Consider the following 169,641-nt stretch of genomic DNA (forward strand, 5'->3'; position numbering starts at 1 on the left):
CATAATATAATGCCTTCATATTAGCTTCCCCCTAATCTCTTAAAGTTTTTCCTGTTAATGATAGAAATACATCTTCAAGTTTTGCTTCTTCATAGCTAATCTTCTTTATATTAATGCTTTCTTTCTCTAATAAAGAAAGTACACTAGCTAGCTTAAACTTTGAATCAATAGTTAGAGTAAGTATATTATCCTTGTCTGATACCTTATCGATTCCTTCTACATCCTTTAACTTCATTATTGTTTCTCCACTTATATCTTGAGTTTCAATAATTACCTTATTGTTTGAGAAAACTGAAGCCTTAATCTCTTCTCTATCTCCATAGGATACTTCTTTCCCTAAATCTATTATAAATACTCTCTTACAAAGCTCTTCAATTTCCTCCATATAATGAGAAGTATAAATTACTGTAGTACCCCACTCCTTACATATATTTTTTATAAAAGAAAATATATGATTTCTTGATTGTGGATCTACGCCAACGGTAGGTTCATCTAGTATTAACACCTTTGGATGATGTAAAATTGATACTGCAATATTTAATCTTCTCTTCATTCCCCCTGAAAACTTTTTAACCTTTTGCTTTCTAGTTTCCGCTAAACCAGTTACCTTAAGTGCCTCTGCTATTCTTTCCTTCAAAAGTTTACCTTTTAGTCCATATAAAGCTCCAAAGAACTCTAAATTATCATAAGCATTAAGATCCTCCATTAGTGCTAACTCCTGTGGAACATATCCCATACATTCCTTTGCCTTAATTGGCTCCTTTAAAATATCATATCCACATATTTCAATAGTCCCATTGTCTGGAGTTAAAAGGCTTGTCATAATATTTATTAAAGTTGATTTACCTGCTCCATTAGGTCCGATAAATCCAAATATCTCGCCCTCTTTTACTTCATAGCTAATATTATCTAAAACTAACTTATCATTAAATCTTTTGCTTATATTTTTTACTTTTATAATGCTCATAAAATTACCCCCTAGACTTATCTTACTATTATAATAAGATATTACCAGGGGGATAACCATAACTTGAGGTCACTATATAAATGACTTAAGTCACTATTCCATTTTTAAAAGCAAAAATTGCAATCTGTGTTCTATCTCTAAGCTTCAACTTTGATAGTATATTAGTAATATTATTTTTAATTGTTCCTTCTGATAAAAATAATTCTTCTGAAATCTCCTTATTGGTTAATCCTTTAGCTATTGCTTCTATTATCTTAATATCTCTCTCCAAAAGTCCATACTTATCTATATCATTTTTGATTGCCCCATTACTTCCCATCATTTCTAAAGCCACATCAGGATGGACTACCATATTACCTTTATAAGCCGCCTTTATCCCTTCATAGATCACATCATGGGAACTATCCTTAAGCATATAGCCAAAAGCCCCATACCTCATAGCTTCTTGTATATACTCCTTGTCCTTGAATGTGGTAAGAATTATGACCTTTATCTTTGTAAACTGCTCCTTAATAAGTCTTGTCCCCATAACACCATCACAAACTTTCATTCTTATATCCATAAGAACAACATCCACATCAGAGGTTTTGCAAACTTCCAAAGCCTTATATCCATTTTCAGCTATTCCAACAACTTCAATATCCTCAAAAACTGAAAGCATTACTTTCAAGCCTTCTCTTATTAATTTCTCATCATCTACAATTAAAAGTTTAATCTTCTCCATGCCTACACCTCCACTTCCCTTGGTACTATAACCTTAACAAAAAATCCATTACCCTCACTAGATTTCATATCCACTAAACCATCTATTTCCTCTGCTCTTTCTCTTATACTCCTAAGCCCAAGTCCACTTTCCACAATTTTATCTGTTCCCACACCATTGTCATTAAATGATATTACAAACTCATCCTCTGCAAAATTCATAATAACCTTAACCATAGTTGCCTTACCATGCTTTAAAGAATTTGATAAAACTTCTTGGGTCATTCTATATAAATGATTAATCTGCTTAGTTGATAAATTCCAATCATCCTTTGATATAATGACTTTAACCTGAACTCCAGACATTCTCTCAAAGTTTTTACATACCTCCTGAATTCTTAAAATCCCTTGATAATTATCATAGTCATCAGGCTTTAACTCCCTTACAGCTCTCTTCACATCCTGAAAACTTTCACTAATAAAAGCTCTTAAATTTCCCACCATATCCTTCATAGAACTATCTTCTTTCTCGGCAATAGCTTCCATAGCAGATAACTGAATCAGAGCAGTAGATAAAGTATGTCCAACGCTATCATGAATCTCCCTTGATATTCTATTTCTTTCCTTTAATAAGGTTAATTCCTCAATGGATTCTACATATCCTTCAAGTTCTTTATTTGCTTCTATAAGTTTTTCATCTGAAACCCTAAGCTTATCATAAAGCTGCTGAGCTTCTACCTTAGTACTATAAAGTCTAGATATATAGCTTAAAAGAATAAAAAATAATCCAAGCAAAACGAAATTAATAATACCATCTTCAATGGGTCCACTAAACTTCGGATAAATCCCAATAAATAAAATTATAAGACCTATTCCATATTTAACTATATTATTTTTCAAAGCAAACAAATCTATGGATACCCCTATTAAATAAAAAATAATAGTTCCTCCAAAGTTTAATTGTGCCAATGGTATAAATGCTAACTCTATTATTATTGATAAAATAACATTTCTCTCTTTTTCTAAATAAAATATTCTCAAATGATTATTTATAATAAATAATAGAAGTAAAACTAGACTTTCTATACTCTTATTTCCAGCTTCTACAAACAACTGAAAGGTTAATATACAAAATGATATATATCTCATTAACAATAACTCTTTACTCTTTACCATGATACTCTCCTAATATATATTTTCTCTATATATTTATTTAAGCCTAAATTACAGAAAATTACTAGGGCATTTTTAGGATATCTTGAATTGAAACGTCTATTCTGCTAAAAAAATAACGCTTAAAATTTCACGATCTGAAATTGAGTAATGCTCACATTTATTTTCTTTATTTAAATGCCTTCTTATAATGTAGGTTACAAAAAATATAAAAGAGTTATAGTTAATTGTATTTATGATACAAGTCAATCATAATATTAGTGGATATACTTTCAAAATTTTTAACTTCACATAAAAAACACAATCATACTTTATAATAATTGATATAAGAAGGTGAAAGCATGAATGAAAAGATACTTGTAATTGAAGATGATTTAGATATACAGGAAATAATACGTGAGTTTTTGTTTGCAAATGGATATATTGTTGAAGTAGCTGAGGATGGATTAAAAGGCATTGAAAAATTTAATTCAGGTAAATTTGATTTGGTGCTTCTTGATATAATGCTTCCAAAGATCGATGGCTTTGTTGTATGCGAAATTATTAGAAAGACATCTAAAGTCCCAATAATAATGTTAACTGCTTTAGAAGAGGAACAAGATCAGATAAAAGGTTTTGAACTAGAAGTAGATGACTACATAACAAAGCCTTTTTCAGTTAATCTTTTAGTTAAAAGAGTTGAAGCAGTATTTAGACGAACAAAAGCTATAGATGAGGAAGCAAGGCTGAATTTTGAAGATATCCTTATTGATGTTAACTGCTTTAAGGTGAGGGTCAGTGAAAAAGACATCGAACTTACAGCTAAGGAGTTTGAACTCCTCAAAATATTTATTAAAAATAAAGGTAGGATTTTAACTAGAGAAGTGTTATTGAATCAGTTATGGGGTTATGATTTTTATGGAGATTCTAGGGTTATTGACACTCACATTAAAAATTTAAGATACAAGTTAAAGGTTGATTATATTAAAACGATTAGAGGTGTTGGCTATAAACTTGAAAAATAATATAAGAAAAAGTATTACTTTTAAAATTTTCAAAATCACATCAATATTGCTAATTACTTCAACAATCTGTATATATTTAATACTATATTTCTTGCTACCAAGCTATTATTATAAATATAAAAAAAGTAATATTGAAACAGGCTTGAATAAACTAGAAAACACTGTTTCAAAGCTTTCAATTAATGACGCTAAAAAATACTTTGATGAGTTTAATGCTAAATATACTGTTAGCTTGACTATATATGATAGTATAGGAAGGCTTATATACTTACCATTTAATTTAATAGAAATGCCTATATTAGATCAAGGTAATATAGATAATACGTCTCAATTCATGAATACATTCCAAACAGGTAGCGTTTCAATTTCGGGTAATAATAAACATTCTTCTACCTATATGATTTCAAGGCAGATAACTTTTTTAAATGATAATGAAAGATATACTATGGATGTTATAGTACCGCTGCAGCCAATAGACGAAGCTTCAAAGGTTATTTTAAATTTACTCCCCTTAATTGGCCTTGTAGTGATTATTATATCAGTGGTAGGAGCATTTATATATTCAAAAATAATTACTAAGCCATTACTTCAAATAAATAATGCAGCTAAACATCTGGCAGCTTTAGATTTTGAAAAAAGCTGTGAGGTAAAGAGTGATGATGAAATAGGAGAAATCGCCTTAAGCTTAAATGAATTAGCCTCTAATTTGCAGCATACTATGAATGAACTTAAAAATACTAATTTGAAACTTTTGAATGACATTGAAAGAGAACGGGAAATTGAAAGGAAAAGAAGAGAATTTACTGCTACAATTTCACATGAATTAAAAACTCCAATTACAATAATAAAAGGTCAGCTTGAAGGTATGCTTGGCAATATAGGCGTTTATAAGGATAGAGATAAATATATGAATAGATCTTTAATAGTTTTGCAAGATATGGAGTCAATGGTAAAAGAAATACTTGAAGTATCAAAACTAGAATCTCATGATTTTAGGCCACAATACACAGAAATAAATCTATCTTATCTAGTTAATAATTGTCTTAAAAATCTCAGTTGTCTTGCAAGTGAAAAGGATATAAATTTAATTCTAAATATATCTGAAGAAGTTTATGTTCAGGTTGATGAAAAACTAATTAAAAAAGCAATATCTAATGTTATTAATAACTCAATTACCCATTCAGCGAGAAATGAGACGGTCTTTATAAACTTGTGGGAAGAAAAAGATCAGGTAGTACTAACTATTGAAAATACAGGGGTACATATAGATGAAACTGAATTCGAAAAGCTCTTTAATCCTTTTTATCGTATAGAAAAATCTCGAAACAGAAGCACTGGTGGTACTGGTTTAGGGTTATATATTGTAAAAACCATATTTGAAGCTCATGAAATAGAGTATAAAATAAGCAATACCGAGTTAGGAGTTTGTTTTAAAATTATTTTTAACAGAAGCAATTAAGCTTCTGTTTTTTCATGCTAAAAACACTTAGACTTCATAGTAACTACACAATACAAATTTACAATTAATAATGTAATAAGGCATCTTCCAAAAAATAAATAAGTTAGAATACTCGTCTCGTCTATTTTATGTTATCTGATGACTACCCGCTCTAATACTCCCATATTTGACCTATTATTTATTTTCAGATGCCTAAAGATTAAAAATAGGAGGAATAATAATGAACTTTATAAAAAGAGCAATATTAAGTGTTACTAAAAGAAAAGTAAAAACTATAATATTAATTGTAATTTTAAGTATTATAGCAAATATGGTCCTTGCTGGTTTAGCAATACGATCTGCTACTGTTAAATCAGGTGAATTTGCTAGAAAAAAACTTGGAGGGGCTGTATCTCTTAGTGTTGATTTTGAAAAGGCAATGTCTAAATCAGGTAATAAAGGTGGTAAAGTCGACATAACTCCACTAACTATTAAAGATGTAGATAAATTAAAAGACTTAGAACATGTTAAAGCATATAATTACTCATCCTCAGCAATGGTTTCGTCAGATAATTTTAAACCCGTTGTGAAAGAACAAAATGATAAGAAGGATGATAAGAGTTCCTCTGCGGTATCATTTAGTGGGCCTCCAGATATGGCTCAGCCGGATGTATCATTAGAGGGGAATTTATATACAGAGCTTTCTCCTGACTTTACTGAAGGAAAAAGTAAGCTGATTGAGGGAAGAAACTTAACAGAAAGCGATCAAGGAAAAAATGTAGCAGTTATAGAGAAGAAACTAGCAGATAAGAACAATCTAAAGCTTGGCGACAAAATAAAAGTAAAAAGCTTACAAGGAGAAAACACTCTGGAATTAGAAGTGGTAGGAATATATACAGCTGAAAAAGTTAAATCAGATCCTATGATGGATGCCATGACATTTTTAAGTCCGTATAATAAAATATATGTACCTAATTCAGTTACATCACAATTGGACCCTTCCTCATCTGAGAAAACAGATACTATTCAAAGTGCTGTATATTACATGGATGATCCTATGAACGTTGAAAGCTTTAAAAATGATGTAAAAGCTTCAGGTATAAATTTAGAAGATTATAAATTAGATGCAAAGGATTCTTTGTATAAGCAGATGATGGAACCTATCGAAAATGTTGGATCATTTTCAAAAACTATAGTTATTATAGTTGCCATTGCGGGCGCAGCAATTCTGTCACTCATAATAATTTTATCACTTAAGGACAGAAGATATGAAATTGGTGTGTTAATGTCTATGGGAGAAAGCAGACTTAAAATTGTTAGTCAATTGTTAGTAGAAACCATGATTGTTGCTTGCATAGCTTTTAGTATATCAACATTTACCGGGAATGCAGTAGCACAGAAAATAGGCACTAACCTATTACAGAATGAAATAAAGGCCACTGAAAATCAGAAAAATTCACAACCTTCAACCTCAGGAGTGGTGATGATTGGACCTGGAGGAACAATGAATGAACAGGTTGATGCTATAGATAAAATTGACGTTGGTGTGAACTCAAGGGATCTTCAAAAATTATATTTAATTGGATTCCTAATCGTAATTTTAGCAACAGCTATTCCAACAATATCAATAATTAGGTTTAATCCAAAAACGATTTTATCTAAAAATGAATAGGGAGATGTAAAAATGGATACAGTATTAAAATTTAAAAATGTGAGTTATCATTATCAGGATGGTTCAAAAAAATCATCAATTTTGAAACAGATAGATTTTAGTTTTGAAAAAGGAAAGTTTTATACCATACTTGGTTCTTCTGGCTCTGGGAAAACAACATTCCTTGCTTTAGCTAGTGGTTTGGACATACCTAAATCTGGAGAGATACTATATGATGATAAAAATATTAATAATATAGGATTAACTAACTTTAGAAATAAAAATATAGGAATAGTATTTCAATCCTATAATCTTATACCATATATGACATCCTTACAAAATGTTTTAACAGCAATGGAAATAACTAAAAATAAAATAGAAAATAGAAAACAAGAGGCTTATGATTTATTAGAAAAGATGGGTTTAACAAAGGAGGAAACCAATAGAAACGTATTAAAGCTAAGCGGTGGACAGCAGCAGAGGGTTGCTATAGCTCGTGCCATAGCCACAGAAGGCGACTTAATATTTGCAGACGAGCCAACAGGAAATCTTGATCATGATACAGCCATTGAGATAATAAAAATATTTAAAACCTTGGCTCATGAAAATAACAAATGTATTATTGTAGTTACTCATTCAAGTGATGTAGCAGATCAATCAGATGTTATACTTAACCTTAAAGCTGGGAAACTTGTTATAGCTTAAGAAGTTTGTTAAGTTCATAAATGTTATTATTCATAACATATTAGAGCCATGATTCTCATGGCTCTAATAATTGCTATTATCTATGGACATTTCTTCTCTTTCTTATAGCCATTTAAACTTGAAATGATGAAAAAAGCACCTAATATAATATAGAATATTGAAAAATATTTTTTCTCAATTAAATTTTCTATACCTAATATCAGAAAAACACTACCTGAAAATACATTTACTTTCCACAAACCATTATTTAAACTACACCTACCATTTTTTCTTATTTGCTTTATTCTAGAATTATATGCAATATACGGCATGAAGTTAAAAATAAACACAAAAATATCTAATATTAATAATCCAAAAACAATTAGAAATATAGGTCTTATAGTAATTACAGAAATAACTAGTAAAGCTATAAGAGCAACAGCTACTATTAAAGAATAAAGTGTTCCCTTTTTTGCTTGTCTTTTCATTCTTATATATTTTTCTATTTCCGATTGGCAATCACTATAAATAGGGTTACTCCCAGCTTGTGCTGAAAAAATGTGCATTTCGTTGCCTACAGAAATAACGGGTTTCCATCCTGATTCAATAAATAAATTAAAATACTCTTCATTTGCTTCGCTTTGATAATCTAAACTATATACTATATCTTTTGGTTCATCTCTTTTTAATTTATAAAACAGTCCTGCTACTATATCTTCTAATATCCAGCCTTCCCTTGCATAATTTCTCAGCTTTTCCATGTCACTTTCTTCACTAAATGCAAAGCCACTAATCATAACATATTTACTTTTCATGAATATTCCTCCCTTTTTATTTCAAAAAATTTTCAGCAAATTTAACCATCTGTTTTTTTCGTTCAATTTCTTTTATAAGCATGTCACGCCCCAAACTTGTTATTTTATATACTTTTTTATTTTCTTCTTCTCTTGAATTAAGTTCCACTAGGCCTGCTGCTAAAAGCTTCTTCAGTGTTGTATAAAGTGATGCAGGACCAATTGTAACTTCATTATTAGTAAGTTCTTCAATAGTCTTCATGATTAGGTAACCATGCTTTTCCTCTATAACACTAGATAAAATATAAAAAGCAGAATCTGTTAGTTCGCCTATATCAATAGAATCCTTTCTTGGCATAAAATTCTCCTCCACTGTAAATAAATATTACTATATCCATGAATGATATATCCATAAATGATATATCATTTATAGATATAATATACCATCTATAGATATATAGGTCAATGATAGTTATTATTATAAAAAACATCCACAAGGAAGGCTCCATCACCTCCTTGTGGATGTTACTAAAATTTTTATATTTTTATACACTCAATTTTGTGGTAAAATTTACCATATACTGCAGTGAATGCAATAAATTTAATTTTGGATTCTTAGTAAGCTATAAATTACTAAGTAAATCAAACTATTATAAAGCTCTACATAAAAGATAGGAGGAATTATTATGGAAGTAAAAGCAATAACTCGAGAATAAATATTAAATTGCCTTATTAGAGCACTAAAGCCATTGAATTATGTTTATGCCGCATGGCAGGGTGGTTCTGCAGCATTTAAACGTGTAGACGAGTGGTCTGACATTGATGTTGTAGTTGATGTTGAAGATGACAAGATTAAGGATATGTTTAATGTTTTAGATATTTATTTAAAATCCCTAGCTAAAATAGAAAACAGCTATGGAGGTCCCCAGTCATTATCTCCTGGAGCTTATCAAAAGGTATATAAACTTCATGGCACTAGCAAGTTCATGGTAATAGAAATATGTGCTGTAAAACATACAAGTACTGAAAAGCTGTTAAAAGAAGTCCATGGAGATATACTTGTGCTTTTTGACAAATGCAATGTAGCCCAAGCAACCCCAATGAACAAAATTGAATTTGCAAAAACTCTTAGAACAAGAATAGAAAACGTAGATAGTTTATTTAATATGTATCAGTTCCTTATTGAGAAGGAACTTAACAGACACAACTATATTGAAGCTATATCCTTTTATCAAAGTTTTTCCTTAGGTCTGCTACTAGAAATGCTTAGGATTAAATACAAACCATATATATATAACTTCAAAACAAGATATGTTTATTATGACTTCCCTGAGGATGTAGTAAAAAGACTTCATAATTTCTATTTCATAAAAGATGGTGAAGAGTTAAGAGAAAGACATCAGGAAATAATTGAGTGGTTTAATAAAGTAATAGTTGATTTGAAAAATGTGAATTTAGAGGAACTGCTATAATTTTGTTGCTATACATCTTCTGAGATTAAATTTCTCGGAGTTCACATATAACTTAATAGAAATGAAAAAAGCACCATCCATGAAAGAATAGTGCTTTAGTCTCTTGAATTCATATCATAAACCTAATCTAATGGACCTAAAACAAAATAAACACGCTATGAAAGCAACTAACACCAAATTAAAGCTTTGGGTGGTTATCTGCTTTTGTTCTAAGGATTGCTTAGTGCTTAGGCACTAAGCTTTTATTACTTTAAAAAATATTCTAATGCCTCAAGACTAACTAATGGTCTTAAGAGTTGCATTTTTTTCACTTCTTCATATTCAACCCCTGCAATACCATTTTGAAGTAATGATGTGCCATATCCCATTTCTTTTGCTCCATTATAAGAGAATAATACACAATACTCTGCTGCAAATCCACTTATAACCACAAATTCAACTCCAAGTTCTTGAAGCTTATCATGAAGCTCTGTCTTAAAAAAGGCATTATTATACTCTTTATGTATAACAATATCATTTGTACTCTCAATAATAGAATCAACAAATTCAAACTTCTCAGAACCAGGACCTTCTCCCACTTCAATATCCAATACTTTAACAACAGGCAATCCTTTTTCCCTGAACATGCGTGCTGCCTCATTTATATACTCTACTGCCTCATCAAATTCTCTTTGACATTTACAAAAGTCATAACATCCCTTTTGCATATCAATTATTAGAAAAGCTGATTTCATTCTTATACACCCCTTTAACTTTTAATATCTTACCCATGAAAATATACTGTCAATTTATATTAATATTTAACAAATATATACTATTTAATTATAATACATTTTACATTAATAATTCCAACTTTTTGAAAAATAAAAACCACCGTATCTATTCAGCTATTACAATAATTAAAATTTACTGTTATCATTATTTTGGGGTATTATAAAATACTTTGTTTTTCTGTTATACATTATGTTCACCTATTATTTATTTTAGATTTTTGATATAATTATTTATAAATTTATTGATATTGTGTGGGGTGCTAATGGGAAGTTTCATAATTATTTTAACAACAATTATTGTTCTTGCTACCTTAATTATAAGAAGCGTAAGGAATAATAGGAAAATAAAATCTGTTCTAGGAACACTTGTAGTAGAAATTAATAAAACTTATAAAGAACTTTTTAAAGGGACAACCTTACTTTATAAAATAACACAAGGCGGAATGGTTATATGTGGTGAAGTATTTGCACTTATAACTATATTTACAACAATTATGAGGTATTTAGATATACATTTAGCCTTTGGTGTAGAATGGTTAATAAAAATAATAGCTATATCAACATCTTTTATAATTGTTCATTATTCAATAGGCTATATATTATTTGTTAGCTCTAAAATTCATAAATTTATTTATAAAGTTGAAGATAAGAACTTAAAGCTAGATTTTATATCAAGCTATTTTATAACAAGTACATTTTTAGCTGTACTTATAATCTTTCCAGATCAGTTTAAGGAAAGTGCAATTATAGGAATTATAGGAGTTATAATTTGCTACTATTTAAATATAAAGGTGTTACTAACTCTTATGAGAAAACCACACAACATTAAATCAGAAAAGGAAGAAAAAACTAACTTTGCAAGAGTACTAATAGCAGCTATTTTAGTGTTAGCAATGCTTGTGATGAATTTATATTTAGCTGTTTGTTTCGTAAATGCCATTGCAGATGGTACAGCATATTTAAATGCTACAGGAAGTTTTGATTTATTTTATTACACAATAATCACTTTTGTTACTATTGGATATGGCGATATAGTACCAGTAACTACATCAGCTAAAGTAGTAGCTATAGTCATTTCCATAACAAGTGTAATTTGTTTAACTGTATTTTTAAGTAGCATTTTATCATATAAAGAGAAATTTGATTCATAAAATATATATTTAAGGAAGTCGGGAGGATATATGATTAGAGATAAGAGCTTTGATTCTGCTAAAGAATGATACGCTTCATCATTCATTATGCTAAATAACTATTTTCTATAGAATTCTCTTATTTTCTCACAAACATAATCTATTTCTTGTATAGTTAACTCTGGGTAAATTGGCAGTGCTAATATTCTTTCTGATACTCTTTCAGCTACTGGAAAATCTCCTTTTTTATATTCTAAGTAGCTAAAGCACTTTTGAAGATGTAATGGAGTTGGATAGTATATGCTAGTACCTATTCCTTGCTCATTTAAGTCTTGATTTAATTCATCTCTTTTATGGCAGGTTATGTTAAATACATAATAAACAGGTATTTGATCGCCTTTTATTTTTGGTAAGGTAATTTCTGATATATCTTTTAATCTTTCAACGTATAAGTCATGGATTCGATTTCTCTTTTCTAGTGCCTCATTTATATATTTTAATTTAACACGTAAAATTGCTGCTTGTATGTTATCTAATCTTGAGTTATATCCTATATACTCATAGTGATATTTCTTTTTAGCTCCGTGAACTCTATACATTTTAGTAATATCTGCAAGTTCATCATTATTTGTAACTATTAATCCACCGTCACCGTAAGCTCCTAGCGTTTTAGTTGGAAAGAATGAATAGATACCCGTGTCACCTATAGTACCTGCATGTCTGTATGTATCTCCATTACCTTTCCATTGCATACCAAAAGCTTCTGCTGCATCTTCTAATACAGATAAATCATGCCTTTTTGCTATATCCATAATATCATCCATATTAGCCATTTGGCAGAATAAATGTATTGGAAGTAGTCCTACTGTATTTTTTGTTATTTTTTCTTCTATTTTTCTAGTGTCTATGTTGAAGGTTTCTTCATCTATATCTACAAATACTGGTTTTCCTCTATGTTTTGCAATACATGAAGTAGATGCTAAGAAAGTAAATGGAGAGGTTATTATCTCTTTTTCATCCTTATATCCTAATATATCAGCTGTCATAACTAAAGCATCTGTCCCTGAAGCAACACCAATAGCGTGTTTTACCTTTGCAAAGTCTTGAACTTCTTTTTCAAAAGCTATAACATCTTCACCTAAAGTCTTAACTCCATTTTTTATTGAATTTATCATAGCCTCATTAAACTCAGCCATTTTCTCTTCGTATTCTCTTTGTGATGTATAAAATCCTACTTTCATCATAAATTCCTCCTTTTTAGATGTAAGTTAAAATTCAAACTTTATTTTACTTCTTCTACAGCTTTAATAAGCTCCTCTATCATATACTTAGCATCTTCTAAAGATAAGGTTGAGTACACTGGTAATGTTATTTCATTTTTATATTGATTATATGCATTTGGATAATCTTCCATTTTATACCCTAAATTTTTATATAGCGTAAACATTGGCAGTGGTATAAAGTGAACATTTGTAGGTATATCTTTTTTAGCTAATATTTCTATAACCTTTGCTCTGTCACTTTCCTCAAAGCCTTTTATTCTTAATGGATATAAATGATATGATGTTTCCATCTCCTCATTTTTAGAGAAAGGTGTTATAGCCCACTCTTTACATTCTAAAGCTTTGTTGTAAACCTCAAATATTGCTCTTCTTCTATCTAACATTTCCTCATATCTATCTAATTGAGACACACCTATAGCTGCATGTAAATCAGACATATTGCATTTAAATCCATCTGTTACTATATCATATTGCCAAGCACCAGCTTTTATCTTAGATAAAGCATCTTTTGTTTGCCCATGTAGTGCTATATATTTAAACTCTTTATATAAGTCTTCTTTCCCATGAAAATTATTGTTATTAAATGTTATTCCTCCACCTTCAGCTGTAGTTAAATTCTTAACTGCGTGAAATGAGAATACATGGAAATCATATTGAGATCCAACTTTTTTTCCCTTATAAGTTGCACCAAAAGAGTGTGCTGAATCTGATATAAGTATTATATCTTCTCTATTTAACTTTTTAAGTATTGCTTTTACCTTATCATAATCTACAGGAACACCTGCAAAATCTACAGTTATTATTGCCTTGGTTTTTTCAGTTATTGCCTCTTCTAATTTATCTAAATCCATTATAAAACTATCTTTAGCAACATCTACAAAGGTTGGCTTTATTCCTCTATGTAAAATAATGCTAGCACTTGCGGTGTAAGTATACGGTGTGGTTATTACTTCATCCCCTTCTTTTATATCGTAGAGTTTTAGAATAAGCTCCATACCAGCTGTTCCACTACCTAAGACCACAGCTTTTTCAGTTTCACAGTACTCAGCTATTTTCTGCTCAAATTCTAAAACCTTAGGACCACTTGTAATCCATCCTGATTTTAAAACCTGAACAACACTTTCTATTTCTCTTTCTGTAATATCTGGTGGTGATAACGGTATTTTTCTTGACATTTAAAATCTCCCCTTTGCAATTAGTCACACTTTAATAAATAATGTAGTATTTTTCTTTATTAATAATGACTCTTTATTTTCATAGGCCTTTTTTAAATCTATTTTTTCCTTTAAAATATCCTGTATGCTTTGATATGTATATATACCCATTATCAAAACACTCTTTCTCTAGTAATTTATCTAACTTCATCAATTTATTTGCACTTATTTTTTTAACTATATCGCTTTCCATAGAAAGAATATATTGAAATAAGGCTTCTTTTTCTGTTATTTTTAAATTATCTATATATAGATTACACTCTATGTCTTTAAAAAATTTTGATAAGATGCCTAACCCATTTTCAATTTGAAATTTCTTTGTTAAATTGAAACTTTCAACTTCTAATATCTCCTTATCAACCATTGATAAAAATTCTCTCATTTCCTTCATATGATTTTCACCAACAGTAGATATAAAAATGTATCCATCCTTTTTTAGAACTCTTTGCATTTCACTTAGTGCTTTATCTATGTCATTTAAGTGATATAGCATGTGGTTCGCTATAACTATATCAAAAGTCTCATCTTCATAAGAAATATTTTCAGCATCCTCAACCTTAAAATGAAATCTATCTAAAGTTTCCTTTAAATTCAGTTTAGCATCTTCAACCATACCCTCTGAAAAATCAGTAATATGTATCTCCCATTCTTTAGGTATCTTGTCATAATTTTTAGCCCACAAGCTGCCATCACCACAGCCTAACTCTAAAACCTTGCAATTTGTCTCTAAAGGTAGTTGCTTAAAAAACCACTCCATCCAACCTTCCTTATTAGTGCTGAACTTATCATGAATATTTATCCTTGCCTTTAAATTAGAAGCATCTATATACTGCTTCATCCACCTATTATCTTTATTTATCAGATTTATAATGTTAATAAACTTATCCCAATTCAAATTTTTATCTGTATCAATCATTTTCAAAGCCTCATCAATAGCTTCAATAACACTCAATTCGTGATTTATTTTTTCCTTAATAATTTTCTTTTGTATCTTTAATGACTTTTCAAAATCATTTTCCTTTACTTCCTCTTTCATAACATCTTTAATTTCATCTAAGGATAATCCAATAAACTTTAAAGTTAAAATTTTTTGAAGTTTTGGAAAATCATTCTTACTATAAAGCCTATATCCCGACTCATTATGAAAAGAAGGCTTTAAAAGCTCAATCTTATCATAATATCTCAAAGTCCTCAGAGTAACTCCTGCCTTCTTACTAAATTCACCAATAGTAAATTGTTTCTTTAAATTATCTTTCATAAAAAATCCTCTCAAAAGAAAATAAATTTTATTTAGTAACGCTACACATATATATTACTCCATGACGTAATGTCAAGGTCAATAATTTTTTAAATTAAGATTATATTCTGTCGCAAAAATTTCTTCACCATTATTAAATTATGAAATAAGAAAACTGTGAGAGTTTACCCATAGTCGTGTAAATCATGCGGTTTTATTTTCCTGGTATTCATATAGAACTTATTGCAAAGAGAGAAATCACCAATCCAGCTTAGATTGCGTGCTTCTCTATTAATAAAATATATTATATGAAATACAAAAAATAGAAATGCGTAAACTCCTACATTTTAATGTTGGAATAATTACACATTTCTATTATAAAATTTACACTGACCTTGTTTAATCTAATAGCATGATCTCTTTTCTGATTAAATCAGCAAAATTCTGATCTTGTTCTGCAACTTTAATAATATATGCGAGCATGTTACCTGGGTAATCAATTATTTCCTTTAAGACTATACTTTCAATAGATCTCCTTGCCAGCGAAACACAACAATTTTCATTATGACCTTCCATACACTGCTTACATGTTTTACATATAGCGGCTACACATATTGCTATCATTTTCTTATCATAAAACTTCACATCTTCTTTGGGAATAAGCCTAAATCCATCCTCAATCACTGACAGTCCATTTTTTTCAATTGATTTCATTGCACTTAAAGCAAATCCAATATTGCATTTTGCTTTAATGCAATCTTCTGTTTTGTAATCTTTGCAATCTAAACATATTTGTTCTAAAGTGCTAGTTGCATTATTAATATAATTCATCTTTTCTCCTTCTAACTCATTTCTTCAATTAATTATATTTTACCTACCATTAGTCAATAACTATAACAACATCGTTATTGACAATGATTAATTACAAAGAATGGATAATATGAACTTAACTATCCATTCTTATTAATACTATATTTTATGATAATAATTAAAACTCTTTTGCTGTTACTTGAGCCTTTTTAATTGCATTCTCAATAATTGATTCTATATCTTCACCAATAACATCTAACTTATCAGCTGCTATTGTAGTAAAATCGGTTATCCCAAAGAAACCAAAAATAGTTCTTAAATATCTATCCCCCATTTCAAATGCTGCAGCTGGGCCTTCTGAATATACTCCACCTCTTGAAACAATATGAATTGCTTTTTTCCCCTCACATAGACCAACTGGTCCATTAGCCGTATATTTAAATGTGATTCCTGTAACACATACATAATCTATATATGCCTTTAATATAGCCGGAATATTTAAATTCCACATTGGTGCTGCAACTATATATTTATCTGCTTCCGCAAATTGATATGCATATTTTAGAACAGGGTGATTTTTACCTTCACCAGGAGCTGGTCTATGTAGGCTGATACCTTCTTCGCTTAGAAAGTTTATACCCTCTTTATATAAATCTAATGTAATGATTTCATCGCCAGGATTATTTTTCTTATACTCCTCTATAAAATTATCTGAAATTTTAAATGTTCTTGATTGACCTTCTGGTTTTACATTTGCTTTAATATATAATACTTTACTCATATTTATTTACCTCACTTTAAATTCATTTTATTATCTAAACTATTGATACTCTTATGATTTATCTAAATATACACAAGTTCACTTATCTTGGATAGCTACCTAAAATTAATTTTCTATGATACTATGATAATAATAAAATACTCTTTTATCAATAAGGCACTTTTTTGTCATACAGTGACAAAAAAGTCACTAATGCAATTGAGAGGTGTTAAAATGATTGAAATATCAGACAGGCATGAAGAATGCTATATGAAAGAAAAATGCGCTAAATATGAAAAGTGTCCAATGGTTTTAGTTCAAGATATAGTCTCTGGAAAGTGGAAAATATTAATTATGTGGTACTTAGGTTATAGTGAACTTAGATTCAGTGATATTCAAAGAAAATTGCCTAACGTTTCTCAAAAAGTACTTTCAAGGCAGTTAAAAAGCTTGGAGGAAGATAATATTATCAATAGAAAAGTCTATCCTATTGTACCCCCTAAAGTCGAGTACAGCTTAACAGATACTGGTAAAAAACTAATCCCTATTTTAGAAATGATGCATACGTTTGGAGCTGAATATCTAGAAGAAGGACTTAATAAATAAAATGTAATTTTTGCTATTATGTCCTTCTTCATAAGTTTTATATTCACTCAACAAAAAGCTAATGATAATATCATAAAAAATATAATACTAGTAACTTAACATATTGCTGAAAAATAAAAAAAGAGCCGCAATTTGCGACTCCCTTTATTTTAAATTTTACTCTACAGATTTTAGTGCATCAATCATATTTACATTTTTTAATTTTATATGCATCATTATCATAACTACTATGGCAAAAAACATTGTAATTAAGCCAGAGATTACATAACTACTAATATCTACAGTTGGTATCATCATCATATTATCCATTTCTGCTGTGCTCACTAAAAATACATATAATATTTTCCCCATAAATGAGCCTAAAAGTATTCCTAGTATTGTTAGTATTATGTTTTCTCTAAATATATACATTGCTACTTCATTATCATAAAAACCTAGTACCTTTATTGTAGATATCTCTCTTATACGCTCAGATACATTTATATTTATTAAATTATATAGTACAACAAATGCTAAACTTCCTGAAGCCACTATTATTACTATCATAACTAATCCTAAATCGGCAGATTCGCTTAAACTTCTTAGCTTTGAAGCAAGGGTAACATTTACTACTTTATCATTCTCCATAAGAGTAGTTGATATTTTATTATCATCTTCTCTATTTGAATTTAACTTTAATAGTTGTGCATTATATGTTGGCTCACTTTTAAATATCTCTTTATAGTACGATGGTGATAGATACATATAATGACCGGCATAATTTTCTACTATGTTATCTACCCTAACTTTATGAGAATTATTATCTGAATCTGTTACAGTTACATCATCACCTACAGATGCATCTAAAACTTTTGCAAGTTTTTCATTTATAATTACTCCATTATCAGATAGCTTGTACTCAGTACCGCTTTCTCTATCATTTAATAATATATATTTACTTAACTCATCTGTATTTTCTGGTACATACATAGTAGCAGTTTGCTTGCTTACACCTTCTTTACTAAAAGTAACTGAATCTTGATAAGTATTTAAGCTACTTTCATATCCCTTTAAGTTATTTAAACACTCATTATATTCTTCATCTTCTTTTTCAGTATTATTATCATTAAATACTACCATAGCATCGTATTTTAATAATTTACCAAATTGAATATCCATAACTGAAGAATTAGATTTTTCAAGAGCCATCCCTGCAACAAGCATAGCCATACATCCTGATATACCAAGTATTGTCATTAGCATCCTTTGCTTATATCTAAAAAGATTTCTAAATGTAACCTTTTGATTGAAGTTCAATCTTTCCCATAAAGGAGTAATTCTTTCTAACAATATCTTTTTACCAAGCTTTGGAGCTTTGGTTCTCATTAAATTAGAAGGATTTTCTCTTAATTCTTCTTTTAATACAATTAATGCTGCTCCTACTGTACAAAATATTGAAGCTACTAAAGATTGAATTATATAGGATGGATAATAGTGTATTTTAACATCTGGCAAAGTAAATGTAGATGAATAGGCTTTACCAATTATGTAAGGAAGTATGCTGCTTCCAACTACTATACCAATTACACTTCCTGCAATACTAGCTAATGCTGCGTAAACTATGAATTTCCTAGCTATTTCTAAATCTTTATATCCTAAAGCCTTTAGTGTTCCTATTTCTATTCTATTTTCCTCTACCATTCTAGTCATTGTAGTTAAGCATATAAGTGCTGCAACTAGAAAGAAAAACACAGGAAATACTGAAGCTATTTTATCTAAGCTGTCAATTGAACCTTTGTAAGTTGAGTAACCAGGATTATCATTTCTATCAAAAAAATAATATTTACTATCATCTAAATCATTTAATTTCTCTTTTTCTTTATCTATCTCTTTTAGTCCATCTATTAGTTTTTCTCTATTTTCCTTAATTTCTTTTTCTCCATCAAGAAGTTTTTTCTCTGAATCATCAAGCTCCTTCTTAGCCTTATCAAGTTCTAACTGACCTTGTTTTTTACCTTCCTCAAGCTCTTTTTTACCTTTTATAAGTTCTTCTTTGCCTTTATCTAATTGCTTTTGAGCTGCTTCAAGTTGTGTCTTTCCCTCATTAAATCCTTTAACTTGCTCTTCATAGGCTGTTACACCTTGTTGATACTGAGTTATTCCAGCTACTAAGGTTTCTATCTTAGATTTATTTTCACTTGCAATTTTACTAGCACTTTCTACACCTTTTGAGATATTAAGTGCTAAAGAAATATTTGCTGGATCTTTTTCTAAGCCATTTACTAAATCACTTAATTCATTTAATCCTAAAGCAGGGTTAGATATAATACCTTTCCAATACTGAATTTTTCCATTTGGAATTTTGTCACCTTCTTTAAGGTTATTTGCTGTTTCTTTTATATCATTGGAAAGTGCATTGTATGTTGTAATTAAAATTCCTAAACTATCTATTTGATTTTCATACTCTTTTGTACCTTGTGTAGGATCAATTCCTTGATTTAAAAATCCTTGTTTTGCATTATCAAGTTCAATTTTTGCTGACTGAAGTTGTTTTTCACCGCCTAAAAATTGCTCTTTTTGCTTGTTAAGTTCCTTTTGTCCATTATCTAACTGCTTTTCACTTTCTGTTAATTGCAACTCACCATCTTTAATTTCTTGCTGATACTTTTTAGTAAACCCTTCATATTGCTTTTTACCATCAAGAAGTTGGATATTACCATCATCTATTTCTTTTTGAGCATCTTCAAGCTTTCTTTCCCCATCTTCTATTTCTTTATAAGCTTTATCAAACTCTTTTTGTGCCTCTAATTTTACTTCTTCAATTCTTTCTACAGTTCTATTTGAGTATAAACTTTCAAGATATTTATTATTTTCTTCCATCTTATCTTTATACTCATCACTATATGCACCAAGCCCAGCTACATTTTTAAATCGTACATATATTTCAGTATATACATCCATTGATATGTCAGTACTATTTAATATTGCAAAGTAGTCTACACTTCCTTTTCCAACAGTAGTTGTTCCTCTAGATATATTTTCTATATACATAGGGCTTTGCACAAATCCAACAATCTTAAAAGTTTTCTTATTAAAATGCTCATCTAAGTCCTCGTCAGATTCTATTATGTAATCATCACCTATTTTTAGATCTTTATTTTCCTTTAAAGCATTTTCATCTAAAGATATCTCACCACTATTTTCAGGTAATCTCCCTTCTGTAACAATAAGATTATTTATATTTCTAGAGTCCTTTGGATTATATTCCATAAACTTAACAACACTATTTATATTAGTTAAATTTACATCTATACTATGTGCTCCCCAGTAATCTAGAATTTTATCACTATTTTCAAGTAACTTTAAATCATTTTCATTAAGACCTATACTAGAGACTATCTTACTATCCATTAAATTTTGCTTTCTAAAAAATTCATTTATGGACTTTTTTAAGTCTGGTCCACTTGATTTAATCCCAGAGTAAAAGGCAACTCCTAAAAAGATTATAGCTAATATAGAAATAAACCTTGCTTTTGAAGCTAATATTTCTCTCGTTATTGATTTTTTATATGCTCTATTTTTCATCTCTTACCCTCTACCACTCTATATCTTCAACTGAAACAGGATTTTTATTTACTTCGATACTTGTAACCTTTGCATCCTTAATTTTTATAACTCTATTTGCAATTGGTGCAAGAGCTGAATTATGGGTTATAACAATTACTGTTGTCCCTGTATTTTTACATGTATCCTGTAATGTCTTTAAAATCTGTTTTCCTGTTTTATAGTCAAGGGCTCCAGTTGGCTCATCACATAGAAGCAACTTAGGATTTTTAGCTATAGCTCTTGCTATAGAAACTCTTTGCTGTTCTCCTCCTGATAATTGAGATGGAAAATTGTTTTTTCTATGATCAAGTCCCACTAACTCAAGAGTTTTATCAACATCTAAGGCATCTTTTGAAATTTGTGTAGCCAATTCCACATTTTCTTTTGCAGTTAAATTTTGAACTAAATTATAGAACTGAAATACAAACCCCACATCATGTCTTCTGTATTTCGTAAGCTGTCTTTTGTTAAACTTAGATATATCAACGTTATCAATAATTATCTCGCCTTCATCACAAGTATCCATTCCTCCAAGTATATTGAGCACAGTTGTTTTACCAGCACCACTTGGCCCCAGAATAATAGTAAACTCTCCCTTTTCTATTGAAAAATTAATACCATTATTTGCTGCAATGGTAGTTTCTCCAACCTTGTATCTTTTATATTCATCTTTTATCTCTATGTATGACATCTTGACCTCCCTAATCTATACCGTCTTAAATACTCAATGTCATTAAATAGACACCTTGTTTAGTTAATGCTATAATTCAAGTATAAATAATATATGGATTAGTTACAATAATCACATATTTTCATAGTGTTATTAAATATACATTTTAGTGAATTTTGTTTATTTAATAACATATTCTTGAAAATTGTTTGAGTAAATATATTAAACATTTTGGTAAATATTTTAAAAGGATGAGTTAAATGGCAGGAATTAAAGGGAATAGAAGAATTTTATATACTAAAAAAATAATAAAAGAAAGTTTAATTGATTTGCTTCAGCATAAGGAAATTCATGAAGTTACTGTTACTGATATCTGCAAAAAATCAGATATTAATAGAGGAACTTTTTACACTCATTATAAAGATACCTATGACCTACTTAAATCACTAGAAGATGAATTATTTAATCAAATCTTAGAATATATTGAAGAAACTCCAGTTGAAGATTATAAAGATGTTTTATTACTTAAAGCCCTTGAATTAATTCAGGAAAATAAAGAATTATGCAAGATATTATTCAGTAAACAAATGAAAAACGACATTATCGATCGTATTATTTACGTAGCAAGTAAATCTAAAATTGATAAGCTAGTTAGCAGTTCAAAAGTTAATGATATGTTTTTAGATTATTTTATAAAATACTCTGTAGGTGGAGTGATTTCAGTTGTTCAAGCATGGTTAGAAAATAATTTAAATGAATCTCCTAAGGAAATAGTTAACATTATAAATAATATTACCTCTTTCCATTCTTAATATTATAAATAACTAAACAAAGAAGCTAAAAAGCTAGATATGACTTAGTATCTAGCTTTTTAGCTTCTTTATTATCTTCTTATTTGCTTTTTTCTAATTGCTCTTTTACTAATTTACCAATTTCACCATACTTACTATTTATAAGGCCATAGTTGTCTTTAACATGTGGAACCATACATTCACTACAGTCTTTTATTCCGTCTTCAGTAATTTTGAAATTACCTCCACATTTATCAGCTAGTGCGTAAAGTGGGCAATAACAAAATAGGCAATTAAATTCCTCAGATTTATTAGTTTTGTGACAAGGGAAATATTCACATTCCTTATTTTGATGAAAAGCATAATGCTTACCTTCCCAATATTTATCTATCATCTTTTCTCCCCTCCCCTATCTTTAGTGTAAAGTTTCTTACACCTTTTATCTTATAATTCTTATTATACAGTGTGTGATTTTCACAGTCAATTTATAGCATCTATAACCTTTATTTAGTTATATATCTCTACAGATTTATTCAACAAATCGTACCCATTCTTCGGAACCATTTGAAGGTTTTTATTAGCGAACTTTTCTCTATTTTAAGGTTCTCACTAATGTACCTCTACTCTTTGAAAGAAGTTCATTCTTAATTAGAAAGTTCCATACTGGCTCAAACTTTTTCCATGCTCCTGCATAAGTGAAATGTTTTAATCTCATTTTAAGTTCTTCATGTTCCTTTGATGCCTTATATATATTTCTCCACCTATAAAAATATTTATAAGCTCTATTATATCCACTTTCCATTTCTTCTTTTGTAATATTGGGATGATTAAATACTAAATGCCTAGTATCATATAATCTCCAATCCTTAGTAATAATTCTCTTATCATCATCCATTTTATTAAATATCCCCGTACCAGGATAAGGAGTAAGAATATGATTAGTTGCTGTAGTAATCCCACTATTAATAGCCCATTCTGTAGTTCTATCAAAGACATCTAAAGTATCACTATCCAGTCCAAAAATAAAACTTCCATTTATCATTATTCCTAATTCATCTAATCTCTTTATTGCTTTACTATAATCTTTTCCTATGTTAGAACCTTTATTGGCTTGAATTAGATTCTGTTTATTAATACTTTCAAAGCCAATAAAAGCACTCCTGAATCCAGCCTCATATGCAAGATCTATTGTATCATCTTGAAGAATAGAATCTACAGTTATTGCACCTTGGAAAATTCTATTCATTCCCCTCATTTCTTTAAAAACTTGCCTTGATAACTTTTTATCTGCAAATATGTTATCGTCAAGAAAATATAAATGTCTCCCTTTCATACTTTCAATTTCTTTTAATATCCTGTCCACTTTATATGCAAAAAAAGATTTTCCTCCTTTATAAAATGAACTAACATAACAAAAAGAACATTTATTAGGACACCCTCTTGAAAATACCATAGAATTTGGAACTAAGTATTTCTCCTTTTTAAATAAATCTCTTCTTGGCAGCGGCAGATTATCTAATGAAACTTCCCCTTGCTCATAAAACTCCTTAACATTTCCCTCTTTAAAGTCCTTTAAAAACTCCGGAAAACTTCTTTCTCCAAGCCCAAGTAATACAGTATCTGCATGATTCTTGGCCTCAATAGGTAATGATGTTGCATGTATTCCACCAATAGCAACCTTTATTCCTCTTTTTCTATAAAAATCTGCAATTTCATAAGCTCTATTCGCATTAGTTATATAGCTTTCAATACAAACTAAATCTGGTTCATCATTTAAATTTATTTCTTCAATATGCTCATCAACTACTTCTATCTCATCTGATCCGCCACACAATGATGCTAAAGTAGCTAATCCTAAGGGAGGAAACAGTGAATATTTTATAGGCCTCCAATATGGACTTTTTGCCTCTTCTAAAGCAGGTAGAATAAGTTTTATTTTCACAATATATTACCTCACTTTCAAAAGCCATCATAATAGCAACTATCTATAACAACTTTCTTTTATCAGAGTAATAAATCAGTAATTATTTACCAATACTTCGCTCCTCTATTTACCCATCATATCACCATTTTTATCGATTATCAATATATAGTTGTTTTTTATAGTAAATTATTTTCGATTTACAACTAAGGGGGTACAAATAAAAAAGGGTAGTCCTGTAACTACCCCTTTTGACATACTGTCATTAATAAAGCTAAAGTTCAAAAATCTTTGTTGCAATATTTTCACAAAATCCACTGTCATGTTCCACAAACAGTAAAGTTGGTGAGTATTCAAGCAGTAACTCCTCTATTTGCATACGTGAGATAACATCAATAAAATTAAGAGGTTCATCCCAGATATGCAAATGAGCTTTCTCACAAATACTTTTTGCAATGAGCACTTTTTTCTTTTGTCCACCACTGAAAGATGACATATCTTTTTCAAATTGCTCTCTGGAAAAATCAAGTTTCCTTAAAATCGATTTAAAAAGACTTTCATCAATATCGTTATTTGAAGCGTAGTCAGTCAGATTGCCCTTAAGATGCGATGTATCTTGGGACACATAGGATATTTTAAGCTGACTTCCTTTATTGAAATTACCTGTGTAGTTTATATCCTCACCACAAATGAGCTTGATAAGGCTTGATTTTCCTGAGCCATTTTTACCTTTAAGTGCAATTCGGTCACCTTTCTCAATACTAAAGCTAACATCTTTACAAATCATGGTGTCACCGTAAAAAATCGAAATATTCTCTAATTCCACAAGTTTGTTTTTATGATAAACAAGTTGGGAAATCTTCAAGCTGTCAGAGCTTTCAATATTTTTAAGAAGTTTAGACTTTTCTTCAATAGTAGCTTGCTGTCTGCTTTCAATCGACTTAGAGCGTTTCATCATTTTAGCAGCTTTATGTCCAACATAACCTTTATCCAGCTTGGAGCCAGAGTTTGTTGTTCCTTTTTTTGATTTTTCTACTTCATGGGACCAATTACTTGTTCGTTTAGTAGCCTCCGATAAGCGATTAATATCTTTTCTTAGCTTCTCGTTTTCTGCAAGCTCAAAGTTATCCTGTCTTTGTTTATTTTCCCACCAGCTGGAAAAGTTACCTTTTTGTATTTCTATATTTGTCTTATTTATTGAAAGAACATGATCAATACAGTTATCCAAAAAATTCCTATCATGTGAAATCAGAATAAATCCTTTCTTTTTTCTAAGGTAATTACTTAGTTTTTTTCTAGCTTCAGCATCCAAATGATTTGTAGGTTCATCAATAAGTAAGAAGGAGTTCTCCTTCAAAAACATAGCAGCAAGCAATGCCTTGGTCTTTTCACCTTTCGATAGTGTATAAAACTGTCTGTATAAAACATCATCGTCTATATCTAAAAGCGATAATTCTTTCATTATTTCCCAATCCATTGAATTTGGACTGATTTCTCTTATGATATCTATAGTAAAATTTTCTTGTTCCTGCACATCATAAGGAAAATATTCAAAGGTTAAATTCGCTGAAATATTTCCAGTATACTCATATTTACCAAGTAAAAGATTCAGAAAGGTAGTTTTTCCTCGTCCATTTCTTCCCGTAAAGCCCAATTTCCAATCGGTATCAATTTGAAAGCTTACATTTTCAAAAATATTATCATAACTGCCTTCATAAGCGAAGGTCAGGTTTGTTACATTTATTAAAGACATATTTTTATCCTCCTTTGAAATTAAAAGTACAAATAACAAAGTCGGAACCATAGGCGACTGGTATTACTCCATATAGACAGAGTTCTTAGTGTCTTTGACACTTAGAACTCGTTATCCAGGGACGTAACCACTCTTTACTTCCCCTTAGAGAGGGAGAGTATTAGAGCAGGTAGTCATCGGATAAATGTCGCCCGAAGTATCCGGCTCTATATGAAGATTATCATGCGTTAGCAAAGTATCTTTATTATCCATTGTATAATCCCTCCTACTTATTCTCATGATTTGTAAAAAAATAAGAGCTGCAAGAAATTATTATTCTTGCAGCTCTTAAATACAGTAAAGACAAACCCCTCTTAGGGGCATGACGAGTATATATTTTCTGAGCTAAAAAATAATTAATTTCTTGCATAGGCACAACAAAAAAATGGCATTATACGAACCCACAATTTTATTATGCTTGGTAAAACTAGCAAGAAAAATTAATCATCTTTTCAACTCCAATCATCATATTTGCTCAGATTATATCACACTTACTTTCAAAATGCAATAAACAGTTCAATCTATAACAGAATAAGAACAATTCTTCTGTATCAATGATACAAAAGTTATTTATATTATGCTAAACCTCAAATTTTATAATGCCTATACAAAAAAAGCCTGCGTCATTTAAGGTACGGGTCTCCGTTTCACCTCCAACGGAGGTCATTTTCTCTAAACAATCATAAGCATTTAGCTCTATTTTGCAAACCCGTAATCATCAAATATATCTAGTAATTACTTTTTCAGTAAGCTAATTTTTAGTACTATTAATTTATAGAAATATAAATATGGATTTCTTGATTTTGCATATCTTGAGTATTATTTTGATATTCTTCAAAATCACAAGAGTACTTTCTGTCTAAATCCATTTGCCATAATTTCATCCAAAATTCTCCTACCGAATTTTGAACATCTCCATTTATAATAAATTTAGCATATTTTCCACTCGGAATTGTTTTGCTTACTAATGGCTCTTCTATACTATCATTTTTATTCACTTCACAACAGCAAAGAAAGTTATATGGCTGACTAAAATCACCCTGATAGTCTGTATATAGCCCAATAGATTTATTATCTTTTCTATTTTTTATCTTTTGATAATGACCTTTCATTAAAAACTCTTCCCATAATGTTTTTATATCTTTCACTGCCTTATTGTTGTTATTAGTAGTTTCTTTTGCTAAACCAACAACTTGTTTCTCTTCTAAATTAACTATTTCATAATTCATAAATAATTCTCCTAACCTACTTTTTCTTAAAGTATATCTAAAGTAATATGACATAAGCATGTCATATTATAAGTCTTTATTAATATATTTATGATTTATTTAGTTTAAATCTATATAGTCTATATTTTTTCCTCATAAATCTTTATAGTTTCTTTCATTTTATGTAATACAATATCTCTTATATATTTAGGCTCTATAACTTCTACATAATTTCCAAAAGAAAGAATATATCCATACAACCATTCATTCTCTGGTAGTTCTATATTTACTTCATATGTACCATCTTGATTGTCAATTAATATATTTTGGTCAAAGTCATCAAATATTCTATATAAAACTTCTTTATAAAGTTTTAATTTTAGATTGACCATATTCTCTATCAATTTCTTTGAGTGGTTTGTGTCTATATCTTTAATATTTCTTCTAATAAAATTTTCTTTTTTTATAACCAGGTCCTTTATTCTAGTTATTCTAAATGTTCTAGCTTCTTCTTTTAGTTTACAAAATCCATACAGATACCACGTTTGCCCCTTATAAATAAGCTTCATTGGTTCAATAGTTCTTATTGACCTATTTCCAAAGCTATTTATATAACTAAACTCTATTAGTTTATTATTTAATATTGCTATTTTTATTTGATTAAACTTATCATTTTCATTAAAATCACTTCCCCATTTAGAAAAATCTATGTCTATCCAATTCGATAATTCTTCTTTATTTAGCATAAAACTAATTTTATTTGTGACTGAATCAATTTCAGGATACTTTGTTGCTTCTAATGTTTTTAAAGCCACAATTAAACTTTGCTTATCTTTGTCGGATAATATAGTTTTATTTATAGAGTATTCCTCCAGTAAAGATATGCCCCCATTTTTCCCCTTACTCATATATACAGGAATACCTTATAAAGACAATTCTTCAATGTCTCTATATATAGTTCTTGTGGATACTTCAAATTTATATGCTAGTTCTTTTGCTGTTACAGTTTTTTTATTTAGAAGTATTATTATTATTTCGGTTAATCTATTAATTTTCATAATTTACCTCTATACCTAATTAATTTATAATATTATCTTTTATATTATAATCTATTTTTAGTGCTATATTTCTAATTGTACAAAAAATCGTATCACTTACTTGTGATACGGTTCAGCTTTTATAATTCTAAACGTTTTTTCTTTATAAACGAAAAAAAACCTCGACGCTCCCGTCGAGGATTTCAATGGTTGAGGCGAAGCGCGACCTTTAAAATCCACCAATTAAATTTAAATATTAATTTTTTGTCTTAATACTTTTGTCCAAAAAGGTCTATATATCATATCTAAATTCTCTATGTCATATTCTTGAATTATGATATTAAATGTTTCTTCATCAATTTCTTCGATAAACTTACTCAATCTATTCAATTTTTCTACTATTGCCCCTATTGATGTATTAGAACTATTTAGGTAAATTTCATTCCCATCTCTTTCTAATAGTCCATCTATAATACATTCATCAATTTCTTTCCATGATGATGAATCTGTAACATTAGGAGTAAAAATCTCTTTTCTAAACTCACTAATAAATATACATGTAGTAACATATTCTGATAACCTATTTAATTGTTTTTCTATTTCCTTAACCATATAATTAAACTTATTATAATCATCTAACTCATCTTTTTTTAAATCTAATACTTCTTCTTTGTCTTTTATTTTTTCTAATTTGCTAATATAATTATTTAACTTTTTTATCTCATTGTCCTTACTATCTATTTCATTAAGTAATTCCTCATTTTGTAATTTAAAATCTTCTACACAATCATTTTGTTCTTCATAGTCAACATATCTTGCTGTAATTTTCATTAATTCTTTAAGAAAATTCTGTGATTTTCTATTTATCAACGTCACTGGTTTATCTTTTGCAATCTCTCTTTTTTTTAATTCATCATACATAGATGATATATTTTGTTCATTGTTTAATATTTTAGCTTGTACACCTTTTAATGGTGTGTCCTCCAAAACATTAAAATCTAATGGATTAAATATTAGTGGATAAATTTGTTGATTTAATACCCATGCTGCTCCCATTTCTGCTAAACAAAATTTACTTTTTAAATATTGTGGTGTTATGATAAACACAACTATTTGAGCATCTTTTATATTTTTTTCTATATTATCTATGAATTTTTGTCCTGTATTAATTGTACCTTCAACCGATGTGCAATATACTTCTTCTCTATTAATTCCCATTCCTGTTTCCAAAAAGTCTAGAAATATTTCGATTAATTCTACATCTTTTGTTGAATGACTAATAAATATTTTTTTCATATTCCCTATCTCCTTCCTATAATTATCTATTATAATATCTCTAATTTTCAAAATACCTGTTTTTATTTTATCTTTTTCCCATGAGTCAAGTGTAGGTGAACTACAAAAACTATGAAGGAAACTATTTACTTCCGACAATTCTTTAGTAGGAATTATATCTATATATTCATCTCGTACTTGACGATTTATGAAAAATAAATCATATAATGCTGCTTTTGCATTAAAATACTCATTTACCTTATTTTCATCATCTATATATGTGCTTATTAAATCTAATATTTCAATTGTTTTTTCTATTCTTTTTTTCCCATTCACTTTAAAACTTCTCACTCCTATTATTTTCATAATATATACATTATAATTTAATAATGTATATTTTTCCATAGTTTTTTATAAGTACTACATTAACTAACCTTTATATAAAAACTTTCACTATACCTATAATATAACTCAGACCTCTTAATTTTACTTATTAACTGTATCCCATTACTATTTTAAAACATATTAAAAGACACATTGAAGATTACTTCAATGTGTTCTTTATGCACTACCACTTCTTTTACAAAGTCCTGTATAAACTTTTTGCATTTTGGAATGTTTCTACTTATTACATAACAACTAAAGTTATTTAATAGCTTTCTTACATTCTCTTCTGTTACTATTTGAGTTATTTCATCCGACTTCAGTTGAGCTTACTTAAACTCTAATTCAGACTTTCTTTAAACTCATCTGATTTTACTTAACTCCCCTATTCATAAAACTAATTACTATTTAATTTAATATCCTTAACTATATACACTACTGCCATAACATTTAAGATTTTCTTCCAATAATAATGATACACTTTATTTATCTTTAATAATTTTTCGTTATAGTAATGTTATCATTTATCGTATAGAATAGTACTTCATTTGTTTCTTTACATGATATTTGGACTTGAAAAAATTTGTATTTATTATATGCCTTCTCGAATTCTCTAAAACCTTCCTTACCCATATTAGAATCTGTAAACCCATTAATAAAATATCCTTTAAAATCAATCTTTAGATAAACACACTCTTTGCCTTCTTCTACAATCAATTTAGTTTCATTATAAAAATCAATACTTTGCTTATTTTCCGTAAATTCCTTTACCAACTCTAAATTTTTCTCAATTTCACTAATGCAGGTATTAAAATCTTTTTTTCTTTTAAATTCTTTTCCAACTAACGGTATATTAAATTCTTGATCTATGTTTTTAATAACCCCAATAAATATTATACCATTGCCATTAGTTGGATTAAAAGCAATCTTACGATTTTCATCTAGGTCTAATTCCAAAATCCCCTCCTTAGTTTTGTTAACTATTAGACAATTTGTTCTTGTCCATCCTAAATATATAATAGCAATTTTTCCTTCTTCAATATTTGTAAACCTCTTATAATAATATTTTTTTATAAACTCATTAAAATATATAATCGCTTTCTCATAATTATTTTCAAAATAAATTATACTTAAACCTAACAATGCTGAATAGTTATAGCTATCTTTTTCTAGGCAATTATTAAAAACTTCAGTAGCCTTAGATTTTTCATCTAAATTAAGATAATACTCTCCTAGTAATCCTAACGCATATGAATTATTTCGATCTTTTGATAATACCTTATCAATGAATTCTTTCCATTTTGTGAAATTAAACTGTATACTATATATGTATGCTAACAATAACTCTACTTCAATTACTAAATTATCATTTGTATTATTTCTTTCAAGTAACCCTTCTAATTTTTTGATTGCTTTACCAACATCTCCTATTGCAACATAATTTCGACTCAACTCAAACAGTATTTCTGGACTATTATTATAGCTTAGTGCTATTTCCATATATCTAATGGAATCATTATATTTTTTCAGCCCCCTATAAGCAAATCCTAACCCTAAAAACACTTGATAATCTTTTGAATTATACTGCTTAGCTAGACTATATTTTTTAATAGCTTTATTGTACTTCTCCAATTCCAAATAAATTTTGCCACAGATTAACAATAGCTTTTCATCTTGAATTATAGATGCGATATGTTCATATTCCCTAACTGCATTATTAAGATCATTTTTTCGGTAATACTCTTCAGCTTTACTTAATTTATTAGTAACTGAATCTAATATCTTTAATTCATCTATATTAGTATTAAGCAAAACTTCATCATAACCAAGGTCTTTATACTCAATCATCTTCCTGCTATATTCCTTTATTTTTTTACCAAACAACTTAATCTGTTTATGAATTTCCTCTTTACCATTCTTATTTAAAATCTTCGAAAATTTATAACTATATTTTTTCTGTTCTGTAGTAGCTAAATTAATTTCTTTTTCTATAGCTGTTTTCTCAATTTCATATATCCAATCCCATACAAATTGTTTTTTATCTTCAAAATATATAACAAATATAGAATTAGGACTGTTTAATAGATAATTTATCTTGCATATCTCAACTTGATATGTATAAGTACCTTCTCCATTTATAATCGTATTAGAATCTAGCTTGTCTTTTAATTGTACACATATTGTAAAATTACTAGCATACATTCCCTCAAGCTTTATTTCCACTATTAAATCAACACCATAGTCACTTTCTCGGTAATCTCTAACTATAAAATTACCATCTTCCATTAATCGTTTAAATTCTGTAATGCTTCTTCTTTCTTGTTCATGTTGTTCAGCAACAATAGGTAAATTCATTTTTTCTCCCTCCTTCCATTTATCTTCCCAACTAAATATGTCAAAAATCACTTGCCTTATTTTTAGCTTAAGGTTTGTAACAATTTAAAACTACATTTAATTATTTGATTTATCATTCCGTGCCTTCCTTTCTTTCTGACCTGGTCAAGCAAAATTGTAACACTTAGTTCGATTACTTTTGTAAATACCTCTTTTCAAAGGGCGTAAGCCCACATAATAAGCTATGAGGTCTTTTATTATGGTAATACCTAGGTACATAATCGTTAATCAACTCTGTTAGATGAGAAATACTTTTTCCATTATAGTGATTAAGGTGTTCATTTTTAATTTTTCTATAAAAGGACGACCTAGGAGCATTGTCATAAGGACAACCAGCTTTGCTCATAGACTGTTTGATTTTACTAGAGCAGCAAAAGTCAGTAAAAGCTTTAGATGTATACTGAAAGCCTTGGTCACTATGTAATTAATCATGTGGATGGTTATGAGTAGTTATTGCTTTTTGTAGCGTTTCTATAGCTAAGTCTGCAGTTATATTTGTAGAGATTTTACTTGCCATAATGCTTCTATCGTGTAAATCTAGTATACAGCAATTTTATAGCATCTTTCCAGAAGAAGATCTTATATATGTGAAACCTGTACAACATTTCAGGTTCTTTTTAGATGCTGTAAAATCTCGATTTATTAGGATTTCAAATACTTTGTGGGGAGTACCTTACATAGCTTGGCTTCTTTCTAAAGGCGACAGACTTAAGGTTTAGCTCTTTCATATATTTGTGTACAGTTAATAGACTCAAGTTAATCTTTTCTTTTTCTAACAAGAGCTTTATCATTCTGTAGCCCATCTTTCCATTTTCACTATGGAAGATGTCCTTAATGTTATTCAGTACTAACTTCTTATTTTCATAAAAGGGGTTTTTACGCTGCTTTAAATAATTATAATAAGCATTAGGACAGATTTTAAAACGCTTAAGAAGCCATCTAACACCAAATTCAACTTGATTTAGATCAATGAATTTATAAACTAATTGTCTATTTCCTTGGCGAAGAAGGCTGCCGCCTTTTTTAGAAAGGTATTTTCCTTTTCAAGATCAGCTGTAAGTTTCTTCAATCGTTTAATCTCCTCATGAACACTAGGAGATATCTTATCATCACATTCAATACATTCTTGCTCAAAAGCTTTAGTCCATCCATTGATAGTTGATTTTGCAACATTATATTCCTTTGAGATACTTGATAAAGTTCTTCCATCTTCCAAGATTAGTCTAGCTATTTTTTCTTTGAATTCTTTATCATATTTTTTATTTGCCATTTATAACATCACTTCCTTAAATCTTATTATACTAGATTGTTCGAACGAGTGTTACAACTTTAGTATATCACGCCATTCATCTTCTTAATTTTATGATATATTTTTTCTTATCAAATTGGTTATATTACTTAAGCTATACTTTAATAATTCGAAAATCGTTTCTGCTATCAAGTTCATTTTGACATTAATATTAATATTGAGTTTACCCAAAATATGTATTAACAAACAAAAAAACCACGACATTCCTGTCGTGGATTTCATGGTGGCGACGAATCATCATGTGCATCCATAATTCTTAATAACATTGACTTTATGCACTCTTGGCGTATTATAGAATTATGCTACTTGTGTAGTAGCTAAATCATAACTGCTTAGATTTGCTATCATATATAACCTTTAATATGGAATCTGCTGCTTTCTTTGCACCTCCAGCATTTTTGAAACCTTTTGCTAATTTATTTTCATTTTTCTTATAATTATCATTATCAATAACCTGTAATACTGCATCTTTTATACATTTTGGGTTATTACCTTTTAAAAAGATCCCAGCTCCTAAATCAGAAACTCGTTTTGCTACCATTCCTTGCTCTTCATGCTGTGGATATAACACCATAGGAACTCCATAATACAAACTTTCATTAACACTATTCATACCACAATGAGTAATAAATACATCTGTATTTTGAAGCACTATAATTTGCTCAACACTATTTCTCACCTGAAAATTGTCTGGTATACAGCCTAAATCTTCAATTATAGTATCTTTTCCAACTGACATAACTACATCAAAATCACAAGTTTCAAAGGCGTTTATACAGTTTTTATAAAATTTTATATTTTTGTTATTTACCGTTCCCAATGAAATATATATTTTTTTACGTTTTCTTTCTTTACATTCAGCCTTCATATTAGATAATGAAGGTCCTATAAAGGAATATTTATCTGAAAAAGTCTCTACCATTGGTTGAAACTCCTTTGAAGTATATACAATAGTATTTGTATCATTGTCATTTTGAATTATAGAAACAAAATTCTTAACATTATATCCATGGTTTCGTAAAAGCTCTATTTTCTTATTAATACGACTCATGCCTAAAATCATGCGTATAACTTCCTTAAAGCTTTTCTTCATCATCCTTGCTGTATACTTATTAAATGCAAAGGTTGTTGTGGAACATACATAGGTAATATTCAATTTTTCTGCAAATAGCTTACCCCAAAAACATAAAGAGTCTGATACAACACAGTCTGGATTAAACCCTTTAAGTTCTCTACATACTTTTTCATCTAAAGCTATAGTAGTATCTGCTATCATCTCAATTAAAGCAGCAAAATCCTTTCCAATCTTTTTCTCATCTCCAGGCTTTAATTCTGGAAGATACTCATTACAACTAATAAATTTTGCACCTGCTCCTTCAATCTTTTCTTTAAATTCCTCAAAAGAATAGTACCATACTTCATGGCCTCTACATGATAATTCACGCACTACCTCAATTGTAGGATTAGTATGTCCATGTGCAGGAATACAAAAAAATACTATCTTACTCATATTAGAATCCTCCCCTTTTACCCCTTCCATTTAAAATTATTTTTCCTTAGTTGCTACTCCAATTTGTCCTACAAAATTTATAAGGTCACGTTGATGTACAATGGCTATTCCCCTATCTTCGTCTCCTAATATTAATAAATTATCACCAGATTTAATATTAAATAACTCTCTCGCTTTTTTAGGAATAACAATCTGACCACGTTCTCCAACTACAACGGACCCAAAGAAATGTTTTCCTTTAGGTGGCACCACAACACCTGATTCTTCTTCTGAATGATTAACTAAATCATCTATAGTAACGTTATACAAATTTGCAAGTGCAATACAACTATTTATATCTGGAGTTGACTCTCCATTTTCCCATTTGGCTACAGCTTGCCTAGAAACATTAATCTTCTCTGCTACTTCTTCCTGGGTATATTGATTTATCTTCCTTAATCTTTTCAAATTTATATTAATCATATTTATCATACCTTTCATATTTATTATATTTTTCTTACCTTTCAATGTCTATCAACCATTATTAACATTCATGTATATATTCATATCGAAATTAAAAATTACTTACTCCTGGAAACGGTAGATATACAGATGAATTACTTAATAAGAAACAGAATTTTTATAAAGATTTACTTAATAAAAAATAGCTACATAAGTTTAAACTTACATAGCTATTTTTATTAATCAAGCAACACATTCTCTTTAAAATCCATCATTTTATAATAGCACTTCTATATCTTTATATAATCAGTTTCTTATTAGCATCTATAACAATATTGCTCCAATAAGTAATCTTATTTCCACTATTATAAATCATTTAAAAATATTCTTATCCACACCTCTTGTAATTTTTCAAAGTAATAATCCACAGTTCTCACTTCAGCTGTTAACATTTTTCCTCTATCCATAAGTCTTGCGAATATTTTATTTGTTTTTGCTGGTATATAACCTAACTTTTCACCCTTTACTGTAAATAATTCTATTGCATATTTATCATATACATTATCAGGTTCTCTTTTTAACTTTATTTTATCTCCCTCTAATAAAATAAACCCATCTTTCACATAGTATTTCATTCCCGCTACCCTTACAGATTGAAGATATATAGTATTTTCAAAGGGCAATGCTAGTCCACCTGTTTCTATTATGTTGGCTATTTTTCCTCCACCACTATAGCTTGTTATTGACTTATCCATAACTCTGCTCATTTAATACCTCACTAATACTCTTTTCAACCTCTGTAATCATTCTTTCATACTCACGTATATCATCAGTTATATCCTGCTTTTTCTCTTTAATATACTCATTATCATCAATAAGTTCTTTTATATTTAGAGGAAAGCTATGTTCTTCTTCATCTATAAAATTCTTTAGTTCATTAATCTTTTTCTTTAATACCACTATATTTTCTTCTATAGAAGTTACCTTAATATCTTCTTTAATCTCATTATGCTTTACTATTCCCTCAAGAATTATTAATGTCATTAAATCATTATTTTCATAAGCTTCTTTAACTTTAAGCCATAACTCCATCATTTCTTCACTTAAATTTTTATTTACATCTGGATGCAGTATTTTAGCTAAGCCCCTAAATATTTCTTTAACCTTTTTTACTTCTTCATCCGTTAATGTTGGAAGCTCTAAAAACTCTCGAGAGTTCTTTAAATTATCACGTAACTCCTCTAAATTTTTATAAAACTCTGCTAGCTCTTCTTCTAAAGCTGCTTCTATTTCTTCAATATTAATTTCTTCACCTTTATTTTTACTTTTAACTATCAATGCTAATTTCTTCTTTAACCTTCTATACTTAATCTCATTTTCAAATCTTAAAAATATCAAAGCCCCTAGTTTACACATATACAGGCTCTCAAAATAATCTTTTTCCTTTTTTAAATCTTCCATTTTCTCATATAACTTTAGATACTCTTCATTCAATGTACTTAGCTCTTCCTTAAGCTTTTGTATATCTGTTAATGAAACAACTATATCACTCATTTTAACCTCTTATTAATATACTTTTTTATTTTTATATATGTTAATTATATCACCTTTAACTCTTGTTAAAGGTAATAATATTGTATAGATTAATGAAAATCTAAAATATTTCTTATTTAGTATAGCTACGTACTTAACAAATTAAATTCCATAAAAAAAGAGATGAGTACTCTCATCTCTATAGACTATAAATCTAATACAACCTCTTCGTCTAAAATTCTTTTGCGTTCCTTCCAATCAGGCATTAAGACATATAAAAAGTCATAAAACTCCCTATTATGTTCAGTATAGATCAAATGAATTAATTCATGAAGGATAACATATTCAATACAATACTTAGGAGCTTTTATTAAGTCTTTATTTAATAAAACTCTTTGTTTTTCTACTGAACATGAACCCCATCTAGTTCTCATTTTTCTAATATTAATTATTACTGATGGTACATTATATTTTTTTAAAATAAAAAAGTTTTTGTTATATAATTTATTAACTATATCTCTAAACCTTTCTTCAAACCACTTATCTAATAATTCTTCTTTTCTTCTATAATTATTTTTATCTTTAACGTATAAAAAAATGTATCCTCTAAAATATTTAACATGCTCATGCTCACTTTCTTCTATTTTCAACCTATACTGCTTTCCTAAATATTTTATTGTTTCTCCGCTGACTAATTCTTTTTTTACATTTAATTTTGATTCATATGCCCTGTAGTAATTATTTTGAGATATTATCCATGATGCTTTTCTTTGAACAAACCCTATAATAAAATCCAAAGGAACTTCTTCTTTTGCTGTTACTATTACTTGTCCTGTTATTCTAATATTGATATTAACATTCTTAACATTTTTTCTTTCTATACTAAATATTACTTTATCTTCTCTGTAGTTAATCTCATATGTTTCCATTTTTATCACCTAGTATCTTTTTAATGCTACATTTTTAACTTTTTCAATTATCTTATCAATATCTTCAAAAGAAATTTCTATATCAGTCTTTTGTGTATATTCATATAAAGTATCATCAATTTCTTGTGCTATTTCATTGTGAACATCAACATTTCCATGCCAATCTACTTTGCTCTTTTCTTTAATTATATTATCTATTTCTAAAGCCACATTACCTAACTCATCACCATCTGTCGTATATTCAGCATTACTTTCTTTCACTATATCATTAACTACTCCATAAAAAGCTTGTGCATTTTCATTATTTTTTATAGGCTCAGGATAAGATATATCATCTTTATTTTCTCTATATTTGTTCATTATATCTTCCATATCTGTTAAATAACTTTCATCAAGCCTTCTCTTCTTATAATCATCTAATGCTTTTTCTATCATTTCTGAAAACTTTTTATAATAGCTAGGATTTTCATCCCATTTTTCTGATATACTTTTTCCTAATCTAGTTCTAATTGTATCTGCTTTTGCTCTTGCTTTTTCTTTTGGTATTCTTTCTAATTCTTCTTTAAAAGCTTCCTTATCTAAGATATCTATATTTTTAGTTATTCTCATCATACCTTCAGCAGCAATATAGTTATCAATAAGTTTTTGCATTTTTCCTTCATATTCCTTATTGTCTACAGTATCAGAATACCTTCTTTTTACTGACTGCCTTAGTTTTTGATAGAATTTAAATGCTTCTTTAAACTTATCTATCTCTATTTTCCCCATTGAATTATATATTTTTTCTGATTCTAAGACTACACTTAAATTTCTACCAAAGCTACATAATATTTCATAAAAATCCTCTCTTATCTTATCATCAGCTAAGTACACTTCATATTCTTCTATATCTTTTTTATTCTTAATAGAAGAAAAGAAGTTAATAAGTTCTGTATAGTACTGCCTTAATGCTCCAATAATAACAATTACGTCATGTATTGCACCTTTAAGATCCTTGCCATCAAAATTTTCAAGACCTGCTCCTGAATACATATTCATAGCCTCATCTAATTTTTTTATTAGCCCTCTATAATCTATTATGTAACCATAATCCTTACCATCATATAGACGGTTTACCCTTGCAATAGCTTGTAATAGTGTATGCTCTTTCATTTCTTTATCAATATATAACACTGTTGCTCTTGGTACATCGAACCCTGTTAAAAGCTTATCTACAATTATAAGTAAATCTATTTCTCCATGTTCAAATTCATCTTTAATTGTGTCTTCATAATCAGCCTGATTATCGTATTTATCCAACATTTCATTCCAGAACTTGATAACCTCTTCATCTGGTTTCTTATCTACTTCATCATAACCTTCCCTTAAATCCGGTGGAGAAATAACAACTCCAACCTTTAAATCACCTAATTCTTCAAATGCCCTCAAATATTTAATAGCTTCTTTTTTACTATTGGTAGCAAGCATTGCGTTTAAGGGAGAACCTATAGACTTGTAATTTATTAGAAAATGCTCATTAATATCAAATGCTATTAACCTTATTCTTTGATCACTTGTTGCAACTCTTTCAAATTGGCTCCATTTCTTCATTACTTGATTTTTTGAATTTTCATTTAAATTCCTAGTTATTATATCAAGTTGCATATCAATAGCTTTTCTATTCACACTTTGTTCTACCATTTTACCTTCATATAATAATGGTAATATTGCTTTATCTTCGACACCATCGGCAATGGTATATGGTGTAAACAACTTCCCACCAAATTTTTCAACTGTATTTCGTTGAGCACTCTTAAGAGGTGTCCCTGTAAATCCTAAATAACAAGCATTAGGAAATACATTTCTCATTTTATTTCCTAATTCTCTATTCTGTGTTCTGTGAGCTTCATCAACTAAAACAAAGATATCTCTTGATTCTAACTTATGACCTTTATTTGTTACCGTATCAAACTTCTGAACTAAAGTAGTAATTATATCTGCCTCTTCATTGTTTATTAATTTAATGAGGTGATTTCCTGTTACTGCCTTAATTGCTTTTAAACGTGTATGGTTAAATGTTCTATTAATTTGTTTATCTAAATCTATTCTATCAGTAACAACTATGACTTTAGGATGTAGTTTTTTTAGTTCTGATAATATATATTTAGCTACCATTACCATTGTTAATGATTTTCCTGAACCTTGAGTATGCCATATTACTCCTGATTGTCTATTCCCAAAGTTATCATTTTCTTCTATAGTTTTAATTATTTCTTTTATAACAAAGTATTGTTGATATCTACATATCTTCTTTACATTTTTATCGAATAATATAAAATATTTAATAAACTCTATAACTCTCTCTGGATGGAATAAGGAAATAATGTTTTTATCTTGATTAGTAGGAATTCTACCTTCTACAGTTTTACTTAATTGATTATTAAGCCAAGTCTCATCTTTTTCTTTCCATATACTCCAAAACTTTTTAGGTATATTACAAGTAGCATACTTAGTTTCATTTTTATTTGTAGCCATAACTATTTGAATAAACTTAAATAAATGTGGTATATAGTCTTTTGATTGATTTCTAAGCATTTGGCTTATTCCTTGTTCTATGGAAATAGAAGACTTTTTACACTCAATCACTCCAAAGGGAATACCATTTATAAAAAGAACAATATCTGGTCTTGAATTTTTTTTACCACCTTCATTTTCAACGGAAAACTCTTCAACCATGTAAAAATCATTATTTCCAATGTCCTCCCAGTCTATAAAATTTATTGTAAAACTACGTTTAGTTCCATCCTCTAAAGTTTCTATATAACTTCTTCCTAGAAGTAAAGTGTTAAAGATTTTTTCATTTGTTTTTACTAATCCATCAATCAATGATTCATCTAAATCATTGATTGCTTGATTTATATTCTTTTCACTAAACTTGTACTCTTTTTCTTTATAAGTAAATGAATTTAAATTTATTAGTTTTTCCTTCAATATTGGTTTTAGCAATACATTATATGAATTCCCTCTTAATTCATCTGCTTCCCTTTCCTTTATATAGATGTAACCTAGTTTTTTTAACACCTCTATAGCTGGTATCTGACTTATATTAACTTCATCAAAATCCTTTTCATTCATTTAACTCCCCACCCATCTTATAATTAAAACAGTTGATTACTTTACCAACTGTTTCAACATTTTTAATCACAATTTACTCGTACTATTCCAGATAATAAAAGCTGCATAAGACCTTTTTTCTGTTTTTTTAATAATTCTATTTCTTTTTCCAATAAATTAATTTCTTCAGAAGCCTTATCTAATATTATCATGATTTTATTTTGTTCCTGATAATCAGGAATTTTTATAGAAACACTTAAAAATTCTTTTGGATTTAATCTTTTGGAACCTGTTCCTGTAGTTAAAGATTCTAATTCTTTATAATAGTTAGTTCTAGCCCAATAATAATAGAAATACTTTGAAGAATATCCACTTCTAAAATTAAATGAAGGTATATCAGCTGATGATGCAAATCCATCAAGTTCTTTAGGAACAATTCCCATAGATCCATTATGAAAATTCTGTTTACCATATATAAATTGACCTGCTCTTCTTGTATATACAGTTGTTGCCCCATCTACTTCTGAACCAGTTACTACCCTTTTATTTACACCTTGTAAATGTAATCTTACAGATAATAATCTTTCAAATGAAGGATTTTCTTCTAATTCTTTAGATTCTTCTAAAATTTTACTTATTTTTGTGACTTTCCATACTCCATTAAATCCTCTTATTCTAATCTTTCCAGTTAAGAGTCTTTGCATTAATCCTTGTTTTTGTTTTAGTTTTTCTTGTAGAAGTTTTTGTTTTAAATCTATTGCTTTATCCCAAGTTTTAAGTATTTCTACAATATTTTTTTGAGTAGTGCTATCAAATAACATTATTGGTAACTCATTTAATTCTTTTGATGTTATATTTGGAAATGTAGAACCTGCTGACTTCAATAATATATTATTTACTTCGAAATCCAATAAATAGTATATATATTCAGTTAAAGCTACATCACTTCTTCCTGATATTGCAGCCACACCTCTTCCTATACAGTAAGTATCATTTGCAATATTCATTCTACCAGTAGAGCTACCTCTTACACAAATTAATATATCATCTTTCTTACATAACTTTGTTCTCTTATTTGTCCATTGTCTCTTTATTGGATATTTATCAGTAAATTCTGTTGGTCCATTTATTAATGCTACTCCTTCTCCAATTTCATTATACGAGCTTCCTATTGGTGACTGTCCCATAACTATATTACATACCTTCCCAAGTATAGTTCTATTCACTTTTCCCACCACCACTCTTTATCTTCTTTTTTTCAGCTCTTTCAATTTGCTTTATGCTTTTTTCAGGTGTTGGTAAGTCTTCTGGCATTGTTCCACCTAACTCTTCAATAGTTTTTCTTACTTTTGCCCCAACTTCATAGTGAGTATTGTTTGCATTCTCTTTTCCTTTTATATTATCTCTTGTTAACTTTTCTTCCGTTTGTGTAGCTCTAAAAAGATTTGCTGCAAGTTCTGTACTTCCCATATGATCTAAGATTTTCTGACTCTTTTTTAAACCTTTCTTAGCATGAATATCTTTTGCCTTCATACCACCATAAAGCCCCATATAACCATGATTTTGAAAAACAGCATATTCAAGCTCAGTTTTTACGCCTGCATTATTAGCTGCCTCTACTAAGTTTTTGTTATGTTCCTTTAACTCATTTCTAATTGCTAATCTTTTTCTACCTTCTGTAAGTTCTTCAAAGTCTTCTACTAATTCTTGCTTTCTTGTTTGCACCGCAAAGTATGTTTGACCTAAAGCTACTACTTTCTTTCTTGAGTCAGCATTTTGAACTATTAGATAACAAGCATATCTTGAAAGCATAATATCATCTACTTTTCTTTGTGCACCTGATCCTAGCTCAACCATTTTTCCCACCTGGGAAAAATGGTCTGAAACATCTAAATCACTATTATTACAAGCTTCCTTTGCTTTATCAATAACATTAGAAAATTTATCCCATCTTTTATATTCTAATATTTCTTGTATGTCTCTTGCATACCAAAATTCTTGACCATATTCATTTATATTTTTAATTTTTTCAAATATTTTTTCGTTATATTCTTTAATCTCTGACATATATCTTCCTCCTTACTAGTTTAATCCTAGTTCCTGTAGATATTTAGCCATTTCTTTTTCAACCTCAAATAGTTCCTCTTTTATCTTTTTGATATTTTCAGCTACTTCATCCATATCAACCATTTCTTCTTCTTCAAAGGTATCAACATATCTTGGAATATTTAAGTTATAATCATTTTCTTTTATGTCTTTAAGACTAGCCTTAAAACTATATTTATCAACTGTTTCATAGTTTTCATATACATCTTGAATCTTTTGTAAATCTTCTTCTCTTAATTTGTTTTGATTTTTACCTTTTTCATAGTTACCTTCACCAGATGCATCTATAAATAAAACATCACTTCTTTTTCTACTTTTTTTAAATATTAAAATTACTGCTGGAATTCCTGTTCCAAAAAATAAATTTTCAGGTAAACCTATTACTGCATCTAAAAGATTCATATCAATTATCTGTTTTCGAATTTTCCCTTCACTAGCTCCTCTGAAAAGAACTCCATGAGGTAATACTACTCCCATTCTTCCTTCTTCTGCTAAAGAATATAACATATGCTGAACAAAGGCAAAATCTCCTTTGCTTGATGGTGGAACACCCCACTCAAATCTTCTAAATGGATCTAATGGTGCTTCCATTTTGAACTTTTTATCATTTTTTTCAGAATTATTCTCTGTTTCAGTTCCAGCAAATCCCATAGCCCACTTATCTAATGAGAAAGGTGGGTTTGCTACTACAACTTGGAACTTCATTAACTTACAATCTTCTAAATGAAGTGGATTTGATAAGGTATCTCCATTTTCAATTTTGGCATCATCTATACTATGTAAGAACATATTCATTTTACATAATGAATGAGTTTGACCATTTCTTTCTTGACCGTATATTTGTGCTTTACCATTAGGAACTTTTTTAAAAGCTCTTATAAGTAATGATCCAGAACCACAAGTTGGGTCATATATTCTATCATTTTCTTCTGGTTTTACGAGTCTTGCAAGTAACTCTGAAACCATTGAAGGAGTAAAGAATTCTCCTCCTTTTTTGCCTGCATCAGATGCAAATTGAGCTATCATATATTCATAGGCATCACCAATTACATCATTGCCTTCTAGACAACTTGGTCTTAGATTTAAATCATTGAAATCTACTAATAAAGTTCTTAATATAGCATTTCTATCTATAGTATTTCCTAAAATTATCTCTGAATTAAAATCTATATTTCTAAATACACCTCTTAGTTTTGTTTTGTTTGATTCTTCAATATCTTCAAGTGCCTTATTTATAATTTCACCAATGTTGGAGTCATTTCTCTTATCATATAAATATTCAAAGGTAGATTTTTTATCTAAAATAAATCTTTCTCGACTTAAAGCTCTTTGAATTCTAGTTTCATCTCCATCATATTTTTGGGCATATTCCTCATAATGTTCTTTATACACATCACTTAAATATTTAATAAATAGCATAACTAAAATATAATCTTTATATAAAGAGGAATCTATTTTCCCTCTAAATGTATCTGCTGCTCTCCATAAGGTTAAATTTATTTGTTCTTGCGTTGTTTTTGAAATCATAATGTTCCTCCAATTTTATTCAAACATTTTTCCCATAATTGCTTTATGACATTTTTGTTTTTCCTTCAATAATTCCATTAATAATTTTTTTTCTTTTATAACCAATGAGTTTACCTTAATAATATCTCTCTGTTTCTCTATTGTATATTTAGGTATGTGTAGATCTTTAAAAGCACTTGTTTTCACAATAGAAATTACACTTCCTATAGTATCTGCAGCAAGTAGCCTTCTACATTTTTTACTATTTAAAAATACTGCTATAAACTCCGATAATATATTATTACTTTCATTTCTAATAATAGCAAACAACGATGGTATAACCATATTTTCCAATTCTTTTGTAATATACACTGCTGTATTAGGAGAGCTTAATCTTACAATAACATCTCCTTCTTTTGTTAAATATTGCTGATTAATTTTATCTTCACTGATAAAATCATCTAAATAATCATCTTCTATATATCCATTCTCATTAAAACTTCTTAGGGTAAGGAGTTCATACCCGAACCCATTATTCCCTGAAGCTTTTTTTCTAGCTAATACTAACCCAGTACTAACATCTGCAATTTTATCTAATTTCAAATTATCACCTCTCTACTTCATATATTCAGCTGCATATACCGTAGGCTTTATTTCTTTAGGTGTTACTAATATTGGCCACCAAAATGGTGTGCCACTCCATCCATTTTCTATCTTCCCAGTATTTTTCACTAGTATTATTGCCGGATCTTTTGTAGCTAATCTTTTAGCTGGTCTACCATCTGTAATACCATTATCCGGTGAATTCATTATTCTTCCACCTACAGGCGTTTCTTTCTTAGCTTCTTTTCCCTCTCTTACAACTAAATGAACTTCTCCATGAGATAAATAATTAATTAAAGATATCATGGCTTCTCTATTAACAGTATAGTTATTGTCTAAATCAATTGCATCATATATTAAATTAACTATTTCACATGCTACTTCCTTATTTACAGTAAATTCAGATTGTTTTTTGTGTAGAGGATTTTTCCTTAAAATAATTTTATCTACTTTAGTTACTATTGATGAAATTTTACTTTTACATTTCGGAGTAAATCCTATTGGTAACATTCTTTTGTGTTCTTTTAATATTTGAGTTTTACTTACCATTATTTTATTAGGTGAACATGGAATAATCTTACCCATTTCATCACGTCTAATAAATATAACTCCATCACTATTTCTTCTTTCTTCAAAATCTTTTCTTAATGCTGAATCAAACTCATTTATCTTAGCCATTTGATTATATAACTCTTCAGTAGTATATAATCTTGTTACAGCTAAATCTTTTGGCTTCCTATATCCGAACATTCTTGCATGCTGTAGTACTGTATCCTGTTGCATTTTTTGTGGCCTTCTACCATATACAAACCCAATAAGATTAGCTATAGTTATACCTCTATCTAGTATTTGACCACCAACAAAAATATTTAGTGGTGTTCTTAACTCTAACTGTCCTCTTTCATCAAGCATATCTGGTACTTCATTCTCTGAGTTTACTACTGAAATATTTATTCTTTCAGTAATTGCAATATATACCTCTTTAATTAACGTATGTATGTCAACCTTATTAAACTTATATACCTCAATGCTTTCACTTAACTCTTCATAAGATTCTATTATTAACTTATCTAATGTTGTTTTATCAATTTGTATTAATTCTTGAAGTTTTTCAACAAGTGTAAAAATAATATCTGCTTGTCTTGTATGTGAGCTTTTTGCAATTTCTGTATGTATAATTAAGCTATATCTATTTTTCTCATCAAATTCATCTCCACCATTTTGAATTAACCTTATTGTTCCACCTACAATAAAATTAATAATTGCTTTTCTTATACCTTTAATCTTAGGATGAGTTAACACATCTTCTTCCTTAAACACTCTTCTATCACTATTCTTAAGTATTTCAAATTCTTTTTCTTCTACTTTACAAAATAAATATTTAGCTAATGGATTCTCATCATGATTAAAGTAATAATCTCCTCCTATGTATCCTTTCCCTGATGGTACGAGTACAGTATGAGCTGGTTTTATAGGACATATATCTTCCCCTAATTGAAAAGATTCTGGTTGTAAATATAAAGAATATGGCGTGGCTGTTACTTGAATAAATCTACACTCATCTAATGTACCTCTTATTTCATTAATATCAGCTGCTATTCTTCTTATATCAAAAACTTCATTTTTCTTTTCAAAACCAACACTTGCAAAATCAGCCTCATCATCAATTATCATACATTTTTTATTACTCTTTAATGGATAATCTTCAATAAAGTTTTTAAATCTTGCAAGGTTATTCTTCTCCTTTTTAACTATAATAATCATTTTTTGCTTTAATTCAAACGGCTGCAGATTTGTTGGTAAAGACATAATATCATAGATTCTTACTCTTTCACCCTTAAATTCATATTTCATTCTAGCCAATGTTTGTTCTGATAATGCATTAGTTCCTTTCGTTAAAACAATTGCTAAATCATATTCATTATCAAATCCTAAAGCAATAGCTCCAATAAAAGTTTTAGTTTTACCACTTTGAATCTTCCCCAACATCATTAATGGTTCTTTTTGCAAACTTTCAAGCACTTCGATACTTTCCTCAATACATCTCTTTTGTTCTTCAGTATATTCACCATCATCTAATCTTTTCTTATAAAATTGCCCTTCTAAATTCATAATTAACCCCCATTTATTTTGTACTAACTTATTAATAACTTATATTCATATATTACACTTCCAATTTATTGCTGTCAACATTTTTTTGTACTAACGTATAAATAACATTATAAAATAAATATAAAAAGAACTTCTAAATTAACATCTAAAAGTTCCCTTTCTCAAAACTACATAAACCTATTATTTCAGCTTATAGGTAATGTATTATGCTTAAATTTCATACAAAAGTCAACATTTTTTTGTAAAAGCTTCATTAATACGATAGGTCATAGACCATTATTCTATGACCTATAAAAAAGTATTATTTTATTACTTAATCCACTCTTCAATAAGTTCACCAAAATTAACCTTTTGCCATTCTTTTTTCCATTCTTCCAAGTAATTAATATTACTAGATGATGGAGGGTTACTACATTCATCAATCTTGACTATACATGGTATTATTACTGATTCTCCTATCAATAATCCTTCACCGCATTGTAATGATGGTAGTACTTCAGTTATATTTCCTAATGTATCTGGTAAAAGTTTCTTTACATAATTCTGGTCATCGGGGTTTGTTAATCTCATGGCAACAAAACTATTACACTGTGAAAATATAGTTTCTGATACTTCAGAAGGCCTCTGACTAACAATAGCTAATGTAACTCCATACTTTCTTCCTTCTTTTGCTATTCTTTCTATTGATGTTGTTGATGCACGATATTTTACTAGGCTCGATTTTGGAGCATATTTATGTGCTTCCTCATAAACAAGCAAAAGAGGGGTATCAACTTTTCCATATCTTCTTTTCATATAATAGCCATATTCAAATAAAACTCTAGATATTAATGATACTGTTATACTTAATACATCAAACGGAATACCACTTAAATCAATTAAAGTTACGTTTGCTTTTTTATCATCTCTATAGCTAATAAATTGCCTTATAACTTCTTCAAATGTAATATCTTTTAAATCCTTATCAAATAAAAACCTTAGCCTATTATTATTTATTTTTTCTTTAAACCTAAAAACAAATTTATCCAATTTACCATCATTATATATACCCTTACTTATACCATCTTTATCTTTACTTGCTCTTTGAGGTTTATCATATTCATAGATTTCCTGAAAGAAGTAATCAAGTTTTTCCTCATCAGAGCTAAATATTTGTTTATTTGCTTTTACCTTAACTTCTAAATCATTTTCACTATTTGTAGTTTCATTTATAAGGTTATTAAAGCAATTGGCGACTTGAGTAATATCAAAATTTAAAGGGGAATCAAAATATATTTTTTCTCTAGATATATCTTTATTATTGTATTGCTTATTAGATGTTATTACTTTTCTCAATACTGAAGCCTGATTATAATTATTGTTATCTCCTGAATCTAGTAATAATTCTTCTAGCTCTTCGCCATTCAACAACCAGTATGGAAGCTTTAAATTATCTACATTTAATATATTTGCATTAGGAAATGCTGTAGAAAATTCTCCATGGATATCAAATATAATAATATGAGAGTTATTTAAACCTTCTACCCCATCATTTTTAACATTACAGGCACTTTGAATTATCTTAGCTGTTGTATGAGATTTACCCGAACCACTTGCTCCAACTATTGCTAAGTGTTTATTAAAAAACGTATTACCATCTACTGGTACACAAATTTCATGATTACTAGCTAATTTTGAAAAACAGAACCTTTTTTCCTCTTCTATACTATCCTCAAATATACTTTTAATATACTTTAAGTCTGCTGGTTCCACCTTTTTAGGTGGTATTGAAAGTGTATCCCCACCTCTTGAAAATCGCCCATCTTTAATAGTACCTAGAGGACTAGCTTCTATTATGTACTTTCTTTCAGTAACAATTTCAACCATTCCATTTTCATCCATTTTCTTGACATCTACTAAATCTATTGAAAAGCTCTCAATAATTGCAATTAGTATAACGTCCTCATTATCGGAAACTTGCAGGTATGAACCTACTTTTAGCTCCTGTTCTGCTATTTTAAAGTCCTCAATATCATCTATAGAGATTTTTACTTTATCTGGTTTTACGCTTATAACCTCTGCCGTAACTCTTTCATCACTCACAATAGTTTCCCCCTTTATTTAAATACCTTTATAATATCAATTGGTGATTCAATATTAATTTTCACATGATTCTGTTTTGATTTTATTGTGCTTGAATTTTTAGTACTAAAGTGAAACATCTTCTTTGTTGCTCCTATACTATCCACAATAGCATCAAGCTGTGATTCATCATTTACAAACTTTAAGGCTATATTATTGTGTATTGTACACTTTTCAGTTATGTTTTTTACGTTGAATCCACTACCATAAAAACCATGCCCATCTCTAATATTTATTCCCTCACTAATGAGTTCACTCTTCAATTCTATTAGCTTATTTGAGTCAAGTCCCCTAAATACAATATACGGGGCTGGTGATTTTATCATCTGCTTATATGGCTTATAAAATCTGTCTTTCAAAGCAAAAGCAATTTCCTTCAACTGACTAACTGGCATATCCTTTTCAACTTCAATAGCAAATATTCTCTCTGTTGGACTTATATTACTTTCTACAAAGTATTTTTTCTTAATTAAGTTTAAATACTTCTCCTTACCAATAAATTCGCTATAGGCTGAAAAAAACATTATTTCTTTATTCTCATGAATATGCTTTATTAACTCTCTTTTTGTGCATGTTCTTTTATCTACATTATCAGGATTGTTATGAATAACCTTTCCTTCGATGTATTTATATATTTGAGGGTATATTATTAAAGCATTATCTTGATCGCAACTAAAAGTCTCTTTTACTTTGTCAATGACATTCTCAAATTGATCAATATAATTTCCAGATAACTCCAATGTAAATTTACGTATGAACCGCTGCTTTAATGCTTCGTCAAATACATACTGCTTTGTTTTTATTTTACAATCACCAATAATTTCATTTAATTCTTCTATTGTTAACCTCTTACTTTCTTTCCCTTTGTCCTTAAAATACGCATATAATACACTGTCCCTTTTATCAGTCTTGAATATATCAATAAGCTGACATACTGGCTTTTTAATAGTTGAAGGTGAAAAATTGGTAGCTTCTTTATATTTTATCTGATAGATTGTCATACTATTACTAATATCTTCTTTTTGCTCTATCTCAACTACATCATCCAAAGTGGTATTACTAAGTATATTTAATATTGTTCTATCATATTGAAAACAAAACCCTTTTATAGCATAATATCCTCCGTCCATTTAACCATATCCCCCATTCCGACATTTAATATAAATATTATACACCGTCTAAGAATATATTACCAATATTGGAAATCGGTATTTTTGCTTAAATTTACATTTTAATTGTAAACAAAATAAAAGAAGAAGCCATCTAATCTGAGGATTCTCCTTCTTTATTGTTTATGAAATAATTCAGTACCTTTTCATAAAAGTGTAACTCTATGCTATCTACATATTTCTTGTTTTTAATAATTATCTCATTTTCAATTAATTATAACAAAGTTTTTTTAAATAAACATATAAAAATTTTTAAGTTCATTGTACAATTTTATAGGCTATCAATACCATTCACACCAGACATTTCAAAACTTTATAGAAAGTCTACGTCATTTAAGCTATGGTTCAACTTTTGTAATTCTAAACTTCCTCACAAATAGTAAAAGACCCAATACATTCCTGTTAAAGGTTTCATTTGTGGAGGCAAGTTGACATATCATTCCTACACTTCTGTAAGCACTAACTATATCTTAATCCTATATATTCCCCTTATTAAGCTTAAATACTGTCTAGGAGCCTTTACATCTTATAGAATTATAGCTTAGTCTGATATCTTCTATCCTAGTATTCCACGTATTGCTCCTTAAAAACCTATAAATAAATAAATAATATATTTCATTGTTACACTCATACAAATTCCTATTCAAATAATTTTTTGCAAAATAAAAAACTCTAACATTTAATGTTAGAGTTTCCAAATGGTGGAAGCGATGGGAATTGAACCCATGTCCGAAAGCCATTCCACATAAGCATCTCCGAGTGCAGTCTCTATTTTAACATTCCCTCTATAGAACCCCTAGAGACCGGGTTTCTACTTCAGTAGCTTCATAAATTCCGTTCCATGGTCAAAGCTTTCCATGGCTCGGTTCCCCACTAATCGGCGCCCTATCCTAAGCCGTGGGACTCAAAGGTAGGACGAGCAGCTATACTAAGCTGCTAATGCAAAATTGTCTTCTGCGTTTATCTTTAATCCCATAGTTTTTTAAAGCGGGCCCATGAGTTCCCTCTACTCGCTTCCTATATGTCACGTACCCCCGTCGAAACCAGTACGCCCCCATGTTAGGTAGTGGTAATTATTAGTGATTACCACGTATATTCATTATAAACAATATCAATACTTATAGCAAGTAAAGTTTTGTAAAAAGTTTTATAGTGTTTATGGACATATTTCCTTTAGATTCTACATATGGTATTTGACAAATCTATATAAATAAAAAAAGTATCACTTTTAATGATACTTTCAAATCAAATATAAATTTATTTTATTGCATATAGGTAATTCTACTTATTTTATATAAGACATATCACTTAGTCTCTTTATGATGTGTTTTCCATTGTTATCTTCTATGAAATAAGAAACTCCACCTGCTAATCCAAATAAATCACAGTTATTAAGGTCTTCTTGCTTTAGTCCTAACCACATAGCGTTAAAAATACTTAATGTATCCCCATGGGAAACAATAATTATATTCTCATCATCGCTGCTTATTACGTCATTATAGAAAGGCTCTAGACGATTCCAAGTTTCTCTTCTTGATTCAACATCTGGTATACATCTATCATCAATCGTCTTTTCCCATGCTGTTTGATTTTCTCTAAGCCACTGTACACTTTTACCTACAGCAGAACCAAGGTTACGTTCTCTTAGAGCTTCATTAATAATAGGTTTTAAGTTTAAATGCTTTCCTACTATTTCAGCAGTCTGTCTTGCTCTTTTTAAATCTGAAGAATACATAACATAGACACTATCTTTTGAAAGTTCTTCCTTAAGTTTTATCCCAATGTTATTTGCTTGTTCTTTTCCTAGGTTAGTTAAATCCCAATCTGTCCATGAACCAATCATCCCATTGGTATGGTGAACTGATTGAGTATGTTGAATGGTAATTATTCTTTTCATATCTTACCGCTCCCCCCATTTAAACTTCCCATACTTCATAGCAAAATTCTATTATGCAAAATAAAGTGTTACCTGTATTTCTCTTTCATTTGTCTGTCTATATCTCTCTTAGCTGCTTTTTCTAGCATTACATCTCTCTTATCATAATCTTTTTTACCTCTACAAACTCCAAGGTTTACTTTTACTTTACCATCTTTAAGATATAAGCTAAGTGGTATTAGAGTGTATCCCTTTTGAGCCGTGAATCCTAAAAGTTTATCTATTTCTCCTTTGTGAAGAAGTAGCTTTCTTACTCTTAGAGGATCTTTATTAAATATATTGCCTTGCTCATAAGGGCTTATGTGCATATTTTTTACGAAAACTTCTCCATTGTATACATCTGCATAGCTATCTCTAAGGTTTGCTTTTCCAGCTCTTATAGATTTAACTTCTGTTCCTACAAGTACTATTCCAGCTTCCATAGCTTCTTCTATGAAGTAATCGTGTCTTGCTTTTCTATTTTCTACTAAAGTTTTAGTTCCTAATTTCTTTGCCATGTTTTCACCTACTTTTATCATTAATATATAATTTTCTCATTATACATGTGATTTTACTAAATTTAAAATGTATTGTATAGTATAACCTATTTTTATTATAACCTAAAATAAAAATATTGTAATTATTAACCTTTAAATATATTAATTTTAATTCTTTAAAATGTTATAGACATATAAAAATAATTTTCATATTAATTCAATTTCACTAATTTCCATGTTTTTAGCTTTTTATGTTTTTATATTCTTATGTTCTTCCATAGCTAAAGCCTTGATATCACTGCACTTAAGTGTCCTAGAGAGTAGCTACATTTTAACTATTCAAAATTGAAAATATTTATATAGGAAACTTCTTAAATTGTTCTATTTTTCTCTATTTCTATAGAAAACTATTTACCTATAAAAATATGTTTATATAAAACTATATAAATAGATAACTAGGGAACTATTTAACTAGTTGTTGGTACTGTGGTGGTTTCAGGGATTTTCTCAAATATTTAAACCTCCAATTGGGAGGCTTTTTAACTAGTATTTAACCAAATCATAGATTTCTTTTTCCCCTTGGTCTCAAGGAAACTCCTTTTCTCTTCGCTCAAATGAGTAAGTTCTACTTAACCAAATCATAGATTTGGAGTAGAACTTAGAAGAGCTGTCTCACGGTAGAATTTTTTCAATTCTACTTTGAGACAGCTCTTCCAAGTTGATTTGATTTGATTTGATGAATTATATAAGGATATTTTTTAAATCTGCTGTACCTTAGTTCAACAGAAATAATAATATAATATAAGAAACCCCACTTTTATAAGTGGAGTTTCTTCCACTAACTAAATTGTTTATTTCCCCTCTATTGCAATTGAACCCCTTTTTACTTTGTTCCAATGAGTAAGTTCGAGTAACTAAATCAAAGATTTAGACTCTTACTTAGAATTCTACTTTGTTACCGTAGTAAGTGCATTCAAATAGTCTTTCCATTGTTTTGTCGTCTATCTCTCTTGGGTTTGAGCCTGTGCATGCATCAAGTACTGCATTGTGAGCTATGAACTCAAGATTTGCTTTGAAGTCTTCTTCGGTAACACCGTATTCCTTCATTGAGTGAGGAATACTTAGTTTTGTATTTAAGTCATTGATCATTTCTATTAATGAATCAGTTAATTCTGAATCTGTATTTCCATTTAATTTTAACATTCTAGCTATGTCTGCATATCTATCTTCACATTTAGTTCTGTTGTACTGAATCACATATGGAAGGAAGATTGCATTTGCACATCCATGAGGAATGTGGAATACTGCTCCTGTTTTATGAGCCATAGAGTGAACTATTCCTAGTAGTGCATTTGAAAATGCCATTCCTGCAAGGCATTGAGCCTCGTGCATTAAGTTTCTTGATTTTTCACATCCATTATAAGAATCTATTAAGTATTCTTTTACCATTTCAATTGCTTTTAATGCTAATGGATCTGAAAAGTTTGATCTTAATGATGCTGTGTATGCTTCTATAGCATGAGTTAAAGCATCCATTCCAGTATGAGCAACTAGAGTCTTTGGCATTGTTTGTGCAAGCGCTGGATCTATTATTGCTATATCTGGTGTTATATTGAAATCAGCTAATGGATATTTAATTTTAGCTTTGTAATCAGTAATTACAGAGAATGCTGTAACTTCTGTAGCTGTACCACTAGTTGATGGTATTGCAACGAATTTTGCTTTTTGTCTTAATTCAGGTAGTCCAAATGGAACAACTGCTTGTTCAAAAGTAAATTCTGGGTATTCGTAGAATATCCACATTGCTTTTGCTGCATCTATTGGAGATCCTCCACCTATAGAAACTATCCAGTCTGGCTCAAAGCTTCTCATAGCTTCTGCACCTTTCATAACTGTTTCTACTGATGGGTCTGGTTCTACCCCTTCAAATAATTCAACTTCCATACCTGCTTCTTTTAGGTAGTCTTCAACCTTTTGCAGGAATCCGAATTTCTTCATAGATCCGCCACCAACAACTACGAAAGCTCTCTTCCCCTTTAAAGTTTTCAGAGTTTCTAACGCTCCTTCTCCATGATATATATCTCTTGGTAATGTAAAACGTGCCATAATATGAACCTCCCTAATACAAACTTTAAATTTTGTTATTTATTTAACATTTATAATTTAAGTATACCACCTTTTTCTAAAAATGCTAGTACTTTGTTAAAAAATTATCTGATTTGTTTAACTTTTTAACAATCTTTTTTTGATTTCCACACTCCTATATGTAAAATAACCCTATATTTTTATTTATACCCCTTAAATTTTAGTAAATTACATAAAAAGGAAGAGATAAAATCATATTTAATTTAATAAATAAAATTTTATCTCTTCTTATATAATGTTAAATTTTTATCCTTAAGTTTTCGTTCTCTAAATATTCTATTTTATTAATAATATACGGGCATGCTCAACATTTTTATTAGATTAGTTAATTTTGTGAAAGTCCCTTTACTTCTAAACTATACTTTACTCTCCAAAAATTAAATCATCAATGTCTAGGGACATTTCTTCTTCCTCTTCTTCTGCTTGTGGTTTAACTACTTCAAAGTAAATGTCGTGAGCATCTATGTCAACCTTAGAGCAAACTACCTTAACTTCATCTCCTAATCTGTAGATATTCTTAGTTCTCTCTCCAATTAACGCTAGATGTTTTTCATCATAGATATAGTAGTCATCATGAAGCTCACTAATGTGAACTAGACCTTCTATGGTGTTAGGAAGTTCAACGAACATACCAAAGCTAGTTACAGAGGATATGATTCCTTCAAATTCTTCTCCTATCTTATCTAGCATATATTCAGCTTTCTTTAAGTCATCTACTTCACGTTCTGCATCTACAGCCATTCTTTCAGTGTCAGAAGATTGTCTTGAAGCATCTACTACAAAGGTTTTTAGTCTCTTTTCTCTCTTAGGAGTTAACCCTTCATTTATCATTTCCTTTATAATTCTATGAATTACCAGGTCAGGATATCTTCTTATTGGAGATGTGAAGTGACAATAGTATTTAGCAGCAAGACCAAAGTGTCCTACACATACTTGAGAATACTTTGCTTTCATCATAGATCTTAAAAGTAAAGTACTAACTACTGTTTCTTCTTTCTTTCCTTTAACCTTCTCTAGAATCTTTTGAAGCTCCCTTGGATGAATCTCATCTTCTTTAAATCTTACATGATATCCTAGGTTATATACGAATTCGCTGAAGTGTAATAATTTCTCCATGTCTGGGTCTTCGTGAATTCTATAAACAAATGGTGCATTAAGCCAGAAGAAATGCTCTGCTACAGTTTCATTACAGATAAGCATAAACTCTTCTATTATTCTATTGGCTATGGCTCTTTCACGTGGCAGGATATCTATTGGTTTACCAGTGTCATCTAAGATTATTCTGCATTCATCAAAGTCAAAGTCTATAGCCCCCCTTGATAATCTCTTCTTATTTAAGATTTCAAATAATCTACCCATGTTCTTAAACTCTTCATGAAGGTGTTTATATTTTTCTATGGTTTCAGCATCTTCATCTCTAAGAATCTTAGTTACATCAGTATAGGTCATTCTTTCATTAGTTTTTATTACACTTTCAAAGACATCATGATCTACTACTTTTCCTGTAGGATCAATTTCCATAAAGCAACTAAGAGCAAGTCTATCTACCTTTGGATTTAAGCTACATACTCCATTGGATAGCTTTCTAGGAAGCATTGGGATAACTCTATCAATTAGATATACAGAGGTACCTCTTTTAAAGGCTTCCTTATCAAGGACATTATTTTCTCTTACATAATGAGATACGTCTGCAATGTGAACTCCTAGCTTAAAGTTTCCATTTTTAAGGACTTCTACTGAAACAGCGTCATCTAAGTCCTTTGCATCTTCTCCATCTATGGTAACCATAGTCACATCTCTAAGGTCTCTTCTTCTATCTATTTCACTTTGAGGAACCACATCTTCTATTCTTTCTGCATATTCCTCTACCTGTATTGGGAATTCTTCAGGAAGATTGTGCTTTCTTATTATAGTTAGGATATCTATTCCTTTATCTCCCTTTTCTCCTAGGATTTCAATGATTTTCCCTTCAGGATTTCTTCTCTTTTCTGGCCAGCTAGTTATTTCTACCACTACTATTTGGCCTGATTTAGCTCCATTTCTATCATTTTTAGAAATAAATACGTCTTGGCCTATCTTTTTATCATCTGGTACAACGAATCCAAAGTTTCTACTATCTTCATAGGTTCCAACTAATTTTTTATTCTTTCTTTCAACAATTCTGATAATTTCTCCTTCAGATTTTTTACCGTTGTTCTCATCTTTTAATACTTTAACTAGTACTATGTCATTGTTCATGGCACTATTCACATTACTAGCAGGGATAAATATATCTGGTCTATCTTCTTCTACAATTACAAAGCCAAAGCCCTTTTGGTTAGCTGCAAAAACCCCCTTAAGTATGCCCATTCTCTCTGGAATACCATATAGCTCTGCTCTATTTTTTATTATTTCTCCATCTTTCTCCATTTCATCTAGTAGGTTTGAAAACTCCTTAGATTCTTTTTTACCTATACCAAATATTTTAGATAATTCTTTTAAACTCATTGGTTTATAAGCTTTCTCTTTCATAAAGCTTATAAGCACTTCTCTTATATTCATAATACACGTCCTCTCAAACTTCTCTCTTCTTTAAGTAATATATCTTCTTAATACATATTATTTATCCTTTTATAATTAGTATACCTATTTACTATTATTGCTCCATTAAATCTATGTTATGTGTTTTTTACATTATATATTTACATAGTACATATAGTTTACAATATATACTATGTAATTTCTAGATTTATCTTATATAACATATGTTTTCCAAGAAGAATTGAATTTTCAGATGCCTTATACGAGAAAAAACCCATCGGGGGTAACCAATGGGTTTTTTCCTTGCAATAATATACAATTATATTCGACATAAAATAACTTGTATAACCCTTGGGGTTAGGTTATACGTATAAATAAAAAGGGGTTATTTATTCTATTTATATATATATTATATATATAATTTTATAAATTTTCAAGTAAATTTATAATAAAAAATATAAACTAATTGTTAATTTTTATATTTTATTTGAATTTTCTACACTTTACCCCATATTATATTTTATATTCAATTAAATGTATATATATTCAAATTAATTCCTATAGACTATTTAGTATCTCTACTTCATCTTCAGTCAGTTCCCTATATTCTCCTTCTTCTAAGGTTTCATCCAGTTCCATAGGTCCAAATTTAACTCTTTTCAAATATACAACAGACTTATCTAAAGCTTCAAACATTCTCTTTACTTGATGGAATTTGCCTTCCTGTATTGTAACAAAAACTTCAGAACCATCTTCCGTAGAAGAAATTATTTCTAATTTTCCTGGCATACACTTATAACCATCATCTATGACAATACCTTTTCTAAAACTCTCTACATCTTTTTCATCCACTGGCTTATCTATTTCTGCATAATAAACCTTATCTACATGGTTTTTAGGAGCAATTAATTTGTGATTTAAAGCTCCATCATTAGTAAGCAATAAGAATCCTACAGTATCCTTATCTAATCTTCCCACTGGAAATGGCTCAAAAACTTGATATTCTGGATCTAATAAATCTATAACAGTCTCATCATAATTATCAAAGGTTGCACTTACCACTCCTGCTGGCTTATTTAAAAGTAGGTAAACATACTTTCTATACATTACCCTTTCTCCATTTACCTCAATAACTGCTGTCTCTGGATCAACTTTAGTTGAACTATCCTTTATAACCTCTCCATCAACTACAACTTCCCCATTTTTACAACTAACCTTAACTTCCTTACGACTTCCATATCCTAAATTTCCTAATATTTTATCTAAACGTTCCATGTCATACCATCCTTTATTAATAATTTGCCCGATGACTACCAACTCTAATACCCCTATCTTCTTCAAAGTGTGAGTAAAGAGCTGCTACGTCCCTGGATAACGATTTCTAACCTTCAAAGAAGCTAAAAACTCTGTTTATGTATATGTTAACTCATTGTTTAACTTTATATAAACTAATTTATATAAATTAATATTATTATTAGTCAAAATTCATTTTAACATTACTTTTAAAATATATCTAATATTTTAACATAATTTTATTATATATGTCTTTACCTACTCTCATTACTAAAGTCATGATAATCGCCATGTATTTTTCAAAATAATTACGTGAATTTTATTAATATATTTATTAGTTATAATTAATGTTATAATTTGTATATGTGTATTATTTAAATGTACATTATAAAATATCAAGAATATAATTACCACAAGGGGGACATATTTCTATGTATGAATATAAGGTTTTGAAATGGCGATTTGATTTAAACAGTGCAGAAGATTTAGAACAAGAACTTAATGGATATGCATCAACTGGCTGGAGGGTATTTAACATAATACCTAACCTAAAAGGAAGTGGAAGCTTTATATATGGTGTTGTTAATGAAAATGAAGCAACTATTATTCTTGAAAGAGTTAAGAAAAATTAATTTAGTATATATTATAAAAGCTGTTTCGAAATAATTTGCCAATCTTTATAAAATGTTGAGCCTGTACTTTAATATTATTGTTAGCGAATGCCATTTGTAGGAGCATTAGATTTACTTAAGATTTATGAATGTTAAAATCCTCTAGTAAATCAATGCTTCGAAACGGCTGAGCGTCAATAATATAAGTACAGGCTCAACACTAGCTTAAGATCTAGTTTATTCTAAGTTCTTATTATATTAAATTATTTATCTTTGCTAAATAATTTTTTGTTTCTGATGGTAATTTATAAAAGTCACTGGAGCTACTTATTCCTCTAGATGACATATTTCCTGGTCCAAAGTTATATGCTGCTAGTGCCATGTTTAAGTCATTATTATAGGTTTTAAGATAATCCTTTATGTGTCTTGTACCTGCATCAACATTTTGCTCTATGTTAAATGCATCATTAACTCCATAGTGCTCTATGTTACAAGGCATTAACTGCATTAATCCTTTAGCTCCAGCAGGAGATACTGCATTAGGATTAAAGTTTGATTCTGTTTTAATTATAGCTCTTATTAAATTAGCATTTACTCCATACTTAGTAGAAGCATCAGCTATGGCTTTTTCAATTCTTTCAGAGTCAGTACCTGTAGCACTTACTACTGTGGAAGGAGTTGCTCCTCCTAAAGCTCTTACAATGACATTACTTATATCATTTATACCATTAGAACTATTATTAGCTCTATTATTTTGATCTATGCCCTGCTGAGTTTGTCTCTCTTTTTCACCCAGGGCCTTTAGTAAAGATGTCATGATTAAACTAAATCCACTAGTTCCTGAAGAAGTGTTGCTATCTGAACCTCCAAAGTTTCCTGACATTAAACCTAAACTCAGAAGTCCACTAAGTGCATCACTGCTAGTACCAGAATTTAAGGTGTCGTTGGCAATACCTAGTCCATTAACATATTGATTTTGAGTAATTCCACTATTCGTTGAACCTATACTACTGTTAGTAGTTCCATTTGTAGCTATGCTGTTTATATAATTATTTATTCCACCATAAACACTACCCACATCGTAACTCATTACTTCATCTCCTCTGTTTCTTATACTATATTAGGCATCTTTGACCTATTTATTTTTTGAAGATGCCTTATTCCTTACACTGAATTTCATATATGGAATAGTCATCATAGGCGCTTTTAGAGTAACAGCTTTTACATAATGCCAATATCTTATAAAACCCTTTATAGAAAGGCATAAAGGTATAATAATTTTTCTTACTATACTTTTGTATTAGCTTCCATTCTCCCTTTTCCATTAAATAAAATTCATATAAATTATCTTTTCCACCATCACATTCTACATAGAAGTTAACATCCTCATTGCACTTTATTACTTCTCTATCTAAGGTTATTTTGCAGTTAGTTACTGGAACTCCTTGTAATACGTCTAAAACCAGTTCCTTTTTACAGTCATATTCCTTAGTGCTAAATATATTTTTACAATATATCTTTACCGTATATACTCCTGCACATTTTGGAATTAGTTTAAACTTCTTATCATTACCGAATTCAGTAGTTTCAACTTCTCTGCCATTGATCTCAACTTTATATTTAGTTAAAGTATTACTAGTGTTTTCTGTTATCACCTCTAAGACTATTTCATCACCTATAAGGTACATATACTTCTTCTCTGTAAGAATATAATCTATCTTAGCTGGTATATATTCTTTACAATCTATATATATCACTGAATGTACATCATAGTCTCTCTTAGATTTTAGATGTTTTACCTTAACTTCTATTTCGTATTTTCCTACCTTAGTAGGAGTGAATTTCAAATTATCTTCTTCGTTATATTCTATGAATTCGACTTGTTTCCCTTCTTTTTTTACAATAAATTCATATAATAGATTTCTTGAACCGGTGGCTTCAACATTTAACTTAACTGGTTCATTGATAAGAACTTGCTTGTCCTTATTTAGCTTGATCTCTTTTATATATACATTCTGTGCACAATCTTCATCTATAACGAAGTCCATAATTGCCTTCTCTTCATAATCGTCCTTATAGGTGCTATCCTTTACAAGAACTTCAATTCTATATAAACCACTTTTTTCCGGAACCCACTTATAACTGTTGTTAGTAGTAAAATTAGAACTACTATGATAATTTCCATCTACTACAAACTTATAAAGCAATTTATCTCCACCAGAGCATATTGCCTTTAACTCTATAGGTGTTTTTTCTAACTGTGGTGAGCTTAAATCAGAAGTAAAGTTAAGAATTTTTATAGGTTTATATTTATCTACACTATAATGTATTATTCCCCTATCATCAAACTTCTCGTGGGAATACATATCCTTCACTAAACATAAAAGCTTATACTTACCTGGTAATATTTCTGTGAAGCTGACTAACCTCTTACTTGAAAAGTCTTGTACTACATGCATATTACCATATTCATCAATCTTTATAAATTTGTATAATACAACCCTATTTTCATCAAAGCGCGCATCAATCTCAAAGGTTAACTCATTACCTACTATCAAATCTTCTGTTAAGCACTTTATATTGTTAATTCTTATTTGATCCATAGGTAATACTTTGAAGGTTACATTTTTAAAGTCATCAAATTGATGTACTGAGCCTTCTTCTTTACTCTCTATAAGAATCTCAATGTCTCCTTCACGATTTGGAGTAAAACTTAAACTAGTGTCCATGGAATAATCTCTTATTAAATTCCATTTGCATTCTTCTTTTATCCAATACTTACACATGATAGGTAATTTATTAGGCAAAACATCAATTTCTATTTTTTCCCCTAACTTTATTTCATTATTGCTAATGATGATATCTTTTATTAGTTTTTCTTCAACAGACCCAATAATAAAATCCATTCTAGATGTGAACTCAATAGGTTTTTTCCCATCTCTTTTTTTAGATTGTACCATTATCATATATTTGCCATCTTCCTTAGGTGTCCAATAGGCAAAATCCTCCTCATGGAAATCTCTAATGGTTTCCCAACCGCCATCACAATTTATTATAAACTTATATAACAAATTTTCTGACATTTCATTTTCTATATATATCTTAATTTCAGTCCCCTTTTCTTGTGGACTTGATAGGCTTGTACCAATAATCATTTCATTCATACATATTCCCCCTAGAATGTATATATACATTCCCAATAGATTAAAATATTATAATATTCTTACATAACATAGCTATATTATACTACACTTACATATTATGTAACAACCTATCACCGACTTTATATATGATAATTCATTAGACAAAATCTTTGTAAAAAAACACTTGTAAATTATATTTCTACAAGTGCTTTCTTAATTTATGTTTTTCTATTCTTCTCTTAGACTTCTTTCTACAAGCTTTATTAAATTATCTCTAAGACTTATATTGTCATCTTCATTTCTTTTTTTATGTTTTCCAGTCTTTCCACCGCCACGTCTTACCTTGGCACTTATATGTCTTTCAAAGAGTAATTTATCTATATTATTTTCAGAAAATATATATCCTCTTGGACTTATGGCATAGGATTTTTTACCAAGAACCATAGCTGCTACTCCATAATCTTGAGTTACTACGATATCTCCTCTTTTAGCTTCGTTGGCAACCTTCATATCCACTGCTTGAAAGCCACTATCCATTATTATAACTTCACCATATTCTAAATTTATAACATGATGTATATCACAATAGATTTTTAGAGGAACCTTATAAGTCTTAGCTACTTCTTCTATAATACCTCTTCCTGCACATCCATCACCATCAACTATAATAGTCATAATTAAATACCTAGCCTCTCTATTAAGGACCTTTGAAGTTCTTCATAACCTGGCTTACCAAGTAATGCAAACATGTTTTTCTTATAGGCTTCTACCCCTTCTTGATCAAAAGGATTTATTCCTAATAAATATCCTCCTATAGCGCAGGATTTTTCAAAGAAGTATATAAGCTCTCCTATGGCTTCTGGATTTAAAGCTTTCATATTTATAAGTATATTAGGAACTCCACCCTCTACATGAGCAAGGGCTGTTCCTTCCATAGCTCTTTTATTTACAAAGTCTATAGTTTTTCCTGCTAAGAAATTAAGCCCATCTACATTTTCTTCATCTTCTTTTATGGATAAATTTATTTGTGGCTCTTCTACATTTATTACAGTTTCAAATATATTTCTCATTCCATCTTGAATATACTGGCCCATGGAGTGAAGATCTGTTGAAAAGTTAACGGCTGCAGGGAATATACCTTTTCCATCCTTACCTTGGCTTTCTCCATAAAGCTGCTTAAACCACTCTCCAAAGTATTGTAGACAAGGTTCATAGTTTACTAGAATTTCTGTAGTTTTCCCTCTTTCATATAAAAGATGTCTTGCTGCAGCATATTTATAACAAATATTTCTGTCTACATCTTCACTACTAAAGTTTTCTCTTCCGTTTCTTGCTCCCTGTAATAACTCATCTATATTTATTCCTGCTACTGCAATTGGAAGTAATCCTACTGGTGTCAGAACAGAAAATCTTCCTCCTATATCATCAGGAATTACAAAGGTTTCATACCCTTCTGTATCTGCTAATTTTTTAAGAGCTCCCTTTGCTTTATCTGTTGTTATAAAAATTCTATTTTTAGCTTCTTCCTTGCCGTACTTTTTCTCAATAATTTCTTTAAATATTCTAAAGGCTATGGCAGGCTCTGTAGTAGTTCCAGACTTTGAAATAACATTTATAGAGAAATCCCTATCCTCTATTATCTGTATAAGTTGAGACAAATAAGTAGAACTTATATTATTTCCCGCAAAATATACTGCTGGAACTTTTCTCTTATCATCATTCATATTATTAAAGAAGGGTCCTGTCATTGCTTCTATGACAGCTCTAGCTCCAAGATATGAACCACCGATACCAATTACTATAAGAACTTTTGAACCTTCTTGTATCTTTTTAGCTGCTACCTTTACTCTTTCAAACTCATCTTTGTCATAATTAGTTGGTAGGTCAAGCCATCCTAAAAAATCATTTCCAGCACCACATCTGTTATGTAGAGTGTTGTGTGCTGCTATTATCATAGGTTTTAAATTTTCTATATGTGATTCATTAACTGATTCTTGAAGGTTTTTTATATTTAAACTTATAGAACTATTCATTTCTTATTGCCTCCTATAAAACAACTTAATTATATTATCAAAATTAAAAAACTTATGTATGCTATATAAACACTAAGAAGCATTATTCCATTCTTCTTGGAATATCTTCCATTAGTTGATATAGGTAAAATTACAAGTAACATCAATACTAGAGCCACTGGAATATCTAAAAGTATAGTTTGATTAAAGTTTATAAAAGGTGTGTTAAATATATAAACATTTCTAGACCTTAGTATTAATCCACCCTTTGCTAAAATACTACTACTAGCTATTGTCATAGTTATATTAAGTATATTTGCACCAATAACATTACCAACTGCAACTCCACTTTCTTTCTTATATATAGAAGTTAAAACTGTAACTAATTCTGGTAATGAGGTTCCTAAGGCCAAAATAGTTAAACTAATTATCCCTTCTGTAACCCCATAATACCTTGCTATAATTTGTGCATTTACAACTAACAATCTTGCCCCACACCCTATAAGTATTGCGCCTACTATAAATATAATTATATATTTTGCAAATTCTCTCTTTTTTAGTCTTCTCTTAAAATTAATTTCTTCCTCAGAAATTGCAATATCATCAGGAATTTCAAGAGTTCTTTTAGCAGCCTTTATATTTTTCTTTACATAGTATACAAATAAACTTAATAGAATCATTCCTTCTAATTTATTAATATTCCCATCTGTAGAGAAAAGTAATAGTAAGACCATAGATATTATCATCATAAAAGCTCTTGGCATAAACCTCTCTTTTTCTACTTTTACAGGCATTGCAATCATAGAAATAGCAAGAACAAGTCCTGTATTGCAAATTATTGCTCCTATAGCATTGCCCACTGCAATCTCAGGAGAGCCCATAATAGTGGCCACTGAAGCTACAAAAAACTCTGGAAGAGTCGTTGCTAAACTTACGATAGTTGCCCCTATAATAATTTTAGGTATTCCTGTTACCTCAGCAATCCACATAGCTGAGTCTACAAATATATCTCCACCCTTTATTATTACTCCAATTCCTAAAATGAACATTACTATAGGTAAAAATATCTCCATTTTAATCCTCCATCCTCTTATGTCAGTATACAATATTATGTAAATTATTTCAAACTTCCTTTCACAGTTAAAATAAGGATTATTAAAACAAATAAACTCGATGAATTTCAATATATTCATCAAGTTTATCTTCATCTTATATTCCCTTTTCTTTGCTATGCCATTGATAAAAAATTTTAAATGAATCATTTAGTGCTTCTATAGTTCTTCATTAACATAAGAATACTTCTTCTAATATAGAACCTCTTATTAACTCATATATGCAATTTATAATATCTTTGAATTATTCATTATCTTTATTTAGTAATTTCCTATACTCTGTACAATTGATTATTAATTCATCATGCATTCCATCACCTACTATTTCTCCATCTTTAAATACTATTACCCTTGACTTAGTTGATTCAATATTCTTAATTCTATGAGTAATATAAATTCCTATAGTATTTAAACACTGTTCTTTTAGAACATTAAAAATATTCCTTTCTGATTTTGCATCTAAAGCAGATGTAGGTTCGTCTAATGCTATTAAATCATAATCTCTAATAAGTGCTCTACCTATAGCAACTTTTTGCCATTGCCCTATTGAAAGTTGCTCACCATCAAACCATAACCCCATTTGTGTATCAATTCTATCCAAATATGTTTCAACTTTAGTTTTCAACTCTACATTTTCTAATATTGAATAAATTTGTTCATCATTTCTTAATTGGTTAATATTCCCAAAGGCTATATTTTCACGCATAGTAAATTCATATTTATTAAAGTCTTGAAAAACTGTACTTATTTTATTTCTTAAACTTTCAGTGTCTATATTTTTTAACTCTACATCATTAATTAAAATTTCGCCCTGATAATTGTCATAAAGACCACAGATAAGTTTAATAAAAGTACTTTTGCCACTACCATTCTCGCCTACAACTCCCACTAATTCACCTTTAGTAATTGTAGTATTTATATTTCTTAAAACCATATTATTTTTTCCATTATAAGAATAAGATAGATTTTTTAACTCAATTTTTTTAATTTCATTAATAGCTATTTTCTCTTTTTGATTAACTTTATTATTATAATTTAACAATTTAAAATACTGATCTACATATAATAAGTTGTTGTATATTTCAGGTATCCTATTTAAGAATATATTTAAATTACTTTGAACTGTACCTATACTATCAATATACGCAACCATAGAACCTATTAAAATTTCGCCTCTCATGGTCATATTAGCTATATATAAAATAACGAAAATACTTATACCCTCTTCAAGTACACCTAAAGTAATGTCATAAATACTTTTTACTTTAATAACTTCAAAATCCTGTTTTAGTAATTTATTTTTTAATCTAGAAAATATATCTAATAAGTATCCTCCTAAATTAAACATCTTAATTTCTTTATAACTAACATCATTGCTCAGCAAGTAACTAATATACGATGTTTTACGCACATTCTTTATTCTAGCCATTCTCATCTTATAATTTCTTTTGCCTATTTTATAATTTAGAAACATGGATATTAATGGTGTTATTATAACCAATATGAATATCTTAGAATTCATAGTTAGTAATATTGATATTACCGATAGTAGTGAAGTAATCTGCATTAACATATCCATAATACTTTTATAAGTTAAATATACCTTTGTTTGACCTTCCATTTGTGCTTTACCCAACATATCATAAATATCAGAATTTTCAAAGTCCTTCAATTCTAAATCTACACATTTATTTAGCACATCTAAACTCATTCTATTGTCTAATAGTAATTGATGCTTTGAATTTACAATTCCAAAAATTATGGATATTAATAATATTGCTATGTTAATAGTAGCATATATAAATAGTGACCTTATAAATACTACTTGCTGAGTATTTGTATTCGTAATTGTATTAACTAGCAATTTAGTTGCATAAATTAAAAATCCAGAAGATACTCCCCTCAATAAAGTAAATAACATATTAAGAAAAAAATATAATGGAGATATTTTATAGATATAAGAAATGGTATCTTTTAATGACTTTATCACAATTTCCTCCTAAAGTACGGTGTATTTCTATTATGATTTATAAATTTCTTTATAAACAACTTCTATATCCTGTTTTTCCTTTGTAATATCTATAATATTTATACCATAGTCTAAAATAACCTTTAGAATTTTAGATATTAATTCTTCTTCAACTAGATCAAAAACAAGTGTATCTTTTCCAAGTTTTTCGAAACTCAATTCTTTTAATTCATTATTTAATACTTCAATCACTTTGTCCATATCATCTACTTTAATTAAGTATTTTTGTTTTTCTAAAATGTTCATAGGAGTTTCTATTATTTTCCCTTGATTGATACAAATAAGTCTATCAGCTAACTTTTCAACTTCACCTAATTGATGAGATGAAAACAAAATAGAGATATCTTCATTTTTAACTAATTCTAATAAGGTATTTCTCAATTGAATAACTCCCGTTGGATCTAAGCCATTTGTTGGTTCATCTAGAATTAAAAATTTAGGCTTACTTAAAAGTGCAATGCCTAGGGCTAGTCTTTGTTTCATTCCCATTGAATATCCATTAACATTTCTATCCAGATCTTCTTTTAATCCTGTAAAATCATATATTTCTTTTATTCTTTCTTCTTTTATATTTCTTAGACTTGCAAATAATTTAATATTTTCTCTGCCACTTATATCTAAATATAAACCTGGTGATTCTATTAAAGAAGCCATTTGACTAAGAGCTAACTCTCTTTCTCTTTTTACATCATATCCAGATACCGTTACTGAACCTTGATCTGGGAAAATAAGACTTGCTATACATTTCATAGTTGTAGACTTACCTGCCCCATTAGGACCTACAAAGCCGACTATTTCATTATTATCAATAAAAAAAGATACATTATCTAAGACTTTTTTTCTTCCAAAGGTCTTATTTATATTATTAACTTCAACTAAATGATTACTCATAAGGTACCTCCTATATTATATATCCCCTTCATATTCTTTTAATTCTATACTTTCAATTTCTATTATATCAAGGGGCTCACCCATAGATCCTACTTTAACTTCACGCATTTTTTCAATAGTATCCATTCCATAAAACACCTGTCCAAATACAGTAATTTCATCCTTGTTAACTACATTCCCCCCGATTTTTTCAAATGCCTCTGTTATTTTTTCTGGAAATCCATAACCACTTAGATTACTCTTTTCCTCATCGGTTAAGAAATTTTTATCAATTATACAGAAATTACTGAAATTCTTTCCATCAACCTTTATCCTCCTTGGGATAACTACACTTCCATAGAGCATAGCATAATCATTATCTATTTCAATATCAAATCCACCTTCATATATACTTTTACCTTCATAATCTGGTTCTCCTATCTTACCTATACCAGCAGATACTACCCCCATTGCAGTAAAAGCATGCCCTGAATAAAACCCCTCTTTTGCTAGGGTCTTAAAATTTTCTACAGCCTTAGGAGCAATATCTTCAAATAGTCGTAATCTTATTTCTCCATAATTAGTTTTTATAATAGCTATTGTTTCTCCTATTTCAGGCCTTTTTAGTTGGTCAAGTTCTATATTTTCATAGGAAACATAATGATTATTATCATCTGTTTTATCAACTTGATCTTCACCTTTTTTTACTTTATCACAGCCTACTAGACAAAGAACAAATACTATAATAGTAAATACAGCTAACACTTTTTTATTCATTATCTTACTCCCCTCTAATTCCAACTAAATCTTTATTTTTAAACTTAAACGTGGTTATTACTATTATTAAAGTTGAAAGTAAAAGTTGTAGTAATATCCCATATGAATGATTTACCTTTAACTGTGATGACATTAGGTCTTCATAGAAAATATAGTATATAGGATTAAATAATCTATTTGCATTCATAAATGCATCTATTGAGTGCATTATATATGACAACATTATAATAGTAAGGAGTACGCCAAAACTTAGCATTTCACTGTTAGTTCTTACTGATAATGAAGTACTAAATACAATAACAAATAATACTAAAACCATAAAATTAACAAAATCAACTATTATCAATTTATATAATTGAATAAATCCTTGATTCATATTTGTAATTATAGGATTTAAATTAGTTACCCCTTCATTTATAGATAGTGGATATAGTAATTTACCCCAGCCAAATATAAGAGAAACTACCACAAATGCAATTGCTAGTACCATTAGAAGGATAAAACAAACTAAGGTATATGATGCTAATATTTTAGATAGCAATATTGATTTTCTCTTTATTGGAGATGTATAAAGGGTTTTATAGCTGTCTTCTCTTAACTCAAGAGCATAGGAATCTATGGTAAATAGTAAGATGAATATTAAAATTATGATTAGATTAGATCCAGTAAAAAAATTCTTTAAAAAATTAGCTCCATTAAGTGTATATGGATTGACGATAATTGGGGTTTTAGACTGAAGTAAATTATCCATATATTCTATGTCACGCTCTACTTGGTTAATAGATAAACCCCTCCTTTCTAAGAATTCATCATCAATAACTCCATTTTCATATGCTTCTTTCATACTAGCATATTTAATTTTAAGGGCTTTAGTGAAATTAACTTCATCTTCTAATAAACTCTTATGTCCTTTTATTTTTTTAGAAAAGATACCATTTATAATCATATCACTGCTATGTTGAGATTGATAAAAATTACTCTCTTTCTGTATCTTTTTATATAATTCGCTAGAATCATCTACATCTTTTAGCAGCATTGTATTATAGCCTATAATACTTCCATATTCTATCAAATTATATTCGCATACAGTATGTTGATTTTTATCATATTCCTTCTCCTTGTAAACTAAAGATATGCTGAAAACTATTACATATATTATAAACCCTAGGCATAATAGTTTATTTTTTTTTGATTTAATGTTTTTCCTCAACTCAAATTTTATTGCTTTAATCATTTAATCGCCTCCCTAACCAGTTATATCTTTTCTTTTAAGATAACTTGTACTGATTAATATAGAAATAAATGTACCTATGAATAACACAATGAAACTTCCCAGTAATGTGAAATTAATACTTCCCGTTATTATTTTTGTTGCATTACTCATACTAAATATATTAAAGATGCTTGGATAAAAATATGAGCTTATATAGCCTATGGCATTAATAACTATTAATACTATTAATGATTTTATTTTATCCTTGAATATTGAAGATACAAATACAGAAATAGTTGTAAGTAAGAAAGTATACACAAAAAACAATGATAAAGCTTGTATTAAAAATCTTCTAAAACTTATAAAAGCTACACTATTAAATAGGTTCTTTCCTAAATCATTATGGCTAATCTCCACAGGTCCTAAATATGCCTTTTGTAAGGTAACATTATACGCTTCTTTTAAATCCATGCCTTTTATACTCAAAGCATTCCATTGATTGTTATGTGTTAAAATTGGTGTATCAAAGGAATGAAAGTCTGATAAAGCTCCTACAAATAAACTCAATATTAAAATTGTTACTACTACAATAAGGAAAACAGCTAACAAGTTAGCTAGTACCATGGTTATATAATATTTATTTCTCTTAAACGGCTGAGCTAAAATATTTTTAGTTATTCCTAATCTATATTCATCACTAATACAATTGAAACTAATTAAAATAACAGCTAAACATATTATAATAGGCAAAACTTTATCTATCATATTATAAATAAAAGTCACATTGTTTAAGGAGTAATTGTCAATATATCTAATACCCTTATTATAAAGCTCATATCTATATTTCATTTGTACACAAAAACTTTTAATATCATCAGCTGTAAAATTAATATATAAATATGAACTTTTATAGGTATCATATTCAATTTCGGGTAATAGCTCATTCCATATGTCAATAATGTTGTTCCTTAAAAGTTTACTTTCATCTATGGAACAAAATAATCTAGTGGATATCATATTAACTATCAAATCATTTTTATAAGCTTCTTTATAATTGCCTTTTTCATAGCTGTCTACTGCATTTTCTGCATAATGAAGCAAATCATCCCACATACTTACTTCATTATATTTTTTTTCCTTTGAAGCACGTTCTCTAATCGATTCTATGTGGGTTCTACTATTAACAAGTGCAATATATGATTCAGGAATTTCTCTATTATATTTTATTTTTGAATTAAAAAAACTCATTTCAGTATACACATTTATGCCAAGAAAGATAATCAATGCAATGAATAAAAATGTTATTGGTTTTTTTAATGCTCTCTTAAATTCATATTTAAATAAATCCAAATTGATGCACCTCCCTAACCAGTTATATCTTTTCTTTTAAGATAACTTGTACTGATTAATATAGAAATAAATATACCTATAGATAACACAATGAAACTTCCTAGTAATGTGAAATTAATACTTCCCGTTATTATTTTTATTGCATTACCCATGCTAAATATATTAAATATGCTTGGATAAAAATATGAGCTTATATAGCCTATGGCATTAATAACTATTAATACTATTAAGGATTTTATTTTATCCTTAAATATTGAAGATACAAATACAGAAATAGTTGTAAGTAAGAAAGTATACATAAAAAACAATGATAAAGCTTGTATTAAAAATTTTCTAAAACTTATAAAAGCTACACTATTAAATAGGTTCTTTCCTAAATCATTATAGCTAATCTCCACAGGCCCCAAATATGCCTTTTGTAAGGTAACATTATATGCTTCTTTTAAATCCATGCCTTTTATATTCAAAGTATTCCATTGATTGATATGTGTTAAAATTGGTGTATCAAAGGAATGAAAGTCTGATATAGTTCCTACAAATAAACTCATTATTAAAGTTGTTCCTGCTACAATAAGGAAAACAGCTAAGAAGTTAGCTAGTGCCATGGTTATATAATATTTATTTCTCTTAAACGGCTGAGCTAAAATATTTTTAGTTATTCCTAATCTATACTCATCACTAATACAATTGAAACTAACTAAAACAACAGCTAAACATATTATAATAGGTAAAATTTTATCTATCATATTATAAATAAAAGTCACATTGTTTAAGGAGTAATTGTCAATATATCTAATATCCTTATTATATATGTCATATTTATATTTCATTTGTACACAATTACCTTTAATTTCATCAGCTGTAAGGATAGCTTCTGAATTTGAACTTTCAAAGATATCATATTCAATTTCGGGTAATAGCTCATTCCATATGTCAATAATATTGGTCTTTAAAAGTTCACTTTCATCTATGGGGCAATATAATCTCGTGTGTATCATATAAAGTATCAAATCATTTTTATAAGCTTCTTTATAATTGCCTTTCTCATAGTTTTCTACTGCCTTTTCTGCATATTTAACTAAATTATCTAACATATATACTTCATCATGCTTTTGTTCCTTTAAAGCAAATTTTCTATTCCCTTCTATGTGAACTCTAGTACTACCACCGACTACATCATACGATCCGGGAATTTCTCTATTATATTTTATTTTGGAGTTAAAAAAACTCATTTCTGTATACACATTTACGCCAAGAAAAATAATCAATGCAATGAATAAAAATGTTATTGGTTTTTTTAATGCTCTTTTGAACTCATATTTAAATAAATCCAAATCGATTCACCTCCTAAGTTAAAACCCTAGAATTCTATAGGCTTTAAAAAATATTGTACTTAGAAAATTAAATGATATCATTTACACATATTTATCTAAATATAATGCATGCCATACTCACTATACTATAAGACTTATTGACCTATCTAATTTTTTTGTTTAATATGGCTCTGGTCCACTCGTGGTTGATGTCACGTTAGATAACCTACGATTATCGTTCAATAATGATGTATAGGCGAATTGTCCCGATGTGCAAGCGCATGAAGCAGTGCATCTACATACTGCCATAATATCACTAATTGTATTTTTATTGCCCAAATTATTATTTAATTTTTTCATATATACCTTCCCCTTTCATGTATAGATTTCTAGCATGCAAAATGTTTATAACTAATTTAGTTTATCTATTTTATTATTTATTCTACGATAAATCTTTTATGATTTTGGTTTTTAACTCCATAAACTCACTCAGATTATCTAAATACATAACATCTGACCTTTTTTCCTTAAGTTCCTTGATATCTTCCATGAAAGGTTGTAAATCTGTATAAACCGGTCTATCTATGTTTTCTACTACATGTTGCTCTGTATTAATTAATGTATTTGTAATACTAAATACATCAATTTTTTTATTAAATTCACTTATAATATGTTTATTTAATCCATCAAAAAATTCACTGTTTGCCATATTAAAAGGGATTGTAGATATTATATAATCAGGTTTCACTGATAATCCTATTTGGTGGAGATAGAGTCCAAAATCGTTATGCCAAAACTCATCCTTACGTAAAAGTCCCCCTGGTATATCAACAAATATAATATCTGGTGATTCACTAATCTCCAAGGCTTGAATAAATCTATTTAAAGAAATAATTCTCTTTGAAATATCTTTGCTATTTAAAAAATCTAATGGGTAATTATATCCATTATTTAAGATACATTCCTTTTTATTTGATATAATTTTTACATTATAACTACTATCATTAAAAAAGTCTGCTGTTATCATAGATATTAAAGTTGAATCAATAGTTTCAAATAGACCAACAACAAATATTACTATAGCTTTAACATCCTCATAATACTTTGCATTTACTGTATTAAGACTATTCATTATATGTTCTAACTTATGCGCACCTTCTTGGTTTATTTTCTTAATATCATCTTTAAATTCATCTAATTCGTCCAACGAATTTACCTCTATGTTTCTATGAGTTGCATATTGAATAATTTTATTTAAATCACTTTTTAGCAATTCATAATTATTGAAAGTTGGAATTAGTATCTCGTCATATTTATTTTGTTGCAACGCCTTGTCCAAGTTAACAACATTTTTATTAATTTTTTCACGATTTACACAATATGATAAATCCTTTCCTACAAGAGAGAGTCCTTCAGGTGATGCAAAGGTTACATCCATATCTTTCTTGGAAAAAAGCTTTGCCAATGGATAGGTGTCCACTGTAAAAGGATATATTAACTTACTTTTATTTTTCTCCATGTTTTACCTCCATATAATCCTTGTTAAATCTTACATATTCTATTAAATAATCATGAAATGAGGCCTTACAATCTCTACACTCGTTTATCATATTTGAATTCTTATTAAGTAGTTTTTTTTCATAGAGTTTAACACAAATATTACAATACCTTATTGCAAAGCATTTTAAACAATTATTCCCACCATTTTTCCCTATATTCAACATATAATTTGTTTTTTCTTTACTTAATCCAATATCTACATTTCCTATTATATTTATTTGACCTTCTTCACTTACTCTTTCACAGGGATAAAAATTTCCATCAACATCCACCATTAATCTAGTATTACCTGGTATACATTGCCCTGAAGGACACGAAGTTTCACCTAATCCACCACTAGGATATAACCCATTAACTAATTTTTCTACAGATTTTAAAAACAAAGATTCATAAAAACTCATATTAATAAAAGGCTTTTTAGGATTATTCCCAAGGAACAAATACTCTATATAATCTTTTTTTCTTGAAGCATATTGTTCAATGAATTCTTTAGAAATTGTATTTTTAGAAGTCTTATATACATCGTCTAATATTGAAGTTGATACCATTATTTTACTTAAAGCTTCATATTGTTCAAACAAATTTTCATATACATCAAGTCCATACTTAGGATCTATAACCATATTTATAAAAGTTGATTTAAAGAGTTTAGGTAGGTTTTTATATATGAAATTTATTTTATCTACAACATTAAAAAATACACTATTTGAAGATTCAGCATACTTTCTATTCATATCATTAATTTCCTGAGGACCATCTATACTAAATACTAAACTGAAATTATTTTCTTCAAGAAACTTTAGCATTTCGTTATCCAATAATGTACCATTTGTAGTTATTGTATATTTAACCCTCTTTCCATAGAAAATATTCTTAGAATAATTAACAATATATTCCAATGTTTTTATTTCTAAAATAGGTTCCCCTCCATAAAATCCAATTGTTACATACTCACTATCTACAGAATGTTCTTTAAGAAATGAAATTGCTTTTTGAGCTATTGATATGTCTATTGATTTATTGCTATGAGTTCTATTAGTTCCATCATTAGAAGTATATGGACAATATGAACATCTAAGATTACAATTTTGAGTTAATTGTATTGTAAGTAATGATAAATTTCTAGAAAGTAATGTGTCTAAAGAATTCGTAGTAGGATGTTCAATACTTTTAGGCCTATGCTCTGATAAATAGCCCTTTTCTTTTAATTGTAAAAGTTCATTATTTAGCTTGATTTCACTAGAATCATTATTTTTAATTCCATCGAGTATTTTAAAAGACTCATTTGAAATTTTAATAATCTCATTTTTATTAACATCATAGAAATAAGAATCATTGTCTACTAAAAAAATATAAATAAATGGATCCATCTTTTTCCTCCTATTAAAATCAAATAAAATTAAAATTATTTCTTCTGTGTTCTCAAAAATCTTAAGGATACACATCTTCTATAATTTTTATTTATTTGTATTTTTTTATTTATTTGTATTTTTTTTACTTGTACATACTTATATTGTACATTAGTCTACCATTTAAGCAAACATATTATATGTTCTTTTTTATCCATATGTTTAAAATTCATAAATATGATTAGTTTATTGCTAGAAGTCATGTTTCGCTTAGAACCTTTACATCATTTATTATCCATTTAACACCATTCATCCTTAATCATCTATAAAGTTTTCTACTTATATGTATTGAATTTTTGAAATAATAATAGGACTTATATGTTATTAAATATAAAAGAAACTCAGTATATTGCTTTTATACTAAGTTTCTTTTCATCTTATATTACTTTTTCTTTGCTGTACCATTTATAAAATATTTTAAGAGAATTGTCTAATGCTTCTATAGTTAAAATATCTATCTCATTTTCTTCTATTACATAAAAGAATGATTTATCTTCTCCAATTAATATATTAGTCATGGTGTTATTATCAAAATTAATATTTATACTTTTTATATTGGGGTCATTTATTACTCCTCCAAGGATTTTATAATTCTCAGTGAGACTTACCTTTGTTTCCATTACATTCACTGTAAAAGGAGCATATTTATCTACCTCTTTTGTAGAAGTTGCTATGATGTTATAAGAATTTTCTACTTTACTTAATTTGCATAACCCCTCATAGTTTTTACCATTGTCTTCATATAAAAACATGACTAATTTATCCTTTTGTATATCTGATACATTTAGAATAGATATTCTATCTTCACCTATGTTAAGGTTCTTAGATAGAAGATAGGTTATCTTGTCTGTTAACTTTACTTCAAAGGGTTCTTCATCTTTTTTAGGGAAGTTGCCACTTCTTGTCCCCATGGTTTCTTTAAATAAATCATTCTTAATGAGAATAGCTGTAATTAATAATAATAACCCTATAACTGAAATCATAAAAATTCTTCTATTTTTCTTATACATTTTTTTATCAATTCTTTTACCTATCTTCTTATGTGTATTCATATGAAATTCCTCTTTAGATATTTTTTCTCGCTTTACTTGTATGTAGCGGCGTACCATTTGTAGTGCGCTCTATATTTATCATCTATTTTTTCTACTTCATAAAGTCTAAATATTATATATTGAGTCCAATTATATCCTGGATTTACTCCAATGGACAAGATTAAAAAGGAAGCTCCAAAGGAACCAGTTACGTTAAATATAACTTCATTTCTTGCTTCTGCGGGTATATCTTTACCTCCGCTATAGGTTCTAGAAATAGTGGCTCCAGTGCTATTGGCAATATTAACTACTCCATAGGAAGACTGACCACCTCTAGCATAGTTAATCTTTGATATCTTATCCTCGTCTAGTAAAAATTCTGTATATAGATGTACCTTAGAATAGGATAATTCTGATTCAAAGGACCACTCTGCTTCTTTAGTTTCCACCTGTCCATAGGCATATGAAACTCCTTCTTCCATGAGAGTTTCTTCATATCCAACGTTAGATACAACTGGTTTTTTAGTACTTTCTTCTTTATTTAAATTCTCTCTTTGAGAGTTTTTAGTATTATAGGTAATCTTCGAACCATCAGGATAAATTATTTCATAGGCAGATTTATTACTAAAAGTATTAATTACCTTTTCTGTGTATTCTTCTCCACTAAAGATATTTTTTAGAGATTTAAAGGCTTTCTTTAAAGCTACTTTATCTCCTTTTAGTATTTGATTTCTATAGTAATCCTTATTATTTCTAAAGTCTCTATCAGTTATATCTCCTATGGAATTATCTAATATTACTTCCACATCACATTCTTCTAATCTTCTCACTATCTCATCAAGTCTTATATAAAACTCAGCATCCTCTTTGCTTAATCCTTCTCTTGTCAACTTTAATAATTCTTTCTCGTCCACAGGAGTAGTTCTTACTTTATTGCATATTTCAACTATTCTCTTGCCATCATCTTTTGTCTTATTATTTTGTAATGCTAAAACCTCTATAGGTGAGTTACCTATAAAAGAAGTGATTAGTATTATTAAAACCATTACCTTAAAATTTTTCACACTAGCACTCTCCATTCCCATGACATTAGGTTTATTATTCCTAGAGAATGGATTTTAAATTCTAATTATTTATATTATTTTCTTAGATACAAATAAATAAGAGGTGCAAATCAGCCTCTTATTCTTATAGTGTTTACTTCTGTTAAAGCAATAGCTATCTTTTTCCTTGTACTGTCCATTTAAAATCCTCCTTTCATTCACTACATAATCCTATTAACATAATATTAGAGTGTTATATTTCTAAGTTATTTTCTTCTTCTAAATTTAATTTAAATCTATATAATTAAAATTAAATTTTTCACTATTTTTATCAATTATACTATTACATTTTAAATTAGCTAACCATAAAAATATCAAAGAAAACCCCAGGTAATTTTCTTACCTAGGGCTCTTGGGTGATTTTATTCAAGCTCACTTTTAAATAACATCTTCATTTAATTATAAGAAGCCACACTAGCTGTTCATCTGTTTATTAAGCATTCCTAACTAATAAGTATTTTAGAATGGAAATGGAGTAAAAAATAAGAATAATCTAGATAAGTCTCTAAATGGAAAATGTCTACGTCTGAAACGTCTGAATTTTCTTCTAGGACGACCATGAGAGCCAAATTGTCGAGGTTGACCATATTGATCATCACCATCTTGCTCCATTACGTCCTCACCCATCAACATGGTAACACGCTCCGGATCCACATTTTCAATAATTCCATCCATCATAGTTCCATCTCTCATTATTAACATAACGTGACAGTACATGTACTTTCTACATTCATCACGTAAGGATTGGGAATCTCTGTCATAATCATGTACTTCTAAGTTCATTTTTAATCATCTCCTTTACAATATCATGTTATTCTTTTGTAAAGAGAATGGTACCATTTTAATAGATAAATCTTCATATGAATTCAACAAATATTTTTACTGTTTTATTTTATTTAAAACTATAAGCTATTACTTAATATTTACGTTGCCTATTAATAATAAATAAAAAAGTAGTCATGAAATTTCTAAATTATATAGAAACTCATGACTGCTTTCTTGGGTGTGATTTATTTAAACATGTTAACATGTATAAATACATTAGGGTTTAAGAGATATTACTCTACCCAGCAATTGATAGAGTAATATCTGAATCTATTAGAATATATGTTACTCCCACTCTATAGTTGAAGGTGGTTTTGAAGTGATATCATAAACAATTCTGTTTACTCCATTAACTTCATTAACAATCCTTCTAGATACCTTATCAAGTACATCATAAGGGATTCTTGCCCAGTCTGATGTCATTCCATCAGAAGATGTAACTCCTCTTAAGGCTACTGTATGGCTATAGGTTCTTTCATCCCCCATAACTCCTACTGATCTTATATTTGGTAAGCAAGCGAAGTACTGCCAGATTTCACTTTCAAGGCCTGCATTAGCAACCTCTTCTCTAAATATAGCATCTGCTTCTCTTACTATGTGTAGCTTCTCTTCTGTAATTTCACCAAGTACTCTTATTGCAAGTCCTGGTCCTGGGAATGGCTGTCTCCATACTAAGTGGTGTGGAATTCCAATTTCCTCTCCTACAGCTCTTACTTCATCTTTAAATAATTCTCTTAATGGCTCTATTAGTTCAAATTCTATGTCTTCTGGAAGTCCTCCTACATTGTGGTGACTCTTAATTGTAGCTGATGAATTAGTTCCACTCTCTACAACGTCAGCATAAATAGTTCCTTGAACTAAGAAGTCCATTTTACCAAGTTTATTTGATTCTTCTTCAAAAACTCTGATGAATTCTTCTCCAATGATTTTTCTTTTTCTCTCTGGATCAGAAACACCTTTAAGTTTTCCAAGGAATCTCTCTTGAGCATTTACTCTTATAAGGTTCATATCAAAACCTTCTCTGAATATCTTCTCAACTTGGTCTCCCTCATCTTTTCTAAGTAGACCATGGTCTACAAATACGCAAGTTAGGTTTTTACCTATTGCTTTATGAACAAGTACTGCTGCAACAGATGAATCAACTCCACCTGATAATGCGCAAAGTACTTTTCTATCTCCAACTAATTCTTTAATTTGTGCAATCTTTTCTTCTGCAAAGGCAGACATAGACCAGTCTCCCTTAACTTCACATACATTGTATAGGAAGTTTTTAAGCATTTCTGTTCCAAATAAAGTATGTTGAACTTCTGGATGGAATTGAACTCCATAAAGTTTTCTTTCTTCATTTGCCATTGCAGCTATAGGACACTCATCTGTATGACCTATGATTTCAAAGCCTTGTGGCGCACTTTCTATAAAGTCAGTGTGACTCATCCAGCATTGTTTTTCCTTAATTCCATCAAATAATTTATTGTCTGTACTTAAGTTAACATCTGTCTTTCCATATTCTCTAACAGTAGCAGTCTTAACAACTCCACCTAAAACATGAGACATAAGCTGAGCACCATAGCAGATCCCTAGAATAGGTATATTTAATTCAAATAATTCCTTATCTACTCTTGGAGCGCCTTCTCCGTAAACACTGTTAGGTCCACCAGTGAATATTATTCCCTTTGGATCTAATTCTTTTATTTTTTCAACAGAAGTACTATATGGGATTATCTCACAATATACTCCATGCTCTCTTACTCTTCTTGCTATTAATTGATTATATTGACCACCAAAGTCAACAACTAATACTAATTCTCTATCCATAAATTAAGCTCTCCTTTTTAGATTATTGATTTACACTATAATTTGGAGCTTCCTTAGTAATTACTATATCATGTGGATGACTTTCTCTAAATCCAGCTGAAGTTTGAACTACGAAGTTTGCAGTTTCATATAAATCATTTAGTGTAGGTGCTCCTAAGTATCCCATTCCTGAGCGAATACCACCTATTAGTTGGTATATAGTATCTACTACGCTACCCTTAAATGGAAGTCTTCCTTCAACACCTTCTGGTACTAATTTCTTGTTATCTTCTTGGAAGTATCTATCCTTACTTCCGTTTGCCATAGCTCCTAAAGAACCCATTCCTCTATATACCTTGTAACTTCTACCTTGATATATTTCTATTTCACCAGGTGCTTCGGCGCAACCTGCAAACATTGAACCCATCATACAAACTTTAGCTCCAGCAGCTAGTGCCTTAACGATATCGCCTGAGTATTTTATTCCTCCATCAGCTATAACTGGAACTCCTGATTTTTCTGCTTCTTCAACACAGTCCATAACTGCTGTAAGTTGAGGAACTCCAACACCTGCAACTACTCTTGTAGTACAGATAGATCCAGGTCCTATACCCACTTTAACACAATCTGCTCCAGCATCAATTAAAGCTCTTGTTCCTTCTGCTGTTGCAATATTACCTGCTATTACTTGTAGCTCTGGATATTTTTCTTTAACTTGGCTTACTGCATCTATAACACCTTTAGAGTGTCCATGAGCTGTATCTATAGTTATAACATCTACGTGAGCTTTAACTAAGGCATCAACTCTTATCATCATATCCTTTGTAACTCCTACTGCAGCTCCACAAAGTAATCTTCCTGAAGCATCCTTTGCAGCATTAGGGAATTTCACAGCTTTTTCTATATCTTTTATTGTAATTAACCCTTTAAGATTAAAATCTTTATCTACTAAGGGTAGTTTCTCGATTTTATGTTTTGCAAGTATTGCCTTAGCTTCTTCAATACTTGTTCCCTCTTTTGAGGTAACTAGATTCTCACTAGTCATCACTTCACTTACTTTTTTACTAAAATCAGTTTCAAATACTATATCTCTATTAGTAATGATACCAACTAGTTTGCCATTTTCAGTTACTGGCACTCCAGATATTCTATATCTAGACATTATGTTTAATGCATCTTGTATAACATTATCTTTTCCTATGGAGAATGGATTTACAATTACTCCATTTTCTTGTCTTTTAACTGTATCTACTTCGCTTGCTTGAGCTTCTATAGACATATTCTTATGGATAATTCCAATTCCACCTTCACGGGCCATAGCTATTGCCATCTTACTTTCAGTTACTGTATCCATTCCAGCACTTATTAATGGTAGGTTAAGTTTTATAGTTTTAGTTAAGTTCGTTTTAAAGCTAACATCCTTTGGTAAAACTTCAGATTTATTTGGAACTAATAATACGTCATCAAAAGTGTATCCTTGTTTTAATATCTTTGCCATAATTTAAATCCTCTCCTTCTATATTATTTTCTTTATAATTAACTTTAGTTATACTTATATTCTCAAATCAATTAAAATCATCGTATAAATTCTCTAACATAGTTTTTGGTTATATTTTAAATTCAATTAAAACATAAACAAAAACATGCCTAAAATTTACTTTCTACCCATAATATAACTTCTTGAGAGTTCATATTACGTAAATACAAGTAAAATTAAGCATGTCTATAAATTCAACGAAATATTCAACATGGTTACTTTTACTCATAGTCAGAAATTTATCGGTTTCCGGTAGAAACTCCTTGCCATATTCAAGGGATATATGAGTTATTTATTCATAATTTATTAATTGATTACACCTATTTTATTTAAAATAAGTATGTTTGTCAAGGAAAACTTTTAACCTATTTTCTAAATTTTGTAGAAATTTATCGACTTATATAATAATTATACATTATTAGTGATAATTTTTCCATTATCTCACTATAATTTATTAATTAATTATAGTGAGATAATGCATATTTATACTAAAAACTTTAAAATAAATCAGGTAAAGTTTCTTTTTTAAGTCTAAAGGTTTTCTCTTCCTTATTAAATAAAATATTATTTTCATAAGAACCATTTTCTTCACCGGAAGTATCATTTGGCATCTTACACTGATATCTTACCACTACCTGGGTTTCTCCCTTTATATCTGATGATAGTTTAATATTATAACAATTTTGTGTTTCATTCTCACCAATACTGGTTATATCACAATCTATTTCAATTAAATTCCCATCCTTAATAGTATAAATCTTTATCTTACTTAAATCCTGTAAATCTATATCCTTATTTATTCTAAGTTCCACATTGACATTGCTAGATGATATAGTAGCTACGGATGCTATATTAACCTTCATATCATTAGCTATACGTACCTCTCCCTCTGCGACACTATATCCACCACTTATAAGTCCGTTATCTAATCCATGGGCTAAGTCTTTTACTGGAGATATTATATTTACTTTAGGAGTTTGTATTCCCTTTGTAACCTCTTCTTTAAGTAAGTTATTATAGGCTATTACATTATTATCTCCAAAGGATAGCATTCCGTTTTTATCCTGGTTAGGTTTTATTGTAAAACTCACTTTATAAGCTTTACTTTCAGCTTGGTATTTTCCATCACCTTTACTTATATATTTAACCTGTGGTCCTTCAATTGTTGCTATTCCATCTTTTAAGGATTTAGCACTAGAAACCATGGTAAAATTATCGCCTAAGTTTACTCTAAATTCTGTTGGAATTACATAATCATTATATCTACCTTGAGAAATTATTCTATCAGCTAAATCACCCATTAAAGGATTCTTTATATCATCACCGCTTTTATCTTCACTTATAAAATAATTTTCTAGAGTTTCCCCCATTTCTTTATGCAATTGATCTAAACATTTATTTCCCTTTTTTAAATTTAAGCTCATGATATTATACTTTTCATCATCTAAATTAGGAAGCTTTTGATTATTGTAGTTTAAATGATCTGATGCAATTAACACCATATATTTATCTGCATTATCATTTTTAGCATCAAGTATTTCCTTTGCCTTTACCATAGCATCGCCTATCTGCCTTGCATTGTTATCCTCTTTTCCATTATCTTCGATATCTATAGCTTGAATCATTTTTATCATTTCATTTCGATTATTAGTTAGCTCAGAATGTACTTCATATTTATTATTAAAAGTTATTAAACTAAAGTTTACATTATCACCGGCTAAGCCACTGTTGTTAATTAATGAATCTATCAAAGCAGTTTTTATCTCATCTAATTTTCCACCTTTTAGCATAGACTTTGATACATCTAATACTATAGCTATATCTTTTCCCCTCATATTACTGCTACTATCTTTATAGGTAAAATCTTCTCCTATTACATCATAGGTTACCTTTATTTCATCTCCTGAATAAGCCTGTACTTCAGCTTGACTTGTTAGCCTAGCTGTAATATTAGGTAATTCATTTTTATCTATGTTGACATTTATGCTAGGTACTGGAGCAATTATGTTCTCGTTCTTCCAAGGGAAACTCACTGTAGACCCATTAAAGAGTTCATGCTGTCCTGCTACTTCACTTTTAATTATAAATTTAAAATGTACAGGGTCTGCTTTATAGGTCACCTTGCCATTTTTAATCTCACCATCAGTTTTATATAATATATTATCAATGTCTACATTATTTCCTCCAACACTTAGAGAAAATCCTGATTTAAGATTCAGTTCCATTTTTACATTATTAATAGCATAAGTAGATAATATTTCTGTAGCTATCTGTTGGAATACATTATCTATGGCTCCATCATTAGATGCAAAAAAGTTTTTACCTACTCCCCCCATAGATTCATGGATACTTTTTAACGTTTTATTACTTGTACTATTTTCATCTCCTAAATCATACCCAATAGAAAATACATTGTTTGCTGTTTCTTTTACAATTTCTCCAATGGTAGTGGCATAGGAAACAGTCTCCTCAGTTACGTTACTTCCACTTCCAGCGAAATTTGGATTTTCTTTATCTATAATTGTATAGTTTTCTTTATTTCTTGACTTCACTGAATAAAATGTTGGTAATCCATCGGACATCAAAACTATAGTTTTATTAGCATTAGGGTTTCCATTTTCAAGCATATATTGAGCTTTTCTTAAGCCTTCCCCAGTATTAGTTCCTCCCAAAGGTTCTAGCTCGTCTATCATAGATGTGAGTACCTTATCATCTATATTTATAAATTCATTACCAATCGAAATATAATTAGGTATATTATGACCATTCCTCTTATCAACATCTGACACATATTTATTACCATTTTTACCATTAGGATTTATAGTTGCTTCTGTAGAGTATGCAACTATACTAATCTTTAAGTTAGGTACATCCTTCATCTTATCTACAAAGTTCTTAGCTGCTTTTTTTAGCTCTTTTATCTTTGTTGTTCTAACAGTATGTGAACTGATTTTATCATGTTCTGTACAATAATCTTCTACCCATTGGTGAGTTATTCTATTGTTACAATCTTCATTAGAGTTATAACTCCATCCTCCATGTTCTTTACAATACCATAACCATCCATACCAATTGTTATACAAACGCTTTTCTAATCTACAAGGAGTATCTTCTTCACAGCTAGTCCTACCATGTGTTGTACAATATTTTACTCTTTCATTAGCACATTCCACATTAATAGCATCTTTCATACTCCCCGATACATCTAGTACTAATACAATTTCCTTGGATGGAACCTCTGATTCAAATTCTTTAGGAACTATTTCTCCACTTACTGTAATATCTTCTCCTACCTTAGGGAATTCAGGGGATACTGAATTTATCTTTACATCAAAGGTAGGCTTTGTTGCTACTTCAGCACTGGCATTTGTTGCAGAAGTCATTACTAGGGTAACTGTCATACAGAGAATAAGTCCTATGCACAATATTGCTTTGTAACCGATTCTTTTTTTCATTTTATCCACCTCCATCACCATTAGTAGGTTGTTAACAGACTTCCTTGCTTTAGAGGGAACTTTATTCCCAATGAAGTTTAAATCATTACTTCTTATGACTATTTCTAAATAAAAAACTTTCTTTTACTGAATAATCTATATCCTCTTCTTTTAATGATAATTTAATTTCTATACTCTTTGAGGTATCATCTGAAGCTTTTATATGCTGTAAATGTGAACCTATCAACCTTTTTCCATCTTCTTTTGTAGATAGATAAATATTACTTTCTTCAATGATAAATTTAACTCCTTCATTAGTTACTGTACCATCATCTTCAACCCTTGAGAATGTTATGGCTTTTACAGCTTTTACAGTACCATCAAGTTCTTTATCTACTTCACATTTAGTAGCTGCCATGGCATATTTAGATATAGTATCTAAAATCACCTTAGCTTCATATTGAAGGTCAGATCTAGTGTTTATCGCCTCTAGCTTTCTTTCATTAGAAAAGAAAAAGGAGAATATGAATAAAGTAACTATAGATAGGAGCCCTAATGCTATTACTAGTTCTATTAAGGTTACCCCTTTTTTCTTTCTATTTAAAATCATCATCCCACTACCTCTATAACTTATTTTTCTAGTGTCCACTTTTCCTTTGTAATCAAATCTGTAGCTAGTATAATTTTCTCTGTTACTAAGTTTTTACCTTGAGTAAAGATAAAATCTAATACACCTTTATTCTTCTTATCCTTTAGATCCTCTTCTGATAATTTTGCAGTTCCTATTATACCCTTAGAATTCTTTATATTTATATCTTTTAGGGATATAATAGTGCCTTTATAGTCCTTAGTTGCAATGTAATTTACATTGCCCTTGGTTACTACTATATAGGTTATATCCTTAATTGCATCCCTATTAAATTCCTTATTATAGGCAGCTGCTTTACTTTCATGTCTTAATATGATTTTATTATTGTTAATTTCAATATCTCTATTTTCATCATCATTTAAGACAATTACCATATTTTCTAACTCAATAATGTTACCTCTATCTGCAATTAATGAGGATACACCATCCCAATTTATTTGGTTTTCTACAGTATAAATAGCCTTACCCTCTGGAAATTTGTTTGCATCATACTCTTCATTTCCCATATAATAAACAGCTCGTACAAAACTTTCCTTCATCTTTTTTACTGCATCAACCTCTTTGGTATTAATACTCACTGAATTTCCATGGACTTTTTCTCCTGAAATATATGCTCCAGCAGTATAAGTTTTCTGTGGCAATGATATTCCCCTTGCTCTTATCTCTGCATCTTCAGAATTACTATAATCTACAAAGTGCTCTGCTTTATCCACTACATTTAAAGGTTGTCCTGCTGCATTTTTAGTTATAAGCACTAATGGGTCTAAATACTCATATTGGTCATCACTATAGTTTCCTTGAAAGTCCTTAGTATAAGCCTTATAATTACCCTTTAAGGCTACAGACTCTCCTGTCTGATAAGGCTCATTATGAGTCTTTATATAAGCAGAACCCATTAAATATGCACTGTCACTAACTGTCACCTTACCTTTATTACTTGGCCACTTCATAGAATTAATAATAATGGAGCTAGAACCCCTTACGACTTCTCCATTCTCTGTAGGTGAATCAATATTTAAGTCATTAAAGCCATAAAGATTTTTTATATTAATTTTTGCATCACTAGCTCCTATAACTAAATCATTAGCTAGATATAAATCTGCCTTACTGCAATCTACATCTATTCCACCTTCCACATCACCTTGTGCTAAGTTTCCTAAGAATATATTTTCTGCATAAACCTTATTATCAGTTTCTTTATCTTTTAAAGCTATAGGCTTAATAATTACCTTACTTTTGTCTACGGTAATATTAGCAGCTGTATTAACTTGTCCGTTAAATTCCGTATCAGTATTATTTATCTCAATTCCGCCCTTATACTTATCTATGGTTGGAGCTTTAGCCATGTCTTTGCTTCTTAAACCTTGAATCCAAAGGTTTCCGTCTATTTCAAGATTACCATCCTTAACATGGGATGAATCAGTAGCAATAGTTAAGTTTCCATCTGCTGCTAAAGTATAATTTATTAATTTAGAAGTTTTTCCATCTGCTTTATCAAGAACTCTATAGTCTTCTGGTGTAGCTAAATTATAAGAGACATTTACTATTCTTTCTTTGCCTTTAGCATCTATATAGTTAGAAGTTATCTTAACAATTTTATAGTCTGAAGACTCATTTTCCTTAGCAAGAGCCTTTAATTCGCACTTCACCACTGCTTTGTTATTATTTATTACATATTCTCCAGATACATAACTCTCAAGACTATCACCTAAATACTTGTTATAAACCTCTTTAAAAGTTACATTTTGTTCCTTTATTGTATTTTTAGTATTACCTTCTTTTATTCCTTCTTCTATAGCTATCTCTATCACTTCAGTCATTTTAGCATAAGCCTTATCAATTCCAGATTCAGCAGAATAAAGATTTTTAACCCTATTGTTCTCTTCTACTCTTAGCTTATAGTTTGCATAGGTAGCCCCTAGCATAGCCAGTGCCAAAGTAGCTAATATACCAAATACAGCTATTACAAGTAACATAGATGAACCTTTAGTCTTTCTTTTTCTCATCTTCTCCCTCCTCTTAATTTAATAACTCTATTAAAACCCCTTTTTAATTACTTATGCTATTTAAGTAGCTCTAAATTCATAGTTTCTACTACTTCCCCATTTTTATCAGCTGTTAGTTCTACAAAGTACAATTTTTCATTAATAATATCCTCACTATCCTTAACCCCTTCTATTAACTCTACTTGGCCATTAAATTTAGATATTATAACATCTTGCCTTTCAGATACTTTTTCCCCATTATATAGATAAATTTTTAATTTTTCTGCTTTGCTGTTATTTTCTACACTTAAATTTAATTTCTTATCACTATCCTCATTTAAGCATATCAGTAATGCATTATCTTCTGGTTTTGGGATAGCAATGATACTTTTACCATAAGTAACATTTATCTCCCCTGATTCTTTCATTTCTATAGTAACTTCCTCTGAAGGTATCACTGAATTACCTATGGATTTTTTTATAGCTTCTCCTATAATCCCCTTACTATTTGATATTGATATGGATCCATCATAAAAATATATAGTTCTATCAACCTTCATTTCACTAACTTTATTATTAGTTACCACAGAATTTTCTTTTATATAGCCTTCTATAGAAAACCCATTTACATTCCCACTAAGGGAATATATTAATTTATTATCCTCCCCTGTGGTCTCACTTAAAGTAATTCCATTGGTTAAAGGAGTGGATACAGCACTAGATAAACTATCTATAGCCTTAATATTTTCTACAGTTTCCTGAAGTACTGCCTTAGCTTGTTGTTTATTTTCTGTGGTTTTATTAATCTTAACAGAAGTCAGTACTATGTTAGCTATGGGAATAAGAATAATTGAAATTAGAGCAAAGCTAATTATTACCTCTAGAAGAGTAAAGCCTTTTTTACTTTTTCTAGGTTTAGTAACTTTATTTATTAACATACTCCACCTTTCCTTCTGGTGTAATTTGCACCCTTGGATTAGTTTTATCATCATCAATTATGGTCAATGAAACCTTCTTATTATTAGTGTTGTTTATTACTTTTATATTTGCTCCTACCTTGTCATCGATACCTATACGTTTAGATGAATATATTCCAATATTTATATTTTCTTCATCCACATTCTTTAACTCTATACCGTTTTTGCTGTAATCTGATGGATAGCTAGCTTTCTCTGTCTTGTACTTAATATAGTACTTGCCACCTTCTTTATTTACCTCAATCTCCACATCTACCTTTTTATTTTCATCGTTATATATATAAGTTTCTCTAGTTAAATCATCTTCCTTTCCTAAGGTTAAGCTTGGTAAATCTGAATTCACACCTTTTAAAGCCATAACTATGACATACTTGTTTTCCTCATTAGTTCTTGATGCTAATAAACTTTGACTTCCCTCTAAAAAAGGATTTTCCTTTCCGTACTTCTCATCAAAAGGCCATTTTAAATATTTTGCATCTTCATAAGAATTGATTTTAGGTATGGAGTAAAATTCTAAGTCTAAGGTTCCAGATACTTCATCATTTCCTGAGGCAGTAATGTTTATATTTGGCATAGCTAAAAGTCTTTCATATTCTGATACTATCTTTACAAACTTAGTAACATTTTTATAGGTACCATTAAAGGATACAGATACCTTCATCTGCTCTACCTTAGTTTCCTTTGATTCTCCTTCATCTCTTTTATCAGCTTGTTCTTCTCCAAGCTCTTTAGTTTCCTCAAGTTTTCCTTCTACATCTTCCTTGGTCTTTTCTTTATTTGATTCTTCCACTACCTGCTCTAGGGATGGTTTTGCCTTAGCTTCTGCTACTTCAGAAAAATAAGCTTCTATTGGAGATATTGTAACCTCAGAAAAAGTTAAGCTTCCCTTGATTCCAGCTTCATTTAGCAGTTTGTTTAGCTCTATGATTATTCTATCTTGATACATTTCAGGATATAAAAGCATAGATTTTGAACCTATACTATCCTTCAAAATCTTTATATCACTTTTATTCTTTGTAATAGTATTTATATTGGTAAGCATCTCATTATATTTCTTATTTAACTCTGATTCTTGCTGTTTAACTTCTTGAAATTTAGCATATTGCTTTTCATAAACTAGCTTATAGTATCCTGCACATATTATTACGAGGACTAATACTCCTAATAAAAATTTTTCTCTTTTACTTACTTTCATTATAGTATGCCTCCTTTAGTTTACAGGTCATAGTAAAGGTAAAGACCTCTTTTTCTCCTTCACCTAAATCTGACACTATACCACCTATATGAGATTCTTCTATGAATTCAATATTATTAATATTATGTTGGAACTCAGCAATAGCCTCTCTATTTGTAGCTGTAGCGTTTATTTCTATAGAGCCCGCTGCAAAATTCATAGACTTAAAATACACTTCTTTAGGAAGGGTATAGTTTATCTCCTCTATAAACTCAGGACTCAATTTATTTCTATCAGTTATGCCACGGAAGATTTCATTTAGCTTACTGTTATAGGTAGAAAAGGTTTCTTTCTCTGTAGCTGCAGCTAAGCTTTCTTTATAACTTTCTACAAAAGCTTCTTCATTGATTTTATTATTAAGATTGCTTATTGAACTTTCAGCTCTATAAATTCCAAAGGCATTAAATGCTAATGTTCCTATAATACCTACACCAACTATAGCTGCCGCACTAAAAATGGCTTTCTTTACTTCTGCATCACTTTCTTTATTTGTATCCACATAAAAAAAATTCAAATCATTCATAATCTCACCTACAATCTTATTAATGCACCTAATGCATTAACATATTCTTCAATAGTTGTTGTATTTATATTTTTATCAAATTCTATATTGTTAACTGTAATGATTTTTGTAGTTTCTATCCCAGTCTTTAAGGCTATATATTCATCTATTCCCTTCAGCTTGGAAGTTCCACCGTATAAATATATATGATTAATCTTTTTCCCATTACTTTTATTAGTATAGAACTGTATTATTCTGTTTAAATCATCTAGCCAGCCTTCTATAACTTCTACCACTCCGTCATTAAGTTCATTTTCTTTTCTATGCTTTCCTACTTCAACCTGAGTCTTCTTTACTTCCTCTGCTTCCTCCATGGATATTCCATTTAAATCAACAATAAACTTATCTATCTCTATTCCACCAATTGGTATAACTCTTATAAACTCTAATTTATTATTATTAACTATAGATAAGTTTATATTTTTATGACCTAAGTCTAAATACAATACAGATTCTTCTTTCTTTATTAAATCCACATTGTATATCTCTGCAATACTACTAAGCTTTCTTATGGAGTTATTTGTTATATCTAAGGAATATGGATTTACAAGTAGCTTTTCAACTAAGTTTCTATAGGAATCAATAAGATTCTTTGGATATATAATAGTAAATATTTTTTGTTTCCTAACACTATCCACTATAACTTCTTCCAAACTCATAAATTGAATTACATAATTATTTAAATTTATAGCTAAAAATTGCTCTATTTCATAATTAACTAAAGTTCTTAATTCTTCACTATTCTCCACATAAGGAACTATAAGCTCTCTACTTATAATTGTAGATGAGGAAGAAACCATAGCTATATTCTTAGATTTCATCCCTGAACTTTTCATTTCCTCCTTTAATTTAAGTAAAATGGAATCTTCGTTGTAAAGTTCTCCATCTTGGATAATGTCCTCTGGAGATTTTATTTTACTCATGCTATAAACCTTTATTTTTCCATTCTTAACTTGTCCCTCAACTATTTTTATATCTTTGGATCCTATATCAAGACTTACAAGTTTTATACTCTTAGGTTTAGCAGGTTTATCATCATTAACTTTTTTTATTTTTTTAAACTTAAGATCCTGTAATTTTATATCTCTGTTCCATATGGATTCCTTATTAGAATTTTCAACATCAATTCCTTTATGATAACCTTCCTTATTTAATAAGGTGCTATTATCTATATTTACTTGAATTTCCTTATTCTTTAACTCTTCACTCTTATTTACCTTAGACTTGCTAAACAAACTCAAAATTAGCACTCCCTTCTTCTCAAATCCTTTATATTCAATTAATCTTTAATATGTAAATCAGTTTTTATTTAATTACAAGAATTTTTGTTTTAATTATAATAATTTCGACTTGTTCATTACTTATAAATTTCACCTTGCTTATTGCTATTCATCATTATATTTATATCTATTTTATATGCACTAAGGTTCTAATAACTTAGCTACCTAAATAACTTTCAATTTCAATGTTTTTCTTTTATAACTTCTATTAAATTTCATATATCTTCTTTATTACCCGAGAAATATCTCGAAATAAACAGATTTCTTAGTATCAGTATTTTCGATACTTAGAAATCGTTATCCAGGGACGTATCGGCTCTTTACTCCCACTTTGAAGAAGCTGGAGGTATTATAGAGCTGGTAGTCATCGGAGTAACAGAGTTCTTAGCTTCTTCGAAGCTTTAGAAATCGTTATCCAGGGACGTAGTAGCTCTTCACTTCCACTTCGAAGAAGATGGAGGTATTAGAGAGCTAGTAGTCATCGGAGTAAATATATAACTACACAAAATTTTTTATATAAAACTATTTACCTATGAAAATATATAAATATTTATATATAAAACTATTAAAATAGTTAACTAGTTATTGTGGCATCAATACTTTGCAGTGTTTTTGCTGTTTTAGTAGTTATGTATAGGATATGGAATTTCCATGTTTATTTCACGAATTCTTTATATATGTATTTTATAAAATTTTCAACAATTTCAATGTTTTTAGCTTTTTATGTTTTTATGTTCTTCCATGGTTTAAGTGTTGATATAAATGGTGTTTAAGCTTGTAGAGGAATGTTTTATTTATTTTTAGAAACATAAGTGCAAAGGATGGCCTTACACTTATGTTTGTTTGATAAGATATGTTAGTTAAATTATTTTGTTACAGCATCAACTTTACCATCTTCGATTTTTATTTCGTAAGAAGTTGCCTTTACTTCTCCAACTTTACCTTGAGGTGCCTTAACTTCATTTAATGCTTCTTCTACTATTACTTTAGCAGTTCTTCCATTAGAACCTTTTATATCACCATCTTCTTCTGGTAAGTTTGTTCCTGGTGGAGTTAGTTCTATTGTTCCGTTTCCAGTTATAGATTCATCTGAAACTAACATTAATACTGTTCTTTCAATTGTTTCACAGCTTTGCTTATCTGCTTTAATTTTAGAATTTTCTCTTACTGCTGTGAAGTTTGGTATAGCTATTAATGCTATGATTGCCATTACTGCTAGAACTATGATTAGCTCTATTAGGGTAAATCCTTTTTTCTTTTTGTTGTTTGCTCTTTTTATCATTTTAAATGACCTCCTGATTATTTATTTTATTTTAATGAGTTTTACCTAATTAAGACCATATTGGTACAAGCATTGGTATAACCTTAGCTTGTACTTCCTCGAACCCCCAAAGGCTACCACCCATTGATTAACACTATTACATTACGTTGTACATTTCGAACATTGGAGTTAGTATGGAGATTATTAGAAATCCTACTACTACTCCCATTATTATTAGCATTATTGGATCTAGGATTGTGGTGAAGGCTTCTATTGCTCTTTCTAGCTCTTCGTCGTAGAAGTCTGCTGTTTTGCTTAGTATGTTGTCTAGTTCTCCAGCTTCTTCTCCGATTTTTATCATAGACCCTAGCATAGGTGGAAATAACTCTGATTCCTTTATGGCATCGGATAGTGTATCTCCAGCTAACATTCTTTCTTTTACTATTTTTAGTTTTACATCTGCATATTTATTTTCTAGTACTGCAGATACTACATCAATGGAGCTGGCTATGGATAGTCCTGCTCCTAGAACTGTGGATAGTCCTCTCGCAAATCTCGATACTACAATTTTTTGATTTAAGTCCTTAAAGAGAGACTTTTTTAGTTTAAATTTACTGTACATATAAATTCCAGAGTCAACTCTCTTGGTGTAATATTTAAATCCTACTACTAAGCCTATAATAACAAGACCTATTAATATACCGTAGTGCCTTATGGCATCTCCCATGGATAGTACTATCCTTGTCATGGCTGGAAGTTCTGAACCTGCTGATTCAAACATATCCATAAACATTGGCATTATATAAGTTAGAATAAATACCACTACAAAAACTGTTACTGTAGCTAATATGCCTGGATAGATTAAGGCATTTTTAAGCTTACCATTCATCTTTGTTTGCTTTTCATAATAAGTAGCCATCCTGTTCATGATGGAATCTAAGGTACCACTTTGTTCTCCAACCTGAATCATACTGATAAGCAGTGTTGGAAATTCATTAGAGTATTTACCCATGGCTACAGATAATTCTTCACCTTTTCTTATATCTTCATCTACTTTTCCAAGAACTTCTCTAAGCTTTTTATTAGGTATTTGTTCTGATAACAGACTTATGGCATTAATTATGGAAACTCCTGCTTCTATCATGGTAGCTAATTGTCTACAAAATATAGAAATATCCTTGTTATTAACCTTGTTTCTCTTTCCTAGAATAATTTCTTTACTTCCTAAAGCTTCTTCAATGGATAGGGGTGAATATCCATTAGACATCATAAGATTTAAAACATCTTCTCTACTCTTACATTCATGTACCCCTTGAATAACTTCACCCTTAGAGCTAATAGCCTTATATTTATATTTAGACATAATTTAGATCTCCTTCCTCTACAAGTTATCCATAAATATTATCTTCATCATTTCTTCCATAGTTGTTTCACCATTAAGAACTAATTCTCTGCAACTATCTGACAAAGTCTTCATTCCTTTTTTCACAGCTTCATCCTTTAGTTCTTCTGTATTATTAGACTTTATAATCAAATCCTTTATATCTCTATCTACATTTATTATTTCATAGACGCCTAGCCTACCACTGTAACCAGTATAATTACAGCTAGCACATCCCTTTCCTCTATGAAGAGTTATCTTATCATCAGCATTTAAACTGAGCAATTTCCTTTCAGCTTCATCCCCTTCATAGGCTTCCTTACAGCTTGGACATATTCTTCTCACAAGCCTTTGAGCTATTACTCCTTTTATAGCAGTAGCTACTAAGAAAGGCTCTATTCCCATATCTATAAGTCTTATTACTGAGGATGGTGCGTCATTAGTGTGCAGTGTACTAAGAACTAAGTGACCTGTTATAGCAGCTCTTATACCAATTTCAGCGGTCTCACTATCTCTTATCTCTCCCACCATCACTACATCTGGGTCTTGTCTTAATATAGATCTTAATCCTGTAGCAAAGGTAAGTCCTACCTTACTATTTACATTCACTTGATTTATTCCATCCATGGAGTATTCCACAGGGTCTTCTACAGTGACTATGTTTTTATTAGTATCATTAAGTTCTCCTAAAATAGTATATAAGGTGGTAGATTTTCCGCTTCCTGTAGGTCCTGTTACTAAAATTATTCCATGGGGAGCAGATATAATATTTTCAAGTTTTTTTATATCCTCACTACTCATTCCCAAATTATCTTTTCCAATTTTATAGTTACTTCTATCTAGTATTCTTATCACAACCTTTTCTCCGGTAATAAGAGGTATTATAGACACACGCATGTCTATATTTTTATTGTTGATTACAGTAACTATTCTTCCATCCTGAGGAATCCTTCTCTCAGCTATGTTAAGATCTGCTAAAATTTTTATTCTAGTAACTATTCCTGGAAGTACATCAATATTTAAGGACGATATCTCCTCTAACTGACCATCGTTTCTATATCTAACTCTTATATATTTTTCATAGGGCTCTATATGAATATCTGAAGCTCTTTGCTCCACTGCATTTTTAAGTAGAGAGTCTACTAGTTTTACTGTGGGAGCATTTTTAACTTCATCAATCTTTTCTAAATCTTCCGTCTTATTTTGAAATACTATCCTAGACCTAGTTATCTCCTCTACAGCACTTTCCACATTTCTATCTGAATAATATTTTTCTGTAGCCTTATGTATATCATCCTTTGTGGATATATAAGGCTCTACTCTTAGTCCTGTGGTTATAGCTACATCATCCATTGCAAATATATTTAAAGGATCTGACACAGCTACCTTTATTACTCCATCAGCAGTATAAAAAGGGAATAGTTCATATTTTCTACATAAGCCTTCATTAACTAATTTAACTGCCTTAGAGTCTACATCTATATTACTCAAAGTTACCCTTTCAATACCTAGCTGTTCTTGAAGTACCTCTATAATAATATCCTCTGTTACAATACCTTCTTCAATTAGTAATTCTCCTAATTTCTTTCTCTTTACCTTTTGAATTTCTAAGGCTTCTGATAATTGTGACCTGGTAATCTTATTTGCTCTTACTAGCAAGTCACCTAGTCTAACAGTATTCCTTGCCATTTATCCCACCTCACCTTTACAATTAATTTACGTGATTTTATCTAAAAGTTTTATATTTCTTTTAATTTCTTAAAACTTCTCATACTAAATAAAATTTAATATGTATTGTTCTCCTATGATTAAAACTATATATGCTCCCATTGCTAAGCTTGGTCCTAAAGGAATATACTCATCCTTCAATTTCTTTTTTAGTGCAATTAGAGTAACTGCAATTGATCCCCCTATAATAAAGGATATGAGTAAAAAATATATCTCTAATTTCCATCCTAGGAACAATCCACATAATACTGCTATCTCAATATCTCCAGCACCCATGCCACCAGTTAAAACATATATTAAACCAATAACACCAAGACCTATTAATCCACCAATAATATAAGTAGTTATACTGTGAGAATATCCTACAGCTTCTATAATGATAAAGATTATCCCCACTGCCATTCCACTATAAACTACGCTAGAATATACATCTGTAGTATCATAATCTATAAGGGCTATCACTATTAAAAATAAAGTTAAAAGAGAGTACTTAAAAAAGTTTAACCCTATACCATATCTTAGATATATTCCTACTAATAAAATGCCTGTAAGTCCTTCTACTAATGGATACCTCATAGAAATCTTAGAATCACAGTATCTACATTTACCCTTAAGCCATAGATAACTTCCTATTGGTATTAAATCCTTCCATTTCAATCTAGTATCACAATTTCCACAATGAGAGGGTGGACTAATTAATGACTGATTATTAGGTATTCTATAAATACATACATTTAAAAAACTTCCTATTACTATTCCATATAAAAATACTATAAAACCCATTATTTATTATCCTTTTACATTTATTTCTATTTTAAAACTATTGTACCACATTTTTACATATATGCATATAAATGAACACAAAAAAACCGACTAAATTAATAATTTAGCCGGTTGTACCATTAACTCAACAACTTTCAAGGTACCCAAATAAAAAAGTTGCATCATTGTATCTAAAATCATTTTATTGCTTTATAAATTTTTGATGTAAAAATATAAATTTATAAATATTTAAACATATTATACTATATTTTGTATTATACTTCTAGTTTTTTTCCTTGTTATGTATTATTTTATAACATCTAACACTAAAATTTATCGTAATTAAGTTTTTTTGTATATAAAAAGACTTTCATGAAAACCTCATGAAAGTCTTAATTTTATTTTTTATTATTTATTTTAGTACATTCCGTCCATTCCCATTCCTGGGCCACCTGGCATTGGAGCTGGGTTCTTATCTGGAATATCAACAACAGCAGCTTCTGTTGTTAAGAATGTTGCAGCTACAGATGCAGCATTTTGAAGTGCGCTTCTTGTAACTTTAGTTGGGTCAACTATTCCAGCTTTAATCATATCTACATATTCAGCACTTAATGCATCATATCCTATTTCTGTAGCTGAATTTCTAACTCTTTCAACTACTACTGAAGCTTCTGCACCAGCATTTGTAGCTATTTGTCTTAATGGCTCTTCAAGAGCTCTTCTTACAATATTGATACCTACTTGGATTTCTGAAACATCTGAAGTTAGTTTAGCAACTGCCTCTATTGCATTGATATAAACAGTTCCACCACCTGCAACGATACCTTCTTCAACTGCAGCTTTTGTAGCAGCAAGAGCATCTTCTATTCTTAATTTTTTCTCTTTTAATTCTGTTTCAGTAGCAGCACCAACTTTGATTACTGCAACTCCACCAGCAAGTTTTGCAAGTCTTTCATTTAATTTTTCCTTATCAAATTCAGAAGTCGTATCTTCCATTTGTTTCTTAATTTGATTTACTCTAGATGCTATATCTTCACTCTTACCTTTTCCATTTACGATAACAGTATTTTCTTTAGTAATTTTAACACTATCAGCTTTTCCTAACATATCGATAGTTGCATCTTTAATGTCGTATCCTAATTCTTCTGAAATTACTGTACCTCCTGTTAATATAGCTATATCTTCAAGCATTTCTTTTCTTCTATCTCCAAAGCCAGGAGCTTTAACAGCAACACATGTAAATGTTCCTCTTAATTTATTAACTACTAAAGTAGCTATTGCTTCACCTTCAACATCTTCAGCGATTATTAAAAGTTTTTTACCTTGTTGTACTATTTGCTCAAGAATTGGAAGTAATTCTTGGATATTAGATATTTTCTTATCAGTTATTAAAATGTATGGATTATCAAGTACAGCTTCCATCTTATCTGTGTCAGTTACCATATATGCACTTAAATATCCTCTATCAAATTGCATACCTTCAACAACATCAAGTTCTGTTCCCATTGTTTTAGACTCTTCTACAGCGATAACACCTTCGTTACCTACTTTATCCATCGCTGTAGCTATTAGAGCTCCAACTTCTTCGTCTGCTGCTGATATTGCTGCAACTCTTGCTATGTCTTCTTTTCCATCTACTTGTCTAGAGTATTTCTTTATTTCTTCAACTGCTGTATCTACAGCCATTCTTATACCATTTCTTAATAACATTGGATTTGAACCAGCTGTTACGTTCTTAAGTCCTTCTCTTATGATAGCTTGAGCAAGTACTGTAGCAGTTGTAGTTCCGTCTCCAGCTACATCATTTGTTTTGTTTGCAACTTCTTTTACAAGTTGTGCACCCATATTTTCATATGCATCTTCAAGTTCTATTTCTCTAGCTATTGTAACACCATCATTTGTTATAAGTGGTGAACCAAATTTTTTATCTAATATAACATTTCTTCCTTTTGGTCCTAAAGTTACCTTAACTGTATCTGCAAGTACATCTACACCTCTTTGCATAGCTCTTCTTGATTCTTCTCCGAATAAAATACTTTTAGCCATATTCATTTACCTCCTATTATATGTGAATTTTCCAGCTTAACATTTAAATTGTTTTCTTTAAACTTATAAGATATATTACTTAGGCATCTGAAAATAAATAACAAATCAAAGATGGGAAGTATATTTTGAGTTAGACAAGGAGACAGGTTCCACAGATAGTAGCACTATCTAAGGGTTCTGTTGACGCAGTATAACACAAAATAAACGAGCATTCTGACTTATTTATTTTTTTAAGATGACTTATTCTAAGATTGCTAATATATCTTCTTGTTTTAATATTATATATTCTTGTCCTTCGAATTTAACTTCTGTGCCTGCAAATTTAGAGAATAATATTTTATCTCCTACTTTGACTTCCATCTTAATTTCTCTTCCATGAGAGTAAGTTCCTGGCCCTACTGCAACGACTTCTGCCTCTTGTGGTTTTTCTTTTGCAGTACCTGCTAGAACTATTCCCCCTTTAGTTATTTCCTCAGATTCTAATCTCTTGATTACAACTCTGTCGCCTAATGGTCTGATATTCATAAAAAACCCTCCTATTGTTTATTATTTATATAATTTTTTTATTTATCACTACTTATTAGCACTCACAATCATTGAGTGCTAACTACAATATAATAATATATAATTATTATTTTATAAGCAAATCTTTAATTCTAATAGAACCTCGTAAAATAAGCAAATATTTGAAAATATCTCACTCATGGTAATATTTTCTCTTATTTTCTCTTATTTTTGCCTTTATGCTTTAAAGCTCTATGAAAAAAGTCTATAATCTTATGTCCTCTTAATATTCCTACTAAAAATAAGACTCCTGATATTATACCTATAATTATCATAGATACATAATCTCCACTATGTATACCGTGACCGAACATGGCAGATGTGATAATCCATGGTAATCTACCTGCAGAAGAATATAATATGAAGTCACTTAAGGTTACATTTGATATACCAGCTACATAAACTAGTATATCTTTAGGTATTCCAGGTATAAAGTATATTACAAAGATAACTATATTATTACTTCCAGCATCTAATATCCTCTTCATCTTAGTTAAATTATTTTTTTCAATAAGTTTATTTATATATCTTTTTCCGCATAATTTAGCTATAAAATATGCAACTACACTTCCAAGAATTATTCCTACAGCAGAGGCAATTCCACCTACTACTGGTCCAAATATGTATCCACCTGCTACTTGAACAACTTCTCCTGGTATAAAGAATATTATTACTTGTATCATTTGGAGTACTACAAATGCAATTATACTATAACTTCCAAAGGATAGTATTAATTTTTTTAATTCTTCCGGATCTCTAAAAACAGTGAATTTCTTAGAAAATTCCCAATATGCTATTATTAATACTACTACAACTATAGTCCATATTAATCCATTTATTACATACTTTTTTATCTTATTTTTATTCTCCATTCCTTTCCCACCTTGTATACCCTTAGTTTATAAGCTGTTTTCAGGCATCTGAAAATAAATAACAAGTCAAAAATGGTAAGTATATTTTGAGTTAGACAAGGAAACAGGTTCCGCAGATAGTAGCACTATCTAAGGGTTCTGTTGACGCAGTATAACACAAAATTAACAGATTTCTTAGTTTCTTCGAAGCTTAGAAATCGTTATCCAGGGACGTAGCAGCTCTTTACTCCCACTTTGAAGAAGATGGGAGTATTAGAGCTGGTAGTCATCAGATAAACGAGCATTCTGACTTATTTATTTTTTGAAGATGCCTTAATATATTTTTCATGAATAAGTTTATATATCTTTTAAATCTTCATATATAAATATTAGTCTATCTTTATATTATTTTCTCTTGCATAGTAAAATAAATATTGCTGTGCAAATCCAGATAAGCTACCAAACTTTTCTCTTGCAAACTGTCTTATCTTAGGTAACGATACATCTGGTGCCACATAAAAGAATTGCATTGCTCTTTTTACCCACACATCCACTGGGAATGCTGAATATTTCCCCATAGAAAATAGCATTATGCAATCTGCTACCTTAGGACCTACTCCATTAAAGTTTTTAAGGCCTTCATGGCATCCATCATCATCGCTTAGCTTTATTTCATTTAAGTCATAGGTGCCACTACTCAAATCTTCTAGTGCCTTAAATATATACTTAGCTCTAAATCCAACACTTAAAGCTTCTATATCTTCCACTGTTGCTATACTAAATTCCTTTAAAGTTGGAAAAGCATAATATGTATTTCCCTTATATTCTATAGATTTGCCATATGTTCTACTTATATTCTCTATAGCTCTTTTAATCATAGGAATTCTATTATTTGCAGATATAATAAAAGATATTAGGATTTCAAAGGGGTCTTGCTGTAATATTCTTATTCCTACACCAAATTCTACTGCTTTTTTTAAAAGTTCATCCTTTTCAAACTCCTCTTTTATAGCTGAATAGTCTCTTTTTAGATCAAAGTAACTTAGCCATATGTCATTAAAATCTTTTAAATCTGTATTGTATATAACTACATCATTATCCCTTTTTTCAACTTCAATAACTCTTCCGAAGGCCACACCTATATAATTATTATTCTCTTGTCTGTTCCATCTAAAACATTGTCCACAATCAAAAATATGGGGAAGTTCAAAATTCTTTACATCCTTTAATATAACTTTCCCATTTTCTTCAACAACTTCTTTAAAGTCCATTCATATCACCTTCCTCTCAATAACACTTATCTGATGTCTAGTTTAAAATAGTGCTAAGAATATTCTCAGCACTAAGTTTTAAAATTATTCTCAATTACTGTTTATTTCTTTCTCTTACTACTATATTATCTAATATAACTGCACCTTTTTCCACTATATTAAGACATCTTATCTCATCATTCCTATATAGCTCCTTTAAAGCATCACAATTCACTGCATTACACTCTTTATTGAACTTTTCTATGAATTCTTGTGTAAGAGTTTTTACATAGTCACTTTCATGAGCTCTTTCCTTTGTAAATAAAATACCAAGAACAGATATGGCTCCTGTGATAACTCCGCAAGTAGATTCTATACCCATTCCTCCACCAAAGGCAGCCATGGTCTTAAAAGTTTCTTTACTCAAATTTAAACCATATTCTTCGTTGGCAGCATATATCATAGTCTCTGCACAGTTTAAATCATATTCTTCTCCATAATATTTTTTTACTACATCTAATAACATATTTATACACCCTACTTTCGTATTAATTAGTTCTAAATATCTAAATTAATCTATTATAGTTTTAGTCATAAATCTATGACTCCAAAAATTTCTTTAATTTTATTAGAAATCTACTAGTTTTCAGTTTCATTATACTATATTTATCATATAAAAAAGCCATATTTTAAAGAATTTCACATAACTTTAAAATATGGCTTGATTTTATTAATTCTGCTTTTAAACTTAGGCATCTGAAAATAAATAATAAGTCAAAGATGGAAAGTATATTTTGAGTTAGACAAGGAAACAAGTTCCGCAGATAGTAGCACTATCTAAGGGTTCTGTTGACGCAGTATAACACAAAATAGACGAGCATTCTGACTTATTTATTTTTTGAAGATGCCTTATTTACTTAATTGCTCATCAATAGCTTTAGCAGCTTTTTTACCAGCTTCCATAGCAAGTATAACTGTAGCTGCACCTGTTACAGCATCTCCACCAGCATATACTTTATCTTTAGAAGTAAGTCCTGTATCTTCCTCTGCAACTATGCATTTATATTTATTAGTTTCTAATCCTTTAGTTGTAGCTGGAATTAATGGGTTTGGTGAAGTTCCTAGTGACATGATAACAGTATCACAGTCTAATGTAAACTCAGAACCTTCTATTACTTGTGGTCTTCTTCTTCCAGATGCATCTGGCTCTCCAAGTTCCATTCTTACACATTTCATTCCTTTAACCCAACCATTTTCATCCCCAAGGATTTCTGTAGGATTAACTAATAAATCAAGGATAACCCCTTCTTCTTTAGCATGATGTACTTCTTCTACTCTAGCTGGAAGCTCTGCTTCACTTCTTCTATAAACTATATGTGTTTCTGAACCAAGTCTTAAAGCTGTTCTAGCAGCATCCATAGCAACGTTACCACCACCAACTACTGCAACACATTTACCTGATTTTATAGGAGTAGCATATTCATCTTTAAATGCTTTCATTAAGTTATTTCTAGTTAAGAATTCATTTGCTGAGAATACTCCATTTAAGTTTTCTCCTGGAATTCCCATAAACTTAGGAAGTCCTGCTCCTGATCCTATAAATACAGCTTCAAAATTCTCATTATTCATTAATTCATCTATTGTAACTGTTCTACCAACAACTACATTTGTTTCTATTTTAACTCCTAATTTTCTTAGGTTATTTACTTCATGCTTAACAACGGTATCCTTTGGTAATCTAAATTCAGGAATTCCATAAAGTAAAACTCCACCTGGCTCATGTAAAGCTTCAAATACAGTTACATCGTAACCCATTTTAGCAAGCTCCCCAGCGCAAGTTATTCCTGATGGGCCTGAACCAATTACAGCAACTTTTTTATTTTTCTTTTCAATCTCTTTAGTCAAATCTACATTGTTATTTCTTGACCAGTCTGCTACAAATCTTTCTAATTTTCCTATAGCAACTGCTTCACCTTTTATTCCAAGAACACATTTGCTTTCACATTGTAATTCTTGAGGACAAACTCTTCCACATACTGCTGGAAGTGCTGTATATTTATCTAAAGCCTTTGCAGCTTGTGCAAATTCTTTTTCTTTTACATGATGAATAAACTCTGGTATATCTATTGCAACTGGACATTTAGATACACAAGGTTTATTTTTACAATTTAAACATCTTGAAGCTTCTTGAACTGCTTCTTCTTCAGTGTAACCAAGACAAACTTCTTCAAAGTTAGTTGCTCTTACCTTTGGATCTTGTTCTTGTATTGGAGTTCTTTTCATTCTATCCATTAGTTATTTCCTCCTACTTTGCATCCTTTTTGTATAGAATCCTTTTGTACTTCTTCAGTCTTATACATAGTTGTTCTTTTTAATGCTTCATCGAAGTTTACTTTATGTCCATCAAACTCAGGTCCATCAACACAAGCAAATTTAGTTTCTCCATCAACAGTTATTCTACAAGCACCACACATACCTGTTCCATCAACCATAATTGGGTTCATACTAACTATTGTTTTTATACCTAATTCTTCTGTTAATTTACATACGAATTTCATCATTATCATTGGTCCTATAGCAATTACTGTATCGTATTTTTTACCTTCTTCAACCAAAGATTTTAATCTATTAGTAACCATTCCTTTAAATCCATAGCTACCATCATCTGTTGCTACATATACATTGTCTGCAACATTTTTCATATCTTCTTCTAATATAACCATCTCTTTGTTTTTAAATCCCATGATTACGTCAGCTTTAATTCCATTTTCATGTAACCATTTTACTTGAGGATATACTGGTGCAGCTCCAACTCCACCTGATATAAACATTATTTTTTCATTTTTTAGCTTATCTTTGTCTTCTTCTAAAAGTTCAGAAGGCATTCCTAAAGGTCCAACAAAATCAAAGAAAGAATCTCCTTCTTCGTATTGCTCCATAGCCTTTGTAGTACATCCAATAGTTTGAACAACTATTGATACTGTTCCATTTTCTACATCTGTGTCACATACTGTTAAAGGTACTCTCTCACCCTTTTCATCCATTCTTATTATAATGAACTGACCTGGACGAGCTGATTTAGCAACTCTTGGTGCTAAAATCTTCATCATAAATATTGAAGGTGCTAAAATCTTCTTTTCAACAATTTTATACATAGTATTTTCCTCCGTATTTTAAACATATTTTGTTTTTATATGAATTTAATATTTTTACCATTTTAATTCATATCCGCTGTCAAATATAATATTATACTATTTTCATTTAAATTTATATATATATTAACATTAGATATTTATTTAACACAGTGGCTAACAAACGCAAAAATAAACAGCGCAATAATGATAGTATTTTTACCACATTACACTTGTCCAATAAACTAACTTAAATCTCCATATATCCTTAAATAATACGACTTAAATCCTTTACATGAATATATATCGTATCTGTTACACTTATATTTTATAATTTTATTTAATTATAGTCAACCATATAGTAAATTAAATATTATAAATTTTCAAGCAAATAAATCCATTTTTTATAAATAGCCTCTTGAATTCTAGCTATCCTACCAGATTTCGACTCATTAATTTTAAACTATACTCTTTCTATCTATAAAAACCTATAATAATTTATAAAATAAATTGTTATTATTTTGTCTATCTTTTAAGTTTTTCTCTTTATTCCTAATAAATTTTGCGTAAATAAAAGAGTAAAGATAAATTAGTCTTTACTCTTTTGTTAAATAATATTTATTATGATATTATTTGCTATAATCGAAGAAACCTTTTCCTGTTTTTCTTCCTAATTGTCCAGCTCTAACATATTTTCTAAGTAGGCTGTGAGCTCTGTATTTTGTATCTCCAGTTTCTTTATATAATACATCCATGATTGCTAAGCAAACATCTAGTCCAATTAAATCTCCTAAAGCAAGAGGTCCCATTGGATGATTTGCTCCAAGCATCATAGCCTTATCTATATCTGCAGCATTTGCAATACCTTCTGCATAGATGCAAACTGCTTCATTTATCATAGGTACTAATATTCTATTTACTACAAATCCTGGAGCTTCTTCTACTTGAACTGGCTCCTTAGATATATTAATAACTAATTCATGTACTGCATCATATGTTTCTTGTGATGTTCCCATTCCTTTTATGATTTCTACAAGTTTCATAACTGGAGCTGGGTTAAAGAAGTGAAGTCCTATAACTTTATCAACTCTCTTTGTAGCAGTAGCAATTTCAGTTATAGAAAGTGAAGATGTATTTGTAGCAAGGATTGCTTCTGGTTTACAGATTTCATCTAATTCCTTGAATATTTGTCTTTTTATTTCCATGTTTTCTACTGCAGCTTCTATTATTAAATCTACATCATCTAACAAACTTAATTCAGTAGTTCCACTAACTCTTGATAAAATTTCTTCAGCTTGTTCTTCTGTTATTTTACCTTTTGTTGCAAGTTTTTTAATATTCTTTTCTATCATTCCAAGACCTTTTTGTACAAATTCATCCTTTATATCTCTAACTATTACCTCATATCCTTTAGCGGCAAAAGCTTGAGCTATACCTGATCCCATTGTACCTGCGCCTAAAACACATATCTTTTTCATATTAAACACTCCTTACATGATTTTTTATTATGGAATATAGACTATTATACATCTATATTACCACATTTTTATATATTTATATTTATATTTATCAAAAATGTCTCAATAAATATAAATATATGTATACAAATTTCAGCCTAATTAGCCTAATTTTCTTATATTTAACAAATGAGGGGTATATACATCTCCGTATATCCCCTCATCTTATGTTAATTGTGTACTATAAAATTCAATTAATATAAAGTCTTACAAACTTATTATTTGCTGATTTCTTTATATTGAGCTATCATTTCTGGAATAACTTTAGCGAAGTCACCTACTAAAGCTACGTCTGCAGATTTCATTATTGGAGCATCTGCATCTTTGTTTATAGCAATTATGAAGTTAGAATCTTGCATTCCAGCTAAGTGTTGGATTGCTCCAGAGATTCCGCATGCTATATATATAGTAGGTCTTACAGTTTTTCCTGTTTGTCCTACTTGAACTGCTTTTTCTACCCAGCCATTATCAACAGCTGCTCTTGATCCAGCTAAAGTTCCTCCCATTACGTCTGCAAGTTCTTGAAGTAAAGCGAAGTTTTCTTTGCATCCAACTCCTCTTCCTCCTGAAACTACGATATCAGCTTCAGTAATGTCTACCATTTCTTTTACTGATTTAACAACTTCCATAGTTTCTGTTCTTATATCAGAAGCTGATAATTGAACGTCAAATTTCTCAACTTGGAAAGTTCTATTTTCATCTTTAGCTAACTTTTCGAAAACTCCAGGTCTTACTGTAGACATTTGTGGTCTATGATCTCCACAAACGATTGTAGCCATTAAGTTTCCACCGAAAGCTGGTCTTGTCATTAATAAGTTGTTGTTTTCTGCATCTACATCAAGTGATGTACAGTCAGCTGTAAGACCTGTTGAAAGTCTTCCTGCAACTCTTGGTCCTAAATCTCTTCCAATGAAGCTAGCTCCAATGAATAGGATTTCTGGTTTTTTAGCGTTTACAACTTCAGTTATAACTTTTGTATATCCGTCAGTTGAATAGTGAGTTAATAACTCGTGATCGCATACTAATACTTTATCTGCTCCGAAAGCACCTAATTCTTTAGTAATTGCATCTATGTTTTTATGTCCAAGTAATATTGCTGTAAGCTCTACTCCTAGCTTGTCAGCTATTTCTCTTCCTTTTCCTAATAATTCTAAAGCAACCTTTTGTAATTCTCCGTCTCTTTGCTCTGCAAAGACCCATACACCTTTATAATCTGCTATATTCATGGTAATTTCCTCCTTAACTTATATCTTTAGATGAAGTGCTTTTCTTTTAATTTTGAAAGCGCAATTGAAGCTGCTTCTTTTGGTGATACTTCAAATATTTCACCTTGACCTTTAGCTTCTTTAGTCATTGATTTTTTAACCTTTGTAGGTGATCCTTTAAGACCAAGTAGGCTAGCATCAACGTTAATGTCTGCTACAGTCCATACTTTAACTTCTTTTTCTTTAGCCATTGCGAATATGTTTTTAATGCTCATATATCTTGGCACGTTTAAAGTTTCGATTGCAGTTAAAAGTACTGGAGTTTTAACTCTGATATTCTCATATCCATCTTCCCAAGCTCTTCTTACGTTTAATACGCCTTCTTTTTCTTCACTAACTGCTTCAACATAAGTTATTTGAGGCATTCCTAAATGCTCAGCAATTTCTGGTCCAACTTGTGCAGTATCTCCATCGATTGCTTGTCTTCCAGCAAATATTACATCATACTCTAAGTTTTTAATAGCTGCAGCTAAAGCGTGAGATGTAGCTAATGTATCAGCTCCAGCAAAAGCTCTATCTGTAACTAGTATAGCTTCATCTGCTCCCATAGCTAATGCTTCTTCTAAAGCTACTTTTGCTTGTGGAGGTCCCATTGTTATAACAGTTACGTGTCCACCATAAGTATCTTTTAATTGTAAAGCTCCTTCTAAAGCATTTTTGTCATCTGGGTTTATTATTGAAGGAACACCATCTCTTATAAGAGTTCCTGTTTTTGGATCTATTTTAACTTCATTTGTATCTGGTACTTGTTTTACACAAACAACTATTTTCATCTTTCACTACCTCCTATTTCAATATGCTTCCTGCGATAACCATTCTTTGAACTTGAGAAGTTCCTTCGTAGATTTCAGTTATCTTAGCATCTCTCATCATTCTTTCAACTGGATATTCTTTAGTGTATCCATATCCACCAAATAATTGAACAGCCTTAGTTGTAACATCCATAGCTACTTCTGAAGCATATAATTTAGCTCTAGCAGCTTCTACTGAGTATGGTTGTCCCATATCTTTTTTATATGCAGCTTTGTATACTAAAAGTCTAGCAGCTTCTATTTGAACATCCATATCAGCAACCATCCATTGAAGTCCTTGGAATGCTGCTATTGATTTTCCGAATTGTTTTCTTTCTTTCATGTAAGCAACAGCTTCATCTAAAGCTCCTTGAGCTAGTCCTAAAGCTTGAGCTGCTATACCAATTCTTCCTCCATCAAGAGTTTGCATTGCAACAGCAAATCCTTTTCCTTCTTTTCCAAGTAAGTTTTCTTTTGGAACTATGCAGTTTTCAAATACTAATTCAGTAGTAGATGATGCTCTTATTCCTAATTTTTCTTCAACTTTACCTATTGAGAATCCTGGGAAATCCTTTTCAACTATGAAAGCAGATATTCCTCTAGTTCCTTTTGATTTATCAGTCATTGCAAATACTACGAAGATATCAGCAACTCCACCGTTTGTTATGAATATTTTTGAACCGTTTAATACGTAGTGATCTCCTTCAAGTACAGCTGTAGTTTGTTGTCCAGCAGCATCAGTACCTGCGTTTGGCTCAGTAAGACCAAATGCACCTAGTTTTTCACCTTTTGCAAGTGGTGTTAAGTATTTTTCTTTTTGCTCTTGAGTACCAAATTGGTATATTGGAGCTCCACATAAAGAAGTGTGTGCAGAAACTATAACTCCTGTAGTTCCGCAAACTTTAGAAAGTTCTTCTACAGTCATAGCGTAAGATACGTTATTTCCACCTGCTCCACCGAATTCAGTTGGGAATGGAATTCCTAACATGTTGTATCTAGCCATTTGCTCTACGTTTTCCATTGGGAATCTTTCTGTAACATCTATTTCAGCTGCTATAGGTTTTACTTCATTAATAGCAAACTCCCTTACCATTTGCTTTACAAGTTCTTGTTCCTTAGTTAATGAAAAATTCATTATAATACCTCCTACTTATACGATTATCTATTTCGATTATCTATTCTTAAAATTCTTGTCTCTTTTTTCAACAAAAGCTGTCATACCTTCTTTTTGGTCTTCAGTAGCAAAACACATTCCAAATGCTTCCGCTTCATATAATACCGCACTATCAATATCCATTTGCAAGCCTCTATTGATAGCAGCCTTACATTGGCTTATAGCTATAGGAGCATTCTTAGCTATTTTATTAGCCATAGCTTTTGCTTCATCTAAAAGTGTTTCTGGTTCTACCACTTTGTTTACTAATCCAATTCTTAAAGCTTCTTCAGCATTGATCATGTCACAAGTGTAAATTAACTCTTTTGCAATTCCTTCACCTACAAGTCTTGATAACCTTTGAGTTCCGCCAAACCCAGGAGTTATTCCAAGCCCTGCTTCTGGTTGTGCAAACTTAGCTTTAACTGATGCAATTCTAATATCACAAGCCATTGCAAGTTCACATCCGCCACCTAATGCAAAACCATTAACTGCAGCTATAACAGGTTTTTCAAGTTTTTCAATTTTTCTAAAAACCCCATTCCCAAGAATACCAAATTCTTTACCTTCTATAGCATTCATTTCTTTCATTTCTGAAATATCAGCTCCAGCAACGAAAGCTTTACCTTCTCCTGTAAGAATAACTGCATAAATTTCTTTATCCCCAGAAATTTCTTGGATAACACAATCAATTTCTTTTAAAGTTTCTGTGTTTAAAGCATTTAATGCTTTAGGTCTGTTTAGTTTAACTAAAGCCACATTTCCTTCTTTTTCCAAGACTATGTTCTTATAATCCATGTTCAAAATCCCCCATGCAATTTTTCAGGTGTTAGCCGCCATAAATCGTTATTAATTTAACAAAAATAGTGATTAAGGTTCTAATACCTTAATCACTATTATAGACTGTTTATAATTCTTTTTCAACTACATTTATGTTTTTTATAAAATCTTTTTCTTCCATTTGTATAGCTAAATTAAAAAAGTTTACTGACAATACAAATTTTTCACAACTTGTATTGCCCATTCTTTTAATTAAGGAAGTCTTCTTCTTTTTCACGCTCATTTAATAAGTAACTTAAAGTCATTAAACTTTCATTAAGATGTACATTTTCTACAATAACATCTTCATTAACCTTTAAATCTATAGGTGCAAAATTCCATATTCCCTTTACACCATTTCTTGTTACAACATCTGCTACACCTTGAGCTCTATTTTTAGGAACACAAATTATAGCTATATTAATCTTTTCCCTCTGTAAGAAACTGTCTAGCTCATCCATATCTCTTATTTCTATATCTCTTATTTTAAGTCCAATAAGTTTTACATTCACATCAAAAATACCCTTTAGATTAAACGCCATCTTATCAAAAGTTGTATAATTAGCAATTGCTTGACCTATATTTCCAGCTCCAATGATTACAGTATTATATTCTTTATTAAGTCCCAATATAACAGATATTTGATATAATAATTCCTTAACATTATACCCATACCCTTGCTGACCAAAATCTCCAAAACAATTTAAATCTTGTCTTATTTGTGAAGCTGTAAATCCAATTCTTTCACTTAATTCTTTAGATGATATTCTATCAACCTCATTTTTATCTAATTCACGTAAATATCTATAGTACTTAGGCAGCCTTTTTATTACGGCCATAGAAATGCTTCTTTTCTTCTCCACCTATTATCAACTCCTCGTTTTTGTTCTCATATTTTTAAACTTTATTTCTATATTGTAACTTTCCCAAAAATACTCTTTAAGTCAACTATTATACTCTCATGTTTAACAAACTTTTGATTCATATAGCTATTATACTATACTAACCATAAGTTTGTTATATATTTTTTATCCGATGACTACCAGCTCTAATACTCCTCTCTTCTTTAAAAGTTGGAGTTAAGAGCTGTTATGTCCCTGGATAACGATTCCCCCTAAAGGACGACGACTTCTAAGTATCAAATAAATTAATGCTAAGAACTCTGTTTATCAAATAAATAAACTATAATGCTATATTTTACATTTAAAATGACACATTGTACATATAAATTATAATTATTTTTCAACTTTTTTATAAATAGTCAATATAGCCTTATAATCTAAACTTTTACACGTATTTTACTTTTTATTATATTATATATAAATCTGTCTTATTATTCACAATACCCACTAATCTACCCTAATATACAAATTAATTTAATTTTTTTAGCTTTCATGATAAAATGCTAGTAGGACGGTGAAATAAATGATAGTTTTAAGTTGTAAAAATATAAGTAAATACTTTGGAATAGATATGATTTTAAAAGATATTACCTTCAACATAAATGAAGGTGAAAAAATAGGATTAATAGGTGCTAATGGTGCTGGTAAATCAACTCTATTTAAAATTTTAACTAATCAAATGGAATATGATAGTGGCGAGCTATTTATAGATAAATCAAAGGAACTTGGATATCTCTCTCAAAATCTTTCCCTAGATTCAGATAACACCATATATACTGAACTTCTTTCAGTATTTAAGTCACTGCTAGATATGGAGGAAAGACTACATAATTTAGAAGAAAAGATGAAAGAGCCTTATGATGCATCTAAAGAGGATTATCACAATAAAATTATAAGAGATTATACTACTTTAACAGAGGTATATGAAAATCGTGGTGGCTACACTTATAAAGGCGAAATTAGTCGTGTACTTAAAGGACTCGGTTTCACAGAAATTGATTTTGATAAGTCCATATCCATATTAAGCGGTGGCCAAAAGACTAGAGTTGCTTTATGTAAGCTGCTTCTTAGAAAACCTGAAATCTTGCTTCTAGATGAGCCTACAAACCATCTTGACCTAGATGCTATAGAATGGTTAGAAAACTATCTCAAAGAAGTTAAAGGTACAATTATAGTAATTTCCCACGATAGATTCTTCTTAGATGCTATTACTAACAAAACTATAGAGCTTATAGGCGGAACTGCACAGTGCTATAACGGAAATTATACAGCCTTTATAGACCTTAAAGAGAAAAATAAAGAGGTAATGCAAAAGGCTTACGATCTTCAACAGGCAGAGATTAAAAGACAAGAGGAGATTATAGCTAAGTATAAATCCTTCAACCGTGAAAAAAGTGTAAGAGCTGCTGAAAGTCGTCAAAAAGCCTTAGATAAGATTGAAAGAATAGAAGCACCTATTAAAGATGCTAAAGCTTCTAAAATAAAATTTGAGACTCAAATCAAAAGTGGTAATGATGTTCTTTATGTAGAAAATTTAAGTAAAAGTTTTGGTGAAAAACTTCTATTTGAAGGCTTAAATATGGATATTAAGCGTGAAGAAAAAATTGCCCTTATAGGTGAAAATGGTCGTGGTAAAACTACTTTATTTAGAATAATTATGGATAAAATACCTTCTGATAATGGGGTTAAGGTGTTAGGTAAGAATGTCTTTGTTGGATATTATGATCAAGAACAATCTAATTTAAACCTCAATAAAACTATTTTAGATGAGGTATGGGATGACTTCCCACATATGACCACCACTGAAATACGCTCTGCTCTTGCAGCATTCCTATTTACAGGGGATGATGTATTTAAATCCATCTCTACTCTTAGTGGTGGAGAAAAATGTAGAATTAACTTACTAAAACTAATGCTTTCTAAGTCTAATTTCCTTCTTCTAGATGAGCCTACAAACCACTTAGATATTATGTCTCGTGAAGCCTTAGAAGATGCTATCTTAAACTATGATGGGACTATAATTCTCATATCCCACGATAGATACTTCTTAAATAAGATTATAAATAAAATCTTTGAGCTTAATGAAGATGGTGTTAAAGAATACTTAGGCAACTATTCCTATTACGTAGAGAAAAAGAAAAATCCTTTAAGATTTGAGAATATAGAAGAAGGCTCCGGTATTACTAAGACTCAGATAAAGCTAGATAAAAAGAAAAAACGTGAAGCTGAAAAAGCTGAAAAAGAAAAAACTAATATGATTAAAAACATCGAAAATAAAATTGCAGCTACAGAGGAATCTCTTGAAGAGCTTCAAGGGCAGCTATGCCTTGAAGAAGTTTATTCTAACCCTGAAAAAAGCATAGAAATAAATAAAGAAATACAAAAGACAGAAGAAGAACTTCAAAGCCTATATGAACAATGGGAAGAACTAGCTTAGGAACTTCTCTAAAATAAGCTAAATAAATAATGAGCTTACCCTTATATTAAAGGGCAAGCTCATTATTTATTTCAATCTATCTTTGCACATGTTGTAGAAATATTTATGCATTGTTAAGTCTTTTGTTAGCTCTGGATGGAAGGAGGTTGCTAGTATGTTGTTTTGTCTGCATGCTATAATTTTTTCATCTAGTTTACATAATACTTTTACTCCTTCATGTACCTTTTCAACGTAAGGTGCTCTTATAAATACTAGAGGTATTGTTTCTTCACTTACATCTTCCAAAATTTCATCCGTTATAAAGCTGTCTAATTGAGAACCATAGGCATTTCTTCTTACTTCTATATCCATAACTCCTAAATGATTATAATCGCTTCCTAGGATGGATTTAGCGAGAATTATCATACCTGCACAGGTTCCCCATACTGGTAGTCCATTTTCAATTTTACTTTTTAGTGGAGATAGCATATGAAAATCTCTTAATAATTTTCCTATGGTGGTACTTTCTCCTCCTGGAATTATAAGCCCGTCTATAGCTTCTAAATCCTTTCTATTCTTCACTCTTAAGGCTGTAGCTCCACTTATGTTATTAATCTTATCTACATGTTCTTTTACAGCTCCTTGTAAATCTAGTACACCTATCGTTATCATTACATTACCATCCTCTTGATGCATATAATTTACCATCTGGTAGGTCCTTAGTATTTATACTGTCCATAGGCTCTCCTAAATCCTCAGAAACCTGTGATAAAATCTCAGGATTATTATAGTTTGCTACAGCATGTACTATGGCTTTAGCTCTTTTTTCAGGATCCGCTGATTTAAATATACCTGAACCAACGAAAACTCCATCACTTCCAAGCTGCATCATTAAAGCTGCATCAGCTGGTGTAGCTACTCCACCAGCAGCAAAATTAACTACCGGAAGTTTTCCGTGATTATGAACATACACTATTAGGTCATAAGGAGCTCCCATTTCCTTAGCTATAGTCATAAGCTCTTCTTTAGGAGTATTTTGTACTTTTCTTATTTCGCTCATCATAGTTCTCATATGTCTTACAGCTTCTACAACATCTCCAGTCCCAGCTTCCCCTTTAGTTCTTATCATGGAAGCTCCCTCACCAATTCTTCTTAGAGCTTCTCCTAAGTTTCTAGCTCCACATACAAAAGGTACATTAAAGCTTTTTTTATCTATATGAAATAAATCATCCGCTGGAGTTAGTACCTCACTTTCATCTATATAATCGATCTTAATGGCCTCTAATATTTGCGCCTCAACAAAATGACCTATTCTTACCTTTGCCATTACTGGAATAGATACGGCCTTTTGAATTTCTTTTATCATCTTAGGATCTGACATTCTAGCAACTCCGCCTTGCTTTCTAATATCAGAAGGCACACGTTCCAAAGCCATTACAGCAACTGCACCTGCTTTCTCTGCAATTATAGCTTCTTCAGCATTAACTACATCCATAATTACTCCACCCTTTAGCATTTCTGCAAGGTTTTTGTTTAACTCTGATCTTGTATTCATTTATATTCCCCCCACATTCTAGTACAAAACAAAATTGTATCTATATTTTGTATCTATTCAATTAAACTTTACAATACAATTATTCCATATTATACACAATTAATCAATACACTTCTTCAAAATAATATATTTTATTATTTTTGTATGCATACAATATTATCGAATTAGGGTTATGAATATATAATTTCATCTTTAGTAGTAAGTAAATCCTTATTTCTTTAATAAAACATCTGTGATTTCCTATATAATTCATATACCTGTTCTCAGGTTACTATTTATATAGGAAATTAAGGAACTTTTTAGCTAGTTGAAAAGGAAACATTTTAAAATTTTAAATAGTTGTTATATTCATGGGGCTTTGGGGAAATGGGCTATTTTAGTAGTATGATTATATGTGTGTTAAAGTGTGGAGTGATGTCACTAACATGACTTTTCGCTTCGCTCTTGAGGAAACTCATTGTCACATTTATTTTCAATAGGAACTCCTTTTTACATACGTTCTAAGGAGTAAGTTCGAACTACTAAATCAAAGATTTAGATTCTCACTTATTTTTACTTAGCCAAATCGTAGATTTGGAGTAAAAAATAAAGTAGAATGAATTTCTTCATTCTACTTATATACCCTATAATTTTATTTCACGTAACCCTTTTAGTTTTTATCCCTATAAACTAAATATATAAACATTAAACTAGACTTTTAAACATTAAACTTCTTAAATTAAACTAACTTTCTTTCAACTATTTCAGTTACAGCAAAGCTAGCAACGTCATCTGCATATTTTCCTGGTCCGAATCCTGCATCGTATCCTAATTCTTTAGCAAGTTCGTGAGTTATTCTTGGACCACCACAGATTAATACAACTTTATCTCTTAAACCTTCTGCTTCTAAAAGCTCTACAAGGTTAGTAAGGTTTTGGATGTGTACATCCTTTTGTGTAACTGTTTGAGATACTAGAAGAACGTCAGCTTTTAGCTCGATAGCTTTCTTAACGAATTCTTCGTTTTCTACTTGGCTTCCTAGGTTGTAAGCTTCGATACCTTTGTATCTTTCAAGACCATAGTGACCAGCGAAACCTTTCATGTTCATGATAGCGTCTATTCCAACTGTATGAGCGTCTGTTCCTGTTGAAGCTCCAATGATAACTACATCTCTTCCAATGTGCTCTTCAATGTATTCTCCAACTTCTGACATAGACATAGTATCTACTTCTACAGTTTGAACATGAATCTCTTCATAGTTAACAGTATGAGTTAATGAACCATATACTACATAGAATGTAAATTCTTTATCTAGTGCTCCGTGATGAGCAACGTTTGGATCTTTAAGTCCCATTGATTTTGCAAGTTGAATAGCAGCTTCTATTCCTCTTTCATCATCTTTAACTGGTAAAGTAAGACTCACTTGAACCTTTCCATCGTTCATAGTATCTCCGTAAGGTTTAAGCTTAGTTAGATCTAAATTAGTATCGTAATCTCTAACTTCTGTTGAATATAATCCACCACTCATTATCTGTTTCCTCCTAACATTAAATCTATAAATGGGTTGAAGTAGTTAGCTTCCTTCTCAACAACTCCATCTAATCCTTTTCCTCCGTTTAGAGGTCTCTTAATACCTGCAAATTTACCTTGCTCTAAAGTACTGAATAAACCTTCTTTTTCTATTACAGATAATAGATCAGCAGCTTTTCCTAGAACTTCATCAACTCTTGTTTCCATGATTCCACCTTTTTTGAAAGTGATTTCAGAACCAAGGTCTTTCATTGTATGGAATATATATTGTGCATTATCAATAGATAGTGCTCTATCACTCATAAATGGAGTGTGTATAGCTTCTGTTAACATTCCTAATAAGTGTAATTTTTGACTAGTCATTATTGTAACCATGTTAAATAATGCATCTTGTACTTGACCCTTGAATATATCTCCAGTCATGAACTTAGTTGGAGGCATGTATTTAAGTGGTGCTTTAGGGAATATTTCTCTAGCCATTTGTGCTTGAGCAAGCTCATATAGGAATCCATTTTCAACATTTGGGTTTATTTCAAATGCGTGTCCTAGACCCATTTGTTCTTCTGGAAGTCCTGCAACTAAAGCAAATTGCTCATTGATGAATTGAGAAGCAAGTACTGTGTGAGCTTCTTCAACAGCATCAGCAGTTGTTAAGTAGTTATCTTCACCAGTGTTGATTATAACTCCTGCAAAACCATTGATTACTCTTGAGAAATATTGGTCAACTATAGTTCTTTGCATGTTGATATCTCTGAAAAGAATTCCGTATAATGCATCGTTAAGCATTACGTCAAGTCTTTCTATAGCTCCCATAGCAGCTATTTCTGGCATACATAATCCTGAACAGTAGTTACATAATCTGATGTATCTTCCTAATTCTTCTCCAACTTCATCTAAAGCAGCTCTCATAAGTCTGAAGTTTTCTTGAGTTGCAAAAGTTCCTCCGAATCCTTCAGTTGTTATTCCGTATGGAACGTAGTCAAGTAAGCTTTGTCCTGTTGTTCTGATAACAGCTATAACGTCTGCACCTTGTTTTGCAGCAGCTTTAGCTTGAATTATATCTTCATAGATATTTCCTGTAGCAACGATAACATAAAGATATGGACCTGTTTTATCGCCGAATTTTTCAAGGTAAGCTTCTCTCTCGCCTCTGTTAGCTTTGATTGTAGCTACCATGTTTTTAGCAACTTTTTCAATTGCCATTTTTATTTCAAACATATCTTTCATAGGTAGTTTAGTTAAATCTAATTCATTTTTAGCTACTTTTTCTGCTATTTCTTGTGGAGTTAATCCAGTGTTAACCATAGCATTACCTACTAATGCAGCAACTCCAACAGATAATCCATTTCCAGCTTTAATGTTTTCTACAACTACGTTTGGTAGTGGTACTCCAAATTCATCTACACCATCTATACCTAATAATCTACATACAGTTCTTTCTACAGCTACTGTAGTATGTCTGTCTATAAACTTTTGAGTGTCTTGAGCTATATTCTTTGATGATTCTCTAGCTTTAGCAACTAGATTTAAATCTAAATTTAATTTACTTTCCATTGTACTCCTCCTCATAATATGTTTTCGCTATATTTACTATGTCTTTTTCTAATCCTAATAGCATCGCTATATTTAGCGCATCCTTAGGTACTTGATTTGTCTTAGATACTCTTTCAAGTTTATATTCCATATGCTCTTGGATAATTTCAACTGAATGAGTCTTATTAAGATCAATCTTATATTTTAGTTTCTCAAAGTCTATATTTTTTAGTCCTACAACTTGATAATGAACCATTGGTTCCTCTACCACACCATCATAGTGAGTAGATATTATACTAGCAGTGTTAAATTTTTGTAGATAGTTTGCAAGAGATTTTACAAGGTAATATCCTTCTTTAGGGTTTGTTCCCCTAGCGAACTCATCAAGAGCTACGAATCCATCTCCGCGTTTTACGCACTCTACTACTTCTTTTAATTTAATTATCTCAGCTCCAAAAGTACTTAATCCCTTAGATATAGATTGCATATCATCTGATACAAAATGGATAAAATCTAATATCGGATAAGTTGCCTTTTTAGCAAATACAAAGAAGCCCAATTGACCAAGAAATAGGTTTAAAACAATAGTCTTTAATGCTACACTCTTTCCACCCATATTAGCTCCAGTTATCACCGTAGTTCCTCCATGAAGCTGTATGTTAACAGGAGAGAATGCTTTTCCTTTTTTCTTAAGGATCGCTTCAATTTCAGGATTTACTCCATCCTCTATGTCAATATTCATATCTTTAACTATGGTCGGTTTAACACAATTGTATTTAATAGCAATGCTTGCCTTTGCCATTAATAAATCTAAAATACCTACCACCTTTAAATTTTCTGATATATCCTTACTAAAGGAGGACAATTTAGAAGTAAGTTCTTTTCTAATATGTAACTCTTCTTCTTCCTCTTGAATAACAATATCTAATCGCTCTTGTTTTAACTTTTCAATAAGGCTTTCATCATTGCAAGAAAAAATTGCTTTTTCCTTTTCACCTTTTAATTTTCTTATCTGAGAAAGTTTTTCGCTATACTCTTCATAAATATAGAATGTAGATATACGTTTCTTACTAGGATCTAGTATATCTATTACTTCTTCTAGAGAATTAAGCTTAATCTTACCTATAGATAAATTAATATTTTCTAAAACTAATTTAAGCTCTTCCAAAAGTATAGATACATATTTCACCTCATAAAGTTCAACTTCATCTAATATTTCTACCTTCTCTGCTCTTCTTAATGTGTTTCTTATATCTTTAATTTTGTGTAGAAGTCTTACTATATCGTTAAACTCATCATGGTATTCTTCCATATGGCCCATCATAAGCTCTACATTAGTAAGCTCTTCTACCAATTTATCATGCTCATTAATTTTAAAAGGTTTTATTAGCTTCTTTTCCTCAGTACCATAAGGAGTTATTATGCCCAGCTCATCCATAATAAAGGAAAACCCTATTTGAGCTCTTTGTTCATTATCTAAAAACTTCATATTATTTCCCCCCTACTACATCAAATACTGGAATATTAACAGCCTCTCTAAGACCTTTTAAGAATTCATCCTTTGGAAATTCATATCCATAAGGTGATTTTGGATTTGAAGTTATGCAAACCACAGTTATCTTATTTAGGACCTTTATGACTCCACCTTGCCTATGAAATCTATAAAGGCTTTCACTACTTATAAATAGCTTTGTACCATCTTCCACAAGAAAAGTTATATCTTTATATAGGTTAGTAGAAGTCATTATATTTTTAATAAGTTTGTCAGATACTGCACCTTTAATAACTACATGGGATACTTGTTCACTCAAAGCTTCAACAATTTCTTTTGAAGCTTCTAGGGCAGTTAAAACCTCTAGTACTTTATAGGTACCATCTTTATATATGATGCCTATAATTCCTGAATCACATATTTTTGTTGCGACATTTAAAATAGACCTATCTTGCTCATGGGGTAAACTTAATAGATCCATAGTATGTTTTGTCTCACTTATGACGGTCTTCATACTTCTTGATAGAGCAGCTCCTGTAGATAACACTGTAGCTTCTGTTATGGCGGGTGAAGCAAAGGTCTTTCTACTTAAAGCTCCATCTACTATTACAAGATCACACTGAAGACTTAATAATTGATCTTTTATATTGGTCATATATGAATTCACGGAAGGTCCTCCTAAATCCACATAACCATCACTTAAGGCTTTACAAATAACAACTTCTCCCATAGGAGTATTTATTCCTGTAGTTCTTACAATCTCTCTTGTGAAATCACTATTTAAAAGACATTGTTTGGCTGTAGCAATCACAGTCCCCTTTTCAATATATATCTTAGGTTTCTCTGTAGCCGTAACCCTGTCTAACTCTTCACCATCTCTCCCTATAGAAGTTAGGCCAAGGGACACAGAGCCCCTAGCCTCCTTCAATATATGGTTTAAAGTCGTAGTTTTTCCCACATTTTTATTCATACCTATAATAGATACACTTTTATATGGTTTTAATAACTTTAAAATTTCATTCATTAAGATCACTTCTAACTATATTCTAGTGAGCGTGTCTTTCGTTTCTTTCTAATCCTGTTGGTTCTAAAGCAAGTTTTTCACCGTTTAATAATCCAGCAACTCCAACTTTATGAACTGATTTCTTACCTGTACAAACATCACAAGTACATCCTGGAGTGTAGTTTGTTGGCTCAGAATAAGTAGTTATAACTCCTTCAAAGTTTCTAAGTATTACTTTATCATGGCTTTGAGAAATTACATAGTTTGGCATAACTGGAGTTTTTCCACCGCCGCCTGGAGCGTCAACAACGAATGTTGGTACGCAGTATCCAGAAGTATGTCCTCTTAATCCTTCAATGATTTCGATACCTTTAGAAACTGGAGTTCTGAAGTGCTCTAGTCCTAATGATAAGTCACATTGATAGATGTAGTAAGGTCTAACTCTGATTTTAACTAAATCGTTAACTAATTGTTTCATTGTGTGAACACAGTCATTTACTCCTCTTAGAAGTACTGATTGGTTTCCTAGTGGTATACCAGCATTAGCCATTCTTTCACATGCAGCTTTAGACTCTTCTGTGATTTCGTTTGGATGGTTAAAGTGAGTATTTAACCAGATTGGGTGGTATTTCTTTAACATATTTACAAGTCCATCAGTAATTCTTTGTGGCATAACTACTGGTGTTCTTGAACCAATTCTGATTATTTCTACGTGTGGTATTGCTCTTAATTTGCTGATGATGTACTCAAGTACTGAATCGTCAACTAGTAAAGCATCTCCACCTGATAATAGAACGTCTCTGATTACTGGTGTTTTGCTGATATAATCTATAGCTTTATCTATTCTTTCCATTGGCATGCAGTCATCGCTTTGTCCTGCAAATCTTCTTCTTGTGCAGTGTCTGCAGTACATAGAGCATTGGTCAGTTATAAGAAGTAATACTCTATCTGGATATCTATGAGTTAATCCAGGTACTGGAGAATCTGTATCTTCATGTAGTGGGTCTTCTAAATCTGCAGCAGATTTGTGAGCTTCTAATCCTGTTGGAATAGCTTGTAATCTTACTGGGTCATTAGGATTGCTTGGATCGATTAATGATAAGTAGTAAGGAGTTATAGCCATTCTTAAAGTTTCAAGACATTTTTTAGCTCCTTCTTCTTCTTCTGGAGTTAATGGAATATACTTCTTTAATTCATCTAAAGTTTCTATTCTGTTTTTTGTTTGCCATTTCCAGTCAAACCATTGTTCATCTGTAACGTTTGGAAATAATTCTTTTCTACGAGTTGTATTCATTAATTGTTACCCCCTATAATTTCACATTTATATATATTAATTTTATTAATTAATCAATTATAATCTACGGATTAAACGTATAATTCTTGGAATATAGCTCTTAGAGTTTCGTTTTCTCTTAACTCTTGTAATGTTATTTCAGCATGTCCTTTAGTATATCCGTTTCCTACTATCATAGTTACGTCTTTACCTACACCCTCAGCTCCTAAAGCAGCTTTAGTGAATGCTGTAGCCATTGAGAAGAAGTAAACTATACCGTCATCTTTAACTGGTAATATAGTTGACATTTCTGTGTTTTGAACGTTAACTATGTTGATAGATACATCAACTTCTTCGCCGTTGTTGTTAGCTAAAGCTAAGTTCATTACGTCGATAGCTTTAGTAGCATCTCCGATAACTATTTTCATGTTTAAGTTTAATCTTCTTAATCTTGCAGCTTCTTCTTCGTTTCTAACTAAACCAATAACATTTCCTGTTGGTCCAACTCTTTTAACTGCTTCGTAGCAACATAACATTCCTGATTTTCCTGCTGCTCCTAATAAAAGAACTGATTGTCCTGGTCTAACTAATTTAGCAACTTGAGCTGGAGCTCCTGCTACGTCTAGTGCAGCTAGTGCTAAAGTTTCTTCCATATCTTCTGGAAGTTTAGCATATAATCCGCTTTCGAATAATATAGCTTGACCTTTAATTTCTACTCTATCGATGTCAGGTTTAATATCGATAATTTCTTCTATTTTAAGTGGAGTTAATGAAAGTGATACTAATGTAGAGATTTTGTCTCCAACTTTAAGATCAGTTTTTCCTTCTAATGCAGCTCCTATTTTAGCGATTCTTCCGATAAGCATTCCGCCTGAACCAGTTACAGGGTTTTGCATTTTTCCTCTTTCTCCAACGATTTCAAGGATTTTTGCTTTTATTTTTTCTACGTCATGTCCAGCTTCTTCTTCGATTTGTGTAAAGCTTGCTGAGTCAACGTTTAATGCTTGAACATCGATAAGTATTTCGTTATCGTATATTTCCATAGTATTGTCTATTTTTAAAGCTGGTTGTGGTAATACTCCTGCTGGTGTTATTACTCTGTGAGTTCCATATTTACATCCTTTTTTCATTAAAAACACTCCTTTTACTTTAGTCTCATTAAATTTTTTTCTACTTATTATTGTTTATTATATTTTTAATCTTTAACGTTAAAAATAACTTCTATATTATGCTTTAAATTATAAAGCTTTAAGTCCTAATATTTCTCTTGCTTCTGCTGGAGTTGCAATTTCTCTTCCTAATTCTTTAGCTATTCTTACAGCTTTTTCAACTAGGTCAGCATTGCTTTCAGCCATAACGCCTTTTGATAAGTATACGTTATCTTCAAATCCAACTCTTACATGTCCACCTGCCATCATTGACATTGTAGCTAACGGGAATTCATTTCTACCTATTCCTGATACTGTGTAAGTACTTCCTGCTGGAATACTATCTTTCATAAATACAAAGTCTCTTATTTCAGCGCTTATACCACCGTTAACTCCCATAACGAAGTTGAAGTGCATTGGTGCTTTTATAAATCCTTTTTTATGAAGTCTGATCGCCATATCAATCATACCTTTATCAAATACTTCGATTTCAGGCTTAACGTTCAACTCGATCATTTTCTCCCCGAATTCTTTGATTGTGTTCTCTGTATTAACAAATATTTCGTCTCCACCAAAGTTACAAGTTCCACAGTCTAACGTTGCCATTTCTGGACTTAAATCAACTGGTTGAAGTCTTTCTGCGTTACTCATTCCTACAGCACCACCAGTAGATGGTTGAACGATAACGTCTGGACATCTTCTTTTAATTTCAGCTATGCAAGCTGCAAATCTATCTTTGTCTTGAGTTGGAGTACCATCATCTTCTCTAACGTGAAGGTGGATTATACTAGCTCCAGCTTTATAACACTTTTCTGCCTCTTGACCAATTTCTTCCACTGTGTAAGGAACATTTGGATTTTGTTCTTTAGTAACCTCTGCACCACAAATAGCTGCAGCAATTATTAACTTTTCCATTTAAAATCCTCCTATATGGTTAATTTTTTAACAATGTTTCTGCAAGGAATCTTGCACTTAATTATTTTCTCTTCTTATCTTTTGGTACTACGCATACTCCAGTTGCTCTACAAACAACTATTGGCTCTTCTAAAACATCACAAGCTGAATCGTTGATTTCAGGTCTTGGAACTATTACTTTTCTAGCTTCAAAAGTCATTTTTCTTGATGTGTTTCCAACGTGTACGATTTCACCTACAGCTTCGATATAATCTCCAGCAAATACAGGTGCCATGAATTCTACGTTTTCATAAGCCTTGAATAGACCTTCGTCTCCATCGTTTTGTATTAGTAATTCTGTAGCTACATCTCCAAATAGTTGTAGCATTCTTGCTCCATCAACAAGATTTCCACCGTAGTGTGCATCATGTGCGCTCATTCTTAATCTGATTATTGATTTCATTTTCTTGTCCCCCTATAAAATAATCGTTTACTTTTTATTTATGTATAACTTTTTAGTATAAATATATATAAATAAAAAATGGCGTTGAAAATATTCAACACCATTTGATAACTTGGTTAGTTAGAACTATCAATGCAATGAATATTTTTCATTCCATAAATAGCTCACCATAAAACATGGCAGTGATAAAACTTTGTGTCTTATCCCCAAGCAATACAAAATACCTATGTATCCTTTCGGCCTATAAACAATTCACTGTAACATCAGAGGGTATTCTCTTTAGCATTTACCAGTTACCAATTTATAAGCGCCTCTACTTATGACTCAATATTAAATTTTAAAACAATTCAATATATTTTTTATCATGTAATCATTATAAATCTAATATTTTAGAAATGCAATGGTTTTTTTAAAAAAATTTTTAAATTAATATAAGTTTTTTGTAGATTTTGAATTTTTCTATGAATTTCATATCTAATCTTATACTTTTTTCAGTATATTCATAGTAATTTCTCCCCCTAATTGATCCCATAGATCATCCATACTAGGGAATGAAGATACAAGATTATAAATTGATTCTTTATAATCTTTATCATTCCAGCGATGACCATAACTTATACAGTTAATTATATATCTTCTAAAAAAACTCTTTAAACTATTTCTAAAACAAACTACTTTATATTCATTATATTTATTACCTAGTATTAAGTATATTTTGCTTTGACGGCTTAAATTTATAATTAAACTTAATGTTTTTTCGTTATAATAATTAAAGTGAAAAGGATAGTATTTTTCTTTAATGTCATCTTTCATTTTTATAATTAAATGACCTGAAATTACTTTATTACTTTTTACATAAGCACTTTTAAAATTAAAGTTCATAGAATTAGGTAAATATAAAAAATCTTTAAAATCATCTTTAATTATTATATAAGTCACCTGTCTATTTTCAACCTTTCGTTCTGTTAAAGCTGATACCCCTAAGGGTAGGTCCTTAAGCACATCTTCTACAGCTCTCACTTTAATTTCACCCACTTTTGAACTATTCAATACTTAAAACCTTAAATTTCTCCTCATAATTTACTGCTTCTAAAACCTTATTAACTATGTTGTCACTAATTACTGTATTTCCTCCTAAAATTAATACTTGATCAGATTTTATCCCTTTTATTCTTTCTAACTCCTTAGGATAGTAATTTCCTGTTTCCTCTATAAGAATTATAGGAGAAGAGGTTAAAGCTGCTATAGGTGCTCCAACTAGTCCATCTGGAAAATTCACTCCTGATGCTAAGTATATTTTACTTAAATTAATATTTTCCTTAAAAGTATTTAAAACTTGAATATTAGTTTCGTATCTTGTGCTCCCAGCTAATCTTATTTTCACTACCTCTACTTCTGCTCTATCATTAATACTAAAGGCTATAGCCCCCATTATACTTAAAGCTACAATAGCACTTATAATTCTTACTTTTTTTTCATATAACCATCCCCATTAATCAAATTAGTATTTGTCTTTATACTATCTATTTTATATTATGTGCTCTAAATATAAAATAGATTTTTACAAATTAATATAGATTTTTACAATTATATATAAGATTCTATTTTAAAAAAATCATGTTAAAGCCTATGTTTTAACATGATTTTTCTATATATTTTTTCATATATTATGCTGATAACTTTTCTTTTACTACAATCTTCTTTTTATTACATTTTCTATATATAAACCAATAGGCTAATCCAACACAAACGGCTCCACCAATAATGTTTCCTATGGTTACTGGAATTAAATTATTAAAAATTCCACCTATAGTTAGGTTATCTAATTTTTCAGCAGATGCATGGGATGCTTCAACAAAAGCTGGATTTGTTTTTGCAAGTAACCCTATAGAAAAGTAAAACATATTAGCTACGCAGTGTTCAAAACCTGATATAACAAAAGCAAATATTGGAAAGAAACCCATAAATATTTTTCCTGTCACATCTTTAGCTGCATAGGTACCCCATACACATACGCATACTATTACATTACATAATATTCCACTTGCAATTGCAGGCACAAAACCTATACTTGCCTTAGCAGCTGCCACTTTAACAGCATATCCTCCAACGGTTCCTGTTGATAAAAGTCCTGCTTCAAAAACTAATATTGCTATAAATGTAGCTCCTATAAAATTACCTATCCAAACAAGAACCCAATTTCTAAACATTTGGCCTGTAGTTATCTTTTTTTCTGCCCAAGCTACACTTAATAATGAATTTCCTGTGAATAATTCTGATCCACATATTAATACTAGTATTAATCCAACCGGAAATACTATCCCTGCTATAAACTTCTGTAATCCAGGATCACTAATTCCATGTGATGCTACTGATGATGCATATGCTCCTAAAGCTATGAATGCACCTGCTAAAATCCCTAAAAAAAGAGTTTGCACACATTTATTATTAGCCTTTTTTACTCCAACCTGCTCTACATAATTGGTAATTTCCTCAGGCGATAGCATTTTTTTATCCATTAATAATTCCTCCAATATTTCTACATTATAAGATTAATTATTCATTTCCCTCGTTAATTATATTGAAGCCTCGACAAGGTGTCAACAGATTTACCCTTAATAAACTCTTCCAAAAAAGCCATTTGAAATATTTATCTGTATATTTTAAATATTACAATAAATTTTATAAAATTTTATACATCATTGCACCTATATTGATATACATTCATAATTTAGACATAAACAGATTTCTTAACTCCTTTGAAGCTTTAGAAATCGTTATCCAGGGACGTAGCAGCTCTTGACTTTCACTTTGAAGAAGATGGGAGTATTAGAGCTGGTAGTCATCGGACAAAAAAATATTACCTAGTAAACCAGGTAATATTATAAACTCCAATTTCAGACCATGATAGATTTTCATTAATATTTTCGCTTTCAAAGGTATTTTTAAGCATAGTTTTAAGTTTCATAGAGTTTTGGCTTAATTTTTTCTTCACTTCCTCATTTTCTTCCTCAATGAACTCTTCGTCTTCTATTAAATAATTTCTTGTTTCACTATTTATAAATAGTTCATCACCTTTATAAACTATATCTCCGTTTATCTCATACGGCTTAACTGTCTTTAGAACATCCTTAACTTTACCATTTTCAATTTTCCCTCTATACAAATATTCGCATTGAGTTAACTTTTTTTTATCAAAACTAAAGGTAATAAAAGTAATCTCATCCTTTTTAGGAGATACCTTTCCCTTTAATAAAACTTCACCGCTATCTTCTAAAGTTACTACTTTTTTATCGTTAAAGTATATAGTAGTAATTCCGTTGCTAGCTTTACCATAAACTAGAGTACTTCCTTCATTAAGAACATCTATTAAGATTCCTTCACAGGAATTTAAAAGCTCTAAGGTATCTACATCATAAATTAAATATTTACTAGTGGTAGGATTTACATATAAATGCACTACTAATTTATTGTTCATCCATGATAAATTAGATATCTGATTTTCATCTAAATCATTTATTTGTAAAACCTTATATTCTTCTTTATCCATACTATATATATTTATTTTATCATTTTCATCTAAATATTTAAAAGCTATATTCCTCCAATCATTACTTAAAGTAGAAAGTTCTTTCAGCCTATGCAAATCTCCTACACCCTCTAAATATTCCTCATCTTCATCAAAAATATATATATTATTATTTTTTTCTAATAATGCACTGGTATAATTATTTATAACCGGATTTTCTTCTTCCGTTTGTTTCTTCTTAGAATTACATCCAACAAAAATAAAAAGGGTACTAATTAGTGTTATTGCTACGACAAATAATATTTTTCCATTCATTTTTCTAGATTCTTTTTTATAATTCAACACTACCCCTCCTTATTTTCACTTTAAACACCCTAACTATTATACTACTAGCAAATTTCCTATTCAATATTATATACATATATATACACATTGTTTAAACATTATTTCCATTTCATTTAAATCTACTACATATACTAAAATATCACTCCCATAAAAATATACGAAATAAGCATCAAGTTAGAACTTATTTATAAATATTTTTATTGACATATTTTATCTGCTTTATAAAAAACATGAATTTCTTTCATTTACACTTTGTATTTTCAAAAAAATAAAAAATCAGGTATATAGTTTTAATCTCTTAAAAGCTATATACCCAATGAAACTATTCTATTATTTAAATTATGTTTTATTTATTTAAAGCTTTTTCAATAACAGTTTTTATTAATTCATCCTTTGGTATATATGGAAGAGTTATGTGGTCTGTACCTTGATTCTTCTCATTATACTCCATACTAGTTTCTATAGAATGTGGATTTCTTGCCCAAGCTCTTCTAGCAACGCCTCCCATAACATCCCATGCCATAGATGATTTTATAATGTTATCAACTCTTTCGCTACCATCAAGAACTAATCCAAAGCCTCCATTAATTGACTTACTTGTTCCAACTCCTCCACCATTGTGAAGAGCAATTAGACTCATTCCTCTTGCTGCATTTCCCGCAAAGCATTGAATTGCCATTTCAGCCATCATGTTACTTCCATCTTTTATATTAGAAGTTTCTCTAAACGGAGAATCTGTACCACTTACATCATGGTGATCTCTTCCAAGCATAATTGGTCCAACTTCACCTTTTCTTACTAAATCATTAAACTTAAGAGCTATATCCATACGACCTTGTGCATCTTGATATAATATTCTGGCTTCTGTACCAACAACTAATTGGTTCTTTTCTGCATCTTTAATCCAAATGTAGTTATCTCTATCTTGTCCTCTTCTATTCGGATCGATACATTCCATTGCAGCATGGTCTGTTTTTATTAAATCCTCATGTTTATGGCTTAAGCATACCCATCTAAATGGTCCATAACCATAATCAAATAACATAGGTCCCATGATATCTTCAACATAAGAAGGATAAATAAATCCATCTTTTTCATCTACACCATTTTTAGCTATGTCTTTTCCACCAGCATCATAGATTGCCTTCATGAAGGAGTTACCATAATCAAAGAAATAAACACCTTTAGCTACTAACTTCTTAATTATGTTATAGTGCTTTAATAAAGTCATATCTACAAGCTCTTTGAATTTTTCTCTATCTTCTTTTAATAGTCTAGTTCTTTCTTCAAAAGAAATTCCTACTGGTGCATATCCTCCTTCGTAAGCAGCGTGACAAGAAGTTTGATCTGATAATAAATCTATATGAATATCATTTTCTAAAATATATTCAAGTAAATCTACAATGTTTCCATGATATGCTATAGAAATAGATTCTTCGTTTTTAGCCCTTTCCTTAGCAACTCTTATAACTTCTTCTAAATCACTTGATGCCATTGAAACCCAACCTTGGTCAAGTCTTGTTTTAATTCTTGAATAGTCAACCTCTGCTACAATTCCAACTCCGTTAGCTATCTCAATAGCTTTAGGTTGAGCACCGCTCATTCCTCCAAGACCAGAAGTTACAAATATCTTACCTCTTAAATCTCCGTCTTCAGCTACTCCAAGTTTTAATCTTCCTGCATTTATTATAGTGTTAAAGGTACCGTGAACTATACCTTGAGGTCCTATATACATCCAACCACCAGCTGTCATTTGTCCATAGTTAGCTACTCCTAGTTGAGTTGCTAAGTGGAAGTCTTCTGGATTATCAAACATTCCTACCATTAGACCATTAGTAGTTATTACTCTTGGAGCTGTTTTAGAACTTCTAAATAAGCCTAGTGGGTGTCCACTTTCTACTACTAGAGTTTGCTCATCAGTCATATTCTCTAAATATTTTTTAATAAGTCTATATTGCATCCAGTTTTGGCATACCTGCCCTGTTTCCCCATAGGTAACAAGCTCATATGGGTATAATGCCACATCAAAATCTAAGTTATTATCTATCATAACTTGGAATGCCTTACCCTCTATGCAGTTTCCTTTATATTCATCTATAGACTTACCACTTAATTTTCCTTCTGGTCTAAATCTATATCCATATATTCTTCCTCTTGTCATAAGCTCTTCCATAAATTCTGGAGCCAACTTTTCGTGAAGATGTTCCGGAACATATCTTAAAGCATTTTTAAGAGCAACTTCAGTTTGTGCAGGTGTCAAACTATAACCTCTATCTGGAGCTCTTCTAATTCCTTCTTGAAACTTAGGCATTTCTGGTAATCCATCATCTAACTTTATTATCATTTTATTTTTAATATCTATGTTATCAATCATGATTCTCCCCCTATTTAGGCATCTGAAAATAAATAACAAGTCAAAGATGGGAAGTATATTTTGAGTTAGACAAGGAAACAGGTTCCGCAGATAGTAGCACTATCTAAGGGTTCTGTTGACGCAGTATAACACAAAATAGACGAGCATTCTGACTTATTTATTTTTTGAAGATGCCTTATACAAAATTTCTATGAGCAAATTATTAATTATCTTCATTGAATGGTTCATTTAATTCTTCAGTGCCCTTTAAAATAAATCTACCATTTTTAATTACTTCAATAATTTCTCCATCCTTTGATATAGCATTTATAAACTCTAAGCTATCATAAGGAATAGTTATATCTGTATGGCATTGAGTATATGCATTTTCTATGTCAGTTTTTCTAAGAATAGATTTTTCATTATCCTTAGCAATTATTTCTTTTCCATCAAAAGCATTATATACTTTCTCATCTTCACTATAAGAATAACAAGTATCACCTACAGCAAAGTGTGGTCCCATTTTTTCTCCTATAAGAATAGGAAGTATAGGTACTATATTATGTTTTTGTGCTATAACATATGCTAAGGTATTTGTACCTATTGCAAACTCACCAAGAGGTAAAGTTTTATTTGGGAATAGTAGATTTTCTTCTATATATTTTTTATTTTTAGATTCTTCATCAAAATTAGAACAGTTATATTCAGCTATATATCCATCCTTAAATACAAGTTCTAAGTTTATATATTTAAGACCATCTAAGAATATCTCCTCAAGATGTAAAAGCCCATTAGTTCCTTTTAACATTGGAGATGTAAATACTTCTCCTACGGGTATATTTACAGTAGCAATGCAGTTTTCAAAGTTTGTTTCCTTTTCTGGATTCTTAATTTCCTGCATCTTAACCTTTATATCTGTTCTATTTCCATTGCAGCCTTTAACATGAATGAAGTCACCCTTATCTAATGCTTTTATAATTTCATTTTGTATTCTTTCCCACTTATCTGAGTCTAAAGTATTTATCTTCATAGTATCAGCAAAGATTTCTTCAAAGTTATCTCCAATTTCAGGAGTAGGGAAAGCTATAATTGTAAAAGTAGTCTCACTGGCTGGCATATACTTATTTTGAATATTTCTAAGCCTTACTACTGAGTTTTGATAAATTTTACTTTGTTCTTCGCTTAATTTTAAAGCTGCATTCTTACTTTCAGGAGCAAAAGGAACCTCTCCAAAGGCTTCAATAACTGCTACTCCGGAATATTTTCCCAAGCCTTCCTTAAACCTCTCAAAAGTGGCTGTAAACTTTTCTTCTTTAATTTCTGCAAAATTTTTACTGAAGAATAAAGCATTATCAAATCTATGATCATAAGTAAACTGTTTATTTGCTTCCGTAGATTCTACCATGGCAAGCACAGGAGTTAAGTTATATTTACCAAACTCTTTTATTACTTCCCTCACAATAGCTTCTTGACCAACAAAATATATTAGTCTAACTGTAGACTTAATAGTATAATCTTTCTTTTCCCTTATAAAGCTATCCATATATCCTTTAACCATGGTATATGCAATCCTATTTACATCTTCATAAGTAGCTAAAAATTTAGCTGTCTTTATTTCATTATCAGTTATATATTTTCCGTACTTAAATAAGTATCTTAAATCCTCTGGATTTGCTTCTTCAACTATAGATCTATAATAACTCTTAGTATTTAAGGCTATATTATTAACCTTTTCTTCAGCTTCCATGTCTAAAATGCTAACTTCAAAATCTCTTATAAGCTCCATTAATCCATTAGCATCATCACCATGCTTAACTACATATGCATAGGAATCTATCAATAATTGTAATAGCTTTTCTATCTTCTCTGTCTTATGAGAAAATACTAAAGATACACTTTCATTCAACCTATTATATAAATATGTAGCTATTTGGCCCATTTCTTTTCCTAGTTCTTTCACTGCATAGTCTGGATTGCCATAACTTGTTTTATAGTTGTCTCCTACTAAATCACTATAAATTTCATGATTTTCTTTTAAAAGTTCATCAAAATCTTTCTTTTCAAAATACTCATCATTTAACTTTTCTTCTAAACTACATATTGAATATAATTTTTCCCCCATTTTCTTAAAAAAAGTTAAATAATTTTTCCCCTGAGTCTTTATCAAAGATACTTCTTTCACTTGATTAAGATTACAAATGTTGCTCACTTCATCCCCCACCCTTCTAAGACATCTGAAAATAAATGACAAGTCAAAGATGGGAAGTATATTTTGAGTTAGACAATGAAACAGTTTCCGCAGATAGTAGCACTATCTAAGGGTTCTGTTGACGCAGTATAAACAGAGTTCTTTGCTTCAGAGGGGGTCTCTACTCCCACTGAAGGTTAGAAATCGTTATCTAGGGTCGTACCCGCTCTTTACTCCCACTTTGAAGAAGATGGGCGTATTAGAGCGGGTAATCATCAGATAACACAAAATAGACGAGCATTCTGACTTATTTATTTTTTGAAGATGCCTAATAATATCCATAACAAAAACGTATCATATTCAGAAAATTAATACAATACTTTGACTGATTTTTGTTACCGGAGTAAAGTGCTAAAAGATTAAAATCTAGTACTAATTAATATGCTTTATGCAGTTTTCACAATCACCGGAGCAATTTAAACAATGCATTTCTAATATATTCTTTAAAGAACTGGAGCTACTACTATGAGACTTTGCTATACTAATATTCTTTCTTGCTGCCTCTTGCATAGCTGCATTAACCATTTTATGAGACACTGTGTTAGTAAATAATATCAATAAATCTGGACATCCTATTTGAGACTTAAACCGACCTGGCATTTGTGTAAATACCTTAGCCTTACAACTATATTTATCACAAATCTTTTTATATTCATAAACCATCCTATCATGACCACCAATTATTACTACGCTCATTTCTTTACCTCCTAAAATTTATATTATTTATGTAAAACTCTATAAAGTATCTTATGTGTCTTTATTTATGCAATTCTAGCATTTTAAAATTTCAAAATACTAAAATGGGGGAAATATATAAAATGCTATAATTTTATATATTTATTTTTATATATTTATAATGTTATAATTTCATATAGTTAGCTATGGCTTACTCAATCATAAAACATAGGTTAGCCAAGGCTTACTTAATCTTAAAAAGGTAAGTTAGCGCCGACTAACTTACCTTGAGTTTACTACTAAAGATATTCTATGTCAATATAACTTTAGTATAAAGTTCTTATCCTAATATTTTTTAAGTTGCAAAGAAATAAAAAAAGTTCCTTCTCCTATGACAATTAATTTTTTCTCATTAAAAATTCTAATGCAATTTTATGTCTATTTAATATATTTTCATGATGGTCATAATCATCCCAGAATATTTCTACATTTTCTTCTCCTATACGTTTCTTAAATATTTCATAAGACATGTTAGAAAACTTAGGCATATCCTTCTGAATTGTAAGCTTTTTATGGCCCTCTTTTCTTCCAGCGATAATCATAAGCCTAAAATCATCATTTGCTAAATTTTCTTCCTCAATAAATTTAATCCATCTATCATACCATTGGGATGCACATATACTTGCTACCTTACTATAATTATCATTTTTAAAAACTGAATACAAAGAAATCAAAGCCCCAAGAGAATGTCCCATAATTTTTCTATCATTTTTACTACTACTTACTCCGAACTCTTTTTCAATATAACCTTGTAAATCATTTATTAAAAATTCTAAGTACTCATCCCCTTGCCCTTCAAAGGGGTGAAATCTTTCATGATTAGACTTTGCAGCCCAAGGAGTATATTCATTTAATCTATCAAAAGGTGTAATCCCAATTATTATATGCTCATCTAAAGATCCATTTGTGAAATTCTCTTCTATTTCATTAATTATTCCACTTAAAAACTTTTTAAATTTATCTCCGTCATGTGCATAAACTACAGGGTATCTTTTATCTGATATATCATATCCATCTGGTAAATAAATAAAGATTTCCCTATCAAAAACTGTTCTTGTTAAAATTCTTCCTTTCATCTTTTCTATCCTTTCTTTAACTTACTTGGAGTAACTCCAAAGCTTTTTTTAAATAACCTACTAAAATAAAATTCATCATTATAGCCAATCTTTTTAGAAACTTCCTTAACCGCAAGACCTTCATTTAGTAATTTGTATGCAGCAGTCATTCTGCATTGGATTAAATAATCTATTGGGCGAATATTTAAATACTTATTAAATAAATATGATATTCTATTAGTTTTTTCTCCATACTTTTCTGAAAGTGTACCTAATGTAATTTCCTCCATGTAGTTTTGTGAAATAAATTTACTCACCTCTACTGTAAAATCTTTTTCACTTAATTCCTTTTTATAGTTATAATCAGTAAAAAGTTCTCTTAAAAATAATGAAGTTTGTATTTGTAGATTTACTTTTGATACCAATTGTTGTTTTAAAGATATTTCTTTAAGCTCATACAAAGATTTTAGTATTTCTTCGTAATTTATTACATCAAATTCAAAGGTTGAATTCATATAAGAATTAGGCTTAATACATTCATCTGCTATATAATAGATGTTTATATGTTCGAACTCTTCATCTCCTAAGACTTTAAAGGATATATTTTTATTTTTACATCCATGAATCACCTTTCCTCTTTCTGCAATATAAACCTCATTATCAAATTCTATTTTTGCTCTTCCCTTTATTGGGAAAATGAATGCTGAAAGATTAGTTATATAACTATTTTTTGTTGCCATAGAACCTTTAGTAAATCTTTCTATCCTAAAAACCTCAAAAGTATTTCTCCTAAATTCTTTTACTAAATCACCTTTCTTAATATTTTTCAAATAAATAGTCCCCTTTCAATGTATACATAGAAAACTTTAAATAATTGTCCATGTTTTTATTTTAGTATATTCTACTACTAATTTTTATATATTATAATAGTTGTTGAAAATGATAATTATTATCATTTATTCCCAATAATAAGTTTACCTTATTTTTAGTAGGAGTTCAAGAAAGGATGTTAAATGTGAAAGATGTTTTAAATGCTTCTTATGAGAAAAGTCAAAAGATAAAAAAATCCTTCAATTTATTTATCTTAGGCTTAGTTATATTATTATTTATTTCTGTAATTCTATCTGTATCCTTTGGTTCACTTAGAATAAAACCTTCTGTATCCTATAGCATAATCTTAAATGAATTATTTGGATTATCCTTAGGTGGTGCTGCTGAAGTAAGTAATATATCTACCTATAATGTTATTTGGTTAATCAGAATGCCTAGAGTTTTACTTGCAATTGCTGTGGGAGCTGGACTTGCTATATGTGGAACAATAATGCAAGCAACAGTTCAAAATCCACTAGCTGAGCCCTATATTCTAGGAATTTCTTCTGGTGCATCACTAGGTGCAACTTTCTCTATAATGTTAGGACTAGGATCATTTAGTCCTTTTTCCATTAGCAGTGTATCCTTTTGGGCCTTTTTAGGAGCTTTAAGTGCCTCTATCTTGGTATTGGTATTATCTTCAATGGGAAGTAAAATGTCATCCTCTAAATTAGTTCTTTCAGGAACCGTAGTTAGTGCATTATGTACATCTTTATCAAATTTTATAATTTCTATTGCTAGTGATGCTGAAGGTATGCAAACCGTAAAATTTTGGACAATGGGTTCTTTAGCAACAGCTAAGTGGCAAAATATAGGTTTTGTAATTTTAGCGGTAACTATATGTTGTTTATTTTTCTTGACTCAAGGAAGAACTTTAAACTTAATGTTAATGGGTGATGAAGCATCAATGACTTTAGGACTTAATTTAAATTTATATAGAAAAATTTATATGATAATTACGTCACTATTAACAGGTATTTTAGTAGCTAATTGCGGAATTATAGGTTTTGTAGGATTAATAATCCCTCATATTTCAAGATCTATAGTTGGTTCTGATCATAAAAGACTAATCCCAACTTCAATACTTTTGGGTTCTATATTCTTAATTTGGGCTGATGTTTTTGCCAGAATAATCATCCCTAATGCCGAATTATCTATTGGTATTATTACTGGTTTAGTTGGAGCTCCATTTTTTGTTTACATTTTATTGAGAAAGGGCTTCGTATATGGAGATAAGTAGGTGATTTTAATGGATTTAAAAATTAAAGAATTAAAGGTTAATTTATCGAAAAAAGAAATTGTAAAGGGAATTGATTTAGCGGTTAATAATAACAAGTTCATAGGCTTAATAGGTCCAAACGGAAGTGGTAAATCTACATTGTTAAAAGCTGTTTATGGGGTGATAAAACCAACATTTGGAGATGTTTTTATATCAGATAAGGATATAAAAAGTTACAACAAAAAATCTCTTGCTAAGACTCTTGGGGTAGTTAGCCAATTTAATAATATTAACTTTGATTTCAAGGTTATAGATATAGTACTAATGGGTAGAGCTCCTTATAAAGGTTTGTTAGACCAAGATAATAAAACTGATTATGATATGGCACTTAAAGCTTTATCTCAAGTTGGGATGATAGACTTTGCTCAAAAAAGCTTCAGCCTATTATCTGGAGGTGAAAAACAAAGAGTTATATTAGCTAGAGCAATAACTCAAAATCCTAAAATATTAATTTTAGATGAGCCTACTAATCACCTAGATATAAAGTATCAATTAGAGGTCATGTCAATAGTTAAAAATTTAAATATATGTGTTTTAGCTGCTTTGCATGACTTAACATTAGCTTCTCAATTTTGTGATGAACTTTATGTTTTAAAGGATGGAGTTATTGTGTATAAAGGTATTCCAAATGAAGTTATAACAGAAGAAGTGATAAAAAATGTATATGATGTTGAATCTATTGTTCATATAAATCCAGCTACTAAAAAGCTTTCTATTGAATACTTACCACCGTCATTACATTAAAAAATTATAAATAATTATTTTATGCTTAACTATATAAATAAACTTAAAATCAATATAATTATCAAAATTTTAATATGAAAATCGAGAGGGGAATTATCATGAATAAAAAATCTTTACTTTTACTTACATCATTAGCTCTATCTGCTACAGTATTTGTAGGCTGCAATAATAAAGCTGAAAATATAGACTCATCATCAAAGCAAGAGCAAACTAGTACTTCTACAACTGCATCAACTAATAAGACGACTTATCCAATGACCTTTGATGCTTTTGATTCTGAAGGAAATGTGTACAAACAGACTTTTAATGAAGCTCCAAAGAAAGTTATAACTAATAATCAAACTTCAACTGAACTACTTTTAACTTTAGGGTTAAAGGATTCTATAATTGGAACAGGTGACTTGGATACTCCTATGTTAGAAAATTTAAAAGCAGACTACGAATCTATACCTGCAATTGCTAACAAAGGTGATGTTGCTAAAGAAGTGGTTGTTGGTTCAGGTGCAGATTTAGTAATTGGAAGATCTGCTTCATTTAAAGATGATAGATATGGTTCAATACCTAGTCTAAATGAAGTTGGAATTAATACTTATGTTCAGTTAGCAAGTAAAATGAATACCGATATTTCTTTAGATACAATTATTCAAGATGTTAGAAATGTAGGTACTATATTCGATGTTCAAGATAAAGCTAATAAATTAGCTGACTCACTACAAGATTCTTTAGATAATATTAAATCAAAAGTTTCAACTAATGGTGAAAGAAAAAAGGTTATGTTAATAGTTAATTATAGTGGTGAATCCTTTACAGCTTATGGTGCTAACGCTTCATTACAAAAAGAAATGTTAAATGTATTAAATGCAGATAACGTTATTGCAAAAGGTGGATCTATATCATTAGAAAATATAATTTCTTCTAACCCTGATCATATTGTTTATGTAACAGCAAATAAAAATGCCATTGTAGATAATGATGCCGTAGATAGAATATTAGCAGAGCCTACACTTCAAAATGTTGAAGCTATAAAAAATAAAAATATCGTCTCTGTTGAATACACTGAGCTTATGGGATATGGATACAGAACCTTCGATTGCTTAGAAAAATTGGCTAAGGCTTTCTATCCGGAAGTATTTAAAAACTAAAATGTAAAAAATGCTTAGTGTCGACTCACTAAGCATTTTTATTTGGATAATTATTATATAATATCTATATAATAATTTTTAATTACTTGATTTTATACGTATCCATGCATCATCATATACCTTTTTAACATCACTTGGGAAGTCCGCATAGATTTCACATCTATCCATTATTTCTTTAGGCATATATGCATTAGGATTATTTCTAACTTCCTCTGGTTGTTCTAGCCTTGCTTCTTTATTTGGAGTTGTATATCCGATTTCATCAGCTATTCTTAATGCACTTTCCTTATCACTTACAAAGTTTATGAACTTTTCAGCGCCTTCAACATTTTCAGCATTATGAGGTATGCATAAGCTATCAATCCAGAAATTAGCTCCTTCCTTAGGTACTACATAAACTAAATTAGGATACTCATCTTGAAGATTTAACCCCTCTCCAGACCAAATCATATTTATATCAGATTCCCCTGCTGGAATCATTACAGTTCCGTTATCAACACCATATACTGGATTTACTAATTTTCTTTGATTTAATAGTAACTCTTTAGCTTCTTCAATCTCTTTTTCATTAGTTGAATTTAAAGAATATCCAAGCTTCTTCAGAGCTACTCCTATGGTATCTCTATAAGTATCAAACATAAAAATATTGTCTTTATATTTTTCATTCCATAATATATCCCAACTATCTACCTCTTCTGTTACCGCATCTTTATTGTAAATAAGTCCCACTGTTCCAAACATATAAGGAACTGAATACTTATTACCCGGATCTATTTCTAGATTTAAGTAATCTTCGGCCATTTGAGATATATTAGGTATATTATCTTTATTTAATTCTTGAACAAGATTATTTTTAATCATTCTAGGCATTAAAACATCAGATACTAATATAACATCATAGTTTACTCCACCCTTACTAATCTTTTGATACATGGTTTCCATATCATCAAAGGTTTCCACATTAACCTTTATACCATATTCCTTCTCAAATTCTTTTATAGTTTCTTCATCTATATTTTCGCCATAATTAAAAAAGCTTATTTCTTTAGAAGAATCTTTACTACATCCTACAAAGAACGCTCCCATTATTACTATACAAACTGATAGGCTCAATAATTTAAATAATCTTTTCATACTACACTTCCTTCCATATATCATTTCATATATTATTTAAATCCTAAATATTCTTTCGGATTATAACATTATTTTAAATATATGTCTAATTGCATAGTATTTATTAATGTAAAATACAATTTCATAAAGAAACAAATGAGCTTTCGCAAAATAAGCTAATCTAAATAAATATCGAAGATGCACTTTAATGTTTTATATTTTATTCTTCAATTGTACACTTTTTTCTAACAATTGGAGTCATTAATGCATGCCTAAAGTAAACCTCGCTGTACGTATCTCAATTGAACTACTGCTGTAGTGGCTGTTGAAAATTCAATAATCATTTAAATATCCCTTTCAAAATTCATTATTTTTATTATATCTAGTAAAAATAATGAAATCTTCGTCCAACTAATAATATTCACCAACTAAAATCAGCTATTGAATTAATTTCAATAGCTGATTTAAATATGTTATTTAAAGAAAATTTATTCTTGCTCCAATACTTAAAGATAATGCTTTTTATAGATTAAAGTAGCCAAATTATTATCTTGAATGCTAATACCAGTTAAATTAAAGATAATAATTTCAGAAAAATTTCTTCTTTATTACCTAAAAGCACTTCTCATAGCTTGGCATTACCTATCTGAAATTTTAATATTGCCTGAATCAATTTGGTTCTGTGTTTTATCACAACAGTTGCAACCATCAGTTTTTGTAAAACTAAATCTCAACTTCTATTTCAGAAATATTTAATGCCTTTCCACCTACTCTGACTTCTTCAATCTTATCTCCTAGAGTTGATAGTGAGACCAATATCTCTGAAGGTTTGTCCATAGAATAACCTTGTTCAATTATAACATTATCTACATTTTGTTGACTTAATGCACCATATTTTAGCATATAGCAAGCTAGTGCTCCATTTGAAGTGCCAGTGGCAGACTCTTCAGGTATGCCATAAAGAGGTGCAAGATTTCTAGTGTGAGCATTGGAATTATGTAACGATTCAAGTGTAAATAGATGATACCCTACAACATCATATTTTTTGCTGATTGCAGCTACCTTTTCAAAATCAGGTTTAATGCTACTTAGAGTACTTAAACTTTCAATAGGAACAATAATATCTTTCAAACCGGTAGATACGATTTGTACTGGAAAATTTGCATCAATTTGAGCTACAGAAATATTCAACGAGTCTGCAATATCTTCTCTGTCTAATGTATCAAAAAAAGTTGGAAGTGACTGATTCATAATAATTGACATATCTTCCTTAACATATACATTAAGAATGCCTGCCTTTGTTTCCTGTGTATAGTGTCCTGGCGTAATACGTTTTTTACTTAATAGCATGTAAAACGCGCCTACAGTTGCATGTCCACAAAGGTCTACCTCTTCTGCAGGAGTAAAAAAGCGTACTTTAAAATCTGCTAAATTTGAATTCATTATAAAGGCAGTCTCGCTAAAACCGATTTTTTCAGCAATTTTTTTCATATCCGCTTCAGATAGGTGATCAGCATCAAAAACAACTGCTGCCGGATTTCCACCCTCGATGGATTTTGGAAAGGAGTTTAAAGTAAAAGCTTTAATTTTCATTTTTATTCTTTGGAGAAGATGTCATGGAGCATCTTCTCCTCAAACCTACCTTTCTTAAATATTAGCATTATTAACAATAAATTTTATCAAAATATTATGTACGGGTATTAGAAAGCTGATGTGGGGGATAACTATTGTTACAACAACTTTATTTTAGATCCAATACCCATAGATAATGCTTTGTTATATATCAAATCTGCCAAAGTATTATCCTGAATACCCATTCCTGTGGCATCAAAAATTGTAACTTCGGTGTCACTATCTCTTACTTGCTTACGTCCAAGCAAAACTTCTCCTAACTCAGCGTATATATCCGAGGTTTTTTATGTCTCCAGACATAATCGAATTTCTTGTCTCACCACGTTCTACACATTGAGATATTGAGTCAACATAAATTTTAGCACGTCTAAATATCTTTGTATCTAACTCCTGTTTACCAGCCATATCAGCACCTATGGCAATAATATGAGTACCTTCCTTTATCCATTCATCTTTGACAATCATATTTTTGCTTGGTGTCGTCGTTACAATGATATCAGCATCAATAACAGCATCTTTTGCAGTTTCACATGTTTCAACTAATAAATTAAGTGATTTAGAGATTTCTTCTTTATATGCTGCTAACAATTCAGTATTAGTGTCCCAAACTTTTACAGATTCAATATTCAAAACTTCACATATAGCTTTAAGTTGAAGACGAGCTTGATTTCCCGCTCCAATGATAGCTACTTTTTTAGAATCCTTTCTTGCTAAAAGACAAGCAGATAATCCACCAGCAGCACCTGTCCTGTATCCAGTAATCAAACTTCCGTCCATTATGCATAAAGGATAACCAGTTTTCCCATCAAGCAACATAATTGTTGCGAGCATAGTTGGCAAATTATAAACTTTTGGATTGTCCCAATATCCAGATGCACTTTTTATACTTATGAATTGATTAGATTTCGAATAGCATGTCTTTATGTCAAGTTCTCCATTGTTTTCTTCATCTTCTATTGAGACAATAGGTGGCTGAATAACCATATTACTACAGTAATCCATATAAGCTTGTTCAACAGAAGCTATGGCATCTTTCATATTGATAAGCATGCCTACATCTTGTTTTGATAAAAGCAATGTCTCCACTTGATCACCTACACGTATTTTTTTTCAATCAAATATTCTTCGAACTTCTTAAGGCTTTCTTCAAAATTATCTCTACCATATCCCATTCTGAAATATTGTCCTTTAAATCCATAAATACTTGATGGTAGTAAAAGCACACCTTTTTCTGCAACAAGTGTTTCACAGAAATCATGAATTGGCATTTCTATATTCATCTTATGAAAAGCTACTGGACCTGCCATTGGTCTGTTATACTCAAAAAGATCTGAATATTTACTAAAGAACTCATCAGCTATTTTAAGGTTTGATTCAATTATACTTCTATTTTTGTTAAGGATTTCATCACTATGTTTAAGTGCAACCATAGAAAGATATTCAGATGGCGCACTTGTACAAATACTTGTATAATGCTTCATTTTTTTCATTTTTTCAATAATTTCATGATCTTTTGTAGCAATCCAGCCAAGTCTTAATCCTGCTAAACCATATGCCTTAGACATAACCCCAAGAGAAATTCCTTTTTCATAACAGTCTGCAAACCATGGACGTTTTTCTCCATCTAATTCTACCCCTTTATAAACTTCATCGCAGAAAACATATAAATCATATCTTCTTGCTATTTCAACTATCTTTTCTATTTCTTCTTTTTTCAAAGTATAACCAGTTGGATTATTTGGGCTATTCAAGCAAATAAGTTTAGTGTTTGGTTTTATCATGTCTTCTAATTTATCTATATCAATTGTCCAACCATTCTCCCCTTGTTCCAATGACCATTTTGAAACTTCACAACCTATTGAATTTGGAACTTCAAATGATGACTGATAAATAGGGAACTGACATATTACATGATCACCTTTTTCCAATAGTACGTTTGCAAAGTTGAATATTGGTTCTTGAGCTCCTGCATGAACAACTATTTCTTCAGGTGTAATTGTATAATATAAACTAGATATAACCTCTCTAAGATATGGACTTCCAGCCACTTCAGTATATCCAAGCCCTCCATTTAAAAAATCTTCTTCAGCACCAGGTTCATAAGCAAGTAATTCTTTCATACTCATAGAAGCACAATCTGATTGCGTAAGTAAATATGGTGCTGAAAACTCATGTTTTCCAAAAAATACTTCTAATTTAAAATCTCTTAATTTCATACTATAATCATTCCTTTCTTGAATTTATTATAATAATACAATATAATGACTATAAAATATCCAACCAAAGAAAATATAATATCCATCCAAGTTAGCAAAAGGAGCAAATTATGAGTACCAAATTTAATGAAACTGTAATAATAAATTGGAAACCCGATAAGAACTCAGATATTACTTTAACAAAGCAAATAATTGGATATCTTAAAGAACGAATTGCAAAAGGGGATTGGTTAGTTGGTCAAAAGCTGCCATCTCAACGTAAAATGGCCGAGTTATTTGAAGTAAACAGAAGCACAATAGTTGAAGCTCTATCTGAACTGGCATCACTTGGCATTATTGACTCATCCTTTGGTAAAGGCACAACTATAGTAAATAATACATGGTCTCTTCTTATCACCAGCAGTACACCCGATTGGAAAAATTATATAGAACATGGAATACATAGACCCAATAACCCAATAATACAAGCTATGTATAAATTTGAATTTATTGAACCAATAATTCGTCTTGGAGCAGGAGAAATGTCACCAGACCAATTTCCTCATGATATGATGGCTGATGTTCTTAAAAGAGTATCTGATCGAAATGTTTCTTATAATTATTTAGGTCCACTTGGCCTATATGAACTTAGAGTTGAATTATGTAAGTATCTTAAAAAATTTAATTTACATGTAGAGCCATCACAGGTTTTAATAGTATCAGGATCACTTCAAGCTCTGCAACTTATTTCCCTCAGTATACTAGGACCAAATTCTGTTGTTCTCGTAGAAGAACCATCATATATTAAATCATTGAGAGTTTTTGACTTTTCAGGTATTACAATGAGAAATGTTCCTATGGATAAAGATGGTATAATGCCCTGGATGATAGACGATACTATATTAAAAAAGGGAAAGTCTATATTATATACAATTCCTACATTTCATAATCCAACAGGAATTACTATTAGTGAGAATAGACGAAGTGAATTGCTTAGATGGTGTAAATCAAATCAACTTCCTATTATTGAGGATGACATTTATAGAGAACTATATTTTGATGAGGCTCCTCCCCTTCCAATTAAAACAATAGATAATACAGGAAATGTTCTTTACATGGGAAGCGTATCTAAATCACTAGCACCAGGCTTTAGAATTGGATGGATAATAGGTCCTGAATCTATTGTAGAGCGTCTTGGAGACATAAAAATGCAAACTGACTATGGTGCAAGCTCATTATCCCAATGGATAATGACTGAATGGTTTCATAGTGGACTATACGATATGCATATTCAAACATTTAGAAAACAACTAAAAGAAAGATGTTCTTTTATGCTTCATTTACTTGATTTATATTTTTCTGATATTGCAACTTGGAATATTCCTAAAGGAGGTTTCTATATATGGTTGAAATTAAATAAACCTTTACCTATAGAAAAGGTTTTTGATCAAGCACTTAAAGAGAATGTATTAATTAATCCTGGTGATATATATAGTTTTAAGAAAAATAATTGTATCCGTCTTTCTTACTCTTATGCATCAAATCAAGATATGGAAGAGGGATTGAAAAAACTTTCTGTAATTATTAAAAGATTAATGAAGTAATTATTCCTTTAATAATTACTAATTTAGCTCGTTGCGCTAGTAAATTAACTAGCACAACGAGTTAATGTAACAGCTGAATCTAAGTAACCATTTCAAAATTCTTGTTAATACATGTAAAGATTTTTATGAAGCACTTCTTCTTATTATTTATACAAAAAGGATACCTTAACAATCAAGCATTATTAAATGTAAATATTAGTTTATATCCAATAAAAGTTTCATCATAATTTTCTTGGAAATTATCATTTGTATAGGAACTAATAGTTTTTCTCCAAAATTTTTCTGCCCTTAGGTTTGTCCCAATTTCTTTTGCTGCCACATATAACCCCCATTTACCTTTAAATTTATCGAATACCTGCTTGGCTGCAATGGATGCAATATCTTTTCCCCTATATGGCCTTAATAAAAAGAACTCATAAACATAATAATCCATTCCTTTAGGTGCATATTTACCAGTTGACACTAAATCAAACCCTGCTGGCCTTCCATCCACCATTATTATAAATGGGAAAAGTTCATTGGGCTTCTGAAACCAATCATTCTGAACATCATATTGTTCAGCTAATGTTTTTATAGGCTCATCTTCATAAATTCCATACTCATTGGGTAAATTTCCATAAACCTCTGATAAATCATGCAAATATAATGGATAAATATTTTTTATGATATTTGCATTTTCTTCACTTGCTAAAACTACCTTTACTTCCATACCCCTCATCCCCTATCTTATAATATAATTGTAAAATAAATAGCATGCTAATTATCACTTTAACTAGCATGCTGATTCAAAATAGGACATTATATAATTTAAAATTCAATTTATAATGTCTATTTAAAATCAGATAAAGTTTACTTATAAAACTCTCTAAATAAATCATATCATGACTTTAAATAAACCTTCAATTTCATAAACAGTTATGTATTAATTATAAACATAATCTGTTCTGTTCACTTATTATGCATCTTATACTCTGCTCTGATAAGTAATACATTAGTGATAACTTTCTGACAGTCATACCCTCATTATACTTTTGAAAAATTTCATTATTTCTATCTTTTATCACATCATCTGATAACACATTATTTGCATTAATATATTTCAAATTCTTGCCCTCCTCTATTTCAATAGATTTGATGCAAAAACTACCATAAAACTCAGTTAATATTTTACAAGAACTTAAGTTACTTAACATTTATTTATACGCATTTACATAAATTTTATATCTATGTAATGAATTGTACTTCATATATATTTTGAATTTGTCTAAATCAAAGCTTCATCTTTGACTTATACGGTTTAGCCACTTAAATAGCGCTTTCTTTATTTCCAGACAAAACTGACTTATCATATATGATTTAACTTAATCTCTTTCAAAATGGATTTCCACCATTTAAATTACACAACCTTGCTCAGCCGCACTGGTTCACCGTAACGGGTATACGTAAATTTTTTTAAGTTATACATAAATCATAGGATATAATAAAGGCTTACACTCCTTGAGGTAAGCCTTCTTACGTACTTTATTAATGATCTATCATTTAAGAATACAGTGAAACAACTAAATAGAAAGAATAGTATAAATCATATTATATAAGTAATATGTTGAATTTTATAATTTTGTTGCTTTTACTGATGCAGACATAATATATTCTCCAACTTTTAAGTTATGTGCCCATTTTTCAGCATATTCCTTTGAGACTTCTTGAGTTTCAATGCTAATATCACTAAACCCAGCCTTTTCTAAATATAATCTTAATTCTTCAACTGAAGATGCTCCAGTAACTCATCCGCAATAAAGCTTCTCATCTTGCTTCATTTCCTCGGTTAATTCTCTAATAAGAACTATATCAGAAATAGCAACTCTACCACCTTTTTTTAATACACGATAGGCTTCATTATATACCCTTTGTTTATTTGGAGATAAATTTATAACGCAATTTGAAATAATTACATCTGCAGTATTATCTGCTACAGGGAGATTTTCAATTTCCCCTAATCTAAAGTCTACATTTCTATATCTATATTTCTTGGCCATAATTCTTGATTTATTAATCATTTCTGGAGTCATATCAACTCCAATAATATATCCTTTAAGCCCAACTTTCCTTGAAGCTAAAAAGCAATCAAATCCACCTCCACTTCCAAGGTCTATAACTGTTTCGCCTTCTTTAACATTAGCTATTAATTGAGGATTTCCACAACCTAGCCCCATATTAGCTCCCTCTGGAACAGTTGATATTTCTTCATCAGAATATCCAATTTTACGTGATATCTCTATGGAAGATTTTTTAAGACTAATACTTCCACCACAGCAGCCATCCTCTTTTACATTTCCAATAGCTATCTTCTTATAACTATTACGAACAGCATTTCTAACATCTACCTTTTTAAAATCACTCATCTTTCTTCCTCCTCACTTTAATTTCACTATTTTAACTCTCTTAACTAAGTTTTTTATTTTCTCTTCAATGATATCTCTAACTTTTCTAAATTCATCAAGTGGTTTGCCAACAGGATCATCTAAGCCCCAATCTTCTTCAAGAATTGTATCAATCACAGGGCAGCCTTTTATACATCCCATTGTAATTGCAATATCAACCTTTTCTGGAATATCTTTTAGGGTTCTAGGGAAATTCTTACTTAAATCTACTCCAACCTCTTTCATAACTTCTACTGCTGTAGGATTTACTTTTTCAACTGGAATGGTACCAGCGCTATATATTTCTAATACGTCACTACCATATTTTTTAGCAAAACCCTCCGCCATCTGACTCCTGCAGGAATTTCCTGTACATATAAATGCTACTCTTAGTTTCATGTTAATTTCCTTCCTTAAGGCATCTTCTAAAAATAAATAAGTCAGAATGCTCGTATATTTTGTGTTATAATGCGTCAACAGAACCCTTAGATAGTGCTACTATCTAAGGAACCTGTTTCCTTGTCTAAGGCACAATCAAAGAAATAACAAGCCAGTATTTTCGCCTATTTTCCACGACATGTCGTCGTCAAAACCCTTACATAGCTGCACTATGAAAGGATTTTAACTCCTAGTCTCGTGACAAATATGCTTCAATCTTTGACTTGTTATTTCTTTTCAAGTGCCTAACTCAAAATATACTTCCCATCTTTGACTTATTATTTATTTTCAGATGCCTAATTATTTTTACATCTATAACTATTTTCAAAGTTATTTCTACACTCTTTTAAATTTTCACAAGTCATTCCACTCTTTTTATATTTAATTAGATTTTCTATATCTTGCTTACATATGTCTATTTTATTTAGCTCATTTTCTAAAAGTTCTTTTATAAATGGAAACTGCTCCAGAGTTTCTTTACTTAATTTATAATATACCCATTGAGCTTTTTTCTCATAGGCTACAATCTTAAGCATACTTAGCTTAGTAAGATGCCTTGAGGCATTTGATTGTGTAACTCCTAATATATGTTCAATTTCACCTACACATAATTCCTCATCTTTTAATAAATTTAATATTCTAATTCTATTTTCATCGCCTAATGCTTTTAGCATTTGTACTACATCCATTTCATGCCTCCTTATGATTTTACAGATAAATGATTATATTCACTTATACTCATATAGTATACTTATTATTTAAAACTGTCAATTTATAATTCCTTATAAAAGTGTAACAACCAATGCTATAATTAGTTTGTATTTATAAAATTCCAATTGATTTTTGATTGCTTACTCAACTACATTCTTACGGTAAAGACTGAAAAAGAAGAAAAACATCAATCATTAATAAAACCTATAGCAAGTAAAATTATCTCAACGGCATATTGATAAAATGGCTGCACATAATGATAACTAAATCATCATGTACAGCCATTTTTTTAAGCTTCTTTATTTTTTTACTGGTATCTGTATTTCGCTCAAATAATCCTCTGTATTCCTTTCATTCCAAGGTCCTTTTATAGCAACTTGACGTGGATTTCCAGCTATACTATATCCATTTTCCTCAATCCAATTTCCTAAAAAATTGTATGCTGGTGCTAAATTAGAATAACCTCCTGGAACTAATATGCTAGCAGCCTGCTCCACTACTTCAGTTTCCTTGAATATATACTCATTTTCATTCTCCATAAGTTTGTCAACGCCCATTAATACCTCTACATCAACTTTACCTTCTTTATAGTCCTCATCGTGATAAGTAGCATAAGCAATGTCGTTGCAAGGAATGTTTTTTGATGTAATGTATTTATCTATCCTTTCCCAAAGCATGCCTTCTGCATTATAAGTTGGTATAGTATCCCTTAAAGAAATAACCTTATAACTAGGTATTGATTTTAATGTAACATTGTAACTCATATTAACCCTCTCCTTTTTCATATCCTTAATGGCGGAGTTGATTTTTTCAAGTCTTATTTCCTCAGCTCTTATATTATTCTTAATTTCTTCACTTTTGACTTTTAAAATATCTTCTAGCTTTTCCTCAGACTTTTCCTTCATAAGTACTGCTATATCAGCTACGTTAAAGCCCATATCTCTCAATGATACTATTAGGTTAATATCTGAAATCTGTTTTGCCGAATAATATCTATAACCTGTGAAATCATCAATTTTAGCAGGCTTAAAAAGTCCAACTTCATCATAATATCTGAGCATACGGACGGATACTCTGGTCAACTTAGAAAAATCTCCAATCTTGAACATAAAATCAACTCCTATAAATTACTGCCATTCGAATGACATCTTTAGAATAATGCCTAACACCATGTGAGAGTCAATATTAAATTTACATTTATAATATATACCACCAATCAATACATTTCAATCCGTGTTTATTTTTGTAATAGCTCTAATCTACTATATTTTAATAGTAAACAAAATAGAAGAAGTATAACCACCATTATCTGAGGATTCTCCTTCATTATTATTTATGAAATATTTCTGCCTATATTTTCTGCACGAACAAGATAGTCAGTAGATAATATATCTCCTTTATTGAGTACTCCTGGAACAACTAACTGACCTCTATCTGTCCATTTTTGATAAGAGCAAATCAGCTTATATGTGGTAATAATACCTTCAAAGGCAGATTCATTATTTTCTTCTCCGCAAACCAGAAGCATACTCTCTTTTATATTTAGTTTCTTTTCTCCAATTATAAATGAATACATTTTATCAATGGCTGCCTTAAGTTGAGACGAAAACGAATACCAATACAGCGGTGTTGCGAAAATAATCACATCTGCTTTTTCTATAAGAGGAACAATATTATTAAAGTCATCATCAAAAGAGCACGGTGTTCCTTTACTGTAGCAAGTATTGCAAGCTATACATCCCTTAATATTTTTTCTACCAACATCACATTTAACTACTTCATGTCCTGCTTTGGTTGCTCCTTTTATAAACGCATCAGCCAATAAATCACTATTGCCTCCGACTCTTGGGCTACCATTTAATACTAAAATATTTTTTTTCATAGTTTATTCATCCTTTCTTAAATTGATATTGTTGACAACAATTTAAGCATAATTTATAATACAATATCAGTAAAGTACGCACATTTAGGTTATATACTAACCAGAAGGGAAGTGTAAAAATGTCTATAGAGAGCTGCAGTGAAACTGGTATAAATGTAATCGATACTGATTTTGGATATACATTATCACTTATAAATGGTAAATATAAAATGATTATCATGTATTGGCTTGCTGAATATAAGTCAGTTATGAGATTTAATGAGCTTCAACGTTCTATTGGCACAATCTCATTTAAAACCTTAAGTAAAACACTTAAAGAAATGGAAGATGACCAATTAATAATACGCAAAGAATATCCTCAAATTCCACCAAAAGTTGAATATAGCTTGTCAGAGCGTGGAAAATCACTCATACCTATTTTAGATATGATGTGTGCTTGGGGTGGAAAAAATCGCTTATAGCCTATTAGAGTATTTTATTTCCTGCTCTATAGTCTTAATGCATCTATGTTATCTCAACGGGTAGATGATATTATATCCAAGCTAATTGAAACATTAATGCAGAATAATAGTCATTTATTGCATCCACAAGCATTTATTCACTCAGATCAAGGGGTTCATTATACTAGTCCTCGTTTTCAAAAACTTCTGAAGAAATATAAGTTAGGTCAATACATATCAAGACGTAGCAACTGTTGGAATAATGCTCCGCAGGAGTTTTCTTTAATCATATGAAAGATGAAATTGACTATAAAGGTTGCGGTGCATTTGAAGAATTACAACCTATGATAAATAAATATATGAATTATTATAATAATTACTGTTGTTAATTAAATAAAAAAAGCTGACTCCTATCCAATATAGAAATCAGCTTTTAGCTACATAGTCTTTTTCAAAATGTCCTTGACATAGGGAGCATTTTAAAATGAAATTATTTTAAGATATCCTTATTTTATATTTATATAATAATAGCTAGAAGTCTTCTCTAGCTATTATAGATCTCCATTTCATTATTAACATATTCCTCGCATGAACGCATAGCTAGAATTGTTTCTTCAAATAACTTATCTAATTCCCATTGGAGCATATCTGCTCCTTGCCTAATTACATCTCGTGAACATCCCGCTGCAAACTTTTTATCCTTAAATTTTTTCTTAACACTTGAAAGCTCCATATCCATAACACTTTTAGATGGACGCATTCGTGCTGCTGCTCCAATCAGTCCTGTAAGTTCATCTACGGCAAATAATACTCTTTCCATGTCATGCTCTGGCTTAGGTTGATCTCCTGCACAAAGACCATATCCATGGCTAGCTGCAGCCCTTATTAATCTTTCATCAATTCCTCTTGCCCTCATAATTTCTTGAGTTTTAGTACAATGCTCTTTTGGATACATTTCAAAATCTAAATCATGAAGTAATCCAACCATAGCCCAAAACTCAGCCTCATCTTCATATCCAAGTTTCTCTGCAAAATACTTCATCGTTCCTTCAACTGTCAAGGCATGTTGTATATGAAATGCCTCTTTATTATATTCATTAAACAAATTCCATGCTTCTTGTCTTGTTATCATAATAATACCCTCCTTTAAGAATTAAACCATATAATATTAGAATAACTTTTTAGTTAAGGCATCTGAAAATAAATAATAAGTCAAAGATGGGACGTATATTTTGAATTAGACAAGGAAACAGGTTCCGCAGATAGTAGCACTATCTAAGGGTTCTGTTGATGCAGTATAAACAGAGTTCTTTGCTTCAGAGGGGGTTTTTACTCCCACTGAAGGTTAGAGTCGTATCCGCTCTTTACTCACACTTTGAAGAAGATGGGAGTATTAGAGCGGGTAGTCATCAGATAACACAAAATAGACGAGCATTCAGACTTATTTATTTTTTAAAGATGCCTAAATACTTTAGCATACTATCCTTCCATGTGATAATAAGATTCCTTCATTCTTCTTGTATACTTTAAATAATTAGGATATAATAATTTACAAACGTTAAATATATTTAATGTTAGCCTTATTTTACATTCGTTAATTATAATTGTCAATACACTTATAGGAGGTTACACCTTAAATGAATATAAATTTTATCATTTCAGAAAACTTAAAGAGGCTTCGTACTGAACGAAATTTAAGTTTAGGTCAGCTTGCTGAATTATCTGATATAAGTAAAGTCATGCTATCTCAAATTGAAAAAGGTAGTACTAATCCAACTATAAATACCTTATGGAAAATAGCAAATGGACTAAAGGTTCCTTATACCTCGCTCCTAGAACAAAAGGAAGAGGAGACTTATATTACAAAGAAGAGTGATATTGAAGTGCAGCTAAATGATGAAGGTCATTATAGGGTATATTGTTACTACACTAGTACACCATACCGTAATTTTGAACTTTTCCAAATTGAACTTGATGAAGGTCACTCGTATACATCATTGGGTCATTCTGAAAAATCACAAGAATATATTATGGTGTTAGAAGGCGAATTAACACTAGAAGTAAACAATAAAATTTATAAATTAAATCCTAATGATTCTATATGCTTCTCTCCCTCTAATCAGCATGTATACTCTAATAATGGAAAGGGTACCTTAAAAGCTACAGTAACAAACTTTTATCCTGTCTAATAATTAGGCAGGATTATTTTTACTATGGCTATTAACCTCTATAATTCAAAATAACTATATTTTATAAATATATATATTTAATATATATTTAATTTTTCAAAAATAATTTTTAATTTGAAATTAAAACAATAGATAATATTAAGACATAGATAGCAACTTATGTAAAAGTTAAGACCTATATGTTATCGCATTTTTATAATTGGATAACATATAGGTCTTAATTAATTTTTAAAATAATGATAAGAATAAATAAAGATGGATATGTACTATTAGTAAAGGTATAAAATATTTTGAGCTAGTAACAGATCCACTTAGTGACAGTTATATTTCAACTTCTATTTCAGAAATATTTAATGCTTTTCCACCTACTCTGACTTCTTCAATCTTATCTCCTAAAGTTGATAGTGAGACCAATATCTCTGAAGGTTTATCCATAGAATAACCTTGTTCAATTATAACATTATCCATATTTTCTTGACTTAGTGCACCATATTTTAGCATATAGCAAGCTAGTGCTCCATTTGAAGTACCAGTGGCAGACTCTTCAGGTATGCCATAAAGAGGTGCAAGATTTCTAGTGTGAGCATTGGAATGATGTAACGATTCAAGTGTAAACAGATGATACCCTACAACATCATATTTTTTGCTGATTGCAGCTACCTTTTCAAAATCAGGTTTAATGCTGCTTAGAATGCTTAAATCTTTAATAGGAACAATAATGTCTTTCAAACCGGTAGATACGATTTGTACTGGGAAATTTGCATCCATTTGAGCTACAGAAATATTTAATGAATCTGCAATTTCTTCTCTGTCTAATGTCTCAAAAAAAAACGGAAGTGACTGATTCATAATAATTGACATATCTTCCTTAGCGTATACGTTAAGAATGCCTGCCTTTGTTTCCTGTGTATAGTGTCCTGGCGTAATACATTTTTTACTTAATAGCATGTAAAATGCGCCTACAGTTGCATGTCCACAAAGATCAACTTCTTCAGCAGGGGTAAAAAATCTTACCTTGAAATCTGCCAGGTCCGACTTCATTACATAGGCAGTCTCACTAAAACCAATTATACCTGCAATCTTTTTCATATCATTTTCTGAGAGATTATCAGCATTAAATACAACCGCCGCTGGATTTCCTCCCTCATTAGATTTTGCAAATGAGTTTAATGTAAATGCTTTTATTTTCATATTTTACCTTTAGTGAAAAAGTGTATCATAAATACCAACCTCCCACTAAATCTATCCCCCTTATACATTTTATATTTTTTATAATTTATTAGTAGCATAAAGTATTTTTACATTTTTTAATGTAAAAGCTTTTATATTTGTATCATTGTACCTATATTCATTTCTTCTGCCTTTAATACAATATATTGCGAAACAGCAATATCCTGTAGTGATATACCAGTGCTGTCGAATATGGTAATTTCTTTATCCACTATGCGGCCCTTAACATTTCCCAGTATTAATTCACCTATTTCAGTCAAATTATTCTTTTCAATTTTACCCACTCTTATGGCATTTTGTGTTTCTCCCACCGTTAATGCCTGTGCTATGTCATCCACATATACAACTGCTTCGTCAAATATTTTTTCATCTATTTCCTGTTTTCCAGCAGTATCAGCTCCCATACAACTGAAATGGGTGCCCGTTCTAACCCATTCTTTTAAAATTAACGGCTTCCGAGAAGGGGTAACAGTAATTACTGCATCAGTTTCTTCTAAAGCTTTAGCTGGACTTTCAATGGCAGTAAATTCAACTGATTCAATTCTCTGCTTCCAGCTGATATTATAAGGATCATTTACATCATTCAAAATTTTACTAAGTTCCACTTTTATAGAATTCTTAAACCTTATGGCACTTTCATATTTTAAAGGATCATATATATATACCTTATTGATTGTCTGAACTTCAGACAGAGTGGCAGCTATTTGAAAGATTGCTTGAACTCCTGTTCCTACAACCATCAGTGTTCTTGAATCATTTTTTGTTAGATACTTAACACCTACTGCACCTGCAGCTCCGGTACGCATTCCTGTCAAATAGCCTGCATTAATAATAGCTTTAGGAAATCCATTATTTAAATCAAATAGCATGGTAAGCCCAGTTACAGTTGGAAGTCCGAGCTTTGCGTTATCACCAAACCATGAAACTAACTTTAAACCAAAAACATCTTCCTCATTAAGCATACTAGATTTAATATCTATTTCTGCTCTGCCCTGAAAAATTTCCTCTGATATCATGGAAAATATTCTCCCCCGATTATCAGCTTTCGATACATAGGCTTGTTCTACGCATGCTACTGTATTCTTAATATCGAGAATCCTTCTAATATCATCGTCACCGAGAACTCTTATTGGAATCAACACTTATCACTTCCTTCTAAAATTATAAATTTATAAATTTATAAATATAATTATATTTTGAAAGCAATGAAAAGTCTCCAACCATTCTTGGTTGTTTTTTAACCAACCAAATGATATATTAATGATAATATTATCTGGAGGTATAATTATGTTTAATATAAATTGGAAACCTGACAGAAATGATTCCACTCAGTTGCATATACAAATCGTTAGATACATGAAGGATAAAATAGCCAGTGGAGAATGGCCGGTAGATTTTAAATTACCCAGTCAAAGGACACTTTCTGAAATCTTTGGCGTTAATAGAAGTACCGTTGTAGCTGCAATAGAAGAACTAACTGCTGAGGGTCTTTTAAATGGAAATGCAGGAGGGGGTACGAGGGTAATAAACAATACATGGACATTAATGTCTATTCATCATTCCCACAACTGGAATCCGTATATCTCCTCAGGAGTACATCAAGCCAATCAAAGAATAATACAACAGATTAATGTGGCTGAATTCCAACCAGATATTATCAAAATGGGGTCTTGTGAACCGTCTCCTGAGTTAATTCCTAACGAAATGATTCAGAAAACATTGGAAAAGCTATCTAAATCTATGAAACCCTTAGGTTACGAAGAACCAAAAGGAGCGCTTTATTTAAGAAGAGAGATATGTGCATATCTTAAAACATTGGGCATTGAGGCTGAGCCTGACTCAGTTCTGATTACTTCCGGAGTATTGCAGGCACTTCAGCTTATTTCCCTTGGACTTTTGAACACAAACTCAGTAGTTTATTTAGAAAAGCCATCATACCTCTATTCTCTGAGAACTTTTCAATCCTTTGGATTACAACTCTCTGGAATACAACTTGATGAAGAAGGCATTGATGTAAAAGAATTGATTAACCGTCATCAACGAAGAAAAGGATCTATGCTGTTTTCAATACCTACCTTTCAAAATCCTACAGGTAATGTAATGTCACTTGAGAGAAGAAAAATGCTTATAAATGCCTGTGATATAGAACGACTGCCTATTATCGAAGATGACGTATACAGAGAGCTTTGGTTTGATGAACAGCCGCCACCACCACTAAAGGCATTTGATAAAAACGGGCTTGTATTATATACGGGAGGCATATCAAAGAATCTATGCCCTGGTCTTAGGATTGGATGGGTTGTAGGACCAGAAAAAGTTATTGAAAGACTAGCGGATATAAAAATGCAAACGGATTATGGATCTAGCTCGCTTTCTCAAAATGTAACTGCAGAACTTTTTTCAAGCGGTCTGTATTATCAGCATAACGATATAATGAGAAAAAACGTAAGGATCCGAAGAGATGTTACTATTGGAGCATTAAAAAAGTATTTTACTGGCATGGCCACCTGGAATATTCCAGCTGGAGGGTATTTCATTTGGCTTAAGCTGAATGAAGGTATCTCCATGCATGAGTTTTTCGTAAAAGCCTTAAGTAAAAAAATACTTGTTTTTCCTGGATATTTGTATGAATTTCACTCCAATCATCATATAAGAATTTCATATTCTTATGCCTCTCTTAAGGAAATAGAATATGCAATTAAAACTCTTGCAGAATTAGTATCAGAACAATTAGGTTAAGTGAGCCAGTCAATTTTAATTACTCCTTCACTTTTTCTAACTCCTTACCTTGGCATAAACGGCTACGGCGGACTTTGAAAGTTCAAGCCCAAGACAATATCCATTTGTTGATGAACCTTTTTTAATGCGATTATACTGATGTTTATTGAAATGGGATTTAATGCTTATTATTTCCATATCATCTGATTTAAGTTCACCTAATAAAATCTTTAATTAATATAAAAAAAATACTATACTTAAGTTAGTATCCAAATCTTTGATTTGGTTTACCTACAACTAGAAAATACCAGATTGAGGGGTTTATATATGAGAAAAAAAGATATACTTGAGTTAAAAAGACGTTTAAAAAAAGATCAATGCACCTTTACTAAGATATGTGGTTGCTATGTTAATGGAGAGAAACATGTTATTTTAAAGTTTAGAGAAACTTTTCTAAACTTAGATGATGATGAATACTTTAAATACTTAGAAATTGCTAAAAAAGTGCTGTCTGGAACTATTGGGAATAATATTTTAGAACTTAACTTTCCAACTAATGAAGATTATATAAATGAAAGACAAATTTCTCTTATGCAGCTTAAAAAAAGTAAATTAAAGGATGATGCTCTCCTTGATGATTTTTATAAATCGATTATAGATAATTATGATTATACTGGTAATTTTATAATACTTGTTTTTCATGACGCTTATGATGTCATTACTAAAACCACTGATAATGCAAAAATAGATGAATCTGAAGAAGTATATGAATATGTGTTATGTGCAATATGTCCTGTTTCACTTTCAGATCCTGGTCTTAGATACGCTGAAGGAGAAAACAAAATAAAAGCACGTATTAGAGATTGGGTGGTTGATGCCCCAACTAATGGCTTTGTGTTTCCTGCCTTTATTGATCGTAGTACAGACGTTAACTCTATAATGTATTACACAAAAAATGCAAAGGATACACATCCTGAATTAATGGAAAATGCTTTAGGTTGTTATTCAAAACAGACTGCTACTATACAAAAAGAAACATTTGAGTCGATTATTAAAGACTCCTTAAGTGATAATGAAAAGAAAGCTGATAAAACTTTTATGGAAATACAAGAAAACCTAAATACTATGATAGATGAATACAATTCTATATATGATGACACAGATTATGAACCTATAACCTTAACAAAGAAGGATATACAAAACCTTTTAATAGAAAGTGGAGTTCCTGAAGAAATTACTACTAAGATCGAAGAGTCCTATGTAGAAAACTTTGGTGATGATCTTCCTTTAGTGGAAAATTTAATTGACATAAAAGCACTTAAGGTAAATGCGCAAAGAAAAAAGGAAGAAGACCTTCAGAAACAGGTAGAAGTACTTCAAGATAAACTTGAGCAAGTTAAACAAGAGGCTGCTGTAGATGATGAAACTCACCTATCTACAGAAGTTAAGGATGATAATGTGGTTTTAGAAGAAACTTCAGAAACTGATTTAGAAGAAACTCACGATACAAATTCAGAAGACAATAAAGTTACTCCTAACTATGACGTTATACTTCAAGTAAAACCTGAAAAAATATCTCAAATAAAATCTCAAATAATTGATGGCCAAAAGTATATAGTTATTCCTATTAATGAGGATGAACAAACTACAGTTAATGGCTTAGATGATTTAATTTAAGGTAGGCATCTGAAAATAAATAACAATTCAAAGATGGAGTAAAGAGCGGCTACGACCCTGGATAACGATTTCTCCTAAAGGACAACGACTTCTAAGTATCGAAAATACTGATACTAAGAATTCTGTTAGTAAGCTTCAGTGGGAGTAAAAACTCCCTCTGAAGCAAAGAACTCTGTTTATTAAAATTGTAACTATATAGTGTTCTTAACTTTTCCGTATAAATTAATTCTGAGTTTTAACCTCATTTACCTATGATACGGTTCACCGTCAACAATTAACTCGCAAAATTTATATAGAAGTATAAAATAGAATATCTGAAAAGACACATCAATTTAAAGTAAAATTTATGTGCCTTACCTCTACTCCATTATATTAAATCTATTTGCTAAATTGAAATTTACATTTGAATTTGAAAACCATCAAACTCAAATGTTTGACCACAATGCCTTAACTTTCCATTGTCTTCAATTTCATTAAATGCACTTTGTATCCTTGTTAGCATATCTATTTCTATATCTAATTTGTGATGAGCAGGAAGAAGTCGCTTTGCAGGTATCGTGGATAACTTATCAACTGAGACTTTATATTGTGTAGGGTCAGAAGTAGGGAAAAAAGCAATCATTTTTCCTTCATAAATCAAATCTCCAGTAAACAAATAGCCCGTTTGGCTTTCATAAAAACACATATGTCCTGGCGAATGTCCTGGCGTGTGCAATACCTCTAATTTTCTGCCGCCAAACTCAATCATATCATGGTCTTTCAAAATTCTATCTGGTTTCCCTTGAAAAATTTGATAAGATTCAATATTGAAATCTTTCAGTATTTCGCATGGCTGTTCTATGACTAATGTTTTGATATAGTCTAATGAAAGCGGAAACGCACCATTTATCCATGATTCCTCATCTTCATGGACAAAGAAATGTTCAAATAGCTTATGTCCACCAATATGGTCCCAATGTGTGTGTAGATACTACAGTAACTGGATTCTTTGTTAATTTATTTATTTCATTTAATATATTTCCAATACCCATACCGCTGTCAATTAAAAGGCTTTCTCCGTTACCAATTAATAAATATGCATGTGTTTCTTCCCAATGCTTATATTCACTTATCGCATAAGTAAATTCATCAATTTTCTCTATTGTAAACCAATCATTCATTTTATTCTCACTCCTCAAATTCTTATTTATTTGGCTATGTTTTAATATAGTGTTGAAATATAGCCAAATAAAAATTATAGGTGGGATTGTCCACCTATAATGCTCAATATACGAATATTATGTACTTAACTGTACCTTTTATATCTTGGTTAATTTTTACAGTGAGTTATTTAGAACTTTAAATTTTTATATAGCTAATATTATTTCCATGATTTTTTATTATAAATTCTAAATCTTGTGGACAAATCCAAACAGTCGCTGTATTATCATTTGGATGAACTCCAATGCGTTCAAATAATAAAATATCTTTATCAAAAACCACATGAACCCTACAATCAGTATCATTTAGAATTCCCAATGGAGTTACAGAGCCTTTGCTTAATTCCATATATTTTTTCAAGTCTTCTTCTGACGCAAAACTTAACGGCCTACAATTTAGTTCATTTCTAATTTCTTTCAAATTCACTTGCTTATTTTTTTGAAGAACTATCAAAAAATATATTTTCTTTTTATCATCTCGAACAAATAAGTTTTTAACTACTTCATTATCGCTGTCAATATTTAATTTATCCATTTCATCTATAGTATATACTGCTGGATGTTCAATAATATCATATTGAATACTCATACTTTCCATAGCATCAATTACTTTCTTGCGAATATTATTCATTTGCTACTTTCCTCCTACCTATCAAATATATCTCTTATAGGTTTTCTTCACAATAAATTACTATTGTTCATTAGATTATAGTTTTTAATAACACTTGTTATAACATAATTTACAAAATATCACACATGCTATACATGCATTGGCTCTCTATTTTTCAAATCTTTTATTTTGATATATGAATGGGTTACATTGCTTTGAACCATAAAGTTCTTAGCCTTTATTATCTCTTTATCCGTATCAAATATTTGAAGCCATTTGAACCACTTAATATAATTACTTATACATTTTGTTGCAACACCATTAAACCTATTCATCCATTTCTCTAAATTCATCTTCGTACTTACTCATTAGTATACCTCATTTCTCTAATTTGATTATATCATCAATTAGACAGAGGTGTTACAACTTAAGTATAGCAGGTCAAAGGTAGCATTACATTAAATTCTATAATATCATCTTTTAAATCAACTTTAATATCTCCATTATGAAGTTCAACTATCCTTTTTACAATAGATAAACCTAAACCTGTACTATCTTGTTCTTTTCTTGACTTATCAACTTTATAAAATCGTTCAAATATATTATATAAATCCCCTCTAGATATATTCTCTACCCTATTTGCTACAGAAATAACAACATAATCATTTTCTTCAAACATCCTTACTAATACTTTAGTATTTTTTATACTATACTTCTTTGCATTAGTGAGAAGATTTTCTAAAACTCTTACAATCTTTTCTATATCAACATTTATAAATATATCTTTATCAACTATATCCTTATATATTTCTAATCCTTCCTTATTAAATATAGGAATGTATTCTCCAACTAATTGCTCTATTAGAGATCCTATTTCAACATTGCTGTAGTTTAATTTAATATCATGACTATTTAGCTTTGTAAATTCAAAAAGTTCATTAATTAACTTATTAAGACTCTTAGTTCTTTCATCTATAACTCCAATATAACTATCAAACTTCTTCTTATCTTTAAATCCATTCTTTTTAAGCAAATCTACATATCCTATAATAGATGTAAGTGGGGTTCGTAAATCATGAGAAACATTTGTTATTAATTCATTTTTATTTTTTTCAATAACTTTTTCATTATCTATTTTCTCACGTAGTTCTAGAGACATATTATTTATGCTTTCACAAAGTTCCGCTAATTCATCCTTCCCCTTAATCTCAATAGTTTTACCAAAGCCGTTATCTTTAATTACTTTAACTTCTCTAGTTAAAAACTTAATATATTTAACTTTTTTATTTACAAGGACTAAAAAAACAAATAAAAATGTCCCAACACCTAAAAAGAAAAGCATATAACCTGAGTTTATTGCTATAAAGTAATTATTGACTATATACTCAATAACATTAGGACATACCTTAAATATTATTGAAATGATAATTATGACTATTTCAACACCGGCTATAATTGACACTATAACAGTTAATATTAAATATAAACTGATTTTATTAAAATTAATATTCCTAAATTTTTTAGTATTAAATATAATAATAGTAGCTAAGAACACAACCAAAGCAAGGATTTTAAAGAAATTCACTCCCTCAACAGGCAAGCCTAAATCAATATTCCCACTTTGCTGATTAGCTACCAAAATTGCGTAACCTTCGCCAATAATAATTTGAGATAAAAGGAATCCAACAAGTACCCCTAAAATCAAATTCATTTTAACCTTTTTGAAATTAATCATATCTTATAACCCACTCCCCATATAGTTTTTATATATACAGGTGATTTAGGATCAGCTTCAATTTTTTCCCTTAGATTTGTTATATGCACCGTAACAGTATTATCAGATTTGAAAAATTCTTCTTTCCAAACCTCTTCATATATTTTTCTTATACTTAAAACAATTCCTTTATTTCTTGCAAGTAATTCTAAAATATCAAACTCCTTTGGAGTTAATCTTACTTCCTTTTCTCCAACCCAAATCTGCCTAGTATCAGTATTAATAGTTAAGTCACCAATTTCTATAATAACTTTTTGACTATTTGACTCAGTATTATATTTTTGATATCTCCTAAGCTGAGATTTTACCCTAGCAATAAGTTCTAATGGATTAAAAGGTTTTGTAATATAATCATCTGCACCAGCTGTTAATCCATGTATTTTATCCATATCTTCTGATTTTGCTGATATCATAATTATTGGCATTCTCTTATCTTTTCTTATTCTAATGCATGCTTCTATGCCATCTATTTGTGGCATCATAATATCTAAAAGTATTAATTCAATGTTTTTTTCCTCAATAATCTCAATGGCTTTTTTTGCATTCTCAACCTTTATGGTTTGGAAACCCTCATTTTCTAAATATATGCTTAATAAATTTCTTATATTTTCGTCATCATCAACTATAAGAATATAACCTTTCATTTTATCTACTCCTTATATTTCATTTATGCAAGTAAAAACATATGCTGGTGGAATATTGAAAAACTCCTTTTTAATCTTAATGTTTTTAAAATAATTACTTATTAATGATATTTTTAGTTTTGTATATTGAAAGGTAATAAATACACCACCATTACTTAATATACTTTTAGTTTTTTCTAATATTATTTCTGTCATCTCTCTTGGCAAACTCGCAAATGGTAACCCAGATACAATATAATTTACCTTATTTATATCATATTTAGTTATATAATAGTCAATATTTTCTGCTGAATCATTTATTATATGGACATTTTCCATATCTTCGTATTTACTTCTTAATATCCTATAAAATTCCTCATTGTATTCTATTAAAATAATTATTGTATTTTTATTACGTCTTTTTAATATTTCTTCTGTAAATATCCCTGTTCCTGGACCAAATTCAACTATGCAACCACATTTATTAAAATCAATGTTTCCAATCATTTTACATGCTAACTTCTTTGAACTTGGTAAAATTGCTCCAGTAGTTCTTGGATGTAAAATATATTGAATTAAAAATCTATTCTTCACAACAAACCCCTCCATAATTAGATTAATAGCCTAATTATAGAACCTAGATATTAAAAAATATCCCTTAAAATTATTAAGGTTTATTAAGATTACCATAACATCCAATCAAAATAGTACCTAATAAAACTTGAGATTGTAATTTAATTTGTAATATTGTATTTTAGCTTCGACCAACATAAAAATAAAAGGATGCTTTCTTATTAACCAATATTAATAAGAAAATATCCCTTTGAATTATAACCTTAATAACTTTTCTTTATTTACTATTCTTCTTATACTTTTATCTGAAAGATAATAAATCTTTGTTAATTCAATAATAGTAGTACCATTAATGTATTTATTGAAAATTTCAGCATCCCTAAGTTTTAGATTTTTTAAGAATTATAAAATTCTTCATTTTTCTCATAATACTCATGCTCTAAAGCATTTAGTTTTCCTGAAACCTCCATTAAAGCTCTAGTAAATTCTCTTTTGTATTTTTCTAATCTCTCATCATCTAACATAATATGCCTCTCCTTAGTATTATTTCCACTATATTATATTCCTATATCTTCCCAGCTTATTTTAAAGCTGATTTTCCAAATAATTATATTAATTACAAAAAGGATTGCTATAAATGCTCCTACATAGGTAATATTATTTCTAATTATTATGTGTATTGCAGCAAATATCCCAATAAGCACTAATGTAATCGCCCCTGGGCCTATAAGCTTACCAGTATCAGTTGTAGCAAATTTCACACTAAAAGGCATCATCTTATTTGACAGTTTAAAATAAACTAATGATGATATTAAAAGGACTAAAAACATTACAATTAAGTCTAAGATTATTGATGGTCCCTTTAATATTAAAAACACTATAGCCGTAAATAAATAAACTGGTATAACTAATTTAAATAAGGTTCCTTTTATTGCTCCTTTTAATATTACTCCTGGATCTTTTATTGGTAATACCTTATATATAAATGCACCTTTGTAATTATCGCTATTATTTATATAAGCAGTGCAGAAGCATAGCATTAATACAGTTAAATACATTAATAAATGTACTTTTCCACCATAGCTTGTTTGAATAGTTTCAATAAAGGATTTATCTCTATCTGTAAAAATAAATAAAACTGGCATAAATACAGCCATTGAAAGAGAAGGATATACCTTAAGCTTAAAGTTTCTTTCTGTAGATATCATATTTTTAGTAAATGTAAACATGCTTTTTTCAACTTTATCTTTGCAAATTATTCCTGCTATAAAATCTTTTCTTATTTTATCTCCACCTCTTATAGCTCCCCCATTATCATTTAGTTTTTGAAGGTTCTTTTCAAAATATGGTACTACCTTCTTAACATAAAGGATAATTAGTATTACTGGAGCTAATATTGCCATTACAGATAAAAATATTAAAAAAGGATTTTTATTTTCATCTATTAATATTCCAAAAGGAGCTGCAAACCACATAGATGGAACTAAACTATGCCAAAGCTTAGGTACATAAATAGCCGTAATATCTATAGTAGTAAAAAATCTATTAAATAACTGATACCCAAAAGCAAATAAAAATGCTAATAATATTTGAAAGTAATTTATAATATCCTTTAGCTTTTCTCCATCAAAGAACTTTAAAACTAAAGTATATAAAAATGCTGTTATTACTACAACTAATAAAGCTATTAGTATATTTTCCATAAAAAATATTGGTAAAAATATCACTCCATATTTTATTGTTCCAAAAACTAAAGGTATTAAATTAAGAGACAAAGATATACCAAGTAGATACATACATATATGAGTAAGCTTGGCAGCATTAAAGGTTTTACTATCTACAGGCTTTGGTAATAGTATATTTTTTTCCTTTACATCTAATAAAACAGCTGAAAAATCTGATATCATAAGTGATACCATCATAAATAGATTTACACCTATAACAATATTTATATTTTTTAAGGCTGGCATATCAACTAACATTAACATTCCAATAAAAATGCTTAAAAATCCGTTAAAAAGAAGTAGGTGCGTATAATTATTCTTATCTTTATTTTCGGAAGATTTATTATTTGTGAAAACAGTACTTACTCTGCGTCCATCCATAGTTAATTTTATTTGCAAAATCATGCGCATAATATCATAATTAACACCGGCTTTTTTATACAGACCTTTAAATTTATCTAATAGTCTTAATATGGCAAATTCATTCATAGCTATACCTCTTGAACTAAAGACACAAACTCTTTAGCAATTTGTCCGTGTTCATTAAATCCTGTTAATTCATTGAATACTTCTTCTAAAGAGCTTTCCTTTTCACTATTTTTAAGCTCCTGAAAACTTCCATCTGCAGCTATTGTTCCATTATCAATAAGTACAATTCTATCACTTACCTTCTCCACAACATCCATTATGTGTGAAGAATAAAATATAGTTTTTCCTTCCTTTGCAAGACTACTCATAACTTCTTTAAATATCATTACACTATTAGCATCTAGCCCACTTAACGGCTCATCAAAAAATAATATATCTGGATTATGAATTAAACTACATATTATTAGTAGCTTTTGCTTCATTCCTTTTGAATACGAAGATATTCTTGAGTTTATAACTCCTTCAATTTTAAATAACTTCATAAGCTTTTTTGCTTTTTCAATAAGGGTATTTTGATCTATGCCATATACTCCACCTAAAAAGCTTATATACTCAAATGCAGTTAAATTTTCATATATATCAGCAAGCTCTGGAACATATCCAATTTTCTTCTTGTACTCTACACTTCCATTACTTATATCTTGTCCTAATATTTTTACCTGTCCTGTATAGCCTTCTATTATACCAAGCATTATTTTTATAGTTGTACTCTTACCAGCACCATTAGTTCCTATATATCCTATTATTTGTCCTCTCTGTATCTCTAAATTTATTCCATTTAAGACACGTTTATCTCCAAAGTTCATTTTAAGATCTTTAATTGATATTATACTTTCTAAATTCTCCATAAGCTTTTCCACCTCAAAAACACAATATGTGTAAAATTAGTATTTTTTACACCTTATACACTAATATAGTACCAAATAAATGAGTTATTGTAAAATAAAGGTTTATATTTTATAAAAAATAAGATAGACTTATTTTAAAGCCTATCTGTCAAAACTTTCTTTTCTCAAACTTTTAACTTCTTCTATATTATTTTAACAAGATTATCTCTTATCTTTATTTGAATTTCTTATTGAGTACTTTACCCAGGCATTAAATATAAGAAGTATTCCTATAACAAGATAACCTGCACTGATAGCTTTAATAAATCCCGCAAAAAATTGTTCATAAGCTTTTATACCTGGTTTATATATTGCAGAATAAATTACTGTAATAAATGATATCAATAATGCACATAAGCCCCCAACTAATGATTCATTTCTTTTTAGTTTTTGAATTTCATTAAGTAATAAAATTGTATTTTTATTATTTTCCACCTCTTCATTTTCCTGTTCAATATATTCACCCTTTAGTAATTCATTAACTGAAACCTCCAACACTTTACTTATTCCTTCAAATAATGAACTATCAGGCATACACTTACCACATTCCCACTTTGAAACTGATTTATCAGTTACATTTAGATATTCTCCAAACTCTGCTTGAGTCATTTTTTTATTTTTTCTAGCTTCTGCTATAAATCGTCCAATTTTTTGTGTATCCATAATAACACCTCCCTTTAATAATATGATAATCCAAAAGCTACTATATTCAAACCCACCAAAGGTAGAGTATGTAGAATATAAGTAGAGTATAGTAATTTCACTACTTATTACTGTTTGTAATTTCATTTTTATACGTAAAATTTAATTGCTTAACACATTTTAATTTTACATATCAAATCTTTACTCAATTATTTGTGATACAGTTCTCCGTATCAGTTGCAGATGATAACACTTTTAGTACATCCGTTAGTAGTATTACGAAAAATCGCATAATTCACTTTCTTGAATTACGCGATTTTTAGCTTCTAATTATTTAATTGCAGTTCATTTTTTGAGTATCTACGTTAATACTTGTAACTTTCTTTCTGTATGTCAAATCCTTCATAGTTTTCAATTCACGACTTACTATTTTCAGAATAAAACTTTAAAGCTTCTCCAATAAATTTAGATGCACCACTGCCATATTGCTTATCAATGGCTTTTATCCATGTGGAGTTTGATAAATAAAGCTCTGCCGTATAGCCCAAATGATTCTC

At 30.0% G+C, this 169,641-nt stretch carries 147 protein-coding genes, 1 other RNA gene, 3 pseudogenes and 3 riboswitches (1 of these 154 only partly in view); of the genes and pseudogenes, 19 read left to right on the forward strand and 132 right to left on the reverse strand.

The window, feature by feature from the left end; all coding sequences use genetic code 11:
- From ABDZ93_RS15775 to ABDZ93_RS15790, 4 genes are all read right to left on the reverse strand, one after another.
- Positions 1 to 19, reverse strand: the 5' portion of a protein-coding gene (locus ABDZ93_RS15775) for an ABC transporter permease (RefSeq protein WP_343827424.1). It extends 1,076 nt beyond the left edge of the window; only the first 19 of its 1,095 coding nucleotides appear in the window; its start codon is at positions 17 to 19; the stop codon falls past the left edge of the window.
- Positions 20 to 31: 12 nt separating this feature from the next.
- On the reverse strand, positions 32 to 967 hold the full coding sequence (locus ABDZ93_RS15780; RefSeq protein ID WP_343827425.1) for an ABC transporter ATP-binding protein: 936 nt from the start codon (positions 965 to 967) through the stop codon (positions 32 to 34).
- Between the two features lie 85 nt (positions 968 to 1,052).
- Positions 1,053 to 1,691 carry a response regulator gene (locus ABDZ93_RS15785; RefSeq protein ID WP_343827426.1) on the reverse strand — a complete coding sequence of 213 codons (639 nt, stop codon included), beginning with the start codon at positions 1,689 to 1,691 and terminating at the stop codon, positions 1,053 to 1,055.
- Between the two features lie 2 nt (positions 1,692 to 1,693).
- Complete coding sequence (locus tag ABDZ93_RS15790; RefSeq protein ID WP_343827427.1) at positions 1,694 to 2,845, reverse strand: sensor histidine kinase; 1,152 nt, start codon at positions 2,843 to 2,845, stop codon at positions 1,694 to 1,696.
- Positions 2,846 to 3,183: 338 nt separating this feature from the next.
- Between ABDZ93_RS15790 and ABDZ93_RS15795 the strand changes: the two genes are divergently transcribed.
- The 4 genes from ABDZ93_RS15795 (at position 3,184) to ABDZ93_RS15810 (ending at position 7,640) form a co-directional block, all read left to right on the forward strand.
- Positions 3,184 to 3,846, forward strand: a complete 663-nt coding sequence (locus ABDZ93_RS15795; RefSeq protein WP_343827428.1) for a response regulator transcription factor — start codon at positions 3,184 to 3,186, stop codon at positions 3,844 to 3,846.
- A 142-nt stretch (positions 3,847 to 3,988) separates the two neighbouring features.
- Entirely contained in the window at positions 3,989 to 5,305 is a 1,317-nt protein-coding gene (locus tag ABDZ93_RS15800) for a sensor histidine kinase (protein WP_343827429.1), read from the forward strand.
- A gap of 220 nt (positions 5,306 to 5,525) precedes the next feature.
- Positions 5,526 to 6,956: an ABC transporter permease gene (locus ABDZ93_RS15805; RefSeq protein WP_343827431.1), complete on the forward strand. Its 1,431-nt coding sequence runs from the start codon at positions 5,526 to 5,528 to the stop codon at positions 6,954 to 6,956.
- Positions 6,957 to 6,968: 12 nt separating this feature from the next.
- Entirely contained in the window at positions 6,969 to 7,640 is a 672-nt protein-coding gene (locus ABDZ93_RS15810; RefSeq protein WP_343827432.1) for an ABC transporter ATP-binding protein, read from the forward strand.
- 80 nt (positions 7,641 to 7,720) lie between these two features.
- Here ABDZ93_RS15810 and ABDZ93_RS15815 read toward each other — a convergent pair whose 3' ends face one another.
- Together ABDZ93_RS15815 and ABDZ93_RS15820 are read right to left on the reverse strand one after the other, a co-directional pair.
- The gene (locus ABDZ93_RS15815; protein ID WP_343827433.1) at positions 7,721 to 8,434 is read right to left on the reverse strand and encodes a DUF2812 domain-containing protein; all 714 of its coding nucleotides are present in this window, start codon (positions 8,432 to 8,434) and stop codon (positions 7,721 to 7,723) included.
- A 16-nt stretch (positions 8,435 to 8,450) separates the two neighbouring features.
- Positions 8,451 to 8,771 (reverse strand): PadR family transcriptional regulator, encoded by a 321-nt coding sequence (locus ABDZ93_RS15820; protein ID WP_343827434.1) that lies wholly within the window; start codon positions 8,769 to 8,771, stop codon positions 8,451 to 8,453.
- A gap of 391 nt (positions 8,772 to 9,162) precedes the next feature.
- Between ABDZ93_RS15820 and ABDZ93_RS15825 the strand changes: the two genes are divergently transcribed.
- Entirely contained in the window at positions 9,163 to 9,885 is a 723-nt protein-coding gene (locus tag ABDZ93_RS15825; protein ID WP_343827435.1) for a hypothetical protein, read from the forward strand.
- A gap of 245 nt (positions 9,886 to 10,130) precedes the next feature.
- Here ABDZ93_RS15825 and ABDZ93_RS15830 read toward each other — a convergent pair whose 3' ends face one another.
- Complete coding sequence (locus tag ABDZ93_RS15830) at positions 10,131 to 10,619, reverse strand: cysteine hydrolase family protein (protein ID WP_343827436.1); 489 nt, start codon at positions 10,617 to 10,619, stop codon at positions 10,131 to 10,133.
- Between the two features lie 302 nt (positions 10,620 to 10,921).
- Between ABDZ93_RS15830 and ABDZ93_RS15835 the strand changes: the two genes are divergently transcribed.
- On the forward strand, positions 10,922 to 11,809 hold the full coding sequence (locus tag ABDZ93_RS15835) for a potassium channel family protein (RefSeq protein WP_343827437.1): 888 nt from the start codon (positions 10,922 to 10,924) through the stop codon (positions 11,807 to 11,809).
- Positions 11,810 to 11,907: 98 nt separating this feature from the next.
- On the opposite strand, the gene ABDZ93_RS15840 is transcribed toward ABDZ93_RS15835, so the two are convergent.
- The 5 genes from ABDZ93_RS15840 to ABDZ93_RS15860 all read right to left on the reverse strand — a co-directional run bounded on the left by ABDZ93_RS15840 (position 11,908) and on the right by ABDZ93_RS15860 (position 17,113).
- Positions 11,908 to 13,029: a DegT/DnrJ/EryC1/StrS family aminotransferase gene (locus ABDZ93_RS15840; RefSeq protein WP_343827591.1), complete on the reverse strand. Its 1,122-nt coding sequence runs from the start codon at positions 13,027 to 13,029 to the stop codon at positions 11,908 to 11,910.
- Positions 13,030 to 13,070: 41 nt separating this feature from the next.
- The gene (locus ABDZ93_RS15845) at positions 13,071 to 14,246 is read right to left on the reverse strand and encodes a DegT/DnrJ/EryC1/StrS family aminotransferase (protein ID WP_343827439.1); all 1,176 of its coding nucleotides are present in this window, start codon (positions 14,244 to 14,246) and stop codon (positions 13,071 to 13,073) included.
- A gap of 79 nt (positions 14,247 to 14,325) precedes the next feature.
- A complete protein-coding gene (locus ABDZ93_RS15850) occupies positions 14,326 to 15,543 on the reverse strand; it encodes a MerR family transcriptional regulator (protein ID WP_343827440.1) in 1,218 nt (405 codons plus the stop codon).
- 378 nt (positions 15,544 to 15,921) lie between these two features.
- A complete protein-coding gene (locus tag ABDZ93_RS15855; RefSeq protein WP_343827441.1) occupies positions 15,922 to 16,353 on the reverse strand; it encodes a hypothetical protein in 432 nt (143 codons plus the stop codon).
- 157 nt (positions 16,354 to 16,510) lie between these two features.
- A complete protein-coding gene (locus ABDZ93_RS15860; protein ID WP_343827442.1) occupies positions 16,511 to 17,113 on the reverse strand; it encodes an FMN-dependent NADH-azoreductase in 603 nt (200 codons plus the stop codon).
- 213 nt (positions 17,114 to 17,326) lie between these two features.
- Here ABDZ93_RS15860 and ABDZ93_RS15865 point away from each other — a divergent pair, with 213 nt between their 5' ends.
- The gene (locus tag ABDZ93_RS15865; RefSeq protein WP_343827443.1) at positions 17,327 to 17,698 is read left to right on the forward strand and encodes a winged helix-turn-helix transcriptional regulator; all 372 of its coding nucleotides are present in this window, start codon (positions 17,327 to 17,329) and stop codon (positions 17,696 to 17,698) included.
- 156 nt (positions 17,699 to 17,854) lie between these two features.
- Here ABDZ93_RS15865 and ABDZ93_RS15870 read toward each other — a convergent pair whose 3' ends face one another.
- Positions 17,855 to 21,262, reverse strand: a complete 3,408-nt coding sequence (locus ABDZ93_RS15870; RefSeq protein WP_343827444.1) for an FtsX-like permease family protein — start codon at positions 21,260 to 21,262, stop codon at positions 17,855 to 17,857.
- 10 nt (positions 21,263 to 21,272) lie between these two features.
- Positions 21,273 to 21,974 carry an ABC transporter ATP-binding protein gene (locus ABDZ93_RS15875; protein WP_343827445.1) on the reverse strand — a complete coding sequence of 234 codons (702 nt, stop codon included), beginning with the start codon at positions 21,972 to 21,974 and terminating at the stop codon, positions 21,273 to 21,275.
- A gap of 239 nt (positions 21,975 to 22,213) precedes the next feature.
- Here ABDZ93_RS15875 and ABDZ93_RS15880 point away from each other — a divergent pair, with 239 nt between their 5' ends.
- Positions 22,214 to 22,765, forward strand: a complete 552-nt coding sequence (locus tag ABDZ93_RS15880; RefSeq protein WP_343827446.1) for a TetR/AcrR family transcriptional regulator — start codon at positions 22,214 to 22,216, stop codon at positions 22,763 to 22,765.
- A 79-nt stretch (positions 22,766 to 22,844) separates the two neighbouring features.
- Here the strand turns inward: ABDZ93_RS15880 and ABDZ93_RS15885 are convergent, their stop codons facing one another.
- The 30 genes from ABDZ93_RS15885 to ABDZ93_RS16020 form a co-directional block, all read right to left on the reverse strand.
- Positions 22,845 to 23,138 (reverse strand): cysteine-rich small domain-containing protein, encoded by a 294-nt coding sequence (locus ABDZ93_RS15885; RefSeq protein ID WP_343827448.1) that lies wholly within the window; start codon positions 23,136 to 23,138, stop codon positions 22,845 to 22,847.
- A 198-nt stretch (positions 23,139 to 23,336) separates the two neighbouring features.
- The gene (locus tag ABDZ93_RS15890; protein ID WP_343827449.1) at positions 23,337 to 24,686 is read right to left on the reverse strand and encodes a B12-binding domain-containing radical SAM protein; all 1,350 of its coding nucleotides are present in this window, start codon (positions 24,684 to 24,686) and stop codon (positions 23,337 to 23,339) included.
- Positions 24,687 to 24,939: 253 nt separating this feature from the next.
- A complete protein-coding gene (locus ABDZ93_RS15895; protein WP_343827450.1) occupies positions 24,940 to 26,418 on the reverse strand; it encodes an Lsa family ABC-F type ribosomal protection protein in 1,479 nt (492 codons plus the stop codon).
- An 806-nt stretch (positions 26,419 to 27,224) separates the two neighbouring features.
- Positions 27,225 to 27,686 carry a GyrI-like domain-containing protein gene (locus tag ABDZ93_RS15900; protein WP_343827451.1) on the reverse strand — a complete coding sequence of 154 codons (462 nt, stop codon included), beginning with the start codon at positions 27,684 to 27,686 and terminating at the stop codon, positions 27,225 to 27,227.
- Positions 27,687 to 27,805: 119 nt separating this feature from the next.
- A complete protein-coding gene (locus tag ABDZ93_RS15905; protein ID WP_343827452.1) occupies positions 27,806 to 28,573 on the reverse strand; it encodes a helix-turn-helix transcriptional regulator in 768 nt (255 codons plus the stop codon).
- 15 nt (positions 28,574 to 28,588) lie between these two features.
- Positions 28,589 to 28,723 carry an HTH domain-containing protein gene (locus ABDZ93_RS15910; RefSeq protein ID WP_343827453.1) on the reverse strand — a complete coding sequence of 45 codons (135 nt, stop codon included), beginning with the start codon at positions 28,721 to 28,723 and terminating at the stop codon, positions 28,589 to 28,591.
- A 228-nt stretch (positions 28,724 to 28,951) separates the two neighbouring features.
- Complete coding sequence (locus tag ABDZ93_RS15915; RefSeq protein WP_343827454.1) at positions 28,952 to 30,343, reverse strand: toll/interleukin-1 receptor domain-containing protein; 1,392 nt, start codon at positions 30,341 to 30,343, stop codon at positions 28,952 to 28,954.
- Between the two features lie 510 nt (positions 30,344 to 30,853).
- Positions 30,854 to 32,716, reverse strand: coding sequence for a DUF4365 domain-containing protein (locus ABDZ93_RS15920; protein ID WP_343827455.1), 1,863 nt, complete (start codon positions 32,714 to 32,716; stop codon positions 30,854 to 30,856).
- Positions 32,717 to 32,888: 172 nt separating this feature from the next.
- Positions 32,889 to 33,113, reverse strand: coding sequence for an integrase core domain-containing protein (locus ABDZ93_RS20120; RefSeq protein WP_425544796.1), 225 nt, complete (start codon positions 33,111 to 33,113; stop codon positions 32,889 to 32,891).
- Positions 33,114 to 33,405: 292 nt separating this feature from the next.
- Positions 33,406 to 33,726, reverse strand: a complete 321-nt coding sequence (locus ABDZ93_RS20125) for an IS3 family transposase (protein WP_425544797.1) — start codon at positions 33,724 to 33,726, stop codon at positions 33,406 to 33,408.
- An 11-nt stretch (positions 33,727 to 33,737) separates the two neighbouring features.
- Positions 33,738 to 34,025 carry a transposase gene (locus ABDZ93_RS15925; protein WP_343827456.1) on the reverse strand — a complete coding sequence of 96 codons (288 nt, stop codon included), beginning with the start codon at positions 34,023 to 34,025 and terminating at the stop codon, positions 33,738 to 33,740.
- 361 nt (positions 34,026 to 34,386) lie between these two features.
- Positions 34,387 to 35,574: a macrolide family glycosyltransferase gene (locus ABDZ93_RS15930; protein ID WP_343827457.1), complete on the reverse strand. Its 1,188-nt coding sequence runs from the start codon at positions 35,572 to 35,574 to the stop codon at positions 34,387 to 34,389.
- A gap of 36 nt (positions 35,575 to 35,610) precedes the next feature.
- A complete protein-coding gene (locus ABDZ93_RS15935; RefSeq protein WP_343827592.1) occupies positions 35,611 to 36,036 on the reverse strand; it encodes a helix-turn-helix domain-containing protein in 426 nt (141 codons plus the stop codon).
- Positions 36,037 to 36,380: 344 nt separating this feature from the next.
- Positions 36,381 to 36,782 carry an HIRAN domain-containing protein gene (locus tag ABDZ93_RS15940; protein WP_343827458.1) on the reverse strand — a complete coding sequence of 134 codons (402 nt, stop codon included), beginning with the start codon at positions 36,780 to 36,782 and terminating at the stop codon, positions 36,381 to 36,383.
- Positions 36,763 to 37,569 carry a J domain-containing protein gene (locus ABDZ93_RS15945; RefSeq protein ID WP_343827459.1) on the reverse strand — a complete coding sequence of 269 codons (807 nt, stop codon included), beginning with the start codon at positions 37,567 to 37,569 and terminating at the stop codon, positions 36,763 to 36,765. The genes ABDZ93_RS15940 and ABDZ93_RS15945 overlap by 20 nt, the downstream gene beginning before the upstream one ends.
- Before the next feature lie 185 nt (positions 37,570 to 37,754).
- Positions 37,755 to 38,477, reverse strand: coding sequence for a M48 family metallopeptidase (locus tag ABDZ93_RS15950; protein WP_343827461.1), 723 nt, complete (start codon positions 38,475 to 38,477; stop codon positions 37,755 to 37,757).
- A gap of 9 nt (positions 38,478 to 38,486) precedes the next feature.
- Positions 38,487 to 41,591, reverse strand: a complete 3,105-nt coding sequence (locus tag ABDZ93_RS15955; protein ID WP_343827462.1) for a type I restriction endonuclease subunit R — start codon at positions 41,589 to 41,591, stop codon at positions 38,487 to 38,489.
- Positions 41,592 to 41,653: 62 nt separating this feature from the next.
- The gene (locus ABDZ93_RS15960; protein WP_343827463.1) at positions 41,654 to 42,796 is read right to left on the reverse strand and encodes a restriction endonuclease subunit S; all 1,143 of its coding nucleotides are present in this window, start codon (positions 42,794 to 42,796) and stop codon (positions 41,654 to 41,656) included.
- Positions 42,789 to 43,637, reverse strand: coding sequence for a DNA damage-inducible protein D (gene dinD, locus ABDZ93_RS15965; RefSeq protein ID WP_343827464.1), 849 nt, complete (start codon positions 43,635 to 43,637; stop codon positions 42,789 to 42,791). The genes ABDZ93_RS15960 and dinD overlap by 8 nt, the downstream gene beginning before the upstream one ends.
- 15 nt (positions 43,638 to 43,652) lie before the next feature.
- The gene (locus tag ABDZ93_RS15970) at positions 43,653 to 45,203 is read right to left on the reverse strand and encodes a type I restriction-modification system subunit M (RefSeq protein ID WP_343827465.1); all 1,551 of its coding nucleotides are present in this window, start codon (positions 45,201 to 45,203) and stop codon (positions 43,653 to 43,655) included.
- A 15-nt stretch (positions 45,204 to 45,218) separates the two neighbouring features.
- A complete protein-coding gene (locus ABDZ93_RS15975; RefSeq protein WP_343827467.1) occupies positions 45,219 to 45,785 on the reverse strand; it encodes a restriction endonuclease subunit S domain-containing protein in 567 nt (188 codons plus the stop codon).
- A gap of 12 nt (positions 45,786 to 45,797) precedes the next feature.
- On the reverse strand, positions 45,798 to 47,897 hold the full coding sequence (locus tag ABDZ93_RS15980; RefSeq protein WP_343827468.1) for a Z1 domain-containing protein: 2,100 nt from the start codon (positions 47,895 to 47,897) through the stop codon (positions 45,798 to 45,800).
- A 309-nt stretch (positions 47,898 to 48,206) separates the two neighbouring features.
- Positions 48,207 to 49,979, reverse strand: coding sequence for an ATP-binding protein (locus ABDZ93_RS15985; protein WP_343827469.1), 1,773 nt, complete (start codon positions 49,977 to 49,979; stop codon positions 48,207 to 48,209).
- 14 nt (positions 49,980 to 49,993) lie between these two features.
- Positions 49,994 to 51,148, reverse strand: a complete 1,155-nt coding sequence (locus tag ABDZ93_RS15990) for a hypothetical protein (protein WP_343827471.1) — start codon at positions 51,146 to 51,148, stop codon at positions 49,994 to 49,996.
- 738 nt (positions 51,149 to 51,886) lie between these two features.
- Positions 51,887 to 52,243, reverse strand: a transfer-messenger RNA (tmRNA) gene (gene ssrA / locus ABDZ93_RS15995).
- A gap of 229 nt (positions 52,244 to 52,472) precedes the next feature.
- Positions 52,473 to 53,084: a histidine phosphatase family protein gene (locus ABDZ93_RS16000; RefSeq protein WP_343827472.1), complete on the reverse strand. Its 612-nt coding sequence runs from the start codon at positions 53,082 to 53,084 to the stop codon at positions 52,473 to 52,475.
- Between the two features lie 68 nt (positions 53,085 to 53,152).
- Complete coding sequence (smpB, locus tag ABDZ93_RS16005; protein WP_035131317.1) at positions 53,153 to 53,620, reverse strand: SsrA-binding protein SmpB; 468 nt, start codon at positions 53,618 to 53,620, stop codon at positions 53,153 to 53,155.
- 918 nt (positions 53,621 to 54,538) lie between these two features.
- Positions 54,539 to 55,705, reverse strand: a complete 1,167-nt coding sequence (locus ABDZ93_RS16010; RefSeq protein WP_343827473.1) for an iron-containing alcohol dehydrogenase — start codon at positions 55,703 to 55,705, stop codon at positions 54,539 to 54,541.
- Between the two features lie 402 nt (positions 55,706 to 56,107).
- A complete protein-coding gene (rnr, locus tag ABDZ93_RS16015) occupies positions 56,108 to 58,285 on the reverse strand; it encodes a ribonuclease R (RefSeq protein ID WP_343827474.1) in 2,178 nt (725 codons plus the stop codon).
- Between the two features lie 537 nt (positions 58,286 to 58,822).
- The gene (locus ABDZ93_RS16020) at positions 58,823 to 59,539 is read right to left on the reverse strand and encodes a pseudouridine synthase (RefSeq protein WP_343827593.1); all 717 of its coding nucleotides are present in this window, start codon (positions 59,537 to 59,539) and stop codon (positions 58,823 to 58,825) included.
- A 449-nt stretch (positions 59,540 to 59,988) separates the two neighbouring features.
- Here ABDZ93_RS16020 and ABDZ93_RS16025 point away from each other — a divergent pair, with 449 nt between their 5' ends.
- Positions 59,989 to 60,189, forward strand: a complete 201-nt coding sequence (locus tag ABDZ93_RS16025; RefSeq protein WP_343827475.1) for a DUF4177 domain-containing protein — start codon at positions 59,989 to 59,991, stop codon at positions 60,187 to 60,189.
- A 232-nt stretch (positions 60,190 to 60,421) separates the two neighbouring features.
- On the opposite strand, the gene ABDZ93_RS16030 is transcribed toward ABDZ93_RS16025, so the two are convergent.
- From ABDZ93_RS16030 to ABDZ93_RS16235, 42 genes are all read right to left on the reverse strand, one after another.
- Positions 60,422 to 61,258 carry a lytic transglycosylase domain-containing protein gene (locus ABDZ93_RS16030; protein WP_343827476.1) on the reverse strand — a complete coding sequence of 279 codons (837 nt, stop codon included), beginning with the start codon at positions 61,256 to 61,258 and terminating at the stop codon, positions 60,422 to 60,424.
- 67 nt (positions 61,259 to 61,325) lie between these two features.
- Complete coding sequence (locus tag ABDZ93_RS16035; protein ID WP_343827478.1) at positions 61,326 to 63,332, reverse strand: triple tyrosine motif-containing protein; 2,007 nt, start codon at positions 63,330 to 63,332, stop codon at positions 61,326 to 61,328.
- A 207-nt stretch (positions 63,333 to 63,539) separates the two neighbouring features.
- Complete coding sequence (locus ABDZ93_RS16040) at positions 63,540 to 63,986, reverse strand: YaiI/YqxD family protein (protein ID WP_035130421.1); 447 nt, start codon at positions 63,984 to 63,986, stop codon at positions 63,540 to 63,542.
- Positions 63,987 to 63,988: 2 nt separating this feature from the next.
- Positions 63,989 to 65,344, reverse strand: a complete 1,356-nt coding sequence (locus ABDZ93_RS16045; RefSeq protein WP_343827480.1) for a glucose-6-phosphate isomerase — start codon at positions 65,342 to 65,344, stop codon at positions 63,989 to 63,991.
- Positions 65,345 to 65,373: 29 nt separating this feature from the next.
- Entirely contained in the window at positions 65,374 to 66,396 is a 1,023-nt protein-coding gene (locus tag ABDZ93_RS16050) for a calcium/sodium antiporter (RefSeq protein WP_343827481.1), read from the reverse strand.
- Between the two features lie 283 nt (positions 66,397 to 66,679).
- Positions 66,680 to 68,425, reverse strand: coding sequence for an ABC transporter ATP-binding protein (locus ABDZ93_RS16055; RefSeq protein WP_343827482.1), 1,746 nt, complete (start codon positions 68,423 to 68,425; stop codon positions 66,680 to 66,682).
- A gap of 30 nt (positions 68,426 to 68,455) precedes the next feature.
- On the reverse strand, positions 68,456 to 69,355 hold the full coding sequence (locus ABDZ93_RS16060; protein WP_343827483.1) for an ABC transporter ATP-binding protein: 900 nt from the start codon (positions 69,353 to 69,355) through the stop codon (positions 68,456 to 68,458).
- 15 nt (positions 69,356 to 69,370) lie between these two features.
- A complete protein-coding gene (locus ABDZ93_RS16065; protein ID WP_343827484.1) occupies positions 69,371 to 70,111 on the reverse strand; it encodes a peptidylprolyl isomerase in 741 nt (246 codons plus the stop codon).
- A gap of 4 nt (positions 70,112 to 70,115) precedes the next feature.
- A complete protein-coding gene (locus ABDZ93_RS16070) occupies positions 70,116 to 71,345 on the reverse strand; it encodes an ABC transporter permease (RefSeq protein WP_343827485.1) in 1,230 nt (409 codons plus the stop codon).
- Positions 71,346 to 71,357: 12 nt separating this feature from the next.
- Positions 71,358 to 72,674: an ABC transporter permease subunit gene (locus ABDZ93_RS16075; RefSeq protein WP_343827486.1), complete on the reverse strand. Its 1,317-nt coding sequence runs from the start codon at positions 72,672 to 72,674 to the stop codon at positions 71,358 to 71,360.
- A 14-nt stretch (positions 72,675 to 72,688) separates the two neighbouring features.
- A complete protein-coding gene (locus tag ABDZ93_RS16080) occupies positions 72,689 to 74,008 on the reverse strand; it encodes an ABC transporter permease subunit (RefSeq protein WP_343827487.1) in 1,320 nt (439 codons plus the stop codon).
- Between the two features lie 421 nt (positions 74,009 to 74,429).
- On the reverse strand, positions 74,430 to 75,506 hold the full coding sequence (locus ABDZ93_RS16085) for a P-loop NTPase family protein (RefSeq protein WP_343827488.1): 1,077 nt from the start codon (positions 75,504 to 75,506) through the stop codon (positions 74,430 to 74,432).
- A complete protein-coding gene (locus ABDZ93_RS16090; RefSeq protein WP_343827489.1) occupies positions 75,493 to 76,917 on the reverse strand; it encodes a radical SAM protein in 1,425 nt (474 codons plus the stop codon). The genes ABDZ93_RS16085 and ABDZ93_RS16090 overlap by 14 nt, the downstream gene beginning before the upstream one ends.
- 416 nt (positions 76,918 to 77,333) lie before the next feature.
- Positions 77,334 to 78,008, reverse strand: a complete 675-nt coding sequence (locus tag ABDZ93_RS16095; RefSeq protein ID WP_343827490.1) for a hypothetical protein — start codon at positions 78,006 to 78,008, stop codon at positions 77,334 to 77,336.
- Between the two features lie 32 nt (positions 78,009 to 78,040).
- Positions 78,041 to 79,051, reverse strand: coding sequence for a hypothetical protein (locus ABDZ93_RS16100; RefSeq protein ID WP_343827491.1), 1,011 nt, complete (start codon positions 79,049 to 79,051; stop codon positions 78,041 to 78,043).
- A gap of 498 nt (positions 79,052 to 79,549) precedes the next feature.
- Complete coding sequence (locus tag ABDZ93_RS16105; protein ID WP_343827492.1) at positions 79,550 to 79,873, reverse strand: hypothetical protein; 324 nt, start codon at positions 79,871 to 79,873, stop codon at positions 79,550 to 79,552.
- Positions 79,874 to 80,200: 327 nt separating this feature from the next.
- A complete protein-coding gene (guaA, locus tag ABDZ93_RS16110) occupies positions 80,201 to 81,730 on the reverse strand; it encodes a glutamine-hydrolyzing GMP synthase (protein ID WP_343827493.1) in 1,530 nt (509 codons plus the stop codon).
- Between the two features lie 22 nt (positions 81,731 to 81,752).
- Complete coding sequence (gene guaB, locus ABDZ93_RS16115; protein ID WP_343827494.1) at positions 81,753 to 83,207, reverse strand: IMP dehydrogenase; 1,455 nt, start codon at positions 83,205 to 83,207, stop codon at positions 81,753 to 81,755.
- A gap of 247 nt (positions 83,208 to 83,454) precedes the next feature.
- Positions 83,455 to 83,553: riboswitch (purine riboswitch) on the reverse strand.
- Between the two features lie 190 nt (positions 83,554 to 83,743).
- Positions 83,744 to 86,701: a vWA domain-containing protein gene (locus ABDZ93_RS16120; RefSeq protein ID WP_343827495.1), complete on the reverse strand. Its 2,958-nt coding sequence runs from the start codon at positions 86,699 to 86,701 to the stop codon at positions 83,744 to 83,746.
- A gap of 85 nt (positions 86,702 to 86,786) precedes the next feature.
- Complete coding sequence (locus tag ABDZ93_RS16125) at positions 86,787 to 87,293, reverse strand: PilW family protein (protein ID WP_343827496.1); 507 nt, start codon at positions 87,291 to 87,293, stop codon at positions 86,787 to 86,789.
- A 17-nt stretch (positions 87,294 to 87,310) separates the two neighbouring features.
- Positions 87,311 to 89,335 (reverse strand): pilus assembly FimT family protein, encoded by a 2,025-nt coding sequence (locus ABDZ93_RS16130; protein WP_343827497.1) that lies wholly within the window; start codon positions 89,333 to 89,335, stop codon positions 87,311 to 87,313.
- A gap of 56 nt (positions 89,336 to 89,391) precedes the next feature.
- The gene (locus ABDZ93_RS16135) at positions 89,392 to 90,252 is read right to left on the reverse strand and encodes a type IV pilus modification PilV family protein (RefSeq protein ID WP_343827498.1); all 861 of its coding nucleotides are present in this window, start codon (positions 90,250 to 90,252) and stop codon (positions 89,392 to 89,394) included.
- Complete coding sequence (locus ABDZ93_RS16140; RefSeq protein ID WP_343827499.1) at positions 90,239 to 91,486, reverse strand: hypothetical protein; 1,248 nt, start codon at positions 91,484 to 91,486, stop codon at positions 90,239 to 90,241. The genes ABDZ93_RS16135 and ABDZ93_RS16140 overlap by 14 nt, the downstream gene beginning before the upstream one ends.
- Complete coding sequence (locus tag ABDZ93_RS16145; RefSeq protein WP_343827500.1) at positions 91,473 to 92,048, reverse strand: PilN domain-containing protein; 576 nt, start codon at positions 92,046 to 92,048, stop codon at positions 91,473 to 91,475. The genes ABDZ93_RS16140 and ABDZ93_RS16145 overlap by 14 nt, the downstream gene beginning before the upstream one ends.
- Positions 92,049 to 92,056: 8 nt before the next feature.
- On the reverse strand, positions 92,057 to 93,328 hold the full coding sequence (gene pilM, locus ABDZ93_RS16150; protein ID WP_343827501.1) for a pilus assembly protein PilM: 1,272 nt from the start codon (positions 93,326 to 93,328) through the stop codon (positions 92,057 to 92,059).
- A gap of 904 nt (positions 93,329 to 94,232) precedes the next feature.
- Positions 94,233 to 94,649, reverse strand: a complete 417-nt coding sequence (locus ABDZ93_RS16155) for a type II secretion system protein (protein WP_343827502.1) — start codon at positions 94,647 to 94,649, stop codon at positions 94,233 to 94,235.
- Positions 94,650 to 94,785: 136 nt separating this feature from the next.
- Positions 94,786 to 95,991, reverse strand: coding sequence for a type II secretion system F family protein (locus ABDZ93_RS16160; protein ID WP_343827503.1), 1,206 nt, complete (start codon positions 95,989 to 95,991; stop codon positions 94,786 to 94,788).
- Between the two features lie 18 nt (positions 95,992 to 96,009).
- The gene (locus ABDZ93_RS16165) at positions 96,010 to 97,698 is read right to left on the reverse strand and encodes a GspE/PulE family protein (protein ID WP_343827504.1); all 1,689 of its coding nucleotides are present in this window, start codon (positions 97,696 to 97,698) and stop codon (positions 96,010 to 96,012) included.
- Between the two features lie 84 nt (positions 97,699 to 97,782).
- Entirely contained in the window at positions 97,783 to 98,520 is a 738-nt protein-coding gene (locus tag ABDZ93_RS16170; protein ID WP_343827505.1) for a prepilin peptidase, read from the reverse strand.
- A gap of 96 nt (positions 98,521 to 98,616) precedes the next feature.
- A riboswitch (cyclic di-GMP riboswitch) is annotated at positions 98,617 to 98,701 on the reverse strand.
- 215 nt (positions 98,702 to 98,916) lie between these two features.
- Positions 98,917 to 100,545: a chaperonin GroEL gene (groL, locus tag ABDZ93_RS16175; RefSeq protein WP_343827506.1), complete on the reverse strand. Its 1,629-nt coding sequence runs from the start codon at positions 100,543 to 100,545 to the stop codon at positions 98,917 to 98,919.
- A 240-nt stretch (positions 100,546 to 100,785) separates the two neighbouring features.
- Complete coding sequence (groES, locus tag ABDZ93_RS16180) at positions 100,786 to 101,070, reverse strand: co-chaperone GroES (protein ID WP_343827507.1); 285 nt, start codon at positions 101,068 to 101,070, stop codon at positions 100,786 to 100,788.
- Positions 101,071 to 101,264: 194 nt separating this feature from the next.
- A complete protein-coding gene (locus ABDZ93_RS16185) occupies positions 101,265 to 101,981 on the reverse strand; it encodes a TVP38/TMEM64 family protein (protein WP_343827508.1) in 717 nt (238 codons plus the stop codon).
- A 368-nt stretch (positions 101,982 to 102,349) separates the two neighbouring features.
- On the reverse strand, positions 102,350 to 103,231 hold the full coding sequence (locus tag ABDZ93_RS16190; RefSeq protein WP_343827509.1) for a DNA-3-methyladenine glycosylase family protein: 882 nt from the start codon (positions 103,229 to 103,231) through the stop codon (positions 102,350 to 102,352).
- A gap of 94 nt (positions 103,232 to 103,325) precedes the next feature.
- Positions 103,326 to 103,736 (reverse strand): C-GCAxxG-C-C family (seleno)protein, encoded by a 411-nt coding sequence (locus ABDZ93_RS16195; RefSeq protein WP_343827510.1) that lies wholly within the window; start codon positions 103,734 to 103,736, stop codon positions 103,326 to 103,328.
- 383 nt (positions 103,737 to 104,119) lie between these two features.
- Positions 104,120 to 105,502 (reverse strand): NADPH-dependent glutamate synthase, encoded by a 1,383-nt coding sequence (gene gltA / locus ABDZ93_RS16200; protein ID WP_343827511.1) that lies wholly within the window; start codon positions 105,500 to 105,502, stop codon positions 104,120 to 104,122.
- Positions 105,502 to 106,365 carry a sulfide/dihydroorotate dehydrogenase-like FAD/NAD-binding protein gene (locus tag ABDZ93_RS16205; protein ID WP_343827512.1) on the reverse strand — a complete coding sequence of 288 codons (864 nt, stop codon included), beginning with the start codon at positions 106,363 to 106,365 and terminating at the stop codon, positions 105,502 to 105,504. Before ABDZ93_RS16205 ends, gltA begins: the two co-directional genes overlap by 1 nt.
- 605 nt (positions 106,366 to 106,970) lie before the next feature.
- Complete coding sequence (locus tag ABDZ93_RS16210) at positions 106,971 to 107,819, reverse strand: 3-hydroxybutyryl-CoA dehydrogenase (RefSeq protein ID WP_343827514.1); 849 nt, start codon at positions 107,817 to 107,819, stop codon at positions 106,971 to 106,973.
- A gap of 257 nt (positions 107,820 to 108,076) precedes the next feature.
- Entirely contained in the window at positions 108,077 to 109,084 is a 1,008-nt protein-coding gene (locus ABDZ93_RS16215; RefSeq protein WP_343827517.1) for an electron transfer flavoprotein subunit alpha/FixB family protein, read from the reverse strand.
- Positions 109,085 to 109,110: 26 nt separating this feature from the next.
- Positions 109,111 to 109,896 (reverse strand): electron transfer flavoprotein subunit beta/FixA family protein, encoded by a 786-nt coding sequence (locus tag ABDZ93_RS16220; protein WP_343827518.1) that lies wholly within the window; start codon positions 109,894 to 109,896, stop codon positions 109,111 to 109,113.
- A 13-nt stretch (positions 109,897 to 109,909) separates the two neighbouring features.
- Entirely contained in the window at positions 109,910 to 111,049 is a 1,140-nt protein-coding gene (locus tag ABDZ93_RS16225; RefSeq protein WP_343827519.1) for an acyl-CoA dehydrogenase, read from the reverse strand.
- Between the two features lie 36 nt (positions 111,050 to 111,085).
- The gene (locus ABDZ93_RS16230; protein WP_035130499.1) at positions 111,086 to 111,865 is read right to left on the reverse strand and encodes a short-chain-enoyl-CoA hydratase; all 780 of its coding nucleotides are present in this window, start codon (positions 111,863 to 111,865) and stop codon (positions 111,086 to 111,088) included.
- A 230-nt stretch (positions 111,866 to 112,095) separates the two neighbouring features.
- Positions 112,096 to 112,749, reverse strand: coding sequence for a redox-sensing transcriptional repressor Rex (locus ABDZ93_RS16235; RefSeq protein WP_343827520.1), 654 nt, complete (start codon positions 112,747 to 112,749; stop codon positions 112,096 to 112,098).
- A 562-nt stretch (positions 112,750 to 113,311) separates the two neighbouring features.
- On the opposite strand from ABDZ93_RS16235, the gene abc-f reads away from it, so the two are divergent.
- Positions 113,312 to 115,225 (forward strand): ribosomal protection-like ABC-F family protein, encoded by a 1,914-nt coding sequence (gene abc-f, locus ABDZ93_RS16240; RefSeq protein WP_343827521.1) that lies wholly within the window; start codon positions 113,312 to 113,314, stop codon positions 115,223 to 115,225.
- A gap of 66 nt (positions 115,226 to 115,291) precedes the next feature.
- Here abc-f and pdxT read toward each other — a convergent pair whose 3' ends face one another.
- From pdxT to ABDZ93_RS16335, 19 genes are all read right to left on the reverse strand, one after another.
- Entirely contained in the window at positions 115,292 to 115,876 is a 585-nt protein-coding gene (pdxT, locus tag ABDZ93_RS16245) for a pyridoxal 5'-phosphate synthase glutaminase subunit PdxT (protein WP_343827594.1), read from the reverse strand.
- 4 nt (positions 115,877 to 115,880) lie between these two features.
- Positions 115,881 to 116,759, reverse strand: coding sequence for a pyridoxal 5'-phosphate synthase lyase subunit PdxS (pdxS, locus tag ABDZ93_RS16250; protein WP_343827522.1), 879 nt, complete (start codon positions 116,757 to 116,759; stop codon positions 115,881 to 115,883).
- Between the two features lie 718 nt (positions 116,760 to 117,477).
- Positions 117,478 to 118,266 carry a lysine 5,6-aminomutase subunit beta gene (kamE, locus tag ABDZ93_RS16255; protein ID WP_035130508.1) on the reverse strand — a complete coding sequence of 263 codons (789 nt, stop codon included), beginning with the start codon at positions 118,264 to 118,266 and terminating at the stop codon, positions 117,478 to 117,480.
- The gene (kamD, locus tag ABDZ93_RS16260) at positions 118,266 to 119,822 is read right to left on the reverse strand and encodes a lysine 5,6-aminomutase subunit alpha (protein WP_343827523.1); all 1,557 of its coding nucleotides are present in this window, start codon (positions 119,820 to 119,822) and stop codon (positions 118,266 to 118,268) included. The genes kamE and kamD overlap by 1 nt, the downstream gene beginning before the upstream one ends.
- A complete protein-coding gene (gene kamC, locus ABDZ93_RS16265) occupies positions 119,812 to 121,290 on the reverse strand; it encodes a lysine 5,6-aminomutase reactivase ATPase KamC (protein WP_343827524.1) in 1,479 nt (492 codons plus the stop codon). Before kamC ends, kamD begins: the two co-directional genes overlap by 11 nt.
- 1 nt (position 121,291) lies before the next feature.
- Positions 121,292 to 122,317 (reverse strand): lysine 5,6-aminomutase reactivase subunit KamB, encoded by a 1,026-nt coding sequence (gene kamB / locus ABDZ93_RS16270; protein ID WP_343827525.1) that lies wholly within the window; start codon positions 122,315 to 122,317, stop codon positions 121,292 to 121,294.
- A gap of 22 nt (positions 122,318 to 122,339) precedes the next feature.
- Positions 122,340 to 123,590: a lysine 2,3-aminomutase gene (gene kamA / locus ABDZ93_RS16275; RefSeq protein ID WP_343827526.1), complete on the reverse strand. Its 1,251-nt coding sequence runs from the start codon at positions 123,588 to 123,590 to the stop codon at positions 122,340 to 122,342.
- Between the two features lie 71 nt (positions 123,591 to 123,661).
- Positions 123,662 to 124,699, reverse strand: coding sequence for an L-erythro-3,5-diaminohexanoate dehydrogenase (gene kdd / locus ABDZ93_RS16280; RefSeq protein ID WP_343827527.1), 1,038 nt, complete (start codon positions 124,697 to 124,699; stop codon positions 123,662 to 123,664).
- Positions 124,700 to 124,807: 108 nt separating this feature from the next.
- Positions 124,808 to 125,632 carry a 3-keto-5-aminohexanoate cleavage enzyme gene (kce, locus tag ABDZ93_RS16285; protein ID WP_343827528.1) on the reverse strand — a complete coding sequence of 275 codons (825 nt, stop codon included), beginning with the start codon at positions 125,630 to 125,632 and terminating at the stop codon, positions 124,808 to 124,810.
- 61 nt (positions 125,633 to 125,693) lie between these two features.
- Positions 125,694 to 126,074, reverse strand: a complete 381-nt coding sequence (gene kal / locus ABDZ93_RS16290; RefSeq protein ID WP_343827529.1) for a 3-aminobutyryl-CoA ammonia lyase — start codon at positions 126,072 to 126,074, stop codon at positions 125,694 to 125,696.
- A gap of 152 nt (positions 126,075 to 126,226) precedes the next feature.
- Positions 126,227 to 126,398: riboswitch (Lysine riboswitch) on the reverse strand.
- Between the two features lie 156 nt (positions 126,399 to 126,554).
- Positions 126,555 to 127,124: a hypothetical protein gene (locus tag ABDZ93_RS16295; protein WP_343827530.1), complete on the reverse strand. Its 570-nt coding sequence runs from the start codon at positions 127,122 to 127,124 to the stop codon at positions 126,555 to 126,557.
- Positions 127,117 to 127,506 carry a cell wall-binding repeat-containing protein gene (locus tag ABDZ93_RS16300; RefSeq protein ID WP_343827531.1) on the reverse strand — a complete coding sequence of 130 codons (390 nt, stop codon included), beginning with the start codon at positions 127,504 to 127,506 and terminating at the stop codon, positions 127,117 to 127,119. Before ABDZ93_RS16300 ends, ABDZ93_RS16295 begins: the two co-directional genes overlap by 8 nt.
- Before the next feature lie 235 nt (positions 127,507 to 127,741).
- A complete protein-coding gene (locus ABDZ93_RS16305) occupies positions 127,742 to 128,593 on the reverse strand; it encodes a formate/nitrite transporter family protein (RefSeq protein ID WP_343827532.1) in 852 nt (283 codons plus the stop codon).
- A gap of 341 nt (positions 128,594 to 128,934) precedes the next feature.
- The gene (locus ABDZ93_RS16310) at positions 128,935 to 129,945 is read right to left on the reverse strand and encodes a hypothetical protein (protein ID WP_343827533.1); all 1,011 of its coding nucleotides are present in this window, start codon (positions 129,943 to 129,945) and stop codon (positions 128,935 to 128,937) included.
- A 349-nt stretch (positions 129,946 to 130,294) separates the two neighbouring features.
- Complete coding sequence (locus tag ABDZ93_RS16315; protein ID WP_343827534.1) at positions 130,295 to 132,322, reverse strand: urocanate hydratase; 2,028 nt, start codon at positions 132,320 to 132,322, stop codon at positions 130,295 to 130,297.
- A 202-nt stretch (positions 132,323 to 132,524) separates the two neighbouring features.
- Positions 132,525 to 134,510, reverse strand: coding sequence for an aminopeptidase (locus ABDZ93_RS16320; RefSeq protein ID WP_343827535.1), 1,986 nt, complete (start codon positions 134,508 to 134,510; stop codon positions 132,525 to 132,527).
- Between the two features lie 411 nt (positions 134,511 to 134,921).
- Positions 134,922 to 135,245: a DUF2325 domain-containing protein gene (locus ABDZ93_RS16325; RefSeq protein ID WP_343827536.1), complete on the reverse strand. Its 324-nt coding sequence runs from the start codon at positions 135,243 to 135,245 to the stop codon at positions 134,922 to 134,924.
- A 377-nt stretch (positions 135,246 to 135,622) separates the two neighbouring features.
- Positions 135,623 to 136,360 carry an alpha/beta hydrolase gene (locus ABDZ93_RS16330; RefSeq protein WP_343827537.1) on the reverse strand — a complete coding sequence of 246 codons (738 nt, stop codon included), beginning with the start codon at positions 136,358 to 136,360 and terminating at the stop codon, positions 135,623 to 135,625.
- Between the two features lie 5 nt (positions 136,361 to 136,365).
- On the reverse strand, positions 136,366 to 137,169 hold the full coding sequence (locus tag ABDZ93_RS16335; RefSeq protein WP_343827538.1) for a helix-turn-helix domain-containing protein: 804 nt from the start codon (positions 137,167 to 137,169) through the stop codon (positions 136,366 to 136,368).
- Between the two features lie 176 nt (positions 137,170 to 137,345).
- Between ABDZ93_RS16335 and ABDZ93_RS16340 the strand changes: the two genes are divergently transcribed.
- The 3 genes from ABDZ93_RS16340 to ABDZ93_RS16350 all read left to right on the forward strand — a co-directional run bounded on the left by ABDZ93_RS16340 (position 137,346) and on the right by ABDZ93_RS16350 (position 140,374).
- Complete coding sequence (locus ABDZ93_RS16340; protein ID WP_343827539.1) at positions 137,346 to 138,449, forward strand: FecCD family ABC transporter permease; 1,104 nt, start codon at positions 137,346 to 137,348, stop codon at positions 138,447 to 138,449.
- Between the two features lie 9 nt (positions 138,450 to 138,458).
- Entirely contained in the window at positions 138,459 to 139,232 is a 774-nt protein-coding gene (locus ABDZ93_RS16345) for an ABC transporter ATP-binding protein (RefSeq protein WP_343827540.1), read from the forward strand.
- 98 nt (positions 139,233 to 139,330) lie between these two features.
- Positions 139,331 to 140,374, forward strand: coding sequence for an ABC transporter substrate-binding protein (locus ABDZ93_RS16350; RefSeq protein ID WP_343827541.1), 1,044 nt, complete (start codon positions 139,331 to 139,333; stop codon positions 140,372 to 140,374).
- A gap of 78 nt (positions 140,375 to 140,452) precedes the next feature.
- Here the strand turns inward: ABDZ93_RS16350 and ABDZ93_RS16355 are convergent, their stop codons facing one another.
- From ABDZ93_RS16355 to ABDZ93_RS16375, 5 genes are all read right to left on the reverse strand, one after another.
- Positions 140,453 to 141,508 carry an ABC transporter substrate-binding protein gene (locus tag ABDZ93_RS16355; RefSeq protein WP_343827542.1) on the reverse strand — a complete coding sequence of 352 codons (1,056 nt, stop codon included), beginning with the start codon at positions 141,506 to 141,508 and terminating at the stop codon, positions 140,453 to 140,455.
- Positions 141,509 to 142,210: 702 nt separating this feature from the next.
- On the reverse strand, positions 142,211 to 143,080 hold the full coding sequence (locus ABDZ93_RS16360) for a PhzF family phenazine biosynthesis protein (protein WP_343827543.1): 870 nt from the start codon (positions 143,078 to 143,080) through the stop codon (positions 142,211 to 142,213).
- A gap of 137 nt (positions 143,081 to 143,217) precedes the next feature.
- Entirely contained in the window at positions 143,218 to 143,367 is a 150-nt protein-coding gene (locus tag ABDZ93_RS16365; RefSeq protein WP_343827544.1) for a hypothetical protein, read from the reverse strand.
- A gap of 13 nt (positions 143,368 to 143,380) precedes the next feature.
- Positions 143,381 to 144,205, reverse strand: a complete 825-nt coding sequence (locus tag ABDZ93_RS16370) for an ornithine cyclodeaminase family protein (RefSeq protein WP_343827545.1) — start codon at positions 144,203 to 144,205, stop codon at positions 143,381 to 143,383.
- Positions 144,206 to 144,213: 8 nt separating this feature from the next.
- Positions 144,214 to 145,335, reverse strand: a complete 1,122-nt coding sequence (locus tag ABDZ93_RS16375; RefSeq protein WP_343827546.1) for an aminotransferase class I/II-fold pyridoxal phosphate-dependent enzyme — start codon at positions 145,333 to 145,335, stop codon at positions 144,214 to 144,216.
- A gap of 110 nt (positions 145,336 to 145,445) precedes the next feature.
- On the opposite strand from ABDZ93_RS16375, the gene ABDZ93_RS16380 reads away from it, so the two are divergent.
- Entirely contained in the window at positions 145,446 to 146,918 is a 1,473-nt protein-coding gene (locus ABDZ93_RS16380) for an aminotransferase-like domain-containing protein (protein WP_343827547.1), read from the forward strand.
- Between the two features lie 172 nt (positions 146,919 to 147,090).
- Here the strand turns inward: ABDZ93_RS16380 and ABDZ93_RS16385 are convergent, their stop codons facing one another.
- From ABDZ93_RS16385 to ABDZ93_RS16415, 7 genes are all read right to left on the reverse strand, one after another.
- Entirely contained in the window at positions 147,091 to 147,627 is a 537-nt protein-coding gene (locus ABDZ93_RS16385) for a GNAT family N-acetyltransferase (RefSeq protein ID WP_343827548.1), read from the reverse strand.
- A gap of 217 nt (positions 147,628 to 147,844) precedes the next feature.
- Positions 147,845 to 148,021 carry a hypothetical protein gene (locus tag ABDZ93_RS16390; RefSeq protein WP_343827549.1) on the reverse strand — a complete coding sequence of 59 codons (177 nt, stop codon included), beginning with the start codon at positions 148,019 to 148,021 and terminating at the stop codon, positions 147,845 to 147,847.
- A gap of 507 nt (positions 148,022 to 148,528) precedes the next feature.
- Positions 148,529 to 149,320 (reverse strand): arsenite methyltransferase, encoded by a 792-nt coding sequence (arsM, locus tag ABDZ93_RS16395; RefSeq protein ID WP_343827550.1) that lies wholly within the window; start codon positions 149,318 to 149,320, stop codon positions 148,529 to 148,531.
- Positions 149,321 to 149,332: 12 nt separating this feature from the next.
- Entirely contained in the window at positions 149,333 to 149,737 is a 405-nt protein-coding gene (locus ABDZ93_RS16400) for an arsenate reductase ArsC (RefSeq protein ID WP_343827551.1), read from the reverse strand.
- 335 nt (positions 149,738 to 150,072) lie between these two features.
- A complete protein-coding gene (locus ABDZ93_RS16405; protein WP_343827552.1) occupies positions 150,073 to 150,465 on the reverse strand; it encodes an ArsR/SmtB family transcription factor in 393 nt (130 codons plus the stop codon).
- A gap of 321 nt (positions 150,466 to 150,786) precedes the next feature.
- Complete coding sequence (locus tag ABDZ93_RS16410; RefSeq protein ID WP_343827553.1) at positions 150,787 to 151,596, reverse strand: MerR family transcriptional regulator; 810 nt, start codon at positions 151,594 to 151,596, stop codon at positions 150,787 to 150,789.
- Positions 151,597 to 151,820: 224 nt separating this feature from the next.
- Positions 151,821 to 152,369 carry a flavodoxin family protein gene (locus ABDZ93_RS16415; protein WP_343827554.1) on the reverse strand — a complete coding sequence of 183 codons (549 nt, stop codon included), beginning with the start codon at positions 152,367 to 152,369 and terminating at the stop codon, positions 151,821 to 151,823.
- A 119-nt stretch (positions 152,370 to 152,488) separates the two neighbouring features.
- Between ABDZ93_RS16415 and ABDZ93_RS16420 the strand changes: the two genes are divergently transcribed.
- Entirely contained in the window at positions 152,489 to 152,830 is a 342-nt protein-coding gene (locus ABDZ93_RS16420) for a winged helix-turn-helix transcriptional regulator (RefSeq protein ID WP_343827555.1), read from the forward strand.
- 126 nt (positions 152,831 to 152,956) lie between these two features.
- A pseudogene (locus tag ABDZ93_RS16425) lies at positions 152,957 to 153,198 on the forward strand (IS3 family transposase); the annotation flags it as partial.
- Positions 153,199 to 153,353: 155 nt separating this feature from the next.
- Here ABDZ93_RS16425 and ABDZ93_RS16430 read toward each other — a convergent pair.
- On the reverse strand, positions 153,354 to 153,941 hold the full coding sequence (locus ABDZ93_RS16430; RefSeq protein WP_343827556.1) for a hydrolase: 588 nt from the start codon (positions 153,939 to 153,941) through the stop codon (positions 153,354 to 153,356).
- Between the two features lie 505 nt (positions 153,942 to 154,446).
- On the opposite strand from ABDZ93_RS16430, the gene ABDZ93_RS16435 reads away from it, so the two are divergent.
- Positions 154,447 to 154,998 carry a helix-turn-helix domain-containing protein gene (locus tag ABDZ93_RS16435; protein ID WP_343827557.1) on the forward strand — a complete coding sequence of 184 codons (552 nt, stop codon included), beginning with the start codon at positions 154,447 to 154,449 and terminating at the stop codon, positions 154,996 to 154,998.
- Between the two features lie 321 nt (positions 154,999 to 155,319).
- Here the strand turns inward: ABDZ93_RS16435 and ABDZ93_RS16440 are convergent, their stop codons facing one another.
- Positions 155,320 to 156,189 carry a PhzF family phenazine biosynthesis protein gene (locus tag ABDZ93_RS16440; protein ID WP_343827558.1) on the reverse strand — a complete coding sequence of 290 codons (870 nt, stop codon included), beginning with the start codon at positions 156,187 to 156,189 and terminating at the stop codon, positions 155,320 to 155,322.
- A 131-nt stretch (positions 156,190 to 156,320) separates the two neighbouring features.
- Complete coding sequence (locus tag ABDZ93_RS16445) at positions 156,321 to 157,370, reverse strand: ornithine cyclodeaminase family protein (protein WP_343827559.1); 1,050 nt, start codon at positions 157,368 to 157,370, stop codon at positions 156,321 to 156,323.
- A 145-nt stretch (positions 157,371 to 157,515) separates the two neighbouring features.
- Here ABDZ93_RS16445 and ABDZ93_RS16450 point away from each other — a divergent pair, with 145 nt between their 5' ends.
- Both ABDZ93_RS16450 and ABDZ93_RS16455 read left to right on the forward strand, forming a co-directional pair.
- On the forward strand, positions 157,516 to 158,967 hold the full coding sequence (locus ABDZ93_RS16450) for an aminotransferase-like domain-containing protein (protein WP_343827560.1): 1,452 nt from the start codon (positions 157,516 to 157,518) through the stop codon (positions 158,965 to 158,967).
- A gap of 306 nt (positions 158,968 to 159,273) precedes the next feature.
- The gene (locus ABDZ93_RS16455; protein WP_343827562.1) at positions 159,274 to 160,623 is read left to right on the forward strand and encodes a DUF4317 domain-containing protein; all 1,350 of its coding nucleotides are present in this window, start codon (positions 159,274 to 159,276) and stop codon (positions 160,621 to 160,623) included.
- 397 nt (positions 160,624 to 161,020) lie between these two features.
- Here ABDZ93_RS16455 and ABDZ93_RS16460 read toward each other — a convergent pair whose 3' ends face one another.
- From ABDZ93_RS16460 to ABDZ93_RS16515, 12 genes and pseudogenes are all read right to left on the reverse strand, one after another.
- The gene (locus ABDZ93_RS16460; RefSeq protein ID WP_343827595.1) at positions 161,021 to 161,569 is read right to left on the reverse strand and encodes an MBL fold metallo-hydrolase; all 549 of its coding nucleotides are present in this window, start codon (positions 161,567 to 161,569) and stop codon (positions 161,021 to 161,023) included.
- On the reverse strand, positions 161,556 to 161,783 hold the full coding sequence (locus tag ABDZ93_RS16465) for an MBL fold metallo-hydrolase (RefSeq protein ID WP_343827563.1): 228 nt from the start codon (positions 161,781 to 161,783) through the stop codon (positions 161,556 to 161,558). The genes ABDZ93_RS16460 and ABDZ93_RS16465 overlap by 14 nt, the downstream gene beginning before the upstream one ends.
- Positions 161,784 to 161,961: 178 nt before the next feature.
- Positions 161,962 to 162,453, reverse strand: coding sequence for a prolyl-tRNA synthetase associated domain-containing protein (locus ABDZ93_RS16470; protein ID WP_343827564.1), 492 nt, complete (start codon positions 162,451 to 162,453; stop codon positions 161,962 to 161,964).
- A 128-nt stretch (positions 162,454 to 162,581) separates the two neighbouring features.
- A pseudogene (locus ABDZ93_RS16475) lies at positions 162,582 to 162,782 on the reverse strand (IS1595 family transposase); the annotation flags it as partial.
- A 77-nt stretch (positions 162,783 to 162,859) separates the two neighbouring features.
- Positions 162,860 to 164,167 (reverse strand): sensor histidine kinase, encoded by a 1,308-nt coding sequence (locus ABDZ93_RS16480; protein ID WP_343827565.1) that lies wholly within the window; start codon positions 164,165 to 164,167, stop codon positions 162,860 to 162,862.
- A complete protein-coding gene (locus ABDZ93_RS16485) occupies positions 164,164 to 164,850 on the reverse strand; it encodes a response regulator transcription factor (RefSeq protein WP_343827566.1) in 687 nt (228 codons plus the stop codon). The genes ABDZ93_RS16480 and ABDZ93_RS16485 overlap by 4 nt, the downstream gene beginning before the upstream one ends.
- Positions 164,851 to 164,862: 12 nt before the next feature.
- Positions 164,863 to 165,423: a class I SAM-dependent methyltransferase gene (locus ABDZ93_RS16490; RefSeq protein ID WP_343827568.1), complete on the reverse strand. Its 561-nt coding sequence runs from the start codon at positions 165,421 to 165,423 to the stop codon at positions 164,863 to 164,865.
- 374 nt (positions 165,424 to 165,797) lie between these two features.
- On the reverse strand, positions 165,798 to 165,926 hold the full coding sequence (locus tag ABDZ93_RS16495; protein ID WP_343827569.1) for a hypothetical protein: 129 nt from the start codon (positions 165,924 to 165,926) through the stop codon (positions 165,798 to 165,800).
- A 33-nt stretch (positions 165,927 to 165,959) separates the two neighbouring features.
- On the reverse strand, positions 165,960 to 167,615 hold the full coding sequence (locus ABDZ93_RS16500) for a hypothetical protein (protein ID WP_343827570.1): 1,656 nt from the start codon (positions 167,613 to 167,615) through the stop codon (positions 165,960 to 165,962).
- Between the two features lie 2 nt (positions 167,616 to 167,617).
- Positions 167,618 to 168,403: an ABC transporter ATP-binding protein gene (locus ABDZ93_RS16505; RefSeq protein WP_343827571.1), complete on the reverse strand. Its 786-nt coding sequence runs from the start codon at positions 168,401 to 168,403 to the stop codon at positions 167,618 to 167,620.
- 201 nt (positions 168,404 to 168,604) lie between these two features.
- Positions 168,605 to 169,105, reverse strand: a complete 501-nt coding sequence (locus ABDZ93_RS16510; protein WP_343827573.1) for a helix-turn-helix domain-containing protein — start codon at positions 169,103 to 169,105, stop codon at positions 168,605 to 168,607.
- Positions 169,106 to 169,500: 395 nt separating this feature from the next.
- Positions 169,501 to 169,641: pseudogene (locus ABDZ93_RS16515) on the reverse strand (MerR family transcriptional regulator); the annotation flags it as partial.

It is taken from the genome of Clostridium subterminale, assembly GCF_039521425.1.
Taxonomy (GTDB): domain Bacteria; phylum Bacillota; class Clostridia; order Clostridiales; family Clostridiaceae; genus Clostridium_J; species Clostridium_J subterminale.

Excerpts from the sequence above, each read along its gene's own strand:
- ABDZ93_RS15780 (WP_343827425.1), bottom strand. The coding sequence starts at position 967 with ATGAGCATTATAAAAGTAAAAAATATAAGCAAAAGATTTAATGATAAG.
- ABDZ93_RS15785 (WP_343827426.1), bottom strand. The coding sequence starts at position 1,691 with ATGGAGAAGATTAAACTTTTAATTGTAGATGATGAGAAATTAATAAGA.
- ABDZ93_RS15790 (WP_343827427.1), bottom strand. The coding sequence starts at position 2,845 with ATGGTAAAGAGTAAAGAGTTATTGTTAATGAGATATATATCATTTTGT.
- ABDZ93_RS15795 (WP_343827428.1), top strand. The coding sequence starts at position 3,184 with ATGAATGAAAAGATACTTGTAATTGAAGATGATTTAGATATACAGGAA.
- ABDZ93_RS15805 (WP_343827431.1), top strand. The coding sequence starts at position 5,526 with ATGAACTTTATAAAAAGAGCAATATTAAGTGTTACTAAAAGAAAAGTA.
- ABDZ93_RS15810 (WP_343827432.1), top strand. The coding sequence starts at position 6,969 with ATGGATACAGTATTAAAATTTAAAAATGTGAGTTATCATTATCAGGAT.
- ABDZ93_RS15815 (WP_343827433.1), bottom strand. The coding sequence starts at position 8,434 with ATGAAAAGTAAATATGTTATGATTAGTGGCTTTGCATTTAGTGAAGAA.
- ABDZ93_RS15820 (WP_343827434.1), bottom strand. The coding sequence starts at position 8,771 with ATGCCAAGAAAGGATTCTATTGATATAGGCGAACTAACAGATTCTGCT.
- ABDZ93_RS15830 (WP_343827436.1), bottom strand. The coding sequence starts at position 10,619 with ATGAAATCAGCTTTTCTAATAATTGATATGCAAAAGGGATGTTATGAC.
- ABDZ93_RS15835 (WP_343827437.1), top strand. The coding sequence starts at position 10,922 with ATGGGAAGTTTCATAATTATTTTAACAACAATTATTGTTCTTGCTACC.
- ABDZ93_RS15840 (WP_343827591.1), bottom strand. The coding sequence starts at position 13,029 with ATGAAAGTAGGATTTTATACATCACAAAGAGAATACGAAGAGAAAATG.
- ABDZ93_RS15845 (WP_343827439.1), bottom strand. The coding sequence starts at position 14,246 with ATGTCAAGAAAAATACCGTTATCACCACCAGATATTACAGAAAGAGAA.
- ABDZ93_RS15850 (WP_343827440.1), bottom strand. The coding sequence starts at position 15,543 with ATGAAAGATAATTTAAAGAAACAATTTACTATTGGTGAATTTAGTAAG.
- ABDZ93_RS15855 (WP_343827441.1), bottom strand. The coding sequence starts at position 16,353 with ATGAATTATATTAATAATGCAACTAGCACTTTAGAACAAATATGTTTA.
- ABDZ93_RS15860 (WP_343827442.1), bottom strand. The coding sequence starts at position 17,113 with ATGAGTAAAGTATTATATATTAAAGCAAATGTAAAACCAGAAGGTCAA.
- ABDZ93_RS15865 (WP_343827443.1), top strand. The coding sequence starts at position 17,327 with ATGATTGAAATATCAGACAGGCATGAAGAATGCTATATGAAAGAAAAA.
- ABDZ93_RS15870 (WP_343827444.1), bottom strand. The coding sequence starts at position 21,262 with ATGAAAAATAGAGCATATAAAAAATCAATAACGAGAGAAATATTAGCT.
- ABDZ93_RS15875 (WP_343827445.1), bottom strand. The coding sequence starts at position 21,974 with ATGTCATACATAGAGATAAAAGATGAATATAAAAGATACAAGGTTGGA.
- ABDZ93_RS15880 (WP_343827446.1), top strand. The coding sequence starts at position 22,214 with ATGGCAGGAATTAAAGGGAATAGAAGAATTTTATATACTAAAAAAATA.
- ABDZ93_RS15885 (WP_343827448.1), bottom strand. The coding sequence starts at position 23,138 with ATGATAGATAAATATTGGGAAGGTAAGCATTATGCTTTTCATCAAAAT.
- ABDZ93_RS15895 (WP_343827450.1), bottom strand. The coding sequence starts at position 26,418 with ATGTCTTTAATAAATGTAACAAACCTGACCTTCGCTTATGAAGGCAGT.
- ABDZ93_RS15900 (WP_343827451.1), bottom strand. The coding sequence starts at position 27,686 with ATGAATTATGAAATAGTTAATTTAGAAGAGAAACAAGTTGTTGGTTTA.
- ABDZ93_RS15905 (WP_343827452.1), bottom strand. The coding sequence starts at position 28,573 with ATGAGTAAGGGGAAAAATGGGGGCATATCTTTACTGGAGGAATACTCT.
- ABDZ93_RS15910 (WP_343827453.1), bottom strand. The coding sequence starts at position 28,723 with ATGAAAATTAATAGATTAACCGAAATAATAATAATACTTCTAAATAAA.
- ABDZ93_RS15915 (WP_343827454.1), bottom strand. The coding sequence starts at position 30,343 with ATGAAAATAATAGGAGTGAGAAGTTTTAAAGTGAATGGGAAAAAAAGA.
- ABDZ93_RS15920 (WP_343827455.1), bottom strand. The coding sequence starts at position 32,716 with ATGAATTTACCTATTGTTGCTGAACAACATGAACAAGAAAGAAGAAGC.
- ABDZ93_RS15925 (WP_343827456.1), bottom strand. The coding sequence starts at position 34,025 with ATGGCAAATAAAAAATATGATAAAGAATTCAAAGAAAAAATAGCTAGA.
- ABDZ93_RS15930 (WP_343827457.1), bottom strand. The coding sequence starts at position 35,574 with ATGAGTAAGATAGTATTTTTTTGTATTCCTGCACATGGACATACTAAT.
- ABDZ93_RS15935 (WP_343827592.1), bottom strand. The coding sequence starts at position 36,036 with ATGATTAATATAAATTTGAAAAGATTAAGGAAGATAAATCAATATACC.
- ABDZ93_RS15940 (WP_343827458.1), bottom strand. The coding sequence starts at position 36,782 with ATGAGCAGAGTTATGGATAAGTCAATAACAAGCTATAGTGGTGGAGGA.
- ABDZ93_RS15945 (WP_343827459.1), bottom strand. The coding sequence starts at position 37,569 with ATGAGTGATATAGTTGTTTCATTAACAGATATACAAAAGCTTAAGGAA.
- ABDZ93_RS15950 (WP_343827461.1), bottom strand. The coding sequence starts at position 38,477 with ATGGAAACATATGAGATTAACTACAGAGAAGATAAAGTAATATTTAGT.
- ABDZ93_RS15955 (WP_343827462.1), bottom strand. The coding sequence starts at position 41,591 with ATGAATGAAAAGGATTTTGATGAAGTTAATATAAGTCAGATACCAGCT.
- dinD (WP_343827464.1), bottom strand. The coding sequence starts at position 43,637 with ATGTCAGAGATTAAAGAATATAACGAAAAAATATTTGAAAAAATTAAA.
- ABDZ93_RS15970 (WP_343827465.1), bottom strand. The coding sequence starts at position 45,203 with ATGATTTCAAAAACAACGCAAGAACAAATAAATTTAACCTTATGGAGA.
- ABDZ93_RS15980 (WP_343827468.1), bottom strand. The coding sequence starts at position 47,897 with ATGAATTTAGAAGGGCAATTTTATAAGAAAAGATTAGATGATGGTGAA.
- ABDZ93_RS15990 (WP_343827471.1), bottom strand. The coding sequence starts at position 51,148 with ATGGACGGAGGATATTATGCTATAAAAGGGTTTTGTTTTCAATATGAT.
- ABDZ93_RS16000 (WP_343827472.1), bottom strand. The coding sequence starts at position 53,084 with ATGAAAAGAATAATTACCATTCAACATACTCAATCAGTTCACCATACC.
- smpB (WP_035131317.1), bottom strand. The coding sequence starts at position 53,620 with ATGGCAAAGAAATTAGGAACTAAAACTTTAGTAGAAAATAGAAAAGCA.
- ABDZ93_RS16010 (WP_343827473.1), bottom strand. The coding sequence starts at position 55,705 with ATGGCACGTTTTACATTACCAAGAGATATATATCATGGAGAAGGAGCG.
- rnr (WP_343827474.1), bottom strand. The coding sequence starts at position 58,285 with ATGAATATAAGAGAAGTGCTTATAAGCTTTATGAAAGAGAAAGCTTAT.
- ABDZ93_RS16020 (WP_343827593.1), bottom strand. The coding sequence starts at position 59,539 with ATGGAACGTTTAGATAAAATATTAGGAAATTTAGGATATGGAAGTCGT.
- ABDZ93_RS16025 (WP_343827475.1), top strand. The coding sequence starts at position 59,989 with ATGTATGAATATAAGGTTTTGAAATGGCGATTTGATTTAAACAGTGCA.
- ABDZ93_RS16030 (WP_343827476.1), bottom strand. The coding sequence starts at position 61,258 with ATGAGTTACGATGTGGGTAGTGTTTATGGTGGAATAAATAATTATATA.
- ABDZ93_RS16035 (WP_343827478.1), bottom strand. The coding sequence starts at position 63,332 with ATGAATGAAATGATTATTGGTACAAGCCTATCAAGTCCACAAGAAAAG.
- ABDZ93_RS16040 (WP_035130421.1), bottom strand. The coding sequence starts at position 63,986 with ATGACTATTATAGTTGATGGTGATGGATGTGCAGGAAGAGGTATTATA.
- ABDZ93_RS16045 (WP_343827480.1), bottom strand. The coding sequence starts at position 65,344 with ATGAATAGTTCTATAAGTTTAAATATAAAAAACCTTCAAGAATCAGTT.
- ABDZ93_RS16050 (WP_343827481.1), bottom strand. The coding sequence starts at position 66,396 with ATGGAGATATTTTTACCTATAGTAATGTTCATTTTAGGAATTGGAGTA.
- ABDZ93_RS16060 (WP_343827483.1), bottom strand. The coding sequence starts at position 69,355 with ATGAGTAATCATTTAGTTGAAGTTAATAATATAAATAAGACCTTTGGA.
- ABDZ93_RS16065 (WP_343827484.1), bottom strand. The coding sequence starts at position 70,111 with ATGAATAAAAAAGTGTTAGCTGTATTTACTATTATAGTATTTGTTCTT.
- ABDZ93_RS16070 (WP_343827485.1), bottom strand. The coding sequence starts at position 71,345 with ATGATTAAAGCAATAAAATTTGAGTTGAGGAAAAACATTAAATCAAAA.
- ABDZ93_RS16085 (WP_343827488.1), bottom strand. The coding sequence starts at position 75,506 with ATGGAGAAAAATAAAAGTAAGTTAATATATCCTTTTACAGTGGACACC.
- ABDZ93_RS16090 (WP_343827489.1), bottom strand. The coding sequence starts at position 76,917 with ATGGATCCATTTATTTATATTTTTTTAGTAGACAATGATTCTTATTTC.
- ABDZ93_RS16095 (WP_343827490.1), bottom strand. The coding sequence starts at position 78,008 with ATGAATACACATAAGAAGATAGGTAAAAGAATTGATAAAAAAATGTAT.
- ABDZ93_RS16105 (WP_343827492.1), bottom strand. The coding sequence starts at position 79,873 with ATGAACTTAGAAGTACATGATTATGACAGAGATTCCCAATCCTTACGT.
- guaA (WP_343827493.1), bottom strand. The coding sequence starts at position 81,730 with ATGGATAGAGAATTAGTATTAGTTGTTGACTTTGGTGGTCAATATAAT.
- guaB (WP_343827494.1), bottom strand. The coding sequence starts at position 83,207 with ATGGCAAAGATATTAAAACAAGGATACACTTTTGATGACGTATTATTA.
- ABDZ93_RS16120 (WP_343827495.1), bottom strand. The coding sequence starts at position 86,701 with ATGAAAAAAAGAATCGGTTACAAAGCAATATTGTGCATAGGACTTATT.
- ABDZ93_RS16125 (WP_343827496.1), bottom strand. The coding sequence starts at position 87,293 with ATGATGATTTTAAATAGAAAGAAAAAAGGGGTAACCTTAATAGAACTA.
- ABDZ93_RS16130 (WP_343827497.1), bottom strand. The coding sequence starts at position 89,335 with ATGAGAAAAAGAAAGACTAAAGGTTCATCTATGTTACTTGTAATAGCT.
- ABDZ93_RS16135 (WP_343827498.1), bottom strand. The coding sequence starts at position 90,252 with ATGTTAATAAATAAAGTTACTAAACCTAGAAAAAGTAAAAAAGGCTTT.
- ABDZ93_RS16140 (WP_343827499.1), bottom strand. The coding sequence starts at position 91,486 with ATGAAAGTAAGTAAAAGAGAAAAATTTTTATTAGGAGTATTAGTCCTC.
- ABDZ93_RS16145 (WP_343827500.1), bottom strand. The coding sequence starts at position 92,048 with ATGAATGATTTGAATTTTTTTTATGTGGATACAAATAAAGAAAGTGAT.
- ABDZ93_RS16155 (WP_343827502.1), bottom strand. The coding sequence starts at position 94,649 with ATGATAAAAAGAGCAAACAACAAAAAGAAAAAAGGATTTACCCTAATA.
- ABDZ93_RS16160 (WP_343827503.1), bottom strand. The coding sequence starts at position 95,991 with ATGTCTAAATATAAATATAAGGCTATTAGCTCTAAGGGTGAAGTTATT.
- ABDZ93_RS16165 (WP_343827504.1), bottom strand. The coding sequence starts at position 97,698 with ATGGCAAGGAATACTGTTAGACTAGGTGACTTGCTAGTAAGAGCAAAT.
- ABDZ93_RS16170 (WP_343827505.1), bottom strand. The coding sequence starts at position 98,520 with ATGGGTTTTATAGTATTTTTATATGGAATAGTAATAGGAAGTTTTTTA.
- groL (WP_343827506.1), bottom strand. The coding sequence starts at position 100,545 with ATGGCTAAAAGTATTTTATTCGGAGAAGAATCAAGAAGAGCTATGCAA.
- groES (WP_343827507.1), bottom strand. The coding sequence starts at position 101,070 with ATGAATATCAGACCATTAGGCGACAGAGTTGTAATCAAGAGATTAGAA.
- ABDZ93_RS16185 (WP_343827508.1), bottom strand. The coding sequence starts at position 101,981 with ATGGAGAATAAAAATAAGATAAAAAAGTATGTAATAAATGGATTAATA.
- ABDZ93_RS16190 (WP_343827509.1), bottom strand. The coding sequence starts at position 103,231 with ATGGACTTTAAAGAAGTTGTTGAAGAAAATGGGAAAGTTATATTAAAG.
- ABDZ93_RS16195 (WP_343827510.1), bottom strand. The coding sequence starts at position 103,736 with ATGTTATTAGATGTAGTAAAAAAATATTATGGAGAAGAATATGATTTA.
- gltA (WP_343827511.1), bottom strand. The coding sequence starts at position 105,502 with ATGGATAGAATGAAAAGAACTCCAATACAAGAACAAGATCCAAAGGTA.
- ABDZ93_RS16205 (WP_343827512.1), bottom strand. The coding sequence starts at position 106,365 with ATGTATAAAATTGTTGAAAAGAAGATTTTAGCACCTTCAATATTTATG.
- ABDZ93_RS16210 (WP_343827514.1), bottom strand. The coding sequence starts at position 107,819 with ATGAAAAAGATATGTGTTTTAGGCGCAGGTACAATGGGATCAGGTATA.
- ABDZ93_RS16215 (WP_343827517.1), bottom strand. The coding sequence starts at position 109,084 with ATGAATATAGCAGATTATAAAGGTGTATGGGTCTTTGCAGAGCAAAGA.
- ABDZ93_RS16220 (WP_343827518.1), bottom strand. The coding sequence starts at position 109,896 with ATGAAAATAGTTGTTTGTGTAAAACAAGTACCAGATACAAATGAAGTT.
- ABDZ93_RS16225 (WP_343827519.1), bottom strand. The coding sequence starts at position 111,049 with ATGAATTTTTCATTAACTAAGGAACAAGAACTTGTAAAGCAAATGGTA.
- ABDZ93_RS16230 (WP_035130499.1), bottom strand. The coding sequence starts at position 111,865 with ATGGATTATAAGAACATAGTCTTGGAAAAAGAAGGAAATGTGGCTTTA.
- abc-f (WP_343827521.1), top strand. The coding sequence starts at position 113,312 with ATGATAGTTTTAAGTTGTAAAAATATAAGTAAATACTTTGGAATAGAT.
- pdxT (WP_343827594.1), bottom strand. The coding sequence starts at position 115,876 with ATGATAACGATAGGTGTACTAGATTTACAAGGAGCTGTAAAAGAACAT.
- pdxS (WP_343827522.1), bottom strand. The coding sequence starts at position 116,759 with ATGAATACAAGATCAGAGTTAAACAAAAACCTTGCAGAAATGCTAAAG.
- kamE (WP_035130508.1), bottom strand. The coding sequence starts at position 118,266 with ATGAGTGGTGGATTATATTCAACAGAAGTTAGAGATTACGATACTAAT.
- kamD (WP_343827523.1), bottom strand. The coding sequence starts at position 119,822 with ATGGAAAGTAAATTAAATTTAGATTTAAATCTAGTTGCTAAAGCTAGA.
- kamC (WP_343827524.1), bottom strand. The coding sequence starts at position 121,290 with ATGAAGTTTTTAGATAATGAACAAAGAGCTCAAATAGGGTTTTCCTTT.
- kamB (WP_343827525.1), bottom strand. The coding sequence starts at position 122,317 with ATGAATGAAATTTTAAAGTTATTAAAACCATATAAAAGTGTATCTATT.
- kamA (WP_343827526.1), bottom strand. The coding sequence starts at position 123,590 with ATGAATACAACTCGTAGAAAAGAATTATTTCCAAACGTTACAGATGAA.
- kdd (WP_343827527.1), bottom strand. The coding sequence starts at position 124,699 with ATGAAAAAAGGATGTAAATATGGAACTCACAGAGTAATAACACCAGCA.
- kce (WP_343827528.1), bottom strand. The coding sequence starts at position 125,632 with ATGGAAAAGTTAATAATTGCTGCAGCTATTTGTGGTGCAGAGGTTACT.
- kal (WP_343827529.1), bottom strand. The coding sequence starts at position 126,074 with ATGAAATCAATAATCAGATTAAGAATGAGCGCACATGATGCACACTAC.
- ABDZ93_RS16300 (WP_343827531.1), bottom strand. The coding sequence starts at position 127,506 with ATGGGGGCTATAGCCTTTAGTATTAATGATAGAGCAGAAGTAGAGGTA.
- ABDZ93_RS16305 (WP_343827532.1), bottom strand. The coding sequence starts at position 128,593 with ATGGATAAAAAAATGCTATCGCCTGAGGAAATTACCAATTATGTAGAG.
- ABDZ93_RS16315 (WP_343827534.1), bottom strand. The coding sequence starts at position 132,322 with ATGATTGATAACATAGATATTAAAAATAAAATGATAATAAAGTTAGAT.
- ABDZ93_RS16325 (WP_343827536.1), bottom strand. The coding sequence starts at position 135,245 with ATGAGCGTAGTAATAATTGGTGGTCATGATAGGATGGTTTATGAATAT.
- ABDZ93_RS16330 (WP_343827537.1), bottom strand. The coding sequence starts at position 136,360 with ATGAAAGGAAGAATTTTAACAAGAACAGTTTTTGATAGGGAAATCTTT.
- ABDZ93_RS16340 (WP_343827539.1), top strand. The coding sequence starts at position 137,346 with ATGTTAAATGTGAAAGATGTTTTAAATGCTTCTTATGAGAAAAGTCAA.
- ABDZ93_RS16345 (WP_343827540.1), top strand. The coding sequence starts at position 138,459 with ATGGATTTAAAAATTAAAGAATTAAAGGTTAATTTATCGAAAAAAGAA.
- ABDZ93_RS16350 (WP_343827541.1), top strand. The coding sequence starts at position 139,331 with ATGAATAAAAAATCTTTACTTTTACTTACATCATTAGCTCTATCTGCT.
- ABDZ93_RS16355 (WP_343827542.1), bottom strand. The coding sequence starts at position 141,508 with ATGAAAAGATTATTTAAATTATTGAGCCTATCAGTTTGTATAGTAATA.
- ABDZ93_RS16360 (WP_343827543.1), bottom strand. The coding sequence starts at position 143,080 with ATGAAAATTAAAGCTTTTACTTTAAACTCCTTTCCAAAATCCATCGAG.
- ABDZ93_RS16375 (WP_343827546.1), bottom strand. The coding sequence starts at position 145,335 with ATGAAATTAAGAGATTTTAAATTAGAAGTATTTTTTGGAAAACATGAG.
- ABDZ93_RS16380 (WP_343827547.1), top strand. The coding sequence starts at position 145,446 with ATGAGTACCAAATTTAATGAAACTGTAATAATAAATTGGAAACCCGAT.
- ABDZ93_RS16385 (WP_343827548.1), bottom strand. The coding sequence starts at position 147,627 with ATGGAAGTAAAGGTAGTTTTAGCAAGTGAAGAAAATGCAAATATCATA.
- ABDZ93_RS16400 (WP_343827551.1), bottom strand. The coding sequence starts at position 149,737 with ATGAAACTAAGAGTAGCATTTATATGTACAGGAAATTCCTGCAGGAGT.
- ABDZ93_RS16405 (WP_343827552.1), bottom strand. The coding sequence starts at position 150,465 with ATGGATGTAGTACAAATGCTAAAAGCATTAGGCGATGAAAATAGAATT.
- ABDZ93_RS16410 (WP_343827553.1), bottom strand. The coding sequence starts at position 151,596 with ATGTTCAAGATTGGAGATTTTTCTAAGTTGACCAGAGTATCCGTCCGT.
- ABDZ93_RS16415 (WP_343827554.1), bottom strand. The coding sequence starts at position 152,369 with ATGAAAAAAAATATTTTAGTATTAAATGGTAGCCCAAGAGTCGGAGGC.
- ABDZ93_RS16420 (WP_343827555.1), top strand. The coding sequence starts at position 152,489 with ATGTCTATAGAGAGCTGCAGTGAAACTGGTATAAATGTAATCGATACT.
- ABDZ93_RS16430 (WP_343827556.1), bottom strand. The coding sequence starts at position 153,941 with ATGATAACAAGACAAGAAGCATGGAATTTGTTTAATGAATATAATAAA.
- ABDZ93_RS16435 (WP_343827557.1), top strand. The coding sequence starts at position 154,447 with ATGAATATAAATTTTATCATTTCAGAAAACTTAAAGAGGCTTCGTACT.
- ABDZ93_RS16440 (WP_343827558.1), bottom strand. The coding sequence starts at position 156,189 with ATGAAAATAAAAGCATTTACATTAAACTCATTTGCAAAATCTAATGAG.
- ABDZ93_RS16450 (WP_343827560.1), top strand. The coding sequence starts at position 157,516 with ATGTTTAATATAAATTGGAAACCTGACAGAAATGATTCCACTCAGTTG.
- ABDZ93_RS16455 (WP_343827562.1), top strand. The coding sequence starts at position 159,274 with ATGAGAAAAAAAGATATACTTGAGTTAAAAAGACGTTTAAAAAAAGAT.
- ABDZ93_RS16465 (WP_343827563.1), bottom strand. The coding sequence starts at position 161,783 with ATGAATGATTGGTTTACAATAGAGAAAATTGATGAATTTACTTATGCG.
- ABDZ93_RS16470 (WP_343827564.1), bottom strand. The coding sequence starts at position 162,453 with ATGAATAATATTCGCAAGAAAGTAATTGATGCTATGGAAAGTATGAGT.
- ABDZ93_RS16480 (WP_343827565.1), bottom strand. The coding sequence starts at position 164,167 with ATGATTAATTTCAAAAAGGTTAAAATGAATTTGATTTTAGGGGTACTT.
- ABDZ93_RS16485 (WP_343827566.1), bottom strand. The coding sequence starts at position 164,850 with ATGAAAGGTTATATTCTTATAGTTGATGATGACGAAAATATAAGAAAT.
- ABDZ93_RS16495 (WP_343827569.1), bottom strand. The coding sequence starts at position 165,926 with ATGTTAGATGATGAGAGATTAGAAAAATACAAAAGAGAATTTACTAGA.
- ABDZ93_RS16500 (WP_343827570.1), bottom strand. The coding sequence starts at position 167,615 with ATGAATGAATTTGCCATATTAAGACTATTAGATAAATTTAAAGGTCTG.
- ABDZ93_RS16505 (WP_343827571.1), bottom strand. The coding sequence starts at position 168,403 with ATGGAGAATTTAGAAAGTATAATATCAATTAAAGATCTTAAAATGAAC.
- ABDZ93_RS16510 (WP_343827573.1), bottom strand. The coding sequence starts at position 169,105 with ATGGATACACAAAAAATTGGACGATTTATAGCAGAAGCTAGAAAAAAT.